At 65.8% G+C, this 227,851-nt stretch carries 210 protein-coding genes, 2 tRNA genes and 1 pseudogene (2 of these 213 cut by a window edge); 108 read left to right on the top strand and 105 right to left on the bottom strand.

Features of this window, described 5'->3' with window-relative positions; translation table 11 throughout:
- From LN047_RS09130 to LN047_RS09150, 5 genes and pseudogenes are all read left to right on the top strand, one after another.
- Positions 1-1,211: the 3' portion of a type II and III secretion system protein family protein gene (locus tag LN047_RS09130; RefSeq protein ID WP_373981551.1), read on the top strand. 169 nt of this gene lie to the left of the window's left edge; 1,211 of the gene's 1,380 nt are visible here — the last part of the coding sequence; the start codon falls outside the window, past its left edge; it ends in the stop codon at positions 1,209-1,211.
- Entirely contained in the window at positions 1,198-2,901 is a 1,704-nt protein-coding gene (locus LN047_RS09135) for an ATPase, T2SS/T4P/T4SS family (protein WP_373981552.1), read from the top strand. Before LN047_RS09130 ends, LN047_RS09135 begins: the two co-directional genes overlap by 14 nt.
- Complete coding sequence (locus tag LN047_RS09140) at positions 2,898-3,743, top strand: type II secretion system F family protein (RefSeq protein ID WP_373981553.1); 846 nt, start codon at positions 2,898-2,900, stop codon at positions 3,741-3,743. The genes LN047_RS09135 and LN047_RS09140 overlap by 4 nt, the downstream gene beginning before the upstream one ends.
- Before the next feature lie 12 nt (positions 3,744-3,755).
- Positions 3,756-4,628: a type II secretion system F family protein gene (locus LN047_RS09145; protein WP_373981554.1), complete on the top strand. Its 873-nt coding sequence runs from the start codon at positions 3,756-3,758 to the stop codon at positions 4,626-4,628.
- A gap of 113 nt (positions 4,629-4,741) precedes the next feature.
- Positions 4,742-4,858 (top strand): annotated as a pseudogene (locus LN047_RS09150) (DUF192 domain-containing protein); the annotation flags it as partial.
- Between the two features lie 6 nt (positions 4,859-4,864).
- On the opposite strand, the gene LN047_RS09155 reads toward LN047_RS09150, so the two are convergent.
- The gene (locus LN047_RS09155; RefSeq protein ID WP_056315756.1) at positions 4,865-5,668 is read right to left on the bottom strand and encodes a BPSS1780 family membrane protein; all 804 of its coding nucleotides are present in this window, start codon (positions 5,666-5,668) and stop codon (positions 4,865-4,867) included.
- A gap of 64 nt (positions 5,669-5,732) precedes the next feature.
- On the bottom strand, positions 5,733-6,701 hold the full coding sequence (locus LN047_RS09160) for a homoserine kinase (protein ID WP_373981555.1): 969 nt from the start codon (positions 6,699-6,701) through the stop codon (positions 5,733-5,735).
- Between the two features lie 218 nt (positions 6,702-6,919).
- Between LN047_RS09160 and dusA the strand changes: the two genes are divergently transcribed.
- Positions 6,920-7,900 (top strand): tRNA dihydrouridine(20/20a) synthase DusA, encoded by a 981-nt coding sequence (dusA, locus tag LN047_RS09165; RefSeq protein WP_373982118.1) that lies wholly within the window; start codon positions 6,920-6,922, stop codon positions 7,898-7,900.
- Between the two features lie 34 nt (positions 7,901-7,934).
- Here dusA and LN047_RS09170 read toward each other — a convergent pair whose 3' ends face one another.
- A complete protein-coding gene (locus LN047_RS09170; protein ID WP_056315762.1) occupies positions 7,935-8,393 on the bottom strand; it encodes a CBS domain-containing protein in 459 nt (152 codons plus the stop codon).
- Between the two features lie 37 nt (positions 8,394-8,430).
- Positions 8,431-9,744 carry a YihY family inner membrane protein gene (locus LN047_RS09175; protein WP_062841906.1) on the bottom strand — a complete coding sequence of 438 codons (1,314 nt, stop codon included), beginning with the start codon at positions 9,742-9,744 and terminating at the stop codon, positions 8,431-8,433.
- Positions 9,745-9,761: 17 nt separating this feature from the next.
- On the opposite strand from LN047_RS09175, the gene LN047_RS09180 reads away from it, so the two are divergent.
- The 3 genes from LN047_RS09180 to LN047_RS09190 all read left to right on the top strand — a co-directional run bounded on the left by LN047_RS09180 (position 9,762) and on the right by LN047_RS09190 (position 12,549).
- Positions 9,762-10,133 (top strand): DUF2069 domain-containing protein, encoded by a 372-nt coding sequence (locus LN047_RS09180; protein ID WP_373981556.1) that lies wholly within the window; start codon positions 9,762-9,764, stop codon positions 10,131-10,133.
- A complete protein-coding gene (locus LN047_RS09185) occupies positions 10,130-11,617 on the top strand; it encodes a YdiU family protein (RefSeq protein WP_373981557.1) in 1,488 nt (495 codons plus the stop codon). The genes LN047_RS09180 and LN047_RS09185 overlap by 4 nt, the downstream gene beginning before the upstream one ends.
- Positions 11,618-11,829: 212 nt before the next feature.
- The gene (locus LN047_RS09190; RefSeq protein WP_043518814.1) at positions 11,830-12,549 is read left to right on the top strand and encodes a response regulator transcription factor; all 720 of its coding nucleotides are present in this window, start codon (positions 11,830-11,832) and stop codon (positions 12,547-12,549) included.
- 24 nt (positions 12,550-12,573) lie between these two features.
- On the opposite strand, the gene LN047_RS09195 is transcribed toward LN047_RS09190, so the two are convergent.
- Together LN047_RS09195 and LN047_RS09200 are read right to left on the bottom strand one after the other, a co-directional pair.
- Positions 12,574-14,091: a sensor histidine kinase gene (locus LN047_RS09195; protein ID WP_373981558.1), complete on the bottom strand. Its 1,518-nt coding sequence runs from the start codon at positions 14,089-14,091 to the stop codon at positions 12,574-12,576.
- An 8-nt stretch (positions 14,092-14,099) separates the two neighbouring features.
- Complete coding sequence (locus tag LN047_RS09200; protein ID WP_373981559.1) at positions 14,100-16,073, bottom strand: EAL domain-containing protein; 1,974 nt, start codon at positions 16,071-16,073, stop codon at positions 14,100-14,102.
- Between the two features lie 532 nt (positions 16,074-16,605).
- Between LN047_RS09200 and LN047_RS09205 the strand changes: the two genes are divergently transcribed.
- The 3 genes from LN047_RS09205 to LN047_RS09215 are packed head-to-tail and all read left to right on the top strand — an operon-like array spanning position 16,606 to position 19,973.
- The gene (locus tag LN047_RS09205; RefSeq protein ID WP_373981560.1) at positions 16,606-17,988 is read left to right on the top strand and encodes a putative bifunctional diguanylate cyclase/phosphodiesterase; all 1,383 of its coding nucleotides are present in this window, start codon (positions 16,606-16,608) and stop codon (positions 17,986-17,988) included.
- A 36-nt stretch (positions 17,989-18,024) separates the two neighbouring features.
- A complete protein-coding gene (gene aroC, locus LN047_RS09210; RefSeq protein WP_373981561.1) occupies positions 18,025-19,095 on the top strand; it encodes a chorismate synthase in 1,071 nt (356 codons plus the stop codon).
- 38 nt (positions 19,096-19,133) lie between these two features.
- Entirely contained in the window at positions 19,134-19,973 is an 840-nt protein-coding gene (locus LN047_RS09215) for a M48 family metallopeptidase (RefSeq protein ID WP_062842088.1), read from the top strand.
- 70 nt (positions 19,974-20,043) lie between these two features.
- Here the strand turns inward: LN047_RS09215 and LN047_RS09220 are convergent, their stop codons facing one another.
- The 8 genes from LN047_RS09220 to LN047_RS09255 all read right to left on the bottom strand — a co-directional run bounded on the left by LN047_RS09220 (position 20,044) and on the right by LN047_RS09255 (position 42,532).
- Complete coding sequence (locus tag LN047_RS09220; RefSeq protein ID WP_373981562.1) at positions 20,044-22,005, bottom strand: LapD/MoxY N-terminal periplasmic domain-containing protein; 1,962 nt, start codon at positions 22,003-22,005, stop codon at positions 20,044-20,046.
- A gap of 17 nt (positions 22,006-22,022) precedes the next feature.
- Complete coding sequence (locus LN047_RS09225) at positions 22,023-22,706, bottom strand: transglutaminase-like cysteine peptidase (protein WP_217617817.1); 684 nt, start codon at positions 22,704-22,706, stop codon at positions 22,023-22,025.
- 103 nt (positions 22,707-22,809) lie between these two features.
- A complete protein-coding gene (locus LN047_RS09230; RefSeq protein ID WP_373981563.1) occupies positions 22,810-36,450 on the bottom strand; it encodes a retention module-containing protein in 13,641 nt (4,546 codons plus the stop codon).
- 84 nt (positions 36,451-36,534) lie between these two features.
- Entirely contained in the window at positions 36,535-37,191 is a 657-nt protein-coding gene (locus LN047_RS09235) for a response regulator transcription factor (RefSeq protein ID WP_056315795.1), read from the bottom strand.
- A 19-nt stretch (positions 37,192-37,210) separates the two neighbouring features.
- A complete protein-coding gene (locus LN047_RS09240; protein WP_373981564.1) occupies positions 37,211-38,632 on the bottom strand; it encodes an HlyD family type I secretion periplasmic adaptor subunit in 1,422 nt (473 codons plus the stop codon).
- A 7-nt stretch (positions 38,633-38,639) separates the two neighbouring features.
- Positions 38,640-40,805: a type I secretion system permease/ATPase gene (locus LN047_RS09245; RefSeq protein WP_056315798.1), complete on the bottom strand. Its 2,166-nt coding sequence runs from the start codon at positions 40,803-40,805 to the stop codon at positions 38,640-38,642.
- Positions 40,789-41,001, bottom strand: coding sequence for a hypothetical protein (locus LN047_RS09250; protein WP_056315801.1), 213 nt, complete (start codon positions 40,999-41,001; stop codon positions 40,789-40,791). The genes LN047_RS09245 and LN047_RS09250 overlap by 17 nt, the downstream gene beginning before the upstream one ends.
- 25 nt (positions 41,002-41,026) lie before the next feature.
- Positions 41,027-42,532 (bottom strand): TolC family outer membrane protein, encoded by a 1,506-nt coding sequence (locus LN047_RS09255; protein WP_373981565.1) that lies wholly within the window; start codon positions 42,530-42,532, stop codon positions 41,027-41,029.
- 530 nt (positions 42,533-43,062) lie between these two features.
- Between LN047_RS09255 and leuC the strand changes: the two genes are divergently transcribed.
- From leuC to LN047_RS09300, 9 genes are all read left to right on the top strand, one after another.
- Positions 43,063-44,466, top strand: coding sequence for a 3-isopropylmalate dehydratase large subunit (gene leuC / locus LN047_RS09260; protein WP_056315809.1), 1,404 nt, complete (start codon positions 43,063-43,065; stop codon positions 44,464-44,466).
- A gap of 23 nt (positions 44,467-44,489) precedes the next feature.
- A complete protein-coding gene (gene leuD / locus LN047_RS09265) occupies positions 44,490-45,140 on the top strand; it encodes a 3-isopropylmalate dehydratase small subunit (protein ID WP_056315812.1) in 651 nt (216 codons plus the stop codon).
- Positions 45,141-45,170: 30 nt separating this feature from the next.
- Positions 45,171-46,247, top strand: a complete 1,077-nt coding sequence (leuB, locus tag LN047_RS09270) for a 3-isopropylmalate dehydrogenase (protein ID WP_056315814.1) — start codon at positions 45,171-45,173, stop codon at positions 46,245-46,247.
- Between the two features lie 249 nt (positions 46,248-46,496).
- Complete coding sequence (gene asd / locus LN047_RS09275; RefSeq protein WP_056315817.1) at positions 46,497-47,627, top strand: aspartate-semialdehyde dehydrogenase; 1,131 nt, start codon at positions 46,497-46,499, stop codon at positions 47,625-47,627.
- Between the two features lie 327 nt (positions 47,628-47,954).
- Positions 47,955-50,192: a FimV/HubP family polar landmark protein gene (locus tag LN047_RS09280; RefSeq protein WP_373981566.1), complete on the top strand. Its 2,238-nt coding sequence runs from the start codon at positions 47,955-47,957 to the stop codon at positions 50,190-50,192.
- A gap of 3 nt (positions 50,193-50,195) precedes the next feature.
- A complete protein-coding gene (gene truA / locus LN047_RS09285) occupies positions 50,196-51,005 on the top strand; it encodes a tRNA pseudouridine(38-40) synthase TruA (protein ID WP_152383950.1) in 810 nt (269 codons plus the stop codon).
- Positions 51,006-51,057: 52 nt separating this feature from the next.
- Positions 51,058-52,155, top strand: coding sequence for a TRAP transporter substrate-binding protein (locus LN047_RS09290; RefSeq protein ID WP_373981567.1), 1,098 nt, complete (start codon positions 51,058-51,060; stop codon positions 52,153-52,155).
- Between the two features lie 68 nt (positions 52,156-52,223).
- Entirely contained in the window at positions 52,224-52,889 is a 666-nt protein-coding gene (locus tag LN047_RS09295) for a phosphoribosylanthranilate isomerase (protein WP_373981568.1), read from the top strand.
- Positions 52,890-53,087: 198 nt separating this feature from the next.
- Positions 53,088-53,164, top strand: a tRNA-Val gene (locus LN047_RS09300).
- 127 nt (positions 53,165-53,291) lie between these two features.
- Here LN047_RS09300 and LN047_RS09305 read toward each other — a convergent pair.
- Complete coding sequence (locus LN047_RS09305) at positions 53,292-53,744, bottom strand: hypothetical protein (RefSeq protein ID WP_373981569.1); 453 nt, start codon at positions 53,742-53,744, stop codon at positions 53,292-53,294.
- Between LN047_RS09305 and LN047_RS09310 the strand changes: the two genes are divergently transcribed.
- Complete coding sequence (locus LN047_RS09310; protein ID WP_373981570.1) at positions 53,743-54,081, top strand: hypothetical protein; 339 nt, start codon at positions 53,743-53,745, stop codon at positions 54,079-54,081. The genes LN047_RS09305 and LN047_RS09310 overlap by 2 nt on opposite strands.
- A gap of 64 nt (positions 54,082-54,145) precedes the next feature.
- Complete coding sequence (locus LN047_RS09315) at positions 54,146-54,541, top strand: YbaN family protein (protein WP_373981571.1); 396 nt, start codon at positions 54,146-54,148, stop codon at positions 54,539-54,541.
- A 30-nt stretch (positions 54,542-54,571) separates the two neighbouring features.
- Here the strand turns inward: LN047_RS09315 and LN047_RS09320 are convergent, their stop codons facing one another.
- The 4 genes from LN047_RS09320 to LN047_RS09335 form a co-directional block, all read right to left on the bottom strand.
- Positions 54,572-56,353: an IlvD/Edd family dehydratase gene (locus tag LN047_RS09320; protein WP_056315842.1), complete on the bottom strand. Its 1,782-nt coding sequence runs from the start codon at positions 56,351-56,353 to the stop codon at positions 54,572-54,574.
- A gap of 64 nt (positions 56,354-56,417) precedes the next feature.
- Positions 56,418-57,434, bottom strand: a complete 1,017-nt coding sequence (locus LN047_RS09325; RefSeq protein ID WP_175156678.1) for a TRAP transporter substrate-binding protein — start codon at positions 57,432-57,434, stop codon at positions 56,418-56,420.
- A gap of 31 nt (positions 57,435-57,465) precedes the next feature.
- A complete protein-coding gene (locus tag LN047_RS09330; RefSeq protein ID WP_373981572.1) occupies positions 57,466-58,746 on the bottom strand; it encodes a TRAP transporter large permease in 1,281 nt (426 codons plus the stop codon).
- 65 nt (positions 58,747-58,811) lie between these two features.
- Positions 58,812-59,369, bottom strand: a complete 558-nt coding sequence (locus tag LN047_RS09335) for a TRAP transporter small permease (RefSeq protein ID WP_056315847.1) — start codon at positions 59,367-59,369, stop codon at positions 58,812-58,814.
- A 130-nt stretch (positions 59,370-59,499) separates the two neighbouring features.
- On the opposite strand from LN047_RS09335, the gene LN047_RS09340 reads away from it, so the two are divergent.
- A complete protein-coding gene (locus LN047_RS09340) occupies positions 59,500-60,525 on the top strand; it encodes a LacI family DNA-binding transcriptional regulator (RefSeq protein ID WP_373981573.1) in 1,026 nt (341 codons plus the stop codon).
- Here the strand turns inward: LN047_RS09340 and LN047_RS09345 are convergent.
- Positions 60,522-61,130, bottom strand: coding sequence for a TetR/AcrR family transcriptional regulator (locus LN047_RS09345; protein WP_373981574.1), 609 nt, complete (start codon positions 61,128-61,130; stop codon positions 60,522-60,524). The two genes, LN047_RS09340 and LN047_RS09345, sit on opposite strands and share 4 nt — an antisense overlap.
- Before the next feature lie 139 nt (positions 61,131-61,269).
- On the opposite strand from LN047_RS09345, the gene LN047_RS09350 reads away from it, so the two are divergent.
- The 7 genes from LN047_RS09350 to LN047_RS09380 all read left to right on the top strand — a co-directional run bounded on the left by LN047_RS09350 (position 61,270) and on the right by LN047_RS09380 (position 70,788).
- The gene (locus tag LN047_RS09350) at positions 61,270-63,063 is read left to right on the top strand and encodes an ABC transporter ATP-binding protein (RefSeq protein ID WP_373981575.1); all 1,794 of its coding nucleotides are present in this window, start codon (positions 61,270-61,272) and stop codon (positions 63,061-63,063) included.
- The gene (locus LN047_RS09355; protein WP_373981576.1) at positions 63,057-64,811 is read left to right on the top strand and encodes an ABC transporter ATP-binding protein; all 1,755 of its coding nucleotides are present in this window, start codon (positions 63,057-63,059) and stop codon (positions 64,809-64,811) included. Before LN047_RS09350 ends, LN047_RS09355 begins: the two co-directional genes overlap by 7 nt.
- A complete protein-coding gene (locus LN047_RS09360; protein ID WP_223575091.1) occupies positions 64,811-65,752 on the top strand; it encodes an ABC transporter permease in 942 nt (313 codons plus the stop codon). The genes LN047_RS09355 and LN047_RS09360 overlap by 1 nt, the downstream gene beginning before the upstream one ends.
- A complete protein-coding gene (locus LN047_RS09365; RefSeq protein ID WP_373982119.1) occupies positions 65,752-66,699 on the top strand; it encodes an iron chelate uptake ABC transporter family permease subunit in 948 nt (315 codons plus the stop codon). Before LN047_RS09360 ends, LN047_RS09365 begins: the two co-directional genes overlap by 1 nt.
- On the top strand, positions 66,696-67,472 hold the full coding sequence (locus tag LN047_RS09370) for an ABC transporter ATP-binding protein (protein ID WP_223575094.1): 777 nt from the start codon (positions 66,696-66,698) through the stop codon (positions 67,470-67,472). The genes LN047_RS09365 and LN047_RS09370 overlap by 4 nt, the downstream gene beginning before the upstream one ends.
- A complete protein-coding gene (locus LN047_RS09375; RefSeq protein WP_373981577.1) occupies positions 67,469-68,470 on the top strand; it encodes a siderophore ABC transporter substrate-binding protein in 1,002 nt (333 codons plus the stop codon). Before LN047_RS09370 ends, LN047_RS09375 begins: the two co-directional genes overlap by 4 nt.
- Positions 68,471-68,571: 101 nt before the next feature.
- The gene (locus LN047_RS09380) at positions 68,572-70,788 is read left to right on the top strand and encodes a TonB-dependent receptor (protein WP_373981578.1); all 2,217 of its coding nucleotides are present in this window, start codon (positions 68,572-68,574) and stop codon (positions 70,786-70,788) included.
- Here the strand turns inward: LN047_RS09380 and LN047_RS09385 are convergent.
- The 10 genes from LN047_RS09385 to LN047_RS09430 form a co-directional block, all read right to left on the bottom strand.
- On the bottom strand, positions 70,760-71,674 hold the full coding sequence (locus tag LN047_RS09385) for a DMT family transporter (RefSeq protein WP_373981579.1): 915 nt from the start codon (positions 71,672-71,674) through the stop codon (positions 70,760-70,762). The two genes, LN047_RS09380 and LN047_RS09385, sit on opposite strands and share 29 nt — an antisense overlap.
- Entirely contained in the window at positions 71,637-72,701 is a 1,065-nt protein-coding gene (locus LN047_RS09390) for a histone deacetylase family protein (RefSeq protein WP_373981580.1), read from the bottom strand. Before LN047_RS09390 ends, LN047_RS09385 begins: the two co-directional genes overlap by 38 nt.
- A 47-nt stretch (positions 72,702-72,748) precedes the next feature.
- Entirely contained in the window at positions 72,749-73,039 is a 291-nt protein-coding gene (locus LN047_RS09395; protein ID WP_373981581.1) for a cupin domain-containing protein, read from the bottom strand.
- Positions 73,040-73,078: 39 nt separating this feature from the next.
- On the bottom strand, positions 73,079-74,719 hold the full coding sequence (locus tag LN047_RS09400) for an ABC transporter ATP-binding protein (RefSeq protein ID WP_373981582.1): 1,641 nt from the start codon (positions 74,717-74,719) through the stop codon (positions 73,079-73,081).
- 9 nt (positions 74,720-74,728) lie between these two features.
- Positions 74,729-75,568 carry an ABC transporter permease gene (locus LN047_RS09405; protein WP_062841887.1) on the bottom strand — a complete coding sequence of 280 codons (840 nt, stop codon included), beginning with the start codon at positions 75,566-75,568 and terminating at the stop codon, positions 74,729-74,731.
- Positions 75,565-76,572 carry an ABC transporter permease gene (locus LN047_RS09410; RefSeq protein ID WP_056315866.1) on the bottom strand — a complete coding sequence of 336 codons (1,008 nt, stop codon included), beginning with the start codon at positions 76,570-76,572 and terminating at the stop codon, positions 75,565-75,567. The genes LN047_RS09405 and LN047_RS09410 overlap by 4 nt, the downstream gene beginning before the upstream one ends.
- 102 nt (positions 76,573-76,674) lie before the next feature.
- Positions 76,675-78,252, bottom strand: a complete 1,578-nt coding sequence (locus tag LN047_RS09415; protein ID WP_142049603.1) for an ABC transporter substrate-binding protein — start codon at positions 78,250-78,252, stop codon at positions 76,675-76,677.
- A gap of 175 nt (positions 78,253-78,427) precedes the next feature.
- A complete protein-coding gene (locus tag LN047_RS09420) occupies positions 78,428-79,702 on the bottom strand; it encodes a Zn-dependent hydrolase (RefSeq protein ID WP_279212845.1) in 1,275 nt (424 codons plus the stop codon).
- Complete coding sequence (locus tag LN047_RS09425; protein WP_056315868.1) at positions 79,699-80,439, bottom strand: FadR/GntR family transcriptional regulator; 741 nt, start codon at positions 80,437-80,439, stop codon at positions 79,699-79,701. The genes LN047_RS09420 and LN047_RS09425 overlap by 4 nt, the downstream gene beginning before the upstream one ends.
- Positions 80,440-80,626: 187 nt before the next feature.
- Complete coding sequence (locus tag LN047_RS09430) at positions 80,627-80,890, bottom strand: hypothetical protein (protein ID WP_056315870.1); 264 nt, start codon at positions 80,888-80,890, stop codon at positions 80,627-80,629.
- Between the two features lie 154 nt (positions 80,891-81,044).
- Between LN047_RS09430 and hemN the strand changes: the two genes are divergently transcribed.
- A complete protein-coding gene (hemN, locus tag LN047_RS09435; RefSeq protein WP_373981583.1) occupies positions 81,045-82,475 on the top strand; it encodes an oxygen-independent coproporphyrinogen III oxidase in 1,431 nt (476 codons plus the stop codon).
- Positions 82,476-82,502: 27 nt separating this feature from the next.
- Here the strand turns inward: hemN and LN047_RS09440 are convergent, their stop codons facing one another.
- The gene (locus tag LN047_RS09440) at positions 82,503-83,216 is read right to left on the bottom strand and encodes a response regulator transcription factor (RefSeq protein ID WP_056315872.1); all 714 of its coding nucleotides are present in this window, start codon (positions 83,214-83,216) and stop codon (positions 82,503-82,505) included.
- A 565-nt stretch (positions 83,217-83,781) separates the two neighbouring features.
- Here LN047_RS09440 and thrS point away from each other — a divergent pair.
- The 6 genes from thrS to ptsP all read left to right on the top strand — a co-directional run bounded on the left by thrS (position 83,782) and on the right by ptsP (position 90,074).
- Positions 83,782-85,719 (top strand): threonine--tRNA ligase, encoded by a 1,938-nt coding sequence (thrS, locus tag LN047_RS09445; RefSeq protein ID WP_373981584.1) that lies wholly within the window; start codon positions 83,782-83,784, stop codon positions 85,717-85,719.
- Between the two features lie 36 nt (positions 85,720-85,755).
- Positions 85,756-86,307, top strand: a complete 552-nt coding sequence (infC, locus tag LN047_RS09450; protein ID WP_076812461.1) for a translation initiation factor IF-3 — start codon at positions 85,756-85,758, stop codon at positions 86,305-86,307.
- Positions 86,308-86,470: 163 nt separating this feature from the next.
- Entirely contained in the window at positions 86,471-87,457 is a 987-nt protein-coding gene (gene gshB / locus LN047_RS09455) for a glutathione synthase (protein WP_373981585.1), read from the top strand.
- A gap of 15 nt (positions 87,458-87,472) precedes the next feature.
- Positions 87,473-87,874 carry a PTS sugar transporter subunit IIA gene (locus tag LN047_RS09460; protein ID WP_056315884.1) on the top strand — a complete coding sequence of 134 codons (402 nt, stop codon included), beginning with the start codon at positions 87,473-87,475 and terminating at the stop codon, positions 87,872-87,874.
- A gap of 108 nt (positions 87,875-87,982) precedes the next feature.
- Positions 87,983-88,252 carry an HPr family phosphocarrier protein gene (locus LN047_RS09465; protein ID WP_006387993.1) on the top strand — a complete coding sequence of 90 codons (270 nt, stop codon included), beginning with the start codon at positions 87,983-87,985 and terminating at the stop codon, positions 88,250-88,252.
- A gap of 112 nt (positions 88,253-88,364) precedes the next feature.
- Positions 88,365-90,074, top strand: coding sequence for a phosphoenolpyruvate--protein phosphotransferase (gene ptsP / locus LN047_RS09470; RefSeq protein ID WP_128828397.1), 1,710 nt, complete (start codon positions 88,365-88,367; stop codon positions 90,072-90,074).
- A 191-nt stretch (positions 90,075-90,265) separates the two neighbouring features.
- Here the strand turns inward: ptsP and amt are convergent, their stop codons facing one another.
- Positions 90,266-91,504, bottom strand: coding sequence for an ammonium transporter (gene amt / locus LN047_RS09475; RefSeq protein WP_056315887.1), 1,239 nt, complete (start codon positions 91,502-91,504; stop codon positions 90,266-90,268).
- Between the two features lie 28 nt (positions 91,505-91,532).
- Positions 91,533-91,871, bottom strand: a complete 339-nt coding sequence (locus LN047_RS09480; RefSeq protein ID WP_006218735.1) for a P-II family nitrogen regulator — start codon at positions 91,869-91,871, stop codon at positions 91,533-91,535.
- Positions 91,872-92,545: 674 nt separating this feature from the next.
- On the opposite strand from LN047_RS09480, the gene LN047_RS09485 reads away from it, so the two are divergent.
- From LN047_RS09485 to LN047_RS09525, 9 genes are all read left to right on the top strand, one after another.
- Positions 92,546-92,821, top strand: a complete 276-nt coding sequence (locus LN047_RS09485; RefSeq protein WP_056315890.1) for an accessory factor UbiK family protein — start codon at positions 92,546-92,548, stop codon at positions 92,819-92,821.
- Positions 92,822-92,938: 117 nt separating this feature from the next.
- Positions 92,939-94,465 (top strand): YifB family Mg chelatase-like AAA ATPase, encoded by a 1,527-nt coding sequence (locus LN047_RS09490; protein WP_373981586.1) that lies wholly within the window; start codon positions 92,939-92,941, stop codon positions 94,463-94,465.
- A gap of 309 nt (positions 94,466-94,774) precedes the next feature.
- A complete protein-coding gene (rpmI, locus tag LN047_RS09495) occupies positions 94,775-94,972 on the top strand; it encodes a 50S ribosomal protein L35 (protein ID WP_008159912.1) in 198 nt (65 codons plus the stop codon).
- Positions 94,973-94,989: 17 nt separating this feature from the next.
- Positions 94,990-95,349 carry a 50S ribosomal protein L20 gene (gene rplT / locus LN047_RS09500; protein WP_006218741.1) on the top strand — a complete coding sequence of 120 codons (360 nt, stop codon included), beginning with the start codon at positions 94,990-94,992 and terminating at the stop codon, positions 95,347-95,349.
- A 77-nt stretch (positions 95,350-95,426) separates the two neighbouring features.
- Positions 95,427-96,449, top strand: a complete 1,023-nt coding sequence (gene pheS / locus LN047_RS09505) for a phenylalanine--tRNA ligase subunit alpha (protein ID WP_056315894.1) — start codon at positions 95,427-95,429, stop codon at positions 96,447-96,449.
- Positions 96,450-96,462: 13 nt separating this feature from the next.
- Entirely contained in the window at positions 96,463-98,880 is a 2,418-nt protein-coding gene (gene pheT / locus LN047_RS09510; RefSeq protein WP_279990414.1) for a phenylalanine--tRNA ligase subunit beta, read from the top strand.
- Between the two features lie 2 nt (positions 98,881-98,882).
- The gene (locus LN047_RS09515) at positions 98,883-99,221 is read left to right on the top strand and encodes an integration host factor subunit alpha (RefSeq protein WP_081101104.1); all 339 of its coding nucleotides are present in this window, start codon (positions 98,883-98,885) and stop codon (positions 99,219-99,221) included.
- Between the two features lie 58 nt (positions 99,222-99,279).
- Complete coding sequence (locus LN047_RS09520; protein ID WP_152383968.1) at positions 99,280-99,714, top strand: MerR family transcriptional regulator; 435 nt, start codon at positions 99,280-99,282, stop codon at positions 99,712-99,714.
- 243 nt (positions 99,715-99,957) lie between these two features.
- Positions 99,958-100,034: transfer RNA gene (locus LN047_RS09525), tRNA-Pro, on the top strand.
- A 78-nt stretch (positions 100,035-100,112) separates the two neighbouring features.
- On the opposite strand, the gene LN047_RS09530 is transcribed toward LN047_RS09525, so the two are convergent.
- A complete protein-coding gene (locus LN047_RS09530) occupies positions 100,113-100,325 on the bottom strand; it encodes an integrase (RefSeq protein ID WP_373981587.1) in 213 nt (70 codons plus the stop codon).
- Positions 100,326-100,555: 230 nt separating this feature from the next.
- On the opposite strand from LN047_RS09530, the gene LN047_RS09535 reads away from it, so the two are divergent.
- The 5 genes from LN047_RS09535 to LN047_RS09555 all read left to right on the top strand — a co-directional run bounded on the left by LN047_RS09535 (position 100,556) and on the right by LN047_RS09555 (position 104,108).
- Positions 100,556-100,849: a hypothetical protein gene (locus tag LN047_RS09535; protein ID WP_373981588.1), complete on the top strand. Its 294-nt coding sequence runs from the start codon at positions 100,556-100,558 to the stop codon at positions 100,847-100,849.
- A gap of 429 nt (positions 100,850-101,278) precedes the next feature.
- Complete coding sequence (locus LN047_RS09540; RefSeq protein ID WP_373981589.1) at positions 101,279-101,581, top strand: hypothetical protein; 303 nt, start codon at positions 101,279-101,281, stop codon at positions 101,579-101,581.
- Between the two features lie 229 nt (positions 101,582-101,810).
- Positions 101,811-103,079 (top strand): LPD38 domain-containing protein, encoded by a 1,269-nt coding sequence (locus LN047_RS09545; protein ID WP_373981590.1) that lies wholly within the window; start codon positions 101,811-101,813, stop codon positions 103,077-103,079.
- Positions 103,080-103,143: 64 nt separating this feature from the next.
- A complete protein-coding gene (locus LN047_RS09550; RefSeq protein WP_373981591.1) occupies positions 103,144-103,554 on the top strand; it encodes a M15 family metallopeptidase in 411 nt (136 codons plus the stop codon).
- Positions 103,551-104,108, top strand: coding sequence for a DUF2514 domain-containing protein (locus tag LN047_RS09555; RefSeq protein ID WP_373981592.1), 558 nt, complete (start codon positions 103,551-103,553; stop codon positions 104,106-104,108). The genes LN047_RS09550 and LN047_RS09555 overlap by 4 nt, the downstream gene beginning before the upstream one ends.
- A gap of 117 nt (positions 104,109-104,225) precedes the next feature.
- Here LN047_RS09555 and LN047_RS09560 read toward each other — a convergent pair whose 3' ends face one another.
- From LN047_RS09560 to LN047_RS09585, 6 genes are all read right to left on the bottom strand, one after another.
- A complete protein-coding gene (locus LN047_RS09560; RefSeq protein WP_373981593.1) occupies positions 104,226-104,804 on the bottom strand; it encodes a DUF4276 family protein in 579 nt (192 codons plus the stop codon).
- Between the two features lie 2 nt (positions 104,805-104,806).
- The gene (locus tag LN047_RS09565; protein WP_373981594.1) at positions 104,807-106,024 is read right to left on the bottom strand and encodes an AAA family ATPase; all 1,218 of its coding nucleotides are present in this window, start codon (positions 106,022-106,024) and stop codon (positions 104,807-104,809) included.
- Positions 106,025-106,196: 172 nt separating this feature from the next.
- Positions 106,197-106,427: a hypothetical protein gene (locus tag LN047_RS09570; RefSeq protein ID WP_373981595.1), complete on the bottom strand. Its 231-nt coding sequence runs from the start codon at positions 106,425-106,427 to the stop codon at positions 106,197-106,199.
- 187 nt (positions 106,428-106,614) lie between these two features.
- A complete protein-coding gene (locus LN047_RS09575; RefSeq protein WP_373981596.1) occupies positions 106,615-107,097 on the bottom strand; it encodes a hypothetical protein in 483 nt (160 codons plus the stop codon).
- A gap of 314 nt (positions 107,098-107,411) precedes the next feature.
- Positions 107,412-107,987: a hypothetical protein gene (locus tag LN047_RS09580; protein WP_373981597.1), complete on the bottom strand. Its 576-nt coding sequence runs from the start codon at positions 107,985-107,987 to the stop codon at positions 107,412-107,414.
- Positions 107,988-108,345: 358 nt separating this feature from the next.
- Positions 108,346-109,617 carry a putative Na+/H+ antiporter gene (locus LN047_RS09585; RefSeq protein WP_373981598.1) on the bottom strand — a complete coding sequence of 424 codons (1,272 nt, stop codon included), beginning with the start codon at positions 109,615-109,617 and terminating at the stop codon, positions 108,346-108,348.
- 351 nt (positions 109,618-109,968) lie between these two features.
- On the opposite strand from LN047_RS09585, the gene LN047_RS09590 reads away from it, so the two are divergent.
- The gene (locus LN047_RS09590; RefSeq protein WP_373981599.1) at positions 109,969-110,190 is read left to right on the top strand and encodes a hypothetical protein; all 222 of its coding nucleotides are present in this window, start codon (positions 109,969-109,971) and stop codon (positions 110,188-110,190) included.
- 182 nt (positions 110,191-110,372) lie between these two features.
- Here the strand turns inward: LN047_RS09590 and LN047_RS09595 are convergent, their stop codons facing one another.
- From LN047_RS09595 to LN047_RS09605, 3 genes are all read right to left on the bottom strand, one after another.
- Complete coding sequence (locus tag LN047_RS09595) at positions 110,373-110,597, bottom strand: CrpP-related protein (RefSeq protein ID WP_373981600.1); 225 nt, start codon at positions 110,595-110,597, stop codon at positions 110,373-110,375.
- Positions 110,598-110,718: 121 nt separating this feature from the next.
- Positions 110,719-110,940 (bottom strand): hypothetical protein, encoded by a 222-nt coding sequence (locus tag LN047_RS09600; RefSeq protein WP_056315910.1) that lies wholly within the window; start codon positions 110,938-110,940, stop codon positions 110,719-110,721.
- Positions 110,941-111,174: 234 nt separating this feature from the next.
- On the bottom strand, positions 111,175-111,417 hold the full coding sequence (locus LN047_RS09605; RefSeq protein WP_152383971.1) for a CrpP-related protein: 243 nt from the start codon (positions 111,415-111,417) through the stop codon (positions 111,175-111,177).
- Between the two features lie 241 nt (positions 111,418-111,658).
- On the opposite strand from LN047_RS09605, the gene LN047_RS09610 reads away from it, so the two are divergent.
- Positions 111,659-112,573: a PhzF family phenazine biosynthesis protein gene (locus tag LN047_RS09610; protein ID WP_373981601.1), complete on the top strand. Its 915-nt coding sequence runs from the start codon at positions 111,659-111,661 to the stop codon at positions 112,571-112,573.
- 263 nt (positions 112,574-112,836) lie between these two features.
- The gene (locus LN047_RS09615) at positions 112,837-113,271 is read left to right on the top strand and encodes a GNAT family acetyltransferase (RefSeq protein ID WP_373981602.1); all 435 of its coding nucleotides are present in this window, start codon (positions 112,837-112,839) and stop codon (positions 113,269-113,271) included.
- Positions 113,272-113,375: 104 nt separating this feature from the next.
- On the opposite strand, the gene LN047_RS09620 is transcribed toward LN047_RS09615, so the two are convergent.
- The gene (locus LN047_RS09620; protein WP_056315919.1) at positions 113,376-114,329 is read right to left on the bottom strand and encodes a succinylglutamate desuccinylase/aspartoacylase family protein; all 954 of its coding nucleotides are present in this window, start codon (positions 114,327-114,329) and stop codon (positions 113,376-113,378) included.
- 330 nt (positions 114,330-114,659) lie between these two features.
- Between LN047_RS09620 and LN047_RS09625 the strand changes: the two genes are divergently transcribed.
- Positions 114,660-114,839 (top strand): hypothetical protein, encoded by a 180-nt coding sequence (locus LN047_RS09625; RefSeq protein WP_227741207.1) that lies wholly within the window; start codon positions 114,660-114,662, stop codon positions 114,837-114,839.
- Between the two features lie 100 nt (positions 114,840-114,939).
- Positions 114,940-115,536 (top strand): YSC84-related protein, encoded by a 597-nt coding sequence (locus tag LN047_RS09630; RefSeq protein WP_062841872.1) that lies wholly within the window; start codon positions 114,940-114,942, stop codon positions 115,534-115,536.
- A 98-nt stretch (positions 115,537-115,634) separates the two neighbouring features.
- Here the strand turns inward: LN047_RS09630 and LN047_RS09635 are convergent, their stop codons facing one another.
- Together LN047_RS09635 and LN047_RS09640 are read right to left on the bottom strand one after the other, a co-directional pair.
- Positions 115,635-115,868 carry a hypothetical protein gene (locus tag LN047_RS09635; protein WP_056315928.1) on the bottom strand — a complete coding sequence of 78 codons (234 nt, stop codon included), beginning with the start codon at positions 115,866-115,868 and terminating at the stop codon, positions 115,635-115,637.
- A gap of 125 nt (positions 115,869-115,993) precedes the next feature.
- The gene (locus tag LN047_RS09640; protein ID WP_006226939.1) at positions 115,994-116,464 is read right to left on the bottom strand and encodes an Lrp/AsnC family transcriptional regulator; all 471 of its coding nucleotides are present in this window, start codon (positions 116,462-116,464) and stop codon (positions 115,994-115,996) included.
- A gap of 160 nt (positions 116,465-116,624) precedes the next feature.
- Here LN047_RS09640 and LN047_RS09645 point away from each other — a divergent pair, with 160 nt between their 5' ends.
- The 6 genes from LN047_RS09645 (at position 116,625) to LN047_RS09670 (ending at position 120,748) form a co-directional block, all read left to right on the top strand.
- On the top strand, positions 116,625-117,533 hold the full coding sequence (locus LN047_RS09645) for a DMT family transporter (protein WP_373981603.1): 909 nt from the start codon (positions 116,625-116,627) through the stop codon (positions 117,531-117,533).
- 63 nt (positions 117,534-117,596) lie between these two features.
- Positions 117,597-118,343: a sulfite exporter TauE/SafE family protein gene (locus LN047_RS09650; protein ID WP_373981604.1), complete on the top strand. Its 747-nt coding sequence runs from the start codon at positions 117,597-117,599 to the stop codon at positions 118,341-118,343.
- A gap of 71 nt (positions 118,344-118,414) precedes the next feature.
- Positions 118,415-118,639 carry a hypothetical protein gene (locus tag LN047_RS09655; RefSeq protein WP_056315937.1) on the top strand — a complete coding sequence of 75 codons (225 nt, stop codon included), beginning with the start codon at positions 118,415-118,417 and terminating at the stop codon, positions 118,637-118,639.
- Positions 118,640-118,965: 326 nt separating this feature from the next.
- On the top strand, positions 118,966-119,178 hold the full coding sequence (locus tag LN047_RS09660; protein ID WP_006218759.1) for a hypothetical protein: 213 nt from the start codon (positions 118,966-118,968) through the stop codon (positions 119,176-119,178).
- Between the two features lie 147 nt (positions 119,179-119,325).
- Positions 119,326-120,432 carry an AGE family epimerase/isomerase gene (locus tag LN047_RS09665; RefSeq protein WP_373981605.1) on the top strand — a complete coding sequence of 369 codons (1,107 nt, stop codon included), beginning with the start codon at positions 119,326-119,328 and terminating at the stop codon, positions 120,430-120,432.
- A 100-nt stretch (positions 120,433-120,532) separates the two neighbouring features.
- On the top strand, positions 120,533-120,748 hold the full coding sequence (locus LN047_RS09670; protein ID WP_006388022.1) for a hypothetical protein: 216 nt from the start codon (positions 120,533-120,535) through the stop codon (positions 120,746-120,748).
- A 98-nt stretch (positions 120,749-120,846) separates the two neighbouring features.
- Here the strand turns inward: LN047_RS09670 and LN047_RS09675 are convergent, their stop codons facing one another.
- Positions 120,847-121,782: a LysR substrate-binding domain-containing protein gene (locus LN047_RS09675; protein WP_373981606.1), complete on the bottom strand. Its 936-nt coding sequence runs from the start codon at positions 121,780-121,782 to the stop codon at positions 120,847-120,849.
- A gap of 105 nt (positions 121,783-121,887) precedes the next feature.
- Here LN047_RS09675 and LN047_RS09680 point away from each other — a divergent pair, with 105 nt between their 5' ends.
- The 3 genes from LN047_RS09680 (at position 121,888) to LN047_RS09690 (ending at position 124,189) form a co-directional block, all read left to right on the top strand.
- The gene (locus LN047_RS09680; RefSeq protein WP_373981607.1) at positions 121,888-122,877 is read left to right on the top strand and encodes a Bug family tripartite tricarboxylate transporter substrate binding protein; all 990 of its coding nucleotides are present in this window, start codon (positions 121,888-121,890) and stop codon (positions 122,875-122,877) included.
- A gap of 3 nt (positions 122,878-122,880) precedes the next feature.
- Complete coding sequence (locus LN047_RS09685) at positions 122,881-123,759, top strand: N-formylglutamate amidohydrolase (RefSeq protein WP_373981608.1); 879 nt, start codon at positions 122,881-122,883, stop codon at positions 123,757-123,759.
- A 121-nt stretch (positions 123,760-123,880) separates the two neighbouring features.
- A complete protein-coding gene (locus LN047_RS09690; protein WP_217617833.1) occupies positions 123,881-124,189 on the top strand; it encodes a hypothetical protein in 309 nt (102 codons plus the stop codon).
- A gap of 16 nt (positions 124,190-124,205) precedes the next feature.
- Here the strand turns inward: LN047_RS09690 and LN047_RS09695 are convergent, their stop codons facing one another.
- On the bottom strand, positions 124,206-125,048 hold the full coding sequence (locus LN047_RS09695) for a LysR family transcriptional regulator (RefSeq protein WP_062841866.1): 843 nt from the start codon (positions 125,046-125,048) through the stop codon (positions 124,206-124,208).
- Positions 125,049-125,159: 111 nt separating this feature from the next.
- Here LN047_RS09695 and LN047_RS09700 point away from each other — a divergent pair, with 111 nt between their 5' ends.
- Complete coding sequence (locus tag LN047_RS09700) at positions 125,160-126,143, top strand: bile acid:sodium symporter family protein (protein ID WP_056315950.1); 984 nt, start codon at positions 125,160-125,162, stop codon at positions 126,141-126,143.
- A 40-nt stretch (positions 126,144-126,183) separates the two neighbouring features.
- Here LN047_RS09700 and LN047_RS09705 read toward each other — a convergent pair whose 3' ends face one another.
- The gene (locus LN047_RS09705; protein WP_373981609.1) at positions 126,184-126,570 is read right to left on the bottom strand and encodes a Rieske (2Fe-2S) protein; all 387 of its coding nucleotides are present in this window, start codon (positions 126,568-126,570) and stop codon (positions 126,184-126,186) included.
- A gap of 51 nt (positions 126,571-126,621) precedes the next feature.
- Positions 126,622-128,427 carry an ABC transporter ATP-binding protein/permease gene (locus LN047_RS09710; RefSeq protein WP_062841864.1) on the bottom strand — a complete coding sequence of 602 codons (1,806 nt, stop codon included), beginning with the start codon at positions 128,425-128,427 and terminating at the stop codon, positions 126,622-126,624.
- Between the two features lie 272 nt (positions 128,428-128,699).
- Here LN047_RS09710 and LN047_RS09715 point away from each other — a divergent pair, with 272 nt between their 5' ends.
- Positions 128,700-129,524 (top strand): aldo/keto reductase, encoded by an 825-nt coding sequence (locus LN047_RS09715; protein WP_223575138.1) that lies wholly within the window; start codon positions 128,700-128,702, stop codon positions 129,522-129,524.
- 82 nt (positions 129,525-129,606) lie between these two features.
- Here the strand turns inward: LN047_RS09715 and LN047_RS09720 are convergent, their stop codons facing one another.
- Both LN047_RS09720 and LN047_RS09725 read right to left on the bottom strand, forming a co-directional pair.
- A complete protein-coding gene (locus tag LN047_RS09720; protein WP_262760373.1) occupies positions 129,607-129,810 on the bottom strand; it encodes a hypothetical protein in 204 nt (67 codons plus the stop codon).
- Positions 129,807-130,982 (bottom strand): PepSY-associated TM helix domain-containing protein, encoded by a 1,176-nt coding sequence (locus tag LN047_RS09725; protein WP_373981610.1) that lies wholly within the window; start codon positions 130,980-130,982, stop codon positions 129,807-129,809. Before LN047_RS09725 ends, LN047_RS09720 begins: the two co-directional genes overlap by 4 nt.
- Positions 130,983-131,173: 191 nt before the next feature.
- On the opposite strand from LN047_RS09725, the gene LN047_RS09730 reads away from it, so the two are divergent.
- On the top strand, positions 131,174-131,887 hold the full coding sequence (locus LN047_RS09730; RefSeq protein WP_217617836.1) for a metallophosphoesterase: 714 nt from the start codon (positions 131,174-131,176) through the stop codon (positions 131,885-131,887).
- 62 nt (positions 131,888-131,949) lie between these two features.
- Here LN047_RS09730 and LN047_RS09735 read toward each other — a convergent pair whose 3' ends face one another.
- Together LN047_RS09735 and LN047_RS09740 are read right to left on the bottom strand one after the other, a co-directional pair.
- Entirely contained in the window at positions 131,950-134,568 is a 2,619-nt protein-coding gene (locus tag LN047_RS09735; protein ID WP_062841860.1) for a penicillin-binding protein 1A, read from the bottom strand.
- A gap of 85 nt (positions 134,569-134,653) precedes the next feature.
- Positions 134,654-135,481 carry a helix-turn-helix transcriptional regulator gene (locus LN047_RS09740; protein ID WP_373981611.1) on the bottom strand — a complete coding sequence of 276 codons (828 nt, stop codon included), beginning with the start codon at positions 135,479-135,481 and terminating at the stop codon, positions 134,654-134,656.
- A gap of 164 nt (positions 135,482-135,645) precedes the next feature.
- Here LN047_RS09740 and LN047_RS09745 point away from each other — a divergent pair, with 164 nt between their 5' ends.
- Entirely contained in the window at positions 135,646-136,896 is a 1,251-nt protein-coding gene (locus tag LN047_RS09745) for an MFS transporter (protein WP_373981612.1), read from the top strand.
- Between the two features lie 17 nt (positions 136,897-136,913).
- Here LN047_RS09745 and pgaD read toward each other — a convergent pair whose 3' ends face one another.
- The 4 genes from pgaD to pgaA are packed head-to-tail and all read right to left on the bottom strand — an operon-like array spanning position 136,914 to position 143,172.
- Complete coding sequence (gene pgaD, locus LN047_RS09750) at positions 136,914-137,360, bottom strand: poly-beta-1,6-N-acetyl-D-glucosamine biosynthesis protein PgaD (protein WP_373981613.1); 447 nt, start codon at positions 137,358-137,360, stop codon at positions 136,914-136,916.
- Positions 137,357-138,694 carry a poly-beta-1,6-N-acetyl-D-glucosamine synthase gene (gene pgaC / locus LN047_RS09755; protein ID WP_373981614.1) on the bottom strand — a complete coding sequence of 446 codons (1,338 nt, stop codon included), beginning with the start codon at positions 138,692-138,694 and terminating at the stop codon, positions 137,357-137,359. The genes pgaD and pgaC overlap by 4 nt, the downstream gene beginning before the upstream one ends.
- Complete coding sequence (gene pgaB, locus LN047_RS09760) at positions 138,691-140,724, bottom strand: poly-beta-1,6-N-acetyl-D-glucosamine N-deacetylase PgaB (protein ID WP_373981615.1); 2,034 nt, start codon at positions 140,722-140,724, stop codon at positions 138,691-138,693. Before pgaB ends, pgaC begins: the two co-directional genes overlap by 4 nt.
- A gap of 21 nt (positions 140,725-140,745) precedes the next feature.
- On the bottom strand, positions 140,746-143,172 hold the full coding sequence (gene pgaA, locus LN047_RS09765; RefSeq protein ID WP_373981616.1) for a poly-beta-1,6 N-acetyl-D-glucosamine export porin PgaA: 2,427 nt from the start codon (positions 143,170-143,172) through the stop codon (positions 140,746-140,748).
- A gap of 586 nt (positions 143,173-143,758) precedes the next feature.
- On the opposite strand from pgaA, the gene LN047_RS09770 reads away from it, so the two are divergent.
- Positions 143,759-144,991: a GGDEF domain-containing protein gene (locus tag LN047_RS09770; protein WP_373981617.1), complete on the top strand. Its 1,233-nt coding sequence runs from the start codon at positions 143,759-143,761 to the stop codon at positions 144,989-144,991.
- Here LN047_RS09770 and LN047_RS09775 read toward each other — a convergent pair.
- Entirely contained in the window at positions 144,981-146,897 is a 1,917-nt protein-coding gene (locus LN047_RS09775; protein WP_373981618.1) for a prolyl oligopeptidase family serine peptidase, read from the bottom strand. The two genes, LN047_RS09770 and LN047_RS09775, sit on opposite strands and share 11 nt — an antisense overlap.
- Positions 146,898-147,035: 138 nt before the next feature.
- Between LN047_RS09775 and LN047_RS09780 the strand changes: the two genes are divergently transcribed.
- Positions 147,036-147,491, top strand: a complete 456-nt coding sequence (locus tag LN047_RS09780; RefSeq protein ID WP_056315981.1) for a BPTD_2524 family lipoprotein — start codon at positions 147,036-147,038, stop codon at positions 147,489-147,491.
- Between the two features lie 19 nt (positions 147,492-147,510).
- On the opposite strand, the gene LN047_RS09785 is transcribed toward LN047_RS09780, so the two are convergent.
- Complete coding sequence (locus tag LN047_RS09785; RefSeq protein ID WP_063955853.1) at positions 147,511-147,933, bottom strand: PaaI family thioesterase; 423 nt, start codon at positions 147,931-147,933, stop codon at positions 147,511-147,513.
- A 75-nt stretch (positions 147,934-148,008) separates the two neighbouring features.
- Here LN047_RS09785 and dinB point away from each other — a divergent pair, with 75 nt between their 5' ends.
- On the top strand, positions 148,009-149,106 hold the full coding sequence (dinB, locus tag LN047_RS09790) for a DNA polymerase IV (protein WP_056315984.1): 1,098 nt from the start codon (positions 148,009-148,011) through the stop codon (positions 149,104-149,106).
- On the opposite strand, the gene LN047_RS09795 is transcribed toward dinB, so the two are convergent.
- The 19 genes from LN047_RS09795 to LN047_RS09885 all read right to left on the bottom strand — a co-directional run bounded on the left by LN047_RS09795 (position 149,103) and on the right by LN047_RS09885 (position 164,957).
- Positions 149,103-149,567 carry a GatB/YqeY domain-containing protein gene (locus LN047_RS09795; RefSeq protein WP_128828002.1) on the bottom strand — a complete coding sequence of 155 codons (465 nt, stop codon included), beginning with the start codon at positions 149,565-149,567 and terminating at the stop codon, positions 149,103-149,105. The two genes, dinB and LN047_RS09795, sit on opposite strands and share 4 nt — an antisense overlap.
- 80 nt (positions 149,568-149,647) lie before the next feature.
- A complete protein-coding gene (locus LN047_RS09800) occupies positions 149,648-150,088 on the bottom strand; it encodes an excinuclease (RefSeq protein WP_082586165.1) in 441 nt (146 codons plus the stop codon).
- Positions 150,089-150,152: 64 nt separating this feature from the next.
- Positions 150,153-151,379, bottom strand: a complete 1,227-nt coding sequence (locus LN047_RS09805; protein WP_217617841.1) for a beta-ketoacyl-ACP synthase — start codon at positions 151,377-151,379, stop codon at positions 150,153-150,155.
- Positions 151,379-152,110 (bottom strand): 3-oxoacyl-ACP reductase FabG, encoded by a 732-nt coding sequence (fabG, locus tag LN047_RS09810; RefSeq protein ID WP_373981619.1) that lies wholly within the window; start codon positions 152,108-152,110, stop codon positions 151,379-151,381. Before fabG ends, LN047_RS09805 begins: the two co-directional genes overlap by 1 nt.
- The gene (locus tag LN047_RS09815; protein ID WP_373981620.1) at positions 152,107-152,562 is read right to left on the bottom strand and encodes a 3-hydroxylacyl-ACP dehydratase; all 456 of its coding nucleotides are present in this window, start codon (positions 152,560-152,562) and stop codon (positions 152,107-152,109) included. The genes fabG and LN047_RS09815 overlap by 4 nt, the downstream gene beginning before the upstream one ends.
- Positions 152,559-153,758, bottom strand: a complete 1,200-nt coding sequence (locus tag LN047_RS09820) for a beta-ketoacyl-[acyl-carrier-protein] synthase family protein (RefSeq protein WP_373981621.1) — start codon at positions 153,756-153,758, stop codon at positions 152,559-152,561. Before LN047_RS09820 ends, LN047_RS09815 begins: the two co-directional genes overlap by 4 nt.
- The gene (locus LN047_RS09825) at positions 153,755-154,309 is read right to left on the bottom strand and encodes a DUF3261 domain-containing protein (protein ID WP_373981622.1); all 555 of its coding nucleotides are present in this window, start codon (positions 154,307-154,309) and stop codon (positions 153,755-153,757) included. The genes LN047_RS09820 and LN047_RS09825 overlap by 4 nt, the downstream gene beginning before the upstream one ends.
- Positions 154,310-154,316: 7 nt before the next feature.
- On the bottom strand, positions 154,317-155,579 hold the full coding sequence (locus LN047_RS09830; RefSeq protein ID WP_373981623.1) for an NAD(P)/FAD-dependent oxidoreductase: 1,263 nt from the start codon (positions 155,577-155,579) through the stop codon (positions 154,317-154,319).
- Positions 155,580-155,604: 25 nt separating this feature from the next.
- Positions 155,605-157,932 (bottom strand): MMPL family transporter, encoded by a 2,328-nt coding sequence (locus LN047_RS09835; RefSeq protein ID WP_373981624.1) that lies wholly within the window; start codon positions 157,930-157,932, stop codon positions 155,605-155,607.
- The gene (locus LN047_RS09840; RefSeq protein ID WP_373981625.1) at positions 157,916-158,518 is read right to left on the bottom strand and encodes an outer membrane lipoprotein carrier protein LolA; all 603 of its coding nucleotides are present in this window, start codon (positions 158,516-158,518) and stop codon (positions 157,916-157,918) included. Before LN047_RS09840 ends, LN047_RS09835 begins: the two co-directional genes overlap by 17 nt.
- Positions 158,509-158,958, bottom strand: coding sequence for an acyl-CoA thioesterase (locus LN047_RS09845; protein WP_373981626.1), 450 nt, complete (start codon positions 158,956-158,958; stop codon positions 158,509-158,511). Before LN047_RS09845 ends, LN047_RS09840 begins: the two co-directional genes overlap by 10 nt.
- The gene (locus LN047_RS09850; protein WP_373981627.1) at positions 158,951-159,874 is read right to left on the bottom strand and encodes a glycosyl transferase; all 924 of its coding nucleotides are present in this window, start codon (positions 159,872-159,874) and stop codon (positions 158,951-158,953) included. Before LN047_RS09850 ends, LN047_RS09845 begins: the two co-directional genes overlap by 8 nt.
- Entirely contained in the window at positions 159,871-160,623 is a 753-nt protein-coding gene (locus LN047_RS09855; protein ID WP_373981628.1) for a glycosyltransferase family 2 protein, read from the bottom strand. The genes LN047_RS09850 and LN047_RS09855 overlap by 4 nt, the downstream gene beginning before the upstream one ends.
- Positions 160,610-162,313, bottom strand: a complete 1,704-nt coding sequence (locus tag LN047_RS09860) for an AMP-binding protein (protein ID WP_373981629.1) — start codon at positions 162,311-162,313, stop codon at positions 160,610-160,612. The genes LN047_RS09855 and LN047_RS09860 overlap by 14 nt, the downstream gene beginning before the upstream one ends.
- Before the next feature lie 4 nt (positions 162,314-162,317).
- Positions 162,318-162,866 (bottom strand): hypothetical protein, encoded by a 549-nt coding sequence (locus tag LN047_RS09865; protein ID WP_373981630.1) that lies wholly within the window; start codon positions 162,864-162,866, stop codon positions 162,318-162,320.
- Positions 162,863-163,117, bottom strand: coding sequence for an acyl carrier protein (locus LN047_RS09870; protein ID WP_056316019.1), 255 nt, complete (start codon positions 163,115-163,117; stop codon positions 162,863-162,865). The genes LN047_RS09865 and LN047_RS09870 overlap by 4 nt, the downstream gene beginning before the upstream one ends.
- Before the next feature lie 16 nt (positions 163,118-163,133).
- Positions 163,134-163,394, bottom strand: coding sequence for a phosphopantetheine-binding protein (locus LN047_RS09875; RefSeq protein WP_056316022.1), 261 nt, complete (start codon positions 163,392-163,394; stop codon positions 163,134-163,136).
- The gene (locus tag LN047_RS09880; RefSeq protein ID WP_056316024.1) at positions 163,375-164,238 is read right to left on the bottom strand and encodes a 1-acyl-sn-glycerol-3-phosphate acyltransferase; all 864 of its coding nucleotides are present in this window, start codon (positions 164,236-164,238) and stop codon (positions 163,375-163,377) included. The genes LN047_RS09875 and LN047_RS09880 overlap by 20 nt, the downstream gene beginning before the upstream one ends.
- Positions 164,235-164,957, bottom strand: coding sequence for a beta-ketoacyl synthase chain length factor (locus LN047_RS09885; protein ID WP_373981631.1), 723 nt, complete (start codon positions 164,955-164,957; stop codon positions 164,235-164,237). Before LN047_RS09885 ends, LN047_RS09880 begins: the two co-directional genes overlap by 4 nt.
- Before the next feature lie 110 nt (positions 164,958-165,067).
- Between LN047_RS09885 and LN047_RS09890 the strand changes: the two genes are divergently transcribed.
- The 7 genes from LN047_RS09890 to LN047_RS09920 all read left to right on the top strand — a co-directional run bounded on the left by LN047_RS09890 (position 165,068) and on the right by LN047_RS09920 (position 171,912).
- A complete protein-coding gene (locus LN047_RS09890; protein WP_373981632.1) occupies positions 165,068-165,733 on the top strand; it encodes a 4'-phosphopantetheinyl transferase superfamily protein in 666 nt (221 codons plus the stop codon).
- Between the two features lie 90 nt (positions 165,734-165,823).
- On the top strand, positions 165,824-167,041 hold the full coding sequence (hmpA, locus tag LN047_RS09895; RefSeq protein WP_279212920.1) for an NO-inducible flavohemoprotein: 1,218 nt from the start codon (positions 165,824-165,826) through the stop codon (positions 167,039-167,041).
- Between the two features lie 59 nt (positions 167,042-167,100).
- Positions 167,101-167,538, top strand: a complete 438-nt coding sequence (locus LN047_RS09900; protein ID WP_373981633.1) for an Rrf2 family transcriptional regulator — start codon at positions 167,101-167,103, stop codon at positions 167,536-167,538.
- Positions 167,539-167,644: 106 nt separating this feature from the next.
- Positions 167,645-168,892, top strand: coding sequence for a D-amino acid dehydrogenase (locus tag LN047_RS09905; protein ID WP_373981634.1), 1,248 nt, complete (start codon positions 167,645-167,647; stop codon positions 168,890-168,892).
- 171 nt (positions 168,893-169,063) lie between these two features.
- Complete coding sequence (locus tag LN047_RS09910) at positions 169,064-169,972, top strand: DMT family transporter (RefSeq protein ID WP_373981635.1); 909 nt, start codon at positions 169,064-169,066, stop codon at positions 169,970-169,972.
- Between the two features lie 72 nt (positions 169,973-170,044).
- Positions 170,045-171,004 (top strand): proline dehydrogenase family protein, encoded by a 960-nt coding sequence (locus LN047_RS09915; RefSeq protein ID WP_373981636.1) that lies wholly within the window; start codon positions 170,045-170,047, stop codon positions 171,002-171,004.
- 20 nt (positions 171,005-171,024) lie between these two features.
- Complete coding sequence (locus LN047_RS09920; protein ID WP_373981637.1) at positions 171,025-171,912, top strand: AraC family transcriptional regulator; 888 nt, start codon at positions 171,025-171,027, stop codon at positions 171,910-171,912.
- On the opposite strand, the gene LN047_RS09925 is transcribed toward LN047_RS09920, so the two are convergent.
- On the bottom strand, positions 171,852-172,526 hold the full coding sequence (locus LN047_RS09925; RefSeq protein ID WP_373981638.1) for a flavodoxin family protein: 675 nt from the start codon (positions 172,524-172,526) through the stop codon (positions 171,852-171,854). The two genes, LN047_RS09920 and LN047_RS09925, sit on opposite strands and share 61 nt — an antisense overlap.
- Before the next feature lie 122 nt (positions 172,527-172,648).
- Between LN047_RS09925 and LN047_RS09930 the strand changes: the two genes are divergently transcribed.
- The 4 genes from LN047_RS09930 to LN047_RS09945 all read left to right on the top strand — a co-directional run bounded on the left by LN047_RS09930 (position 172,649) and on the right by LN047_RS09945 (position 176,335).
- Positions 172,649-173,533, top strand: coding sequence for a LysR substrate-binding domain-containing protein (locus tag LN047_RS09930; RefSeq protein ID WP_373981639.1), 885 nt, complete (start codon positions 172,649-172,651; stop codon positions 173,531-173,533).
- 127 nt (positions 173,534-173,660) lie between these two features.
- Positions 173,661-174,566: a LysR family transcriptional regulator gene (locus LN047_RS09935; protein ID WP_373981640.1), complete on the top strand. Its 906-nt coding sequence runs from the start codon at positions 173,661-173,663 to the stop codon at positions 174,564-174,566.
- A 104-nt stretch (positions 174,567-174,670) separates the two neighbouring features.
- The gene (locus LN047_RS09940) at positions 174,671-175,333 is read left to right on the top strand and encodes a glutathione S-transferase family protein (protein WP_373981641.1); all 663 of its coding nucleotides are present in this window, start codon (positions 174,671-174,673) and stop codon (positions 175,331-175,333) included.
- A 30-nt stretch (positions 175,334-175,363) separates the two neighbouring features.
- A complete protein-coding gene (locus LN047_RS09945; protein WP_373981642.1) occupies positions 175,364-176,335 on the top strand; it encodes a pyridoxamine 5'-phosphate oxidase family protein in 972 nt (323 codons plus the stop codon).
- Here the strand turns inward: LN047_RS09945 and LN047_RS09950 are convergent.
- The gene (locus tag LN047_RS09950) at positions 176,332-176,790 is read right to left on the bottom strand and encodes a helix-turn-helix domain-containing protein (protein WP_226848750.1); all 459 of its coding nucleotides are present in this window, start codon (positions 176,788-176,790) and stop codon (positions 176,332-176,334) included. The genes LN047_RS09945 and LN047_RS09950 overlap by 4 nt on opposite strands.
- 92 nt (positions 176,791-176,882) lie before the next feature.
- On the opposite strand from LN047_RS09950, the gene LN047_RS09955 reads away from it, so the two are divergent.
- A complete protein-coding gene (locus tag LN047_RS09955) occupies positions 176,883-178,121 on the top strand; it encodes an MFS transporter (protein WP_373981643.1) in 1,239 nt (412 codons plus the stop codon).
- 23 nt (positions 178,122-178,144) lie between these two features.
- Here the strand turns inward: LN047_RS09955 and LN047_RS09960 are convergent, their stop codons facing one another.
- The 6 genes from LN047_RS09960 to LN047_RS09985 all read right to left on the bottom strand — a co-directional run bounded on the left by LN047_RS09960 (position 178,145) and on the right by LN047_RS09985 (position 183,700).
- A complete protein-coding gene (locus tag LN047_RS09960) occupies positions 178,145-179,155 on the bottom strand; it encodes a transketolase family protein (RefSeq protein WP_142049481.1) in 1,011 nt (336 codons plus the stop codon).
- The gene (locus LN047_RS09965) at positions 179,152-180,015 is read right to left on the bottom strand and encodes a transketolase (protein ID WP_373981644.1); all 864 of its coding nucleotides are present in this window, start codon (positions 180,013-180,015) and stop codon (positions 179,152-179,154) included. The genes LN047_RS09960 and LN047_RS09965 overlap by 4 nt, the downstream gene beginning before the upstream one ends.
- A 30-nt stretch (positions 180,016-180,045) precedes the next feature.
- Positions 180,046-181,305 (bottom strand): TRAP transporter large permease, encoded by a 1,260-nt coding sequence (locus tag LN047_RS09970; protein ID WP_373981645.1) that lies wholly within the window; start codon positions 181,303-181,305, stop codon positions 180,046-180,048.
- A gap of 13 nt (positions 181,306-181,318) precedes the next feature.
- Positions 181,319-181,849, bottom strand: a complete 531-nt coding sequence (locus tag LN047_RS09975; RefSeq protein ID WP_056316068.1) for a TRAP transporter small permease — start codon at positions 181,847-181,849, stop codon at positions 181,319-181,321.
- Between the two features lie 74 nt (positions 181,850-181,923).
- On the bottom strand, positions 181,924-182,913 hold the full coding sequence (locus LN047_RS09980; RefSeq protein WP_226848751.1) for a TRAP transporter substrate-binding protein: 990 nt from the start codon (positions 182,911-182,913) through the stop codon (positions 181,924-181,926).
- Positions 182,914-182,950: 37 nt separating this feature from the next.
- Positions 182,951-183,700, bottom strand: coding sequence for an SDR family NAD(P)-dependent oxidoreductase (locus LN047_RS09985; RefSeq protein WP_373981646.1), 750 nt, complete (start codon positions 183,698-183,700; stop codon positions 182,951-182,953).
- Between the two features lie 124 nt (positions 183,701-183,824).
- On the opposite strand from LN047_RS09985, the gene LN047_RS09990 reads away from it, so the two are divergent.
- Positions 183,825-184,721, top strand: a complete 897-nt coding sequence (locus tag LN047_RS09990) for a LysR substrate-binding domain-containing protein (protein WP_373981647.1) — start codon at positions 183,825-183,827, stop codon at positions 184,719-184,721.
- 32 nt (positions 184,722-184,753) lie between these two features.
- Here LN047_RS09990 and LN047_RS09995 read toward each other — a convergent pair whose 3' ends face one another.
- Together LN047_RS09995 and LN047_RS10000 are read right to left on the bottom strand one after the other, a co-directional pair.
- Positions 184,754-186,523 carry an acyl-CoA dehydrogenase gene (locus tag LN047_RS09995; protein ID WP_373981648.1) on the bottom strand — a complete coding sequence of 590 codons (1,770 nt, stop codon included), beginning with the start codon at positions 186,521-186,523 and terminating at the stop codon, positions 184,754-184,756.
- A gap of 35 nt (positions 186,524-186,558) precedes the next feature.
- Complete coding sequence (locus LN047_RS10000; protein ID WP_373981649.1) at positions 186,559-188,214, bottom strand: acyl-CoA synthetase; 1,656 nt, start codon at positions 188,212-188,214, stop codon at positions 186,559-186,561.
- A gap of 160 nt (positions 188,215-188,374) precedes the next feature.
- Between LN047_RS10000 and LN047_RS10005 the strand changes: the two genes are divergently transcribed.
- A complete protein-coding gene (locus LN047_RS10005) occupies positions 188,375-189,085 on the top strand; it encodes a Crp/Fnr family transcriptional regulator (protein ID WP_313694769.1) in 711 nt (236 codons plus the stop codon).
- A gap of 6 nt (positions 189,086-189,091) precedes the next feature.
- Here the strand turns inward: LN047_RS10005 and LN047_RS10010 are convergent, their stop codons facing one another.
- A complete protein-coding gene (locus tag LN047_RS10010; RefSeq protein ID WP_373981650.1) occupies positions 189,092-189,802 on the bottom strand; it encodes an aspartate/glutamate racemase family protein in 711 nt (236 codons plus the stop codon).
- Between the two features lie 212 nt (positions 189,803-190,014).
- Here LN047_RS10010 and LN047_RS10015 point away from each other — a divergent pair, with 212 nt between their 5' ends.
- Together LN047_RS10015 and LN047_RS10020 are read left to right on the top strand one after the other, a co-directional pair.
- The gene (locus tag LN047_RS10015; RefSeq protein WP_373982120.1) at positions 190,015-192,300 is read left to right on the top strand and encodes a nitric-oxide reductase large subunit; all 2,286 of its coding nucleotides are present in this window, start codon (positions 190,015-190,017) and stop codon (positions 192,298-192,300) included.
- 111 nt (positions 192,301-192,411) lie between these two features.
- A complete protein-coding gene (locus tag LN047_RS10020; RefSeq protein ID WP_373981651.1) occupies positions 192,412-193,257 on the top strand; it encodes an SUMF1/EgtB/PvdO family nonheme iron enzyme in 846 nt (281 codons plus the stop codon).
- Here the strand turns inward: LN047_RS10020 and LN047_RS10025 are convergent.
- A complete protein-coding gene (locus LN047_RS10025; RefSeq protein ID WP_056316097.1) occupies positions 193,254-194,012 on the bottom strand; it encodes a Crp/Fnr family transcriptional regulator in 759 nt (252 codons plus the stop codon). The two genes, LN047_RS10020 and LN047_RS10025, sit on opposite strands and share 4 nt — an antisense overlap.
- 191 nt (positions 194,013-194,203) lie before the next feature.
- Between LN047_RS10025 and nirK the strand changes: the two genes are divergently transcribed.
- A complete protein-coding gene (gene nirK / locus LN047_RS10030) occupies positions 194,204-195,286 on the top strand; it encodes a copper-containing nitrite reductase (protein ID WP_062841822.1) in 1,083 nt (360 codons plus the stop codon).
- A 71-nt stretch (positions 195,287-195,357) separates the two neighbouring features.
- Positions 195,358-195,684, top strand: coding sequence for a cytochrome c5 family protein (locus tag LN047_RS10035; RefSeq protein WP_142049457.1), 327 nt, complete (start codon positions 195,358-195,360; stop codon positions 195,682-195,684).
- A 26-nt stretch (positions 195,685-195,710) separates the two neighbouring features.
- Here the strand turns inward: LN047_RS10035 and LN047_RS10040 are convergent, their stop codons facing one another.
- Complete coding sequence (locus LN047_RS10040) at positions 195,711-196,334, bottom strand: LysE family translocator (RefSeq protein ID WP_108696702.1); 624 nt, start codon at positions 196,332-196,334, stop codon at positions 195,711-195,713.
- Positions 196,335-196,516: 182 nt separating this feature from the next.
- Between LN047_RS10040 and gorA the strand changes: the two genes are divergently transcribed.
- Complete coding sequence (gorA, locus tag LN047_RS10045) at positions 196,517-197,875, top strand: glutathione-disulfide reductase (protein ID WP_373981652.1); 1,359 nt, start codon at positions 196,517-196,519, stop codon at positions 197,873-197,875.
- A 19-nt stretch (positions 197,876-197,894) separates the two neighbouring features.
- Here gorA and LN047_RS10050 read toward each other — a convergent pair whose 3' ends face one another.
- On the bottom strand, positions 197,895-198,737 hold the full coding sequence (locus LN047_RS10050) for a DUF72 domain-containing protein (RefSeq protein ID WP_373981653.1): 843 nt from the start codon (positions 198,735-198,737) through the stop codon (positions 197,895-197,897).
- 152 nt (positions 198,738-198,889) lie between these two features.
- Between LN047_RS10050 and LN047_RS10055 the strand changes: the two genes are divergently transcribed.
- Both LN047_RS10055 and LN047_RS10060 read left to right on the top strand, forming a co-directional pair.
- Complete coding sequence (locus LN047_RS10055) at positions 198,890-199,522, top strand: LysE family translocator (protein ID WP_373981654.1); 633 nt, start codon at positions 198,890-198,892, stop codon at positions 199,520-199,522.
- A complete protein-coding gene (locus LN047_RS10060) occupies positions 199,522-199,818 on the top strand; it encodes a hypothetical protein (protein ID WP_056316115.1) in 297 nt (98 codons plus the stop codon). Before LN047_RS10055 ends, LN047_RS10060 begins: the two co-directional genes overlap by 1 nt.
- On the opposite strand, the gene LN047_RS10065 is transcribed toward LN047_RS10060, so the two are convergent.
- Complete coding sequence (locus LN047_RS10065) at positions 199,815-201,320, bottom strand: PLP-dependent aminotransferase family protein (protein WP_373981655.1); 1,506 nt, start codon at positions 201,318-201,320, stop codon at positions 199,815-199,817. The two genes, LN047_RS10060 and LN047_RS10065, sit on opposite strands and share 4 nt — an antisense overlap.
- Before the next feature lie 127 nt (positions 201,321-201,447).
- On the opposite strand from LN047_RS10065, the gene LN047_RS10070 reads away from it, so the two are divergent.
- Positions 201,448-202,236: a GNAT family N-acetyltransferase gene (locus LN047_RS10070; RefSeq protein ID WP_373981656.1), complete on the top strand. Its 789-nt coding sequence runs from the start codon at positions 201,448-201,450 to the stop codon at positions 202,234-202,236.
- A complete protein-coding gene (locus LN047_RS10075) occupies positions 202,227-203,111 on the top strand; it encodes a DMT family transporter (RefSeq protein WP_373981657.1) in 885 nt (294 codons plus the stop codon). The genes LN047_RS10070 and LN047_RS10075 overlap by 10 nt, the downstream gene beginning before the upstream one ends.
- Here the strand turns inward: LN047_RS10075 and LN047_RS10080 are convergent.
- The 5 genes from LN047_RS10080 to LN047_RS10100 form a co-directional block, all read right to left on the bottom strand.
- Positions 203,096-204,466 (bottom strand): carotenoid oxygenase family protein, encoded by a 1,371-nt coding sequence (locus tag LN047_RS10080; protein WP_373981658.1) that lies wholly within the window; start codon positions 204,464-204,466, stop codon positions 203,096-203,098. The genes LN047_RS10075 and LN047_RS10080 overlap by 16 nt on opposite strands.
- 136 nt (positions 204,467-204,602) lie before the next feature.
- On the bottom strand, positions 204,603-205,508 hold the full coding sequence (locus LN047_RS10085; RefSeq protein WP_063954742.1) for a DMT family transporter: 906 nt from the start codon (positions 205,506-205,508) through the stop codon (positions 204,603-204,605).
- A 56-nt stretch (positions 205,509-205,564) separates the two neighbouring features.
- Positions 205,565-205,900: a thioredoxin family protein gene (locus LN047_RS10090; protein WP_373981659.1), complete on the bottom strand. Its 336-nt coding sequence runs from the start codon at positions 205,898-205,900 to the stop codon at positions 205,565-205,567.
- A gap of 12 nt (positions 205,901-205,912) precedes the next feature.
- A complete protein-coding gene (locus LN047_RS10095; RefSeq protein ID WP_373981660.1) occupies positions 205,913-207,190 on the bottom strand; it encodes a Zn-dependent hydrolase in 1,278 nt (425 codons plus the stop codon).
- Positions 207,191-207,265: 75 nt separating this feature from the next.
- Positions 207,266-208,060, bottom strand: a complete 795-nt coding sequence (locus LN047_RS10100; protein ID WP_373981661.1) for an enoyl-CoA hydratase/isomerase family protein — start codon at positions 208,058-208,060, stop codon at positions 207,266-207,268.
- A gap of 138 nt (positions 208,061-208,198) precedes the next feature.
- Here LN047_RS10100 and LN047_RS10105 point away from each other — a divergent pair, with 138 nt between their 5' ends.
- A complete protein-coding gene (locus tag LN047_RS10105; RefSeq protein ID WP_373981662.1) occupies positions 208,199-209,110 on the top strand; it encodes an SDR family oxidoreductase in 912 nt (303 codons plus the stop codon).
- Here the strand turns inward: LN047_RS10105 and LN047_RS10110 are convergent.
- The gene (locus LN047_RS10110; protein ID WP_056316137.1) at positions 209,074-209,799 is read right to left on the bottom strand and encodes a TetR/AcrR family transcriptional regulator; all 726 of its coding nucleotides are present in this window, start codon (positions 209,797-209,799) and stop codon (positions 209,074-209,076) included. The genes LN047_RS10105 and LN047_RS10110 overlap by 37 nt on opposite strands.
- Before the next feature lie 151 nt (positions 209,800-209,950).
- Here LN047_RS10110 and LN047_RS10115 point away from each other — a divergent pair, with 151 nt between their 5' ends.
- Both LN047_RS10115 and LN047_RS10120 read left to right on the top strand, forming a co-directional pair.
- A complete protein-coding gene (locus tag LN047_RS10115; RefSeq protein WP_373981663.1) occupies positions 209,951-211,597 on the top strand; it encodes an AMP-binding protein in 1,647 nt (548 codons plus the stop codon).
- A 141-nt stretch (positions 211,598-211,738) separates the two neighbouring features.
- Positions 211,739-213,595, top strand: a complete 1,857-nt coding sequence (locus LN047_RS10120; protein WP_253857101.1) for a phosphoenolpyruvate carboxykinase (GTP) — start codon at positions 211,739-211,741, stop codon at positions 213,593-213,595.
- A gap of 84 nt (positions 213,596-213,679) precedes the next feature.
- Here the strand turns inward: LN047_RS10120 and LN047_RS10125 are convergent, their stop codons facing one another.
- Positions 213,680-214,558, bottom strand: a complete 879-nt coding sequence (locus tag LN047_RS10125) for an aldo/keto reductase family oxidoreductase (RefSeq protein WP_373981664.1) — start codon at positions 214,556-214,558, stop codon at positions 213,680-213,682.
- Between the two features lie 107 nt (positions 214,559-214,665).
- Between LN047_RS10125 and LN047_RS10130 the strand changes: the two genes are divergently transcribed.
- From LN047_RS10130 to LN047_RS10140, 3 genes are read left to right on the top strand one after another with little or no spacing between them, the layout of a single operon-like run.
- Positions 214,666-215,571 carry a LysR substrate-binding domain-containing protein gene (locus LN047_RS10130; protein WP_373981665.1) on the top strand — a complete coding sequence of 302 codons (906 nt, stop codon included), beginning with the start codon at positions 214,666-214,668 and terminating at the stop codon, positions 215,569-215,571.
- 50 nt (positions 215,572-215,621) lie between these two features.
- Positions 215,622-216,251 carry a class I SAM-dependent methyltransferase gene (locus tag LN047_RS10135; RefSeq protein WP_062842075.1) on the top strand — a complete coding sequence of 210 codons (630 nt, stop codon included), beginning with the start codon at positions 215,622-215,624 and terminating at the stop codon, positions 216,249-216,251.
- 53 nt (positions 216,252-216,304) lie between these two features.
- Positions 216,305-217,495 carry a GGDEF domain-containing protein gene (locus LN047_RS10140; protein ID WP_373981666.1) on the top strand — a complete coding sequence of 397 codons (1,191 nt, stop codon included), beginning with the start codon at positions 216,305-216,307 and terminating at the stop codon, positions 217,493-217,495.
- Here the strand turns inward: LN047_RS10140 and LN047_RS10145 are convergent.
- Positions 217,460-218,770: a sigma-54-dependent transcriptional regulator gene (locus LN047_RS10145; RefSeq protein WP_373981667.1), complete on the bottom strand. Its 1,311-nt coding sequence runs from the start codon at positions 218,768-218,770 to the stop codon at positions 217,460-217,462. The genes LN047_RS10140 and LN047_RS10145 overlap by 36 nt on opposite strands.
- Complete coding sequence (locus LN047_RS10150; RefSeq protein ID WP_373981668.1) at positions 218,767-220,152, bottom strand: sensor histidine kinase; 1,386 nt, start codon at positions 220,150-220,152, stop codon at positions 218,767-218,769. The genes LN047_RS10145 and LN047_RS10150 overlap by 4 nt, the downstream gene beginning before the upstream one ends.
- 343 nt (positions 220,153-220,495) lie before the next feature.
- Here LN047_RS10150 and LN047_RS10155 point away from each other — a divergent pair, with 343 nt between their 5' ends.
- The 5 genes from LN047_RS10155 (at position 220,496) to LN047_RS10175 (ending at position 225,863) form a co-directional block, all read left to right on the top strand.
- Positions 220,496-220,981 carry a tripartite tricarboxylate transporter TctB family protein gene (locus LN047_RS10155; protein ID WP_223575234.1) on the top strand — a complete coding sequence of 162 codons (486 nt, stop codon included), beginning with the start codon at positions 220,496-220,498 and terminating at the stop codon, positions 220,979-220,981.
- A gap of 3 nt (positions 220,982-220,984) precedes the next feature.
- Positions 220,985-222,505, top strand: coding sequence for a tripartite tricarboxylate transporter permease (locus LN047_RS10160; RefSeq protein ID WP_280148704.1), 1,521 nt, complete (start codon positions 220,985-220,987; stop codon positions 222,503-222,505).
- A gap of 71 nt (positions 222,506-222,576) precedes the next feature.
- The gene (locus LN047_RS10165; protein ID WP_373981669.1) at positions 222,577-223,071 is read left to right on the top strand and encodes a hypothetical protein; all 495 of its coding nucleotides are present in this window, start codon (positions 222,577-222,579) and stop codon (positions 223,069-223,071) included.
- 47 nt (positions 223,072-223,118) lie between these two features.
- Positions 223,119-224,378 carry a putative Na+/H+ antiporter gene (locus tag LN047_RS10170; RefSeq protein WP_373981670.1) on the top strand — a complete coding sequence of 420 codons (1,260 nt, stop codon included), beginning with the start codon at positions 223,119-223,121 and terminating at the stop codon, positions 224,376-224,378.
- A 306-nt stretch (positions 224,379-224,684) separates the two neighbouring features.
- Positions 224,685-225,863 (top strand): hypothetical protein, encoded by a 1,179-nt coding sequence (locus LN047_RS10175; RefSeq protein ID WP_373981671.1) that lies wholly within the window; start codon positions 224,685-224,687, stop codon positions 225,861-225,863.
- A 354-nt stretch (positions 225,864-226,217) separates the two neighbouring features.
- Here the strand turns inward: LN047_RS10175 and LN047_RS10180 are convergent, their stop codons facing one another.
- The gene (locus tag LN047_RS10180; RefSeq protein ID WP_373981672.1) at positions 226,218-226,670 is read right to left on the bottom strand and encodes a VOC family protein; all 453 of its coding nucleotides are present in this window, start codon (positions 226,668-226,670) and stop codon (positions 226,218-226,220) included.
- A 150-nt stretch (positions 226,671-226,820) separates the two neighbouring features.
- Positions 226,821-227,543, bottom strand: coding sequence for a hypothetical protein (locus LN047_RS10185; protein ID WP_373981673.1), 723 nt, complete (start codon positions 227,541-227,543; stop codon positions 226,821-226,823).
- Positions 227,544-227,829: 286 nt separating this feature from the next.
- On the opposite strand from LN047_RS10185, the gene LN047_RS10190 reads away from it, so the two are divergent.
- Positions 227,830-227,851, top strand: the start of a protein-coding gene (locus LN047_RS10190; protein WP_373981674.1) for a hypothetical protein. It continues 563 nt past the right edge of the window; only the first 22 of its 585 coding nucleotides appear in the window; it begins with the start codon at positions 227,830-227,832; its stop codon lies beyond the right edge, outside the window.

Raw genomic sequence — 227,851 nt, forward strand, 5'->3', positions numbered from 1 at the left:
CGGAAGGGCGCGAGGTCGTGGTGTTTGCGCGAGCCGAAGGCGTGTCGTCCGTGCATGTGTGGGCAGGACGCGATCGCGTGGCAGCCTACGAATTGCGTGTGGTCCCTGCCGGCACGCCCCAACTGCGCGAGGAGGTCCAGAGTTTGCTCTCCCGGATCCCGGGGGCGCGCAGCTCGAACGTGGGCGGCCGCATCGTCATCGAAGGCGATGACCTGTCCGACGATGATCGCGCGCGCATTGCGGCGCTGGTGGACCGGTATCCGGACGTCGTGGATTTCACGGGTCAGGTCGGATGGGACCGCATGGTGCTGCTGGACGTGCAGGTGGTCGAGATTCCCACATCGCGGCTGCAGGAGTTCGGCGTGCGCTGGGATGGCATGACGCTGGGTGGCCTCAATGCGGGTCTCGCGTGGGATGGCGGATCGCGCAGCCGCATGACACGCCCTGGCGAGCAGATCATCGAGACGGCCGCGCCGGTCGCATCGGCCGCGGGCTACTTCGGCGTCAATGCGCTGCTTTCGGCGCGTATTGCCGCGCTGGCGCAAACGGGCGAAGCCGTAATGCTTGCGCAACCGCAGCTGCTGGCGCGCAGCGGCGCCAGCGCAACGTTTCTCGCCGGCGGGGAAGTGCCCTATGCCTCCACGGATGCACGGGGCAATCCCACCACGCTGTTCAAGCCCTACGGCGTGTCGCTGAACATCACGCCGCGGATCGATCGCAATGGGGTCATCCGGTCCTTGATCGAGGTGGAGGCCAGTTCGGTCGACACGTCGCTCAGCCTTCCCGGCGGCCCGGCGCTGCGCACGCGCCGCGCATCCACCGAGTTCAACGTGCGGTCGGGCAACACGCTCGTCATCGGCGGGTTTCTTTCGCGTGAGCAGGGCACCGACGTCAGCGGTCTGCCGGGGCTGCGCAACATTCCGATCCTGGGCGCGTTGTTTTCCTCGACCCGCTATCAACGCCGCGAGACCGAACTGGCGATCTTCGTGACGCCCAAGATCGTGTCGCAAGCAGAGCCCGCCATGGCCGATCGCATACGCCGCGGGCGAGAGACGCTGCAGGCGGCGTTTCCCGATCCTCCCCGCCTCGGGACGGCGGTTCCTTCGGACGCGATCGGTTGGGATCCCTACTCGGGCGCGGGTTCGCAGTGGGGACTGACGTCTGCCGAGGCCGATTCACCTTTTCCGGAGGGGCGCGATGCTCAACATTGAACTGACCCTTGAACTGACCTTCGAGGACGCCGCGCAGCAGCAGCTCACGCTGCGCGCGCCGGTGCTGATCGGAAGGGGCGTTCAGTGCGGATTGCGGATTCCCACCTGGAGAGTCGGGCGTCAGCACGCGCGGCTTCTGTGCGAAGCGGATCAAATCGTCCTGGAAGACCTGGGCACGCTGGCAGGCACGATGGTGAATGGGGTGCGGATCGTGCGGCATGCGCCGGTACAGCCTCAGGACGAGATCCTGATCGGGCCTTGCAGGCTGCGCGTGTCGATGCGGAAAGCCGAGGCCGCCTCGCCTCTTGACGGTGCGGATGCGGTGCCATCAGACCCGGCTCAACCGGAAATCCGGTCGATGGGGGATGACCGGAGCATTGCGCCGCCAGTTGTTCCGCCCTGCGCCCCGCATCGGCTGCACGACCGTCGACGTCTTCACGCGGCCCTGCTGAGCGCGCTGGACCTGCGACGGCGCGACGTGGCGGGGATGAGCGACGGCATGCTTCGCGCCGAAGCCGAGCGCCTTCTGGTTGGGATCGTTGCCACGGACGCCGAACTTCCGCCCCATGCGGACAAGGCGGCGCTGTGCCGCGAGGTGCTCGATGAAGCGGTTGGGCTTGGGCCCTTGGAACCCTTGCTTGCGGCCCCCGGCATCACGGAAATCATGGTCAACCGCTACGACGAAATCTATGTCGAACGTGCGGGGCGCCTGTGGCGGGAGCAGGCCGCATTCACCAGCGAACAGTCGGTGCGCTGGGTAATCGAACGCATCGTCACGCCCTTGGGGCGCCGCATCGACGAAAGCTCGCCGATGGTCGATGCCCGGCTGCCCGATGGCTCGCGGGTCCACGCCATCATTCCGCCGGTGGCGATGAAGGGCGCCAGCCTGACCATACGCAAGTTTCCGCAGCGTCGGCCGCAGATGCCCGATCTGATTGCGCTGGGCGCGCTGAGCGACGCGATGTCGCAGTTTCTGGCTTTGTGCGTACGGATGCGCAAGAACCTGGTCGTTTCCGGGGGGACGGGGGCGGGCAAGACCACGCTGCTGAACATCCTGTCGAACGAGATTCCGGACGGCGAGCGCGTGGTCACGATCGAAGACGCTGCGGAATTGCGGCTCAATCATGCGCATCTCGTTGCGCTGGAGGCCCGGCCGGCCAATCAGGAAGGCAGAGGCCGAATCGACATCCGCGAACTGGTGCGCAACGCGCTGCGCATGCGGCCTGACCGCATCGTCGTGGGCGAATGCCGCGGCGCCGAGGCGTTCGACATGCTGACGGCCATGAACACGGGCCACGAAGGTTCCCTGACGACGCTGCATGCCAACTCTCCGCGCGACGCGTTGGCCCGGCTGGAGTCCATGATTCTCATGGCAGGGCTTGACCTGCCGCTGTCCGCGGTCCGTGAGCACATTGCCGCCAGCGTGGACGTGGTCGTGCAGCAGGCTCGACTGGCGGACGGCCGCCGCGTGGTCACGTCGATCGTCGAAGTGGCGGGCATGGAAAGCGGCCGCATCCAATTGCAGGACTTGTTTGGGTTTGACCGCAGTCACGGATTTCGGGGATGCGGCGCGCTGCCCAGCTTTGCGCGCGATTGGGCCGATAAGGGCGTGAGCCTGGACACTACCTGGTTTTCGGACTTGGCGGGCCAGGCGCCGGGCGTTGCGTCCTTTGCGCAAGGCTTGCCATGATCTGGCTTGCGGCGGCGGCCGCGATGCTGTGCGCGGGGTTGCTGGCGTGGCGCGCACAGAACTGGTTTGCGCCCGCGCTGCGGCGATACCGCGAGGTCTACACGCAGGACGCGGGTGTGCGGTTGAGCGAGGTGTTCCTCTTCATCGACCCGCGCCAACTGTGGGCGGGCGCCATCGTCTGCGGGGTTGCCGCTGCGGCGGCCGCGTTTTCGGCCACCGGAAGCGCGTTGCTGGCGGCCTTGTTCGCACTGGCGGCCTCGCGCCTGCCGCGGTCGGTCGTTGACGGATTGCGGCGGCGGCGTGCGCGGCGCTTTGAAACGCAATTACCGATGGCACTGTTGATGCTGGCGTCCGCGCTGCGGGCTGGCGTTGCCATGACGACTGGCCTGCGCCACGTGGTGGAACAGAGCAGCGCGCCGCTGGCGCAGGAGTTCGGCCTGATGCTGCGCGAACAGCGTCTCGGCGTGCCATGGGAGGTTGCGCTTGGCAACCTGCAGGCCAGGATGCCGGCCGACGCGACCTCGCTGGTGGTGGCTGCCATGCGCATCGCGGCAACAACCGGCGGCAACCTGGCCGAGGCCCTTGAGAGCATCGCGCAGACACTGCGGGCTCGCCTGCAGTTGCAGGCGAAGCTGCTTGCGCTGACCTCGCAGGGGCGGCTGCAAGCCTGGATCGTGGGCGCGCTGCCCATGCTTCTGCTGGCGGTGCTGGACCAGCTGGAGCCCGACATCATGAGTCTGTTGTGGCATACGCCGATGGGATGGGGTGTCCTGGCCATCGTGGCGGTGCTGGAGACGGCGGGTGTGCTGCTGATCCGGCGGATCATGCGGATCGATATCTGAAAGGGGGGCGGGATGTGGCTTTATGTGGGCATGGTGGCGACGGCGGCGGGAACGGCCTGGCTTGCGTGGGTGCTGTTGTGTCCGTTGCTGCGCCAGAAGCAGAACGCCGAGCGTGCGATGCCGTGGTGGTGGCGCGCCGCATGGCCGTGGATTGCGGCGGTGGCGCCGTTGGCGGGTCCCCTTTGCGCCTGGCGCTGGCGACTGCGGCTGAACCAGGCGATAGCGCGGGCGGCCTTGCCGCCAGGAGTCGGATATGCGCACATCGCGGCGTTGTGCGGTAGCGCGGCCGCCGTTGCCGGTGGCGTGGCCGGCGCCGTGGCGGTGGCGCTTGCTCCACCCGGCTCCGCGTCGTGGGTGCTCTGGACGGCTGCGGCGGCGCTGGCCGCCGGGGTGGCGCCGGCGGCGTGGTTGAAAGGCCTGGGCTCGCAGCGGCGCCGCGCCATCGAACGGGACTTGCCCTTCGTGTTCGACATGATGACGTTGTGCGTCGAGGCCGGACTGAGCGTGCAGGGCGCGTTGCATTTGGCGGCGCAGAGCGGGCCGCCTGGCGTGTTGCGCGACGCGCTGGCGGATGCGCTGGCCGAGATGCGCGCCGGCGTTTCCCGAACCGCGGCGATCAAGACCTTGGCCGAGCGCAGCAACAGCCCGTTGGCGCGCAATTGGGCGGCAGCACTGGCGCAGGCCGAGGTACTGGGAGCGAGCCTGGGGCCGGTCTTGCGCGCGCAGGCGGCGCAGTGCCGCAGCGACCGCCATACGCGGGCCGAGCAACTGGCGATGCAGGCGCCGGTGAAGATGCTGCTGCCGTTGATCGGCTGCATCTTCCCGTGCACGTTCATCGTGCTGGCGTTTCCCATCGCGATGCAGTTGCTGCAGAGCGTGCAATGAGCCGCCCCGCGCGGTTGCGCCAGGGGCGCTTGCGGCTGTTGACGGTAAAGGGGTGGTGGGGGCGGATGCGCGGGTTGCTGGGGCGGGCCCCGCCCGGGCCGCGCACAGGGGTGATGCTGATTCCCTGTGCCGCGGTGCATACCTTCGGCATGCGTTATGCCATCGACGTGGCGTTCATCGGCCGGGACGGCCGGGTTGTGCGATTGCGCCGGGCGCTTGCGCCGTGGCGGGTGGCGTTATGCCTGCGCGCCGTTGCCGTTGTCGAGATGCGTGCTGGAACTATTGATGCCGAACACGGAGGTGTAGGCCGGATAGAAGCTGCAGTAAAGCACGCCACCGGCGGCAATGTTGAACGGAATCTGCAGCGTGCCGGCCATCTGCGGCGACAAGCCGACGGCGACCAGCAGCCCGGCGCACAGGTCGATGAACAGAAAGACCATGATCCAGCAGACCCCGTAGACCAGGAACGGCAGCTTGTTGCGCCAGCAGGCAATGCCGGAGAAGAACAGGGCCTGGGTCAGGCGCAGGCCGTGCCAGGCGACCAGCACGGGTGCATGCCAGAACAGCGCCGCGATCACCACGTAGCAGATCGCAAACAGCATCAGCGGCACGGCCATGGCTGACAGGATCGGTTCCATGCTTTTTTCGACGGAGGCGATGCGCATGCCTTCCATCATGGCGTCGGAGAAGGGCAGGAAGATGACCAGGCCCATCACCAGGCAAAGGCCGGCATACAGCACGCCCATCAGGAAGAGCTTGCGGAATACGCCCGGCTGCTTCAGCGGCTTGCCCCACATGGAGGGCAGCATGATGCGATCGGCCTCGACATGTTTGCACGCGGACAATGTCATCAGCGTGATGATGGGCATCAGGGCCACGACGAGCATCGGGCCGACTGGCGGCGTGGCCGACGCAAAGACGACGAGCAGGCTAATGGCCATGGCCCAGGTGAACATGGCCAGGGGCTGCTTGCGGAACAGGCGGAATCCGTCGCGGACCCAAAGCCAGCCGGACGTCGCGGGTAGAAATGCTGCTTGCATGGCTCTCTGAAGGGGGAGATCTTTCAAAAAGGGGGCGCTATTCCCATTATGGGGGGCGTAGCGATTACGGCAAGACGGGCAGTTCCGAGCGGTGGCGCGCTTGCAACACTCTTTCGAAGTGGCGCGGGTCGTGCGGCTTGAGCGTCTGCGCGGGGCGGGGCAGAAAGAAGTCATACAGCCTGGACAGCCAGAAGCGCAAGGCTGCCGCCCTGAGCATCTGGGGCCAGACTTCGCGCTCGGCGTCGGTGAAGGGGCGAACCGAGGCGTACGCGGCCAGCCAGGCCTGGACCAGCTCCGGGATGAATTCGCCTGTGTCGCGCTCGATGCACCAGTCGTTGACGCTGACTGCCACGTCGAACAGCCAGGTGTCGCAGCCCGCGAAGTAGAAGTCGATGATGCCGCCCATGAGCGGATTCTCGAACGTGCCTGCAAACAGGACGTTGTCGCGGAACAGGTCGCAGTGGGCCGGTCCGATTTGCAGGGCCTGCCAGGCGGGCGTCTTGACGGCGGCCTGCTGCGCGGCCAGTTCCGAGGTCAGCAGCTCGGCCTGGACCGGGCTGAGAAAGGGCATGACCTTCGGCGCCGTTTCCAGCCACCAGGAAAGCCCGCGCAGGTTGGGCTGGTGGATCGGGAAGTCCTGCGCCGCGACGTGGGCGCGGGCCAGTGTGGCGCCGGCGAGCGCGCAGTGGGCGGGCCCCGGGGCGGGCTCGTAGCCTCCCGGCAGGCGCGACACGATGGCGCAAGGCTTGCCGTGCAGGGTGGTCAGGCGGGTGCCGTCGCGCAGGGTCTGCGGCTGCGGCACCGGGATGCCGCGTTCCGCCAGTTGATACATCAATTCGATGTAGAAGGGCAGTTGGGCGTGCGTCAGCACCTCGAACAGCGTCAGGACATATTCGCCACGCGTCGTGTGCAGGAAATAATTGGTGTTCTCGATACCCGCCGTAATGCCTCGAAGCGAGACAAACTCGCCCAGATCGAAATGCGCCAGCAGGGCGCGCGCGTCGTCATCGGATACGGGGGTGAATACGGCCATGGATCTTCGGTATGAGGGTTGAACGGACGCGCGCACGGGCGTGCAGGGTTGCGGCGCCGCAATTTTAGACCACATGGCGGGCGGCCTTCGGCAGCGATTCGGCCACGGGTGCCCGGGGCCGGCGGGCACAATGTCGCCAAGCACCGTAAAATACCGCATCCCCTTGTTTTGTAGAGTGATTCTTGGACTCCCCCGACTGGCGGCTCTGCGTCGCCCCGATGATCGACGTCACCGACCGCCATTGCCGGTACTTTCACCGGCTGCTGGCGCCCCGTGCCCGCCTGTACACCGAAATGATCACCACCGGTGCGCTGCTGCATGGCAATGTGGCCCGCCACCTGGACTTTGACGAAGCCGAGCATCCGGTCGCCTTGCAGCTTGGCGGCAGTGAGCCCGATGCGCTGGCGCATGCGGCCAAGCTTGGCAAGCAGTGGGGCTATGACGAAATCAACCTGAATTGCGGCTGCCCGTCCGAGCGGGTGCAGAAGGGCGCGTTTGGCGCCTGCCTGATGGCCGAGCCGGCGCTGGTGGCCGACTGCATGAAGGCCATGCAGGACGCCGTGGATATTCCAGTCACGGTCAAGCACCGCCTCGGGCTGGACTACGACGAATCCTACGAGTTCGTGCGCGACTTTGTCGGCAAGGTCTACGACACGGGTTGCCGCGTGTTCATTGCGCATGCGCGCAACGCGGTGCTCAAGGGCTTGTCGCCCAAGGACAATCGCGAGATTCCGCCACTGCGCTACGACGTGGTCGCGCAATTGAAGCGTGATTTTCCAGATTGCACGTTCGTGCTCAATGGCGGACTGGCCGATGCCGGGCAGTCGGTGCAGGCGGCCTCAACCTTTGACGGCGTGATGCTGGGCCGCGCCGCCTGGCATACGCCGCGCGTGTTGTCCGAGGTTTCCATGCAGTTGTGGCCGTCGGTGCGGCTGCCCAGCGATGCGCAGGTGGTGGACGCCATGACGGAATACGCCGCGCGGCAGGTGGCCAAGGGCGTGCCACTGCGGGTGATGACGCGTCCGATGCTGGGGCTGGTGAATGGGCAGTCGGGCGCAAGGCGCTGGCGGCGGATGCTGTCGGATCCGGCCCTGCTGGCCGCGAATAATCCGGAACTGATTTATGACGCGTGGCGCAGCCAGCGTCATGCGCCGGGCGCGCGCGATGCCACTCGCGAGGCCGCGCCCGCCGGGATGTAGATCCGCAGCCGGCGCCGCAAGGGCGCCGGCAGGTTCAGGACTGGGCCGGTTCCGCGCTTTCGGCGGGCCAATCGCGGATGTAGGCCTTCAGCATGTTGTTTTCGAATTGCTGGGCCGCCACGATGGCCTGCGCCATGTCGTAGAACGAAATGACGCCCATCAGGGTGGGACCGTCCATGACGGGGATATAGCGGGCGTGTTTTTCCAGCATCAGGCGCTGGACTTCGTCGGCACTGGTGTTGGGCGAAACGCTGACCGGCGCGTCGTCCATGATGGATCGGATGGTGGTATCGCCGGCGCCACCATGCGCGTGCATGTGGCGAATGATCTCGCGGAACGTGAGCATCCCGGTCAACGTGCCGAATTCCATGATGACCAGGGAGCCGATATCCTGCTCGCTCATGGTTTGCACGGCCTGGGCCACGGGCATGTCCGGCGACGCCGTGTAGAGCGTATCGCCCTTGACGCGCAAAATCTCACTGACCTTCAACATCGGTATCTCCTGGGGGCGGACTGCGCCCTATGCTTTGCTATTTCTTGTTCGCTTCCAGTTGCAGCACTGGTGCGACGCCATTTCCGGTATTTTGCGCTTCTCCGCAGAGTTCTTCCAGCGTTGGCGTGGTTTGCGGCGAATTTACGGACGATGCGATGCGCAGGATGTCGGGGTCGTTGCGCACGCGCGGCTGGCTGCGGTCCAGCAGGAAGCGATCCACGACCGGCGCCAGCGAGGTCTCGCGCGCATCGCACGTCAGCATCCAGTTGTCTTCCGGGCTGCGGGTGGCCAGTCCCATCGCGCTCAGCGTTTCCAGGACCTCGTTGAGCTCGTCCTGGTGCAGCCGCAATTCCGAGGCCAGCAAGCTGGCGGACACCCCACCCGGCGTGGAAAGCTGCGCTTGGCGCAGCGCCCGCAGGGCGTCCAGCGCGTCGACGAACGAAGCGCCGGGGTAGCGATTGATGTGCCAGCGGCCCAGCCGGATGAGCGGCGCGCTGGAGGCAAGCGTTGCGCCTAGCAAGACGGCCAGCCAGGACAGGTAAATCCACAGCAGGAAGATCGGGAGGGTGGCGAAGGCGCCGTAGATGACCGTGTAGGTGGGAAACCGCGTCAGGTAGAAGGCGAACGCGGACTTCATGATTTCCAGCACGATGGCCGTGACGCAGCCTCCGATCAGCGCATCGCGCCACAGCACCTCGCGGTTGGGCACGACGACGAAGAGCGCCGCAAAGCCCAGGCCGGTGAGCACCAGAGGGATGAACGAGACGGCCACACTGATGACTTCGGGCACGTCCTTGATGAGCCCCAGCGATTCGCGCGCGACGAACGAGGTGGCCCACAGGCTGGCGCCGGCCAGCACGGGGCCCAGCGTGATGATCGCCCAGTACACGAGCGCCCGTTGCGGCAGGGGGCGCTGGCGCGAGACGCGCCAGATGTCATTGAACGCCTGGTCGATCGTCATGATGAGTAGCAGGGACGTGACCAGCAGGAATGCCCCGCCAATGGCGGTCAGGCGCGAGGCCTGGTGCGCGAACTGGTTCAGGTAGTCCATGATGTTGTCCGAGACGGACGGCGGCATCAGGCTGGTGGTGAGGAAGTCCTCGAGGGCGACCCGGAACTCCTGGAACACGGGAAACGCCGTGAATAGCGACAGCACCACCGCCAGCATGGGAACGATGGCGAGGACGGTGGTGAAGGTCAGGCTGGAGGCGACCTGCAGCAGCTTTTCTTCGTTGGCGCGCTGGACGACGAAACGAAATACGCGTCCGGTCCTCGCGACCCGGGAAATGCGCGAGGTTGGTCGTTCTTTGACCGCCGGCGTAGCGGCGGCGGGCTCGGCGGGGCGATTCATCAGGCGATAATAGCAGCATGAATCCCGAACTCAACCCCCGCCTGCGCCTCGTGGCCTCGGTTTCATTGTTTGCCCTGATCGTGCTGTGCGTCGCCTGGGAAACCGTGGTGGCGCCTGTGCGGCCGGGCGGTTCCTGGATGCTGCTCAAAGCCTTGCCGCTGGCGTTCCCGCTGCGCGGCATCGTGCGCGGCAATCTCTACACCTACCAGTGGGCGGCCATGCTGTCGCTGCTGTATCTGATGGAAGGCGTGGTGCGCGCCATGTCGGATCCGGCGCCGCTGTCCGTCCTGATGGCGTGGGGCGAAATCATCCTGTCCATCACGTTTTTCCTCAGCGCCATTTTCTATGTGCGGCCCGCCAAGCGCGCCGCCCGGAGGCAACGCGCATGACCGCCCTGTCCCTGTCCGAACTGCAAGCCGTCAACTCTTTTGCGGCCCTGCCCGAGACCTTCTACACCCGGCTGGCGCCGCGGGGGCTGAACAATCCCCGCCTGCTGCACGCCAATTCGCAGGCCGCCGCCCTGATCGGCCTGGATCCGTCGGTGCTGACCACCCCCGAATTCCTGCAGGTTTTTTCCGGCGCCCAGCCATTGCCGGGCGGCGATACGCTGGCTGCCGTCTATAGCGGCCACCAGTTCGGCGTGTGGGCGGGACAATTGGGCGATGGACGGGCTCATCTGCTGGGTGAAATCCAGGGGCCTGCGGGCGCCTGGGAACTGCAGCTCAAGGGCTCCGGCATGACGCCGTATTCCCGGATGGGCGACGGCCGTGCGGTGTTGCGATCGTCGGTGCGCGAGTACCTGGCCAGCGAGGCCATGTTCGGGCTGGGCGTGCCGACCACGCGCGCCCTGGCATTGGTCGTGTCCGATGATCCGGTCATGCGCGAGACCGTCGAGACGGCAGCCATCGTGACCCGGATGTCGCCCAGTTTCGTCCGGTTCGGGTCGTTCGAGCACTGGTCGTCGCGGCGTCAGCCCGACCTGCTCAAGACGTTGGCCGATTATGTGATTGACCGCTACTACCCCGAGTGCCGAGACGTGCAGGCGGGCGAGCCCGCATCCGAGACGGCGCCATACGTGAATCTGCTGCGGGACGTCACCCGGCGCACGGCATTGCTGATGGCGGATTGGCAGGCCGTGGGGTTTTGCCACGGCGTCATGAACACCGACAATATGTCCATTCTGGGACTTACGCTGGATTACGGCCCGTTTGGTTTCATGGACGGTTTCCGGCTGGGGCATATCTGCAACCACTCCGATGCCGAAGGACGTTATTCCTGGAACCGGCAACCTTCCGTGGCGCTTTGGAATCTGTATCGGCTGGGCGGCAGCCTGCATATGCTGGTGCAGGACGCCGATGCGTTGCGTGCCGTGCTGGATGAATACGAAGCCATTTTCACGCGCGCCTTCCACGACAAAATGGGCGCCAAGATGGGATTGGCGGCTTGGCAGCCCGACGACGAGGCGCTGTTGGATGATCTGCTCAAACTGATGGACGCGAATCAGGCGGATTTCACGCTGACGTGGCGGCGCCTGGCCGATGCGATACAAGGCCAGCGCAGCGGATTTGAGGATTTATTTATCGATCGGCCCGCTGCCGGCGCCTGGCTTGACCGGCTGATTTCCCGCCATGGCCGGCAGGACAGGTCGGCCGCGGACACGGCGGCCGCCATGAACGGCGTCAATCCGCTGTATGTACTGCGCAATCATTTGGCCGAACAAGCGATTCGCGCGGCCAAGGCCGGCGATGCCAGCGAAATCGATACCCTCATCAAACTGCTGCGCAATCCCTATGTGGCGCAGGATGGCTATGAACGCTACGCCGGTTTGCCGCCGGACTGGGCTGGCGGAATCGAAGTGAGCTGTTCGTCCTGAGGGCGATTTTGCGATATTGTCGGTGGCATTAATCTGGCTGGAAGCCCGGGATTAAGAAAAAGCCTGGGTAAAAAGGTGAAATATCGCCGTTTTTTTCACTGCAATCATTCGTTTCTATTGTAAAAGTCGTAAGATTGCCGGCTCGGGGGCATTTTTCTTGCGTGGGCGCTCCAGGGTTTTCGTCGACAATTTCAAGGTAAAGCACTCTGAATATGCCTGGTGCAGATGGTTTGCTATGTATTGGTCTGCTTGAGGACGACGCCGATTTCCGCGAGGAACTGGCATTGGGCCTGGGCGGCTATGGCTTTCGCGTGGCGTTTGCTTGCGACAATGCGGTCGCGTTCTACCGCCGGCTGCAAGAGCAGCCCTGCGACATCGTCATCCTGGACGCCCATCTTCCCGGCGAAGACGGTTTTTCCGTCGCGACCCGCCTGCGCGCCCTGAGCCCCGTGGGCATCGTCATGCTGACGGGCCGCAGCGCCCTTGAGGACCGCGTCCGCGGCCTGGAAGGCGGCGCCGACGTCTACATGACCAAGCCGGTGGACCTCCTGGAGCTAAGCTCCGTCATTCGCAGCCTGGCGCGCCGGATGCGTCTGGCCAAGGCGCCGCGTCCGGCCGATGCCGAAACGCGCGCGTCGGCGGACACGAACTGGTCGTTGCAGGACGGCGGATGGATTCTGGTGGCGCCGGACGGCGCCTCGCTGCACCTGAGCGCGCAGGAAAGAACGTTCCTGGTGGCGTTGATGGACGCCGCGGGCAGCGCCGTCAGCCGCCAGGCGCTGGCCGAACTCTTCCTGCCGGACAGCCCGGGCGGGTTTGAGTTGCGGCGTATCGACGTGCTGGTGAGCCGTCTGCGCGCCAAGGCGCAAAGCGCGGGCCTGAAGCTGCCGGTATTGTCGGTGCGCGGCCAGGGCTACGTGTTCGCGGCCTGATCCAGGCCGCCGCCCGGGCGGCGTCTAGGCCGTCGGGCCGTTTGAGGGCAGGGTGATGACAAAGCGCGTGCCCACGCCCACCTTGCTTTGCATCGTCAGCGATCCGCCCTGGCTTTGACAGATGCGCCGGGCCAGATACAGCCCGATGCCCATGCCTTGGGTTTCGCGATGCGCTGACCGCCGAAAGCGCGGCTCGAAGATTCGGGCCTGTTCTTCTTCCTCGATGCCGGGACCACGGTCCACGACGGCCGCCCAGGTCATGGGTGTTTCGCCGATGCGCGTGTGCCCCGTTTCGATCCGCACGGGCTCGTTGGCCGGCGAATACTTGATGGCGTTGTGGATCAGGTTGCGTACGACCACGCTGGTGAGCGGCCGATCGCAAAAGACCGGTTGCGGCGCTTGCGCTTCAAGCACCAGCGCGTGCGCGGTATCCGGCCGCATGGCGTTCACCACGTCGCGCACCAGATCGGCCATGTCGGTCTGTTCGCCGCGGGGGCTCCAGGCGTGTTCCTCGAGGCGGTCCTGGTTCAACAACTGGTCCATCAGCTCGGTCATCCTTCCGACAGACCGGTGAATGCGCGCCAGCCGCGTGTCCACGGTTTCGCCGCTGTCCGACAGAATCATGTCCAGGGATTGCGCGGCGGCGCTGATGGTGGCGAGCGGCGCGCGCAGCTCGTGCGAGATCAGTGCGTTCATCTGCCGCTGCGCGTCCAGCGCGCCGGCCAGTTCCGCCAGCCGCAGTTCGCCTTGCGCCACATGTTCGGCGTCGGAGCCGGCGCCGGTCTTGCGGGCGGACGCGGCGGTATTGGAGGCGTCCAGGGCAACCCAGAGCAGCGCGCCCGACACCAACATCAGCCTCAGCACTTCCATGCTGGCGCCCGCGGCGTCCGCGCCGCCAGCGTGCCAGGCGTCGTGTCCCAGAACCCAGGCAGATACGGCATAGGCAAGCGCCAGCGTCAGGCTGGCCGGGCGGCCGGCGCGCTGCCGGATCGCGCTGGCCACAAACCAAATCGCCAACGGCACGCTGAGCGCGGCGCACACGCCAGCGATGGAGGCGGGCAGCACGCCGGATTCGGTTTCGTACACAAAGATCAGCGCCAGGGCGGCCACCCCGGACAGCAAGATGCTGATCCACCGGCATGCGGCGCCCAAACCGGCAGCAAGGCGTGATCCCCGCAACTGCGGCGCGGTCAGGGCAAGCAAGGCGGCGTAGGACGCGGCCTGCAGCGCGCCGGGCGGCATCAGCTCGGGCAGGGAGCGGAACAGTCCTTCGAGCAGCGCGAAGATCATGCCCGCCGCGAACAACGCGTTGCGGGTGTGCGCCCAGGCCACGCCGCACGTCACCGCGCAGGCGATCGCGACGCCCGCAGTCAGGCCGGCGTGCAGGCCGTGGTATCCGGCATTCAGTCCGTAGGCAAGCGCATGGGCAGGCCAGAAAAGGGCGCATAGCAACAGGCCGAATCCCGGCCAGACGGATGTCCGGAACACGCCGGGACGGCTGGGGCGCAGGTGGCGAAAATGCCAGCGGGTGCGAAGAAACAATCCTTCCGTCAACTAGGAACCCATTGATGATCGTGCGCGAGGTCTTGCGCGTGGGCGGAGTTTACGACAGCGCTGCTTATCGCGCGGACGCCGATTCCCTCCAAGATGAGCTGCGTGGCGGCGTCCGGCACGTCGGCCGCATGGACCGACATGCCGAGCGTCATCGCGGTGGCGACGACGGTAGCGGCCAGATGCTGGCTGCCGGGACTATGGAGCAGGCCGCTGATGAAGCTGCCGCTCAGCGTCACGTACGAAACCGGGAATTCGTGCAGGTGCTCCATGGCGCCGAACTGCTGCGACAGCCGCGATACGCCGACCCGCCCGCCGGCGCCGGTGACGATGTCGCAGAGCTGGCGCACGTCGGCGCCTTGTTCGACGAGGCCTGCGGCTTCGACTTCCAGGATCAGCCGGCTCGACAGCGTGGGCCGGTCGGCCAGCATGCGTTCCAGGCGTCCGAAAAACGATCCTTGAGCAAGCGTGGCAAGCGACACCGGCACGGTCAGCGCGCCTTCATGCGTGAACAGCCAGTCCAGGCCCAGGCGAATCGCCTGGATATCGCATTCGGCGGACAGCCCCAGGCGCACGGCGGGCGGCATGAAGATCGAGGCAGGCACGGGATCGGTGCCGGACAGGTCATGCAGCGTCAGGCTGGCCTCGTGCTGGAGCAGCGCGCCGGACAGGTCGTGCAAGGGTTGGGCCGACAGCGAGAACCGGTGCTGCTCCAGCGCCGTGATCAACGCGTCGTGCCAGCTGTATTCGCCGATGCGGGTGCTGTCGGCGGCCTGGCTAGCCGGTGTGATCTGGTCGTCATCGGCGCTTTCGGCGCACATCAGCGCGTGGTCCAGGCGGGCCAGGATGTCACTCATGTTGTCGCCCGGTGCGAATGCGGCCATGGCCAACGCCCAGCGGCACCAGCCGAACTTGTCCATGGGCACGCGCAGCGACCGCAGTTCGCGGCGCACGCGCTCGGCCAGCACGCTGGCTTGCGGCGCCGAGGTGCGCGGCAGCAGCAAGGCGAAATCCGATCCGCTGATGCGCGCAATCAGCGTCCCGGGACCGCCGAATTCCTGCACCAGCTTGCGCAGGCGGTCCGACGAGGAGCGCAGCCACTGGTCGGTGAAGGCGCGTGACAGGTGGCGGTTGATCTGCGCCAGGTCGCGTTGGCGGAACATGAGCAGATGGCCGCCGGCCTCATCGGATTTGTCGGCCAGCGCCAGCCGGAACTGGTCGACGAAATGCTTGCGGTTGGACAGGCGGGAGATGGGATCCCGGTAGATCTCGCTTTGCAGCGATTCGATGCGGGCATTCTGTTCCTCGACCGTGGCGGCGACGCGGCGTTGCGCATCGACTAGCGCCTGGTCCACGCCCGGCACTTCGCATGAGCCGGTCAGCTGCGCGTCCGCGCCCGGCGCCAGCGCGCGCACGCGCTCGCAGATGTCGCGGGAGGTGCGGGCTTCGATCCAGCGGACAAGGTTCGTCGCGAAAAGCGCCCAGAATGCGGCGGCCGCCAGCACCAGGCCCAGCACCCGGACGCCGCCTTGCCACAGGGTGTCGCGCGCCATCCGCGCATCGGCCTGCACCGTCAGGACGCCCTTGGCCTGGCCGCCCGGAATGACGAAGGGCCGCGACACCGCGGGCGCCTCCATGTTCAGCCACGCGGCGCGCCAGTCGGACTCTTGGCCGGTACCGGCCGCTGGCCCGATTCGGCGTTCCACGCGGATCGCGTTCCCTTCGTTCGTGATATTGACCAGCGAATACAGGCCTTGTCCAAACAGCTGATCGGCAAGCTCGACCTGCTCTCGATGGCTTCCCGTGCTGTGCGATAGCGCCCAGGCGAGCGCATTGGCGCCCGATTCGCTTTGCTGGGCCAGCTGGGTATTCAGATAGCGATGCGCCGCCAGCATCCCCAGGGCTTGTGCGCCGAGCAGGATGAAGCCAATCAGAAGGGCAGAGCAGAAAAGCAGCCGGCGTAATGTGGACATGTACTTGCGAGTCCCTGTCTGGGTATACGCCGCAGCGGACGCGGGCAGGCGTCCACTGCGGCTTCAACGGGCATCAGGCGGCAAGGTCGCCTGCGCGGGATAAAAACCTGGCTATCAAACGTGACACACGTTACGAAACGACCGTCAAGGATGCGGATGCGGGAAACAGAGGTTGTCACAGAACGCACAGAATATTACGAAATCCTCGGTCATATCAGACAAGGTGTGTAATTATTTCGCTCGTGAGAATGGTCCGGTTGAGAACTATTGAGACACTGCGTATTAATTTTTCGGGTTGCGGTGTCGTAGATGGACCGAGGCATGGCGAAAGGACCGGCCAGCGATCGCCGTCCAGGGGCCCCGCCATGACCGAAGCGAGCAACAAGGATCCAAGGAAAGTCAGGATAAAAGGGGCGCGTTGCCTCCGAAATGTGGCGTTTTTTTGCGAAAACAATGCATAATTTAAAATATGTTACAGCCCCCGGGCCCGTGGTCGGGCCGCAACGCCGGGGGCTTATGGATAGGGGGCTCCGTGCGTGAGAGTTACCTGCTCGCACTGTGCCTGACGCTCGCGGGCGCACTTGCAGCGATCAGTCTGCTGTTCTTCCGCCGCGAGCGCGCGCTGCGCCGACGCCTGACGCGGGATGAACTGACCGGCCTCCTTAGCCAGCAGGAGCTGCATCGTCGCGTGCGCGCCTGGCTGGGCCAGCCGCAGGGCACGACCCGGCGCGGCGCCTTTTTTCTCGTCAGCTTCGAACACTATGCCCAGATCAGCGCCATGCTGCGGGCCGGTGAAGATCAGGCGCTGCTGGTTCAGGTGGCCGATCGCATCAGCCTGGTCGCCCGCGCGCTCGGGGGCATGGCCGCGCGCACCGGGACCGACTCGTTCACCGTCTGCGTGCCCGGCGTTGACGAGGAAGGCGCTGCCCAGGTGTCTGCCAAACTGCTGGCCGACCTGAGCGTGCCTTATGAACTGGGCGCCCGTCCCCTTATTGCCGTCTTTCGCATCGGCGCCGCCCTGTACCCGGCCCACGGCCGCAGCGTCGAGGAATTGCAGCGCTGCGTGCAGGTCGCGATGGTGCCGCTCAAGGATCAGGGCGGCCAGGGGTGGAATCTCTTCGACTTCCGGCTGCTGGCACGCCAGCGGGACCAGCAGGGCCTGGAAAACGACCTTCGGCTGGCCCTGACGACTCCGGCCATGGAGCAGTTCGAGCTCTACTACCAGCCGGTCTGCGACAGCGCGAGCGGCGTGGTGCAGGGGTGCGAAGCGCTGCTGCGCTGGCATCACCCCGTACTGGGCAGCGTGTCGCCCGCCGTGACGATCGAGCTGGCCGAACGCAGCGGCCTCATCGTGCCGCTGGGCGCCTGGATCCTGGAGCGAGCCTGCACGCAAGCGGCGCTATGGCCGGCCGCGTGGCGCGTGCATGTGAACCTGTCGGTCAAGCAGATGAACGAGGACGGGCTGGTTCAACTGGTGTCGGACGTGCTGGCCGCCACCCGTCTGTCGCCGCGCAAGCTGGTGCTGGAGATCACCGAATCCATCTTCATCCTGCACTACGAGCGGCATGTGAAGATCCTGAACACGCTGCGCGACAAGGGTATCGGGGTGGCGCTGGACGACTTCGGCTGCGGCTATTCCAGCTTGAACCATCTGCGCCATCTGCCGATCGATTGGGTCAAGATCGACCGCAGCTTTATCTCCGCGCTGGAATCGGACGCCGGCAGCCGTGAGGTGGTTTCAGCCCTGTTCGGGCTGTGCCAGGCGATGCACCTGCCGGTCGTGGCCGAAGGTGTCGAGACAGAAGGCCAGCGCGAAATCCTCAAGTCGCTGGGATGCCGGGTGATGCAGGGTTTTCTGCTGGGACGGCCTGCGCCGGCCGCCGAAATCCAGGCTTTGGCTGCGGCGGTGTCATAATCGGGGTTGCTTGCAAACCCGACCTGTTGACTCCTTATGCCCGGCAATACCCTAGGTACTCTCTTTACCGTCACGAATTTCGGCGAATCCCACGGGCCGGCCATCGGTTGCGTCGTGGACGGCTGTCCCCCGGGGCTGGCCCTCACCGCGGCCGACATCCAGGTCGAACTGGACCGCCGCCGTCCGGGCACCTCGCGCCACGTGACGCAGCGCCAGGAAGCCGATCAGGTCGAGATCCTGTCCGGCGTGTATGAAGGGGTCACCACCGGCACGCCCATCGGCCTGCTGATTCGCAATACCGACGCGCGCAGCAAGGATTACTCCAATATCGAGGACACCTTCCGGCCCGGCCACGCCGACTTCGCTTATTGGAACAAGTTCGGCGTACGCGACCCGCGCGGCGGCGGACGATCATCGGCCCGCCTGACCGCGCCCACCGTGGCGGCCGGCGCCATCGCCAAGAAGTGGCTGTCCGAGCAGTACGGCGTCAAGGTGCGCGGCTACATGAGCCAGCTCGGCCCCGTCGCCATCCCGTTCGTTTCGTGGGACGAAGTGCCCAACAATCCCTTTTATGCGCCCAACGCCGAGGTCGTGCCCGAACTGGAAGCCTACATGGACCAGTTGCGCCGGGACGGCGATTCCATCGGCGCGCGGATCGAGGTCGTTGCCGAGAACCTGCCGGCCGGCTGGGGCGAACCCATCTACGACCGCCTCGATGCCGACATCGCGCACGTCATGATGGGCCTGAACGCGGTCAAGGGCGTCTCCATCGGCGCAGGCTTTGACTGCATCACGCAGCGCGGCTCGGAACACGGCGACGAAATCACGCCCGAAGGCTTTCTGAGCAACCACGCCGGCGGCGTGCTGGGCGGCATCTCCACCGGGCAGCCCATCACCGTGTCGCTCGCAATCAAGCCCACTTCCAGCATCCGCGTCGAGCGCCGCTCGGTCAACCGCGCCAACGAGCCGGTGATGGTGCAGACGCTGGGCCGTCACGACCCCTGCGTCGGCATCCGCGCCACGCCGATCGCCGAGGCGATGCTGGCGCTGGTGCTGATCGACCACGCGCTGCGCCATCGCGGGCAGTGCGGCGCCGCCCCGGTCTGATACGTTTTTCCGTTGTTGAAAATGGCTTGGAGGCCGACATGAAACAGAAGCGTCATTTTCTGCGCAATGCCGGAGCCGTGCTGTCGCTGGCCGTGCTGGCGGGCTGCACCGGCATGAACACCACGCAGTCGGGCGCCGTGGGCGTCAACCGCACCCAGTACATGTCCAGCATGGTGCCTTCGCAGGCGCTGGAACAGGAAGCAACCCAGCAATACGCCGAGATCCTGCAGCAGGCCAAGTCCAAGGGCTTGCTGGACAAGGATGCCAAGCAGGTGGCGCGGGTGCGCGCCATCTCGCAGCGGTTGATCGCGCAGGCGGGCGTGTTCCGTCCGGACGCCACAAGCTGGAAATGGGAAGTCCACGTGCTGTCCAGCGACGAGGTCAACGCCTGGTGCATGCCCGGCGGCAAGATCGCGGTCTATACCGGCCTGATCTCGAAGATCAACCCAACCGACGATGAGCTGGCTGCGGTATTGGGCCACGAGATCGCCCATGCGTTGCGTGAACACGCCCGCGAGCGCGTGTCCCAGCAGATGGCTACCAGCCTGGGCCTGCAGGTGTTGTCCATTGCCACCGGATCGTCGGCGGCGTCGGACCTGGGCGGCGAATTGACCAATGTGATGTTCACGTTGCCCAACAGCCGCACGCACGAGACCGAAGCGGACCGCATGGGTGTTGAACTGGCCGCCAGGGCAGGTTACGACCCGCGTGCGGCCGTGACGCTGTGGCAGAAGATGGGCGCTGCCAGCCAGGGCAGCGCACCGCCCGAGATCCTGTCCACCCACCCGTCGGCAGCCTCGCGCATCAGCGACCTGCAAACGGCGGCGCAGAAGGTGATGCCGCTTTACGAGCAGTCCAAGGGACAAGCCGCGCGCTGATCGCGCGGGGGGCGCGGCGCTCCGGTTGGGGCGCCCGCCGGCTTGCCGGGCCCAGCCCGGACCGTTCCGCTTACTCCACGCTTGCCGTCTTGACGCCCTGGCCTCGCATGATGTCGATGCCCAGCCCTTGCAGGATGCGTTGGGTTTCCGCGTCCGGCACGTCTTCCGCATAGACGGCAATCCCCAGCGACCGGGCCGTTTCCAGCACCGAGGCCGTGAGCTGCTGGCTGCCCGGGCTTTGCGACATGCCGCCCACGAAGCCCCCGCCCAGTTTCACGTAGGACAACGGCAGCGTGTGCAGTTGCGCCACCGCGCCGAACTGCTGCGCCAGCCGGCGCACGCCGATGTGGGCGCCGAACTCCGCAGCGACGCGGGCAAACGCGGTGATCTGCTCGTGGCATTCCACCAGGCCGTGCGCGTCGATTTCCACGTACAAGCGGCGCGCAAGCGGCCGATTTTCGGTCAGCAGCAACGCAAGCTGGCGCAGGAACTTCTGGCCGCGCAGCGACGGCAGCGACACGCGCACGGCGAGCTCGCCCGCGTGGCTGGCCAGCCATTCCAGGCCCAGCCGCACCGCTTCCAGATCGCACTCGGCCACCAGGTCCAGCCGCACCGCCGGCGGAATGAAAAGCGTGGCGGGAATCGGCTCCTGATCCGGCGCGGTGCGCAGCATCAGCATGGCTTCGGTGCGCACGACGCGCCCATTCAGCGCTAGCAGGGGTTCGGTCGACAGCTCGAAGTGACGGCCTTCCAACGCCGTCTGGATGGCGTCCTTCCAGGCGCGCTCGCCGGCTTCCGACGGCGAATGCGTGTCCGTGGCGCCCGCGATGACGACCTGGTCGTTGCCGGCGCTTTCCGCGCGCATCAGGCCGAAATCCAGGCGGGCAAGCACGGCGCCAGCCTGGCTTCCGTGTGCATAGTCGGTCATGGCCTGCGCCCAGCGGCAAAGATGACCTTCGCCGACAGGAATGCGCGAGGCATGCAGGTCGGCCCGGACCTGCTCGGCCACCATCATGGCCTGGGGCGCCGCGCAGCCCGGCAGCAGCAGCGCAAAGTCCGATCCATTCAGCCGCGCCAGCATGGGCGCGGCGACGTGCATGCGCTTGAGCGTGCCTTGAATGCGTTCGCAGGCGGTGCGCAGCCACTGGTCGATGAATTCTCGCGGCATGTGGCGGTTCAGGTCGGCCAGGTCGCGCTGGCGGAACACCAGCACGTGCCCGCCATCGACCCGCGACGTTCCCGGCGCTGCCCGGGTTTCCAGCGCGCGGCGGAACTCGTTGACGAAGTACTTGCGGTTGGGCAAGCCGGTCACGGGGTCCTGGTTCAGCTCCAGTTCCAGCGACTCGATCTTGGCGTTCTGTTCTTCGACGCTGGCGTGGATGCGCTCGCGCGTCTGGTTCAACGCCTGCACCACGCCGGACAGTTCCGGCACCCGCGCCTCGACCTGCTCGCCCGGCGCATCCCGGCCGATGCCGCGGACGTGGTCGCTGATTTCGCGCAGCAGACGGTTCTTGATCCACCCGACCAGAACGAAGGCGAAGATGGCCCACAGGATGCCCGCGCCGACCACCAGCGCAATCATCTTCAGGCTGCTGCGCCACAGGGCTTCCCAGGCGTAGGCGTCGTTGGCGATCAGGGTGACTTCGCCAATCTGCCGCCAGCCGTCGCTGACCGCATGGCTGGCCGCCTGGCTATCCAGCGGCGCCAGCGCCTGGAACCACGCAGGCACCGATGCGGCAGTGGCGGTCGACCGGCGTTCGATCAGCACCTTGCCGTCGGGATCGGTCAGGCGCACCAGCGAAAAGTGCCCGCCATCGTAAAGCGCGGACACCAGCAGTTCCTGCACGACCGGGTCGTTGTTCGCCGGCTGCGACAAGGACAGGGCCAGCGATACGGCCGCGTCGGTGCTTTGCACCTGAAGCTGGCCCGACAGGTACTCGCGCGCCGAGTTGACGCTGAGCGCCAGCGTTCCCAGCAAGATGACGCTGATGGCGAGGGTCACGCTGAGCAGTAGCTGTCGAAGTATGGACATAGTCTTGTTTCCGGACGTCAGGGGCGGATGCCTTCCCGTTCCATGCGTTGAAGGAGGTCGCGCCAGCGGCTGAGGCGGTCGACAGGCGCGGCCGCCTTGCCGTCCACGTAGACGCCGTCGGCGTTGAAACTGAACACCGGCGTCAGGTCGCGCCGCTGCGTGGCCGGCAGGATGGTTGAAATCAGGCTGTCCAGCACAAGCGGGACGGCATTCGGGGTTTCGTAATAGCCCAGCACCATGTGGGCCACCTGGGCGCTGCTGGCCGCGCCGCCGATGCGGGCGCGCACATAGATGAAGCGCAGCTTGTTGGCCGGCACCCCCATGGAGAGCAGGGTGAAATACTTGCCGATGACATAGTCTTCGCAATCGCCGGCGCCCCGGCCCAGCGACTCCAGCGGCGTGGCCCAGTAGTCGGCCTGCTTCCAGATGATGGAATCCTCGCCGGAAAGCAGGGCGCGGTTCCAGAAGTCGTTGGCGACGGTGAGGCGGTCGCGATCCGATGCCGGAGCGGGGCTGCGCAGCAATTGCAGCCAGTTCGATACGGACTTTGCGCCCTTGGCGCCGTAGCGGCTGGCGGACAGGCTTTGCAGCCTGTCCGTGTTGATCTCCAGCGCCGAGCTGCCGCTCCACCCGCAAGCCAGGCATAGCAGCGCCACACGGCACAGAGTCAGCGCGCTACGAAAACGGCGGGTTGGGGGCATGAAACGGATTTTCACATTTTTTCGGGCATCTTGGACGCGCCCTTGAAAAAATGCGTCGGGCGGGAGGGTAAGGCCTGGGCCGGCCCTCCCGTCACGTCGGTGATCAATGATGATCGACGTTCAGCTTCCCCTTCTGCAGCAGGTCGTTGATGATGGCCTGGTTGCTGACGGCCTGACCGTGGACGTCGTGGGTGAGATCGACGCCCTCCAGCACGATCTTCTGATCGGCACCCTGGCCGATCTGGCCCTTGGTGTTGATCTCGAGAATCGTATTGTTGGCGTTGGCCGGATCCTGCTTGAAGTTGAGGTAGTTGGACAGATTGCCATCCTTCTCGCCCACGAGCAGGTCCTTCAGGTCCAGCACATCGCCGCCGTCTGCGGGTTTGGCCAGCGAGAAGTCCTTGATCCGGTCGACGGCCGGGTTGGACGTCGTTCCCTGATCGTTGAACTCCCAGCGGAACGTATCGGAACCGTCGCCACCGATCAGGGTGTCGTGGCCCTTGCCGCCGATCAGCACGTCGTTGCCCTTGCCGCCGTTCAGGGTGTCGTTGCCATCTCCCGCAAGCAGGATCTCGCTCTTGTCGGTGCCCAGCAGGCTGCTGCCCGCTTGATAGGCCACCGACACGTTGGCGCTATCGCTATGGCCGTCCGCCGTACTGATCGTGTACGAGGAATTGGCCACGGTGTCGGCGACGGCAGATGCGCGGGAATAGTCGACGGTCATCGTGAGAATGTAATTCTCCGGGCCGTCACCAAACCAACCCGAGCCGTTGTCGTCAAGATTGACAAGGTGGATTTCGTATTGGCCATCGGCCGTGGGGCTGATGCTGTCTCCGCTTTGCAGCGCTTTGTAGGGACCCGACGTTCCGGCGAGGCGATACTCCATCCGAACCCAGTTCTCCTGCATGTCATGACTCAGCGTCAGGACTTCGCCGGCCTTCATGGCAAAGGTGATGGTGTCCTCATCATTGCTGCGGCTGGCGCCCACGCTGGCGAGGTATCCATCTACCTTGATCTGAGCCCGATTCTGGCCGATCTGAGCCAGATCTGCGCGATCTACCGTCAGGAACTTGTTCGCATTGACGTTGCCATTCGTTCCCGCGAACCCAAGCTCCTTGACCGACGAAGCAATGAAGTCGCCTCCCTTATCCTTCCAGCCCGTATTCACCGTCAGCGGCCCAATCGTCAACGCACCCGTGCCGCGCACGTCGTTGGCGAGCAGCGAGCCGGCCTGAACCGTCAATTGCGGGCTCAGGATGTTGGTGATCACCGTGTCGTTCACGGCATCCGGGTTTTGATAAACCGGCGCCGTCACCGTCAGCGTGAGGCTGGAGCTTGCCGTATCGCCGTCGCCATCCCTGACCGTGTATTGGACGGTGTCGGTGCCGGCGGCTTGCGGCTGGTAGCGATAATCGCCCAGGTTTTCACCCGCCAGATCGATCGTGAACTTGCCGTGCGACGTCGTCACCGTCAGTTCGGACTTGGCCGAATCGAAGGTGAAGGTCGCGCCGGAGCTGGCCGTGACCTTGTTGGTCGCAACGTCGTAGTTGAACGTCTTGCCGTCGATCACCAGTTGCGTGATACGCGCACCGGCCAGGTCGGCGCCCAACGTGCCGCCCGCCGAGATGTCGCCGACGATCGGCGGTGCGATGGTGTCCGAAATCGCCGTGTCCAGACCGTTCAAGTCCTTCACGATGATCGTGTTGCTGTCCTGCGGCTTGTTGGGGTTGTAGGACACCGGATCGATGTTCGAGCCCGAGGCGCCGGTGCCCAGGCCGATGCCGTAGGAGTTGATCTGGTTGTCCGTGAGGAACTTTTCCCAAGTTGCTTGGAGCGTAGTGCCGACCGCCCCATTCACCGGTTCTCCATCGGTGAAGAAGTAGGAAAGGTTCTGCACATTGGCGCCTTCCAGCTTGCCCGTGCCGGAGTTGTTCCAGGCGGTCATCGCCGTATTCAGCGCTGCCTGATAGTTGGTGCCTCCGCCATCGCTCAAGCCCTGAACGAGCGACTTGGCTTCGGCCAGCGACATCCAGCCGCCTCCCTTCTGGCTCGCGGTCGAGTTGAATTCGACGATCATGACGCGCACGTCGCCGGACTCGCCATACTGGTCGAGCAGCTTGGCGACCGAGGATTTCAGTACCTCCAAGCGCGTCAGCTCACGCTTTCCGCTGTAGACCCCGCTGCCATCGTCCATGCTGCCGGACGTATCCAGCGTCAGCATGATGTTCGTGCCACGCGACGACAGCGCGGAGCTGTCGGCAAGCGGGACCAGGTTGGGCGCCGTATCGGTCACCAGCACGCCCAGGTCGCCCGTCGCCTTGCCGCCGAACTTGTCTTCGACCGTGATCGCGAAGTGGTCCTGGACGTTGGTGTCGTCGCCGGTGTGTTGCTGCGCGCCGCTGGTCTGGTAGGTGTAGGTCACCTTGCCGGTTGCCGCGTCGTAGCCGGTGAGCGTCAGCGTGCCCTTGCTGGTGGTCAGCGTGAGCGGGTTGCTCGACAGGCCCGCCAGGCGGTCCAGAGTCAGCGTCGCGTCGGCGTTGCCGGTGCCGTCGATCGAGATCGACTTCAGTCCGGCTGCCGCGGTGATCACGAAGGAACCGCTGCCGGTGGCCTGTGCTTCGGACACGCTCAGGACGCCAGGGGCGCCGGCATTGTTGTCTTCGATGGTCAGGGTCGGACCCGTGGGCTCGACACCGCCAACCTGGAACTGGCCGTTTGCGAAATCGCCATCCGCGTCGGTCACTTGGTACGTGAAGTCGATCAGCTTGTTGGCCGTGCCGTTCATGGGCTGGTACTGATAGAACTCCCACTTTCCGGTGGCCGGCGTCAGACGGATCTCAAACACCAGATTGCCCGACGCATCCAGACCCTGGATCAGGTTGCCGTTGGCAGCCACATTGGTCTTGATTGCGCCGCCATCACGCGTCGTCAGGCCGCTTTCCACGCCCGTCAGCTTCAGCGTTCCGGGGCCGTCAGCGCCGTAGGCGAATTGCAGGTTGCCGTCGGCGTAGGCGATGGCATGGACATCCTGGCTGCCCAGGAACGTCACGCCAGTCACCGTGAAGTCGCTGTTGTCGCTCGAGGAATTCTTGTGGTTGTCCGTGGCAGACACGACGATCGTGTCGAAGCCGCCTTCCTCGACCCGGAAGTTCGCCGCGTAGTCGCCGCCGCTCTTGTCGGAGGTGAAGGTGCGTTCGGCGATCAACACGCCATCGCGGTAGAAGCGTGCGATGCCGCTTTCCACTTCGCCACCATACATGGCGGCGAAGTCGATGGTTGCGCCGTAGGCGATCTTTCCGCCGGTGAGGCGGATCGTCAGTTCTTCCGACGCGCCCTGGCCGTTCAATTCGCGGTAGTCCACCTCGTTCGCGATGTTGTGATACGGGGAGCCCGAACTCGCCACACCCAGCCCTGCGGTGCTCTGGTTGACCTTGGCGTCGATCAGCGTCAGGTCGTTATTCGACGTGAATCCCTTGGCCGAGACTTCCACGGCGCCGTTGCCGAACGTGAACTTCCACTGGCTATCGCTGCTGGAAGAGCCGGCAAAGGAGACCTTGCCGGTATAGACATCGGGAATGCCGGCGGACTCGACGTTGACGGGCGCGTTCTGCTGCACGACAGGCGAATCGTCTTCGATCGTGACGTTCAGCGTGGTGGTGACGGGCGCATTGACGCCGTCCGCGACCTTGACGGTCACGGACAGGCCGACCGTGTCTTCACGCGTCGTGTCCGGATGATCCACCGGCGCCAGCATCTGCACCGTGTAGGCGCCGGCATTGTCGATCTTGATGATGATGGCGTCGGTGGTGCCGGCGCGGCCGGTCAGCGTATGGCCATTGTCGGACAGCGTCCAGTTGATTGGCACGCCATCGGAGGTGAGGCTGCCGTTGGCCGGCGCCACCAGCGTGATCGTGTAGGCGGCTCCGCTGTTGTCGTCGGTGATGTTCAACTGGCCATTGGCCTTCGCCGAATCGGTGGTGTCGGACGTGCCATTGCCGTCCTTGATGCCACCGCTCAGGCCTTCCTCGGACACCGCGACGGATGCGTTGCCCACGACAGGCGGCTTGTTGATGTCCACGATGGCCGCATTGCCGCTGTCCGAGATGCCTGCCGGAAGGGCGGTACCGCTAGCGGTCTGACCGGAGAGCGTGGCGTTGAGAACCATGCTTTCGGTGCCTTCGTAGATGCCGTCGGCAGTCGTGGGCACTTGGACGACGATGCCGCCGGTGGTGCCGGACGGAACCTTGACGCTGTACGAGCCGTCTGCGTTGGCCGTCACCGCCACAGACGTTCCGCCGATCGTCACAACGGGCTTGCCGTAGTCGGCGCCGGTAACCTGGCCGCCCAGCGTGAAGGTCAGCGTCGTTTCGGCATCGACCGGCTTGCTCAGGGCCACGTTGAAGCTCGCCGTGTTCCCTTCGGTCACGTTGCCCGCGTCGGAGACACTGAGCGACGGCACATCGGCGCCCGGACCACGGCTGTCCACGATGGCGGCGTTGCCGGTATCGGTGATGTTGCCAGGCAGGGCGACGCCGCTGGCGGTGTTGCCCGAGAGCGTGGCTTCCAGGGTCAGCTGTTCACGGCCTTCGAACACCGAATCATCGGTGGTCGGGACCGTGACGACGATGCCGCCAGTCGTGCCGGCCGGCACGGTGATGCTGTAGGAGCCATCGGCGTTGGCCGTGACGGTGGCGGGCTTGCCGCCGATCATGACCGTGGGCGTGCCCACGTCGCCGGCTTCGATCTGGCCGCCGAGCTTGAACGTCAGCGTGGTGTTGGCGTCAACGGCCTTGTTCAGCGCGACGTTGAAGACGGCGTTGCTGCCTTCGTTGACGTCGCCCGCGTCGGAGACGGTCAGGGTCGGCACGTCGGCGCCCGGACCACGATCGTCCACGATGGCGGCGTTGCCGGAATCGGTGATGTTGCCCGGCAGGGCGACGCCGCTGGCCGAGCTGCCGGTCAGCGTGGCGTCGAGCGTCAGTTGTTCGCGGCCTTCGAAGACGGAGTCATCGGTGGTCGGGACGGTGACAACGATGCCGCCGGTCGTACCGGCCGGCACGGTGATGCTGTAGGAGCCATCGGCATTCGCAGTCACGACGGCAGGCTTGCCGCCGATCATGACCGTGGGCGTGCCCACGTCGCCGGCTTCGATCTGGCCGCCCAGCGTGAACGTCAGGGTCGTGTCGGCATCGACAGCCTTGGTCAGCGCGACGTTGAAGACGGCGTTGCTGCCTTCATTCACATCGCCCGCATCCGAGACCGTCAGGGCCGGCACGTCGGCGCCCGGGTTCGGGTTGGACGGGTCGGTGCTTTCCGTATCGACGATCGTGGCGCTACCGGAATCGGTAATGTTGCCAGGCAGCGCGACGCCGCTGGCGGTGTTGCCCGAGAGGGTGGCGTCGAGCGTCAGCTGTTCGCGGCCTTCAAACACCGAATCATCGGTAGTCGGGACCGTGACCACGATGCCGCCGGTCGTGCCAGCAGGGACGGTGATGCTGTAGGAGCCATCGGCGTTGGCCGTGACGGTGGCAGGCTTGCCGCCGATCATGACCGTGGGCGTGCCCACGTCGCCAGCTTCAATCTGGCCACCCAGGGTGAATGTCAGCGTGGTGTCGGCATCGACAGCCTTGGTCAGCGCGACGTTGAAGACGGCGTTGCTGCCTTCATTCACATCGCCCGCATCCGAGACGGTCAGGGCCGGCACGTCAGCGCCCGGGTTCGGGTTGGACGGGTCGGTGCTTTCCGTATCGACGATCGTGGCGCTACCGGAATCGGTAATGTTGCCAGGCAGCGCGACGCCGCTGGCGGTGTTGCCCGAGAGGGTGGCGTCGAGCGTCAGCTGTTCGCGGCCTTCAAACACCGAATCATCGGTAGTCGGGACCGTGACCACGATGCCGCCGGTCGTGCCAGCAGGGACGGTGATGCTGTAGGAGCCATCGGCGTTGGCCGTGACGGTGGCAGGCTTGCCGCCGATCATGACCGTGGGCGTGCCCACGTCGCCAGCTTCAATCTGGCCACCCAGGGTGAATGTCAGCGTGGTGTCGGCATCGACAGCCTTGGTCAGCGCGACGTTGAAGACGGCGTTGCTGCCTTCATTCACATCGCCCGCATCCGAGACGGTCAGGGCCGGCACGTCAGCGCCCGGGTTCGGGTTCGACGGGTCAGTGCTTTCCGTATCGACAATCGTGGCGCTGCCGGAATCGGTGATGTTGCCAGGCAGCGCGACGCCGCTGGCGGTGTTGCCCGAGAGCGTGGCGTCCAGGGTCAGCTGTTCGCGGCCTTCGAAGACGGCGTCATCGGTGGTCGGGACGGTGACCACGATGCCGCCAGTCGTGCCAGCCGGCACGGTGATGCTGTACGAGCCATCGGCGTTGGCCGTGACGGTGGCAGGCTTGCCGCCGATCATGACCGTGGGCGTGCCCACGTCGCCAGCTTCAATTTGACCGCCCAACGTGAACGTCAGCGTCGTATCGGCATCGACAGCCTTAGTCAGCGCAACATTAAAGACGGCGTTGCTGCCTTCGTTGACATCGCCCGCGTCCGAAACGGTCAGGGCCGGCACGTCGGCGCCCGGATTCGGGTTCGACGGATCGGTGCTTTCCGTATCGACAATCGTGGCGCTACCGGAATCGGTAATGTTGCCAGGCAGCGCGATGCCGCTGGCCGAGCTACCAGTCAGCGTGGCGTCCAGCGTCAGCTGTTCGCGGCCTTCGAAGACGGCGTCATCGGTGGTCGGGACGGTGACCACGATGCCGCCAGTCGTGCCAGCCGGCACGGTGATGCTGTAGGAGCCGTCGGCATTGGCCGTGACGGTGGCAGGCTTGCCGCCGATCATGACGGTGGGGGTGCCCACGTCGCCGGCTTCAATTTGACCGCCCAGCGTGAAGGTCAGAGTCGTGTCGGCATCAACAGCCTTGGTCAGCGCGACGTTGAAAACGGCGTTGCTGCCTTCGTTGACGTCGCCGGCATCCGAGACGGTCAGCGCCGGCACGTCGGCGCCCGGGTTCGGGTTGGACGGGTCGGTGCTTTCGGTATCGACAATCGTGGCGCTGCCGGAATCCGTGATGTTGCCAGGCAGCGCGACGCCGCTGGCGGTGTTGCCCGAGAGGGTGGCGTCGAGCGTCAGCTGTTCGCGGCCTTCGAACACCGAATCATCAGTAGTCGGGACCGTGACGACGATGCCGCCAGTCGTGCCGGCAGGCACCGTGATGCTGTACGAGCCATCGGCGTTGGCCGTGACGGTGGCGGGCTGGCCGCCAATCATCACGGTGGGGGTGCCGATGTCCCCGGCTTCGATCTGGCCGCCGAGCGTGAACGTCAGCGTCGTGTCGGCGTCGACCGCCTTGGTCAGGGCAACGTTGAAGACGGCGTCGTTGCCTTCATTGACGTCGCCGGCATCCGAGACGGTGAGGGCCGGCACGTCGGCGCCCGGGTTCGGGTTGGTCGGGTCGGTGCTTTCCGTATCGACAATCGTGGCGCTACCGGAATCAGTAATGGTGCCCGGCAGCGCGATGCCGCTGGCCGAGCTGCCGGTCAGCGTGGCGTCCAGCGTCAGCTGCTCGCGGCCTTCGAAGACGGCGTCATCGGTGGTCGGGACGGTGACAACGATGCCGCCAGTCGTGCCAGCCGGCACGGTGATGCTGTAGGAGCCATCGGCGTTGGCCGTGACGGTGGCCGGCTTGCCGCCGATCATGACAGTGGGCGTGCCCACGTCGCCGGCTTCGATCTGGCCGCCCAGCGTGAACGTCAGGGTGGTGTCGGCGTCGACCGGCTTGGACAGGGCGACGTTGAAGACAGCGTCGTTGCCTTCGTTGACGTCGCCTGCATCCGAGACGGACAGGGTCGGGACATCCGCACCCGAACCGTGATCGTCAACGATGACGGCGTTGCCTGAGTCGGTGATGGTGCCCGGCAGGGCGATGCCGCTGGCCGAGCTGCCAGTCAGCGTGGCGTCGAGCGTCAGCTGTTCGCGGCCTTCAAACACCGAGTCGTCGGTGGTCGGGACCGTGACAACGATGCCGCCGGTCGTGCCGGCAGGCACCGTGATGCTGTAGGAGCCATCGGCGTTGGCCGTGACGGTGGCCGGCTTGCCGCCAATCATGACCGTGGGCGTACCCACGTCGCCAGCTTCGATCTGGCCGCCCAGCGTGAACGTCAGGGTCGTGTCGGCATCAACCGGCTTGGACAGGGCGACGTTAAAGACAGCGTCGTTGCCTTCGTTGACGTCACCGGCGTCCGAGACGGACAGGGTCGGGACATCCGCACCCGAACCATGGTCGTCAACGATGACGGCGCTGCCCGAGTCGGTGATGGTGCCCGGCAGCGCGATGCCGCTGGCCGAGCTGCCAGTCAGCGTGGCGTCCAGCGTCAGCTGTTCGCGGCCTTCAAACACCGAGTCGTCGGTTGTCGGGACCGTGACAACGATGCCGCCAGTCGTGCCGGCAGGCACGGTGATGCTGTAGGAGCCATCGGCGTTGGCCGTGACGGTGGCAGGCTTGCCGCCAATCATGACGGTGGGGGTGCCCACGTCGCCAGCTTCGATCTGGCCGCCCAGCGTGAACGTCAGGGTCGTGTCGGCATCAACCGGCTTGGACAGGGCGACGTTAAAGACAGCGTCGTTGCCTTCGTTGACGTCACCGGCGTCCGAGACGGACAGGGTCGGGACATCCGCACCCGAACCATGGTCGTCAACGATGACGGCGCTGCCCGAGTCGGTGATGGTGCCAGGCAGGGCGATGCCACTGGCCGAGCTGCCAGTCAGCGTGGCGTCGAGCGTCAGCTGTTCGCGGCCTTCGAAGACGGAATCGTCGGTGGTCGGGACCGTGACGACAATGCCGCCCGTGGTGCCAGCCGGCACGGTGATGCTGTAGGAGCCATCGGCATTAGCAGTCACGACGGCAGGCTTGCCGCCAATCATGACGGTGGGCGTACCCACGTCGCCAGCTTCGATCTGGCCACCCAGGGTGAACGTCAGCGTGGTGTCGGCATCAACCGGCTTGGACAGCGCGACGTTAAAGACAGCGTCATTGCCTTCGTTGACGTCACCGGCGTCCGAGACGGACAGGGTCGGCACGTCCGCGCCCGAACCATGGTCGTCAACAATGACGGCGCTGCCCGAGTCAGTGATGGTGCCAGGCAAGGCGATGCCGCTGGCCGAGCTGCCGGTCAACGTGGCGTCCAGCGTCAGCTGTTCGCGGCCTTCAAACACCGAGTCGTCGGTGGTCGGGACCGTGACAACGATGCCGCCAGTGGTGCCAGCAGGCACCGTGATGCTGTAAGAGCCATCGACATTCGCAGTCACGACGGCAGGCTTGCCGCCGATCATGACGGTGGGGGTGCCCACGTCGCCGGCTTCGATCTGGCCGCCGAGCGTGAACGTCAGCGTGGTGTCGGCGTCGACAGGCTTGGAAAGCGCGACGTTGAAGACGGCGTCGTTGCCTTCGTCGACGTCGCCAGCGTCCGAGACGCTCAGCGAGGGCACATCCGCGCCGGAGCCATGGTCGTCAACGATGACGGCGCTGCCGGAGTCGCTGATGTTGCCAGGCAGCGCAACGCCGCTGGCGGTATTACCCGAGAGCGTCGCTTCGAGCGTCAGTTGCTCGCGGCCTTCAAACACCGAATCGTCAGTGGTCGGGACGGTAACGACGATGCCGCCGGTCGTACCCGCAGGAACCGTGACGCTGTACGTACCGTCCGGATTGGCCGTGACGGTGGCGGGCTTGCCGCCAATCATGACGGTGGGCGTGCCCACGTCACCATTTTCAATCTGGCCACCCAGCGTGAACGTCAGCGTGGTGTCGGCGTCGACGGCCTTGGTCAGCTCGACATTGAAGACGGCGTCGTTGCCTTCGTTGACATCGCCCGCGTCCGAGACGGAAATGGCCGGCACGTCAGCCCCCGGGTTCGGGTTCGACGGATCGGTGCTTTCGGTATCGACAATCGTGGCGCTACCGGAGTCGGTAATGTTGCCAGGCAGGGCGACGCCGCTGGCGGTATTGCCCGAGAGCGTGGCGTCCAGCGTCAGCTGTTCGCGGCCTTCGAAGACGGCGTCATCGGTGGTCGGGACGGTAACGACGATGCCGCCAGTCGTGCCAGCCGGCACGGTGATGCTGTAGGAGCCATCGGCGTTGGCCGTGACGGTGGCGGGCTTGCCGCCGATCATGACCGTGGGGGTGCCCACGTCGCCAGCTTCGATCTGGCCGCCCAGCGTGAACGTAAGCGTGGTGTCGGCGTCAACAGCCTTGGTCAGCGCAACATTGAAGACGGCATCGCTGCCTTCATTGACATCGCCCGCGTCGGCGACGGTCAGGGCCGGCACGTCGGCGCCCGGGTTCGGGTTGGACGGGTCGGTGCTTTCCGTATCGACAATCGTGGCGCTGCCGGAATCCGTGATATTGCCCGGCAGGGCGATGCCGCTGGCCGAGTTGCCGGTCAGCGTGGCGTCCAGCGTCAACTGCTCACGGCCTTCAAACACCGAGTCGTCGGTGGTCGGAACGGTGACGACGATGCCGCCGGTCGTGCCGGCAGGCACGGTAACGCTATACGTGCCGTCAGGATTGGCCGTGACGGTGGCGGGCTTGCCGCCGATCATCACGGTGGGGGTACCGATGTCGCCGGCTTCGATCTGGCCGCCCAGCGTGAACGTCAGGGTCGTGTCGGCATCGACAGCCTTGGTCAGCGCGACATTGAAGACGGCGTCGCTGCCTTCATTGACATCGCCCGCGTCGGAGACGGTCAGGGCAGGTACGTCAGCGCCAGGATTCGGGTTCGACGGGTCGGTGCTTTCGGTATCGACAATCGTGGCGCTACCGGAATCAGTGATATTGCCCGGCAGGGCGATGCCGCTGGCCGAGTTGCCGGTCAGCGTGGCGTCCAGCGTCAACTGCTCACGGCCTTCAAACACCGAGTCGTCGGTGGTCGGAACGGTGACGACGATGCCGCCAGTCGTGCCAGCCGGCACGGTGATGCTGTAGGAGCCATCGGCGTTGGCCGTGACGGTGGCAGGCTTGCCGCCGATCATGACCGTGGGGGCACCCACGTCGCCGGCTTCGATCTGGCCACCCAGGGTGAACGTCAGTGTGGTGTCGGCGTCGACCGCCTTGGTCAGCGCGACATTGAAGACGGCATCGCTGCCTTCGTTGACGTCGCCCGCGTCGGAGACGGTCAGGGCCGGCACGTCAGCGCCCGGATTCGGGTTGGACGGATCGGTGCTTTCGGTATCGACAATCGTGGCGCTACCGGAATCGGTGATGTTGCCCGGCAAGGCGACGCCGCTGGCGGTATTGCCCGAGAGCGTGGCGTCCAGCGTCAGCTGTTCACGGCCTTCGAACACCGAATCATCGGTGGTCGGGATGGTGACAACGATGCCGCCAGTCGTGCCGGCAGGAACCGTGACGCTGTACGTGCCGTCCGGATTGGCGGTGACGGTGGCAGGCTTGCCGCCGATCACGACGGTGGGCGCACCCACGTCGCCGGCTTCGATCTGGCCGCCGAGCGTGAAGGTGAGGGTGGTGTCGGCATCAACCGGCTTGGACAGCGCGACATTGAAGACGGCATCGCTGCCTTCGTTGACATCGCCAGCGTCCGAAACGGTCAGGGCCGGTACGTCGGCGCCCGGGTTCGGGTTCGACGGGTCGGTGCTTTCCGTATCGACAATCGTGGCGCTACCGGAATCAGTAATGTTGCCAGGCAAGGCGACGCCGCTGGCGGTATTGCCCGAGAGCGTGGCGTCCAGCGTCAGTTGTTCACGGCCTTCAAACACCGAGTCGTCGGCGGTTGGGACCGTGACAACGATGCCGCCAGTCGTGCCGGCAGGCACGGTGATGCTGTAGGAGCCGTCGGCATTGGCCGTGACGGTGGCGGGCTGGCCGCCAATCATCACGGTGGGGGTGCCGATGTCCCCGGCTTCGATTTGACCGCCCAGCGTGAACGTCAACGTGGTGTTGGCGTCGACCGCCTTGGTCAGCGCGACATTGAAGACGGCGTTGCTGCCTTCATTGACATCGCCTGCGTCGGACACGTTTATGGCCGGCACATCGGCGCCGGTGCCGCGGTCGTCCACGATGACGGCGCTGCCGGAGTCGGTAATGTTGCCAGGCAGGGCGATGCCGCTGGCGGAGCTGCCGGTCAGCGTGGCGTCCAGCGTCAGCTGTTCACGGCCTTCGAACACGGCGTCGTCGGTAGTGGGGACCGTGACGACGATGCCGCCGGTCGTGCCGGCAGGCACCGTGACGCTGTAGGAGCCATCGGCGTTGGCCGTGACGGTGGCGGGCCTGCCGCCGATCATGACGGTGGGGGTGCCCACATCGCCCGCTTCAATTTGGCCGCCCAGCGTGAACGTCAGGGTGGTGTCGGCGTCGACAGCCTTGGTCAGGGCAACGTTGAAGACGGCATCGCTGCCTTCGTTGACATCGCCCGCGTCCGAGACGGACAGGGCCGGCACGTCGGCGCCCGGGTTCGGGTTGGTCGGGTCGGTGCTATCGGTATCGACGATCGTCGCGTTGCCGGTGTCGGAGATGCCGGCGGGCAGCTGGGCGCCGTTGGCGGCCTGGCCGCTGAGCGTGGCCTCCAGCGTCAGGGTCTCGCTGCCCTCGAACGTGTTGTCGTCCGTCGTCGGCAACGTCACCACGATGCCGTTCGTGACGCCGGCGGGCAGCTGGAAGCTGTACGTGCCGTCTGCATTGGCCGTCACGGCCACGGCCACGCCGCCGATGGTGACCACCGGCACGCCGACGTCCTGGGGTTCGACCTGACCACCAACCTTGAGCGTGATGGTCGTTTCACGGTCCAGATCGATCGTGTTGCCCAGACTGATGTTGAACGTGGCGCTGCCGCCTTCGTTGATGGTGCCGGCGTCCGAAACGGCGATCGTGGGCACGTCGAGCACGCCAACGATCGTGACGGCGACCGTTGCGGTCGAGGTGGCGCCCGACGGATCGGTGATCGTGTAGGAAATGGTGGAGCTCGCGGTCTCGCCTTCTCCCAGCGCCTGGTAATCGCCATTCGGGTTGAAGACGTACGAACCGTCAGGGAACACCGTGAACGTTCCGCCGTTCGAGCCGGGCACGGTCAGGCCGGCGCTGGTCATGGGGCGGCCGTTGACGGAAACCAGCGTCAATGCGTCGCCATCGGCGTCAGCATCGTTGGCGAGCAGATTTCCGCTGATCGAATTGTCCTGAAGGGTGGTGACGCCATCGTTCTGCGCGACCGGGGGCGTGTTGCCCGGGACAGCTGCAGTGCCGTCGCCGTCATCGGCGGTCAGCGCCGCGCCGGAAACCCGCGGCAGCGTGTCGTCGCCGCGTGCCGGATTCGGGTAGGCCAGGTCCAGCGGGCTGGTGGTTTCGAGGATGCGGGCCAGGCGGACGAAGCTGCTGCCGCCGGCTTCACCGCCGCCAGCCACGACGGCGGCGGTCGGATCGAGTTCGTCGAACGGGTCGCGGCCGGCTTGCAGGGCGGCCAGCAGGCGGTCCGAATCGGTGCCCGAGGGCGGCGCAACCGCGGCTTCGGTCGGATCGGCCAGCGGGCCGGTCATGTCGCCGTTGACCGCGACTTCGCGGCCTTCGCCGATCACGATCGGCATGCCGTTTTCAACCTGAAGCGAAACCGTGGCGCCCGAGGCAGTGACGATGTCGCTGCCGGCGGGGACTTTGCTGCCTTGATGCAGTTCGGTCAAGGAACCGTCGCTATTGCGTATCCACGCGCGACCGGAGATTTCGTTGACGACGGCGGGAGAAGAGTTGGCCATGTTGGTTCCGTTTCAGGGAGTTATCCAAGATGGCCAGATACTACGGGTCGCCGCTGGCGGCGGGTATTGTCCTTGAGGACAGGTTTACGCAGTGATTTTGCTGCGCGCGTCGGCGGGTGCGGAAATGCCGTGGACCAGCAGGGCGAGCTGGAGGCGATCGGTGACGCCCAGCTTGTCGAAAACGGCCGACAGATGCGCCTTGACCGTGCGTTCGGTGATGCCCAGCGCTTCGGCGATCTGGGCGTTGGACTGGCCGCTGGCGGCGTAGCGCGCGACGGTGATTTCGCGCTCGGTGAGCCGGCCGCCGTCCCAGGCGTGCGCGTCCTGCGCACGCTCGGTGACGAGCTTGAGCAGGCGCGACACCAGCGAGCGCCCCATCCAGATGCCGCCGGAGGCGACGACTTCGAGGGCCTGGGCCATCGCGGCGGGCGGCGCATAGCTGTGGCAGTAACCGTGCGCGCCGGCGCCCAGCGCCTGCGTGCCTTGTTCATCGTTGGGGCTGGCGCTGGCGACCACGACGTGCAGGCCGGCCAGCGTCGGGGTCCAGAACGGATCGTGCCAGGCGGGCAGCTTGGGCACGTCGGCGTCCAGCACCGCCAGCGTGCGGCCTTGTTCTCGCCAGCGTTGCAGATCCGCCAGGCCTCGCCCGCGGGCAGCCATCCAGCGCGCCGGGTCAAGCGCGCGCCAGTGCTGCCAAAGCAGGTCGTCGTGCGTAATCAACAGGACGGGAATGGGTTTCATAAGGCCTTGAAGCTCTCCATTAACGTTCGGTGAAGGCGTTGGCCTTCGCCCGCAGAATGGGCTTGAGCAGGTACTGGAGCACCGTGCGCTTGCCTGTCAGGATATGAACCTCTGCCACCATCCCGGGGATGATGGGCAACAGCTTGTCGCCTACCGTGCTGCGGTCCGTGCGCACGCGCACGACGTAGTAGGAGTTGCCTTTCTCGTCGGTCACGGTGTCCGCGCCGATCTGTTCCACGCGGCCTTCCAGGCCCCCGTAGATCGCGAAGTCGTAGGCCGTGAACTTGACCTCGGCCTTCTGGTCCGCGTGCAGGAAACCGATGTCGCGCGGCTGGATGCGCACTTCGAGCAGCAGCGTGTCGTCCTTGGGGACGATTTCGATGATGTCCTTGCCCGGCTGCACCACGCCGCCGACCGTGTTGTTGAACAGGGTCTTGACGGTGCCGCGCACCGGGGCGCGCACTTCGGCCAGCTTGACCCGGTCGACCAGCGCCGCCTTGCCTTCGCGCAGGGTCGCCAGCTTGGTGTTGGTTTCCGAGAGCTCGCTGCGGGCCTGGTTGCGGATGTTCAGCTCGGCTTCCTGGATCTTGCTCTCGGCTTCCTTGATGGACGCCTGGAAGCGGTCGATCTGCGCCTCGGCGCCTTTCTGCTCGCCGCAATAGCGGGCAACGTCGCGCTGCAGGCGCAGCAGATCGACCTCGGACACGGCGCCGCTCTTGAGCAGCGGCCGGGTCACCTGCAGCTCGCGTGAGGTCAGACCGCAGCTGGCCGAGGCCTGGTCGCGCTTGGCGATGGTTTCGCGCAGGTCTTCCTGGCGCTGCTTGAGCTGTTCCCGGGCCACGTTGACCGTTGCGTTCAGCTCGGTGTTGCGCGCCTGCCAGGCGTTGCGTTCCATTTCGCCCAGGCCGGGCGCCTGTTTAAGCACTTCCTCGGGCGTGACGAAGGGTTCGCCCGTGGCCAGCGCCTTCAGGCGGGCCGCCTTGGCCAGCAACGACAGGTACTCGGCGTTGTTCTCGCCCAGCGACGAGTTGAAACGGGTGGAGTCGATCTTGAGCAGGACCTCGCCGGCCTCGACTTCCTGGCCGGGGCGCACCAGGATCTCTTCGACGATGCCGCCGTCCAGGCTCTGGATGATCTGCACCTGGCGGGACGGCACGACCTTGCCTTCGCCGCGGACCACCTCATCGATGCTGCCAAAGCCTGCCCAGACCAGCAGGCCCATCGTGGCCAGCAGCGACGTCCACAGCAGGATGCGCGAGCCGCGGGCCTGCGACTCGTGGATGACCCATTCGGCATTGCCGATGTAGTCGGACCGCTGGGCGGGCTTGCCTTTCTCGGCGCCGTCCAGCAGGCGGTCGAAGAAGAACACGAAGATGTTGCGCGGCGCGCGCAGCAGGTTGCCAAAGAAACCGTGCTTGGGGGCTCCAGGATTGTTCAGCATGGTCTTCTCAGCTTCCGCGTCCAACGCGTCCTTGACGCAGGGCTTCGACAACCTGTTCCTTCGGACCGTCGGCCACGATATGGCCGTTGTCGATCACGATGAGCCGGTCGACCAGCTCCAGAAGCGCGGTGCGGTGCGTCACCAGCAGGACCGTCTTGGTTGCGCTGGCTTCGCCCAGGCGCTTGCGCAGCTGGGCCTCGCTCTGGTGGTCCATGTTGCTGCTGGGTTCGTCCAGCAGCAGGATGGGCGGATCGTTGATCAGCGCGCGCGCCACGGCCACCGATTGGCGCTGGCCGCCGGAAAGCGATTCGCCGCGCTCGCCGATGATCATGTCAAAGCCGTTGGGATGCAGGTTGGCGAATTCGGTCACGCCGGCCGTGTTGGCGGCCGCCAGGATGCTGGCGTCGTCGGCGTAGGGCGCGCCCATCGCCAGGTTGTGCTTCAGGCTGCCGTAAAAGAGCAGGGGATCCTGCGGGACGTGGCCGATGGCCCGGCGCACGTCGGCCGGGTCGATCTGGCGGACGTCCACGCCATCGAGCAGCACGGCGCCTTCGGTGGGCTGGTACAGGGCCAGCGCCAGTTTCTCCAGCGTCGTCTTGCCCGAGCCGATGCGGCCGATGATGCCGACCTTCTCGCCGGGCTTGAGCTTGAACGACACCTTCTTGAGCACCGGCTGCGTGCTGCCGGGATACGTGAAGGTCACGTCGCGGAATTCCAGGCCGCCGTGGAACACGGGGCGATGCAGGAACTCGGCCTCAGCCGGACGCTCGATCGCCATCTTCATGTAGTTGTCGATGGAGCCCAGCGAGGTGCGGGCATTCTGGTATTGCATCAGCAGGCCGGCGACCTGGCCCAGCGGCGCCAGGCAGCGGCCGGCGATCATGGACGCGGCAATGATGCCGCCCATCGACAGCGCGGATTCCTGCGCCAGGTACACGCCGATGATCACGACGGCGATCGAGACGAGCTGCTGGACGGCTTGCACGAAGCCGACCGTCGACGAGGAAATCAGCTTGAGCTTGCCGCCCGTCTGGGCGATGAACTCCGTGGCGCGTTCCCAGTTGCGCTGGATCGAGCCCTGGGCATTCAGCGTCTTGACGGCTTCCAGGCCGGTCAGCGCTTCGACAAGCGTGGCGTTGCGCTGCGACGAGGCCTGGAACGAGGCCATCGTCAGCGCTTCCATGCGCGCCTGCGCCGCCAGCGACACCAGCAGGATCAGCACGATCGCGACCAGCGGCGGCAGGATCATCCACGGCGAAATCCAGGCCAGGGCGCCCAGGAACAGCAGGATGAAGGGCAGGTCGACCAGCGTGGTGATGGTGGCCGAGGCGATGAAGTCGCGGATGGATTCGAACGAGCGCAGGTTGGCCGCGAACGAACCGACGGACACCGGGCGGCCTTCCAGGCGCAGGTCCAGCACGCGCTCCATGATCTGCGAGGACAGGCGCACGTCGACCCGCTTGCTGGCGCTGTCCACGACATGCGAGCGCGCGGTGCTCAGGATCATGTTGAAGATCACCACCAGCGTGATGCCGATGGCCAGCACCCATAGCGTTTCGACGGCGTTGTTCGGCACCACGCGGTCGTACACGTTCATGGTGAACAGCGGCATCGCCATCGCGAACACGTTGATCAGCAGCGCCGCGACCAGGGCGTCGCGGTACAGCCGGCGGTTCTCCATGATGGCGGCCCAGAACCAGTGGCGCTCGCGCACCTTGGCCACTTCCGGGGACCGGGCGTCAAACCGGAATTGCGGACGGACAAAGCAGACCAGCCCGCTGTACTGCTCAGCGAGTTCGGCCGGATCCATGTCGATGGAGCTGCCGCCCAGTTCGGGGTGGCTGACCACGAACTTGCCGCCGTCCTTTTTGAGCAGCAGGCAGGCGCGTTCGCCCTTGAGCAGCAGGATGGCGGGCAGCAGGTCCGGCGAGATGTGATCCAGCGAGCGCTTGACCACGCGCGCGGAAAGCTGCGCCCGCGCGGCCGCCCGAGGCAGCAGGGCGGGCGTGAGGCGGTGTTCTTCCAGGGGCAGGCCCGCCGACAGGGCTTGCGCGGTGGCCGCGACGCCGTGCAGGCGGGTGATTTCCACCAGGCAATCGAGCAGCGGGTCGTCGTGCGCGGAGCGGGCGTCCGCGCGCCATTCCCGGGCAGCCAGATCAGATAACTTGTCCATCTTCGTCATCCAACAGGTCAAGGTGTTCCGAGAGGCGCGCACGCTGCTGCTTGCGCTGGGTGAGCTTTTGCTGGGCCTGGATAGGCAGGTCCGTCATACGCAAGGTGCCGTTGGCGATCAACGCGTCGATCAAGTCTTCCAGGACGCGGACAAAGTCCGCGTCCAACTGCGAGAAATCACTGCCCTTGTTGGCCATTGGGCCTCCTTGCGGCCTGCTCCGATCAGGGTCGGGCGGCAGGCGAGTTCACCAGCACCAGCGTCGGGGGAAGGGTGCCTTCGTTGTAGTGCACGCGAACGGGAGCCAGGCGGGCGGTGTCCGGAACGGTCGAATTGCACAGCTTGATCACTTCGTCCGACACTTCCAGCTTGCCGTTTTCCTCGGGCATTTCGTTGCGCGCGGGTTGCAGCGCCAGCGCCGGCAGCAGGGTGTGGGACAGCGCCAGCCAGCGATACTGCGCAAGACGCAGATCATAAATGGCATTGGTCAGCGCACGGCGCGATTCGAACAGTTCATTTTCCGTGTCCAGCAGGTCCAGCAGAGAGCGCTGGCCAATCTGGAACTGTTGCGCGTACGCATCACGCACCTTGGTCGTGGCCACTTCATGGTCACGCAGGAAGGGCAGCTTCTGGCTCAGGCTGGTGATGTTGTTCCAGGCCACGGCCAGGTCCTGCTGCACGTTTCGGCAGGTGTAGTCGCGGATGTCGCGGGCGGCATACGACTGGTTGGCGGTCTGGCGCACGCGGGCGGAGTCGGCGCCGCCGCGGTACAGGTTGTAGCTCATCACGACCTGGACGCTGGAGCTCTGGATGTCGCGGCTTTGCGGGGTCGGGTCATTCTGGTCGCGGCCGGTGTTTGCCACGAACTCGAACTTGGGCGAGAACGCGCCCTTGGACGACTGCACGCCCGCCTGCGCGGCCTGCAGGCTGGCCTGCTTGGACAGGAAGCTGGGATTGCGGCGCAGGGAGTCATTGAAGTTGCCCGGGGCCTTGGGCAGCTTGTCGGCGATATCCGGCGCCGGCAGCATCGATTCGGGCGGCAGGGCGCCGGTCACGCGCTGAAAGCGCTGCTGCACGTCCAGCAGGTTGGCCGTTTCGGTCATCAGGTTGGTCTGGGCCAGCGACAGGCGGCCACCGGCCTGCTCCAGGTCGACGCGACGGCCCACGCCGGATTCCGTGCGCTCGCCGATCTGCTTGAGGGTGTTTTCGTGCAGCGAATAGTTCTGGCGGGCCAAAAGCTCCATGTCGCGGTAGCGCTGCAGGTCGATGTAGGCCTGCACGGCGGTGAACGCGGTGTTGTCGCTGGTGGCCAGCACGTCATAGAAACGGGCCAGCTTGTCGAAACCGGCCTGCTTGACGTCGTTGGTGGTGCGAAAGCCGTCAAAAATCAGCTGACGCAGCTCGACGCTCCAGCCGGGGCGGTTCCAGCTCTGCGAGCCGACGCCGGGCACGTTGTTGCGCCATTCGCGGCCCAGATAGCCTTGCGCATTGATCTGCGGAAAGTAGGCGGCGCGGGCGACGGCCTGGCCTTCCAGGGACGCCTGGAAGTCGTGGTACTTGGCCTGGATTTCGGGATTGCTGAGCAGGGTCTGTTCAACGATCTGATTCAACGTCACTTGCGGCTGCCCGGCCGGTGCGGTGGCAGCGGGCGTCGCGGACTGTGCAAAAACGGCAGGGGCAAATGCAAGGGCAAGGACCGAGGTCGTGCTTTTGAGCAAAAACGAAGCCATAGTGATTATTCGCGAGTCAAGTTGAGATTGAATGGCCGCCATGTTGTATGTAAATGTCAGCTTTGGCGAGTCAAGATTTGTTAATTCTTGAGGTTTGTTGCCGGCGGTCCATAAGGTGAATTTCGCGCAACATCTAACTACTTCTTCGAATTTGCACGAACATCGCTCAATCGAAAATCGTTTATTTCTATTAATACGGTTTATTACGCATTATTTCGAAGTGAACGCTTTCAGGGCGTGGGACGATTATATCTATTTGAGAGTTCTGTATCTATTTTGTTTACCAATTTGTATCGATAACGATTTTTCCCGGGCATTAATTGGCTATGCAACAAGTCAACACAACTGCGGGATCGGCCCCCGGCGAGTCGGTCAGCGTGGTAGTGGTAGTACTGGTATATCAGGTGTGCTTGTACTAGGTTTGGTGGCTGGGCATAATTCCCTTCATGCCGCAGCAGCCGGCGCGGCAGGGTAGCGTTTTACCCCTCGCGCCAGGCTCGAGCCGGATTGTCTATTTGCAGAGCGCATCCATGGCCCAAACTCTTTACGACAAACTCTGGGACGCCCACATCGTCCACCAGGAATCAGACGGCACCTGTCTGCTCTATATCGACCGCCACCTGCTGCACGAGGTCACCAGCCCGCAGGCGTTCGAGGGGCTGACGCTGGCAGGCCGCAAGCCGTGGCGCACTGGCGCCAACCTGGCGGTGGCCGATCACAACGTGCCCACGATGAATCGCGCGCAGGGCATCGACGATCCCATCTCGCGCCTGCAGGTGGACACGCTGGATGCCAACTGCGGCAAGTACGGCATCACCGAATTCCGCATGAACGATCTGCGCCAGGGCATCGTGCACGTGATCGGACCGGAGCAGGGCGCCACCCTGCCGGGCATGACCGTGGTCTGTGGCGACTCGCACACCAGCACGCACGGCGCGCTGGGTGCGCTGGCCTTCGGCATCGGCACGTCCGAAGTCGAGCACGTGCTGGCCACGCAGACGCTGCTCATGAAGAAAGCCAAGAGCATGCTCATCAAGGTCGATGGCGAACTGCCCTTCGGCTGTACGGCCAAGGACGTGGTGCTGCACATCATCGGCATCATCGGCACGGCCGGCGGCACGGGTCACGCCATTGAATTTGCCGGCAGCACGATTCGCTCGCTGTCCGTCGAAGGCCGCATGACCGTCTGCAACATGGCGATCGAAGCGGGCGCCCGGTCCGGCATGGTTGCGGTCGACGACAAGACCATCGAATACTTCCGTGGCCGTCCCTTTGCACCCACCGGCGTCGTCTGGGACCAGGCCGTCAAGTACTGGCGCACCCTGCACACCGATGAAGGCGCCAAGTTCGACACCGTGGTCGAAGTCAATGCGCGCGACATCAAGCCGCAAGTCACCTGGGGCACGTCGCCCGAAATGGTGTTGCCGGTGGATTCGCGCGTGCCGGACCCCGACCGCGAAAAAGACGACGTGCGCCGCAGCGGCATGGAGCGCGCGCTGGAATACATGGGCCTGAAGCCCAACACCCCGCTGACCGATATCCGCGTGGATCGCGTGTTCATCGGTTCGTGCACGAACTCGCGCATCGAAGACCTGCGCGCCGCAGCCGTCGTGGCGCGCGGCAAGCGCGTGGCTTCCAATGTGCGCCAGGCGATGGTCGTGCCGGGCTCCGGCCTGGTCAAGCAGCAGGCCGAACGCGAAGGCCTGGACAAGATCTTCATTGAAGCCGGCTTTGAATGGCGCGAACCGGGCTGTTCCATGTGCCTGGCCATGAACGCCGACCGCCTCGAACCCGGCGAACGTTGCGCCTCGACCTCGAACCGCAATTTCGAGGGCCGGCAAGGGCAGGGCGGCCGCACGCACCTGGTCAGCCCGGCCATGGCCGCCGCGGCGGCCGTCGCCGGCCATTTCGTCGACGTTCGCACGTTCCGATAAGCGTCAAGCACCGAGTAGACAACATGCAAGCATTTACCACTCATGAAGGCCTGGTGGCGCCGCTCGACCGCGAAAACGTCGACACGGACCTCATCATTCCCAAGCAGTTCCTCAAGTCCATCCAGCGCACGGGCTTCGGGCCCAACCTGTTCGACGAGCTCCGTTACCTGGACCACGGCGAACCGGGCATGGACAACAGCAAACGCCCGCTCAATCCGGACTTCGTGCTGAACCAGCCGCGCTACCAGGGCGCCTCGGTCCTGCTGGCCCGCAAGAACTTCGGCTGCGGCTCCAGCCGCGAGCACGCGCCCTGGGCGCTGACGCAGTTCGGTTTCCGCGCCATCATCGCGCCGTCCTACGCCGACATCTTCTTCAACAACAGCTTCAAGAACGGCCTCTTGCCGATCGTGCTGTCCGAACTGGAAGTGGCGCGCCTTTTCGACGAAGTCAAGGCGTTCCCGGGCTACAAGCTGAACATCGATCTGGACCGCCAGGTCGTGATCGCCGCAGACGGCCGCGCGATGGGCTTTGACATCGAACCCTTCCGCAAGTACTGCCTGCTGAACGGCCTGGACGACATCGGTCTCACGCTGCGCCACGCCGACAAGATCCGCGCCTTCGAAGCCGAGCGCCTGGCCCGCCATCCGTGGCTCGAAAGCCGCCCCATCGCCTGATCAAACCATCGAACACAGGATCGTTATTCAATGACCCACAACATCGCAGTCCTGCCGGGTGACGGCATCGGCCCGGAAATCGTCGAACAGGCCGTGCGCGTCCTGAAGGCGCTGGATGTGCCCTTCGACATCAAACAGGCGCCGGTCGGCGGCGCTGCTTTTGACCAGTTCGAACATCCGCTGCCGCCCGCCACGCTGAACCTGGCCAAGGAATCGCACGCCGTGCTGTTCGGCGCGGTCGGCGACTGGAAGTACGACAGCCTGCCGCGCGAATTCCGTCCGGAACAGGCGATCCTGGGCCTGCGCAAGGCGCTGGGCCTGTTCGCGAATCTGCGTCCGGCCATCCTGTACCCGGAACTGGCCAGCGCCTCGTCGCTCAAGCCGGAGATCGTGTCGGGCCTGGACATCCTGATCATCCGCGAACTCACCGGCGACATTTATTTCGGCACGCCGCGCGGCGTGCGCTCGTCGCCGGACGGCGCCTTCACCGGCGAACGCGAAGGCTACGACACGATGCGCTACGCGGAATCCGAAGTGCGCCGCATCGCGCGCATCGGCTTCGAATCGGCGCAAAAGCGCAACAAGAAGCTGTGCAGCGTGGACAAGGCCAACGTGCTCGAGACCTCGCAGTTCTGGCGCGACATCGTCATCGAAGTGGCGCGCGAGTACCCGGACGTCGAGCTGTCGCACATGTACGTCGACAATGCGGCCATGCAACTGGTGCGCAACCCCCGCCAATTTGACGTCATCGTCACCGGCAACCTGTTTGGCGACATCCTGTCAGACGAAGCGGCGATGCTGACCGGCTCCATCGGCATGCTGCCCTCGGCGTCCCTGAACGCCAGCGGCCAAGGCCTGTACGAGCCCAGCCACGGTTCGGCGCCCGACATCGCGGGGCAGGGCATTGCCAATCCGCTGGCGACGATCCTGTCGGCCGCCATGCTGCTGCGTTACTCGCTGAACCTCGCGCCGCAGGCGGACCGCATCGAGGCGGCCGTGCGCAGCGTGCTGGCCAGCGGCCTGCGCACCGCGGACATCTTCGAGCCGGGCACGACGAAGGTCACGACCGCCGGCATGGGCGACGCGGTCTTGAAGGCGCTTGCCTGATGACGCAAGGGGGCCGCGTCCTGATCGCGGTCTCTTTATATAGATAGCGAGGCCGCCCCGCGGGCGGCCTCGCTTGTTTTGCCAATGCAAAACGCCGTGTTGCCGGCGCGCGCCGAAAGTCTCTCCTTGCGCTTGCGGCCCCGTTTTTTTCTAGCTGCATCGCAACATCCCTGCGTGCATTCTGATAAATTGTTGAATTGCACGATTTTTCCCTCCTTACCTTGTCACCCCCTTTAAAGAGCGATTGAAATGAATCAAGCAGTAGGCCTTGTCGGCTGGCGCGGTATGGTCGGCTCGGTGCTCATGCAACGCATGCGCGACGAGAACGACTTCGCACTGATCGAACCGGTGTTTTTCTCCACCAGCAACGCTGGCGGCGCCGCCCCCACTTGGGCAACTGGCGCGGGCCCGCTGCAAGACGCCTACAACATCGACGCTCTGAAAAAACTGCCGATCATCGTGACGGCGCAAGGCGGCGACTACACCTCCGAGGTCTATCCCAAGCTGCGCGGCGCGGGCTGGAACGGCATCTGGATCGACGCGGCCAGCACCCTGCGCATGGCCGACGACGCCATCATCGTGCTGGACCCGGTCAACCGCCCGGTGATCGACGCGGCCCTGAAGCGCGGCGTGCGCAACTTCATCGGCGGCAACTGCACGGTCAGTTGCATGCTGATGGGCCTGGCGGGTCTGTTCAACAACGACCTGGTCGAATGGATGACCTCCATGACGTACCAGGCCGCGTCGGGCGGCGGCGCGCAGCACATGCGTGAACTGCTGACCCAGTTCGGCGAGATCAACCAGTCGGTCAAGTCCCTGCTGGACGACCCGGCCTCGGCCATCCTGGAAATCGACCGCGGCGTGCTGGCCAAGCAGAAGGACGACGCGCTGCCCCACGAACACTTTGGCGTGCCGCTGGGCGGCAACCTGATTCCCTGGATCGACAAGGACCTGGGCAACGGGATGTCCAAGGAAGAGTGGAAGGGCGAAGTCGAAACCAACAAGATCCTGGGCCGCGGCGCCGCCTTCGGCACGCCTGTCACCCCGATCGACGGCCTGTGCGTGCGCATCGGCGCCATGCGCTGCCACAGCCAGGCACTGACCATCAAGCTCAAGCGCGATGTGCCGCTGGACGAGATCGAAGCGCTCATCGCCCAGGGCACGCAGTGGGCCAAGGTCGTTCCCAACACCAAGGAAGCCACCGTTTCGGCGCTGACCCCCGTGGCCGTCACCGGCACGCTGGACATCCCGGTGGGCCGCCTGCGCAAGCTCTCGATGGGCTCGCAGTACCTGGGCGCCTTCACGGTTGGCGACCAACTGCTGTGGGGCGCGGCCGAGCCGCTGCGCCGCATGCTGCGCATCGCGCTGAACGAAGCCTGATGTCGTGCAGGGCGGCTTTTCTGGCCGCCCGCCACGCGCAAGATGCAGTCAGGGCACCTTCGGGTGCCCTTGTTTTTTGGCGCGCGGCTGGATTGTCCAGCCCGCGAAGATGCACCATCGTGGCGCAGTCCGGCCGAGCCCGGCGGGCGACTCGTACGCCAACAAGCGCCGCCCGTGCCCGCAAGCCAACGTGCGCGCCCCTTTCAGGTTTGTGAAATGCGCTTGATCCATTACACTTTTCGGGTGAATTGAGGCCCTTTTTTGCGCGGCAAATGGCGCGAATGGGTCCAGGCCCGTAATTCGATTACAAGAACGGAATTCCAGCTTATGACCCAGCGTTCGCGCCAAGTGAAGCATGCCCGCCGTTTGAAAGCCCTTCAGTGGGCCATTGCGCTGGCGATCGGTTCAAGCGTGTGCGGTTCGGCGCTGGCCATGCGCGTCGGACATTCGCGCGTCGTTTCCGTGCCGGGCGCGCCGCTGCAAGCCACCGTGGGTCTGCAGGAATTGACGCCCGAAGAGATCAGTTCGCTCAAGGTTTCCATCGCCGATGAAGCCGCGTGGCAGCGCGCGGGCGTCAAGCCGCCGGTGCCGCTTGCCAGCATGGTGGTCCGCGTCGAAGACGGAATGGATCCGACGCGCAAGAACTTGCGGGTGCGGTCCACGCAGGCGCCTGCGGGCGGCGCGGTGGATCTGCTGCTGGACATCAACTCCAGTTCGGGTCAGCGCCAAGTGCAGGTCAGCATCCTGGTGCCGCTGCGCGGCACGGGCGCCGACGTTACACCCGCCGCCGTGGGCGGGGCCGCCCGCGCGGGCGGCACCTCGGGCTCGGTCACGGTGAAGTCGGGCGACTATCTTTTTGCCATCGCCCAGCGCAACGCGGTGCCGAACGCCTCGGTCTACCAGATGCTGGTGGCGCTGTGGCGCGCCAATCCGCAGGCCTTCATTCAGAACAACATGAATCTGGTGCGGGCCGGCCAGACACTCAAGATCCCGGATGCCGCCACGGTGCGCGCCATCGATCCGGCCGAAGCCCGCCGCATCTTCAATGAGCACGCCGAGGCCTATGCCAAATACCGCGGCCGCGTGGGCGCGGCGGCGGGATCGAACCCGTCGGTGGTCAAGGGTCAGGACGCAGCTTCGGGCACGGTCGCCCCACCGGCCGACACTGGTGTGGCAACCACCGCGCCGACACAGGATCGCGTGCGCCTGTCGACCGGTCAGGCCCAGGACAGCGCAGCCGCGCAGGCCGAAGCCCAGGCAGACGCCAAGACGTCTGCCGACCGGGCCTTGGCCGACGCGCAAGGGCGAGTCGCCCAGCTGCAAAGCAATGTGGACGAACTGACCAAGGCCGTCGCGCAGCAATCGGGCGCGGCCGGCACAGGCGCGGCGGGTTCGGGCACGGCCGGCACTGGTGCGGCAGGTGCGGCGGGCGCAGCTGGCACGTCGGGCGCAGCAGGTACGGCCGGTTCGACAGGCGCGCCCGGTGCAGCAGGTACTCCCGGTGCAGCAGGCACTGCCGGTGCGGCAGGCGCTTCCGGTGCGGCAGGCGCTTCCGGTGCGGCAGGCGCTCCCGGTACGGCAGGCGCTCCCGGGACGGCAGGCACTCCCGGGGCGGCAGGCACTCCCGGTGCAGCAGGCGCTCCCGGTGCAGCGGGCACTCCCGGTGCGGCAGGCACTCCCGGTGCGGCAGGCACTCCCGGTGCGGCAGGCACTCCCGGTGCGGCAGGCACTCCTGGTGCAGCAGGCGCTCCCGGTGTAGCGGGCACTACCGGTGCGGCAGGCACTCCCGGTGCGGCAGGCACTTCCGGTGCGGGAGGCGCTCCCGGTGCAGCAGGCACTTCGGGTGCTGCAGGCAGTCCCGGCGCAGCAGGCAGTCCCGGCGCAGCAGGCGCTCCTGGTGCAGCAGGCGCTCCCGGTGCAGCAGGCACTTCGGGTGCAGCAGGCACTTCGGGTGCAGCAGGCACTTCGGGTGCAGCAGGCACTCCCGGCGCGGCAGGCACTCCCGGTGCAGCAGGCACTTCTGGTGCAGCAGGCACTTCGGGTGCAGCAGGCACTTCCGGCACAGCAGGCACTCCCGGCACAGCAGGCACTCCCGGCACAGCGGGTTCTGCTGGTGCAATGGGCACTCCCGGCACCGCAAGCGCTCCGGGCACCGCAAGCACTCCAGGCGCGGCAAGCACATCGGGCGCCGCGACGACCACGTCGAACGCCACCGGCGCGTCGAATACCACCACCTCCCCAGGCGCCGCAGGCTCGGCGCCCGCCGATGCCGACAAGCCCATCGGCACGCTGCCGGACAAGACCGTGCAAACGGGTATGCCGGGCTGGCTGGCCGACAATCTTCTCGTGATCGTTACCGCCGTGCTGGCGCTCGTCGCCTTCGCCATCGCGTGGCTGTTGCGCCGGGCCGGCGCGCGGCGTGACGACGATGACGAGGAAAGCTACACGTACAACGAGCCGGCGCTGGATACGGCAGCGCTGAACCGCAAGCTCGACACCATCAATCTCGACCTGGACGTACCGCCCACGGACGAACCGCGCCGTATCGGCGGTCCTCGGGTTTGAAGCATGTCTAGAGTTGCATTGGGGCTGGCGTATGACGGCTCCGCCTGGCAGGGTTGGCAGACACAGCCGCACCGGCAGACGGTGCAGGACTGCCTGGAGTCCGCCCTGGCCAGTTTCTGTGGCGTCACCGAGCCGGTGCCCACGATCTGCGCCGGCCGCACAGACACGGGCGTGCACGGCGCGATGCAGGTGGTCCATCTGGACACGACGCTCACCCGCAAGACGGAGTCCTGGGTCCGAGGCGTGAATGCGTTTCTGCCTCCCAGCATCTCGGTGCAGTGGGCCGAAGAAGTGTCCGAAGAATTCCATGCGCGCTTTTCGGCGCGCGCCCGCACGTACGTCTATCTGCTCTGGCGGGGCCGGGTGCGTCCGGCGCTGTGGGCGGGGCGCGCCGGCTGGTGCTTCCAGCCGTTGGATGTGCAGGCCATGCGCGCGGCCGCAAAGGCGCTTGTCGGCGAACATGATTTCTCCAGTTTCCGTTCGTCGCAATGCCAGGCCAAGCATCCAGTGCGGCACATGCACAGCCTGGAGATCGAGGAGCGGGGACCGTTTCTCGTCTTTACCTTGAAGGCAAACGCCTTTCTGCATCACATGGTGCGCAACATCATGGGCGCGTTGCTGCAAGTGGGGCAGGGCAGGGAAACGGTTGACTGGATGACGCAGCTTTTGGCGTGGCGCGACCGCAAGCGCGGCGCGCCCACGTTTGCGCCTGACGGCCTGTACCTGGCCGCGATCGACTATCCCGAATCCTTCGGACTGCGCGAGCTCGACGGCGGATCGTCGCTGCTGTCGCCCTTTACTCAATCCTTTTAGGGAAGCCGCCGCGCAGGCGGCGGGATCCCGCGCCTTTCTGGAGGCATGCGCCATGCAACGCCGCGCGTTTCTGAAGCAAACCGCCTTGGGCGCCGCCGGGGGCAGCGCCGTGCTGGCGGCCCCCGCGATTGCGCAGGAAGCTCCCAACCTCACCTGGCGGCTGGCTTCGGATTTTCCGGCCGACGCGGCCACGCTGTTCGCGGGCGCGACCGACGTTGCGCGTTGCGTGGCCGAGGTTACCGCGGGGCGCTTCACCATCGACATATCTGCCGCCGGTCAGCTGTTCCAGTCGGGGCAGGCGCTGGAGGCCGTGCAGCACCGCATCGTCGAATGCGGCCACGCGGCGTCGGCCCGCTACTTCGACACCGATCCCGCGATTTGCTTTGACGGCGGCGTGCCCTTCGGCCTGAATACCCGCCAGATGAACGCGTGGATGCGGCAGGGCGAGGGGCTGGCCCTGACCCGCGAAGCCTTTGGCAAGTACGGCATCCTGAACTTTCCGTGCGGCTATACCGGCGCGCAGATGGGTGGATGGTTTCGGGGCGAGATCAAGACCCTCGATGACCTGCGCGGACTCAAGGTGGCGGCTGATGGCTTTACGGCGCACATCCTGTCGCGTCTGGGCGCCTCGCCGCTGGCAATTCCCGCTGGCGAACTGCATGCCGCGCTGGCAGAAGGCCTAGCGGACGGGGCCGTCACGATCGGACCGTTCGAGGACGAACGCCTGGCGCTCTTTGACGTCGCGCGGAACTATTACTTTCCGGGCTGGTGGGCCGGTACGCAACAGTTGTCGCTGTACGTGAACCAGGACGCCTTTGCGGAACTGCCCAAGTCATACCAGACCGCGTTGTCGCTGGCTTGCGCGGCGGCAAGCGAAAACATGATCGCAATCTTTGATGCCAACAATCCGCAAGCGCTGCGCCGGCTGATGTCGCAAGGCGCGCAACTGAAGGCGTATTCCCGGCCGCTGCTGCAAGCCGCTCACGAAGCCACGGCGGCAGCCTGCAATGAATTGAGCGCCAAGGATGCGATGTTCAAGAAGCTCTACGACAGCATGCTGGCATTGCGCGGTAACCAGATCCCCTGGTTCCGCATGGCCGAGGGCAGCTTCGACAACATGATGGCCACCCTGGGTTCGGCTGGCGCGTGAGACCGGTTTTTCGGTCCGGATATACTGATCCAGCCAGTCGCCGCGGGGCGACACTTCCAGAAAATGTCATGCGTACACGCATAAAGATCTGCGGGCTGACCCGCGAACAAGACGTCGAAGCCGCCGTTGCTGCCGGCGCCGACGCGATCGGATTTGTCTTCTATCCCAAGAGCAAGCGTTGCCTCACGCCCACGCGCGCCGCGCAACTGCGCCGGATGGTACCGGCCTTTGTCGACGTCGTCGCGCTCTTCGTGAACGCGCAGGAAGAAGAGATCCGCACCGTGCTGGGTGAAGTGGGGCCCGAGCTGCTGCAGTTTCATGGCGACGAAACGCCGCTGGAATGCGCGCGCTACGGTCATCGCCATCTGCGGGCCTTCCGGGCCGGTGCGCCGGGCCTTGAGACGGCGGAGAGCCTAGCGGCCACGTGCCGCGCCTACGGAGAGGCAGCGGGCTGGTTGTTCGACAGCTATAGCGCCGGATACGGCGGCAGCGGGCATGGATTCAACTACGCGTTGCTCGATGAGGTGAGGGCCGACCCGGTGTCCCGCCCCTTGATCCTGTCCGGCGGTCTGAACGCCGAAAACGTGGGTGCCGCCATCGAATTGGTGCGGCCTTGGGCGATCGATGTGAGTAGTGGCGTCGAAGTCGAGCAAGGAATAAAAAGTTCTGATAGAATCTCGTTCTTCGTTGCTGCGGCACATGACGCAGACACGAAATTGAAGGACAAGAAGTAGTGCTGTAAGGCGTGTGAAAAGACCTTGGTTAATGCCAACGCATTAATGCAAGATCAAATTAAACGCATTGCGCGAAGGTGAGTTTGGCAAAGCCGACAGGCAAATGCTGAGACCTCCTAAACGCAATAAAAACTGCAAAAAATCTTCTAAGACGATTTGCACATTTTAAAAAAGCACTATATAATTCTTCTTCTTTGCAGGCGGTTAGCTCAGCTGGTTAGAGCGCCACGTTGACATCGTGGAGGTCGTTGGTTCGATTCCAATACCGCCTACCAAATTCCTGCAAAGGTGTGTTCGATAGAGCTAGTCGAACGCAGACCTGAAAAAGCCGCGACAGTCTTACGACTTCGCGGCTTTTTGCTTTTCCTCGCGTCATTGCTGCGCTTGTATTTGCTGCATTAATCACCGTGTGGCGCGATTCCGGCGTTTGATACCCGCGCCGCTATATTCCATCTTCTTCCATTCAAAAGCCCACCCATGCACTTCACCATGAAGGCATTCATTCTGGCGCAATTGTTGTGGTTGCCCGGCTGCGTGACCAATGCGCCCGCGCAAGCCGATGCGCGCAACGTCGAGGCACCGATGTATGCCGGGGTTGATCGCCGCGCGGCCGCTGCCTTGCGCGCGGGCGATGAACAACAGGCCGCCGAGGCCGTGAAGGTGTTTGGATCGCCTGCCGCGGCAGCGCAGGCGCGGGTCGAGCTGGGCTACCGGCTTTTTCGCGAAGACCGGCCGGGCCAGGCCATGCGGCAATTCAATCAGGCGTGGCTGCTCAATCCCGACAACCCCCGAGGTGTACGCGGGTTTCGCGGTGGTGCTGGAAAGCCAGCGCAAGGTCTGCCAGGCGATGAGCATGATGGACCGCGCGATCAGCATGAATCCCCCGGCGTTTCGCGGCATTCATGCGGATGCCGGCCGGATCGCGGCGCGTTGCGCCGCCGAGGACAAGACGCTGCCCCCCGAAGCGCGTATCGCGGCGACGACCCGGTCCGACGAGTGGTACCGCAAGGGCGAGGCCGTGGAGCCCGACAAGGGCTATCTGTATGCCTCGTGGGCCACGGCCTATTACTGGCGTGGCCAGTACGCGGAAGCCTGGGCCATGGTCCACAAGTCACGCGCCGCGGGCGGCAGTCCGGATGCGAAATTCGTCAGGATGCTGCGCGCAAGGATGCCGGAGCCCGCCGCGTCGTGAATCAAGCGGCGCACAATGCCTGGCGGACTGCCGGCTGCCCATTTGCGATATCCTGCTCACCATCATGATGAGAGCACTTTGGTTATGCCTGGGCTGCTTGATGCTGGCGCTGGGCGTCATCGGCGCCTTCTTGCCGGTGATGCCGACAACGATCTTTCTGATCCTGGCGGTGGCCTGCTTCTCCCGCTCGTCGCCCCGGCTTGAAAAATGGCTGCTGGATAGCCCGACATATGGTCCGTCGCTGCGCGCGTGGCGCGACGAGGGCGCGGTGTCGCGCAAAGGCAAGACGTATGCCAGCCTGGGCATGGCGGCTGGTTACGGGATCTTTTACTGGAGCGCCCATCCCTCGCTGCCCCTGGCCATCGGCGTAGGCATCTTCTTTCTGGCCAGCGCGGCCTATGTCCTCAGCCGGCCCAGCCCCCGCGCGGGCGGCCCGGCCAGCAAGACCCCCCGCGAATAAGTCGCGCGCCAAGCCGTACCCCTCCCGGCCTCAGTGCGAATGCCGCGGATCCCCCCGTGTCTCCACCACCTTCAAATACAGCGTCGCCGCCTCCAGGCATCCGCCCGTGGAAAGCTGCCCCACGGTCTGCCGGTACAGTTCCTGCCACGGCGTCTGCGATGGCGGCGCTTCGTACGGCGGCTCCTGGCGGCGCCGTTCCAGTTCCGCTTCGTCCACCTGCAACATGACCGACCGCTGGTTCAGGTCCACGCGGATCCGGTCGCCCGTGCGCAGCAGCGCCAGTCCGCCGCCCACCGCGGCTTCGGGCGACATGTTCAGGATGGACGGGCTGGCCGAGGTGCCGCTCTGGCGGCCGTCGCCCAGACAGGGCAGGGACTCGATGCCGCGCTTGATAAGGTGCGATGGCGGCGCCATGTTCACGACTTCCGCGCTGCCGGGGTAGCCCACAGTGCCGGCGCCCCGGATCACCAGAATGCAGTGTTCGTCGATGTTGAGCGCCGGGTCTTCGATGCGGGCGTGATAGTCCTCCGGGCCCTCGAACACGATCGCGCGCGCCTCGAAGGCGTTTTCCGACCCCGGTTCGGACAGGTACGCCCGGCGAAAGGCTTCGCCCACGACCGACATCTTGATGATGGCGCTGTCAAAGAAGTTGCCCGACAGCACGATGAAGCCGGCGCGGTGCTTGAGCGGCGCGTCGCAGGTCCGGATGACGTCGGTATTGTGGGTCTTGGACGCCGTCGCAATATCGCCGATGGTCTTGCCGGACACGGTTCGGCAGTCCGGATGTAGGCGGCCGGCCGCCAGCAGCTCGTGCAGCACGGCGGGTACGCCTCCCGCGCGGTGAAAGCCTTCGCCCAGATGCTCGCCTGCCGGCACGCAGTTGACCAGCAGCGGCACGTCTTCGCCCAGCCGTTGCCAGTCGTCCAGGCTGAGGTCGACGCCCATGTGGCGCGCGATGGCAATCAGGTGCGGCGGGCAGTTGCTGGACGCGCCCAGCGCCGAGGCCACGACGATGGCGTTCTCGAACGCCTCGCGGGTCAGGATTTGAGATGGCCGCAGGTCTTCGCGCACCATGTCGCAGATGCGCATGCCGGTCGCATAGGCCATCTGCCCGCGCTCGCGATAGGGCGCCGGAATGCTGGCGCAGGTGGGCAGCGACATGCCCAGCGCTTCGGCCAGCGAGTTCATCGACAGCGCGGTGCCCATGGTGTTGCAGTGGCCGATGGACGGCGACGATGCCGTGGCAAGCGTCATAAAACCTTCGTAATCCAGCTTGCCGGCCGCCATCAGGTTGCGCGCGTGCCAGATGACCGTGCCCGAGCCCACGCGCTGGCCTTCATGCCAGCCGTCCAGCATGGGACCGCCGGACAGCACGATGGCGGGAATGTCCACCGTCGCCGCCGCCATCAGGCACGCGGGCGTGGTCTTGTCGCATCCCGTGGTCAGCACCACGCCATCCAGCGGATAGCCGTGCAGGATCTCCACCAGGCCCAGATACGCCAGGTTTCGGTCCAGCGCCGCAGTGGGCCGCCGTCCCTGTTCGGCCAGCGGGTGCACCGGGAATTCCATGGGAATGCCGCCGGCGTCGCGGATGCCCGCCTTGATGCGTTCGGCCAGCGCCAGATGGTGGCGATTGCAGGGCGCCAGGTCGCTGCCTGTCTGCGCGATACCGATGATCGGCCGCCCGGACTGCAGTTCCTGGCGCGTCAGGCCATAGTTGAGATAGCGCTCGACGTAGATCGCCGTCATGTCGGCGTGCGAGGGATCGTCGAACCATTTCTGGCTGCGCAGTCGGCGGGGTGTCTGGGACATGGCTGTCTCGCTTTGCTTCGGTTGCATTCAGGCCCGGACCCCCACGGGATCCGGGCCGGCACGGTTAGTTCCGCGCCTTCTGGATTTCGTCGTTCAACTGCTTGATCAGTTCCGGCCCGAGTTCCTGGGTGTACTTGTCGACCACGGGCTGCACCTTCTGGCGCATGCGGGCCACTTCCTCCGGCGAGACGGTGTTGATCTTCATGCCGTTCTTCTCGAGCGTGCCCATGGCCTTGGTGGAATCGGCGCGGCTATCCTGCCGCTCGAAGTCGCGCGATGACGCGGCTGCCTGGCGGATCAGCTTCTGTTCGTCGGGCGAGAGCGTGTCCCACCACTTCTTGGAGGCCATCACCACCCACGGCGTGTAGACGTGGCGCGTGATGGTCAGGAAGGGCTGCACCTCGTAGAACTTGCTGCTCTGGATCGTGGTGATGGGGTTCTCCTGGCCGTCCACGGTGCGGGTTTCCAGCGCGGTGAACAATTCCGAGAACGGCATCGGCACGGCATTGGCGCCCAGCGTATTGAAGACGCCCAGCGCAATCTGGTTCTGCATGACGCGCAGCTTGATGCCCTGCAGGTCCTCGGCGCGCGTGATCGGACGCTTGGAGTTCGTCATGTTGCGAAAGCCGTTTTCCCAGTAGACCAGGCCGACCAGTCCCTTGGCTTCCAGTTTCTTGAGCAGATCCTGTCCGAGCTGGCCGTCCAGCACCGCGTCGGCTTCCTTTTCGCTGTTGAAGAGGAAGGGCAGGTCGAACACGCCGAACTCCTTGACCATGCCGGCCAGCGGCGCGGTCGACCCCACCATCATTTCCTGCGCGCCGCCCACCAGCGCACTCTGCATCTGCTCGTCCGAACCCAGGTTGGCCGAGCCAAACGTCCTCATCTTGAGCTTGCCGCCGCTGACCTTTTCCAGTTCCTGCGCCAGATGGCGGGCCGCGCGGCCCTGCACGCTTTCCTCGTTCAGCCCGTAGCCAAAGCGGATGAGGCGCGGCTTGACGTCCGCCGCCGCGGCCACCCCGGCGACGGTGCAGGACAGTACTGCCGCCAGGACAAGAACGCGGGTCTTCAATTGCTTGATCATGGTGTTTCTCCTCGGGGGTTTGTAATTGCCGCTAGTGCATCCAGCGTGCGGGTACGGTGATCAGTTCGGGGAAGATCACCAAAAGAACCAGCAGCAGCGTGTAGGCCACGACATAGCGCCACACCCCTCTGCAGATGGTTTCCATATTGATGCGGGCCACACCGCATACGACGTTGAGCACCGTGCCGACCGGCGGGGTCAACAGGCCCACGCTGCCGACCATGACGAACATGACGCCGAAGTAGACGGGGTCGATGCCGGCCTTGGTGACGACGGGCATCAGCACGGGGCCGAGAATCAGGATGGTCGGCGTCAGGTCCATCACCGTGCCCACGAGCGTCAGAAGGATCAGCAGCGCGAACATCAGCAGCTTGGGCTGGTCCATGACCGGTTCCAGGAGAGCGATGAGATCCTGCGGCAGGTCCGCCAGCGTGATCATGTAGGACGACACCATGGCGGCTGCCACGAGGAACATGACCACAGCCGTGGTGCGGGCGGCGTTGATGAAGAGCGGACCCAGGTCGCGCCAGCCGATCTCGCGGTACACGAAGATGCTGACCAGCAGCGCATACACGGCGGCGACGACCGCGGCTTCGGTGGGCGTAAAGATGCCGCCGCGCAGCCCGCCGATGATGATGACTGGAAGGAACAGCGCCCACAGCGATCCGCGCAGCGCTTTCAGACGGTTGGACCACGGCTCGCGCGGCGAGGGCGTGATGCTGCCGTGCCTGCGCGCCACCCACGTCCACACCGCCACCAGCGTCAGCCCCATCATGAGGCCCGGCGCGATGCCGGCGAAGAACAGCTTGGTGATCGACACATTGGTGGCGACGCCGAAGATGATGAACGAGATCGATGGCGGAATGATGGGCGCGATGATGCCGCCCGAGGCGATCAGGCCGGAAGCCTGCCCCGCGTCATAGCCTTTTTCGCGCAGCATGGGGATCAGCAGTGACCCCAGCGCCGCGGCGTCGGCCACGGCCGAGCCCGACAGCGATGCCAGCAGCACGCTGGCGAAGATGGCCACGTAACCCAGGCCGCCCTGGATGTGGCCCACAAACGTGTTGGCCAGGTGAACGATGCGGCGCGATATGCCGCCGGCATTCATCAATTCGCCGGCCAGCATGAAGAGCGGCACCGCCATCAGCGTAAAGCTGTTGGCGCCGGACAGCATGTTCTGGGCAAGAAGCTGGGTGTCGTAGAAATCCAGCTGGAACATCATGACGATCGCGCTGATGATAAGCGCGAAGGCGATCGGCAGGCCCAGGGCAATCAGCCCCAGCAGCACGACTAGGAAGACGGTCAGGATCATTGCGGGTATCCGGGCGGATGGATGTGGGGCGGGGGGGGCGCGTGTTGGGGCGGGTGAGGGCCGGGTCAGACCAGCGGGTCTTCCGGACTGGATTCCGCCGGCAGCGGACCGCCAGCAATCACGCGGACCAGGTCGACGACCGTCAGGATGCCCATTGCCACCGCGGCATACAGCCCTGCGGCGTTGAACACGGCCTGGGGCATGCCGGTGACAGGCAATACGGTGTCAAGGCCGATGACCGTCTGGACCCAGCTGCCTTCGGCCATCAGCCACAGCACCCACAGGATCATCAGCTGGCAGGCAATATGCGACACCCGGCGCGCGCCCGGGCCAAAGCGTTCCACCAGCATGGTCACGCCGATGTGCTGGTGCTCGCGCAGCGCAATCACCGAACCCAGGAAAATCATCCAGACGAACGCCAGGCGCGAGACCTCGTCCGAGACGTTGATGCCGGAGTTAAAGAGATAGCGCAGCGCCACGTTGCCGAACAGCAGCACGACCATGATGACCAGACAGGCGACCATCAGCCAGGTCTGTAGCGCAAAACACCAATCCGCGGCGCGGGCCAGCGGCGAGCGGCCCGGACGCGATGGCCCCGGCCGCCCCAAGGGGGAAGCTTGCATGTTTGTCTCCTCTCCGTTTGCCGGAGTTTTTTTAGCCGTTTGATGTGGATCATGTTAGCGCTAACATTTTTGCTTTGGCAAGCCCCTTTTTTTCGGTCAGACTACGCGCTTGCATTCACCGCGAGGGTCCATGTCCATCCGCAAACCTCGAAGCTCGCGCGCCGGCCGCGTCACCATGCAGGACGTCGCGCGGCGCGTGGGCGTCAGCGCGATCACGGTATCGCGGGCGTTGCGCACGCCCGATAAGGTGGGCCAGGATCTGCGCCAGCAAATCGCGCGGGTGTGCCAGGAACTGGGCTACGTGCCCAACCACGCCGCCAGCGCGCTGGCGTCGGCGCGGTCGCAGACCATCGTGGTGCTCATTCCGTCGCTCAGCAACGTGGTGTTCGTGGACATCATCACAGGCATCAAGGAAGTGCTGGATCAGCACGGCTACCACATGCTGATCGGCGTGACGGGCTATTCGCCGGACGAAGAAGAAGCGCTGCTGCGCAAGTATCTGCAGCATTCGCCCGACGGCGTGGTCCTGACCGGCATCGACCACAATCCGGGCGTCTGGGAACTGCTTCGCGCGCAGGCGATTCCCACGGTGCACACGATCGAAACGCTGGAAGGCAGCGAGGACATGAGCGTCGGGTTCTCGCAGTTCGACTCGGGCTACGCAGCAGGCCGCCATCTGGTCGAACGCGGTTACCGCCGCATCGGCATCATCGGCGCGCAGCTGGATCCTCGGTCGCTGCGCCGCTGCGAAGGATGCCGGCAGGCCTTGCGCGACGCGGGGCTGTACGACGCCGCCCTGGAAATCATGACACCGGAAAAATCGTCGATCAGCCTGGGGGCGTCGTTGATCCAGGATCTTCACGCGCGTCATCCCGACTGCGACGCCGTGTTCTTCTGCAACGACGACTTGGCGCAAGGCGCGGTGTTCCAGTGCGGCCGGGATGGCGTGCGTGTGCCGGAACAGATGGCTATCGTCGGCTTTCATGACTTCCCGGGCACGGCCTGGACCACGCCGCCGCTGTCCACCATTGCCACGCCCCGCTACCAGATCGGCCTGTCAGCCGCGCAACTGCTCATGCAGCACCTGGCGGGCGAACCCGTGCCCGCGCGGCACGTGGATCTGGGTTTTACGTTGGTCCAGCGCGAAACCAGCTAGGCGCCATCCAGCATGGCCATCAGGCCGATGATGAGCGCCTGCATGCCCTGATCCAGTTCCACTTCCATCTCGGATTCCTCCGCCGCGCGCGCGGCGTCGACGACCGGCTCCAGCCCTGCCACCGAATACACCGTGTCTGCCACCGCAAGGCCGTGAAACGCCACGGTCGCCAGCAGGATGCGCGACTGGTCCTTCGAGATGCCATAGGCGTCGGCAATGTGGCGCTGATGCGCATCTATCTTCTCCAGCATGGACGGCGTGGCCGCCAGTCGCCGGATCACGAAGGGCGTCACGCCCGGGTGCGCCTTGACGAACTCGCGCACCGACGTCGCGAATACGGTCAGGTAGTTCTTGAGGTCGCCGCGATCGTTGCTACAGGCCTGCGGAATCTGCCACCGCTTGAAGATTTCTTCGGCGACCAGGCGCTTTAGCGCTCCAAGGCTGGGCACGTGCTTGTACAGCGCCATATGGCTGACGCCCAGCGCTGCGGCCACACCGACGAACGTGATGTTGGGCAGACCCACCGCGATGCCGGCGTCGGCGATCCGCTCGCGAGTGATGGTGGGAGGGCGTCCCCGCGCGGGGCGGCGCTCTGACGGCTGCATGTGTGATCCCTGTTTTGGCGTCGGCGATCCCCGCACTTTAACCTGTCCCGCAATTATTTAGTTTATTGCAATGCAACTATTTCAGAATTTAGTTTATAGTGATGCAAATAATTATCAACTCCGTCCTGGTACTTTATTCATGAGCACTTCCGGAGCCGCGCCGGCCCCTCCTCGACAGCCCGGCCCGCTCAGTCTGGTGTTGTCCCCCATCCGCGGACAACTGGTCGCCGCGACCACGCTTGCCGCACTGGGCACGACGCTCACGCTGGCGCCACTGGCCGCCATCGCGCACATTGCCCGCCTCGTTCTGGAAGATCCGGAGTCAACGGTTTCGGGTCCCGCCATCTGGTGGACCGTCGCCGCCGCCGTTGCATGCATGCTGAGCGGCATGGCATTGGTTTCGGCCGCCGAGCTGACCGCGCACCTGGCCGACAACCGGATCACGCATCACCTGCGCCTGGCCGGCGCGCGACGGTTGGCGCAAGTGCCGCTGGGCTGGTTCACGGACCGGGCGTCGGGCGAGGTCAAGCTGGCGCTGCAGGACGATATGGCGACCTTGCACAGCCTGACCGCGCATTTCTTCACGGCGGTGGGGCGCGCCGGCGGCGCCATCGTGGCGTCGGCGGTCTACCTGGTCGCGCAGGACTGGCGTCTCGCCATCGTGGCCCTGCTGCCGTTTCCGGGCTTCTTTCTCTTTCTGCGCCGGGCCATGAAGGCCGGCGGCGCGAACATGCCGGTGTTCGTCGAACGCCTGGGCCGCCTCAACGGCGCGACCGTCGAATTCGTCAACGGCATGCCGGTGGTCAAGGCGTTTGGTGATGCCGGCAAGGCGCATCGCGGCTACCGGGACGCCGTGGACGGTTTTGCCGCGGCCTTTGCCGACTTCACCCGGCCATTGGTCGCGGCGATGGCGCGAGCCCATGCGCTGATCGCGCCAGTAACGGTCCTGGGCGTGGTGCTGGCCGGGGGCGCGCTGTTCGTGGCGCTGGGCTGGATGGCGGCGGTGGACGTGCTTCCGTTCGCGCTGGTGGCGCCGGGCGTCTGCGCGCCGATGCTGCTGCTGCACACGCTGTTGCACGATCTGGGCAGCGCCACGGGCGCGGCGCAGCGGGTGCAGGCGCTCTTGAATACGCCCATTCTGGAGACCCCGCCGGCCGGATGCGGACACCGCCCGGAAGGCCATGAAGTCCGGTTTGAAAACGTGGGCTACCGCTACGGCGACGGCCACGAAGCCGTGTCCGGCATCACTTTCACGTTGGCGCCCGGCACGGTGACCGCAATCGTCGGCCCATCCGGCGCGGGTAAGTCCACGCTCGCCCGTCTGCTGGTGCGGTTCTTCGACCCGGCGCAAGGGCGCATCACGCTCGGCGGCGCCGACCTGCGCCAGATCGAGAGCGCGCAGCTCTACCGGCGCATCGGCTTCGTGCTGCAGGAGGTGCGGCTGATCCAAGCCAGTGTGCGCGACAACATCGCGCTGGGCCGGCCGGACGCCAGCCAGCACGAGATCGAAGCCGCCGCGCGGGCCGCCAACATTCACGAGCGCATCCTGGCGCTGCCGCGCGGCTACGACGCGGTAATCGGCGAAGACGTGCAGTTGTCGGGCGGCGAACGCCAGCGCGTGAGCATCGCGCGCGCCGTCCTGCTGGACCCGCCCGTGCTGGTGCTGGACGAAGCCACGGCCGCGGCCGATGCCGGCAATGAGGCGGCGGTGCAGGAAGCGCTGGCGCGCTTTGCCAAGGGACGCACACTGATGGTGATCGCGCACCGGCTGGACACGGTGGTTCATGCGGATCGCATTCTTGTCCTGGAAGACGGGATCATCACCGAACAGGGGCGGCACAACGCGCTGCTGGGGCTGGGCGGCACCTACGCGCGGCTTTGGGCGCAGGGCGGTCATGCAATGGGCCGGGCGCAAGAGGAGCCGGCATGCTGAAGACCATTGCGCGCCTGCTGGGCAACGAAGTGCATCTTCTGCGCCGCTACGGGTGGCTGGCCGTCGCCTATGGCCTGGCCTGCGGGCTCACCATAGTGGCCGCTGCGCCGCTGCTCACGTATCTGCTGACCGGCGAGGCGCGGCAGGCCGGCCCGTGGCTGGCCGCGTTGCTCGCGGGGGTGGCGTGCTGCGGGGCGCTGCGCCTGCCGGTCGAGCGGGCAGGCGTGCGCGTGGGCGTCGCTGTCCTGCAAGCCGGCCGCCATCGGCTGGGCGACCATGTGGCGCGCCTGCCCGTCGGCTGGTTCACGGCGCAGAACACCGCGCGTCTGACCCATGTCGTCACGCAGGGCATGATGACCGTGGCCCAACTGCCCGCCCACGTCTTCACGCCGCTCATCGCGGGCGTGGCGGCGCCCCTGGTGCTGGTGGCCGCCCTGTTTGCGCAGCATTGGCTGCTGGGGCTGATTGCATTGGCCGGGCTGCCGCTGCTGGCGGGCGTGCTGGCGCTTTCCGCGCGCCTGGCCGGGCGCGCCGACGCGGCGTTTCACCAACGCTTTGCCGAAACCAGCCAGCGCGTGGTCGAGTTTGCGCAGGCGCAGTCGGTGTTGCGCGCCTTCAGCGCCGAAGGCGGCGGCATGCGGCACTTCGAGCAATCCCTCGACGCGCAGCGCAAATCGGGCGCGCGTCTGATCTGGCGGTCGGCGGCCGCCGCCGTGCTCAACGTCTGGGCGGTGCAAGCAGTCTTTGCCGCCTTGCTGATTGCAACCACGCTATGGCTCAACGGCGTGCTGGACGCCGGCGCGGCGTCCGGGCAAGTGGTGGCCGCCATTGTCGCGATGCTGCTGGCGGCCCGCTACATCGATGGACTGCTGGAGGCCGCCGGCTATGGCGAAGTCCTGCGCGGCGCGCGCGCCCAGCTTGAAGCGATTGATGCGCTGTTTGCCGTCGCGCCGCTGCCGGAGCCCGCCGCGCCGCAGGCGCCGCGCGACGCGTCCATCGAATTGCGCGACGTGCGCTTTCGCTACGCGCACGTCGCGTCGGACGTGCTGCGCGGCGTCAACCTTCGCATCGCGCCCGGCAGCATGGTGGCGCTGATCGGCGCGTCCGGGTCCGGCAAGACGACGCTGGCGCGGCTGATTGCGCGTTTCTTCGACGTGAACGAGGGTAGCGTGCACGTCGGCGGGGTCGATGTGCGGCAGATCGCCAGCGCACAACTGGCCGGCCAGATCAGCCAGGTCTTCCAGGACACCTACCTCTTTGCGGGCAGCATCGCCGACAACATCCGCGCCGGCCGGCCCGGCGGCAGCGATGCCGATGTCCTGCGAGCCGCGCGCGAAGCGGGCGTGGACGAGATTGCCGCGCGCCTGCCGCAGGGCATGGACACGCCGGTGGGCGAGGGCGGCGCACGGCTGTCGGGGGGCGAGCGCCAGCGCATCGCCATTGCTCGCGCGCTGATCAGCCAGGCGCCCATTCTGCTGGTGGACGAGGCCACCGCGGCGCTGGACGCGGGCAATCAGGCGGTCATCGCCGAGACGCTGGCGCGCCTGCGCGGCACGCGGACGCTGGTGGTCATTGCGCATCAGTTGTCGACGGTGGCGATGGCCGACGCAATCGTCGTGCTGGAGGACGGTCGGATCGTCGAGGCAGGGGCCCCGGCGGCGCTGCGCGCCAGCAACGGACGATATGCGCAGTTCCTGGCGCAGCGCAAGGCCGCCAAGGGCTGGCGCATCGCGGGAGACTGCGTTTGATGCGTGCGGGGTGTTTGGCGCTGTTCGTCGTGCTGTGCGGCGCGTCCCTGCTGGTCGGGGCGCGGCAGTTGGGGTGGGCGCAGCTGTTCACGCTGTCGGGCGACGCGTGGCTGACGCTGACCGCCAGCCGCCTGCCGCGGCTGGCCGCGCTGGTGCTGACGGGCATCGGCCTGTCGGTGTGCGGGGTGATCCTGCAGCACATTGTGCGCAACAAGTTCGTCGAACCCGCCACGTGCGGCGGGCTGGACGCCGCCAAGCTGGGCATCCTGGTTGCGCTGACGGTGGCGCCGTCGATGGGGCCGGGCGGGCGGATGGCGTTTGCGCTGGCGTTCTGCTTTGCCGCCAGCCTGGCCTTCGTCATGATCGTGCGCCGCATCCGGTTCAAGAACACGGTGCTGGTGCCGGTGATGGGGCTGATGTTCGGCGGCGTGCTGAGCGCGCTGGCCGAATTCCATGCCTATCGCAACAACATCCTGCAAAGCATGCAGGGCTGGCTGCTGGGCGACTTCTCGAAGGTCGTGCAGGGCAACTACGAGATCATCTATCTCATCCTGCCGATCGTCGCGCTGACGTATCTGTACGCGCACCGCTTCACTGTGGCGGGCATGGGCGAGGACATGGCCGAGAGCCTGGGGCTGAACTATCCGGCCACCGTCGCGCTGGGCCTGACGCTGGCGGCGGTCACGGTGTCGGCCACGGTCATCACGGTGGGGGCGATTCCGTTCGTGGGGTTGGTGGTGCCGAATCTGGTCGCGCTCCACTACGGCGACAACCTGAGCCGCACGTTGCCCGTCGTCGCGCTGGGCGGCGCGTCGCTGCTGCTGGTCTGCGACATCCTGGGACGCGTGCTGATCCATCCGTTCGAAGTGCCCATCGGCCTGACGGCGGGAGGCGTGGGCGGCGTGCTGTTCCTGGCGCTGATTGTCTGGAGGCATCGATGATGCGCGCGGCTTCCCGACACGTCGTGTGGTTGGCGGTCATCGCGCTGTCCGTGGTGTTCCTTGTGTTCCGGTCGGGCCTGGATTTCGACTACGTCATTCCCAAACGCCTCGCGCGGCTGGCGGCCATGATCATCGGTGGCGTCTGCATCGCCTGGTCGTCGATCGTGTTCCAGACGCTGACCGGCAACCGCATTCTCACGCCCGCCATCATGGGCTACGAGGCGGTGTACCTGCTGCTGCAGTCCGTGATGATCCTGACGCTGGGTACGCAAAGCCTCGTGCTGCTGGGGCCGAACGGCAATTTCCTGCTTTCGGTGCTGGTGATGCTGGCGTATTCGTGGATACTGCATCGATGGCTGTTTCGGCAGAGCGGGCAGAACGTGTATTTCCTGCTGCTGGTGGGGCTGGTGCTGACGATGGTCATCGGCACCTTCACGCAGTTCGTGCAACTGAAGACGAGTCCGGGCGAGTTCTCCATCCTGCTCGGCTTCACCCAGGCCTCGTTCGGCAAGGCCGAGCCCGCGCAACTGCTGGCATCCGCGGCCGTTGTTGCCGCAGTGTGCCTGGCTGGGCGCAGGCAGCTGTCCACGCTGGACGTGCTTTCTCTTGGGCGTGAACAGGCCATGTCGCTGGGCGTGGACCACGCGCGCGTCGTGCAACTGCACCTGGCTTTGATCGCCGTGCTGGTCGCCGTCTCTACCGGCCTGCTGGGACCCACGGCGTTCATGGGCATCTTTGTCGCCAACACCGCCTACGCGCTGGCCCGCTCGCGCCTGCACCGGGTCACCTTGCCCACCGGCTGCGCAATGGCCATCGGCATCTTCATCCTGGCCCAGCTCGCTGTCGAGCACGTCTTCAACTACAAGACCACCGTCGGCATCCTGGTGAACCTGGTCTGCGGCGGCTGGTTTCTCGCGCTCATGGCGCGTACGCGGGGCCCCGCATGATCACGACCAGAAATCTGACGAAAAGCCACGGCGCAAAGACCGTCCTGCGCGACGTGAGTCTGCAGTTCCCCGAAGGCAGACTGACGTCGCTCATCGGCCCGAACGGCGCGGGCAAGTCCACGCTCCTGATGATGATGGCGCGCTTGCTGGAACCGACGCGGGGCGGCATTTTCATTGGCAATCGCAGCGTGGCAGACATGCGCCGCCACGATTACGCGCGGCGCGTCGCCACCCTGCGCCAGTCTCCCGACTTCAACCTGCGGCTCACGGTCGAAGACCTGGTGGCATTTGGGCGCTTTCCCTACAGCCGCGGCGCTTTGACGGCGCGGGATAGGCAGGCGATCGACGAGGCCATCGCGTTCCTGTCGCTGGAGCCGCTGCGCCGCAACTATCTGGACGAACTGAGCGGCGGCCAGCGGCAGATGGCGTTCATGGCCATGACCATCGCGCAGCAGACAGATTGCCTGCTGCTGGACGAGCCGCTGAACAACCTGGATATCCGCCACGCCGTGCAGATCATGCGCGCCCTGCGCCGCCTGTGCGACGCGCACGGCCGCACGGTGATCCTGGTCGTGCACGACATCAACTTCGCGGCCAGCTATTCCGACCACGTCGTCGCGCTGAAGGACGGGGCGCTGCAATGCGCGGGCGCGGTGCACGAGGTCATGACCGAAGACCGGCTGCGCGAACTGTACGGGCTGGACTTCGAGATCACGCAGGGCGATCGCGGTCGCCTGTGCAACTACTTCAATCCCCCTGGAGAACTGAAATGATCCTGTCGCACTGGCCGAGGGCGCTGCTGCTAGCCGCCGCGATCGCCGCAACGGCCGCGCTGCACGGCTGCGGCCCGGCCACTGATGCGTCCACGGCTGGCGCCGCGGCGCCGGCCGCCGCCCCGTCACAGAACGCCTATGCGCCCATCACCGTCAAGCACAAGCTGGGCGAGACCGTGATCGCCCGGTTGCCGCAGCGCGTGGTGGCGCTGGACATGAACGAAGTCGATTTTCTGGACGAGCTGGGCGTTCCTCTCGTGGGCATGCCCAAGGACTTCGTGCCGCACTTCCTGGCCCGCTACCGCGACGCGCCGGACGTGCAGGACATGGGCGCAATCGTCCAGCCGAACCTGGAGCGGGTGCATGCGGCGCGACCGGACCTCATCCTGATCACGTCGCTGCAGGCAAACCACTACAAGGAACTGAGCCAGATCGCGCCCACCATCCACTTCGACGTGGACTACCGCGACAGCCAGGCCGACCATATCGAGATCGTCAAGGACCATCTGCTGACGTTGGGGCGCATCTTCCGCAAGTACGACCTTGCCCGCCAGAAGGCCGCCGATCTGGACGCCAAGGTGGAGGAGGCGCGCGCGCTGATCCGCGACCGCCCTGAGACGGCACTAGTCGTGCTGCACAACAACGGCGCTTTCAGCTCGTTCGGCGTGCAATCCCGCTACGGCTTCATCTTCAAGGCGCTGGGCGTGAAGCCGGCCAGTCCGTTGGCTGATGGCGGCCTGCATGGCCAGCCGATCTCCAGCGAGTTCATCCAGCAGGCGAACCCGGGCATCGTCTACGTGGTCGACCGCACGGCCGTGATGGAACGCCGGCCGGCGCTGAACGCCGAAACGCTGGGCAACCCGCTGCTGCGTCAGACGTCCGCATGGCGCGACGGCCGCGTGGTCTTTGCCGACGCCGAAGCGTGGTACGTCACCGCTGCCAGCGTGAAGTCGCTGCATCTCATGATCGACGAAGTCACGAGGCCTTACCGGAACTGATTTCCCGCGACGCCCCGCGCGTCATTGCCAATTCAAACGTAAATGATTCCCAGTCGCCTGGATTGCCGGGCGATCCCCAGCTCAACTGAACGGAGCATTCCATGAGCAAACGTCGCCACAACGGCCGCGTCGCACGTCATTCGCTGCAGGCCGGGCAGGCAAAGCCCGCCTTTTCCTTGAACCCTCTCATCGCCGCCGTATTCGGCCTCACGTTGGGCGCCGTGGCTGCGACGCCCGTCTGGGCGCAACAGGAGGCGGGTGTGAAGACCCTGCCCACGGTGACGGTCACCGGCCAGGCCGAAGCGCAGGAGGCGCCCTCAACGCCCTACGCCGGTGGCCAGGTCACTTACGGCGGCCGCGTGGGTTTCCTTGGCGACAAGGATTTCATGGACACGCCATTCTCCGTCATCAACTACACGGAAAAGTACATCGAGGACCTGCAGGCCAAGGACATCACCGACGTCATCGCCCGCACCGATCCGTCGGTGTTCAGCAACGGCGTGTCGGGTGCATGGAGCGAGAACTACTCGATCCGCGGCTTCACGTCCGCCACCACCGACATGACGTTCAACGGATTGGCCGGCATGGCGCCTTACTACCGGACGTCGCCCGAGATGTTCGAGCGGATCGAGGTGCTGAAAGGCCCGTCCGCCTTGCTGAACGGCATGCCTCCCGGCGGCTCGGTTGGCGGCACGGTAAACCTGGTGCCCAAGCGCGCCGGCGCAGATCCTCTGACGCGCCTGACCGCCACCTACATGTCGGACGCGCAGTTCGGCGGGCATCTGGATATGGGACGCCGTTTCGGCGAGAACCAGCAGTTCGGCATCCGGTTCAATGGCATGTACCGCAACGGCGACGGCCCCGTGGACGACCAGAAGAAGCGGGCGCAACTGGCGTCGCTGGGCCTGGACTGGCGCGGCGAGCGGGTCCGTATCTCCGCAGATCTTTACGACACCGATGAGCGCATCGACGGCGTGACGCGCGGCATCAACCTGGCGCCCGGCATCGGCGTGCCCAAGCCGCCCAAGCCCGAAACCCTGTTGAACCCGGATTGGGCCTACGTGAAGAACCAGGATCGCGGCGCCATGATCCGCGGCGAGTTCGACGTCACCGACGAGCTGATGGCGTATGGGGCCGTCGGCACCAGCCGTTCCGAATACACCTACAGCGGCGCCATGTCGGCGCAGGTGTTCAACAATGCCGGCGACTTCCGCACGTCGATGGGGCAACTCAACATGGAGGTTGAAAAGACCTCCGGCGACGCGGGCCTGCGCGGCAAGCTGCAGACCGGCGCGATCAAGCACCAGTGGGTGCTGAACGCCACGTACTACTCCGATGACCAGCACGACTATGGCCGCCGCTCGGTGCCCGGCGCAGACTGGGTCACCAACATTTATCACCCGGTCTGGGGGGCGGAGCCGGCCGGCGTTTTCCCGCCGATCATGCACAGCAAGACGCGCATGATCAGCTACGGCCTGGCGGACACCTTGTCCTTTGCCGAGGACCGCGTGCAACTGACGCTGGGAGCGCGCCGCCAAGAGGTTCGCACCGACAGCTTCAGCGTCGTCACCGGCGCACGCACCAGCCGCTATGACGCTCACGCGACGACGCCCGCCGCCGCGCTGCTCGTCAAGGCCACGGGCAACATCTCGGTGTACGCCAACTACATCGAAGGCCTCTCCAAGGGCCAGGCGGCGCCGGCCACTGCGGCGAATGCGGGAGAACTCTTTGCGCCTTTCAAGACCAAGCAGAAGGAGATCGGCCTGAAGATCGACCTGGGCGACTTCACCCATACGCTGGCGCTCTTTGAAATCAACCGCCCCAGCAGCTACACCGACCCGGTCACCAACGTTTTCTCGTTCGGCGGCGAGCAGCGCAACCAAGGCGTGGAATGGGGCTTCTTCGGCGAACCGATGCGCGGGATGCGCTTCATCGGCGGTGTCGCCTACATCGACCCCAAGGTGACGAAGGCCGCCGTTGCGGCCAATGAGGGTAAGCAGGCCACCGGCATCCCGAGGCTGCAGGGCAAGCTCGGCGTGGAATGGGACGTGCCGGTCGTGCAGGGCCTGACGTTAACGGCCAACGCGACCTCGGTGTCCAAGCAGTACATCAGCGCGGACAACTCGCTGTCGGTGGGCGGACGCACGACGTATGACGTGGGCGCGCGCTACGCCACGCGGGTGGCCGACCGCCCGGTGGTGCTGCGCGCCGCCATCAACAACCTGACGAACAAGGCGTACTGGGGAATGCCTCAGCTGTCGAGCCTGGCGTTGGGCGCGCCGCGCACGTTCATGTTGTCGGCGTCGATGGCGTTCTGACAGGTCGCAGTGCCAGAAAGACCCCGGCCGCCATGATCAGCCCCATGCCCGCCAGCGCCAGCGCGTCTGGCGGGCGCTGGAACCAGAACGTGCTGAAGCCCAGCGCCAGCAGCAACTGGAAGTAGTTCAGGGGCGCCAGCGTTGCCGCCGGAACCCGCTGGAAGGCGGCGATCAGCAGGATCTGCGCCAGGCCGCTGCAGGCGCCCAGGGCAAGGATGATGACGGTGTCGGCCGTTCCGGGCCAGGGATCGGGCAGGAAGAACGGCGCGGGCAGCGCGGTCACGATCAGGCAGATGAAGGCCGTGTACGCATACTGCACCGGCCCCGGCACCTTGTTCGACAGCTTGCGGGTCAGCACCTGGAAGATCGCGTAACTGACGGCCGACACCGCCATCAGCATCGTGCCCAGCAGGGGCAGGTCGCCGCCGGGCCGCACGATCAGCAGCATGCCGGCAAAGCCCGCGGCAACGGCGCCCCATTGCGCCGCCCGGACGCGTTCGCCCAGCAGCCACGGCGACAGCGCCACCATGATGAGCGGGGCGGTGAAGTAGATGGCGGTGGCCTCGGACAGTGGCATCCAGATCAGCGCGGTCATGAAGCACGTGGCCACCGTGGCCAGCATGACGCCGCGTAGCACCAGCAGGGGCTTTTCCGGCGCGTCGCGCATCCGCAGGCCGCGGCCGTGGCGCCACAGCATGCCCATCGCCAGCGTCACCACCGCCAGGTAGCGCATCACGTTCAGAAAGGGCGCCGGATAGCGTTCCAGAAGCTGCTTGGCGCCCGCATCGAACGTGGCGAACGCCACCAGCGCCGCGAAGAACAGCAGGACGCCGGTCTGGCGCGTGCCTTCATTTGCCGCCACGGCCAAAGCCTTCAAGAAACGCATCCAGCGCGGGCCCGATCGCCTCGACCATGTAGCCGCCTTCCTGCACCACGACGGTGGGCACGCGCAAACTGGCGACGCGCGCGCCGATGTCGCGGTACGCATCGATGTCCAGCCTGAGCACGCTGATCGGATCGTCCTTGTAGGTGTCGAATCCCAGCGGCAGGACCAGCGCCTGCGGCGCATAGCCCGCCAAGGCATCGAGCGCGGTGTCCAGCGCCTGCAGGAATTCCGCGTTGCCGCAGCCGTGCGCCAGCGGCAGGTTCAGGTTGTAGCCTTCGCCCGCGCCGTGCCCGCGCTCGTGTGCGTAGCCGGTATAGAAGGGGTAATACCCGGCCGGATCGGCGTGCAGCGAGACGGTCATCACATCCGCCCGGTGATAGAAGATGTTCTGCGTGCCGTCGCCATGATGTGCATCCACATCCAGCACCGCCACTTTCGACCAGGTCTGCAACAGGCGGCTTGCCGCGGCGGCGCTGTTGTTCAGGTAGCAGAAGCCGCCGGCGCGGTCGCGATGGGCATGGTGGCCGGAAGGCCGCGAGAGCGCGTAGGCCACGCCACCGGCGCTCGCCACATGGTCCGCAGCCGCCAGCGCGCTATGCGTGGACCGCAGCGCTGAGCGCCAGGTCTGCGGCCCGATGGGGCAGGCGAGGTCGCTCAGGTAATACCCGGTTTGCGCCACGATGGACGGGGACGGGCAGGGGCCCCGTCCGGCGGCATCGATGCGGCCGTTGTAGTAGGGCGAAAGATTGGGCAGCACTTCCGGACCGGGATCGACGCCCGGCGCCTTCAGGGCCTGCCAGCGCGCAAAGGCGGTTTCCAGGTAGTCCAGATAATCCGTGCTGTGCACGTGTTCAAGCGGCTTGCGGCCATAGTCCGACGGCGCTTCGACCTTCACGCCGCGGGCGGCCAGCGCCTGCTGCAGGCTCTCCGCGCGCGACGGCAGGTCGGTGGGGGCGCTGATGCGGCCCAGCCGCATGAATTGCCGGGGCGAATGCAGCAATTGTTCTTCGGAAAAAAACGCCTTCATGGATATCCTCGCTCAGACCGTCACGGTCGCTGCCAGATGCGTGGGGTTCATGCCTGCTTGAGTTCGATTTCGACGAACACGAATTCCGTGTCGCTGGGGTTGATGACGTTGTGTTCGACGCCCACCGGGCGGTAATACGCCACCCCCGTGGTGAGCTGGCTGGTGACCTGGCCGTTGGGCGTGTCCAGCAGCAGCGGGCCGGTGGTTTGCGGGACCACCACGTAGTTCATGCCATGACGGTGCCAGCCCGTCTCGCCGCCCGGCGGAAAGCGCCATTCGGTGACGGTGACCAGGTCGTTGTTGATCTGCACGGTGGGGATGGCGGCGGGGCGTTGCATAGCGGTTCTCCTGGAATTCAATGTTGAGGCGATGTCCGGTCAGGCGGCCTGCGCCTTGGTCGGGTCCCAATGCTGGCCCGGCACGGCGGCGATCAGCTGGCGGGTGTAGGCGTGCTGCGGGTTGTCGAAGATCTGAGACGGCGATCCGTACTCCACCACCTTGCCGCGGTGCATGACCAGCACCGAATTGCAGATCTGCGCTGCCACGCGCAGGTCATGGGTGATGAACACCAGCGCAATCTTCAGCCGCTGCTGCAGGTCGTGCAGCAGTTGCAGCACCTGCGCCTGAACCGACACGTCCAGCGCCGACACCGATTCGTCCGCCACCAGCACCTTGGGCTCAAGCGCCAACGCGCGCGCGATGCCGATGCGCTGGCGCTGGCCGCCCGAAAACTGGTTGGGATAGCGGTCAAAGGCGGACGGGTCCATGCCCACCAGCGACAGCAGTTCGCGCGCCCGGGCTTCGGCTTGCGCGCGCGGGACGCCATTGGCGACCGGGCCGTCGCTGATGATGCGGCCCACCGTGTGCCGGGGATTGAGCGAGGCGAACGGGTCCTGGAAGATCATCTGGATCTCGTGCCGCATCGGCCGAAAGCGCGATTCGGGCAGCGTGGCGATGTCCTGGCCGTTAAAGAGCAGCTGGCCGCCATTGATGCCGACAAGCTTGAGCAGGCATTTGCCGATCGTGGACTTGCCCGAACCGGATTCCCCCACGATGCCCAGCGTCTCGCCGCGCCGCACGGCAAAGCTCACGCCGTCCACCGCGTGTACCTGGCGCTTGTTGCCCAGCCAGCCGTGGCCGATCACGTAGGTCTTTTTCAGATCCTTGACCTCCAGCACTGGCGTGTCGTCGGCAAGTCCGGCGCGCTCCTCGCCGCGCCGATGCGGCACGGCCGCGATCAGGCGCTGGGTGTAGGGATGGCGCGGGCGGTTGAGCACCTCGCTGGCCGGGCCTTGCTCCACCAGAATGCCTTTCTCCATGACGGCGACGCGGTGGGCGATCTCGGCCACCACGCCGAAGTCGTGCGTGACGAACATCACGCCCATGCCTTTTGCCTTCTGGATGCGCGCGATCAACGCCAGGATCTGCGCCTGGGTGGTGACGTCCAGGGCGGTCGTGGGCTCGTCGGCGATCAACAGCGCGGGCTCCAGCGCCAGCGCCATCGCAATCATTACGCGCTGGCGCTGCCCGCCGGACAAGCGGAACGGATACACGTGATACAGCGTGGCCGGATCCGGCAGGCCGACGAACTCCAGCAGTTCGAGCGTGCGCTTCAAGCGTTCTGCGCCGGGGTAGGCGTTATGCACGCGCATCACCTCGCTGATCTGTTCGCCCACCGTCATCAGCGGGTTCAGGGCCGACAGCGGCTCCTGGAAGATCATCGCCATGTCCTTGCCGCGCATGGCCTGCAGGGCGGGTTCGTCCAGTTGCAGCAGGTCCTGGCCGCGGAACAGGATGCGGCCGTCCTGCGGGGTCAGGTAATCGGGCAGCAGCCCCATGATGGCGTTGGCGCTCATCGACTTGCCCGAGCCCGATTCGCCCACGATGCACAGGATTTCACCGGCGCGAATGTCGTACGAGACGTCTTGCACAGCATAAGGACGGTCGCCGCCCTTGGGCAATGCGATGGTCAGATTCTGGATCGACAGGAGCGGCGGGGTTGTCAGGTTTTCATTCATGCCGGCCTCCTATTCGCCGCGCTTGCGCAGTTGCGGGTTGAGGGCGTCGTTCAGGCCTTCGCCGATCAGGTTGATGGCCAGCACGGTCAGCAAGATGGCGACCCCGGGCCACACGCTCATCCACCAGGCCTCGCGGATCATGGTGCGCGCCGCGCCGATCATGAAACCCCAGCTCATCAGGTTGCGGTCGCCCAGGCCCAGAAACGACAGCGACGACTCCGTCAGGATCGCGGTCGCCACCATGAACGAGGCCGACACGATGATGGGCGACATGGCATTGGGCAGGATCTGCGTGCCCACGATGCGGGCAGGCGTCTGGCCGATGACGATCGCGGCCTGCACGAATTCGCGCTGCTTGAGCGTCATGAATTCCGAGCGGACCAGCCGCGCGGCCGGCGGCCAGGACACCACCGCGATGGCGCCCATGATCGAATAGACCGACGGGCTCAGGATGGCGACCAGCACCACGGCCATCGCCAGTTGCGGAATGGTCTGGAAAAACTCGGTGAACCGCATCAGCGCGTCGTCCACGCGGCCGCCGCAGTAGCCGGCGATCGAACCGACCACGATGCCAAAGAGCAGCGCCACGGCGGTGGACAGCAGGCCCACCATCAGCGACACGCGCGCGCCCCACACCAGGCCCGCGGTGATGTCGCGGCCCAGCATGTCCGTGCCGAACGGATAGTCCGCATTGGTGAACGGCGGGATCAGCGGGTCGGCCACCATCATCCAGGGCGACTCTTCGTACAGCAGCGGCGCCGCCAGGGCCACGGCGACCACGATCAGCATGATGACCAGGCCGGCCACCGCCCCGTAGTTGCGCAGGTAACGTCGGGCGAATGACTTCATGCGGAGGCTCCTTGCTGCGCACCCGCGCCGATGCGCGGATCGATCAGGCGGTACAGCACATCGGTCAGCAGGTTGAAGACCACGACCATGATGGAGGTGACCAGGAAGATGCCCAGCAGAAGCTGGTAGTCGCGTTGCAGCAGGGCGTCGAACATCAGGCGTCCGATGCCGGGCCACGCGAAGACGGTCTCGGTCAGCACCGCGCCGCCCGCCATCTGCCCCAGCTGGATGCCGGCAAACGTGATGACCGGCAGCAGCGCGTTGCGCAGCACGTGCGCGCGGATCACGCGGCTGGGGCTCACGCCCTTGGCGCGCGCCGTCTTCACGAAATCCATGCCGATCACTTCCAGCATCGACGCGCGAGTCAGCCGCACGTAGACGGCCATGAAGAAGCACCCCAGCGTCACGGTCGGCAGGATGAGATGCAGGGCGATGTCGCCCGCGCGCGCCCAACCGGTCAGGTTGGCGCCCACGGTCTCCATGCCGAAGGCCGGCAGCCAGCCCAGCACCACCGAAAACAGCAGGATGCCCATCAGCGACAGCCAGAAGAGCGGCGTGGCGTAGAGCAGCAGGGCGCCGGTCATCACCGAGCTGTCGATCCAGCGGCGCTTGTTGCGGTAGCGCGCCTTGGCGGCCACCACGCCCAGCAGCACGCCCAGCACGATGGAAAACACGAAGGCGCACGACATCAGGAGGAACGTGGCGGGCAGGCGCTCGACGATCAGGTCCAGCACCGGCACGTGGTTGCGGTAGGAAAAGCCCAGATCCAGCTGCACCACGCCCTTCAGGTAGAGAAAAAGCTGCGTCAGGACGGGCTTGTCCAGGCCAAAGGCAACACGCAGCTGGTCCACATAGGCGGCATCGCCCGCGCCAGCCTGGCCGGCCAGCACGGCGGCGGGATCGCCGGGCGCAAGCCGTATCAGGAAGAAATTGATGATCACCACGCCCAGCACCACCACCAGGGCCTTGCCGATGCGGGACAGCAGGAAAGACAGGAATCTCATGCTCGGGTCCTTTCAGGACGGACGTGCCTCGCGGCAACCCTGCCCGCCGCGCAGCCGGGCGCCGCCGCGGACACGGGATCCGCGGCGGCACCCCGGGGGCGCTTACTTCTTCTCGATGTAGACGTCGTCGAACGATTCGTTCAAGCCGATGGCGGTCTTGACCAGGTTCTTCACGTTGGCGCGATACAGGGTCGGAAACTCCATGTCGACCAGGAAGCCATTGGCGACCTCGTTGACGAGCGTCGTCTGGATCTGGGTGTAGAGGGCCTGGCGCTTGGCCGGATCGACCTCGGAGGCGGCGGCCTCCCACAGCTTGTCGGTCTCGGGGTTGCTGTAGCCCTGCACATTGGCAAAGGGCGATCCCTTGACGATGTTCGACGAGATATACAAGCGCTGCACGCCGAGCGCGGGGTCGCCGTACTGGTACGTGAAGGTGGTGGTCAGGTCGAAGTCCCAGTTGCCGGTGCGGCTTGCCCAGCCGCCCGCGTCGGTGGATTCCACGTTCACCTTGAAGCCCAGCTGTTCCAGCGCCTGCTTGGTGTATTCACCCAGCCGGTCCCAGGTCGAGCCATACGGGAAGCTCAGTTGGCGGATCGTGTAGTCGCCGGGCTTGATGCCCGATTCCTTGATCAGCGCGCGCGCCTTCTTCATGTCGAAGGGCATCGGCGGCATGTTCTTGTCGTAGAACATCTCGGTGGTCACGAAGGGGCTGGTCGACACCTTGCCCAGACCGAAGAAGATGTTGTTGACCACCATGTTGCGGTTCATGGCCGCCATGACCGCCTGGCGCACCTTCAGGTTGTCGAAGGGCGGCTTACGCATGTTGAAGATCAGGTAGGCCTGCGGCGAGAACATTTCCCAGCCCGCGGTCGTGTATTCCACGTTGGGCAGGCCGCGCAGGCGCTTGATGTCGACGTTGTCCACGTCGCCGCCGCGCAGCACGTCCACGCTGCCGCGCTCGAAGGCCACGGCGCGCGACGCCGCATCCGGAATCACGTTGAACACCAGCTCGTCCAGATACGGCTTGCCCGGCTTCCAGTAATCGGGATTGCGGGCCAGCTTGATGTATTCGCCGCGCTTCCATTCCTTGAAGACGAACGGGCCGGTGCCCACGGGCTTCTGGTTGGCCGGGTTGGTCATGTAGTCCGTGCCGGCGTACAGATGCTTGGGCATCATCGGCGCAAAACCGGGTTCGAACATCAGCATGAAGGCCGGAAACGGCGTCTTCAGCTTGATGACCACCGTCTTGGCGTCGGGCGCCTGCACGGACTCGACGAACTTGTTCAGGATGACGCGGGCACGCGCGTGGGTCTTGGGCAGCATGTCCGCCAGCGAGAACACCACGTCCTCGGACGTGAACGGCTTGCCGTCATGCCACTTCACGTTGTCCTGCAGATGGAAGGTGTAGGTCAGCCCATCGGCGGCGGCCTCCCACGACTTGGCCAGTCCGGGCTGCGGCTTGAGGTCGGTGGAGTAGGTCAGCAGGCTCTCGTAGATCTTGCCCGCGACGAATTGCGTCGGCCCCTGCTGATTGATGGCCGTGACGATCACCGGCGGTTCGGGCTGCACGATCATGTTCAGCGTGCCTCCCTTGGTCTGGGCCAAGGCCTGCGTGGCGGGCAGCGCGGCCGCAAGGACCAATGCGCCGATGCTTAGGGAAAACCAGTTTTTCGATTTCACTGCGAGCCTCCGGGCTGGAAATGGTCGGACAGGCGGCCGCTCGGACGCGGCGATAGCCGTGCCGGATCAAGCAAACCTCATGCCACCTGCGTTTCTCGGGTACTGCGGGGTGGAGCTGCTGCAACAATGCTTCGTTCAGGTGCTGGTTAAGGCGCCGCGCACCAATGCGGAGAATTCAGTGGTGCTTGGCCATGTCTGCGGTGGCGGCTTGGGGCGCATTGGCTCGCGCCACCATGGCGTCGAGCAACACGTTGCAGCCGGCTTCCAGATGCTCGGGCCGGGCGTCTTCGATTTCGTTGTGGCTGATGCCGTCCTTGCACGGCACGAAGATCATCGCGGTGGGCGCCACGGCAGCCATGTAGACGGCATCGTGTCCGGCGCCCGTGACGATGTTCATGGCGGGCAGGCCGCGGTCCGCGGCGCCCTTGCGCACCTTGTCGACCAGATCGGGATCGAATGGCGTGGGCGGAAAATACTGCACGTCCTTCACGTCGACGCGAACGCCGTGCGCGACCGCAATGTCGTCGCAGATGCGCCGCCAGTCCCGGTCCATGCGGTCCAGCGTCGCTTCATCTTCGTGGCGTAGGTCGGTCGTGAAACGGACCTGCCCCGGAATGACGTTGCGCGATCCCGGATACGCGTGGATCTCGCCCACGGTTCCGCGCCCATGAGGCTGATGGGTGTTGGCAATGTTCACCACGGCCTGCAGCAGGAAGCTTGTGGCGAAGAGCGCGTCGCGGCGGATCGGCATGGGTGTGGGGCCGGCGTGCATTTCCATGCCGGTCACGGTGACGTCGTACCAGCGCAGGCCCAGCGACCCCGTCACGACGCCGACGGTCTTTTCCTCGTGTTCCAGGATCGGACCCTGTTCGATATGCGCCTCGAAGTAGGCGTCCACCGGGCGCCCGCCGACGGGGTCGGCGCCGGCGTAACCAATGGCCTGAAGTTCGTCGCGCACGCTGATGCCCTGCGCGTCGCGGGCCGACAACGCGGTTTCCAGCGGAAATTTGCCGGCAAAGACGCCCGATCCCATCATCACGGGCACGAAGCGCGAGCCTTCCTCGTTGGTCCAGATGGCCACTTCCAGCGGGGCCTCGGTCGTCACGCCCGCGTCATTGAGCGTGCGGATCACTTCAAGGCCGGCCAGCACCCCGTAGCAGCCGTCGAACTTGCCGCCGGTGGGCTGGGTGTCGATATGGCTGCCCGTCATCACGGGCGGCAGGCTGTCATTGCGGCCCGCGCGCCGGGCGAAGATGTTGCCCACCTGATCCACCCGCACCGTCATGCCGGCCTCGCGCATCCAGCCGGTCACCAGATCGCGGCCCTGGCCATCGAGCGCGGTGAGCGCCAGGCGGCAGTTGCCGCCCTTGGGCGTCGCGCCGATCTGCGCAAGATCCATCAGGGACTGCCACAGCCGGTTGCCGTTGATGGACAGAGGGGGTGTCGTCATAGGTCGCCTCGGGGGTGGGAAACGTCGCCAAAGTCCTCGCGCAGGCGCGCCAGGATGCCAAGCAGGTGTGCGTGCATGGCGTGCCGCGCACGAATGGGGTCGCGCGCCACGATCGCGGTCAGGATGCGCTGGTGTTCTGCGTGGGCCACGGCCCACACCTTGGCATCGACGAAATAGTCCTGCATCCGCCGGTACACCGAGCTGGATTGGGTCAGGTTCCACAGATGGGCGACGGCAGCGGCCAGCGCGGCGTTGCCGCAGGCGGCGGCGATCGCGCCGTGAAACTCCCGGTCATGCCGGCCTGGCGAATCCGTCAGGGACATGCCGTCGTGGGCGTCGAGGATGGCCGCCAGCTGGGCGGCCGTGGCATGCTGCGCCGCCATGCCCGCGCATTCGGGTTCGATGATGAGGCGCGCTTCCAGCAGGTCGAACGGTCCGATGTCGTCGACGCCCTGCGCCGCGCTGGGCGGTGTTCCGGCGGCGGCCGCCAAGCCGGCGCCTTCCTTGTCCGCCACGAACACGCCGGTGCCCACGCGGACCTCGACATAGCCCTCGATTTCAAGCGCGATCAGCGCTTCGCGGATCGACGCGCGGCTGACCTGCAGTTGTTCGGCCAGGTCCCGCTCCGATGGCAAACGCCGCCCGCGCGGGAAGTCGCCGGCCCGGATCCGTCCGGCGATCTGGTCGGCGATCATGCGATACAGACGGGTGACGGCGACGGCTTGGAAGGTGCTCATCGGGCGGGGGCTTGGCCTGGTGGTCAGGCCACCAATATAGGCACCTCGCCATTGAAACAAAAGGGAAAACTGGCGCTTTCAGGGAAAACGATGTGAGGGATTCCACCGCTGTTCGTCTGGTGGTCAGGCCAGTGGGCCGGCCCTTTGCGGTCCGCCGCCGGGGCAGGGCGGCGGGATGCCGGGTTTGCTACGCTTCGTCGTCCGGTTCGGGCGTCTGCGTGAAAGCGCGAACCAGCCGGGCGATGCCGTCCAGTTCGTCGTGCGCGCCCATCACCCATTCCGGTTTGTCGAAGGGGCTGTCCGCCGGCGTGTTGTCCAGATTGGCTTTCAGGTCGCCCAGCAGTTCCAGCGCCATGTCGGTGGCCTGGGGGCTGCTGCGGGTGGATAGGGCGATCGCAATCGCCAGCGCCTGGCGCATGGCCAGCAGACGGCCTTCCAGTTCGGTTTCCATTAGGGGTCCTTGTTTGCTGCGGGAATCGCGGCATTTTACGGGGCAGGGCGCGGGCCGGTAACGGCCCGGCAAAGCTTGCCCAACGGCAGATGCGTTGCGCTCGGTTTGCGCAAGATCAATGTGAAGGGCGCGGGGCAGGCGAATAATCCGGGTTATGCAAGCCGCTCTACGCCCTCAATCGTTGGAATCGCCGGCGCCCGCCACCGCCGAGCCGTTTTTTCCTCCCCAACTGCTGGCCCGGTTGGACAAGAACGGGCCGCGATACACCTCGTATCCCACGGCGGACCGCTACCACGGGGGCTTCGCCGAACAAGACTACCGGCTTGCCTTGCAACAGCGGCGCGCAACCAGTCCGGCCGAGCCGCTGTCGCTCTACGTACACATCCCGTTCTGCGAATCGGTCTGTTATTACTGCGCCTGTAACAAGGTGGTGACCCGCCACCATGACCGAGCCGCCCGCTACCTGGATGCCCTGTCCCGCGAAATCGCCTTGCACGTGCAAGAACTCGGCCCCGGCGTGCCGGTGTCGCAGCTGCATTTCGGGGGCGGCACGCCCACTTTCCTGTCCAACGAGGAACTGGCGCGCCTGATGGGCGATCTGCGCGGCGCCTTCCAGTTCCAGCCCGACGCCGAAATCTCCGTCGAAGTCGATCCGCGCACTGCAACGCCCGAGCGGCTGGCGTTTCTGCAGCAGTTGGGCTTTAACCGCCTGAGCTTCGGCGTGCAGGATTTCGACGAACGGGTGCAGGTGGCGGTGCATCGGGTTCAGTCTTTCGACGACGTCGCCGCGCTGATGCACAGCGCCAGGGCATTGGGCTATGCGTCGGTCAACGTCGATCTCATCTATGGCCTGCCGCTGCAAACCGCGGCGTCGTTTGCCCGCACGATCGAACAGGTCATCGCGCTGCGCCCCGACCGCATTGCGCTCTACGCCTACGCGCACCTGCCCGAACGCTTCAAGCCGCAGCGCCGCATCAACGAAGCAGACCTGCCCGATCGCGAGACGCGCGTTGGCCTGCTCAGTTCGGCCATTCAGGGCTTCCTGAACCAGGGCTACACCTACATTGGCATGGACCATTTCGCGCTGAACACCGACGCGCTGGCCATTGCCAAGCAACGCGGTGAACTGCACCGCAATTTCCAGGGATACAGCACGCAGCCGGATCGCGACCTCATCGCGCTGGGCGTGTCGGCCATCGGACGCATTGGCGACACCTACAGCCAGAACGCGAAGATCCTTGACGAATACTACGCGGCCATCGAATCCGGAACGTTCGCAGTCGAGCGCGGCCTGACGCTCAGCGCCGACGACCTGGTCCGCCGCGAGGTCATCATGGACATCATGTGCCAAGGCCGGGTGGACTTCTCGCGGATCGAAACCAAGCACGGCCTGCAGTTCGGCGACTACTTCAGCCGAGAGCTCTCGCAGATGGCCAGCCTGGCCGAACTGGGCCTGGTGAACCTGCACCTCGGAGAACTGCGCGTTACCGGCCTGGGTTGGTATTTCGTGCGGGCGGTGGCCATGACCTTCGACAAATACCTGCGCTCGGCCATGCCGACCGCCAGGTACTCCCGCATCATCTGAGCGGCGCGCGGCCAGGGCGCCGCGCGCTCATTCGGCAAACTTGTCGCGCAGGTACAGCGCCAGCGACAAATCATCGGACAGTCCCAATTTGCGCATGGCGCGGCGCTTGTGCGTGCTGACTGTCTTCTTGCTGCGCACCAGCCGTTCGGCGATCTGCGTCACCGACATCCCCTGCCTGATGTGGCGCAGGATTTCCACTTCCGAAGTCGTCAACAGCGCGTGCGGCGCCGTCGGCTCCATGCAGCGGATCTTTCCGTCCTCTACCGTCAGAAAGGGCGCCTTGGCCTCGATGACGCCGCGGATCATGTCCGGCAGCAAGACCAGCCCCCATTGCTTTGCCAGATAGCCGGCGGCGCCGGCGCGGTATGCCGCGTACTCGGTCTCTTGCCGGTTGCCGGCCGAAAACGTGATGACCGCCATGCTGGGGTGGTAGCGGCGCACCCGCCGCAGATAGTTGACGCCGTCGCAGGGTTCCAGCGGCAGATAGAAATCGATGAGCGCGACGTCGCACGGCTGCTTCGCCAGTTTTTCCAGCAACGCGCGCGCGGAGGTTTCGCGATGAACAACATGAAAGCCAGGCCGGCTTTCGAGGAACGCGCCGATGCCCAACGCCACCACGGGATGGTCGTCCAGGACCGCGACCCGGATGACGGGCGGCGGCCGCGACAGCAGCAGGTGCTTTCGGGTTTCAAAGCCGTCCTCCGGCGCGATAAACGGGCCGTGAAGCGAGCCGCCGGTCATCTGGCTTGCAGTCTCTGAAACGCAATTCATCGTTGCTCCACGATCGGATGGGGGTTCAGGGCAATCCGGGCGGCCACGAGGGGCGGTCGCGTGGCGCGTTTCCTTGAGCAGCCCTGAAATTGGTGGGCAGATTACGTGGTCGGCGCGCGTTTGGGTCGCCAAACGAGGCAAAATCAGACCGATGCACTCGGCGCAATTGATCCGTTGCGGTCCCCCGCGTCGCCCTGCAATCCTCCGTGGCGTTTTCGCCACGGGCAGGGCGCAAACGGTGCTACAATCGGCAACGATCCATGCAGCTATTTCGGCTGCATTTGTCTTGCTGCACCTTGATTTGCGCTGCGCATCGCGCGCGCACCCACAGGCTCAAAACATGCTTTTCCCGCCCGCACGAACTACGACCCGGAACTTTCGCCCCATGTCGCGTTAGTTTTTTCGTGCGTCGGGTTTCACCGTGTCAGGTCAGCGGTAGGACTCATCAAGACAATCAAATGAACGCGGCTTTGAAGCCGCGTTTTTCGTTTCTGTTTTCGTTTTTCAGTTCCAAGAACCCCAGGAAGCACTCCCGATGGTACAGATCACATTGCCCGATGGTTCGCAGCGCCAATTCCCGGCACCGGTCACGGTCGCCGACGTGGCGCAATCGATCGGTACGGGCCTGGCGAAGGCTGCCCTGGGCGGCCGCGTGACGTTCGACGGCGCGGAATCCAAGCTCGTCGACACCAGTTTCCGCATCGCGCAAGACGCCCGGCTGGCCATCGTGACGGCCAAGGACGCGGACGGCCTGGATCTGATCCGCCACTCGACGGCTCACCTGCTGGCTTACGCCGTCAAAGAGCTCTTCCCGGACGCCCAGGTCACCATCGGCCCCGTGATCGACAACGGCTTCTACTACGACTTCTCGTACAAGCGCCCCTTCACGCCCGAAGACCTGACCGCCATCGAAAAGAAGATGGCCGAACTGGCCAAGAAGGACGAAATCGTCACTCGCGAAGAATGGTCGCGCGACGACGCCGTCGAATTTTTCAAGGGCATCGGCGAAAAGTACAAGGCGGAAATCATCGCCTCGATCCCGTCCAACGAGACGCTCAGCCTGTACCGCGAAGGCGACTTCATCGACCTGTGCCGCGGCCCGCACGTGCCGTCCACCGGCAAGCTCAAGGTCTTCAAGCTGATGAAGGTGGCCGGCGCCTACTGGCGCGGCGACAGCAAGAACGAGATGCTCCAGCGCATCTACGGCACCGCCTGGGCGACCAAGGAAGAACAGGAAGCCTACCTGCACATGCTCGAAGAGGCCGAGCGCCGCGACCACCGCAAGATCGGCCGCGAACTCGACCTGTTCCACTTCCAGGACGAAGCCCCGGGCCTGATCTTCTGGCACCCCAAGGGCTGGACCCTGTGGCAGCAGGTCGAGCAGTACATGCGCAGCGTGTACCGCGACAACGGCTACCAGGAAGTCAAGGCGCCGCAGATCCTGGATATTTCGCTCTGGAAGAAGACGGGCCACTGGGACAACTACCGTGAAAACATGTTCACGACCGAGTCCGAAAACCGCGTCTATGGCCTGAAGCCGATGAACTGCCCGGGCCACGTGCAGATCTTCAATGCGGGCCTGCACTCCTACCGCGAACTGCCCCTGCGCTACGGCGAATTCGGCCAATGCCACCGCAACGAGCCCTCCGGCTCGCTGCACGGCATGATGCGCGTGCGCGGCTTTACGCAGGACGACGGTCACATCTTCTGTACCGAAGAGCAACTGCAGGACGAATGCGCCGATTTCACGGCGCTGCTGCAGAAGGTCTACCGCGATTTCGGCTTTACCGAAGTCCTGTACAAGGTCGCTACCCGCCCTGAAAAGCGGATCGGCACGGACGAAGTCTGGGATACGGCTGAAGCCGCCCTGATGGAAAGCCTGCGCCGCACGGGCTGCGAATTCGAAATCTCGCCGGGCGAGGGCGCCTTCTACGGCCCGAAGGTCGAATACACCCTCAAGGACGCCATCGGCCGTCACTGGCAGTGCGGCACGATTCAGGTCGACTTCTCCATGCCCGTGCGCCTGGGCGCCGAGTACGTGGACCAGAACGACCAGCGCCGCCCGCCCGTCATGCTGCACCGCGCGATCCTCGGTTCTCTCGAGCGCTTCATCGGCATGTTGATCGAAAACCACGCCGGCGCCATGCCGCCGTGGTTGGCGCCTGTGCAAGCAGTTGTGTGCTGCATTTCCGAACCTTCGGCCGATTATGCGGCGCAAATCACGCAAAGCCTGAAAAAACAAGGCTTTAGAGTCGAGTCCGATTTGCGCGGTGAAAAAATCACTCGTAAAATCCGGGAACACAGCCTGCAAAAGGTGCCGTACATTCTTGTCGTCGGCGACAAGGAAAAGCAAAACGGCACTGTTGCCGTACGCGGACTGGGCGGCCTGGACCTTGGCGCCATCCCCTTCGACGACTTCGTTTCCCGGTTGTCCGACGACGTGGCCGCCCGCCGCGACGTCCAACCGACTTGATAGCAGCGCTGCTTAACATTTCTAGGAGCTTTCAACATCGCCACTGAAAAAGCCAATCGCATCAACGGTGAAATCCGCGTCCCCGAGGTGCGCCTGATAGGTCTGGACGGAGAACAGCTGGGCATCGTCAAGATTGCCGACGCCTTCCGTCTTTCCGAGCAAAACGACGTGGATCTGGTGGAAATCGCGCCGAACGCCGAGCCCCCGGTCTGCCGTTTGATGGACTACGGCAAGTTCAAGTACCAAGAGCAAAAGCGCCAGGCCGAAGCCCGCTCCAAGCAGAAGGTCATCCAGGTCAAGGAAGTCAAGTTCCGCCCGGCGACCGACGAGGGCGACTATCAGGTCAAGCTGCGCAACCTGCGCCGCTTCCTCGAGGAAGGCGACAAGGCCAAGGTCACGCTGCGCTTCCGCGGCCGCGAAATGGCTCACCAGGAACTTGGCATGCGCGTCCTTGAACGCGTGCGCGACGATCTCCTGGAGCTTGCCCAGGTCGAAGCCATGCCCAAGCTCGAAGGCCGTCAGATGGTCATGGTGCTGGCGCCGAAAAAGAAGGCTGTGCCTGCAGGCAAGCCTGAATCGGCCGCCTGAGTCCCAGCCGTACCGACAGGCAGGGCCCAGCCGCCCATTCCTGCAACCCGCCGTGTCCGTCTCGTGACCGGCGGGTTCGCTTATTGGCTGGCTCTACGCTACGATGTCACAAAGCATAGCCGCCTTCCCATCAGGGGAGGCGGCGTCCGTTCAGGGTGTCGCGATGCACGTTTTGTTCGTTTTGGATCCCTTGCCGCTTCTCAAGGCGTACAAGGATAGTTCGGTCGCCATGATGCGTGCCCTCGTGGCGCGCGGCCATACGCTCAGCGTGGCCATGCAGGGCGACCTCTACATCGAGGCGGGCGTCGTCAAGGCGCAGACCACCCCGATCGAGCTCGTCGGCGATGCCGACCTGCACGGCCACGACTGGTGGCGCGAATCCGCCCCTCAGGATCTGCCGCTGGCGGATTTTGGCGCGGTTGTGATGCGCAAAGACCCCCCGTTCGACATGGAATACGTGTATTCCACGCATCTGCTCGAATATGCCGAGGCGCAGGGTGCCTGCGTGTTCAACGGCGGCGCGGCCATCCGCAACCACCCGGAAAAACTGGCCATCACCGAAATCAGCGAGTTCACCGCCCCGACGCTGGTGACCCGCAACATGGCTCGCCTCAAGGCGTTCCATGACAAGCACCAGGATGTCATCGTCAAGCCGTTGGACGGCATGGGCGGCACGGGCGTGTTCCGCCTGCAGCCCAAGGACCCCAACCTGAACGCCATCCTGGAAACGCTGACCGACAACGGCGCGCGCACCATCATGGCGCAGCGCTTCATTCCGGACATCGTCAAGGGCGACAAGCGCATCCTGCTGATCGGCGGTGAACCCGTGCCGTATTCGCTCGCGCGCATCCCGTTGGCAGGCGAAACGCGCGGCAATCTGGCCGCCGGCGGCCGCGGCGTCGCCCAGGAACTCTCCCCCCGGGACCGCCAGATCGCCGAAGCCGTGGCGCCCAAGCTGGCCGCCCGCGGCCTGCTTCTGGTTGGCCTGGACGTCATCGGCGACTTCGTCACCGAAGTCAACGTCACCAGCCCCACCTGTTTCGTCGAAATTGCCGAGCAGACCGGGTTCGATGTGGCCGGCATGTTCGTGCAGGCGCTCGAGAAAGCGGTGGCGGCCAAGGCTGCAGGCGCTGCCGCCGTTGCAGCCTGATTTTCCGGAACCGACATGACCACGGGTATTGTGATCGTCGTGCATGCGCCCCTGGGCGCCGCAATGCGCGAATGCGCGAGCCACGTCATGGGCGATCTGGACGGCATGCTGGCTATTCACGACATCCAGCCCGAAGATCAGCCGGACGACCTGGCGCCGGATGTCCTGAAAGACATCCTCGAACAGGACCACGGCGCGGGCGTGCTGGTGCTGACAGACCTCATCGGCGCCACCCCCGCCAATATTTCCAAGCGCGCGGTCGCCGACGCGCAGGCCCAGGGCATTCAGTGCTGTGTACTCGCGGGTCTCAACACCCCGATGCTGTTGCGCGCGTTGACATACCGCAACCTGCCATTGGCTGAAACCCGCGAAAAGGCGCTTGCCGGCGGCGTGCAGGGTGTCTTGCGGGTAGACTGACGGGCGGAAAATTGCCCTATTATGTCGGCTATTATTTCAAGCCGACGATCGGTTCGACGATTGGCTGCGATCAACACTGCGGCATGGTCCGCGGTCACCATCTTTCCTATGCCTAATACTGACATTGTCATCAGCAACAAACTGGGATTGCACGCTCGGGCCGCGGCCAAGCTGACGCAGCTTGCCAGCAAGTTTTCCAGCGAAATCTTCATTTCGCGCGGTGCGCAGCGCGTGAACGCCAAGAGCATCATGGGCGTCATGATGCTGGCGGCCGGTCTGGGCGTCACGGTCAAGCTCGAGGCTTCCGGCAGCGATGCCGAGCAGGCCTTGTCCGAAATCGAAACTCTGTTCGACAGCAAATTCGGTGAGCAGGAATAAAACGTCTTCTGAAGCTGCCGGCCCGGCTCGGGCCGGTTCGCGTGCACCCGCGACCGGCGCGCCCGCTGCTGGCGCGCCCCACGGGGCTGGCTCTGCCAGCCCCGTTGTGTGTCTGTACGGCAAGGGCGTCGCCAAGGGGTACGCCATCGGCCGCGCCGTGGTCATGGGCGCTGCCGCCCTTGAAGTGGCGCACTACCGGATCTCTCCGGAAGACGTGCCCGCCGAGAGCGCACGCCTGACCGAAGCGCTGGCGTCGGCGCAGCAGGAATTGCTGCAACTGGCCGACACGCTTCCGGCCGACGCGCCGCGCGAACTGGGCGCGATGCTCAATGTGCACAGCCTGCTCCTGGGCGATCCGCTTCTGGCCGAACAGACGCTTGCCCTGATCGCCGAGCGTCACTACAACGCCGAATGGGCACTGACGACGCAGGGCCAGATCCTGGGGCAGCAGTTCGACGCCATGGAAGACGAGTACCTGCGCGAGCGCGGGGCGGATGTGCGCCAGGTGATCGAGCGCGTGCTGCACGTCCTGGCCGGCACGTCGGCGATCCTGCCCGACATGTCCCACATGGGCGGCGACGATGCCCTGGTGGTGGTGGCGCACGATATCTCTCCCGCCGACATGCTGCGGCTGCGCGGCGGCCGGTTCGCCGCCTTCGTCACCGACCTGGGCGGCCCGACGTCTCACACCGCGATCGTGGCGCGCAGCATGGGCGTGCCCGCCGTGGTCGCCATGGGCAACGTGCGCGAGCTCGTTCGCGACGGCGACATGCTGATCATCGACGGCTCGGTCGGGGCGGTGGTGGTCAACCCGTCCGACCGTATCCTGCAGGAATACCGCCGCCGCCAGGCCGCGTACGCAGACGAGCGCGCCGAGCTCAGCCTCCTGCGCGACGAGCCCTCCGTCACGCTGGACGGCATCGACATCGTGCTGCACGCCAACATCGAGCTGCCGGACGAAGCCGCGCTGGCGCTGGCGTCTGGCGCGCACGGCATCGGACTCTTTCGCAGCGAATTCCTCTTCATGGGCCGGCCAGACCTGCCCGGCGAAGAAGAGCAGTACGAGGCCTATGCGTCTGTCGTCAAGGTGATGGCCGGCCGTCCGGTCACGATCCGTACGCTGGACATCGGCTCGGACAAGACGCTGGACGGCGAGGCCACCGTGGCCACCAACCCCGCCCTGGGACAGCGCGCCATCCGCTATTGCCTGGCGCGTCCCGAGATGTTCGCGACTCAGCTGCGCGCCATCCTCCGGGCGTCAGCCCACGGCCCGGTTCGCCTCTTGATCCCGATGATCGCGCACATGCACGAAGTCGTGGCTGCCAAGGCCGCCATCGAATCCGCCCGCCGCGAACTCGATGCCCGTGGCCAGGCCTATGCGCCACACATGGAAGTGGGGGCGATGGTCGAGGTGCCCGCGATCGCCATCGCGATCGAACCCTTTGCCCAGGCGCTGGATTTCCTGTCCATCGGCACCAATGACCTGATCCAGTACACGCTTGCCATCGACCGGGGCGACCACGACGTGGCGTCGCTGTACGATCCGCTGCATCCGGCGGTGCTGCGCCTGGTCGCCAACACCATCAATGCGGGCGAACGCGCGGGCAAGCCGGTCGCCGTCTGCGGCGAAATGGCGGGCGATTCGCGCATGACGCGCCTGCTGCTTGGCCTGGGTCTGACCGAGTTCTCCATGCACCCGCAGCAGCTCCTGGATGTGAAACGCGAGGTGCGCCGCGCGCATTCCAACGCGCTCCGCATCAAGGTGGCCTCGGCGCTGAACCGCGCCTTGCCCGTCGATCTGGACGCCCTCGGCCCGGCTTGATTCGTCCTTCGCGGCAGTGACTGAACCGGGTGTCAGAAACCCGTGGAGTCGACCGCAAGCAGACGACCCTTTCCGCCGGGTGTCTGACACCCTTCCAAGCAAGCTGACAAAAAAAGAGCCCTTCACGATGAAGGGCTCTTTCATTTTCCATCCCGCCCCGCCGCAGGGCGCGGCGGGAGCGTCGCAGCAACTTAGCTGTGATAGGCGGATTCGCCGTGGCTGGTGACGTCCAGGCCTTCGCGCTCCTGGTCTTCCGGTACACGCAGACCGCACAGGGCGTTGGCAATCTTGTAGGCAATCCATGCCACCACGCCAGACCAAACGACCGTCAGCAAGACGCCTTCGAGCTGCACCCACAGTTGGTGGGCGATCATGCCGGGCTCGGCCAGGCCGGGGCCGCCGAAGACCTGCGCGTTGAACACGCCGGTGAGCAGGGCGCCGACAATGCCGCCCACGCCGTGGATGCCGAACACGTCCAGCGCATCGTCAGCACGCAGCAGGCGCTTCAGGCCATTCACGCCCCAGACGCAGACCACGCCGGCAACCACGCCGATGATCAGGGCGCCCACCGGACCGACCAGGCCGGCGGCGGGAGTGATGCCGACCAGCCCGGCGATGGCGCCCGACGCGGCGCCCAGCATCGAGGGCTTGCCCTTGATGGCCCATTCCGTGAACAGCCAGGCCAGGACGGCGCCCGCCGTGGCGATCATGGTGTTGAAGAAGGCCAGGGTGGCGTTCTCGTTGGCGGCCAGGGCCGAACCCGCGTTGAACCCGAACCAGCCCACCCACAGCAGGGCGGCGCCCACGAACGTCATCGGCAGGTTGTGCGGCTGCATGGCTTCGCGGCCGTAGCCCACACGCTTGCCGACCACGTAGGCGCCAACCAGGCCAGCCACGCCGGCGTTGATGTGCACCACGGTGCCGCCGGCGAAGTCCAGCGCGCCTTGGGCATTCAACAGGCCGGGCGCCGTTTCAGAGGCGAACCACACCATGTGCGCGATGGGGATGTAGGCGAACGTGAACCAGATCACCGTGAACACCAGCACGGCCGAAAAGCGCGCGCGCTCGGCAAAGCTGCCCACCACCAGGGCGCAGGTGATGCCGGCGAACGTGGCCTGGAACGAGGCGAACAGCAGCTCGGTCAGGGTGTTCGACATGGCGTACGTGCCGTCTGCCGGGTTGAACATGCCAGAGAAGAAGGCGCGTGAGAGGCCGCCGAAGAAGGCGTTGCCCTCGGTAAATGCGAGGGAATATCCATAGATGAACCAGAGAACCAGGCCCAGCACGAACGTGCACAACACTTGCAGCAAGACGGACAGCACGTTTTTGCTGCGCACCAGGCCGGCGTAGAACATGGCCAGGCCGGGTACGGCCATCATCAATACAAGCAGGGTAGAGACGAGCAACCAGGAGATATCTGCTTTATCCATTTTCAGGCTCCATTGAGGCTTTATTTATTTACAGCGCAGCTTCGCCGGCTTCGCCAGTTCTGATACGGATGACTTGTTCAAGGGGGGCGGCGAAGATCTTGCCGTCGCCGATCTTGCCGGTGCGGGCGGCTTGTTCGATCGCTTCGATGACCTGATCGACAAGGTGATCGGGCACGGCGGCCTCGACCCGCAGCTTGGGCAGGAAGTCCACGGCGTATTCCGCGCCGCGATAGAGTTCGGTGTGGCCCTTCTGGCGGCCAAAGCCTTTGACTTCGGTAACGGTCAGGCCCTGGACCCCGATCCCGGACAGAGCCACCCGCACTTCGTCGAGCTTGAAGGGCTTGATGATGGCGATGATGAGTTTCATGGCATTTCCTCTCATGGTTGCACGCACCGTGGTTAAAGCAATATCCGTGCCATGTTGGACAGCGCCGGGGATGGCCGGGAAAGGCGCAAATGTTGTGCGGGAAGGCACCATCATGGTGCGCAATGCACCGTGGAGCGGCCTCTTTTTGGTGCGCAACAATGGGTATCACCGTCATGCAACCAGATGTATGCCGCACGAAGGATTTGTAGCCATTTAATGCGGACGTGTCCGGCATGTCCGCGTGCGTGCCGCCGCATCGGCACGTGCGTTGCGCCGGCTCCGCAGGCCGCTCAGCGTTACCGGCTGCGGCTCCGCGCATGCAGCGCGGGTTTCGGGGCCGACCGCGTTTGCCCCAAAGCGCGTCAAATTGGGGGGCGAGCCTGATACGAGGGTTTACACCGATCGGCTTGTTGGCAGGGGTGGGGTCGAGAAGAATCGAAACCAGGACGTGTATCGGGCAAACGACCGATGCACAGCGCGGTCTCAGCGACCGGCGGCAAGGCTAGTGGTGTTGGTAGGGGGTTGCCGTCAGGCAGCCCGGTTTTCTCCTGTGCTTTGAAGGGCGGTCACCGCATGCGGCCCGCCCTTTTTTTTTGCGGCGGCGCAAGCGGGGCGGCCTGAACCCGGCAACCAACGCACTACACTTGAGGCATTCGGAACATCGAGAGGCAACTATGAACAATCGCACCCAGTGGATGGAAGACCTTCAGAAGAACATTTCCGACCTGATCGCGCGCAGCCCGGCGGCTGACGTCGAGCGCAATGTGCGCGCCATGATGACGCAGGCGTTTTCCAAGCTGGATCTGGTCACCCGCGAAGAGTTCGACGTGCAGGCGGATCTGCTTGCCCGCACGCGCGCCCGCGTCGATCAACTGGCTGCCCAGGTGCAGCAGATGGAACAGCGCCTGACCGGGCTGGACAAGGGGCCGGCCACCGGGCTGGACAAGTAAGCAAGCCCCGCGCGCCCGCTTTGCGCGGGCCCTGCGCGAGATCGTTTTGTCACGGCCGCTTCCCGCGGCCGTTTGTTTTTTGCGGATACTGGCGGCCCGAACCATCCGGAGACCGTCGTGACGCTTGCTGTACTTGCCAGCCGGGCCCTTTGCGGCATGCATGCCCATGCGGTCCGCGTGGAAACGCACCTGGGGCCCGGGCTGCCGGGTTTCAACGTCGTCGGGCTGGTCGACACCGAAGTCCGGGAAAGCCGCGAGCGGGTCCGCGCGGCCATCATCAACAGCGGTTTCGAATTTCCGGCGGGGCGCATCACCGTCAACCTGTCGCCGGCGGACATGCCCAAGGAGTCCGGCCGCTTCGATCTGCCGATTGCGTTGGGGGTGCTGCTGGCGTCCGGGCAGTTGGCTGCCCCCGCGCAAGACAACGCGCCGGCCGGCGCACCGGATCCCGCGCTGGCCGGGCTGGTGCTTGCAGGCGAACTTTCCCTCACCGGGGCGCTTGTGCCCGTCGCCGCGCCGCTGGTGATCGCCCTGAGCGTCGCCGGGGACGCGCCCGACGCCACGCTTATCCTGCCAGCCGGCAGCGCCGAGCAGGCCGCCTGGGTTCCCGGCTTGCGTGTGCTGTCGGCCCGTTGCCTGGCGGACGTGGCAGCCCACGCAGCGGGCGTCTGCCTGCTTCCCATTGCCGTGCCCGCGCCGTGGCCGCCCGCCGCGCCCGTCCCCTGTCTATCGGATGTGCGGGGCCAGCCGGGCGCGCGGCGGGCGCTTGAAGTCGCGGCGGCGGGCGGCCACAGCCTGTTGATGCTGGGGCCGCCCGGTGCGGGCAAGAGCATGCTGGCCGCACGCCTGCCGGGCCTGCTGCCGCCGCTGGCGCGCAATCAGGCGCTCGAAGCGGCGGCCGTGGCGACGATGGCCGGAATGCCCGATATGCTCACCGGGCAGCCGCCGTTCAGGGCGCCGCACCATTCGGCGTCGGTAGCCGCGCTGGTCGGCGGCGGCGGGCGCCCGCGGCCCGGTGAAATCAGTCTGGCGCATCACGGCGTGCTGTTCCTCGATGAGCTTCCGGAATTCAGCCGCCGCTCGCTCGAGGCGCTGCGAGAGCCGCTGGAGGCGGGCAGGGTGGTCATCTCGCGGGCATTGCACGCCGCGCAGTTTCCGGCCCGTTTTCAGCTCGTGGCCGCCATGAATCCCTGTCCTTGCGGCTGGCGCGGCCATCCGGCGCGCACGTGCGCCTGCACGCCGGATCAGGTGACGCGTTATGCGGGCAAGATATCGGGACCGCTGCTGGACCGGATCGATCTGCATGTGGCCCTGCCGCCGTCCGATCCCGCCTGGATGACCGCGCCGCCCGGCGAATCGTCGCAAGCCGTCCGCGAGCGCGTGGTCCGCTGCCGTGAACGCCAGATGGCCCGCCAGGGCAAGATCAACGCCGGGCTGGCCGGGGCCGAGCTGGACGAATTCTGCGTGATGGATGCCGATGCCCAGACGCTGCTGCAGCAGGCCATGCGCCGCCTGACAGGCTCGGCGCGGGCGATGCACCGGGCGCTGCGCGTGGCCCGCACGATCGCGGATCTGGACGGCCAGGCAGTGCTGGCGGCCAGTCATGTCGCGCAGGCGGTGCAATACCGGCGTACGGGGGTATGATCCCCGGGCGGCGTCGGCCCTGCGATCCCGTTGTTCCCGGTGTACGCGCTGACTCGACAAAGTCCAGGAAATCACCATATAATCAAAGGCTTTTCCGGATGTGGGTCAGTTTTGTCCGCCTTCGGGAAACAATCGCGAAACCGCCTGGCCGGCTGCTTTATCGAATGGATGCATTTCGTTCGGAGCCGGCTTTTCAGATTTCGCGAACCCCCCAGAAGTGGCAACAGGTCTACAAGTTTTGGCGTCTTTGGCGCCAAGCACCTGGCGTCATGTAAATCAACAATGTGTGTTTTAGTTTAGGGAATCATCATGCCCAAGATGAAAACCAAGAAAAGCGCCTCCAAGCGCTTTAAGGTGCGCGGCAGCGGCTCCATCAAGCGTGGTCAGGCGTTCAAGCGTCACATCCTGACCAAGAAGACCACCAAGGCCAAGCGTCAATTGCGCGGCTCTGCGGCGGTTCATGACTCCAACGTGGCCTCCGTCAAGGCCATGATGCCTTTCGCTTGATCTAAGGGAGATCTACTATGCCTCGCGTCAAACGCGGCGTAACTGCCCGCGCACGTCACAAGAAAGTCATTGCCGCCGCCAAGGGTTACCGTGGCCGCCGCGGTAATGTGTTCCGTATTGCAAAGCAAGCAGTCATGCGCGCTGGCCAATACGCCTACCGCGACCGCCGCAACAAGAAGCGTACGTTCCGCGCTCTGTGGATCACGCGTATCAACGCGGCCGTCCGTGAGCATGGCGTCAGCTACAGCGTGTTCATCGCTGGCCTGAAGAAGGCTTCGATCGAACTCGACCGCAAGGTCCTGGCCGATCTGGCCGTGCGCGACAAGGCCGGCTTTGCCGCCATCGTGCAGCAAGCCAAGGCTGCCTTGGCTGCCTGATCGCGCGCTTTAACTCATCGCGCATCGCTGCAAACGGGGCTGTAATGGCCCCGTTTGCGTTTTGAAGGCTGGATTTCATGACTCGATTGGTTGACGACCTGGTAGCCCAGGCGCAAGAACGGTTCGCCGCGGCTACGGATGCCGCCGCGCTTGAGAACGCAAAAGCTCGCTTCCTGGGCAAGGAAGGCGCCTTGACGGTGCTGCTCAAAGGCCTGGGCAAGCTCGATCCCGAGCAGAAGCGAGAGGCCGGCGCACGAATCAACCAGGCCAAGCAGAAGATCGAAGAGCTTCTGACCTCGCGCCGTGCCGAACTGGCGCAGGCGGAGCTGGATGCCCGCCTGGCATCCGAAACCATTGACGTCACCCTCCCGGGCCGCGGTCGCGCGCCGGGCGGTATCCATCCGGTGATCCGGACCTGGGAACGCGTGGAAGAAATCTTCCGTTCCATTGGCTTTGACGTGGCCGACGGCCCCGAAGTGGAAAACGACTGGACCAATTTCACCGCATTGAACAACCCGCTGGACCATCCGGCGCGTTCGATGCAGGACACGTTCTACGTCGACATGAACGACGCGGACGGTCTGCCGCTGCTGCTGCGCACGCACACCAGCCCCATGCAGGTGCGTTATGCCCGCATGCACAAGCCGCCCATCAAGGTCATCGCGCCCGGGCGCACCTATCGCGTCGACAGCGACGCCACGCACTCGCCCATGTTCCACCAGGTGGAAGGGCTCTGGATCGCCGAGGACATCTCGTTTGCCGATCTGAAGGGCGTGTACACCGATTTCCTGCGTTGCTTCTTTGAAAGCGACGATCTGGTCGTGCGATTCCGCCCGTCGTTCTTCCCGTTCACGGAACCGTCCGCCGAGATCGACATGATGTTCACCTCGGGTCCCAACCGCGGCCGCTGGCTGGAGATCTCCGGTTCTGGCCAGGTGCATCCGCAGGTGGTGCGCAATTTCGGGCTGGATCCCGAGCGCTACATCGGCTTTGCCTTCGGCTCCGGACTCGAGCGCCTGACGATGTTGCGCTACGGCGTCAACGATCTGCGCCAGTTCTACGAAGGCGATTTGCGCTTCCTGCGCCAGTTCAACGAATAACAGACGGCTGATCATGCAATTTCCCGAATCCTGGCTGCGTACGCTGGTCAATCCTCCGATCGCAACCGATGAACTCGCGCACCGGCTCACGATGGCCGGCCTGGAAGTCGAAGAAACCGAACCCGCCGCGCCCGCCTTCTCCGGCGTGGTCGTCGCGCACATCGTCGAAATCGCCCCGCACCCGGACGCCGACAAGCTGCGCGTTTGCCAGGTCGACGACGGCTCGGGCGAACGCCTGCAGATCGTGTGTGGCGCGCCCAACGCGGCCGCCGGCCTGAAGGTGCCGCTCGCCCGCGTGGGCGCGGAATTGCCCGGCGGCATGAAGATCGGCGTGGCCAAGATGCGCGGCGTGCAGTCCTCCGGCATGCTGTGCTCGGCGCGCGAACTGGGTCTGTCGCAAGACCACGCGGGCCTCCTGGAACTGCCCGCGGACATGGTGCCCGGCCAATCCATCCGCGAAGCGCTGGACCTGGACGACACGCTGTTCACACTCAAGCTGACGCCCAACCGCGCCGACTGCCTGTCGATTCTGGGCGTGGCGCGCGAAGTGGCCGCGCTGACTGGCGCGCCGCTGTCGGTGCCGACCGCCGCTGCCGTGCCCGTCACGCTCGATGAGCGCCTGCCCGTCAAGATCGAAGCGCCCGACCTGTGCGGCCGTTTCGGCGGCCGCGTCATTCGCGGCGTGAACGCGCGCGCAGCAACGCCCGAGTGGATGAAGACGCGCCTTGAGCGCGCCGGCCAGCGCTCGCTGTCCGCGCTCGTCGACATCTCCAACTACGTCATGCTTGAACTCGGCCGCCCGTCGCACGTGTTCGATCTGGACAAGATCGGCGGCGACATCAGCGTGCGCTGGGCACGTGAAGGCGAAACGCTTGAACTCTTGAACGGCCAGACCGTCGCGCTCGATCCGAAGGTCGGCGTCGTCGTCGCGGGCGATCAGGTCGAAAGCCTGGCCGGCATCATGGGCGGCGAAGCCACCTCGGTGACGCTGGACACGCAGAACATCTATCTCGAAGCCGCATTCTGGTGGCCGCAAGCCATTGCCGGCCGTGCGCGCCGCTTCAAGTTCAGCTCCGAGGCCAGCCACCGCTTCGAACGCGGCGTGGACTACGCCAGCATTCCCGAGCACATTGAATTCATCACCCGCCTCATCGTCGACATCTGCGGCGGCCAGGTGGGTCCCATCGACGACCAGATCGTCAATCTGCCGCAACGTCCGCCGGTGCGCATGCGCCTGGCGCGCTGCCATCGCGTGCTGGGCGTGCCGGTCACGCGTGAGCAGGTTGCAACCATCTTCGGCAGTCTGGGCCTGGACTACGCGGTCGAGGGCGACGACTTCATCGTCAATCCGCCGTCGTACCGTTTCGATCTGGAAATCGAAGAAGACCTGATCGAGGAAGTGGCTCGCATCTACGGTTTTGAAAGCATCCCCGACGTACCGCCGATGGCGCGCGCCAAGATGTTCTCGCAGCCCGAAGTGCGACGCGGCGCGCATGCGCTTCGCCGTCTTGCGGCCGCGCAGGACTACCAGGAAGTCGTTAACTACAGCTTCGTCGAAGCCGACTGGGAACGCGATTTCGCGGGCAACGACAACCCCGTGCGGCTTGTGAACCCGATCGCCAGCCATCTGTCGGTCATGCGTTCCAGCCTGATCGGCGGCCTGGTCGCCAACATCCGTCACAACGCCAACCGCAAGCAATCGCGCGTTCGCCTGTTCGAACTGGGACGCGTGTTTTTCCGCGATGCGTCGGCCGAGGACGGTCCGCTGCAAGTGGCGGGCGTGCGCCAGCCCATGAAGCTCGCGGGCGCAGCCTGGGGCCCGGCGGCGGAAGAACAGTGGGGCGTGCCCACGCGCCAGGTGGACTTCTTTGACGTCAAGATGGACGTCGAGTCGCTGTTTGGCGCACGCGGCCGCCGTCTGCGCTTCGAGGCTGCGGCGCATCCCGCGCTGCATCCCGGCCGTGGCGCGCGCGTCATGCTGGACGGCAAGCATGTGGGCTGGATCGGCGAATTGCATCCGCGCTGGGCGCAACAGGCCGACCTGGCGCATGCGCCGGTGGTCTTCGAGCTGGACGTGGACGCGCTGTCGGAAGGCGAATTGCCGCAGGTGCGCGAGCTCTCGCGCCAGCCCGTCGTGGTGCGCGACCTGGCGCTGTGGGTCGACGAGGATGTGACGGTCCAATCCATGCTCGATACCGTCGCCAAGGCCGTCAAGGCCGATGCGCAACTGGCCGTTGTGCAGGATGCGCGCGTGTTCGACGTGTGGCGCGACAAGGCGCAAGGCAGCGAACCGGTCGCCGAGAAAAGCCTTGCGTTCCGTTTCTGGCTACAGGACACTGAGGTCACTTTGGACGAAGCCCGCGTGGCCGACTGCCTCGCGCGCATCAAGGAAGCCCTGGTTGCCGCGCACGGCGCGCGCCAACGTGGCTGAACATGGGGACCAGTATGCTTGCCGAGCAACGCACCCTCACCAAGGCCGAGCTGGCCGAGCTGCTTTTCGAGCGGGTCGGCCTGAACAAGCGCGAAGCCAAGGACATTGTCGATACGTTCTTCGAGGAAATCCGCGACGCCCTGGCGCGCGGTGATTCCGTCAAGCTCTCGGGTTTCGGCAACTTCCAGGTGCGCGACAAACCGCCGCGCCCTGGCCGCAACCCGAAGACCGGAGAAACCATTCCCATCGCGGCGCGGCGTGTCGTCACCTTCCACGCCAGCCAGAAACTCAAGAGCGTGGTCGAGCAGGCCGTTCCTACAACGCCCGACGCCGCGGAGTGATACGCTTTGTCGGTAATTGTTATCGGCGCACCACGCATCGCGCGCATAAAATCCGCTTATGACACGTACTGAATCCACCGTTACCTTACCGCCCATTCCCGCCAAGCGTTACTTCACCATCGGCGAAGTCAGCGACCTGTGTGGCGTCAAGCCTCATGTGTTGCGGTACTGGGAACAGGAATTCACTCAGCTCAAGCCCGTGAAGCGCCGCGGCAACCGCCGCTATTATCAGCACCACGAAGTGCTGCTCATCCGCCGCATCCGTTCGCTGCTTTACGAACAAGGCTTCACGATCAGCGGCGCGCGCAATCGCCTGGGCGATGCGCGCGACGTGCCGCACGACCAGGACGCCGCCGTGCGCCTGTCGGGCACCGAGATGCAGTCGCTGCGCGCGGAACTCGGCAACGTGTCGGCGATGCTCGCCGAAGCCTTGGGAACGACGGTCACCAAGCCCGCCGCTGCTGCGACGACGCAGACCGCGCCCACTGCCTGAGCCGTTTCCTTCGCGACGCATCGGTTGCAATCCAGACTTTGATTTCAGTGCCCGCGACGCGCGACCGCCATCATGGCAGCGCGCGTTGCAGCTAGTCTTGCCTTGCGCTTCGCGCGCGCCGCTTCATCACTTTGCACTGATGTGAACGGCGAACGCAAAGCGCAAAATTTTTTCCGGTATTCAGCACTTTTTTTGCACCAATGCGTGCAAACATTTTTTAGTTCTGCTATACTCTTTTTCTTTCGGGGCGTAGCGCAGCCTGGTAGCGCACTTGCATGGGGTGCAAGGGGTCGCGAGTTCGAATCCCGCCGTCCCGACCAGCAATACCCTAGGGGGTTAGTGATAGTAATCACTAACCCCCTTTCTCATTGTGGGGACTTTTGTGGGGACATCCCCATTCAAGCCACCCGTCGCTTGAGCATCGTTAACGCCGGACTGCGCGTGTCGGTTGCTGCAATGCGATTTGCATACTCAATCAGCTTATTAAGCTCCGCCGCTGAGTAGTGCGAGGTGATGCTGCCGTCTGTATGACCCAGCAACGCTTTGCGATCCTCCTCGGGCACGTCCGCCGCGCGCAGGCGCCTACCGAACGTGTGCTTCAAATCGTGCACCCGCAGGCTGGCAAATCCCGGGTGCGGCGCAGCGCCGTGATCCTTCTTCCATTGCGCTGCGGCTCACTGCCTCGCGGGAACATTTATCTGATCCTCTTTTACCGTGCCTTGAAGTTGGCGTCCCGCGCGACGGCGCTGTCTTCTGCTCCCTCACAGACCCCCGGCGCACGACGCGCGTCCGTGACCAGCCCCCTTGGGCTAGGATGCTGGATTCAGAAAGGACGGGCACCATGGATAGGAACCCCTCGCTTGTGACTGGCCTTGAAAGCCGGCTCGCCGTTGCGCAAGAGGCCGGTAAAGCAGACCGGTTGATGGTCGTTGAAGGCTTGGGCCCGCATTGGTTTTCGGACTATTGGCCCTCTCTCGCTATCGCCTGGTTGGAGGAAGGATTTCCGATCGATGCAGAAATTGCAGGTCTTCTTGAGGCTGCATCGAACAATAAGGCTCTGTCGCAGCAATTACGGCATAAGGCCGTCGCCCTGTTGGTCGCCTGGAGACGGGCGCAACTGGTGCGCGGCCAATAAAGGCACGTGCCTGGGCGTTGTCGCGCCAAAGTCGCTGATGCGCGGTCCGCGCGCGGTAAACGCAACGGTCGGAGCCTTGGTCGGGCTGGGCAGGGACAAGGCGTTATTCAGTCGTGGTGGTCACACGCGCGGGCCTTTCATCAAGAACTTGATGCAAGGCTGCATGAGCAAGTTCCCTTGATCCTTGGGCGTGCCCGTCGCCATGACTCGGCGCAGGATGGTCAGCGTGTGGCGCAGAGCCTCGTCAGTCCTGTCCTGCAGGAACGATGGGGGACGTTGCGCAGGAGGCTGGCCTGGTCGATCCTAGCGCCCGCCAATTGTGGGAGAGGAGTTCTACGTCCTGTTCTACCGCGTCATGGAGGACGATGCCACCGGCACGATGGGCCCGGCCAGATTGGCGGCCTGGTCGGCCAGCAGGCCTACAAGCGGTTGAAGGTCGGCACCGACAAGCTGGGCGACCTAGTCGCCAACACGGTGTCGAACTGGTCCCACCTGCTTTCGGCCAGCATAAAGAACCTGGCAGCGCAGGGCGCCCTGCAGGAGGCGGAAAAGCTGGGCATTGTCTCGCGCGTGCGCCAAGCGGAGCGCGGGAGCGTGCGGGCCATGTTCAACGGCCAGGAGCGTCACTACCTCGTGGACGATCCGCTGGTGATGAACGCGCTGACGGCGCTGCACCACGTGGGGGCCAAGACCCCTTCACCAAGGCGGCCCGCAGGTTCAAGCAGGCCCTGACCGTGGGCGTGACGATCAGCCCGACGTTCCACGTGCGCAACCTGCTGCGCGACACCATCCAGGCCATGTCGATCGACAGCAATCTGTCCGTCAACCCGCTGCGCAACTTGGCCGAAGGCTGGAAGGCGGCGGGGTCCGAAAGTGACACCTGGCGCCGGCTGATGGCGGGCGGCGGCGCAGTCCGGTTCGGATCCTTCAACGATGGCACGCCCGCAACGTCAAGCGTCTGGTGGACGAGCTGGGCGCCCACCTCGACGACGTCATCACGTCGCCCGCCGGTATGGGGCGTGCGTTGCGCAAGGCCTTCGACTGGTACCAGGAAACCGGCGACAGGGCGGAGACGATCAACCGCGCGGCGATCTACCAGCAGGCGCGCAAAGCCGGGCGCAGCCACTTGGAGGCCGGCTACGCCGCGCGAGATTTAATGGACTTCACCGCCGGCGGCACGTTCTCGGCAATCCGCCTGTTGTCCCAGGTCGTGCCGTTCTTCAACGCACGCCTGAAGGGCATGTACAAGCTAGGGCGCGGCGCTGCCGCCGACCCCGCGCGCTTTGCCGCGGTGACGGGCGCGGTCGCGATGGCGTCGGCGCTGCTCTACCTGGGCATGAAGGACGACGACGACTACAAGCAGCTGCCGGACAGGGCACGCAACACGTTCTGGATCACCAAGCTGCCGGGCACCAACCAGTTCGTCTACATCCCCAAGCCGTTCGAAATTGGTGCCCTGGGCAGCGTGGTCGAGCGCGGCACCGAGCTGGCGTTTGGTGGTGATGATTTCCGCCTGGGCGACTTTGGGCGCACGGTGGGCGCCATCCTGACGGAGCAGCTATCCATGAACCCTGTGCCTCAACTGGTGAAACCCGCCATGGAAGCGGCGTTCAACTATGACTCCTTCCGCGAGCGCGACATCGACAGCGTGGGCCAGCAGCGCCTGCCAGCTGGCGATCGCTTCACGGCATCAACTTCCGCCGGCGCGGTGGCGCTGGGCCGGGCGCTGGGTGTCTCGCCACAGCGGATCGAGCACCTGGCGCGCGGGTACTTCGGCTGGCTGGGCACCCAGGCGCTGAACGTATCGGACTATCTGGCACGGCCGCTGTCGGGCTTGCCGGAGAACCCCCGCCGCGACCTTGGCCGCGTAGACAACTGGTTCTTGGTAGGCGATTTCGTGAAGGAGGCCGACCCACGAAGCAGCAAGTACATCCAGCGCTTCTACGACGAGCTGCGGGAAGTGAACCAGGTCTATGCGGCGTATTCGCAGGCCCGGGAGCTGGGCGACCTGGAGCGCGCGCGCGAGCTGGCCGGCGATGACCAGCTACGCGTGCGCGCTCTGTTCAAGGCTGCGGATAGCCAACTGCGGGACGTGAACACCAGGATCAAAGCACTGGAGCGCGCCGACCTGCAGCCGGAGGAGAAGCGCGCTCAGCTGGATCTGCTGTACCGCGCGCGCAACCGGCTGGCGATGCTGGCGGACGAACATGCGCGGGCCGCACGCCCGTGATGGCACCCAAACCTTTCTGAGCAACGGCGCGCCTACGGGCGCGCCTTTTTTTTGAGGAGCAACTATGTCCAGATTCACCTTGTCGGCGCGCAGCTTGCAGCGCCTGGAGGGGGTACACCCCCAGCTTGTCGAAATCGTCAAACTGGCGATTCAGAGAACTGCGGTGGATTTCACGGTAGTCGAAGGCCTGCGGACGCCCGAGCGCCAGCGCGAGCTGGTCGCCGCAGGCAAGAGCCAGACGCTGAACGGCCTTCACCTCAAGCAGCCCGACGGCTACGTCCATGCCGTCGATCTGGCGCCGCTTGTCGGTGGCGCCATTCCGTGGAACGAATGGGCCAGGTTCAAAGAGTTGGCCGACGTGGTGAAGGCCTGCGCCGCGGAGCTGGGCGTGCCGGTGGAGTGGGGCGGGGACTGGAAAACGTTCAAGGACGGACCACATTTCCAGTTGCCGCGCGGCTGGAAGGCGGCAGCATGATGGCCGCCGGTACGAAGCTTCTGAAGCTGATGACCGGCTGGCGGGGGTATGTGGCCGCTGCGGCAGGTGGTGCATTGCTGGTGGGCGGTGCAGCTTGGACCGCGCAAGGCTGGCGATATCACGCTGAAATCGCCGGTATCGAACGCGACTATGCAAAAGCAAAAGACGACGAAGCGCAGGCCACCATCGCCGCTATCGAGGCGGCAAGAACCGAAGAAAGACGGCGCACCCATGCCGTGGAGAAACAGCGAAATGACGCACAAAAAATGGCCGCTGCTGCGGCAGGGGACGCTGCTCGCGCTCGCGCTGAGCGCCGCGGGTTGCTCGAGCGCGCCGACGCGCTGGTTAGCGCCGCAGCAGGTCGCGATCCCACCCTTACCGACGGAAGCCCGGCAGGAGCCGACGCCGTCGATCTGCTCGCCCACATGCTCGGACGGGTTAGCCTCCGAGCTGAGGAGCTCGCAGGAATTGCGGACACTGCCCGAATCGCCGGGCTAACTTGCGAGCGCGCGTATGACAAGGTGAGGAATAGTCCGCGAACTGACCAACCCTGAAGTTGCGAGCAGGGCTCGATTTCGTATAACGAACACGCCTTCCAACAGCGGAAGTACAGACATTGACCACGCTGCCCTTACAAATCACACGGTTCGAATATGACTTGAGCGGCATGCTCACCGGACGGTGTTGCCTTCACCGTTTTGCACTAACATCCCGAGCGGGCGGAATGATGGACACTTGCGATGGACTGTTTCAAGGTCAATGTGCTCCGCGATTTTGGCATTGTGAATCGTGTTCACATATAGTGGGCGACCACGCTCCCTCGTTAGCGCCTCAAGTGCTTCCTTTGGATCGTTCTGGCTTTCCGGGTGCAAAATTTCGCGGTTGTTTCCCCTCCATCTGGGGATAACTTTAGCTAGAGCGGTAAGATCTGATAGCAACCACGCTTCAATTTCTTGGACCGGAACCAATACGCATGTGGGCTGAGTCAGATTGGCTGGAATAATCACCTTGTCCATCACAGATTGTCGTCTCTCGTCCTGATCGTCGCGATCCGAGTCGTAGCAAACGACAAACCGCGTACATTCCTCGGCGAGCATTCGAAGATCGCGAGCCCCTTTTCGCAATAGGTCTCCGCAGCCGCGGTAACCTTTTGCCCGGAAACTGGGCGCTGTGCTTTTCTTGTTGAGACGTCGAATGAAGGTCTTCAGTGTGTTGACGTCCGAATCGTCTTCAGCCAGGATTCCGTACACGATCAGAGCGACTCCAAATACTCGGCAAGCGTACCTTCGTCTTGGAGGTAGCGACGGGCTTGCGCAATTTGGTTCTGGGTTAAAGGAGTGACGGACGAGTGACCCTCACGTAGCTCGACGATTCTTACGTTTTCAGGCGTGGTCATATTGAATACGTCTGGCGAGTGACTCGTGACGATGCACTGGAGATTATCCCGGTAAGCGTCCAAAATCGACATCACCCTACGCAGCATAGCTGGATGGAGACCGTCTTCCGGTTGCTCAACAAGAGCGATCGAAAACGAATCAAAGATCATGTGCGCCATCAATTGAACAATGCGCTGAGTGCCCATTGATAGGTCTCGAAAGCGTACAGCCTCCTCACACTGAGCAGGATAGAATCCAACCGAAAATATCGTTTTGGTTTTTGCAACGTCGTTAGCCGACACTTCAGAAGAATCGACACGATACGAAGCTGATTCGCCGGTTTTCTCCTGAGTGGGTACGTAGCGAACTATTCGAATACGATCGATGACTCCAAGGGAGGAAGGACCGAGAATCTCGGCGAATTCGTCAAATTTATCTCGATTGTTTAACCATGCATCAAGCAGCAGCAAGTTCGCTTCGAGATCACTATCGATCGACGTCTTGCCAATTTTCTTCCACGAGGTGTACTCCATCCAGCTAAACATCCTGGATGAGCCCCCTGGGGACAGGTCGGCCGGTCGAAGTGGATAGTATTTGATGCCTTCGAGAAATGCAGACAGCGTGTCGAGTTCAGCCTTCAGCACGGGTGCATTGTGTCCGCCGTAGAACGATAGAATCGTTTGAATCGCGCCAGCGGTCGGGGGAATTGTCAAAGTCTCCTGGCCGAACACCGAAAGCGTGGCATCCTCACGGTCGAATAAAGACGTGACGGTATTACCGTCCTCTACAACCAGCCGTTCTCGGACATGATTGGTGAATTCGAAATTACCATCAACCTCTTCAAAATCTTCCCAGCGCTGCACTTCATAGACATACTGCTTCGAGCCGAGACTGATCTCTAGCTGGACGTGCCCTTCGTCCGATTTCAGCGCAGGGAGTTCAGGTAAGCCACCTTGTGCAGCCCAGAGGAGCGCGTGCAGGATATTGGTCTTGCCTGCGCCGTTGTAACCGAGCAAGACGACCATCTCGTCTAGTCCCGTAAGGCTAACGTTGCGGCAGGTCCGAAAGTGGATGATGTTGGCTGAGACAAGCATGTATTGGCAATCCGTGGGCGGCGCGCGGTGGCTTCGCCCCAATGTAGGGTAACTTCCGATCATACATGGAGCCCGTGGAATTTGGTGCGATGCCCGTCAATTCGTGCGGCTGAGGCTGGGTTTGACGCCATTCGACGAGGCGATGAGCCCCCATTGAACGGGAGACGAGTGGCTAGACTGTATCGGTACCAATCCACTGCATCCACCAGCCCTGGTAGTACCGCCGCCCGTCGATCTCCTCGAAGCCGCAGACCATCATCCCCCTGTCCGAGCAGAAGGTGAGCAACTCGGGCTCGAGCAGGCCCGGAATCGGGCCTTTCTCGGTCGCGCCAAACTTGGCAAGGCCGTCCATCGTCATGACGCGCACTTGGCGGCGCATGTCCTCGCGAGTGATGGAGTGCATGCGAACGGTGCCCCGGACGGCCGGCGAGGGTCGTTGTCTCGACGCTTCTGGCCTAGGTAGTGGGTGCGGACGACGGAGCAAAGCATGCTTCTGTTGCGATTTTGCTGTATGAATATACAGTATATGGCAGCAGAATCGGGGTCAGGTCATCGGAGTGGCGACCAGCTTGCCGGAAGGGCGGGAAACATCACAGTTCGTGCAGAGGCACAGGCCGAGCCTCCACTTCCCGCCGCCACTTCCTGCTGGCGGCTAGGCGTTCGTCGACAGGGTTAGCTTGTTCAGGTTGCTTGTAGTGCCTAAGTATCCAGTCGATCCTACGACGTCTTGTCGCCACGAAGGCGTTAGCCTTTTCAACGCGCTGCCCGTGATATGACCAGGCGTTCATGTGGTCTTGTGCCTCCTGCGCGGTGACAACCTTTCCATCGATCTTGCAAACGGCCTCGCCAGACACCCACGACACCGAGCTCGTCTTCGGCAAATTCGACAGCATCAATTCTGACGTAACCAGGGTGTCGATTTCATCATCTAGACGCTGATTCAATACGAACTTGTCTATGAGCTTCCAAAGGAGGCCGTCGCGAAGTACCAATAAGGCGGGCTGGATCACATACACCCCGACGCCTGCAACTGCCAGCTTGCCGAGGTTGGCCCAAGTGATTAGATCGTTCATTGAGATCAAGTGGAATGGATTGGTGACAGGGAGATCTGCCTATCACGCTACTATATGGCGGCTGGAAATTAGACTGTCCAATATCTCGTCCTAAACGCACCTAAAAAAAGCCCACACTTACTCTGAGGACCTTGAATTCTCCGGTGGCGCCTTCCTGATTCGAACAGGCGAGCTTTTGATTACGATGGTGTCGTGGCGCGGCCATATATCGTACTCGCCGAGGGCGCCCGGCCTGGCCACGCCGAACTTTTTGAGCAGCTGCTCGGCGTTTTTCAGCGTTTGGAAGTGGCTGCACTTAGACATCCCTCCAAAACTCAAGCGGCGTCTGCCTCTGGTTGCGCCTTAGCTCGCTTGCTCGCGTTCGCCTCTTTAATGCGGGTGAGCAAGGCTGGCTCGGGCTTGACGCGGATTTCCTGGCCCGTCGATAACACTGCCACGGCATAGAACTGATTGAAGTTGACTCGGCCGTTGGATTGCTGAAATTTTCCCTTGCTGTTCAGGAATGTCTGAAGCGGGGCAAACCAATGCGCATATTCGCCGTCATCAATCAGCTTTGGCAATTGAGGATTTTGGGGGCCGTCGAGCAGTTGTATCCACGTACCCACGTTCTTTCCCCTGCGGCCCATTCTCCAACCGAACCCGGTTACCTTAGCGGGACGCCGGCCTTTGTTGACCACGTGGAAAGTCAGATACTCAGGCGTCGGCCCTTTCTCGCCGCGTGTGACCATCACTCGGATTCCGGCAGTGAAGCCGATGTAATAGCGATCTGGTCGAAGGGCAAGCCACAACGAAACGCCAACAGCAGCGGCGGTCACCACCACACTCAAGCACGTCGCGATCGCCCCAATAATTTCCCATTCATCCTTTGAAAATCCCAGCATGGTCGTCATGCCCAGCCCTTTCGCTCTGTAGAATTTGGGCTTATAGCGCAGTTCGCCCACGCTGCGGGATTTTTGCGGGACTTCGTTGAACTTCGTAGGGCGGTGTTGAGCACGGTTTGCAGCGAGCGCAGCACCTAAGTTATTGAAATATCAGTGATTTTTATTTTGTCTCTTGCATGGGGTGCAAGGGGTCGCGAGTTCGAATCCCGCCGTCCCGACCAGTAGTTCCAAGGCCGTTAGTGAGAAATCACTAACGGCCTTTCTCATTTCTTCGGCATTATTCTTGAGCTGCAAATTGCAGAGCTCAAATTATCGGGTTTGATAACCGGGCCCGAATACCGGGCCCGATGACCGACCCAAATCCCCGCTACAGCAAAAGCAACGCGCCCGCCGCAACTGCCGTGGGGCCCAACGCGCCGAGCAGCAGTCCGCCGATGCTGATGGTTTCGTCTGAAAAGCCCCGCTTTAGCAGTGCCACGCCCGCAGGGTTGGGGGCGTTTGCGATGACCGTCAAGCCGCCGCCGGCGACGGCGCCCGCCACCAGCATGTATTTCGATTCGTCGGAGATGCCGTCGATCAGCGAGCCCAGATAGGTCAGTGCGGCGTTGTCGGTGATCGCGGTGAGCGCCAGGGATCCGAAGAATAGTGCGATGGGTTCCAGGCTGGAGACGATGGGCTGCAGCCACCACGCCTGCATGCCTCCCAGGATGACGAGGCCGGCCAGGAAGAAGCCAACGAGCAGCGCCTCTTTGAGGATCAGCGGATTCTGATGCCGCTCATAGGCTTGCGTGAATCCCAGGAACATCAGGAACAAGCCAAGAAACGCGACGGGATGGTGCGCCAGGGCAACGACCGCGGCCAGCACGACCAAGTGGACGATGACCACGGTGATCGGCACGGGAGGGCGCTCGGACCGGGTCATGCTTTCGGCCGGCAGTTGAAGCAGATACTTGCGCATCATGAACGTGGCCACGGTGGCGTTCACGACCACGGCAATGGCGGCTTTCCAGCCGAAGGTGGCCAGCATGAACGCCGAGTCCCAATTCCAGGTGGCCGCGACCATCAGAACGGGGGGCGCGGCGTAGGCGGTCAGTGTTCCCCCGATCGAAATGTTGACGAACAGCACGCCAAGCGCGAAGTACTTGGGAACGGCCGGAACCGACGGCCGAAACAATTGCGGGGCAAGCATGAGGGCCGCAATGGTCATGGCGGCCGGCTCTGTGATCAGGGATCCCATCAGCGGAACCGCGGCAAGACCCAGCCATGCGGTGGCGACGGAGGTATGGAAGGGCAGGTTCTTTGCGATCAGGTTGACGGCGACCATGACCGTCTGGAGGACCGGGCGGGATGCCGCCACGACCATGACCACAAATACGAAGAGCGGTTCGGTGTAGTTGCGAGACTCGGCGTAGGCGAGCGCTTGATCTCCACCGGCGACTATCGCCATGACGATCAGAAGCACAAAGGCCCAAAAGCCGAAGACGATCTCGACCTCGCCGAGCAGGTGAAACAGGCCGGCGTGGCGGGGATAGCGGTGGGAGAGCCGCTCGAACTGTTTGACCGTGAAGGTGTGGATCAGCGCCAATGCAAAGATGATGGCGGCTGCGATGTCGAGGGCATGGGGGATGCTGGGCTGCATGGACGCGCGGGCTCCTGCGTGGCGGCCCGACCAGCGCGTTGACCTGCCAGCGCGAAGGAATTCGCCTGACACCCAGCCCGGTAGTGTATCTCGATCGCGGATTTCGGCCTACCCCATCGCGGTGGCCGCTGCGGGACACGATCGCGACGAGTGATGTATTTCAAGAGGCGGGGCGAGAATTCATATTGTTCCTATCGACACACCTTTTGTATTTCCGGATATTGGCCAGGTTATCAATCGACGGGGCGATCGAATGGTCCAACGGTCAATCGCATGCATGGTTCTTGAAACTGCAGCAGTCGGCGCTCTTGCAAAGGCGCTGGCTGTGCCGCGTCAGTTCAGGAGTTAGCGATGCGCTGCAAAGGGCTGGCCGGGCGTTTGTTCAGTCACGACTTCCGGCCGGTGTTTGACACCGCGGCGGTCGGCACCGCGCCGCCGAAGGCGAAAGCACTGGTCTCAGGGTCGTCTCGTGACTCGAATAACGTCGTGGGCGCAACGTCATCGATGGGCGATCGCTTTTACAACGGCCATGTATGCGTGCGCTGCGGGTACAAGATCATCCGGGAACTGTAATGCGCTCGCGCAGCAAGCGCGCTTGACGGGGACAGCGCGGAGAAATTGAAGCGGCGGAAAGGGCCGCAGCGGCTAGAGGGAGGGAGTGTGCGGAGCCGCCCTCTACTTGATCGAATGACAATCACGCCGCTGCGGCAATCGGGTTCCAGCAAACCCCGTTCCCGGCAGCGGTTCAGACGTGATCAGTCCAGCGATTGTTGCAATATCCGGCGGCGGCGAAGCTCGGCAAGGCGGGCTTCGTTTTCCTGATGCCAGCCGGCCTGCCACGAGGACAATCTGGCGCGCCAAACAGGTAGCGATTCGCCGGTATGGCTGGGCATGTTGGTTTCTTTCATGAGGGGGCAGGCAGATAGCGGCACACCATATCTGGCGGCTTCCTGGCCGGCTCTGTGAACGGGGTCATCCATTCGCGCCTCCTCGTGGGAAAGGTCCTGAGCCAAAAGATGAGCGCGATCGCCATCCTTGTCCAGAAAAGTTACGCGCAGAAATAGCGGGATGGATCATCGTCCGCACGGCCTTGCCACGCGGCTACAGATGCACCCACTGCATCCACCACCCCTGGTAATAGCGCCTGCCGTCGATTTCCTCGAAGCCGCAGACCATCATGCCGCGATCGGATCCGAAGGTGAGCAGTTCGGGCTCGAGCAGATCGGGGATAGGGCCTTTCTGCGACGCGCCGAACTTGGCCAGGGTGTCCAGCGTCATGACGCTGATGTAGCGGCGCATGTCCTCGCGCATGATGGAATACATGCGGACCGTCCCGGTCACTGCAGGGGCGGGATCGTTGTCGTTGCGCTTCCGGCCCAGGGTGTGGGTTCGGATGACGGTGCATCGCATGATGAAACTAAAAATACTGTATGAATGTACAGTATATGTCGATAAAAACGGGGCCGATTCATTTATCCCGGTTTCGTATCTGCACCGCGACATTTGCTCGCCATGCCAAATGCAAAGCGCCCCGGAGGCGGGGCGCATGTCAACGAGTCAATTGCACAGCCGCGCCATCGCGCGCGGCACGTAGCGGAAACGGCCGCCAGGGGGCGCTTGGCCGCCGCCCGTTGCCTCCATCCATCCGGCTTCCCAGGCTTCGACCTTGTCGCTCCACTCGGAGATCGATTCGCCGGTATGGCCCGGCATGGCGGCGGCGCGATAGAACGGGCAATCCCACAGGGTCAAACCGTCTCGGGCTGCTTGTGCGCCCAGCTTTTGGATGTCTTCGCGTTGCATTGCAACCTCCTCCAAAAGTAGTTGGTCGGGACGCAAAGTATTCCGCAGCGACCTGTGATTTTCAATAGTGTTGGCGCACCAAGCGGGGCGGTGCGGCCGTCATGGCGGCCACGTCTTCCTTGGTGTCGAAAGGCGTCTGTTATGCGTGCAATTTCGCGGCTCTGTGCCTTTTCACGTTCGCGCCGCGGCACGCACAATCTGGGCTTGCCGCCCGTGTCGGGTGGATCTTGAGGATGTTTGGATGCGCTACCGCTACGTGACGGCCGATGTGTTCACCGGCCATGCTTACCTCGGCAATCCGCTGGCTGTCGTGCTGGACGCGCAGGGTCTGGACGCGCGCCAGATGCAGCGGATCGCACGCGAATTCAACTATTCGGAAACCAGCTTCGTGATGCCGCCGCAAGACCGTGCCCATACCGCGCACGTGCGCATCTTCACGCCGGATCGCGAGGTGCCGTTTGCCGGCCATCCGAATGTGGGCACTGCGGTCGTGCTGGCGCGCGAGCAGATCGCGGCCGGGTTGCCGGCGCCGCAGGCGTTCGTGTTCGAGGAAGAAGCTGGCCTGGTGCGCATTGCGTTGACATACGGGGAGCACGGCCTGCAGGGTGCGCAGCTGCGCGCGCCGCAGCCGCTGTCGCGCGGCAGCGAGGCGCCGTTGGACGCGGTGGCCAGGGCGCTGCGTCTGGATTGCGCGGACATCATGGTGTCAACGCACGCGCCGATGGTGGCGTCGGTGGGCTTGCCGTTCTTGGTGGTGCAGGTTGCCAGCCGCGACGCGCTGCGCCGCGCGTCGCCCGATGCGGCGGGCTACGCGGCCTTGATGCCGCAACTGGGCGCGAAGTCCATCTATGTCTACACCACCGACACGGCAAGCGAGGCGATGGATGCGCCTACCGATATCCAGGCGCGGATGCTGACGAGCCGCATGACCGAAGACCCCGCCACGGGCAGTGCGACGGCGGCCGTCACGGCGCTGCGCGCCTCGCTTGCGGGCAAGGGCGCCCTGCGGCTGCGCGTGGGGCAGGGCGTTGACATGGGACGTGCAAGCCTGTTGCTGGCGCATGCGGAGCCGCGGGAAGACGGCGTGTGGGCCAACGTGGCCGGACAGGCGGTGGTGGTGATGGAAGGCACACTGCCCGCGCCCCCGACCGATTGACAAGGCGGTGCGGGGTTTGCGGGCGGCAGGGCGCCTCGTGTAAGCTGCAGCGCATGAACGCACCACACCTCGCTGCCGCATCGCGCGCAGATTTCCGACGAATCACTCGACGTCTCCGTTGAGTGGCTAGCCGTGTTCGGGCGCCGGTTATGCGGCGCTTATCCCAGAAGGCCACGATACCCCTCGTGGCCTTTTTTGTTTGATTGCGTTTTGCATCCGGGGCGTATCGCAAGCCTTCGTTCTTTCATCACAAGGAATGAAGCATGTCTCAGCAAGACCTCGCCATCCGGCCGTTTCAGGCATCCGACGAAACCGCGCTGATCGCGTTGTGGCAAGCCTGCGGTCTGACACGGCCGTGGAACGATCCGCGCAAGGACATCGCGCGCAAGTTGACGGTGCAGTCCGATCTCTTTCTGGTGGGTGAATGGGATGGCGCCATTGTCGCGACGGTGATGGGCGGCTACGACGGCCATCGTGGCTGGATCAATTATCTGGCCGTTTCGCCCCTGCATAGGCGGCGCCACTTCGCCTCGGCGCTGATGAGGGCGGTCGAGCGCAAGCTGCTTGAGATGGGGTGCCCGAAGATCAATCTGCTGATCCGTTCCGAGAACGTCGCGGTGAAGCGCTTCTACGACAGCCTGGGCTTTCAGGAGGATGCGGTGATCAGCATGGGCAAGCGCCTGATTCCGGATCTTTGAGGATTCGGCGGGCATCAGGCGCAAGGCGCTTGATGCCCGGTATGCGCGGCGAGCCGGGCGCATGCGTGCGGCGCCCGCGTCGCTTGGTCACGCGATGTCAGGCGTCAGATCGCCTGCGTCAGATACACGGCTTCGCGGCCCACGATGGGCATGCGCGTGGGCATGAAGATCGTGCAGGCATCGCACGGGGAGCGGATTTCTTCCGTGCCATTCATGGCAATCAGTTCGCCCTTGTCGAAGGTCTCAAAGCCAATCACCGGACGCGTGAAGGTGAAGTCCTCGGACTTCACCATGTGGACCTCCAGCAGGCGATAGCGCTGCGGGGTGGGCGGGGCTGGCGTGCCGGCCGGCGTGTCGATGAGGCCCAGATGCGCGAGAAAGCGCAAGGTCACGTCGGTGGCGAGTTCGGCCGCAGAACGCGAAAAATGCTGGCCGCATTCGACAACGAGCGCACCGCCACTGTCGGACAGCGGGTCGCCATGATGGCCGTAGCCCATGACCCCGGTGCCCGGAAACTTGTCTTGCGGCATGACCAGGTGCACCTGCGGCGAGCCGACTGCAGCGGCCAGCGCGGTGTTGCGGTCCATCTCGTTGTAGACCCAGAAGGGTTGCACCGGGGCGCGCGTGGAATGGATGTCCAGCACGAAGTCGGCGGCGTCCAGGACAGGGCGCATCTCGCGGGCGCGGCGCAGTTCCGGGCTGTCTTCCGCACCGTCCAGCATGGCGGCCGACCAGATGCGGTTCAGGTTGTGCACGAGCTGGCGGTTGTCGTAAGGTCTGTCGATGTCGAAAGCCTCGTAGGCCTCGACGTGCGCAAAGCTGACCGTCAAGGTGCCGATCTTCGGGCGCACGCCGGTGTCCAGCAGATGGGTGGCGGCCACCATGCCACAGATCTCGTTGCCGTGCGTGATGGCGTTGATGAGCACATGCGGCCCGGGCTTGCCGGAGTCGAAGCGATGAACGTAGGGGATGCCGGTGTTGCCCTCGCGATAGGCGGACAGGTCTCGCGGCAAGACTTCCAGCGGAGCGGTATCAGGTTCGAAGACGGGTTTGTTCATGGGGTCGATGGCAGGTTTGAATGTGAGCCGGTAGGGGCAATCAATTACGCGCAGCGCAGTGGCCTGACATTATGCGCCGGTTCGCCAATTCGGCGATGAGGGCAAAAATGCGGGTTTTTAGCGCCGATTTTTTCAACTTCAAGATGCCTTCGCACTAGGCGAATTAGTACTGTTTTACCCCTTAAAAACTCTGCTTTCCAAGCCTTTTTGTTTGGTGCATATTGCGGCCCGTTAGTCGGAATTCAGAGGTGCAGCATGAGCGGGTGGCCAGAGCGTCATATCAACGGTTTTCAAGTGCAGTGTGAAGTGGTGGACTTGGAAACCGGGGTTTTGGCTATCGAAATCATGGTCCGTCGGCAGGGCAACGAGGCCGCCGCGCAGCGCTGGTCGCTGCCCCGTTTCGTCACCTTCAACGATCCTGCCGCCGCGCGGCGTCATGCCGAGCTGGTGCTCTCGGGCATCCGGACCGTTGACGAGTTCACCGGCGAACCCCGATACGGAATTCTCTAGCGCTCGCTAGTGTTTTGTTTCGTTTATCACATTCATGTGTCTTGTCGGACGTGGAATGCCCGGTACAGTTGTTCATGCATGACAACAAAAGGAGAGTTCCATGTTTGACGCTTATCCCGTTCTGCGCCGCACCGGCATGGCGATTGCAATCGGCGCCGCCGGCGTTCTGTTTGCAGGCTGTACCACGACCACGCCTTCCAAGTCTCCGGCCGCTTCGACGGCAGAGCAGCGGCAATCGATGAACAGCGCGGCCAATGCCACGCTCGCCAAGCTGTATGAAGCCGCTCCCCAGTCCAAGGACCTGGTTGCGCGCGCCAAGGGCGTGCTGGTGTTCCCCGACGTGTTGAGCGGCAGCTTCATTGTCGGCGCCGAGCATGGCAAGGGCGTGCTGCGCGTGAACGGCGCGAATGCCGGCTACTACAGCACGACGGCGGGCTCGATCGGCTTCCAGGCCGGCGCGCAATCGAAGGCGATGATCCTGCTCTTCATGACGGATGACGCCTTGAACAAGTTCCGCAACAGCAGCGGCTGGACCGTTGGCGCGGACGCCACGGTGGCGGTGGTCAATATCGGCGCCAATGGCCGCATCGACACCAACACGGCCCAGCAGCCGGTCGTGGGCTTCGTCATGAACAATGGCGGTCTGATGGCTGGCGTGTCGCTCGCGGGCACCAAGATCTCGAAGCTGGATCGCTGATCGCGCAAGCGCCCAGTCAAAACGCCGCGGCATCAAGCCGCGGCGTTTTGTTTTGCTGCGGAGCAAGGTGGATTTGCTCCGCAGCCTTTGCCGGCCGGTCAGCCGATCACGTCATCGCTGTTTTTGAGGACGGCGGTTTCGCGATCGATTTCGGCTTGCTCGATGGCGGGGTCCAGACCGCGCCAGCGAAGGATGTGGCCGCGCTCTTCTTCGGGCTCCCAGCCCAGCATGCCGTAGCGCGTGATTTCAGTTTCGCCGGAGGCGAACTCCACTTCGAAGTAACCCTGACGATCGGGTAGCGTGTTGCCGGGGAACCAGTCGGTTTCGGGCATGGTGTGCTCCTTGCTAAGCGATGGGAGGGATGCTGGCGCCGGAATGAACGAAACGGCGCCATGCAATTTGATTGTGGGCTTGCCGCCGCAATCCCGCAAGCGCTCGATGGATACCAGATGCGGCGTCAGGCCAGCGGCACGGCGGTGGTGTAGAGCACCTGCTTCAACGCAAAGCTGGACCGGATGCTTGCCACCCCGGGAATGCGCGTGATGTGTTCGACGATCAGCCGTTCCAGCGCATCGACGTCGGGCACGAGCGCGCGGATCAGGTAGTCGGCGTCGCCCGACATCAGGTAGCACTCCATGATTTCGGGCAGCACCGCGATCTCGCGTTCGAACACATCCAGCGCGGCCTTGCGTTGCTTGTCGAGCGAGATCTGAATGAAGACGTTCACCTTCAGGCCCAGCTTGCGCGCGTTCAAGAGCGTGACGCGGCGGTCGATGAGTCCTTCGGTTTCCAGTCGCCGCACTCTCGCCAGGCAAGGCGAGGCGGACAGATTCACGCGGGCGGCAAGTTCCACATTGGTGAGCCTGGCGTCGCGCTGCAATTCGTTCAGGATGCGGATGTCGGTGGCATCCAGGTTGATTTCCGGCATAAGTCACCTCAAGACGGCGGTTTTACGGTGCATGTGTGCCGAGTATGCCGGCAAACGACGCATAAAGCGGTCAAAAATGCTGGGGTTTACCCTATAGACTGTTCCGTTCTTCGGCCATTTGGCCGGAATGCAGAATATTCAGCGGCAGAGCAGGGTAGTGATGAGTCAGCAAGGCAGTCTTCGCAGGTTTCTCCCGCTTGCGGGTGCGGTCGCCATCTGGGGAGGGAATTGGCCCGTGATGAAACTGGGGCTGGCCCACATGAGCCCGTTGTGGCTGGCTGCCAGCCGGTTCGGATCCGCCGCGCTCATCAGCGTGCTGGTGCTGGCCCTGCTGGGTCGCCTGCGTTTGCCGACACGCCAGGAATGGCCGCTGGTCGCGGGTGTGGCCTTGCTGCAGATGGGCGCCTTCACCGCCCTCGCGCTGTGGGCGTTGCAGTATGTGGCGCCTGGACGCGCGTCGGTCATTGCCTATGCGACGTCCATCTGGGTGATCCCGCTGTCGTCGCTGATCCTGAAAGAGCGCCTGTCGATGGGCCAATGGCTGGCGACGGCGCTGAGCTACGCAGGCATCGGCGTCATCGTGGCGCCCGCGTTCAGCCCGTGGCAGGCGCACACCGTCATCGGTCTGGTGATGCTGCTTGGCGCATCGTTCGCATGGGCCTGCAACATCATCCAGCTGCGCGCCAATCGCCACGTTCGCCTGGGCGCCGACATGATTCCCTGGCAGACCGCATTGGCCACGATACCGCTGGCCGCGCTGGCCTGGATGCGTGACGGCGCGCCGACCTTTCTGGCCGATGCGCAAGCCTGGCCGCTGATCCTCTACACCGGACCGCTTGCCACTGCGCTGACGTTCATTGTCGTGCTGAGCATGACGCAGAAGCTGCCGCCGGCCGCGACGTCCATTGCGATGCTGTGCGTGCCGGTGATCGGGCTGATCGTGTCGTCCGTCGTGTTCCACGAACGCATCTCGCCGGACCTGGCGCTTGGGCTTGCGCTGATCGCGGCCAGCGTGGCGGCCTCGGCGCTGGCCGCGCGCCTGCGGCCGTTGGCGCTGCGACCTTCATAGAAGGCTCTAGAATGGCGTGCGCCGGAAATGGTGCCGGCACGTCATGCGGAACGCGCAGCGGATATGGACTCGTTATATGTAGTGGTCGTGGTGGGCGCCATGGCCGCGGGCTTCGTGCAAGGCTTGTCCGGCTTTGGTTTCGGCATGGTGGCCATGTCGTTCTGGGCCTGGACCGTGGACCCGCGGCTGGCTGCGGCGATGGCGGTGTTTGGCGCGTTGACCGGACAGTTGCTGGCGGCTTTTACCGTGCGCCGGGGCTTTGCCACCGCGCATCTGCTGCCATTCATCGCCGGCGGATTGCTGGGCATTCCGCTAGGCGTGAAAGTGCTGCCGCATCTGGATCCGACGGTGTTCAAGGCCTTCATCGGCGGGCTGCTCGCGATCTGGTGCCCGATCATGCTGTTTGCCGCGCGCATCCCGCGCATCACGGTAGGCGGCAAAGTTGCCGATGGCGTCGCGGGCGCGATTGGCGGGGTCATGGGCGGGCTGGGCGGGTTCACCGGGGTGATTCCGACGTTGTGGTGCACCTTGCGCGGCTTTGACCGCGACGTGCAGCGCGCGGTGATCCAGAACTTCAACTTGTCGATGCTGATGGTGACGATGGCCAGTTATGTGCTGACTGGCGTGGTCACACGCGACATGCTGCCCCTCTTTGCGCTGATCGTGCCGGCAATGCTGGTGCCGACACTCTTGGGCACGCGCGTGTATGTCGGCATCAGCGACGTGGCGTTCCGCCGCGTCGTACTGGGCCTGTTGACGGTTTCGGGCGTTGCGTTGCTGGCGTCGTCGGTGCCGCGTCTGCTTGGCTGACCATTGGCTGACACGTGCCGGACGGGCTTGACGGCCATGCTATCGTAGACAAATTCACGAGAGAACCACGCATGGCATTGCATCGTTTCGAAAAGGGCGAACTGGGACATTGGCTGCGCGTCGTGGCCGACAACAACGAGCCCGGCGCAGTCCAGACCGACGTGCCCGCAAACGTCGCGCAAGCGCTTGAGACATTGCGCTGCATTCAGGCCGGCGCAGACGGCCGCTGGGTCATCACCGACAAGGGCAGGCTCTCGCTACGCATGGAAGAGCCGGGCGCCATCCATTTGCGTTAGGCCATTTGCGGTCGTCGCACATTTGCGGCAATCGCCGGCTACGCACCATGCCAGCGTTCGCGTGCCCAAGGGGGCAACGAACTTACCGCATGGTTGCGAATGTTTTCGCAGTATTTCGTGCGCCTCGCCGCCGCCCCTGTGCTGTCCGGCATATCCTGAGACGGAATGTGCGAATTGACATCTTTCCGTCGTATCCGGCCCAGCGTCTCGCCAGTAAGATGAACTTTGCGTGACGTTTGAAGGTCTATTGTCTTGCGCGGGAAATTTTGTCCTGTTGCACGTCACGCGTGGTTCGCGCGTTTAGGTAACCGACTGGGAGGTAGCACATGCAGCATCGTGACCAGGAAGTACTGATCGACGTTTCCACAGCGGCCATGGACACCGGCGGATATGGCGTATTGCTGACGGTTACGGCTGAGGGCGGCACCGAAGTGGATGCCGCGTTTTCCCACTTGGGCAACTGCGCTTCGTTGGACGAAGCTCGTGATCGCGCGGAAATCTTCGCGCAAAACTGGGTAGAGGAAAATATCTTCCGATAGGGCTTGCACCCTGGACGGAGCTGATCGGCACGACCGGTCTGTGTGTGCATGAGCACGTGGCGGATTCCTACGAGATGGCGACGACGATTTCGGTTATCGTTGCTGCTCCAAAACCTGGGGCCCTCGTCGGGTTTGCGCCGTTCCAAGATGACTGCCGCACAGACCAATTCCTTTCTTGCGGATGATATCCGCGCGCTGCGGGCGCATTTTGATTCTGTCGTGTTGCCCATGTGGTTGGACCGCGGCTTCAACGACGCGCTCGGACTGCCTTACGAATCCTTGGACGCCGCCAGCGGTGAACCGCTGCCCGTGACGCGTTATCGCGCCATGGCGTGCGCGCGCCAGCTTTATGTTTTTGCGCAGGCGCCCGGAGACGCGGCCGCGCAGCACGCTGATCGCCTCTTCGACTCCCTGCGTCGAGTTTTTCAGGACGAGCATGGCGGTTGGCGCTATAGCGTCGACGCGCAGGCTCGGCCGCTGGACGATACCCAGGACCTGTACACGCACGCGTTCATCGTATTGGCCGCGTCGGCGTATTTCCAGCGCAGCCGCAATGCGCACGCGCGCAAGCTGATGCTGGCCACGGCGCGCACGATCGAGGCGCGTTTCAAGACCACGGATTCGCTGTACCACGCGGCGCTGAGCGCGGACTTTTCCCAACCTTTGAAGCCGCCGGCGCAAAACCCCATGATGCACCTGACCGAAGCCTATCTGGCGGCGGCGCAGGTTGCCGAACCGGCGGGGTTTGCGCAGCACCTGCGCGAGCTTGCGCAAGGCGTCAGCCAGTTCTTCGTTCACGCGCCCACGCAATGCGTATCCGAGGCGTTGCAGGGCAGCGCAGGCAACCGGCTGGAGCCGGGTCATCAATTCGAATGGCTGTCCCTCGTGCACGAATCGGCGCAGGTGTTCGAAGGCCTGGATCTCGCTGAAACATTGCCGCGCGCCGTGCAATGGTCACGCGCCCATGGCGTGGATGCCGCGGGGGTGATCGCGTCGCTGGATGAATCGGGGGCCGTGGCGGACGATACGCGCCGGATCTGGGCGCAGACGGAATACCTGAGGGTCTTGGCCGTGATGGGCGATCTGCCGGCCCTGCAAACGGCCCTGTCAAGCTTTCGCGAGCGGTTTCTGCATCCGGGCGGCTGGCACGAATGCCTGGATGCGAAGGGCAACGTGACGCGGGCCGACATGCCGTCGACCTCGCCTTATCACTTGGCGACCTGCCTGACCGCGTTACAAAACGTTGTATCCTAATCACGTTAACAATTTTTATTCCCAGGTTGAGGGCGAAGTAATAGAAAGACATTGGTGAAATCCCTTACAATTTGCTAACACTGTTTGTGGGGAAGCATCAATGAGCGTTATGTGCTTGGCTTGCCAACGCATTAATCCAGGCCTTGCCGGTGTTGCGCCGCATTCGCACCTGGGACATCAAGGATTTACCAACCCAACGCAGAAGGGCCGGGAGGAAAGCCGCGAAGACCACTTCCGCTGCCTGAATTGCGGCGCGAAATGGCTGCGCGAGACCGACAAGTGGGGCGTGGACCTGGGCTTCAAGCTCGCGCCCTGACCGGATCCGCCGGCAACTCGTACGACACGGGCCCCGTTATGGGGCCCGTTGCTTTTGGTTGCATGCGCGGGCATTCCCCGCACGATGGCGCTTGAAGCTCAGGCGGGAGCGCTGGCCGCCATGACGTCAGGATCCAGGCTGGCGGTTTCCAGCAGCCATTGGCGGAAACACGCCAGGGCGTAGTGATCGCGCCGCTGCGCGGGCGCGCAGAGGTGGTAGCCGCGGTCGATACGGATGGCCAGTTCCGGGAAGGGGGCGGCGACGCGGCCAGCCTGCAGTTCGTCTCGGACCAGGCAGCGTTGCAACACAGCGATGCCCATGTCGGCCATGACCGCACGGATCAGGATCGATACCTGATCGAACCCGTTCGACAACGTGACGCTGGCGCGAGGCACGCCGGCCGCGGCGAACCATTGGGCCCAGTTTTCCCGGCCATTGGTGTGATACAGCAGGGGCTCGCCCAACAAGCCCTGCGGCGTGCTCCACAGGCTCTTGGCCTGGCGTGCCGCCAGACGCCCGGGGTGGCAGATCACGACCATTTCGCGGCCGATGACGTAGTCCGCGTGCCAGCCCGGCCACTGGTCTGGTGTGCCCGACAGAATGCTCGCATCCGGCGTGGCGCCGGAGAAGTCTTCGTTGCGGCGGTAGGCCGAGAATCCGAGCTGGATGTCCGGGTGGCGCTGGTGGAAGTCCGGCAGACGCGGCACGAGCCACGCGCTGGCCAGCGTGGGCACCGAGGATAGGGTCAGGCGCAGCCGGCGGTCGTCAGCGCGCAATTCCGTGCTGAGCGCTTCAATCGCATGCAGGGGCGCCTGTGCGCCGTCGTACAGCTTGCGGCCGGTCTCGGTCAGCGTGAGGCCGTGGGCATTGCGGTGCATGAGCGGCTGGCCGAAGTGCGCCTCAAGGCGCGAGATGGCGCGGCTGACGGCGCCCTGGGTCACGCACAGCACCTCTGCTGCCTGGGTGAAGCTGCCCAGCCGGGCCGCGGTCACGAAGGCATGCAGCTCGGACATCGAGGGCGAATGCAGGCGCATCTAGCATGACCTTTGGTAATGAAGGAGTGCAATATAGTCGTTTGAAAGGGGATCGTAAAGTTTGGACACTGGCGGCCTTCAGCACGACAACCCAGGAGTCGCCTCATGTCCCGCCGTCTTTTTGGCCGGTCCGCGCGCTTTGCGCTCGCCGGCATGTTTGCCACGTTGTCCTTTGCCGGCATGTCGCATGCCGCCGACTATCCCGCTCGTCCGATCAAGCTGGTGGTGCCGTTTGCCGCGGGCGGGTCGACCGACATCGTGGCGCGGCTTGTAGCCGAGTACGCGGGCCGCGACCTGAAGCAGACCATCGTCGTCGAGAACAAGGCGGGCGCCGGCGGATCGCTGGGCATGGAACAGGTGGCCCGGTCCACGCCGGACGGCTACACGATCGGCATGGCGACCATGAGCACGCACGGGTCGAATCCGGCCGTGTTCCGCAAGATGAACTACGACCCGGTCAAGGATTTCGTGCCGGTGGCCAACGTGCTGGCCGTGCCCAGCATCTTTGCGATCAACCCCAATGTCCCGGCCAAGAACATGGCCGAATTCGTCGCGCTGGCCAAGGGCGCGCCCGAACGCTACAGCTTCGCGTCGCCGGGCGTGGGCTCGCTGGGGCACGTGAACATCGAGAATTTCATGATGCTGTCCGGCATCAAGCTGCTGCACGTGCCGTACCGGGGCGCGGGGCCGGCGTTGAACGATGTGATGGGCGGGCAGGTGGACGCGATCACGGACAACCTGTCGTCGACGCTGCCGCAGGTGCTGGGCGGCAAGCTGCGTCCGCTGGCAGTGCTGGGCGCCGAGCGCTCGCCGCTGCTGCCCGACGTGCCCACCTACATCGAGCTGGGCTATCCCGACATGGGCACCGGCGGCTGGTTCGGCCTGGTCGCGCCGGCCGGCACGCCGCAGGCCGTGGTGGAGCGTCTGAACAAGGCCGTCCGCGCCGCGATGGAAGATCCGGAATTCCGCAAGAAGGCCGAAGACGTGGGTGATACGCTGATGCCCACGACGCCGCAAGAATTCCAGGTGCAGATCGACCAGGCCCTGGCCCGCTACGCAAAAGTGGCCAAGACCGCCAACATCCAGGCTGATTGAACGATGACGACCGCCGACTTCCCCGCTGTTTCCGTGCATGAACCCACCGGGCCCGCGTTGCCGCTGGTCTGTGATTCGCCGCATAGCGGCGAGCGCTATCCCGATGACTTCGGCGCCTCGGCCACGCTGGCGCAATTGCGCCAGGGCGAGGACACGCACGTGGACGCGTTGTGGTCGGCGGCGCCCGCGCTGGGCGCGACGCTGGTCGCGGCCAATTTTCCGCGCGTCTACATCGACCCGAACCGCACCTTGCAGGATCTGGATCCGGAGCTGCTGGCCGAGCCCTGGCCCGAGCCGCTGGACCCCGGCGAAAAGACGCGGCTGGGCAAGGGTCTGATCTGGCGCCGCATGGACAAGGCCACGCCGATCTACGACCGCAAGCTGACGCTGGCGCAGGTGCGGCATCGCATCCAGGCGTACTACGAGCCTTATCACGCGGCCTTGGCCACGGCGATCCGGCACGTCCACGAGCGCTTCGGCGCGGTATGGCACCTGAATCTGCATTCGATGCCGAACGACGCCTATGAGCGGCTGGGACGCCAGAGCGAACATCCGCTTGCCGACTTCGTGCTGGGCGACCGCGACGGCACGACGTGCGAGCCGGAGTTCATTGCGCTGATCGAGACGGCGCTGCGCGACAAGGGCTACACGGTGGCGCGCAACGACCCGTACAAGGGCGTGCAGCTGATCGCGCAGATTGGCCAGCCCGCGCTGAACCGGCACAGCCTGCAGGTTGAGATCCGCCGTCCGCTCTACATGGACGAAGCCACGCGGGAACGCAACGCGGGTTTTGACGCGTTGCGCGCGGATCTGTCGCATGTGCTGGAACAGGTGGCGGCCTATGTGCGCGTGCGCGCGCAAGCGGTCTCGTCGACAAAATAGAGTCGTTTGAATAACCGGCGTGCAGGGCGGAATCCCGCGCCGGTCCCGGCTTAAGTTTTCTTGGGGCAAGCCGTTGTGAACGTGTCGGCGCACCCGGTCGATCGCGCCCAAGGAAACCGCAATGTCCGAGAAGATCATCGATGGATTTTCAGTGGTCGCCTATGCGACCCAGCCCGAGGGGCGCATCCCCGCGCGCGCGTTTCTGGAGACGCGGCGCCTGCCCGTGAAGGCCGCCGAAGCGCCTGCGCCTGCCGATGACGCCGGGCCCGGCGCCGAAGCGGCTGCGCCCGAGCCGGAGAGCCAGGCCTTCGAGATATTCCTTTCGCGGCGCTTTCGCAGCACGATCGAGGCCATGTCGGCGGCGCGCAATGCGCTGGACCGGGTGAAGTCCGTGGATGCGGACGGCGTGCCGGACCCGTTGCCCGAGTAGGGCGCCGTCAGGCGGGTCAGGTCAGGGTGCTGCGCATGAGGATGTCGATCAGCGCGCGGGTGGGTTTGCCCGGCGCCGGGGCCGAGATCACGATGAATTCCACCGGCGGCAACGCGGGCAGGTTGGCCGCGCCCGCGGGCGCCGACAGGCCGGCGGTGGACAGGTGCGAGGGTTGGACGGTGATGCCCAATCCCGCGCGCGCGGCCGCCTGGCAGCCTGCGTAGCTGGTGCTGGTGCAGACGATTTGCCAGCTTCGTCCGGCGCGCGCCAGCGCGTCCAGCGTCAGCGTGCGTGTGACGCTGGGTTCGCGCAGCAGGATCAGCGGAAGCGGTTCGTCGGACACGATCCGCAAGCCTTCCTTGGCGCGCCACAGCAGCGCCTCTTTGTGCAGCGTCTGGCCGCGGCGGTCGCCACGCCGGCGCTTGCCGATCATCACATCCAGGCGGTTGTCGTCCAGCAGCTTGTAGAGCTCGCTGGTGACGCCGATGGTCAGGTCCAGCTCCACTTCGGGATGCGCAAGCCGGAACGCCGCCAGCACGTCGGGTAGGGGACCCATCGCCAGATCGTCCGAGGTGCCGAGCCGGATCCGGCCGCGCAGCCGTGGCGCATCGAACAGGCGTTCGGCTTTTTCGTGGGCGGCCAGGATGATTTCGGCATGCACGAGCAGGCTGCGGCCATCGCTGGTCAGGGCGAGCGAATGCGTGTCGCGCTGGAACAGCCGGCGATTCACGGCCGATTCGAGCTGCCGGATGTGTTCGCTGACGGTGGGCTGAGTCAGGCCCAGCCGGCGGGCGGCCTCGGTGAAGCTTGGCGCGCCGGCGGCGGCCGCGAAGGTCTTGAGCCACAGGGGATTGAGCATGGGCGCGGTCTGGTCATAGGAAATGCCGATGACAGTTAAAGTACCCAGTGGCCTTCACGATGGCAAGGGGCGCGCCTATAGTGGGCGCATTTTCTTCGACACGTCCCTGCCATGCGCCGCTTTCTGCCCGACCAATTCACGCTCATCCTGATCGCCACCGTGGCGTTCGCCAGCTTTTTCCCGGCGGTGGGCAAGGGCGCGACGTTCATGATGGTGGCCAGCAATGTGGCGATTTCGCTGCTGTTCTTCCTGCACGGAGCGCGGCTGTCCACGGACGCCATCGTGTCCGGCGTGAAGGACGTGCGCCTGCACGGGCTGATCCTGGCCTGCACCTTCCTGCTGTTTCCCGCCTTGGGGCTGGGTCTGCGCGCCCTGTTTCCCGGGCTGCTGACGCCGTCGCTGTGGCTGGGCGTGCTGTTCGTCTGCACGCTGTCTTCCACCGTGCAGTCCTCGATTGCCTTTACCTCGATGGCGCGGGGCAACGTGCCGGGCGCGATCTGCGCGGCGACGGCCTCCAACCTGTTGGGCACCGTGCTGACGCCGCTGCTGGTGGCCGTTTTGCTGCATCGCCAGGGCGGCGGGCATGGTCTGGCCGACGCCGGCCGCATCCTGTTGCAGCTGTTGCTGCCGTTCGCGGTGGGCAGTCTGCTGCGGCCGTGGATCGGGGCGTGGGCGCTGCGCAACAGCCGCACGCTGTCCAAGGTCGACCGCAGCTCGATTCTGCTGGCCGTCTACACCGCGTTCAGCGAAGCCGTCGCGCAAGGCATCTGGCACGCGTTTCCGGCCATCGACCTGGCCACGATGGTGCTGGTGAACGCCTTGCTGCTGGGATCGGTGCTGGTGATCACGACGTGGGGCAGCCGCAAGCTGGGGATGACCAAGGAGAACGAGATCACGCTGGTGTTTTGCGGATCGAAGAAGTCGCTGGCGTCGGGCATTCCGCTTGCGACGGTGCTGTTCGGCACGTCGCAGATGGGCGTGGTGGTGCTGCCGCTGATGATCTTTCATCAGATGCAGCTGATGGTTTGCGCGGTATTGGCGCGGCGCTATGCCGAGCGCGAGGAACCGGCGGCGGCGGTGCCGGCCCGGGCGTAAGGCCCCCGGCCTCCGCGCGGCGGGCCGCCTGGCGATGGGATCAGGCGGCTGCGTCCAGCGGCTGGATCTTGCCGGCGGGCTGCCAGAAGACGCTGCCGTCGCGCTCGGTGACGGCCAGCGTGGTCAGGCGTCCGTTCTTGCAGGGCCCGCCCACGCAAACGCCCGTGTCGGGCTGGTAGGTGGCGCCGTGGCGGGCGCACATGATGAGGTCGCCCGCGCGGGTGAAGAAGCTGCCTTCCCAATCGAGCTCCACGCCGATGTGGGCGCAGCGGTTCAGGTACCCATGCACCTGATCCTGGAAGCGCACGAAGAAGGCGGTGGTGCGGCCCGCGCCATCGGTCACGGGCACCTTCACGCCCAGGCCGCCGTTGACCAGGTCGCCGGCGGCGCAGACGAGCACTTCGGGAAGGGTGGGGGAATCCTGCATGGGAGACCTGGCTGTCAAAGGGTGCGATGTTCGGACAGGGGGCGCGGCTTGTCAATCCGCGGGCGCGGACCGTGCGCTCTCCTGCTGGCGTGTCCACATGCCGGCGTAGATGCCGCCCTGGGCGAGCAGTTGCGGATGACGGCCGCGCTCGACGATGCGGCCGTCTGCCAGCACGATGATCTCGTCCGCGTCGGCCACCGTGGACAGGCGGTGCGCGATGATCAGCGTACTGCGGCCCTGGCTGACCTCGCGCAGGTTGGCCTGGATCTCGCGTTCGGTATGGGTGTCCAGGGCGCTGGTGGCTTCGTCGAACAGGAAGATGGCCGGATTCTTGAGGATGGTGCGGGCAATCGCGACGCGTTGCTTTTCGCCGCCCGACAGCTTCAGGCCGCGCTCGCCCACCAGGGTGTCGTAGCCGTCCGGCATGGTCAGGATGAGGTCGTGGATGTGCGCCAGGCGCGCGGCGGCCTCGATTTCCGCTTCTGTGGCGCCGGGCCGCCCGTAGCCGATGTTGTAGCGGATGGTGTCGTTGAACAGCACGGTGTCCTGCGGCACGACGCCGATCGCCGCGCGCACGCTGGCCTGCGTGACGTCGCGCACGTCCTGGCCGTCGATCAGGATGGCGCCGCTGTCCGCGTCATAGAAGCGGAACAGCAGGCGCGCGATCGTGGACTTGCCGGCGCCCGAGGTGCCGACCACGGCCACCGTTTTTCCAGCGGGTATGGAAAAGCTGACGCCCTTCAGGATGGCGCGGCGCGGGTCATAGCCGAAATGCACGTCGCGGAATTCGACGGCGCCGCCCGAGACCTGCAGCGGCGTGGCGCCCGGGCGGTCGGCCACTTCGCGGTCCTGGCCCAGCAGCTCGAACATGCGCTCCATGTCGATCAGCGCCTGCTTGATTTCGCGGTAGATGAAGCCGAAGAAACTAAGCGGCGTGTAGAGCTGCAACAGGTAGGTGTTGACCAGCACGAAGTCGCCCAGCGTATAGCGGCCCTCGGCGATGCCGTTGGCCGCCATCCACATCACCAGCGTCAGCCCCACGGAGATGATGGCGGCCTGGCCCACGTTCAGGATCGACAGGCTGACCTGGCTGCGCACGGCGGCGCGTTCGTAGCGGGTGAGCGACGCGTCGTAGCGCCGGGCCTCGTGTTCTTCGTTGCCGAAATACTTGACCGTTTCGTAGTTCAGCAGGCTTTCGATGGCCTTGGTGTTGGCCTCGGAGTCGGTTTCGTTCATCTGGCGCCGGAACTTGGTGCGCCATTCGGTCACAGCCAGGGTGTAGGCCATGTAGAGGACGACCGTGGCGCCGGTGGCCAGCGCCAGCCAGCCGTCGAACATCTTCCACAGCACGACGCAGACGAGGCTGATTTCGAAGAACGTGGGCAGGATGTTGAACAGCAGGAACGACAGCAGCGTCTGGATGCCCTTGGTGCCGCGTTCGATGGCGCGGTTCAGCCCGCCGGTCTGGCGCGCCAGATGAAAGCGCAGCGCCAGGCTGTGCAGGTGACGGAAGATCTGCAGGCCGACGGAACGGATCGCATGCTGGCCGACTCGCGCGAAGATCGCGTCGCGCAGTTCGGAGAACAGCAGCGACAAGACACGCGCGGTGCCGTAGGCCAGGATCAGCCCGAGCGGCACGGTCACCGTGCCGGGCGCGCCCTTGCCCAGCTCGTCCACCGCCTGCTTGTACAGCAGGGGCACGTAGACGGTCGCAGCCTTGGCGGCGAACAGGCACAGCAGTGCCGCCACCACGCGCAGCTTCAGGCCGGTCTTGCCGGGCGGCCACAGGTAGGGAAAGAGGGTGCGAAGCGTGGCAAGACCGCCGCCCTTGCCGGGCCGCGTTTCAGGAGGATTCATGGGTCGGGATGCCGTGGTTGAGGCGGGCTCCACCAGGGGAGTTAAGCCGTTTGCAGGGCATTATGGGGCACCAGCGGTACTATTTGAGGCTTAACCCCTGGGCACGGGTGCACCTTAACCGGGGGCGTCAAGGCGGTATCGCGACACGGGCGCAGCGCGTCGGGCCCGTTTCTTTCTCTTCCAACCGGGGGGCCGGCCGGCTGCTCCCCTGGTTACGCGACCGGGCGCGTTTTCGCCGCGCCGCGGTGGCGTTGCATGCTATGGAGGGTCTTATGGCGAAGGTACCCGCAGTGAAATTGAACGACGGAGGCAAGATTCCTCAGTTGGGCCTGGGCGTGTGGCAGGTGCCTGACGATCAGGCCGCCTCCAGCGTGAAGGAAGCGCTGGCGGCAGGTTACCGGTCGGTGGATACGGCAGCCATCTATGGCAACGAGGCGGGCGTGGGTGCGGGCTTGCGGTCGGCCGGCGTGGCGCGCAAGGACCTGTTCATCACGACCAAGCTGTGGAACGACAGGCATGGCTACGACGACGCGCACAAGGCGATGGACGAAAGTCTGGAGAAGCTGGGCCTGGCGTACGTGGACCTGTACCTGATTCACTGGCCGGTGGCCGGCAGCGAGAAGTTCCTGGACGCCTGGCGGGCCATGATCGAGATGAAGGAAGATGGCCGCGCGCGATCGATCGGCGTGTCGAACTTCACGCAAGCGAATCTGGAACGCCTGATCGACGCGTCGGGCGTCACGCCCGCCGTCAACCAGATCGAGCTGCACCCCGGATTCACACAGACCGCGCTGCGGGCCTTCCACGCCCGCCATGGCATCGTGACCGAATCCTGGAGCCCGCTTGCGCAGGGCAACATCACGAAGGAAAAGGTGATCCTGGATCTGGCGCAAAAGCACGGCAAGTCGCCGGCCCAGGTGACGCTGCGCTGGCATCTGCAGCACGACCTGGTCGTGATTCCGAAGTCCATCACGCCAGCGCGGATCCGCGAAAACATCGACGTCTTCGACTTCGAACTGTCGCCGGCCGAGATGGCGGCCATCGACGGCATCAAGGAAGGCCCGCGGCTCGGGCCGGACCCCGAGAAGTTCGCGTAACGAGCGGCGCGGGCACGGCGGGCGCGGCGAGCGGGGCCGCGCGGCCGTCCTGGACCGCCCGATTGCGCCGGCAAGCGGCCGGCTAGTGATCGAGCGGGAAAACCCAGTAGCGCAGGATCACCACGAGCAGAATGGTGAGGGCAGTCCATGACGCCCAGTGCCACGCGCCGGTGCCCAGTAAGGCGGCCAGCAGACCGAAGATGCTGAGGGCGCCCAGCAGGATCGGCATGCCCCACACGAACAGGAAGCCGCGGCCGCCTTTGCCTTTGTTTTTGGACGGGCTCATGCGGGCGTCCTTTGCGGGGCGGCGGCTGCCTGGTGTTTCCTGATGAGGTCGTTGATGCGCGCCTCGGTGGCGCGGCGGCGGGCCAGCCACAGGTACAGGCCGCTCACCAGCACCACGATGGTGATCAGGTCGAGCAGCGCCCAGATGATCTTGAGCGGCAGGCCGCCGTAATCGCCGAAATGCAGCGGCCGCGAGACTTCCAGCGCGGTCAGGTACCACGGCATCCGCGCGACCGTCGTCAGTTCGCCGGTCCGGCCGTCGATCAGAACGGGCGTATTCAGCTTGGACGTCAGCGGCGTGTCGCCGCGCATCCAGGCGATGAAGTGTTGCGGGCTGCCGAAGGCGTTGCCGGGGAATGAAATGAACGAGACCTCGTTGCCGGGCATGGCCTTGCGCGCGGTGTCTGCCGCCAGTTGCGCCGATGCCAGCTGCGTGGGGATGGGCTGTCCCTTGTAGGGTTCCAGGACGCGCGGCAGTTCGGTGGACTGCCATAGCCGGAAGAGCGGCGTGGACAGTTCGTTGACGACGCCGGTGACGCCCACCACGAACGCCCAGACCAGCGTGACGATGCCCAGCAGGTTGTGCAGGTCCAGCCACTTCAGGCGTGTCGAGCGCGTGGCGCGCACGGTGCCGAATTCCAGTTTCTTCATGAAGGGGCCGTACAGCACGACGCCCGACACGATGGCCACGCAGAACAAGAGGCCCATGAAGCCCAGGAACAGCTCGCCCGCCAGCCCCGCGAAAAGGTCCACATGCAGCGCCAGCATGACGCCCATGAACGAAAACTTGTCTTCGGTGTAGAGCGGGCCGTCGAGCAGCACATCGCCCGTGCGCGCGTCCATGCGGATGGCATGGCCCGAGGCCTGCCCGTCGCCGGGCGTCTTGGCCATGCCGACGAAGACCTGCGGTTCGTCGGGGTCGAAGAAGAGGTAGTCGACGACCTCGTTCGGGTACATCTCGCGGGCGCTCGCCACAAGCTTGTCGAGGTTGGCGGGCGGCGTGCCGGCAGGCACCTCCGATAGGGGCTTGGCATCGTCCAGCCAGTGCTCGATCTCGTGATGGAACACGAGCGGCAGGCCGGTGAGACAGATGATCAGCAAGAAGATCGTGCAGACCAGGCTGGTCCATTTATGGACCAGATACCAGGTTTTGATGGTGGACGCGGCGGTCATGGCGACGGCGGGGGAGCGGCCAGGCGCTACCCCCTCAAGAACGGAACGGGAAAGGAGGAAACATTATCACGAACAAGAGCGATTCTCGTAACGCTATTTGACCCTTCCGGCGTCCGGGCTGGCCGTGGGGACAGAGCAAAGCGGGTTAAAAAGAAGGGTCAGATTTTTCCTTGCGGCATACCCGAAGCATCATGGAGCAGCGTTTTCTCAAGGTCCCGCGCAATGAAGCCGGCCGCGATTTTGCGGTGGGTGACGTGCACGGCCATTTTTCGCGTCTGCAACAGGCGCTGGATGAACTGGGGTTCGACCCCGTCTTCGATCGGCTTTTTTCCGTGGGCGACCTGGTCGACCGCGGGCCCGAGAACGAGGCCGCGCTGGACTGGCTGGAAAAGCCGTGGTTTTACGCGGTGCAAGGCAATCACGAGGACTACGCGATTCGCCACGTGCGCACCGGGCAAGTGGACGTGAAGAACTGGCGCGGTTACGGCGGCGGCTGGTTTCTGGATTTGCCTGCCGAGCGGCAAGCGGTGTTTGCCGAAGCCTTTACCCGGCTGCCCATTGCCATCGAGGTGGAAACGTCGTCGGGCGCGGTCGGACTGCTGCATGCCGATTGCCCGGTGCTGTTCTGGCCCCGGCTGGAGTCCGCGTTGCAGGACCGCTACAAACGCACCAGCGCGGCGTGCCAGTGGTCGCGCGACCGCCTGCGCCAGATGGACCGCACCGGCATCCTGGGCGTCAGGGCGGTGGTGGCGGGGCATACCCCGGTGGCATCGCCGCTTGCGCTGGGCAATGTGTATCACATCGACACCGAAGGCTGGAACGGCGGCTACTTCACCTTTTTGAATCTGGAATCCCTGCAGGCGTGGCCGCGCGAGGTCGTGACCGAGGCCGCGGCCGCCGAGTAGCGGGGGCGGGTCCCAAAAGAAAAACGGGCGCCGAGGCGCCCGTTTTGCGTGATGCGCGGCGATTACAGCGGCCGGGCGGTCACCGTACCGGGGCTGGTCACGGCGCTGGCGCTTACGCCGGCCGAGTCGGCCGGCGCGGCCGCGGCAGGCAGGGCCGGCGGCTGCACGCCGCCCGCGGCGGGCATGGCCTGCGCCTGCGGGCCAGGCGCGGCGTCCGCGCGCGGCACCGGGATCGGCATCAACGGCGGTTGGATCGGACTGTCTTGCGGGGCCGCGGCGCCGCCCGGAGGCAGCGGCTTGACCGAGGTGTCGACGCCATCCGTCGAGCGGTTGTTGTTCAGGAAATCAGTCAGCGCGTCGCCGGAAGACAGGTCCAGCGAGGCCACTGCCTGGCCGGGCGGGAATTCGGAGAAGTAGTACTCGCCGTTGTCCACCAGCAGGCCATCGGGACGGGGCGCCGGCTTGGCCTGCGGCACGTCCTTGAGCACGGGCTGCATGTAGTCCAGCCAGGTGGACAGCGCCAGGCCGCTGCCGAACTCGTTGGTGCCCAGCGACTTGGGCTGGTCAAAGCCCATCCACACCGTGGTGGCCAGGGTCTGCGTGAAGCCCGAGAACCAGACGTCGACCGCGTCGTTCGTGGTGCCGGTCTTGCCGCCGATGTCGTTGCGCTTGAGCACCTGGTGCGCGCGGGCGGCGGTGCCGTTGACGGTGACGTCGCGCAGGATGTCGTCCATGACCCAGGCGGTGCGCGGGTCGATGGCGCGCGCCTGCGCATCGCCGGCCACGACGGGTTGGGCCTTCATCAGCACGTTGCCGGAGCGGTCCGTGACGTGGTCGATGAGGTAGGGCGTCACGCGATAGCCGCCGTTGGCGAACACGCTGTAGCCATTGACGACCTGCAGCGGCGTGGCGCCGCCCGCGCCCAGGGCAAGCGGCAGCACGGCCGGCCAGCGCGACTTGTCGAAGCCGAAGCGCGTCAGGTAGTCCTGGGCATATTGCGGGGAGATCGCCTGCAGGATGCGGATCGACACCATGTTCTTGGACCGCATGAGGCCCTGACGCAGGGTCAGCATGGGTTCGTACTTGTTGCCGTCGTTCTTGGGCTGCCAGGCCTTCGAGCCCGTCTGCTCGGCCGTCAGCATGAAGGGCTGGTCGGAAATCTGCGTGGCGGGCGTGAGGCCCCGTTCCAGCGCGGCCGCGTAGACGAACGGCTTGATGTTCGAACCGGGCTGGCGCCAGGCCTGCGTGACGCGGTTGAAGTGGCCGCGATTGAAGTCAAAGCCGCCGATCATGGCGCGGATGGCGCCATCCTGCGGCACCATCGATACCAGCGCGGCCTGCAGCGCCGGCATGTTGATGATTTCCCAGTTGTCGCCGTTCTTGTGGATGTAGACGACGGAACCGCGGCGGATGCGCTGGGTGTCGCTGGCCTTGGGATTGAGCGCGCGGGCGACAACCGCCAGGGCCTTCTTGTCCGAGATCGTGATGATGTCGCGTCCGCTGCGCGCCACGGTGACTTCGGTGGGGCTGGCGGCCAGCACGACGGCGGCGAGCAGGTCTTCGCTGTCGGGCGACTTTTCCTGCACGCCATCCAGGACCTCGTCGAGCGCCTGCGGATCCTTTTCCACGCCGTCGGGCAGGTCGACCTGGTCTTCCGGACCCGGATAGACGGCGCGGCGCGTGTAATCGATGATGCCGTCGCGCACGGCGCGGTAGGCGGCTTCCTGGGCCTTGGAATCGATCGTGGTGTAGACGTCGATGCCCTGCGAATACGTGTTTTCCTGGAAGACGCCGTACATCAGCTGGCGGGCCAGCTCGGCCGGATAGTCGCCATGCACCGCGAAGCCGCGCGCGCTGCTGCCGTCCGAGCCGCGGATCGTGAGGCGCTGGTTCAGGGCCTCTTCGGTCTGCTCCGGCGTCAGGTAGCCCAGCGTCTTCATGCGGCCCAGCACGTAATGCTGGCGGATTTCCGCGCGCGGGAAGTTGGTGATGGGGTTAAAGCGCGAGGGCGCCTTGGGAATGCCGGCCAGCATGGCGGCTTCGGCCGGGGTGACCTCCGACAGCGGCTTGCCGAAGTACGTGCGCGAAGCGGCCGCGAAACCATAGGCGCGATGGCCCAGGTAGATCTGGTTCATGTAGAGCTCGAGGATCTGGTCCTTGGTGAGCTCGGATTCAATCTTGAACGTCAGCAGCAGTTCATAGAACTTGCGCGAGTAGGTCTTTTCCGATGACAGATAGAAGTTGCGCGCAACCTGCATCGTGATCGTGCTGCCGCCCTGGGACTTGGAGCCCTTGACGATGTTGGTCAGCACGGCGCGCGCAACGCCCATCCAGTCGACGCCGCCGTGGCTGTAGAAACGGTCGTCCTCGGCCGCCAGCACGGCTTGGCGCATTACCGGGGGGATCTCGTCGAAACGCAGCACATTGCGGTGCTCTTCGCCGTATTCGCCGATCAAGACCTTGTCCGCGGTGTAGATGCGCAGCGGCACGCGCGGCCGGTAGTCGGTCATCGCGTGCAGGTCGGGCAGGCTGGGCCACGCCAGGGCCAGCGCGAGGCCGAGCAGGATGGCGCCGCACACGGCTGCGCCGGCGGCTGCGATGCCCGCTTTGACCAGGAGAGGTTTCCAGGGGAGGCCCGATTTGCCGCCCGGGTTGGCGGAGGATTGCTGGGGGGTGCTCATTGCAGGCGATTCTAGGTCAGAACGCTATAGACCGCCCAGAACGCAATAAGGTTTCGGTAACGAAATCTGCCCGCCCAGGCGGAATTCAGCTTGCATTCAGGTGCTGCGCGGCGCCGGGGACGGATTGCAGGTAACGCTGGGGCGGCGCGCCGAGCGCGCGGTGGAACATCGCCGAGAACGCGCTGGCGCTGCGGTAGCCGAGGTCGACGGCGATCCGAGCCACCGGCACGCCCAGCGACAGGCGGCACACGGCGTCGGCCAGGCGCACCTGCTGCACCCATTGCCGGTAGTTCAGTCCCAGTTCGCTTTGAAACAATCGGATCAAGGTGCGGCCGCTGGCGCCGACCTCGCTGCCCCAATCGTCGATGCCGCGTTGCAAGCCGGGTTGGTCCAGGATGGCCGCGCAAATGGCTTGCAGCCGCCGGTCGCGTGGCCAGGGGATCTGGATGGGTACGACGCGGGCGGCGGCCAGTTCGGCCAGGATCAGCCCTGCAATCTGCTCGATCCGTCCCCCGAGCGGGTAGTCGATGGGTTCGGCCGTCAGCGCCAGGATCAGTTCGCGCAGCAGGCCGCTTACCTCGATGACCTGGCACTGGGGCCAGTAGCCTTTTGCCGCCTCGGCCTGGATGTAGAGCGAACGCATGGAGACCGCGCCCACCATGTCCACGCCGTGCGGCACGCCCGCCGGCACCCAGAGCGCGCGCAGCGGCGGCAGGGCCCAGAAGCCGCTGGGCGTGGTGACGCGCATCACGCCGTCTATGGCGTAGATGAGCTGCGCGCGGGGGTGCGAATGCGAGCCGGTCTGTGCGCCCGCGGGAAATTCCTTGGCCATTGCCGTCACGACCCGCGGCCGGTGCTGGTAATCCTGGGCATCGATGCTGCGTGCGGGATCGGGGGCGGGACGCATGACCATCGTGTCACTTCCGGCAAAAGGATGAAGGGGCGCGCAAAAGCGCAATGCGCCTATTTTGTCACTTTGGCGACGAAAATTGGCAGATCGCGCGGGCGCTGCATTTCTACACTGGAGCCCTGATCCCGGCGCCCGGCCGGCCGTCCTTCAATCTTCTTGCGCGACCCATGAACTCCGCCCAGCAATCCGCCGCCGGCCTGGCTGCCACCCCCTCCGCGGCACCGGCCGCTTCATCCGATCCCTCCACCGCCGATCCCTCCACCGCCTTCAAGGTGTTGGGCGCCATCAGCGTGGCGCATCTGATGAACGACATGATCCAGTCGATCCTGCTTGCCATCTATCCGATGCTCAAGGATTCGTTCAGCCTGACGTTCACGCAGATCGGCCTGATTACCCTGGTCTACCAGCTTGCCGCGTCGCTGCTGCAACCCTTCATCGGCTTTTACACCGACCGGCATCCCAAACCGTACTCGTTGCCCGTGGGCATGGGGTTCACGCTGGTGGGCCTCTTGCTGCTGTCGATGGCGCCGTCCTTCGGCTGGCTGCTGGTGGCGGCCGTGCTGGTGGGCACGGGCTCGTCGGTGTTTCACCCCGAGTCGTCGCGGGTGGCGCGCATGGCGTCGGGGGGGCGGCACGGGCTGGCGCAGTCGCTGTTCCAGGTGGGCGGCAATGTGGGATCGGCGCTGGGACCGCTTCTGGCCGCGCTGGTCATCATTCCGCACGGGCAGGGCAGCGTGGCGTGGTTCTCGGTGGCGGCGCTGTTCGGCATCGGGGTGCTGATGTGGATCGGCCGCTGGTACAGCGCCAACCGCGTGCTGCTCAAGCCGCGCGCGCGCCGCGAGGGCGCGGACAATGGGCTCACGCGCCATCAGGTGATGGGCGCGTTGGCGGTGCTGGGCGTGCTGGTGTTCTCGAAGTACTTCTATCTGGCCAGCCTGAACAGCTACTTCACCTTCTACCTGATCGACAAATTCGCGCTGTCGGTGCGCGAGGCGCAGCTGTATCTCTTTCTGTTCCTGGCTGCCGTGGCGGTGGGCACCGTCGTGGGCGGACCGGTCGGCGACCGCATCGGCCGCAAGATCGTGATCTGGGTGTCGATCCTGGGCGTGGCGCCTTTCACGCTGATGCTGCCGCACGCGAACCTGTTCTGGACGGGCGTGCTGGTGGTCATCATCGGCGTGGTGCTGGCCTCGGCGTTCTCGGCGATCGTGGTCTATGCCCAGGAACTGGTGCCGGGCAAGGTGGGCATGATCGCGGGCCTGTTCTTCGGTTTTGCGTTCGGCATGGGCGGCCTGGGCGCGGCGGTGCTGGGCAAGCTGGCCGATGCCACCAGCATCGGCCATGTCTATCAGCTATGCGCCTATCTGCCGCTGCTGGGCGTCGTGGCCATCCTGTTGCCGAAGATGCGGCGCGTGTAGGGCGTGCGCGAAGGACATCAGCCTGCGCGCAGCGATTGCAGGCGCGGCAGGCGGTGGTCGATGCCCTCGATCTGGCCCGCGCCGCCGTGGTGGATGACGGCCACGCGGGTGGCGCGCAGTTGCGCCAACTGCTCGGCGCTGACCGCAAAGCTCTTGGCCAGCCGCTGGTCGGTGAGCGCCCGGATCGGCTTGCGGCGGTCCTTGCCGCTAAAGCGGCGGTGGTTGTAGAGCGCCCACGCCACCAGGACCGCGGCGTTGACCACGGCCAGCAGGGCATAGCCCCACAAGGTTTGCACCGTCGGCAGAAAGACCGGCAGCAGCGGCGCCTCCGGGCCGTCGGCGGCCCCGCGCAGGATCGCCAGGATGCCAGCGCCAAACAGGTAGATGAAAGCGAACCAGCCGAAGGCGGTCAGCGCAAGGTCGAACAGATAGCCCGCGCGCGAGCGTTGCGTGGTGATGATCATGATGCGTCCGGTGATTTGATGCCGCGGTCGGGGCTGGTCCAGCGGGCGCGCTGGGCCTGCTTGCGCAGCATGACCTTGGGGAAACTGACCAGGGTGGTGAACAGGCTCACCATCCAGTAGGCCAGCGGATACCAGATGACCCAGTACAGCGAGCGCGCCAGGCCCGGCTCGTAGCGGCGGTCGATCAGGATGCTGACGGCAAATTGCAGCAGGCAGACGACCGCCAGCATCATGCCGGTGAAGGCGGGCGGCAGCAGGCTGGCGATCTGCATGTTGTTGGGCAGGGCGACGATCTGGCTGACCAGCCACAGCACCACGGACAGCGCAAAGGCGAACGCCCAGGCGGTCGACAGGCAGAACTCGGCCATCAGCGGCCACAACCTGCGATGGCGCCAGTTCCAGATCGAACGCAGGTTCTTCAGGAACACTTCCGCGCCGCCCTGCGCCCAGCGCAGCCGCTGCTTCCACAGCCCCCGCAGCGTTTCCGGCATCAGGATCCAGCACAGCCCGCGGGGTTCGTAGAAGATGGACCAGTGGTCGCGCTGCAGCTTCCAGCTGATGTCGATGTCCTCGGTGATCATGTCCAGGCTCCAGTAGCCCGCGCGGTCCAGTGCGACGCGCCGGAAGGCCGCGACCACGCCCGACACCGTGAAGACCTGGCCGTACACGCGCTGCGTGCGCTTGATGAGCCCGATGATCGACGAGAACTCGCCCACCTGGATGCGCCCGATCAGCGTGGAGCGGGTGCGGATGCGCGGGTTGCCCGTGACGGCGCCCACGCGCGGATTGTCGATCAGCGGCGCGACCAGGTAGGCGGCGGCATCGGGGTCCAGCAGGGCGTCGCCGTCGATGCAGACGAGGTACTCGCTGCGTGCCGCCAGCGCGCCCATGCGCAGCGCCATGGCCTTGCCCTGGTTTTGCGCCAGATGCACCACGCGCAACCGGGGATGGACGGCGGCCAGGCGGTCCAGCAGCACATCCGTGCCATCGGTCGACCCGTCGTTGATGGCGATGACCTCGATGTGCGGGTAGTTCTGGTTCAGCGCCGCGAGCACGGTTTCTTCGCCGTTGTCGGCTTCGTTGAAGCAGGGCACCAGGATGGACACCAGCGGCGAACCGGCCAGTTCGGGCGGGTCGCGCTCGGGCCCCCAGGGCCAGTGGCGCTCCCAATGCCACCAGAAGTAGATGCCGCCCGCCATCCACATGCCGGACATGAACAGGGGGTAGAAGAACACGAAGCCCAGCAGCGCTTCGCCGGTCAGCATCAGGGTGAAGCCGAACGGCGCGCCAAGCACCGCGCACAGAATCAGCAGGGCAATCAGTCGATCAGTCATGGGAGGGGATACCAGGCTTCGGAGAGGGCGGGCCGGATGTCTTGCAACCGGGGCTGGTCTTGCGAAAAGTCGTCGGGGTAGTAGCCGAAGCTGCGGGCGCCGCGCAGTTGCAGGCGCCGCATCCAGCCGGCCAGCACGACCGTGTCCACGGGCGTGGCTTCAGGACGGTCGGGACCGGTGCGCCAATCGCGGCTTTGCAGTTCGAACACGGTCCGGGACAGCGCGCCGGGCCGGCGGGCGACAGCGTCGACCAGCTCGTCCAGCCACGCGTTTTCCTTGCCGGGCGCCACGTTCTCCATCAGCGGCATCGCCATCGGCGCGGTCCAGTCGTAGGCGGCCAGAAAGTCGTCCAGGTTCTGCGCAAACCACGTCTCGCTGTCGGGATTCAGGATGGGCTGCGCGTAGAGGTTGCGTGCGGTCTTGATCTGCGGCCCGCGCACGGCACGCACTTTTTCGGCGAGCGCCGCGGTGAAGTCCACCAGATAACGGCTCTTGAAGCGGGTCCAGCGCTGCATCGTGTCCGGATCCGCGCGCAGGTCGGCGATGCGGTCCGGCAGTCCGGCCGCGCGATACGCGGCCAGCGCGCCCGGGCTGGCGTCTTCGAAGTCGGACAGCAAGGCGTCATCGTGGAACAGCAGCCCGTCGAAGATCGCGTAGCGCGCCAGGTCTTCATAAACGTCGCCGATGCGCGTGCGCACGGTGGCGTCGAACGGGGACAGGCGCCGGTACTGGCCGGCGTCGGGCGCCGCCTGTCCGGTGTCCGGATCCCAGCGCGCAACGCGGGGCAGCGACGGGTCCATGTCGAAGGCCAGCACAGGCATCCACGCGTAGACCATCACGTTGGCGCGGTTGTGCAGCTGCCACGCCGCGCGGTTGAAGAGGTCGGCGCGCATCGGCAGCCACCGGTTGGGAAAGTACAGCGACTTCACCAGCCCATCGCCTTGCGGATCGGAATAGGCCTGCAGGAACACCGTGTTGATCTGCATGTCCAGAATGCGTTGCACCAGCACGCCTAGGTTGCGATCGGTCTGCTCGGGGTCCGGGTCGTAGACGTAATCCAGGTCGATGTGCGCCACGCGCATGAAGGGGGCGGCCTCCATGCCCGCGACGCTGTTGGCAAAGGACTTGAGCGCCGGATCGCTTGCCAGCAGCATGCGGGGGGTGGACATCAGGCGGGCAAGCCGGCCCGGTCCGTCTTCCAGCGTCAGCGCCATCTCGTAGCCGTTCTCGGCCGCAATGCGCAGCGTCGACCCGCCTTCCGCGCCGTAGGGCCATACCCAGACGCGGGGCTTCTTGCCGGTAGCGGCGCGGATCTTGTCGGTGATGGCGGCCACGTCGCGGCCCATGCGGGCGTTGAACTGCGCTTCGGTTTCGTACTGGCCGGTGCGCGCATCGTAGGCCCGGATGGCGGCAGCCGGTTCCGTGTTGCCTTGCGGATTGGCAAGCGCGCCGTAGTGCGAGGCGTCGGTATGCGCCGCGATTTCCACCAGTCCCGACCGCGAGATCTCGCGGATCTCATCCCAGTTCAGAAAGCGCTTGCGCGCCTCGGGACTGCCGCCAAAATCCACCGGACGATTGGACGGCGTGTCCATCCACGTGCCCACGGGCGCCAGCAGCGCTGGCCAGCCATAGGCTTTCAGGATGGGCAGCACGCGGGTACGGAAGCTGCGGTAACCGTCGTCGAACGACAGCAGCACGGCACGGTCGGGCAACGGTTTTCCCCCCTGGCGGGCCGCCAGGATCTGGTCCACCGATACGGCCTGGTAGCCGTTGGCGCGCAGCCAGGCCAATTGCTCGGCCAGCCGGTCCGTGCGGACGCTGAGAAATGCCTGATCGGGATCGTCGTCTTCGACGTCGTGGTAGGCCAGGGCCAGGAATTGTCCATTGACCCAGGGCAGGTCGACGGCCGCGACGGGGCGGTCGGCGGGCGCCGTGTAGACGGGAATGTCCTTGGCGCACGCCGTCAGGATCAACATCAAAAGGAGCAGCAAGCCGGCCAGGATCAGCCGGACAGGAAGTTTGAGCATCATGTCGTTTCCGAAAAGGCCAGGTCAGAAGCGGTAGGCAAGGTCGAACACGACGCGCAGTTCGCGCTCGCGCTCGCCGTCATAGGGGCGGCTGGTGCCGGTCACCATGAAGCCCATGTCCAGGACGTCGTTGGCGCGGTAACGCTGGCCGTAACCCAGCGCCAGGACACCGCCCGTGCCGTAGCCTTGCTGGCTGTAGGCGCCGGCGCCCAGCGTGCCGATCTGCTCCCACGCGCTTTCGTAGCGGCGGTGCAGGGTGTGGGTCACCCGCACGGCCGGCAGGGCCATGAAGTCGGCGCTGGGATTGAAGTAGGGCGCGTTGTCGCGGGTATTGCGCTGCGTCGACAGGCCAAGCTCCAGGTCGGCTTTCAGGTGCGGCGCGGTGTAGACGCGCTCTCGGCCGGCTAGGCCGAATTCCCACCTGCTGTTGCCGTCGCTGAAATGCGACGGGGCGGCCGACAGGGTCCACTCGCGCCGCTCGTCGGCGCGCCAGCGCACGTAAAGGGACAGCCCGTTGGACGAGATATCGTTGGTCAGCGCGCGCAGCGGCGTGTCGCGCGACAAGATGGCGCCCGAGCCGCCGACCTGCCAATGGTCGTTCAGATCGTAGGCGGCCGACAGCCGCACGCCGGGCTTCACGCCGTGCCCGTAGTCGTTGGTGGAGACTTCGCCCTCCACCGTCAGGTCGCGCACACGCCATTGAACGCCGGTGCGCAGCCAGCGGTAGTTGCCGCGGCCTTCCTCGAAATCGCCGGCGGCGTAACCGCCGCCGCCAAAGACGCGCCAGTCGTAGCGCAAGGGCGGGGAGTACAGCACGGCGTCAATGCCGAAATCGCCGTTGCCGGTGACCGGGCTGTCCGAGGCCAGCCCGCGGTACCCGCTGATCCGCAGTTCGGCTTTGCGATGCACCGCCCATTCCCGGGCGAGGCGCCGACTGGTCAGGTTTTCCGGCGCGCGCGTGATCGTGTCGGCGGACAAGGCCTCGGCCTGCCGCCATTCCTGCAGGTCCATCGCGGTAAAGCCCTGGCCGTTTTCCACCGCAATGTTGCGCGGCGCCAGCGTCTCGGCCAGCTTCAATTCAATTTCCGACGCGCGGGGCAGGGAGCGGGCGCGATGGACGGTGGCCAGGTCGCTGCGCAGGCCGGAATTGTTGGGCGCCTGCCGCACCATGTCGGTCAGGCGCTGGTTGGCCTCGGGCGTGTCGTCGGCCTGAAGGCGCGCGGCGGCCAGGGTCTGGCGGCTTTCCAGGTTCAGGTCGTTGGGCATGCGGGTGGCCTGGCCCTTGTAGTAGAGCCACGGGGCGTAGCCCGACTGCACCGCGTCGGTGACGGGGGGCGTCTCGTCGAACTGCTCGCCTTCGGCCAGGGCGTAGTAAAGGCCCGTCTGGGTGGCCAGGCGTTGGCCGGGATCGTCGCCGGGCGCGGCGTCGCTGGCGGCGACTTGCCGGTACAGGTCCCGGGCGCGTTCGGGCTGGCGCAGGTACAGATAGGCGGAGGCCACATCGGAGAGTGCGTATCGCGGCACCTCCACGCCCTCGTCCAGCAACGCTTCGTATTCCTGCGTCAGCGCCTCCATCTGCACCCGGGCGTGCAGGGCGTGCAGCCGGTCGATGCGCGCACGCAGCACGTCGGCGCGCGCCTCGTCGCCGACCGCGCGCCAATCGGCAATTGCCGAGGCGTAGCCCGCCAGGGCCCGGTCCGCGAGGGCGAACCGTTCGGCCTCGCCGCGCGCGGGCATCGCGGACAGGCGCGCCAGTTGCGCCAAGGCGTCGGCCTGCAAGCCGCGCAATTCGGCGGCGGTAAACAATGTTTGATAGCGCCGGGCCCAGTCCCACGCCACGTCGGCCATGCGGGCGCCTTGCAGCGCCCGGACGTACTCGCGCACCACGTAGGGGGTGGCGGGCGCCACCGCCAGCGCCTGATCGGCCTGATGCAATGCCTCAAACGGGAGGGACTGGCGCGCGTAGACGTAGCTGAGCGCCAGCCGCGCGTCGGCGTCGCGGGGCTGGCGGGCGATGCGCTTTTCGCCCGCGGCGATCGCGGCGGGAAAGTCCCCGGCGTCGGCAAGCGTCATGATTTCACCAGCCGCGAACGCGGGCTCGCCGGGATGGTGGCGGATGCCCGCGCGGTAGCCCGATAGCGCCTGCGGCCAGCGCTGCAGGTCGCGATAGGCCCTGGCCACGGCAAGCTGGACGGTGGCGGGCAGCGTCGCGCCCGCGGGCAGGGATTCGTAGGCGGCGATGGCTTCGGCGGGCTTGCCCGCCCAGCCCGCGATGACGATCCGGTCGTGGACCGCTTGCACTCGCCCGGCGCTTCCTTGCGCGCGAAGCATCGCCAGCGCCGGTTCGTAGTCGCCGGCGCGGGCGCGCTCGATCAGCGCATCGTAGCTGTCCGGCGGGCCGGCAAGCGCCAGCACGGGCGCCAGCAGCGCGCCCGCCGCCATCACATTCATTCTGGGTCCGACGGCGTGAGGCCGCCTGGGTCGTTCGATTGGCATCTGTATGACATCCGCAGTTGCAATTCGGGGCGTCCATGGCTCCGCCAGGCCGCCAGGCGCAAGGACCGGGCAGGACAGCGCAGGCGATCAATTCGCCTGCGGGCGGGAACGGACGTTTGAATGGAAGTTGCGCGGCGCCCGCTGCGGGGACCTTCGCACTCGCGTATCGGAGTGCATGGCTAGTACGCGCCACGCCCGTGGGGCGTGATCGCGGCGCTTATGGCTGCGCCGTCGACGGATGGAACTTTACGGATATTTGCGCAAGTTAACTGTCAATTACTGCAAAGGGAGCGTCACGGCGCAGGCGGGTTGGCGTATTCTTTCGTCGCAGGCCGTACGATCGTCTTGGCGCGGGCGGTAAAGGTTCTGAACGAACAGGCGCGCGTTGCCCCGATGGGCAAACGCGCAGCGGGTCATTTTGTCGTTCTGGTAACAAAAAGCATCAAAAATGCTGACGTGTAACGCGTTATCGATTGCGAACCCAGTGCAACTGCAATTCCCAACGGCGGGGCAGGCCCAGAAGGCCTGAGCCGGAACAACCATGACGACTAGCTTGTTTTTCCTGATGTGGGGACTCGCCACGGCGCTGGCGTTGCCGCTGCTGCTGCCGTTTCATGGCCGCGGCGTCGAAGGCGTGCCCGCGTTCATGGCGGCCAATGCGCTGGCCGTGCTGTCGATGCTGGCCTACGCGTGCGCCGAAATGATGCCGCCCGCGGCCTATGTGATGGTGTCCAACGCGGCCTGGGCCGTGTCCGCCGCGCTGGTGTACATCGGCGTGCGCCAGTTCTTCGGCTTGCATCCGCACATCCTGCGCACGACCGTGTTGTGCTCGCTGTGCACGTTTGGCTTTGCGCTGCTGCTGTATCGCAACGACAGCCTGCTGTCGCGGATGATGCTGTATTCCGGCTACACCTGCGTGCTGATGGCGGCAACGGGGTGGGTCATCTTCCGGCAGCGGCGGCGCATCCAGACCAAAGGCGTCGTGCTCTACCTGCTGCTGGCCCTCTTCGGGCTGGTGGGATTGCACGCGCTGCGCGTGTATGTCTACGGCGCGGGCGTGGAAGCGCCGGTGTCGCTGTTGCAGCCGTCGGCGTGGGGCCTGTTCTTCATCGTGTGCGGCTCCGTGACGGTGCCGGGGCTGTTTCTGGCGCTGCTTTTCATGATCCAGTCCAGCCAGGCGGAAAAGATGCAGGCCGCGCTGACGTTCGACAGCCTGACGCAGGCCTACTCGCGGCGCAGCATCCTGGACGAGCTGGAACGCGAGCTGCAACGTTGCGAGCGCAGCGGCGGGAAGCTGGCGGTGCTGGTGCTGGACATCGACCATTTCAAATCCATCAACGACCGCTATGGGCACGCGGGCGGCGACACTGCGCTGCGGCACTTCGCGCGCGTGGTGCAGAACGCGGTCCGGTCGAGCGACCGCTTCGGACGCATGGGCGGCGAGGAATTCGTGCTGCTGATGTACGACTGTGATCCGGCGAGCGCGCTGGTGCACGCGCAGCGCGTCTGCGACGCCTTGCGCGACATGCCGCTTTACCTGCAGGGGTTGGAAGTGCAGATGACCACAAGCGGGGGGCTGGCGTCCTATCAGCCCGGCGATAGCGCCGACGTGATCCTGGCGCGGGCCGACGTGGCGTTGTACCGGGCCAAGGAACAGGGGCGCGACCGGGTGGAAATGGCCTGGAGCGGCCGGGGGATGGTTCGGGCAGGCGGCGGCCTGCCGGCCGCCGCCACGAATGCCCTGGAGGCCGAAGCCGCGGGCACTACTGCTTGAGGTGTTCCGTCAGGAACTTCTCCATGGCCTCGTAGAACTCGAACTTGTTCTCGTCGTTGTGAAAGCCGTGGCCTTCGTTGTCCTTGACCATGTATTCCACATCGACGCCGCGAGCCTTGAGCGCCGATACCATCTGATCGCTCTCGTCCTTGTTCACGCGCGGATCCTTGGCGCCCTGCGCCACGAATAGCGGCGTGCGGATCTTGTCCGCATGCAGCGCCGGCGACGTGGCGGTCAGGCGGTCGCGGTCCCGCACCGGGTCGCCCACCATGTCCTGCATCTTGTCCAGCATCGGCTTCCAGTAGGGCGGAATCGACTTCATGAACGTAAAGAGGTTGGACACGCCCACGTAGTCGACCGCCGCGGCGTACAGGTCCGGCGTGAAGGCCACGCCGGCCAGCGTCGCATAGCCGCCGTAGCTGGCGCCATAGATGCCGATGCGCTTTGGATCGGCGATGCCTTGCTTGACCAGCCATTCGACGCCATCGGTGATGTCGTCCTGCATCGCCAGGCCCCATTGTCCGAAGCCCGCTTCCCAGAAGTCGCGGCCGTAGCCGGTGGAGCCGCGGAAGTTCATCTGCAGGACGCAGAAACCGCGGTTGGCCAGGAATTGCACTTCGGGGTTGTAGCCCCAGCCGTCGCGGGCCCAGGGGCCGCCGTGCGGGTTGACCACGCAAGCCAGGTTCTTGGGCGTGCGGCCCGCGGGCAGCGTCAGGTAGCCGTGGATGGTGCGGCCGTCGCGGCTTTGGTAGCTGATGGGCTGCACCCGCGACATATCGGCCTCGGGGATCGCCGGATTCAGGTCCGCCAGCTTGGTCAGCGTGCCGGCTACCGCGTCATAGATGTAGCGCGAACCGGGCGTACGGTCGTTGTAGGCGGCGACGATGAACTTGTTTTCGTCGCGGTTGCCGCCCTGCAGGACGACGTCGTAGCCGGGCAGGCGCTCAGCGAGGGTCTTGTACAGCGCTTCGGTTTCGGCGTCGAAGAATTTGTATTGCGGCTTGTCGGTCTGGTAGGACGCGACGGTCAGCACGCGGCGCTTGCGCGAGAATGCCGCGCCGTCCAGGTCGACCGCGTCGGGCGTGAAGATGACGTCTTCAACGTCCGGCGTGGCCGGGTCGATGACGACGAGCGAAAGCTTGTCGCGGCCGCGGTTGCTGAGCGCGTAGAACTTGTTGTCGTCGAACGTGAAGAACGCGGGGCTGACGCTGGTGCGGTAGTCGGTGGTGATGAGGGGGCGGAAGTCGGAGGCTTCGTCGTCGCGGTAGAGCAGGGTGGTGTTCAGCCCGTCGCTGGCGACGGCGGCGCGCACCTTGCCGGCGTGGTCGGTCTGCCAGCCGACGATGTTGCCCGGGTTCTGCGCCACCAGCACGGCCGCGCCGGTGTGGACGTTGACGCGGTAGACGTCAAAGACTTCGGGGTCGCGCTGGTTGTGACTGATCAGCACGTGGTCGGGATCGTCTTCCAGGTCGTCTTCGATGCCCGCGCGCACGCCCTCGTAGGGCGTCAGGTCGGTGATCGTGCCGGTCTTGGCATTGACGGCCAGGACGTGGAAGTTCTCGTCACCGCCAAAATCCTTCTGGTACAGCACCACGTCCGCGCCTTTCCAGAAGTAGGCGCTGATGTCGCGCGCGGTCTCGCGGGTCAGTTGGCGCGGCTCGCCGACGAGCTCGCTGCCTTGCAGGGGCTGCACATAGATGTTCATGCGGGCGGGATTGCCGTCCACGCTGGTCGGCTGCATGAACGAGAGCGTCTGGCCGTCGTCCGAGAGCCGGAAAAAGCCGCGATCGGGGTTGCGGAAGAAATCTTTCAGGGGATAGGCGCGAGGAGGCGGCTGCGTGGCGCAGGCACCCAATGAGGCGCCGACAATGCCGGCCGCCAGGACGGTGCGCAGGAATGAGAACAAGGGAAACCTCCGTGATGTCGATCCGCGTTGCAATGGCCGGTCGATAATGCCATAGCCGCGCGAGGGGTGTCGAACCGGCCCCACTTATGCCGTCAGACGGTTTGCGGGATAATCGCGGCAATTCTTCTGGAGATTTACATGTACAGGAATCTGGTCGCGGCCTCGGCGCTGGCCCTGGGGCTGGCCGGCTGCTCGCTCGGCATTTCGCCGGACAGCGCGTCGCCGCACAGCGAATTCAAGGCGCCGGTGGCGTTCAAGGACGCCTACGATGCGGTCATCCGCCAGTCCAACGCCTGCCTGCGCAGCACCGACAACGCCTACCGAGTCGTGTCCGACCTGAACGAAAGCGCGCAAACCGGCGTGGTGCGCGTGCTGGCGCCGTACTCTGATCGCGAAATGTCGCGCGTGGACCTGAAGTCGCTGGGCCCGAAGTCCACGGACGTTCGCGTCGTGATGTGGGGCAAGGGCACGTGGGATGCCGCCGCGATGCGCGCCATGCAGGACGCGGTGTACTACGGGCTGGTGTCGTGCAGCACGTACATGCCGCTGGATCCGCGTCCGCCCGTCAAGCCGTCGCGCGACCTGCCCAGGTAGGACAGCCAGCCCGGCTAGGTCAGTCGCCGCCCGGACGGCGGCGGATGATCTTGAAGGTGGCGGTGGCGCGTGCCACCAGTTCGCCGTCAGCGCGGCGGATGTCGCCCTCGCAGAAGGCGATGGAGGCGCCGCGGCGCAGGCAGCGCGCCTCGATGACCAGATCGCCGGTGCCGGGCGACAGGAACGTGGTGTTCATGTCGATGGTGGCCATGCCTTCGGTGGCGTCGGCCGAGCCGCGAGCGGCGGCGCTCAGGGTGAAGTCCAGCACGCTCATCAGCGTGCCGCCGTGCACATCGCCGCGGCTGTTGGTCAAGTCTTCGCGCCACGGCAGCGTCGTGCGGGCGTAAGCGGGCGCGATGCTTTCCGGCACCAGGCCGATGAAACTCATGAAAGGAATGGTCAGGCCGAAGTAGTCGGTGTTGGCGCGGGCGGGTGCAGTCATGGATCCGTCGGGGGCAAGAAGGGATAGCGAATTGTCGCCGGTCATAATATATGTTTTTGCCACGGGATTGAGGCCATGACGGGGCAGGCGCCCGCGCAGTCCGCGCGCAAGATCGTGCATGTGGACATGGATGCTTTCTATGCATCCGTGGAGCAGCGCGACAACCCCGACCTGCGTGGCAAGCCGGTGGTCGTGGCCTGGACGGGCCCGCGTTCGGTCGTGTGCGCGGCCTCGTACGAGGCGCGGCGCTACGGCATCCATTCCGCGATGTCGGCCATCAAGGCCGAACGCCTTTGCCCGCACGCGATCTACGTGCCGCCCGATTTCAACCGATACCGCGACGTCTCGCGCCAGGTGCGGCAGATCTTCGCGCGCCATACCGACCTGATCGAACCCTTGTCGCTGGACGAGGCCTACCTGGACGTCACGGTCAACAAATGCGGGCTGCCGTCGGCCACCGAGGTGGCGCAGGTGATCCGCCAGCAGATCCGCGAGGAAACCGGCCTGACCGCGTCGGCGGGCGTGGCGCCAAACAAGTTCCTGGCCAAGATCGCGTCTGACTGGAACAAGCCCGATGGGCTGTTCGTGGTGCGGCCCAACAAGGTGCTGGCGTTTCTGGAGGCCTTGCCGGTGCGCAAGGTGCCGGGCGTGGGCAAGGTCACGCAGGCGCGCCTGGAGCAGCTTGGAATCCAGACGGTGGGCGACTTGGCGACGCACAGCGCGCAAGAACTTGAGCACTATTTCGGCCGCTACGGCCGGCGCCTGTATGAACTGGCGCGCGGCATCGACGAACGCGAGGTGCAGACGGACCAGCCGCTGCAACAGGTGTCCGCGGAAACCACGTTTTCCAACGATGTCCGGCTGGACGCCGTGGGAGACGCGCTGGACCGCATGGCGGAAAAAGTGTGGGATCAGGCGCTGAAGAAGGGCGCCTTGGGACGCACGGTGGTGCTCAAGCTGAAGACCGACCGCTTCCGGATCCTGACGCGCAGCCAGACCTGCGCGCAGCCGCCCGCATCCGCCCTGGAACTGGCCGCGCTGGCTCGGCTGCTATGCGAACGGGTCGACCTGCCGCCGGACACGCTGTACCGGCTGGCGGGAGTGGGGATGAGCAACTTCGCAGATCCGGCGGAGCAGTCGCGCCAGCCGGATCTGTTTGGGGGGGCGTTTTAGTTTGCGAGGCGGGCTTTCACTTGCTGCGACAGCGCCGTCATGTCGGCGCGGCCGGCCAGGTTCTGCTTGAGGATCGCCATCACCTTGCCCATCGCGGGCGCGCCGGTCACGCCTTGCGCGGCCACTTCCGCCAGCGCGGCGTCGATGGCGGCAGCCACTTCCTCGGGCGTCGCGGCCTGGGGCAGGAATTCCTGCAGCACGGCGAGTTCGCCCTTTTCCTGCTCGGCGGTTTCCGTGCGGCCAGCCTGCTCGAACGCGGCGATCGATTCGCGGCGCTGCTTGACCTGCTTTTCGATGATGGCGGTGATTTCGGCGTCGGACAGATCGCGGCGTTCGTCCACTTCCTTCTGCTTGACGGCAGCCAGCAGGAATCGCAGCGTGGTCAGGCGCTCGGTGGCCTTGGCGCGCATCGCGTCCTTGACGGCGTCGGACAGGCGGGTCTTGAGCGTAGCAGTGCTCATCGGTAAACCTTTGTGGTGTTGCGGTAATCGGGAAGTGTAAACCGGGCCGGGGCGCACCGGGCGGCCCCGGCCCGTTGCGCTTACTTCACCGTGGCGAGGTCGCCGCGCAGCGCGACGCCTGCCACCATGGCGCCGGCGTGGCACTCGTAATCGGTGGTGCTGCGGTATTCGTTCTTGCGGTAGTAGCTGACGATATTGGTGACGGCATTGGCGCCGGCCTTCTTCGCGGCTTCATGCAGCGCGATCACGGCGGACTGGGCCACCCACACGCAAGCCTCTTCGTCCTTCTTGGCAAAGGCGTTCGTCTTGCGGTTGGTGACCACGCCGGCCTCCAGCACCTTGCCCTTGGGCCCCGTGCCAGCCAGGTAGAACTTGACGCTGCCGTCGATCTTGCCGGCGTCCTGCGCGGCCTTGACGGCGGCCGCGAGGGGCAGGTGGACGGTGCGATCCGCGGCCAGGACCGGGGCGGTCAGGGCAAACGACACGGCCAGCGCGCCAGCGAGCTTGCAATGGAGGGTCATGACTTGCATTCCTTGATGAGACGTTGGAAAAGCGGGAAAGCGGTACCAGCGGCGCTGGCCCGCGTCAGGGCCAGCGCTTGAAGATCAGGGACGTGTTGATGCCGCCAAACGCGAAGTTGTTGTTCATCACGTATTCGTTGCTCATGCGCCGGCCGTCTCCGTCCAGATAGTCGAGCTCGCCGCATAGCGGATCGACATTCTGCAGATTCAGCGTGGGGGCGTACCAATCGTTCCTGAGCATCTCGATGCTGAACCAAGATTCCAGCGCGCCGCAGGCGCCCAGCGTGTGGCCCAGATAGCTTTTCTGCGAGCTGATCGGCATGCGGCTGCCAAAGAGGCCGGAAGTCGCCTGCGTTTCGGCCACGTCGCCCTGTTCGGTCGCGGTGCCGTGCCCGTTCACGTAGCCGATGGCCTCGGGCGGCAGGCCGGCGTCGGCCAGCGCCATCTCCATCGCGATGCGCATGGTGGCCGCTTCGGGCCGGGTGATGTGCGTGCCGTCCGAATTGCTGCCAAAGCCCACGATCTCGGCGTGGATGCGCGCACCGCGGGCCTGGGCGTGTTCCAGCGATTCGAGGACCAGCATGCCGCTGCCTTCGCCGATGACCAGTCCGTCGCGGTCGCGGTCGTAGGGGCGGGGCGTCAGTTCCGGCGTGTCGTTCTTCTGGCTGGTTGCGTACAGCGCGTCGAACACCAGCGCTTCGCTGGGGCACAGTTCTTCGGCGCCGCCCGCCAGCATCAGGTCCTGACGGCCGTAGCGGATGGCCTCGTAGGCGTAGCCGATGCCCTGGCTGCCGGATGTGCAGGCGCTGGAGGTCGGGATGATCCGGCCCTTCAGTTCGAAGAAGATGCCGATGTTGGCCGCGGTGGTGTGCGGCATCATGCGCACGTAGGAATTGGCGTTCAGGTCATCCGTCACGCCGTTGAGCAGCATGTTGCCGAAGGCGCGGATTTCCGCGGTGCTGCCGACCGACGATCCGCAGGCCACGCCCATGCGCCCGTCGGTGATGCTGCGCTCGCCCAGCAGGCCGGCGTCGGCCAGGGCGTTCTCGGCGGCGCGCACCGCCAGCTGCGACACCCGGCCCATGCTGCGCAACTGCTTGCGCGTCCAGTGCGAAGGCGGCTGGAAGTTTTCGACCGGGCCGCCCAGACGGGTATTCAGTTCCGTGTAGCGCGACCAGTCGGGCATGACGCGAATGGCGCTGCGGCCCTCCTGGAAAGCCTGCTGGATGGCTTGCCATTCCGATCCCAGGGCGCTGATGCCGGCCATGCCGGTGACAACGACGCGTTTCATCAGCAAAGTCCTCCGTTTACAGCGATGACCTGGCGCGTGATGTACGCGGCGCCGGGGGACATCAGGAATGTCACGGTCGCGGCCACCTCTTCGGGCCGGCCCATGCGCTGCGCCGGGATGGCCTTCAGGATTTCCTCGACCGGCACCTGCTCGTCGATCATGTCCGTATCGATCAGACCGGGCGCCACGCAGTTCACGGTGATGTGGCGTTTGGCCAGTTCCACGGCGAGCGCCTTGGCGGCGCCGATGAGGCCGGCCTTCGAGGCGCTGTAGTTGACCTGTCCGCGGTTGCCGACCAATCCGGAGACCGAGGTCATGCACACCACGCGGCCCGCCGCGCGGCGGCGGATCATGGGCATCGCCAGCGGGCTCATCACGTTGTAGAAACCGTCCAGGTTGGTCCGCAGCACCTGGTCCCAATCGTCGCCCGTCAGGGCGGGGAACGCGCCATCGCGCGTCAGGCCGGCATTGAGCACCACGCCGTAATACGCGCCGTGCGCGTCGACATCTGCCTGCAGCACCGCGGCGCACTGCGCGCGGTCGGCCACGTCGAACTGAAGGATGCGGGCCTGGCGGCCACGGGCCTGCACCTCGGCCTGGACGGCCTCGGCCTGCGCGCGCTGTTGGCGGCAATGCAGCACCAGATCGTGGCCCGCGTCGGCCAGGGCCAGCGCGATGGCGCGGCCGATGCCGCGGCTCGAGCCGGTGACGAGAATGGGGTCGGCGCTCATTGGGGGGCTTGTTCCTGCATAAGGGTGTTGGGGTCGCTGGGCTGATAGACGTTGAGCCGGGCTTGGGCCAGCACGCGCGTGCCCTCGCGCAGTTCGCATTCGAAGACGCTCATGCCGCTGGCGTCGATCAGGCCGCGTTCGACGTGGACGGTGAGGGCGGCGCCGGCGGGCAACGATGCGTCGTGGCATTCGTAGCGCCGCGTGCCAAGCAGGAAGCCGAGCTTGACGGCTTCGTTGGCCTGGCGGGCCTGGCAACCCGCCCAGGCGCCGACGGCCTGCGCCATCAGTTCCATGCCAAGCCAGGGCGGCAGCGAGCCGTCGGGCAGCGAGTAGGGGCCCGGCCGCACGACGGCCTGGGCGGTAAGGCTGTCCGCGTCATGGTGGGTGACCGCGTCGAGCAGGATCATGTCGCCCGCGTGCGGCAGCAGGCTGGCCATGGGCCAAGTCGTCATGGCTGGCCTCCCAGCACCAGGCTGGCATTGTTGCCGCCGAAGGCGAACGAGTTGCTCATGGCGAGCCGCCGCCGGCCCGCCGGGTAGCGGTGCGCTGACGTGCTGAAGTCCAGCGCGGGCAGCGCCGGATCCGGTTGGCCATCCCACACATGGGGCATCAGCGCGCCCTGCGTGTTGGTGGCGGACAGCGTGATCCAGGCCAGCGCGGCTTCCAGGGCGCCGGCCGCGCCCAGCGTGTGGCCGGTCAGCGCCTTGGTCGACGCGCAGGGCACGCCGTTCGGAAACACCGCGTGGGTGGCGTGGCTTTCCATGGCGTCGTTGTGCGGCGTGCCGGTCCCGTGCAGGTTAAGCCAGCCGATGCCGGCGGCGTCCACGCCGGCCGATTGCAGCGCGGCCTGCATGGCCCGGCGCGCGCCTTCGCCGGTCGGGTCGGGCGCGGACATGTGCCAGGCGTCGGAGCTGGCGCCGCCGCCCAAGAGCGCGACGGCGTTGGCATCGGCTGGATCGCGTTCCATCAGGAACAGCACGCCGGCTTCGCCGATGTTGATGCCGCGGCGATGGGCCGAGAAGGGCGCGCACAGCGCTTCGTCGACGGCTTCGAGCGTCGCGAAGCCATTGATGGTCAGGCGGCAGAGCGTGTCGGCGCCGCCGCAGATCACCGCGTCGCACAGGCCCAGCTGCAGCAGCCTGCGCGCCGACAGCAGGGCGCGGGCGCTGGAGGTGCATGCGGTGGACAGGGTGTAGGCCGGCCCCGTCACGCCCAGCCAGTCCGCAAGGAAGGCGGCGGGCGAGGACAGGGCCTGCCGGCGGTAGTCGTAGTCGTCCGGCCAGGCGCCGTGCGCGCGCAGATGGCGGAACGCGGGCGCATTGTCATTCACGCCGGACGTGCTGGTGCCCAGCACCACCGCGACGCGCGCGGCGCCGTATCGGGCGATGGCGCTGCGCAGCCGGTCCTCGATCTGGAGGGCCGCTGCAAGCAGCAACTGGTTATTGCGGCTGTGGTGATGCGCGGGCATCTGCGGGGGCGCCGGCGGCAGCGCGCCGGTGACGGCGCCCAACGTCAGCGTGCGGCCGATCACCCAGCCGTCCTGGGCGCGCATGCCGCTGGTGTCGCCCGCGAACGCGGCGCGGCCGACGGCGTCCACGCCAGCGCCCAGCGCGCAGACGATGCCGGGAGTGCCAAGCCAGGTCGTCATGGCTGTTCCTTCAGGGGGGTGATGCGCCACGTGACGCCGCTGGCGCTGCCGATCGACAACGCCTGGCTCTGCGAGTCCGCGGGATAGGAGACCGTCCAGCGCACCTTGCCGCCATCGAGCAGCAGGCGTTGCGTGGCGCCGCCTTGCGAGGCCGCGCGCCACGACGCCGCGCCGTAGGCTGCGTCAAGTTCGGCCTGCGGGGTCCAGGCAAACATCAGCGCCGCGAACAGATCGCGCGCCTGCGCATTGGGCCGCATGAAACCATCGTTGCGCCATTGCCCGCGCTCCAGCATCTGGCGCGCCTGCGGCACGCCCATGGGGTCGAACAGCGACCACCGCAAGGCGGCGTCTTCGCGCTGGACCACCAGCAGCAGGTCCAGGGCGGGCTGGCCCGGCGCGGCCTGCACCACGTGCAACTGGCGCGGCAGCGAAAAGCCGGCGTCGCGCGCGGGCAGGGGCGGCGCGCCCGCGCAGCCGGCCAGCGCCAGCAAGGCCAGCGTCATCGCCAGGGCGCGGCAGGCAGACAGGAAGGAGGCGGGATGGGCGGTCATTATGGGTTCAGGCGGGCTGGGCGAGCCTGTCGCCGCTGCGGCACAGCTCGCTCAGCATGCGCAGGCGGCGCTGCGGGTTGGCGACGAAGGGATTGGCCGTGTCCCAGGCGTAGCCGGCCAGGATGGAGCTGATCATGCGGCGGATTTCCGGTTGCGCCTGCTGATAGAAGACAACGTCCTGGAATTCGCCGGTGTACCAGCCCTGCACATACGCGCGGAAGGTTTCCACGCCGATCATCAGCGGGTCGGCGAACTCGGCTTGCCAGTCCACCTGCGCGCCGCCCAGTTGCCGGTGCAAGGCGTCCGCGGCCAGCTTGGACGAGCGCAGCGCGATGGTGACGCCGGACGAGAACACCGGATCCAGGAATTCCGCGGCGTTGCCCAAGAGGGCGTAGCCGGGGCCGTGCAGGCGGGTGACGCTGGCGGAGTATCCGCCGATGGTATTGGCCGGTGTGTCCCAGACGGCGTTCTTCAAGACCCGCTTCAGGTTGGGCGCGGCATCGGCCATGGCGCGCAACGTGGTCATCAGGTCCTCGCCGGGGCCGCCAAAAAGGTCGTCGCCGCCCACCACGCCGAACGAGCAGCGGCCGTTGGAGAAGGGAATCAGCCAATACCAGATGCCGCGCTCTTCGGGGTGAACCGTGATCAGGATCTTCTCGCGGTCAAAGCCGGGATCGTCGATGCGGTCTTCGATGTGGGTGAAGATGGCCTTGCGGGGCGGCAGGCCGGAGGGGCGTTCCAGGTCCAGCAGACGGGCCAGCACGCGGCCGTAACCGCTGGCGTCCAGCACGAACTGGCTCTTGACCTGGTAGGCGCTGCCGTCCGCACGGCGCACGTCCAGCAAGGGCCCGGCGCTGCCGAAGTCCGCGGCGGTGACTTCCTGCTGATAGCGCACCTCGACGCCCTGGCGCGCGGCGTCGTCCGCCAGCACCTTGTCGAAATGCGCGCGCTGCACCTGGAAGGTCGTGCCCGGCCCGGCGGTGAACTTGTCGCGGAAGTCGAAGTACGTGTAGGCGTCGCCGCAGGCGAACGCGGCGCCGTTCTTGACCTGGAAGCCCGCGGCCTGGACGGCGGGCAGCATGCCGGCCTCTTCCACGAATTCCAGGCAATGCGCGAGCAGGCTTTCGCCGATGGAGAACCGGGGGAACTGCTGGCGCTCCAGCATGAGCACGTCATGTCCCTGCCGCTTGAGCAGCGCCGCGGCAACGGCGCCGGCGGGGCCCGCCCCGATAACCACAACTTCCCGATGTTCCATGCTGGAGATTTCCATGATTCCTTGGTGAAAGAGGCAGGTGTCAGGCCCGCCGGGGCGGCCCGACCCAGGGCGCCCACAGGAGCGAAAAGGCGACGCCCAGGGCCACCGCCAGCCCGAAGTTGGCGATGGCGGGCGTGTGGCTGAGGGCAAGCAGTCCGAAAGACAGCAGCGTCGTGACGGCGCCCAGCAGAATGCCGACGAGGCTGGCGGCGGCGCCAGCGACGCGCTCGTACATGAAGATGGCGTAGTCCACGCCGATGGCCGACACCAGCAGCAGGCCGAAGAGGCTGAAGAGCGTCAAGGGCTGGCCCAGGTAGCCCAGCGCGGCCAGGCTGCAGGCGGTGGCCGCCAGCGGCACGGCAAGGATGCGCCAGGTGGCGGCGCGTCCCAGCGTCAGAAGCAGCAGCACGGCCGCGGCCACGTAGGACAGCAGCTTGAGTTCGGCGGCTTCGACCCGCGTGGCGGCGAACATGCGGTTCAGCTCGCCGCTGCGGTCGACCAGCGTGACGCCCGGCGCGGCCTGCGCGATGGTTGGCAGCGCGGCCGGATCGGTCAGGCCCAGCAGCGAGATCATGCCGGCGTACTCGCCGTCGTGCTGGCCTAGCCACAGCGCGCGCCAGCGTTCGGCCTGCGGGCCTTGCAGCGCGCCATCGATGGTGACGACCGGCAGCGCCGCCAGCGACTGCAGCTCCTGCGTCACGGCCTCGAGCGGAATGCCGAGGTCCGTCATGGGCTTCCACACTTGCGGTTGTCCGGCCAGCTCGGCCAGGCGGCGGCCCAGGGCCTGCTGGTCGGCGGCGGGCGACACGAGCTGGCTGAGCGCGTTGTAGGTGGCCAGGCCGCCCCGCTGGACCAGCGTGTCGAGCGCTTGCGCGACCCGCGCCTGGCGGCGCAGCAGTTCGTCGGGATCGGGGGCGCGCACCAGAAAGAACTGGCTTGTGGGCACAAAACCGGTGATCTCGCCGATCTGCCTGGCCTGCTGCATCAGCGGCGCCGGCAGGCTCAGCCATTGACGCAGATCGTCCTGGATGCCCAGCCGCGCGATGCCGCCGGCCGTCACCGCCACCAGGACGGCGGCGCCGGCCCACAGAACGCCGCGCCGGGCGCCCAGCCGTTCGCGCGTGGCGAGCGCGGCCTGGGCAAAGTGAAGCAGCGGCAGCCAGGGGCGCGGCTGCCAGCCCCGCATCCACGCCGGAAGCTGGCACACGGTGCAGGCATACGCGCCAAGCAGGCCGGCCGCCGAGAACACGGCGGTCTGGGTCAGCGCCGGAAACGGCGTGAACGCCAGCGCGACATAGCCCACCAGACTGGCGGCCAGGCTGATCGTCAGACCGGGCAGCACGCGGCGCAGCGCGGGCCACGCTTGCCAGTCCGGCATCCCGAAGCGCTTGCCCAGCCAGTGCATGGGAAAGTCGACCGCCACCCCGATCAGGCTGGCGCCGATGACCAGCGTCAGGACGTGGATCGAGCCGAACACCGCGACGCACGCGACCGCGCCGGTCACGAGGCCCACCGCCACCGGCACGAAGGCCAGCAGCACGCGCCAGCGGCGCAGCGCCAGCAGCAGGACGAGCACGATGCCGATCGTGGCGCCGGACCCGATCCAGCTGCTTTCGGCGACCGCCTGCGCCTTGCCGGCGGCCGCGTACAGCGCGCCGCCCGCCACCAGCATCTGGGCGCCGCCGGCCTGCAGAGCCTCGCGGTCCTTGGCGATCTGCGTGGCGATGCGTTGCGGCGCATCGGCATCGAACGCGTCGCCGCGCGTCTCGGCGCGCACGAGCACCCAGCGTTTGCCGTTCTGCTGCGCCTGCAGCGTGCCCGAGCCCATGTCGTAATGCACGGGTCCGCCGGGCCTGAGTGATTGCTCGGCGCGGCGCGTGAGCCCCAGCCAGTCTTGATCGGCGGGCACGAGGCCCGACGAGGAGAACGGATCGGACAGCTCGCGCGCGCGGCGCTGTGCGAATGCGGCGGGATCCGTCTCAAGCAGTTGGCGGTCCGCCAGCGGCAGCATCGCCAGGCGGCCGGCCAGCAGTTGTTCGCGCAGGGCGGCCAGGTCCACATTGACTTCCACCTGCACGACCGAAAATAGGCCGCTGTCCGACCAGCGTTTGGCAAGCAGGCGCGCCGGCTGCGCGGGGTCGGCGTCATCCGGGGCAGACACCAGCGCGATGAGCTGGCGCGACAGCGGTTCCTGGATGCGGGCCTCGGCCAGCTGGCGCGTGGCGTCACTGGCGCTTTGCGGCACCAGCTCCATCAGGTTGGCCGACACCGGCCAGCCATTGCGGCATTGCCAGGCGCCGGCAAGCAGCACCAGCAGCAGCCCCAGCTTGAAGAGGCGGGGCAGCCAGCGTTCAGTCCGAGAAGGCACGCTGTTCCTCGGGCGTGAGCGCGTCGGCCGCGACCGCGCCCGTCATCTGCAGGACGCTGCGGTCGCCTTGCGTCTCGCGCAATTCGATGCGATCGACCAGCGCGCCGCCGTCGATCTGGATCGTGCTGAAGATCTGCTTGAGCAGCGCCGACCGCGGCGTCAGCGTCAGTTTCCAGCCGGTTGCCTCGCCCGTCAGCGCCAGGTCGAAGTTCTCTTCGAGCCCGCGCGTGTCGCCAGCCAGGACCGACAGGAACAGCTGGTTCTCGCGTCCCGCGCCGGTGTGCTGGGGCAGCGCCTGCCAGGCGCCCGATTCGTCGCGGCGCGCGATGCCGTCGGCGTTGATGCGCAGGTCCTGGACGATGGGCGTACGCAAGCGCCACAACAAGCCCTTGCCCGCCGCCAGCGTGAAGTCGCCGCGGCTGGTCAGGGGCTGGGGCAGCGACCGCAGGAATTTCTGCTGGACGAACTGGCCGCGCACGATCGGCGTGGCGCGCAGTTGCTGTTGCAGGGCGTTCAGGTCGAACGCCCGGGCGCTCAAGGGCAGCAGCGCCATCGCCAGCAGAAAGAGAAATCGGTTCAGGCGCATGTCGCGGTCTCCAGGGATTGAAGGGCGCGTTGGACCGCATCAACGAAGACGGTGGGCGAGGTCAGCTGCATTTCGCGGCTGGCCAGGCACACGGCGACCTGTTCGGAGGTGGCCCGGGTGAGCCGCTGGCCCGTGGCCGCGTCCTGGATCAGGTAGTTGATCTTGAGGCGGTGCTCCCATTCGACCAGTTCGGCGTGCACGACCAGGCGTTGGCCGAACTGCGCGGGCTGGGCGTAGCGCAGATGCAGGTCGATCACCGGCCAGGCGTAGCCGCTTGCCCGCATCGCGTCGTAGTTGTGGCCGATCCGGTCCAGCAGTTCGCAGCGCGCCTGTTCCAGATATTTGACGTAATGGCCGTGCCACACGACGTTGATCGAATCGACATCGAAGAAGGGCACACGGATTTCGACTTGCGCGCCGATCGCGCCACGTTTACGCATCGTCTTTCCAGAAGGGGTAGAAGTTGAACCACTGCAGCGGCGCGTCGCGGCAATGCGCGGCCAGGCGGTCGGCATAGCGCTGGGTCCAGACGGCGATCTGCGCCTGCCGGGTCGCGCGCGTCCATTCGACGCGCTCGGTCAGGCGCTCCATCGAGACGCGATAGCGGCCGCCGTGGCGGGTGCAGCGCAGCAGGTTCACGGGGCAGCCCAAGAGGCCCGCCAGAAGCCACGGGCCCTGGGGGAACAGGGCGGTGGCGCCCAGGAATTGCACGGGTACCGTGCGGTCGCCGCGCAGCGGCACACGGTCGCCGGCGATGGCAAGCCATTCCCCGCGCTCCAGGCGCTTGGCAAGATCCAGCATGACGGCGGCATCCAGCTCGCTGACCTGGATCATGCGCAGCCCGCCGCCGGCCTCGTCGAGCAGGCGGTTGAAGTTCACGGCGTGCTTGCTGTGCACCAGCACATTGAGCCGCAGCGCGCCGGTCTGCTCCGCAAGCGCGCGGCAGATTTCGAGGTTGCCCAGGTGCGAGCCCACCAGGATCTGTCCGCGGCCGTGGCCCATCTGGCCATGCAGGCCGTCCGGGTCCGCGATATCCAGACGCGCCATCGTGATCTTGCCCTGCCATACGTCCAGCTTGTCCAGAATGGCGGTGGCGAAGGCGAGGTACTGGCGGTACACGGGCAGGGCGCGCGGCAGCGGAGCGGCCAGTTCGCCGGAGGCCGCCACGCGAGACTGGTACACCGCGATCGCGCGCCGCGCGCGGGCGCCAAACGCGTAGAAGTACAGCACCACCACCCAGACCACGGGGGCGACCGCGCGCCGTCCCAGCCTGCGCGCGGCCCATGCCGTCAGGCGCATCAGCACGGGGCTGCCGCGTTCGCGCTGCCCGGCCCAATGCGGATCGGCCACGCTCATGGCTGGGCGCTCCGGGACAGGCGGCGCCACAACAGCGCCGGCGACCGGGCCAGCATGCCGAAGAACAGGCGCGCGTGCATGCGGCTGATCAGCACGTTGTCTTGCAGGCCCTTGAAATGCGAAATGCCGCCCTCGGGGTAGACCACGCGCGTCGGCAGCCAGGCCATGCGCACGCCGCGCCAGTGCAGCCGCACCAGCACGGCAATGTCGAAGTCCATGCGCTGGCCGACGTGGGCGCCGTCGATCACCGGCAGCACGGCTGCCAGCGGGTACACGCGAAACCCGCACATGGCGTCGGGGATGTCGAGCGACAGGGTGTTGATCCAGACCCACACACGGGTCAGCCAGCGGCCGTAGAGACGGCTGCGCGGCACGTCGTCGCCGTACACGGGCGCGCCGCAGATCACGGCGTCCGGCTGCTCGCGCGAGGCTTGCGCGAATAGCGGGATGTCTTGCAGCGCATGCTGGCCGTCGGCGTCCACCTGCAGGGCATGCGTGTATCCCAATGCCAGCGCGGCCCGCAAGCCATCCTGCACTGCGGCGCCCTTGCCGCCGTTGACGGCGCGGCGTACCAGGTGGGTGTCGGGCTGTTCGGCCAAGCCGTCCAGCACGGCGGCGCACGCGGGCGCGGAGCCGTCGTCCACCAGGACGCAAGGCAGGCCTTGCGCGGCAAGCTGCGCGACGACCGCGGCGACGGTGCCGCCGTGGTTGTACACGGGCACGACAGCGCACAGCTTATGCGGCGTCATGGCTTGCTCCGTGGAGAATGCGCCCGGACGAGCACGGCGCGTCATTCACCGTGAACGTGAAGTAGAGCTTCTGTTTGGCGGTATCCCATTTCAGCGTCAGGACGGCGGCGTCGCCCGGACGCAGCAGACGCTGGAACTTCAGCGCTTCCATGCCCGCGAAGTTCAGACCGGGGTGCAGGTCGCGCTGGGCAAGCGACATGGCCCAGCTGATCTGCGCCACGCCCGGCACGACCGGCGCCGCGGGAAAGTGTCCGCTGAAGTAAGCCAGGTCGTAGGGAATGTCCAGCGTATAGCGGCGTTCGTTGTCCGGTTGTCCGGGCAGGCCGGCCGGGATGGCGGCGGGCGCCACGGGGCGCGGGCCGGCCGCGGCCTCGAAGTCGGCTTGCGGCAATTTGCCTTGGGCGTTGGCGGGCAGGTGGGGCAGCAGCCGCCAGGTGCGCGGAATCGCCAGCGATTCGAAGCGCGCGGCCAGATGGCCCCGCAGCGCGTCCACCACGGCTTTGCGGCCCTGGTTGCGCAGTGCATGCAGGCCGTGGGCCGACAGCGCAACGAGCGCGGCCAGGCGCGTGGCGCCGGCGGCCTTGCCGAGCCGGACGTCGGTCGCAAAGGCATGTTCCATCAGCGCGTGTTCGATCATGGGCAGCGACACGCGCTTGTCTTCGATCTTCATGATGCGGTCCAGCCTGCCGAGCAGCCGGAAACCCGTCGCTGTGAGCTCGGCGCCATCGGCGGTCTGCGCCTCGCTGGACTGCACCCAGGGCGACGACACGCGCAGCGCGCCTGCGTCGTTCAGGTCGACGCTGACGCCCGGCAGCGGCTGCCAGTCGGTGTCGCCGGTGCGCCAGGCGACCGCGCCCGTTTCAGAACTGCCGTAGATCTCGGTGGGGCGCAGTCCGAGCGAACGTTCGATGTCGTCGGATACGTCAAGCGGCAGCGCGCCGCCCGACGAATGGATGCGCGTCAGCCGCCCGCGCAGCTGCGCCGCGTCCAGGCGCTGGCCCAGCCGGCGCAACAGCGCGGGGCTGGCGATCCAGGCGAATGTGGGAAAGCGCAGGCTGGCCTGTTGCAGGTCTTCGGGGTACAGCCGCTGGCGGCGGTCGATCTGGCGGCCCGCGCAAAGCGGCCACAGCACGCGAAAGGGCAGGCCATACATATGCTGGGCGGACACGCTGCCCAGCACCGGCGTGTGCGTGTCGGGCCATTGGCGCTGCAAGGCGTCGATCTCCGCCGCAAGCTGGCGCCATTGCTTGACGATGTACTTGGGCGCGCCGCTGGACCCCGATGTGCACAGCACCAGCGTCACCGATGCATCCAATTCGGCCGGCGCGAGCGGCGGCTGGTCCAAGAGGTCCGCCAGCCGCCATTGCCGCCCGGCAGGCACGGGCAGATCGGTGTCAGTCAGCCACGCATCGACCGTGCCGTCCAGGCCGTTGCAGGTCTGGCCCTGATTGTCTCCGGGCAGGACGGCCACGACGCCCGCGCGCCAGCACGCGAACAGCGCGCAGGCCAGTTCCACCGCGTCGTCGAACCACAGCGCGGCGCGGCGCACCGGGCGCGCGCGCAACGCGCCCGCCACGGACAGGGCGTTCCGCGCAAAGACCTCACGGGTGATCGCCGGGCCATCCGCGATGGCGGCCTCCATGCCGCCAGGGGCGGGCATCAGCAGGCGGGGCAGGGGCGTCCAGGCCATGGCTTCAGGCGGCCTTCGCGGCGGCGGGGCGCACCAGCCATTCGCCGGCGGCCATCATGCCCATCAGCACGTAGCTGGCGCAGCCGTTGTAGGCGACCCACCAGTTCCACGGCGCCCAGGCCGCCAGCGCGGCGGCGATCGTGCCGTTCAAGGCGAAAAACACGCACCAGGCGCGGGTCACGTTGCGGGTGTAGCGCACGCCCTCGGGCGGCAGATCGGGGTGGCGCAGGCGCGCCAGACGTTCCACCACGGGCTGTCCGGCGCGCAGGCTCATGCCGAAAATGGCCAGCATCATGGCGTTGACCAGCACGGGATACCAGCGCAGCCAGCTCTCGGAATTGGTTACCGCCAGGATCAGGCAGAAGACCAGTGCGGCGGCGGGCAGCAGCTTGTCGCCGGGCTGCGCGGCGCGCGCGGTCAGGCCGCGGGCCAGCCACAACAGCGCCAGCGGCAAGGCCAGCCAGGCGGCGTTCACGCGTCCCAGCATCGCGTACACGACGAAGGGGTAAGCCACTGCGGCGGCGGCCAAGGCGGCCGCAACGCCACGGTTCATGCGGCCGGGTCCTGCTTTTGCCACATGGCCTGCACGACGTCTTCGACGGTGCGGACCGTGCGGAAGTCGTTGGCGTCCAGCTTGCGGCCGGTCTGGCGGCGCACGTGGTCGATGAGGTCGATCGCGTCGATGCTGTCGATTTCCAGATCGGTGTACAAATGCGCGTCGGGCGTGATCCGTTCCGGTTCGATTTCGAACAGTTCGACGAGGGCGCCGCGCAGCGTGTTGAAGATTTCGTCGCGGGTGTGCATGGTGACTCCGTATGCGTCAGTCGCGGCGTTGCGCAGTGACAAATGCCGCCAGGCTGGCAATGCTGGCGAAATGCTCGCGCATGTTGCGCGTTTCGGGATCGATGGTGATGGCGTAACGCTTTTGCAGCGCCAGGCCCAGTTCCAGCGCGTCGACCGAATCCAGGCCCAGTCCGTCTCCGAACAGGGCGGCTTCGCGGTCGATGTCGTCGGGCGTGATGTCTTCGAGCCCGAGGGACTCGATGACGAGCGTCTTGAGCTCAAGTTCCAGTTGATTCATCCAGCGTTGACTCCACTTGCGCCGCCGTGGGCGGCGGCGCGTTCATTGGGGCGCCTTGCTGCGCCTGCGGCGCCAGCTTGGCTTCGAAATAGGCGTGCAGGTAGGCATTCATCTTGCGGCCGGCGATCGGCAGCGGATGCGCCTGGCTCCAGGTCGCCGGGTCGATGTCTTCACCGACCTCGATGACATAGCGCATGCGCGAGGGCGGAATCCGGTACCAGGGCTCGCCCTTGGTGAGGCTGCGCGGATTCATCCGGATCACGACCGGCGTCACGACCTGCGCGCCGCGCAGCGCAATGGCGCATGCGCCGCGATGAAACTGCGGCATGGCGTCCGGCGGCGTGCGCGTGCCTTCCGGGAAGACGATCAGCGTTTCGCCATTGCGCAGCACATCAGCCGCGCGGTCGAACATGTCGAAGCTTTCGTCATTGGTGATGTATCCGGCATTGGCCACGGGGCCGCGGGTGAAGGGATTCGTGGCAAGGCCATGCTTGACGATGCAGTTGGCGTTCTTGACATGCCCGACCAGGAACACCACATCCAGCAGCGACGGGTGGTTGGCAAGAATCATCTGGCCCGGTCGGCCCAGGCGGTCGGCGCCCTTGAATTCCACGGTCAGGATGCCCACGCGCACCATGAACCGGATGAACAGCCTGAAGGTGCCATTCAATGCCCAGCGGGCCCGGCGTTGGCGGTCCTGGCGGTCGCCCGGCAGCAGGCGCTGGGGCGGAAACACCATCAGGCGCAGCAGCACGCCGCCCACCCCGAACATGGTGAAGGCCATGCCGGTGGCGACCAGGCGCCACAGCCAGAAATCTTGACGAACTTGAGCCGGGGAGGTCATGCGTTACGCGTCCAGGTCCATTGGCGGCTGCGGTTGGCGTGCCGCCAGCTTCGGGTCTGCAGCGTCAGGTGGCGAACCAGATTCAGCGGATTGGGCCAGACTTGCGGCGGCGCACCACTGTTGCCAGCCGGACCCATCGAGAGCGCCCAGTCCGTGCCCGGGCACAGGCGGAACGCGGCGGCGTAGGAAAACGGCGCGTCTCCCACCCAGGGCGCGTACGGGGGCGGCGGCACTTCCTCGGCCAGCACCACCAGCACGTTGCCATGCCCCTGGCCGAACAGCAGCGCGGCTTCGAGGAAGGCGTGCTCCAGGCCGTCGTCCTCGACGGACAGCGCCACGGACTCGGCCGTTTCGCGGCGTATGATCGACCATTGCGCGGCTATCGCGTTGTGAACCGACAGGCCAAAGGCCGTGGGCGACAGCGGCTCGTCCGCCGCGAGCGACTCAAGCAGTCCGAAGTTGCGCGTGGTTTCTCCGTGCCGCGAGGCAAAGACGAACGGCATGTCCGGGTATCCGTCGGCAAGCGGCCACGCGCACGCGAACACCCCGCGAGCCAGAGGGCTGAGGCGGCGGCGCTGCATGGGGGGCAAGAAGTCGAGGCGGGCGGCGGCCTGATCTCCGAGGGGGCAATATGGGTGTTCCGCCCAGTGCTGCCAACTGCTCGGGTCTTGAAATCCTGGTGTCCAACCTTGCCAATGCGCGATGGAGAACGTCAACATAGCGCGCGATTCTACTATGGCAAACTCGGCTCAAACTGTTTTGAATAGTTACACATCACACAAATTGGCTTAGATTTCTCGCATTATTTTCTAAATAGTTACGTTCTCCGTTGGATATTCAGGAACTTTTAGTCTGGTGGGCGGATCAAAGCGCCGCCTCTCTATATAGCTCCGAGCAGCTGTCCGCCGAAGACGCTGCCCGAGCGGCCGCGATCCGCAGCGGCAAGGCGCTGCGCGACTGGAAGGCCAGCCGCGCGTTGTTGCATGACGTGCGCAGCCGCCAGCCCGATTCCCGCCCGGCCTCGCTCAGCCACAGCAACGGCCACGCCATCGTGGCCACCGCCCCGGCAGGCTGGAAAGTCGGCGCCGACCTCGAGGCAATCTCCCCGCGCGACGTGCCGGGGCTGGCCCAGTGGGTGTGTTCGTCCGCCGAACGCGACCTGTTGGCAGGGCTGCCCGACGAGGCGCGCCTGCTCCGCTTCTACCAGCTATGGACATTGAAAGAGGCCTTCATCAAGGCCGCCGGCCTGGATTTTCCGGCTGACATGGCATCGGTGGGCTTGTGTCCGGCGCCGTCCGGTTTGGCGCTGCGCCCGCCGCCGGGACGCTGGCGGGCCTGCTCTTATCGGGTGGGCGCCGGCTGGATGGCCTCGGTGGTGTGGCAGGCCCCAGAGGGATCAGCTGGGGACTTGGCGCAACCCGTGTGGACCGGCGCGGCCGGCTGTCAGTTGCCTGATGTCCTGATACAAGGTTATTGGCCGCCCGATACGACTTGAAACCGCCCTGACATTTCGCCGCTCGCATTTAAAGATGTATTATGAATATATGTTTAAAGGCGATCCTGTTCGCCATTCAAGGAGCAGTTGATGTTGAGCCCCCAAATCCGCGAGCTGGTCAAAGCCACGGCCCCCGTCCTGAAGGTCCATGGCGTCGCCTTGACCAAGCACTTTTACGCGCGCATGTTCCAGCACAACCCGGAACTCAAGCACGTGTTCAACCAGGCCCACCAGGCGGGCGGCGCGCAGCAGCACGCGCTGGCCGGCGCGGTCACCGCCTATGCCGAGCACATCGACGATCCCTCGGTGCTGATGCCGGTGGTGACGCGGATCGTGCACAAGCACGTCAGCCTGGGCATCCGGCCCGAGCACTACGCCATCGTGGGCAAGCATCTGCTGGCTTCCATTCGTGAGGTGCTGGGCGAAGCCGCCACCGACGAACTGGTGGACGCGTGGGCGGCGGCGTACGGCCAACTGGCCGACCTGCTGATCGCCGAAGAGGCCCGCCTGTATGCGGAATCGGCCAACAAGCCCGGCGGCTGGACCGGCTGGCGCGCGTTCCGCGTCGTGGGCAAGCAGCCCGAAAGCGCCGAAATCACCTCGTTCTACCTCGCCCCGGCCGACGGCGGCACGGTCCCGGCTTACCAGCCCGGCCAGTATGTGTCCGTGCGCGTGTTCGTGCCGGAACTGGGCCTGATGCAGCCGCGCCAATACAGCCTGTCGGACGCGCCCGGCCAGGATCGCCTGCGCATCTCCGTCAAGCGCGAACCGGCGGGCGACCAGACGCCGGCGGGCCGCGTGTCCAACGCGTTGCATGACCGCCTGGAAGAAGGCGGCGTGCTGGACGTCGCGCCGCCGCAGGGCGATTTCCACCTGCGCGAGGACGGCGATGCGCCCGTCGTGCTGCTGAGCGGCGGCGTGGGTCTGACGCCCATGGTGTCGATCCTGAACCATCTGGTGCATGCCAATGACGCGCGCCAGATCCGCTTCGTGCACGGCTGCCGCAATCGTTCGGTGCACGCCATGCGCGACCACGTGAACGACATCGCGGCAAAGCGCGCCAACGTGCGCAAGGCGGTGTTCTACGAAGAGGTCGGCCACGGCGACCAGGCCGGCCGCGACTACGATCACCAGGGGCGCGTCGATCTGCACGCCATTCGCGACGAGGCCATCGTGCCGGGCGCGGACTACTACTTGTGTGGCCCGGCGGCCTTCATGCGTGCGCAGCGCGAGGCGTTGCTGGGGCTGGGCGTGACCGAAGACCGCATCCACGCCGAGGCCTTCGGCACCGGCGGCGTCGCCGGCTGACCGGTGTATCCTGGCGGCCCGACGTTTCCGGGCCGCCGGGTCCACGTGTCCTTCACACCATGCAACTGAACCGATTCACCGACTTCGGCCTGCGCGTCCTGATGTACCTGACGCAATGCCGCGACCGGTCCGTAGCCGTCACGATCCCCGAGATCGCGGACCGCTTTGGCCTGTCGCGCAATCATCTGGTCAAGGTCGTGCATTTCATGTCGCAGCGCGGCTGGGTCAGCACCACGCGCGGCAAGGGGGGCGGGCTGAGCCTTGCCCGCGCCGCCACGGAATACCGTGTCGGTGATCTGGTGCGCGAGCTCGAGCAGCAGGGTCCCCTCATCGATTGCCGCGAACCCCCGTGCGCGCTGGACGGCGTGTGCCGGCTGTCGGGCGTGCTGGCGCAGACGCTGCAGGCCTTCTACGACACCCTCAATGGCTACACGCTGGCCGATTTGGTCCGGGAACCGACCGCCGCCGCGATCATCAAGCTGCACCGCGTCGCCTGAATCGGGGACATGATGTTTGGTTATGGCCCCTGCGGCGTTTGGCATTTGCCGGCGCGGGGGCGGCCGTTACAGAATGGCCGTGTTCGCGGTCTACTTGGATAACGGTATGCGCGTTTGCGTAATTGGCGCCGGCGTCGTCGGTGTGACGTCGGCCTATTTCCTGGCGCGCCAGGGTCATGACGTGGTGCTGGTCGACAGCCAGCCCCGCCCGGCGGAAGTCTCCAGCTATGCCAATGGCGGTCAGCTCAGCTACAGCTATGTGGCGCCGCTGGCCGGGCCCGGCGTGTTGCCCAGCGTGCCGGGCTGGCTGCTGCGCCATGATTCGCCGCTGCGGTTCCGGCCCCGCCTGGACCCGCATCAGTGGCGCTGGTGCCTGCAATTTGCGCTGGCCTGCCGCGCGTCGGTCGCCAAGGCGTCCACCGCCCAGATGCTGACCCTGTCCTACCTCAGCCGCGATGTCATGCACTCGCTGCTGGAACAGGAAGACCTGGCGTTCGGCCACCTGAAGAACGGCAAGCTCATCGCCTACCGCAGCCCCGACCTGCTGGAAAAGGCGCGCGCGCTGGTGGCGTACCAGGCGGCGCACGGCGCGGACCAGCAGGTGCTCGATGCCGCCCAGACCGTGGCGCGCGAACCGGCGCTGGCCGGCATGGGCGCCAGCCTGGCGGGCGCCATCTATACCCCCAGCGAAGAAGCCGGCGACTGCCGCCAGTTCACCGAAGCGCTGTTCGACCGCCTGCAAAGCCTGGGCAACGTGCAGTGCGCCATGTCCAACCCGGTGTCCGGCCTGCAGCGCGAAGGCCGCCGCATCGTCGCGGTCAACACGCGCGACGGCGACATCGGCGCCGACGCCGTCGTGCTGGCCACGGGCATCGGTACCCGCGCCTTGCTTGGGCCCCTGGGCCACGACGTGCCGCTGTACCCCCTGAAGGGCTACAGCCTGACCGTGCCGCTGGCAGACGACGACACTGTGGCGCCGCGCATCAGCGTGACCGACTACGAACGGCGCATCGTCTACGCCCGTGTCGGTGGCGTGCTGCGGATCGCGGCCATGGTGGACATCGGCAGCAACAACGCCGACATCGACCCCGCTCGCGTCGGCCTGCTGAAAAAACAGGTGCTCGAAGCCTTCCCGCAGCTGGACCTGCGCCAGGCCATTCCGTGGGCGGGCCTGCGCCCGGCCACGCCCACCGGAAAGCCGCTGATCGGCCGCAGCCCGGCAGCCGACAATCTGTGGCTGAACGTGGGGCAGGGCGCGCTGGGGTTTACTTTGGCCTGCGGCAGCGCGGCGTTGCTGACGGCGCAAATGGGCGGCCTGGAGCTGCCGCTGGATCCGGCGCCGTTCAAGCCCTGAACCTCGAAGCGTGAACGCGGCGCCGGCAAGGGCAATGTCCATTTTGCGATAGCACGTGCCATTTCGTCGGCAGACGGGCTGACGCGGGCTCAATAGGATGACGATCACTCCTTCGCCAGACCGCATTCTTGCGGGCGCGAAGGAGCCGATCCCTCCTTCGAGCCTTCCACCATGTCCTATCTGTTTCCGTTGTTCGCCATCCTGTTCTGGGCGGGCAACGTCATCGTCTCCAAGATGGCCGCCAGCGCCATCTCTCCCACCGCCATCACCTTCTACCGCCTGCTGCTGGCGCTGTTCCTCATGGGGCTGTTCACGGCCCGTCCCGCGTGGCGCAATCGCAGGGTCATCCTGCGGCACTGGCCGAAGCTGGCGCTGTACGGCGCGCTGTCGTCGGCGGTTTTCCAGGCGCTGTCGTACCGGGCGGCCGAAACCACCACCGCCACCAACATGGCCATCCTGACGGCGCTGATTCCGCTGCTGAGCATGCTGGGCAGCGTCGTGATCCTGCGCGATCCGCTGACGGTCGGCATGGCCGCAGGCGGGGCGTTGTCGTTCCTCGGACTGTTGTATCTGGTGGGGCAGGGCGACATGCTGAGCGTGTTCCAGCATGGCGTGCATGTGGGCGATGGCCTGATGCTGCTGGCCGCGTTGTCGTACGCGCTGTACGGCGTGCTGCTGCGCCACTGGAAGGTGCCGGTGCCCGCCTGGCAGTCCACCTTCGTGCAGTCGATTTTTGCGCTGATCTACATGCTTCCGCTCTACCTGCGGGTGCCGGCCGCCCAGGCCGCGCTGGACACCAATACCATTCCGCTGATCCTGTACGCCGGCATTTTCTCGTCGGTGCTGCTGTCGTACCTGTGGATCGAAGGCGTGCACCGCTTGGGCCCGAACCGCTGCAGCATCTTCATCAACCTGCTGCCGCTCTTTACCGCGCTGGCCGCTTTCGTGATGCTGCGCGAGCACCTGCAGCGCTATCACATCCTGGGCGGCGCGGTCACGCTGGCGGGCGTGCTGCTGGCGCAGACCGTGCAGCGGCCGCTGTTTGGCGCCGGACGCGCGCTGGCGGCCGGCAAGGCGTAGCCCCGCCATTCACGGGCGTTCAAGACAGGCGCCCGCCGCCGACGCATAGTGGCCGCTTTGCGCGGTGAGGCGATGAGCATTATTCAAAAGACCACAATTGCGCTGGCCCGGAGCCCGGCGGTCGGCCAGGCGATGCGGGCGATGGCCGCCCGGACATCGCTGGCGCGCCGGTTTGTCGGCGGCGCCGGCGTGGACGAAGCCGTGCGCACCGCCGTGAGACTGCGCGAGGCGCACGGCATCCGCGCGTCGCTCTTCTATCTGGGCGAGTACGTGGCGGATCGCGCCGCCATCGACCACAACGTCGGGCAAGCCATCGATGCCTGCCAGGCGCTGGCGGGCGCGGGCCTGGACGTGCATGTCTCCGTCGACCCCACGGCCATCGGCTACATGCACGCCGATGCCCTGGGCGAGGAAAACGCGCGACGTATCGGCAGGGCGGTGCAGGCCGTCTCGGACACGGGGCGGGACTGGCTGGTGCTGGACATGGAAGATTCCGGCATCCGCGACCGCACGTGCGCGCTGCACCGGACACTGCTGGCCGAGGGCCTGCCGGCGGGCCTTACGCTGCAGGCGCGGCGCCGGCGCACGCCCGAGGATCTGGTCTGGGCGATCCGCCAGCGCACATCGCTGCGGCTGGTGAAAGGCGCTTTCCCCGAGCGTGCGCTGGACCACGCCGGGCGCGCGCGCATCGACCAGGCCTATCTCGACGCGGCGTCCATCATGTTGTCGCGCGAGGCCCGCGAATCGGGCTTTTACCCGGTTTTCGGCACGCACGACGACCGGCTGGCCGGGGCCATCGTCGATCTGGCGCGCGAGCGCGGCTGGCCCGCCGAGGGATTTGAATTCGAAATGCTCTACGGCGTGCGTCCGGACTGGCAGATTGCGCTGCGCGGATTGGGCTATAACGTCAGGGTTTATCTTCCGTTTGGCGCGGACTGGTGGCCGTATGCCATCCGCCGCGTCGGCGAAAATCCTCGCAATGCGTGGCTCCTGGCCCGTTCGCTGACATCGGACGGGCATTACTTCGGATAGCCGCGACTGGCTGGCGCAACATGGCGGTTTCTCAACACATCTGGCATTGCGGCGCGGGGCTGCCCGGCGACGTGCTGATCGCGGACCTGCGCGCCTACCGGTACGCGCCGCATTTTCACGACGCCTGGTCCATCGGCGCCATCGAGCATGGCCGGTGCGACTTCACCGTACAGGGCGAGGCCCACGCCGCCTGTGCGGGCGAACTGGTGGTGATCGCGCCGGGACAGGTGCACACGGGCGGCACGGCCGCCGGACCGCTCGCGTATCGCATGGCGTACATCGATCCTTCCTGGTTCCAGGACCACGCTCGCGCGCTGCATGCGCAGGGCGCGCGGCTGGCGGGACCGGTGATCGTGGATGCCGCCCTGTGCGCGCAATGGCTGGAGGCGTTGACGCCCGACGAGATCGCGCCCGCCGAACGCAGCGCACGCCTGTCTGCGGCCCTGTTCGGCACGCTGGCCGCGCACGGCAAGGCGCTGGTGGAAAGCGGGACGCCCGATGACGGTATGCCCGAAGCCGGTACGCCCGCCGCCGGTATGCCCGCAGCACCTCCCTCCGATGACCTGTCCGGCATCACCGACGTCTGCGCCATGCTGCACGCGCGCATGGCCGCGGATCCGTCCTGCGCGCCCGACCTGCAAGCGCTGGCGCAGGCGCAGGATCGTCATCGGACCACGCTGGTCAAGCAGTTTGCGCGGCGTTACGGATTGCCGCCGCAGGCATGGCTGCGCAACTGGCGCGTGGCGCGCGCGCGGGTGCTGCTGCGCGGCGGCTTGCCGTTGGCGGACGCGGCGCAGGCGGTGGGGTTTGCCGATCAGGCGCACCTGACGCGGGTGTTCAAGCAGGTTTACGGCAGTCCGCCCGGCGTGCTGGTGAGAGCCGGCGCGGTGGGCTCCCAGACGTTGTGACTGCGGGGCGTTTCAAGCCGGTAATCCGAATATTTGCGCGTGAAGAATTCCGCGCCCAGCGCCTGCGCGGCGGCCAGCGGGCGCCGCGGATCCAGCGCCACCTCGCCGCGCCGGTTGCCCGCGCCGTGCACATATCCCACGAAGTCGGAATGCGTGTAGCGCGCAAACTCCTGCACCTGATGCACGATGCCCAGCGCCGCGCCGGGATAGGTCTCTTCGGACGCCACCGTCAGTCCGAGCCGCTTACCGGCCATGCGTGCCTTGACGCGTTCGGGTTCGGGGCCGGAACCCGCGTAGTGGCTGAAAGATCGGTCAAAGAACGCCTTGGTCTGCGCCGACATTCCATACCAGTAGATGGGCGTGCAGAACAGCACGCCATCTGCCGGCAGGAAATGGTCCAGGAAAAGTTCGGCGTACCGGTCGGCGGGCGGTTTGGCATGGCGCAGATCGGGCAGCAGGCCCTGGATGTAGTCATCCAGGAAAAAGAGGGAGGCCGAAATGCCAGCCGCCTGCGCCCCCTGGCGCGCGGCGTGGGCCAACGCCGCGCTGTTGCCATTGCGGCGCGGGCTGCCCACCAGGATCAGCAGTCGCTGTTCTGGGTGATTTGAATTCATTCTTGGCTCCTTGGTGAAATGCTGGAACTACATTCGGATAGGTAATACTGATCTCCAGGCAGGGCCGCGACAACTGACGATTCCTTCACTAAGATGAATCCTGTTCATCCCAGGAGTCGCCTATGTTCGCCACGCTTCCCGTCACTGCGCTGCGCACGTTCGAGGCCGCCGCGCGGCTGCGCAGTTTCAAGCTGGCCGCGGCCGAACTGTCCGTCACCCCGACGGCGGTGTCGCATCAGGTCAAGGCACTGGAACGCCATGTGGGGTGCGCGCTGTTCGATCGCGTTCCGCGAGGCGTGCGGCTGACCGACCAGGGGGCGCGCCTCTTTGCCGGCGTGCACGGCGCGTTGCTGGACGTGGCGCAGACGCTGGACGCCTTGCGGCCCGCGCTGGAATCCGGCGCGCTCACCGTGTCCACGACGCATTCCTTTGCGGCGTTGTGGCTCGTGCCCCGGCTGGGGCGCTTTCACGAGGCCTACCCGCAGTATCAAGTGCGTCTGGATACGTCGCCCGACCCGGTGGACCTGCTTAAGGACGCCAGCGTGGACGTCGCCATCCGCTACAGCCGGGCGCGCTATCCCGCATTGCACGCGGCCTGCGCGCTGCCCGAATGGTTCGGGGTATACGGCGCGCCGGCGCAGGTTGCCCGTGCGGGCCGGCGGGCGCCGGCCCTGGTGACGGTGCGCTGGCGCGACTCGCCCTTATACGAACAGGGGTGGCAGGCGTGGTGCGAAGCCGCCGGCCTGCCGGCATGGAAGCGGCCGGTGGCGGAGCACGCCTACACCGAGGAACACTACGCGCTGCAGGCCGCCATTGCCGGGCAGGGCCTGGTGCTGGCCAGTTCGGTGATGGTGTCCGACAGCGTGGCCGCGGGCACGCTGGCGCCTTATCGGCCCGAGGTCCGGGTGCCGGGCGCGGCCTACACTGCGCTGTGCGCGCCGGGGCGCGAGCGTCATCCGCCCGTCAAGGCATTCCTTGCATGGTTGCGCAAGGCCTTCCAAGGCTAGTGGCCGGCCGCGTGCGGCATCCATGGTGCGCGCACGTGCGGCGGGACAGGATGCGCACGAGCGGGTACATTGACGTCGCCGCCCGTGTGCGGCGTTCGCGTTTTCAGACTACGGAGTGCGCCCCGCCGTGAACCGATTCCATGAAATGACGGTATTTCTTGCGGTTGCCGACGCGGGCGGCTTTGCCGCGGCAGCGCGCCGGCTGGAGATGTCCGCGCCCAGCGTCACGCGCAGCGTCGCCGCGCTCGAACGCCGCCTGGGCGCCTTGCTGCTGGTGCGCACGACGCGCAGCCTGCGCCTGACCGAGGCCGGCCAGCGCTACGCCGCCGATTGCCGCCGCATTCTCGACGAGGTCGAGCAGGCCGATGACGCCGCGGCGGGCGCGATGGCGGTGCCGCGCGGCGCGCTGTCCATTACCGCGCCCGCGCTGTTCGGCGAGCTGCACGTGATGCCGACGGTGCTGGGCTATCTGCGCGGGCATCGCCAGGTGTCGCTGCGCGCGCTGCTGGTGGACCGCGTGGTGAACCTGGTGGACGAGGACATCGACGTGGCCGTGCGCATCGGCGCGCTGCCGGACTCGTCGCTGACGGCGGTGCCGGTGGGTCATGTGCGCCGGGTGGTGTGCGCCGCGCCGGGATTCCTGAGCGCCCATGGCGAGCCGGCCGACCCCGAATCGCTGCATCGCTTCTGCACCATCACCGCGGCCATGGAAGGCCGCGGGCCGCAATGGCGATTCCTGCAGGACGGCCAGAGCCTTCGCATGAACATGCAGTCGCAATTGACCGTCACCTCGTTCCAGGCGGCCGTGGCGGCTGCCCGGGAAGGCTGGGGCCTTACCCAGGTGATGTCCTATCAGGTGGCCCCGCACCTGGCCAGCGGCGCCTTGCAGGTGGTGCTGCGCGACTTCGAGATGCCGCCCGTGCCCGTCCATCTGGTATATCCGGAAGGGCGCAAAAGCTCGGCCAAGGTGCGCAGCTTTGTCGATTTCTGTGTCGAGGCGCTGCGCCGCGACCTGGCGGCGCTGCCGGCCTGACCGGTTTATTTCATTTCCGGCAAGAGTGTCTTGCCGGCGCCGGCCGTTCTCCATTGGCGCGGGCAGGCTCAAGATGGTGGCTCGAATCCACCTGAGAGCCTCCGATGTCATCCACCTCCTCGCAATCCGCCCCGGCGCAAGCCGCCGCTCCGCTCAAGTTCTACAGCTTCGCGCTTTCCGGCCACGCGCATCGTGTCGCGCTGATGCTGTCGCTGCTGGACGTGCCGCACCAACGCATCGACGTGGATCTGCGTCAGCGTGAGCAGAAGCGTCCCGAATTCCTGGCGCTCAACGCCTTCGGCCAGGTGCCTGTCATCGACGACAACGGCGTGGTGGTGGCCGACTCGACCGCGATCCTGGTGTACCTGGCCAAGCGCTACGGGAGCGGGACCTGGCTGCCCGAGGATGCGGCGGGCGCCGCGGCCGTGCAGCGCTGGTTGTCTGTGGCGTCCGGGCCGCTGGCTGGCGGTCCGGCGTCGGCGCGCCTGGTGACCCTGTTTGGCGCGCCGCTGGATGTCGACGCCACGCTGGCGCGCGCGCATGCGCTGCTTGCCGTGATGGAAGGCGAACTTGCGCAGCGCGACTTCCTGGCCGGCAGCGAGCCCACCATCGCCGATGTGGCCTGCTATGCCTACGTGGCGCATGCGCCTGAAGGCAACGTGTCGCTGGCGGACTATCCGCGGATCCGCGCGTGGCTGAGCCGCATCGAGAACCTGCCGCGCTTCGTTCCCATGGAATCGTCGCCGGTGGGCCTGCTGGCCGCCTGATTCCCGCCAATCGACCGCGAGGACATTGCCATGAACCTTCCCGAAAACACCCCGCCGTCGCCCTGGCACGCGGGTGAATTGCAACTGCAGGCCCATGCAGGCGTTGCCGCGCGCATGGACATGGTCGGCCGCAAGGTCATCCGTGACTACATGCCCGATCAGCACCGCGAATTCTTCGCGCAGTTGCCGTTCGTGGTGGCCGGCGCGGTCGACGACCACGGCGATCCCTGGGCCGGCATCCTGGAAGGGCAGCCGGGCTTTGCCCTGTCGCCGGACCCGCACACGTTGCGCATCGCTGCCATGCCGGACGCGGACGACCCGTTGCGCGCGGGAATGGGACTGGGCAAGCCGGTGGGATTGCTGGGTATCGAGCTGCACACCCGCCGGCGCAACCGCATGAATGGCCGCATTGCGGCGTGGGACGGCAAGCGCTTTGACGTGGCGGTGGCGCAGTCGTTTGGCAACTGTCCGCAGTACATCCAGTCGCGGGATTTTTTCTTTGCGCGTTCGCCGTCGTTGCGCTTTGCCGCCGCGCGGGAGGAGCGCGCGGGGCTGGACGACGCGGCGCGCGCCCTGATCTCGGCGTCCGACACCTTCTTTGTGGCCAGCTATGCGGACCGCGATGAAAGCGTGGGCGGACGCGCCGTGGATGTCTCGCACCGGGGCGGCAAGCCCGGCTTCGTGCGGGTGGATGGCGATGTGCTGACCATTCCGGACTTCTCGGGCAACCGGTTCTTCAACACGCTGGGCAATCTGGCCGCCAATCCCGTCGCGGGGCTGCTGTTCATCGACTTCGAACGCGGCGACGTGCTGCAACTGACGGGAAGGGCGGAGGTGATTCTGGACAGCCCGGAGATCTCGGCCTTTGAGGGGGCCGAACGCCTGTGGCGCGTGCATGTGCGCCGGGTGGTCAGGCGGCCCGGCGCGCTGGCCTTGCGCTGGCGCTTCGATGCCTGGTCGCCCACGGCATTGGCGACGGGGCGCTGGCCTGCCGCGGCCTAGCGGCTGTCTTGCGCCACCTTGCGCACGACCGTGTCGCCGGGGCGCAGCGGCCGGCCGTCCTGCGCGCGGATCTCCATGCGTTGCACCGGCTGGCCGCGCTGGCGATCGATCAACGTCGAGTGCGGCTCGTCCGGCCCGAAATAGTGGTCCTCGCCCCATTGGCGCAACCCGACGATCACCGGAAACAGCGCCTCGCCTTTTTCCGTCAGCACGTATTCCTGATACGCGCTGCCGTCGGACGCCGGGGCGACGGCCAGGATGCCGTGCGCGACCAGCGTGCGCAGCCGGTCGCTCAGGATGTTCTTTGCCATGCCCAGATTCTTCTGGAATTCGCCAAACCGGCGCAGGCCGTCGAAAGCGTCCCGCACGATAAGCAGCGACCACCAATCGCCAATGGCGTCGAGCGAGCGGGCAACCGGACAGGCGGCGCCTTCAAGGCTGGTGCGTTTGACCATGCGGACTCCTTGCGCTGGCTGAGGGTGAAGTTGGTTGCATTATAAAACCTCATAAACTAGCATTCTGGTTTCGTTATAAAACCAGATAGATCATGACGCTAACCGCCCGATCCCGCGCGCCGGGATACGACGAGACACCCTCGATGCCGCCCGCGCTGGTGCTGCTGTTGGCTGCGGCCTGCGCGCTGAGCGTTGCCAACGTGTATTACGCACAGCCGCTGCTCGATGCGATCGGCCGCGAGTTCCACATGGATGAGGGTGCGGTGGGCATCGTTGTCACGGCCACGCAACTGGGCTGCGCGCTGGCACTGTTCTTTGTCGTGCCGCTGGGCGACCTGCTGGACCGGCGGCGACTGATGCTGGCGCAGCTGGCGCTGCTGGTGCTGGCTCTGGCGGCGGTGGCGGCGTCGGCAAGTTCGCCCTGGCTGCTGGCCGGCATGGTGGCGTTGGGCTTGCTGGGCACGGCGATGACGCAGGGTCTGCTTGCGCTGTCCGCGGCCCTGGCCGCACCGGCAGAGCGGGGGCGCGTGGTGGGCGCGGCGCAGGGCGGGGTGGTGATCGGCCTGTTGCTGGCCCGCACGCTGGCCGGCGCCCTGGCGGATCTGTGGGGCTGGCGCGCGGTCTACGTGGTGTCGGCCTGCCTTTCGGCGGTGCTGGCGCTGGTGCTGGCCCGCTGGCTGCCGCGGCGGCGCCTGCCCGTGGCCGGGCTGGGTTATGGCGCGTTGCTGCGCTCGGTCTTCACGCTTCTCGCGACCGAGCGCGTGCTGCGAGTGCGCGGCATGATCGCGCTCTTGATGTTTGCCGCGTTCGGCGCGTTCTGGACGGCGCTGGTGCTGCCGCTGAGCGCGCCGCCGCATTCGCTGTCGCACACGGCGGTGGGGGCATTCGGATTGATGGGCGTCGCGGGCGTGCTGATGGCGGCGCGCGCCGGCCGTCTGGCCGACGCCGGGCACGGCCAGCGCACCACCGCGCTGGGCTTGGGCCTGCTGTGCGTGGCCTGGGTCCCCATTGCCTTGCTGGACCACAGCCTGTGGCTGCTTGCGCTGGGCGTGCTGGTGCTGGACCTGGCGGCGCAGGCGCTGCACGTGACCAACCAGGCCATGATCTTCAGCATCAGCGCGCAGGCGCACAGCCGCCTGGTCGCGGGCTACATGGTGTTCTACGCGGTGGGCAGCGGCCTGGGCTCCATTGCCGCGACGGCCGTGTATGCGCGCGCCGGGTGGCTGGGCGTTTGCGCGTTGGGCGCGGGCATCAGCGTGGCGGCATTGGTGTTCTGGGCGGCGACGGCGCCGCGCGCCAACTGTGCAAGGCAGGGGCGGGCGCGCGCCTGACGGCGTGCGCGTCCGCTTGCCGTTCAATCCAGCCAGCGCTTGATGCGGCCGGCCAGCGCTTCACGGCTGATGCCGTAGCGGTCATGCAGGGTGGGCAGGGCGCCGGCATCCAGAAACGCGTCCGGCAACCCGGCCAGCTGGAATCCGGCCGGTTGCACGCGATGCCGCAGCAGGGCGCTGGCGACGGCCTCGCCCAGTCCGCCGATCACCGAATGGTTCTCGGCCACGACGACCAGCCGGTGCTTGTAGCGCACCGCCTCGACCAGGCTGGCCTCGTCCAGCGGCTTGATGGTCGGGCTGTGCATCACCGCCACCCCGATGTTGTCGCGCGCCAGATCCTCGGCGGCCTCCAGCGCGCGCATCGTCATGATGCCGCTCGAAATGATGAGCACGTCGGCGCCTTCGCGCAGCATTTTGGCCTTGCCCAGCTCGAATCGGTAGCCCTCGATGTCATCCAGCACCGCGGGCACCTGGCCGCGCAGCAGACGCATGTACACCGGACCCTGGTGTTCGGCGATCTGCGGCACGGCCTGCTCGATATCCAGCGCGTCGCAGGGGTCGACGATGGTCAGGCCCGGAATGCCACGCATCATCGCCAGGTCTTCGGTGGCCTGGTGGCTGGGGCCGTAACCCGTCGTCAGGCCCGGCAGCGCGCAGCAGATCTTGACGTTGAGGTTCTCCTCGGCGATGACCTGATGGATGAAGTCGTAGGCGCGCCGCGTGCCGAATACCGCATAGGTCGTGGCGAACGGCACGAGGCCTTCCTTGGCCATGCCGCCGGCGGCGCCCATCAGCAGCTGCTCGGCCATGCCCATCTGGTGGAAGCGTTCGGGGTAAGCCTGCGCAAACAGGTGCAGGTCGGTGTACTTGGCCAGGTCTGCCGTCAGGCCGACGACCTGCGGATTGGACGCGGCGTATTCGACCAGCGCCTTGCCGAAGGGCGCAGCCCGGACGCGCTGCCCCTCCGAGGCAATCGACGCGATCATGGCCGACGTGGTGAGGCGGGGTTTTTGCTGGGTGCTGGCGCTGCTCATGACCAGGCTCCTTCGGTCGTGGGGGTGGGGCGGTTCTGGTCCAGGATGTCCAGCGCCTGTTGCCATTCCGGCGGATCGACGCGGATGAAGTGGTTCTTTTCGCGCTGCTCAAGGAAGGGAATGCCCTTGCCCATCCGGGTATCGAACAGGATGACCCGCGGCTTGGCGTCGGGCAGGGTGCGCGCGGTGTCGAACGCCTGGATGACGGCGGCCAGGTCGTTGCCGTCCACGCGCTGCACATGCCAGCCAAAGGCGGCCCACTTGTCGGCCAGCGGCTCGAAGCCCAGCACCTTGCCGGACGGCCCGTCCGCCTGCTGGTTGTTGATGTCGACCAGGCAGATGAGGTTGTCCAGTTCATGGTGCGCGGCGCCCATCGCGGCTTCCCAGGTCGAGCCCTCGTCCAGTTCGCCGTCCGACATCGAGTTGTAGACGAAGGCCGGATTGCGCTTGTGCTTGAGCCCCAGCGCAATGCCGACGCCGATGGACAGGCCCTGGCCCAGCGATCCGCCAGATATCTCCATGCCCGGCGTGTAGGTCGCCATGCCTGACATGGGCAGGCGGCTGTCGTCGCTGCCATAGGTCTCCAGTTCGCTTTCCGGAATCACGCCGGCTTCGATCAGGGCTGCATAGTGCGCGATGGCATAGTGGCCGTGCGACAGCAGAAAGCGGTCACGGCCCTCCCATTGCGGGTCGCCCGGCTGCACGTTCATCGCATGGCGGTAGGCCACGGCCAGCACGTCGGCCCAGCCGAGCGCCTGGCCGATGTAGCCCTGGCCCTGGACTTCGCCCATGCGGACCGCGTAGCGGCGGATGCGCCACGCGGCGGCCGCCAGATCGCTCAAAGACTTGGATTGCTCCATTCGAAGCTCCCTATTCATGGTGTGTGGGGTTCATTGCAGGATGCTGGCGGGCACGTAGGACACCAGTCCCAGCACCGCAAACGCGACCAGGTAGAACGGCGCCAGCTCGCGCACGGTCTGGCCTACCTTCACCTTGGCCAATGCGCTGGTGATGAAGAGCGTGGTGCCCACGGGCGGTGTGTACAGCCCGATGGCCAGGTTCACAACCATCATCACGCCAAGCTGCGTCATGTCCATGCCGATGCTTTGCGCGAGCGGAACGAACACCGGCGCCAGCAGCAGCACGGCGGCAGGCAGGTCGATGAACATGCCAAGAAACAGCATCATCAGGTTCATCATCAGGATCACCAGCCATTTGGCATGGACGTTTTCCTGCACCCACTGGGCGATGCCCTGCGGCGTCTGGTCGAAGGTCAGCAGCCAGCCGATGGCGGCCGACGCCATGATCACCAGCAGGACCACGCCGGTCGCCAGACCCGCGTGGACGATGGCGGCATTGAGCCGCGACCACGACAGATCCCGGTACATCACGGCGGAAACCAGGCCCGCGTAGAGTGTGGACAGGACCGCGACCTCGGTCGGCGTGGCGATGCCGAACCGCAGGAACACGATGATGAGCAGCGGCAGCACCACGGCGGGCAGCGCATACAGCAGGTGCCGGCGGAAGGCGGCGCCGTTGAAGGGCGACCGGTCCCGCGGGAAGTTGCGGCGGCGGCCCACCCACCAGCAGGCAAACATGAAGCCGCCGCACAATAAGAGGCCGGGCAGTACGCCCGCGACGAACAGCGACGCGATGGAGGCGTTGGCCGTCAGGGCGAACAGGATCAAGGGGATCGACGGCGGAATCAGGATGTCGATCGTGGCGGCGGCTGCCAGCGTGGCGGCCGAGAACGCGGCCGGATAACCCAGCCGCTTGTGCCAGGGAATCATCAGCGAGCCGATGGCAGACGCGTCCGCCACCGCCGAACCCGACACGCCGCCGAACAGCGTGGACGACAGCACGCCCACCTGCGCGGGGCCGCCGTGATAGCGGCCGATCAGTGCGGACAGCACGCCGACCAGCGCCTCGCCAAGCTTGCCGCCCATCATCAGCGAGCCGGTCAGCATGAAAAACGGAATGGCGATGAGAGGAAAGCTCTGCACCTGCGCGACCATCTGCTGCACCACCACATCCAGGGGCACGCGGTCCGTGCTGGCGACCGCGGCCATCGCGGCGACGAGCAGGGCGTGGGCGATGGGCATGGCCGCGACGGCGGCGCCCATGAAGACGACCAGTATCAATGCGCTCATGGCTGTTCTCCCGTCACCAGTGCACGGCGGGCGCCTGCGGCTCGCCGTCGGGCTGCGCCGCGGCGTCGCGGCTACGCCAGCTCTGCCACGCCGACTGCGCCGCCAGCACGGCGAGCAGCAGCATGCCGCCCATCACGCACCCGTAGGTCAGCGAGCCGGGCATCTGCAGAATGGGGGATTTTTCGTCGTGGACGATCTCGATCATGTTGAACGTCGCCCAGGACAGCGTCGCGTACAGCACGGCGACCACGCTCCAGGCCACGGTGGCGACCAGGCGGCGGGCGTGCGCGGGCAAGGCGTCCATCAGGAATGTGGTGGCGATATGCGCGTTGTGCAGCGCAGCCAGCACGACCCCCGACATGACGAGCCAGGGAAAGAGCAGCTCGGGGATCTCATTGGCCCATTCCAGGCTTGAACCGGTTGCGTAGCGCAGCGCGGTGTTGACGACGAGGATCACGAAGATCACCGTGGTGGACAGCCACAGGACCACGCGGCATATGCCGTCGATGACCCTGCCGACCCATCCGTGTCGATCGGTATTCATGTTGTCTCCTGCCTTGTGCCGGTCCGCCGCCGTGCCCGGCGCGAAGGCGGGCGCGGCGGCGGCCGAAGGACGTGTCAGTTGCCGCGCGCGGCGGCCAGGACCTTCTTCACATAGGGGCCGATGGGACCGGCCAGCCATTTATCGTCGACGGACGAAGTGGCCTTGGCGAAGGGGGCGGTGTCGGGCGTGGTGACCTGCACGCCCTTGGCCTTCAACTCGGCCAGCAGCCGGGTATCGGCGTCCTGGCTCAGCTTGCGCTGCAGGGCAGACGCTTCGTCCGCCGCCTCGCGCACCGCCTTGCGGTCAGCTTCGCTCAGGCGATCCCAGGTGCGCTTGCTCATCAGGAAGGGCGTCATCTGGAACTGGTGGTTGGTCATGGCCAGGTGCTTCTGCACTTCATACAGCTTGCTGGCCTCGAAGTTCACCAGCGGGTTCTCCTGGCCGTCCACCACACCCTGCTGCAGCGCCACGTACAGTTCGGCAAACTTGATCTGCTGCGCCTGCGCGCCCAGGGCGTTCATGATGTCGACCAGGGTTGCGTCCGGCGGCACCCGCATCTTCAGGCCCTTCATGTCCTCGACCTTGTTGATGGGGTGCTTGCTGTTGGTCATCTGGCGGATGCCGTTGTCCCACGTGCCGAGCAGAATCAGATTCTTGGCGGCCGACTTCTCGGCCAGCTCCTTGCCCAGCGGCCCATCCAGCAGCTTGAAGGCTGCCTTGGCGTCCGGGAACAGGAACGGCATGCCGAAAGCCGCGTACTCCGGCACGGCGGCGGCAACGGCGCCTTGCGAATTGGCGCTCATATCCAGCGCGCCCGTGCGCAGCGCGGTGACCATCGCGGCGTCGTCGCCCAGTTGCGCGGACGGCGCGACCTGGACCTCGATGCGTCCGCCCGTCTTTGCCTTGAGCACTTCGGCAAACTTCACCGATGCCTCGTGCCGGGGATTGCCCACGGCCGCGCCATGGCCAAGGGTCAGCTTCAGATTCTGCGCATGCGCCGTGATCGGCAGCAAGGTGGCGGCGGCCAGGGCAAGGCTTACGTACCGCCAGGTTCTGTTTTTCATGATGTGTCTCCTCCAGTTTTTTATGGGGTCCTGCGGATCAGTGAATCAACATGCCTCCGTTGACGTCCAGCGTGATGCCCGTGCAGTAAGCGGACAGGTCGCTTGCCAGGAACACGCACGCGCCCGCCACGTCGTCCGCGCGGCCCAGGCGCGCCAGCGGGATGGTGCCTTCGATGTCGGCCTTGCGCTCGGCTGACAGCTTGCCTTGCGTGATGTCGGTCTCGATGAGGCCGGGCGTGATGCAGTTGACCCGGATGCCGTCGCCGCCGAATTCGCGCGCCATGGCGCGCGCCAGGCCCAGCACGCCCGCCTTTGCGGCGGAGTAGTGGGGGCCGCCGAAGATGCCGCCGCCGCGCTGCGCCGACACCGACGAGATGCACACGATGGACCCGTTGCGCTGCGCCTGCATGGCGGGCAGCACCGCTTGCGACAGGTAAAGCGTGCCGCGCAGGCTGACGTCCAGGATGCGGTCGTAGTCCGCGCCGGTGATCTCCAGAGTCTTGACCGGCTGCGTGATGCCGGCGTTGTTCACCAGGATGTCGATCCTGCCGAACGCCTTGATCGCCTGTTCGATGGCCGCCACGCAGGCAGCCTTGTCGGTCACGTCCGCGACCAGTCCCAGATGACCGTCGCCCAGCCGGGCGGCCGCGCTGGCGGGCTCGGCGCGCGCCAGATCCAGGATCACCACGCGCGCGCCTTGCGCGGCCATCTGCCGCGCAGTGGCGAATCCCAGTCCGTTGATCCCTGCGCCGCCGGAAATCACGGCGACCTTGTCCTTGAGCAGCATCTGTCGTCCTCCTGTCCTTGTTGGAATATGTGCGGACAATTCTGGACGCCCCCTAGCATTAAGACAAACGATGTGTCATCAGTCTAAGATGATGAATCGTCATCTGAAGTCAGGGTCAACCCCCATGCCTGCGCTGCCGCCCATCGTCAATCTGCTGGCCTTCGAAGCCGTCGCGCGACGGCGCAGCTTTGCCATCGCCGCGACCGAATTGCACCTGACGGCGTCGGCGGTCAGCCACCAGATTTCAAGGCTGGAATCGGACCTGGGCGTGCGCCTGTTCGAGCGCAGCGCGCACGGGGTGCGCCTGAGCAGCGCGGGCGAGCAATATCTGGTGCGTATCGGCGGGGCGCTGGCGGCGATCACGTCAGCCACGGAAGACCTGCGCCAGGGCGTCAGCAACAGCCTGTATGTGCATTCGGCCCCCAGCATTGCGAGCCTGTGGCTGATGCCGCGGCTCAGGCGCTTTGCCGAGGCGCATCCGCACGTGGCGCTGAACCTGTCGGCGGCGCATTCGCACAGCGATTTCGCGCTGGGCCAGTCCGACATCGACATCCGCTATGGCGTGCCGCATTGGGACGATGTGATGGTGGAACCGTTGTTCGAAGAACGGATACTGCCGCTGGCCAGCGCGGCGTTCATTCGGGAACACGGGATCAAGCGCATCGACCAATTGCTGGACGTGCCGCTGATCCAGAGCAACGTCAGCGTCATCCAGTGGTCCGACTGGTTTGGACGCTATTCGGAGAAGCGCGCGCCGGATCACTTCACCATCCGCTTTGACCGCGCGCAGATGTCGCTGGATGCCGCGGCGCAAGGGTTGGGCGTGGCGCTGGAAAGCGCCACCATCGCGGGCATGCATCTGGCCCAGGGAAGCCTGCAGCCGATCTTCGGGATGGCCAAGGCTATCGCGGTGAAGGCGCACTTCGTCGTCTATCCGGCGAGGCACGCCAAGCGGCCGTCAGTGGAGGCCTTTCTTGCGTGGCTCCACGCCGAAGCTGCCGCCACCGTGATGAAACGATAGGACCGGCCCGCGGGCCGGCCCCGGGGGGCGTGTTACGGCTGAACCTCGTACTCCGCCGTGCCCAGCACCACCGCCGCCAGGCCCGGCGCCTGCGTCAGCTTGTGCAGCGCAAAGCATTGCGCGGTGGCGATCTTGGCGTTGTGGAAGTCCGGGTCTTCGGCCTGCAGGTCCAGGCTGGCCAGCAGCGCGCGGGCCATCTGCCAGCCGGCGAAGGTCGTGCCCGCCAGCAGCAGGTAGGGCACCGCCGCACCAAAGACCGCATTGGGATTGCCGGCCGCGTTGGCAAGCATGAACTCGACCGCGCTGGCCAGCGCTTCGCGGGCCTCGCGCAGCGGCTTGAGCATGCGGGCGGCGGCGGGCTCGTTGCGGGCTTGCAGGTCGGCCTCGGTCTGGCGGACCGCGGCCAGCAGGGCGCGCGCCACGGCGCCGCCGTCGCGCAGCGTCTTGCGGCCGACCAGGTCGTTGGCCTGGATGGCGGTCGTGCCTTCATAGATGGTCAGGATGCGCGCGTCGCGGTAATACTGCGCCGCGCCGGTCTCTTCGATGAAGCCCATGCCGCCGTGCACCTGCACGCCCAGGCTGGCCACGTCGATCGACATTTCGGTGCACCAGCCCTTGACGATCGGCACCAGGAATTCCTGGATCGCCAGGTGGCGCTTGCGCTCGTCCGCATCCGGGCTGGCATGCGCCAGGTCTGCATGGCCCGCGGTGACGTAGGCCAGCGCACGCCCGGCTTCGGTCAGGGCGCGCATGGTGCCCAGCATGCGGCGCACGTCCGGATGCTGGATGATGGGCACGGCCTCGCGCGACGAGCCGTCCACGGGGCGGCTCTGCACGCGGTCGGCGGCGTACGCCACCGCATGCTGGTAGGCGCGGTCGGCGATGGCGATGCCTTGCACGCCGACGGCATAACGCGCGGCGTTCATCATGATGAACATGGCGTCCAGGCCGCGGTTCTCCTGGCCGACCAGGTAGCCCAGTGCGCCGCCGCCGTCGCCGAACTGAAGCGTGCAGGTGGGGCTGGCCTTGATGCCCAGCTTGTGCTCGATGGACACGCAGGCAACGTCGTTGCGCGCACCCAGCGAGCCGTCTTTGTTGACCAGGAACTTGGGCACCAGGAAGAGCGAAATGCCCTTCACGCCGTCGGGCGCGTCCGGCAGGCGGGCCAGGACCAGATGCAGGATGTTCTCGGCCAGGTCGTGCTCGCCGTAGGTGATGAAGATCTTGGTGCCGGACAGGCGGTAGGTGCCGTCGCCCATCGGCTGGGCGCGCGTGCGGATCATGGCCAGGTCCGAACCGGCCTGGGGCTCGGTCAGGTTCATGGTGCCGGTCCATTGGCCGGAAATCATGGGGCCGATGAAGCGCTCGCGCAATTCGGGCGAGCCGGCTGTCATCAGGGCCTCGATGGCGCCGTTGGTCAAGAGCGGGCACAGCGCGAACGACAGGTTCGCGGCGTTCAGCATTTCAGAGCACGGCGAGCCGATCAGGCCGGGCAGCCCCTGGCCGCCGTATTCGGCGGGGTGGGCCAGGCCTTGCCAGCCGGCGTCGGCGTATTGGCGAAACGCCTCTTTGAACCCCGGGGCGGTGGTCACCGCGCCGTCGTGCCAGGCGCTGGGTTCGCGGTCGGCCGGATGGTTCAGCGGCGCCAGCACTTGCGCGGCGAAGTGGGCAGATTCTTCCAGCACGGCCTGGGCGGTGTCGGGCGTGGCCTCCTCGAAACCGGGCAGGGCTGCCACCTGCGGCAGGCCGGCCAGATGGTTCAACACGAACAGCATGTCTTTCACGGGGGCTTGGTACGTCATGGCGTAGGCGCTCCTGGTTTTATGGAATTAGCGGATCAGGCCGGCTTGCCGGGGTCGGCCACGTCGATGGCGGACGTGGCGCCGACGGCGGCGCGCAGCTCGAATTTCTGGATCTTGCCGGTGGAGGTCTTGGGCAGTTCACCGAAGCGCACCGCGCGCGGCACCTTGAAGCCCGACAACAGCAGCTTGCAGTGCGCGATGATTTCCTCGGCGGTGGCGGTGCAGCCGGGCTTGAGCTCGACGAAGGCGCAGGGCGTCTCGCCCCATTTGGGATCCGGCATCGCCACGACGGCCACGGCCGCCACGGCGGGATGCCGGTAGAGCGCGTCCTCGACCTCGATGCTGGAGATGTTCTCGCCACCCGAGATGATGATGTCCTTGCTGCGGTCCTTGATGCGGACGTAGCCGTCGGCTGTCATCACGCCCAGGTCGCCGGTGTGGAACCAGCCGCCGGCAAAGGCGTCCTCGGTTGCGCGGGCGTTCTTCAGGTAGCCCTTCATGCAGATGTTGCCGCGGAACATGACTTCGCCGATGGCCTGTTCGTCGGGCGGGACCTCCTGCATGGTGTCGGGGTCGCGCACCGAGACGCCGGCCTGCAGGTGATAGCGCACGCCCTGGCGGGCGGTCAGCAACGCGCGGCGCTCGGGGTCCAGCGCGTCCCACGCGTCCTGGTGGGCGCAGACTGCGGCGGGTCCATAGACTTCGGTCAGGCCGTATACGTGGGTGAGTTCAAAGCCGATCTCGCGCATCTTGTCGATCACGGCCGGCGCGGGCGCGGCGCCCGCCACCATGGTGCGCACGGTGTGGGTGATGCCGGCGCGCAGCTCGGCCGGGGCGTTGGCCAGCGCGCTCTGCACGATGGGCGCGCCGCAGTAGTGCGTGACGCTTTCGTCGCGGATCAGGTCGAACACCGTCTTCGGGTCGAACTTGCGCAGGCAGACGTTGACGCCCGCGCGCGCCGCGATGGTCCAGGCGAAGCACCAGCCATTGCAATGAAAGAGCGGCAGCGTCCACAGGTAGACGGGATGCTTGGGCATGTCCCATTCGAGGATGTTGCTGACCGCGTTCAGGTAGGCGCCGCGGTAGTGATAGACCACGCCTTTCGGATCGCCCGTGGTGCCGGACGTGTAGTTCAGCGCGATGGCGTCCCATTCGTCGGCGGGCGGTTTCCAGTCGTAGGTGGCGGGCGCGGCCGCCAGGAAGTCCTCGTAATCGGTGGCGCCCGGCAGCGTGGCGGGAGCGCTTTCCAGGTCGTGCACCGAAATGATCTTCAGGTGCGGGAATTCGGCCCGGGCGCGCTGGGCGATGTCGGCGTATTCGGTGTCGACGATCAGCGCCCGGGCTTCGCCGTGGCCCAGCATGAACAGCACGCTGGGCGCGTCCAGACGGGTGTTCAGGGTGTTCAGCACGGCGCCCAGCATGGGCACGCCAAAGTGCGCCTCGACCATGGCGGGAATGTTGGGCAGCATGACGGCGACCGTTTCGCCGCGCTGGATGCCGGCCTGGGCCAGGGCGCCGGCCAGGCGCTGGGCGCGTTCATAGGTCTGCGCCCAGGTCCGGCGGACCTTGCCGTGGACGATGGCCAGCCGCTGGCCATAGACTTGCGCCGCCCGGGCAATGAAATCCACGGGGGTCAGGGCTTCGTAGTTGGCCTCGCGGCGTTCAAGGCCGTGATCGAACATGCCGGTCATGCTTGTCTCCAATGGGGCGGGTTGACCCCTTATCAAGTCCGCGGGGTGTTGATCCCCGTCGCTTGCCCTAGCTTATGGCCGGCTGGAAAATGGCGTCTGTCGCCTGCATGACAGACCCCCGGCCGGTTGCGCATTCCTCAAGTTTTACACGGTTCTTCCCATGTCCGATGTTTCAAACACAGTTTCCGCCGACGAACTGCCTGCGCTGTTTCGCGCCTGTACGTGGTTCGGGGCGCTGGATGCGCGGCACCAGGCGCTGGTGCTGGCGACCTCGCGCGCGGAACACGTGGCCAGCGGCGCATGGATTGCGCGGCGCAACGCGCCGTCGGACTATTGGCTGGGCGTCAGCCAAGGGCTGCTCAAGCTGGCCATCTATAACGAGTCCGGCCGCAGCTGCACGTTCTCGGGCGTGCCGCCGGGCGGCTGGTTCGGCGAGGGCAGCGTGATCAAGCGCGAGCTGCGCAAATACGATGTCGTGGCCATCCAGCCGTCGCTGGTAATGTTGGTGCCCACCGCGACCTTCCATGCGCTGCTGTCGGCCAGCCTGCCGTTTTCGCACTTTGTCATCGGCCAGTTGAATGACCGCATGGGCGAGTTCATCGCGTCCATCCAGAACCACCGTTTGCTGGATGCCGACGCGCGCGTGGCGCAATCGCTGGCGCAGCTGTTCAATCCGCAGCTGTATCCGTCCACCGACCTGACGCTGGCGATTTCGCAGGAAGAGCTGGGTTACCTGACGGGGCTGTCGCGCCAGCGGGTCAACCAGGCGCTGCAGACGCTGGCCGACCAGGGCATCCTGGCGCTGGCCTACAACCAGATCAAGGTGCTGGACCTGTCGCGCTTGCGCCAGTACGGGCTGGATCAGATCTGACCGCCGTCAGGCGGCCGGGCCGCCCAGCGCACGGTCCAGCGCGGCGCGCGCCAGCACGCGGGTCGAGTCCAGCGTCGGCAGGACGCAGTTGCCATCGTTCAGCACCAGCGGCAGTTCGGTGCAGCCCAGCACGACTGCGTCGCATCCGTCGTCCTTCATTCGTTGGACGATGCCTTGCAGCCGGGCTACCGAGCCCGGCTTGAAGACGCCATAGACCAGCTCGTCCATGATGATGCGGCCCAGCAGCCGTCGGTCGTCCTGCCCCGGCCGCGCATACTCCAGGCCGCGTGCAGCGAAGGCAGCGGGGTAGACGTCGCTGTCCACCAGCCAGTGCGTGCCCAGGATGCCCACGCGCCGGTAGCCGCGCGCCGCCGCCACGGTGGCGACTTCCTGGGCGATGTGCAGCCACGGGCGCGGCGAGTCCGTCACGACACCGCCGAACGCCTGATGGATGGTGTTGTCCGGGCAGATCAGAAAGTCGGCGCCCGCGCGGGCCAGCTTGTTGGCCGACGAAAGCATCAGGGCGGCCACGCCGTCCAGGTCGCGGGCATCCAGGCAGGCGACGTAGTCCGCCAGCGAATGCGTGTGCAGCGAGATCTCGGGATGCGCATGCTGGCCCATGCGCCGCGCGCCTTCGGCGCACAGGGTGCGATAGCAAAGCGCGGCGCCTTCGGCGGAGCAGGCGACGATGCCAATGTGCAGCGGCGTGGCGTTCATCCAGGCGATTCCTTCTGTAAGGGTCCAATGGACCAGATGACGGTCGAATCAGGGTCAAATTCACCATGCAGGGGTTGTTTGTACCCGCAATCGCGATAGTAAAAAACACCACAAGGAATCCAACCTGTTGATTCCGCGTGGTTTTTTTCTGGCACGGATTTCGCATGAGGACACGTACCCAACCAACCGCAACACAGGAGGGCGTTCCCATCATGGGTCCGTATCGGAAATTATGGTTCACGTTGATCGCCGTGGTGGCGATCACATTTGCACTGCTCGGGTTTTACGGCGGCGAGGTCTACCGCCAGGCGCCGCCGATTCCCGGTCATGTGGTGACGTCCGACGGCCGTGCGCTGTTCGGGCGCGAAGACATCCTGGATGGGCAGACCGCCTGGCAGTCCGTGGGCGGCATGCAGCTCGGTTCGATCTGGGGCCACGGCGCCTACCAGGCGCCCGACTGGACGGCCGACTGGCTGCACCGCGAGCTGATGGCCTGGCTGGACCTGGCCGCGCGCGACGAGCACGGCCAGGCCTACGCCGACCTGTCCAAACCGCAGCAGGCCGCGCTGCGAGAAACGCTCAAGGCTGAATACCGCGCCAATCGCAGCGACGCCGCGACCGACACGCTGACCATCACGCCGCGCCGCGCCAAGGCCATCGAACAGACGGCGGCCTATTACGACCAGTTGTTCTCCGATGCGCCGGCCCTGCAAGGCAGCCGCGAGAGCTACGCCATGAAGGAAAACACGCTGCCGGACGCCACGCGCCGCCAGCAGCTGACGCACTTTTTCTTCTGGACGGCCTGGGCCGCGGCAACCGAACGCGAAGGCAAGCCGGTCACGTACACCAACAACTGGCCGCATGAACCGCTGATCGGCAACCAGCCCAGCGCTGAAAACGTCATGTGGTCCATCATCAGCGTCGTCGTGCTGCTGGCAGGCATCGGCTTCCTGGTCTGGGCGTGGGCGTTCCTGCGCGGCCAGGAAGAAGACGAACCGCAACCGCCCGCCCGCGATCCGCTGACCACCTTCGCCCTGACGCCCTCGCAGCGCGCGCTGGGCAAGTACCTGTTCCTGGTCGTGGCGCTGTTCGGATTCCAGGTGCTGCTGGGCGGGTTCACCGCGCACTACACCGTTGAAGGACAGAAGTTCTATGGCATCGACGTCTCTCAGTGGTTCCCGTATTCGCTGGTGCGCACCTGGCACATCCAGAGCGCCCTGTTCTGGATCGCAACGGGGTTCCTGGCCGCCGGCCTGTTCCTGGCGCCGCTGATCAACGGCGGTCGCGATCCCAAGTACCAGAAGGTGGGCGTGGACATCCTGTTCTGGGCGCTGGTGCTGGTCGTGGTCGGCTCGTTTACCGGCAACTACCTGGCCATTGCACAGATCATGCCGCCCGAGCTGAACTTCTGGCTGGGCCATCAAGGCTATGAATACGTCGACCTGGGCCGCCTGTGGCAGATCGGCAAGTTTGCGGGCATCTGCTTCTGGCTGGTGCTGATGCTGCGCGGCATCGTGCCCGCGCTGCGCACGCCGGGCGGCGACAAGAACCTGCTGGCGCTCTTGACGGCATCGGTCGGCGCCATTGGACTCTTCTACGGCGCGGGCTTCTTCTACGGCGAACGCACGCACCTGACCGTCATGGAGTACTGGCGCTGGTGGATCGTCCACCTGTGGGTCGAAGGCTTCTTCGAGGTGTTCGCCACCACCGCGCTCGCGTTCATCTTCTCCACGCTGGGTCTCGTGTCGCGCCGCATGGCAACGACGGCCAGCCTGGCTTCGGCCTCGCTGTTCATGCTGGGTGGCATTCCCGGCACGTTCCACCACCTGTATTTCGCGGGCACCACCACGCCTGTGATGGCGGTTGGCGCCAGCTTCTCGGCGCTGGAAGTGGTGCCGCTGATCGTGCTGGGCTATGAAGCCTGGGAAAACTGGCGCCTGAAGACCCGCGCCGCCTGGATGGACAACCTGAAGTGGCCGCTGATGTGCTTCGTGGCCGTGGCCTTCTGGAACATGCTGGGCGCCGGCGTCTTCGGCTTCATGATCAACCCGCCCATCTCGCTGTACTACATCCAGGGTCTGAACACCACGCCGGTGCACGCGCACGCCGCGCTGTTCGGGGTGTACGGCTTCCTGGCGCTTGGCTTCACGCTGCTGGTCTTGCGCTACATCCGTCCGCAGTACGCGTTGAATCCGGGCCTGATGAAGCTGGCGTTCTGGGGCATGAACATCGGTCTGGCCCTGATGATCTTCACCAGCCTGTTGCCCGTGGGCCTGATCCAGTTCCATGCCAGCGTCAGCGAAGGCATGTGGTACGCCCGCAGCGAAGCCTTCATGCAGCAGGACCTGCTCAAGACCCTGCGCTGGGGCCGCACGTTCGGCGACGTCGTGTTCCTGCTGGGCGCGCTGGCCATGGTCATGCAAGTGATCCTGGGCCTTCTCAGCAGCAAGCCCGCACTGGTCGAACCGCGCCTGACGCCCAAGGCGGCACGCGGCTGACCTGCGCACCTTCGCGACTTTGCGCCAGCGCAACGTTGCGAAGGGGACCTCCCGGTCCAATGGAAGCAAAGCCTGCGCCGGCCTGGCGCAGGCGCTTCGGAGAAACTCCGCATGCGCTTCCTGCCCATTGCCGCAACCATTGCCGGCGCCATGACATTGTTGTTGATCGCTTGCGGGCCCGCAGACCGGGCCCGCTTTGCGTTGCCTGACCTTACGCGGCTACCGCCCGGAGAGGTCACGCATCAGCCCCCCGGCGAGGCGCTGCGCAACGGCTATCCCGTCACCCCCGCACCGGTCACCACCCGCCACCCGCGCGGCGTCGCCATCATGACGCGTCAGGTCAGCCAGGCCGAATACGCGGCGTGCGTGGCCGCCGGCGCCTGCAAACCGCTGGACGCGGCGCACCGCAAGGACGCGTCTGCCGATCTGCCCGCCACCGGCATCAGCTGGTCCGACGCGACGGCCTACGCCGCGTGGCTATCGGGTTCGACCGGCCAGCGCTATCGCTTGCCACGCTACGCCGAATGGATCTACGCCGCCGGCGAGGCCTATCGCGAAGAATCGCCGCCTGCCGCCTTGCAAGACAACGGCCAGGCGCCCAACGACCCCGCGCAGCGGTGGCTGGCGGAATACGAACAGGAAATCCGCCGCGGCAAGCAGGGCGCCGACATCGACGTGCGGCCGTTTGGCCAGTATGGCGCCAACGCGGCCGGCCTGAAGGACATGGCGGGCAGCGTGTGGGACTGGACGTCCGATTGCCACTCGCGCCGCGTGCTGGACGCGGCGCCGGACGCTCCCGAAGACGCGGACCTGAGCCGCAACTGCGGCATACGCGTCGCGGCCGGACGGCATATTGCGTACCTGCCTGATTTCATCCGCGATCCCAAGAACGGCGCGTGTTCGGTCGGCGTGCCGCCCGCGAACCTGGGGATGCGGCTGGTATTGGAAGAGGGCTAGTGGCCTGTTGCCGGTGACCCGTTGCGGCAAGACAGGCACGATGCGCAGTCCATGGCCGGCTGCGCGTTCTGCGACAGGCTGGCCAGGGCGGCGGGCGAGCGAAGCACGATGCGCTTGCGGCCGCTGCTGACGATGCCGCGCTGCTTCCAGTCGCTGAGCAGCCGGCTGACGGTGTGCAGCGTGGTGCCGGTCATTTCGGCGACGTCCTGCCGCGTGATCGGAAAGCTGATGCCGATGCCGTCGTGCATGGGCTGCCCCGATTGCTGCACCAGCCGCAGGATGGCGCGCGCCACGCGCTGTTCGACTTCGTCGGTGGACAATTCCTGGATGCGCAGGTGCGCATCCTGCAGCCGTTGTCCCATGGTCTGCAGCGCAATCGCGCCCAGTTGCGGATGGCTGCCCATGAAGCCTTCCCAGGCCGACGCCGGCCACGCCAGGCACACGCTTTCCTGCACGGCCAATACGCTGGCGGGGTAACAGGACTGCCGCATCGCGCAAGCCAGGCCAAACATATCGCCCGGATTGACATATCTCACGACAACTTGATCGCCTTCCGATGTAATTTGGGTGACCTTGAGGCAGCCGTGCAGCAACACGAAGAAATGGGCGCCTTCGGCGCCTTGCCGGTAAGCGGCTTCGCCGGCTTCAAGGCGGCAGGGAACGGCGTCGTTGAGCGCGGTGTCTAGCTGCGCGTCGGACAAGGGCCTGAACAGATCCAGGTTGCGCAGCAGGGCATGGCATAAAGGCGATGGCATGGCGGTCCGCGTGTGGACGTGGAGGGATTTTCCACGGATCGATGGTGACACCTGAGGGGCACCATGACAACTTGCGGGCGGCCGCAGGGTTATCCCGAATTTGCGCTACAGCAAAGAACGCGATCGCTCGCGGTTCTTCAATGGAGGTGCCGACAGACTCGGCTTTGAAGAAACCGAAAGAGGAGTAGCACATGAACGCGTTGCGCCCCACCTTGCTTGCCGCCGCCCTGATGTTCTCGATGGCGGGTGGCCTGGCTTCCGCCCAGAACGCAGACACGCTGCCGCGCGCCAAGGTCACGCTGGTCGCCCCGCCGTTGGTTCACCCGCATGAGCAGGTGGCCAAGTCGGGACCCAAGGTTGTCGAATTCACCATGACCATCGAAGAAAAGAAGATGGTCATCGACAGCAAGGGCACCACGCTGCAGGCCATGACATTCAACGGATCCATGCCCGGCCCCACGATGGTCGTGCACGAGGGCGATTACGTGGAATTGACCCTGGTCAATCCCAAGTCCAATGCGATGCCGCACAACGTCGATTTCCACGCCGCCACGGGCGCCTTGGGCGGCGCCAAGCTCACCAACGTGAACCCCGGCGAACAAGCCACCATGCGTTTCAAGGCCGACCGCGCCGGCACCTTCGTCTATCACTGCGCGCCGGAAGGCATGGTGCCGTGGCATGTGGTGTCCGGCATGAGCGGCACGATCATGGTGTTGCCGCGCGAAGGCCTGAAGGACCCGCAAGGCAAGCCGCTCAAGTACGACCGCGTCTACACCATCGGCGAGTTCGACCTGTACATCCCCAAAGACGCCAACGGCAAGTACAAAGACTACGCGACTCTCGCTGAAAGCTATGGCGACACCGTGGAAGTCATGCGCAAGCTGACTCCGTCGCACATCGTCTTCAACGGCAAGGTTGGCGCCCTGACCGGCGACAACGCGCTTACCGCCAAGGTCGGCGAAACCGTGCTGCTGATCCATTCGCAAGCCAATCGCGACACGCGGCCCCACCTGATCGGCGGCCACGGCGACTGGGTCTGGGAAACCGGCAAGTTCAACAATCCGCCCGAAAAGGACCTGGAAACCTGGTTCATCCGTGGCGGTTCGGCCGGCGCGGCGCTGTACACGTTCAAGCAGCCGGGCGTGTATGCCTACCTGAACCACAACCTGATCGAAGCCTTCGAGCTGGGCGCGGCCGGGCACATCAAGGTCGAGGGCAAGTGGAACGACGACCTCATGAAGCAGATCAAGGCGCCGGGCCCCATCCCGCAGTAATGCCCAGACGGCAGGGCGCGCGCCGCGCGGCCTGCCGGTTTGCTATCAACCCCACGCCTGGAATTGCTGCCATGCCTCTTATTGCTCGAATCGCCTTTGCCCTTGCGCTGACGGGACTGCCCGTACAGCATGCCGCGGCCGACACGCTGGCCGCCGTCAATCCCGCCGGAGAAAAGCTCTATAAATCCGCCTGTGTGGTGTGTCATGCCAGCGGCGTGGCCAATGCCCCCAAGCTGGGCGACAAACAAGCCTGGACGCCGTTTCTGGCGCAAGGCACCGATGCGCTGATGGTCACCGTGCTGAAAGGCAAGGGCGCCATGCCGCCGCGCGGCGGCTCGGCGGCAGACGAGGCCACGCTGCGCGCCGCCGTGGAATACATGATGGCGGCAGCGAAGTAGCGCTCAATGGCTGGCGGCGCGCGCCGCTACACGCGGCGGGCCAGCAAGGCCCACACGCCAGCGGCCGACATCAGCGCGCCGCCGCCCAGGTTGAAGCCGCGCTGCGCGCGCGGCGACACCAGCATCCGCCGGGCCGAGCCCGCAAAGATGGCGTAGGCTGCGGCATTGATGCCCGCGCAGGCCACAAAGGTGGCCGACAGCATCCACAACTGCCGCGTCACATCCCCCGCCGGATCGATGAACTGCGGCAGGAAGGCCACGAAGAAGATCATGCCCTTGGGGTTCAGCGCGGTCACCAGATACGTGTTGGCAAAGAGCTTCCAGCGCGAACCCACCGGCTTGGCGGCGGGCAGCGTGGCCGGCGACACGCCGGCGCGCAGCAGCCGGTAACCCAGATACAGCAGATACAGGCCGCCGACGGTCTTGACCACCGTGAACCAGAAGGCGGACGCGGCCAGCAGCGCGCCCAGGCCCAGCAGCGACAGCACCAGGGCGGTCGAATCGCCCAGCGCCACGGCCAGCACCAGCGGCAGGCGGGCGCGCTTGCCGTGGGTAAGCGAATAGCTGATCACGGTCAGGATGGTGGGGCCGGGCAGCATGACAAGCAGGGCCGAGGCGCCCAGGAAGGCCAGCCAGGTTTCGAGAGACATGGAAGGAACTCCGCAAGAGGGACCGGCGCGTGGGGCCGGCTGCGGCCAATGTATCCCAACCGGCGTGGCCTGAGAACCAGGGCGGCCGGCATCCGAGACCCGGCAGTCCGCGACGCGGTGGTGTTAAATACAGCTTTCCCGGACAGTGAACGCCGGCCGCCTGGCCGCGCGAAGGAAACCCCATGGCATTTGACTTTGACCTGTTTGTGATTGGCGCGGGCTCGGGCGGCGTGCGCGCAGCCCGTTTTTCGGCCAGCTTCGGCGCGCGCGTGGCCGTGGCCGAAAGCCGCTACCTGGGCGGCACGTGTGTCAACGTGGGCTGCGTGCCCAAGAAGCTGCTGGTCTACGGCGCGCACTACAGCGAAGACTTCGAACAGGCGCATGGCTTTGGCTGGACCGCGGACGCGCCGAAGTTCGACTGGCCCACGCTGATCGCCAACAAGAACCGCGAGATCGAACGCCTGAACGGCATCTACCGCAATCTGCTGGTCAACAGCGGCGTGACGCTGCTCGAAGGCCACGCGCGCATCGTCGACCCGAGCACGGTCGACATCAACGGCAAGACCTACAGCGCCGCGCACATCCTGGTCGCCACCGGCGGCTGGCCGCAGGTGCCCGACATTCCGGGCAAGGAACACGCCATCACGTCCAACGAGGCCTTCTTCCTGAAAGACCTGCCGCGCCGCGTGCTGGTCGTGGGCGGCGGCTACATCGCCGTGGAATTCGCGTCCATCTTCAATGGCATGGGCGCGCAGACCATCCAGTCCTACCGCGGTCCGCTGTTCCTGCGCGGCTTTGACCTGGGCGTGCGCGAGCACCTGCGCGACGAACTGGTCAAGAAGGGCATCGACCTGCGCATGAACACCGAGGTCGCCCGCATCGACAAGCGCGCGGACGGCTCGCTGGCCGCCACCTGCAAGGACGGCTCCGTCATCGAGACCGATTGCGTGTTCTACGCCACGGGTCGCCGTCCGATGCTGGACAACCTGGGGCTGGAGAACACCGGCGTGAAGCTGCGCGAGGACGGCTTCATTGACGTGGACGACGAATACCGCACCGCGGAACCTTCCATCCTGGCCATCGGCGACGTGATCGGCCGCGTGCCGCTTACCCCGGTGGCGCTGGCCGAAGGCATGGCCGTGGCGCGCCGGCTGTTCCGCCCGCAGGAGTATCGCAAGGTCGACTACAAGCTGATCCCCACCGCCGTGTTCAGCCTGCCGAACATCGGCACCGTGGGCCTGACCACCGAAGAGGCGCGCGACGCCGGGTACGAGCTGCGGCTTTTCGAAAGCCGCTTCCGGCCCATGAAGCTGACGCTGACCGAGTCGCAGGAACGCACGCTGATGAAGGTGATCGTCGACGCGCAGACCGATCGCGTGCTGGGCGTGCACATGGTGGGCCCGGAGGCCGGCGAGATCGTGCAGGGGCTTGCCGTGGCGCTGAAGGCGGGCGCAACCAAGGCCGTCTTCGACGACACCATCGGCATCCATCCCACGGCGGCCGAAGAGTTCGTCACGATGCGCACGCCCGTCGCGCAGTAAGACGCGCCAACGCCTGACGCTACAGGCGTTCGATCATGACGCGCGCCGCCGCCGGCGCGCGTTCTTTTGCCCCATTGATGAAGTACGCAAAGACGTCCTGAACCTTGGCAGCCTTGGCAGGTTTGGCACGTTTGGCCGGCGCGCCGATGCGCGGCAGGTCGTCCGGATGGTCGCCGCGCGACCAGGCTTGCAGGCGCTCTGCCCAGGCGTCCAGCGCCTTGGGCGCATACCCGGCCTTGTACCGGGTGCTGGCGCGCATCAGCCGCGCGTACACAAAGTCGCCCGTCCGGTCGGCAATGGCGGGAAACTCATCGCTGTCGGTGTAGACGGTCGCTGCGCGATGGCGGCGCGCCAGGTCCAGATATTCCTCGCAGGCAAAGCTGGCATGACGCACGTCCAGCGCATGCCGCAAGGGCAGTCCGTCCACCTTGTCCGGCAGCAATTCCAGGAAGGCCCCGAAGTCCTTTGGATCGAACTGCTTGGTCGGGGCAAACTGCCACACGATGGGGCCGAGCTTCGCGCCCAATTCGGCGATGCCGCTTTTAATGAAGCGATCGATCGAGTCCCCCGCGCCCGACAGCTCGCGCCGGTTGGTGCAATAGCGCGACGCCTTGAGCGAGAACACAAAATCCTCGGGCGTTTCGTCGCGCCACTTGGCAAACGTGGCGGGCTTTTGCGTGCCGTAGTAGGTGCCGTTGATCTCGATGGCCGTGACCTGCCGGCTGGCGTATTCCAGTTCGCGCGCGTGCGGCAGGTCGTCGGGATAGAAGACGCCGCCGCGCCACGGCTCGAAGGTCCAGCCGCCGATGCCAACGCGGATCGCGGCGGCCCGGTCTGCCGGGGACGGATGACGTTTCGGCATGGACTGCGCTCCACAAAAGGGGTCGAGCGGTCCACTGTATCGCCGGCGCGACTAGCCGCCAACCCCATCGGAAAATTCCGCTGTTCCGGTACAGTTTTCGGCTAAGGTGTGCATTCACGATCCGACTTTTGTCCGGCGCACGCCGGCTTCCCATGCCCGACCTGACACATCTGCTGACTTTCGCCCTGGTAGCGCTGGGCATGGTGCTCACACCCGGCCCCAACATGATCTACCTGGTGTCCCGCTCCATCTCGCAAGGGCCGCAGGCTGGCCTGATTTCGCTGGGGGGCGTGGCGGTCGGGTTCATCTTCTACGTCGCCTGTGCGGCGTTCGGCATCACCGCCTTGCTGATGGCCGTGCCCTACGCCTACGACGCGCTGCGCATCGGCGGGGCGCTCTACCTGCTCTACATGGCGTGGCAGGCGATCCGCCCGGGCGGCCGGTCACCGTTTCAGGTGCATGACCTGCCCAAAAGCAGCCCGCGGCAATTGTTCACGATGGGTCTCCTGACCAATCTGCTCAATCCCAAGATCGCGGTCATGTATGTGTCGCTGCTACCGCAGTTCATCCAGCCCGAACACGGCAGCGTCTTCACCCAGTCGCTGGCGCTGGGCATGACGCAGGTCGTGATCAGCCTGTCCGTGAACGCGCTGATCGCGATCACGGCGGGTTCCATTGCCGGTTTCCTGGCGGGCCGCCCGCTGTGGATGGTGGTGCAGCGCTGGCTGATGGGCACGGTGCTGGCCGGCCTGGCGGTGCGCATGCTTGTGGATACGCGACGCTGATGCCGGCCCAGGACGGATTTTTCGCGACGCTGGGCGGCATGCTCGGCGAGGGCCTGCGCGCCATCGTTGCAGGAATCAAATGGCTCTTGGGCGGCCTGGGCGGCGCGCTGGCGGACTTCTACGCCGGCCTGGCCGGCGCGATGGGCATGAGCCCGTCGATCTTCAATCTGGTGCTGCTGGCGCTGGGCCTCATGTTCCTGTGGGGCGCGGTCAAGGCGCTGCTGCGGCGCTCGATTCTGGGGTTCCTTTTCTGGCTGTTCATGACGCTGCTGGTGCTGGGCGGGCTGGTGGACTAGCGGGCCCGCGGCACCGCCTTTGCCACCGCTTGGGCAACCTCTCGCAACCGCCGCACCATCGCTGGAAATCGTTCCGCGCCGGTGTTGCCATAGCCGATCACCAGACCATTGTCCTCGGGGCGCGGCGTGAGCGCGAACGAAGACAGCGCGCCGGGATTCATGCCCAGCTTGCGCGCTTCGGCCACGATGGCCGTATCCGCATATTCGGACGGCAGCCGCACGGTCAGATGCAATCCGCAGTGTCCGCCCAGCACCTCGTGTTCGATCCCCAGATGCTGCGCCAGCGCTTCGCGCAGCGCCGACTGGCGTTCGCGGTACAGCCGCCGCATGCGGCCCAGGTGGCGCGAGAACTGGCCGTTTTCGATGAAGGCCGCCATGGTGAGCTGCTCCAGCCGGTGGCCGCCGCGCTGCATTTCGATGATGGACGGCATGGCCTCGCGCGCGATAGCCTCGGGCAGCACCAGAAAGCCCAGGCGCAGGGCAGGGAACATGGTCTTGCTGAATGTGCCCACGTACAGCACCGGGGCGTCCGGCAGCAGGCCCTGCATGGCGGCGATCGGTTCGCCCTGATGGCGGAATTCGCTGTCGTAGTCGTCTTCGATGATCCACGCGTGCGCGCGCCGCGCGCGTTCCAGCAGGTCGAGCCGGCGCGTCAGCGACAGCACTGCGCCGGTGGGGTACTGATGCGAAGGCGTCGTCTGGATCAGGCGGGGCGGCTGGCGCGCCCAGGCGCTTTCCGGGATGACGATGCCATCGGCATCCACACGCATCGCCACGACATTCAGATCGCCCGCATGAAAGGCGGCCTTGGCGCCGCGATAGCCCGGGTCTTCCAGCCAGGCAGTGTCGCCGGGATTGGTCAGCAGTTGCACGCACAGCGCCAGCCCGCCCTGCGCGCCTTCCGTGATGACGATGCGCGAAGCGTCGCAATGCACGCCGCGCGATACGCGCAGGTATTGGGCGATGGCCTCGCGCAGCGCGGGCTCGCCGGCCGGATCGCCATAGCCCAGCGCGGCGGCCGGGGCGGCCTGCAGCGCGCGGTCCTGCGCGCGGCGCCAGGCATTCAGCGGGAATTGGGTCAGCGCGGGCGTGCCGGGCGTCATCGGCAGCGTGGCGTCCGCGGCATGGCGTGTGGAGACGATGCGGGCCAGGCGCCGGGCGGTCGCCGGGGCCTGTGTGGGGCTGGGCACGGCCTGGCGGGCGGCGTGGCGGGCCGCGGCCGACAGCGGCGCCACGCGCGTGCCCTGGCGATCGGCGATCACGTAGCCCTCGGCCGTCAGTTGCTCGTACGCGATCAGCACCGTGTTGCGCGAGATGGCCAGGTCCTCGGACAGTGCGCGGGACGACGGCAGCTTGCCGCCTGCCGGAAGCTGGCCCGCCAGGATGGCCTGCTTGAGCCGCTGGATGAGCTGGCGCTGGCGCGGCAGCGAACCCGGACCGCGCGCAAGCGGACTGGACAGCAGTGAAGCATTGGCGGCGTCGCCCAAGGTAGAGTCGGTCATGGCCCTATTAAATTCCCGGTTCGTGGCGCTTTTTATGATGCCACGGTTCCGATATCGTGAGGCCCTGGGTGTTGCGCCCGCCACCGTCGGCGGCGCGCCCTGAACCGATCGCCGAGGCCCCGCCCGCATGCAACCGCGCACCAACGATTTCCAGCAACCCATCGGCCCGGCGCTGCCCGGCTGGACGACGCGTCGGCGTCCGCCGCTCGCGCCCGCCGTCGGCCGCTATTGCCGTCTGGAGCCGCTGTCGGCCGAGCGCCACGCGGCGGACCTGTACCAGGCCTTCAGCCAGGCGCCCGACGACAGCGACTGGACCTACATGGGCGTCGGCCCCTTCGCGGACGAGGCCGCCTACCGGACGTTCGCCGAAGCCGCGCAGTCCAGCCCGGACCCCATGCATCACGCCATCATCGACCTGGCCACGGGCCGCGCCGTCGGCACGCTGGCGCTGATGCGCATCGACGCGCCCAACGGCGTCATCGAGGTCGGCTTCGTGTCCTATTCGCGCCAGCTCAAACGCACCCGCATTGCCACCGAAGCGCAGTTCCTGCTGATGCGCCGCGCCTTCGACGAGCTGGGCTACCGCCGCTATGAATGGAAGTGCGACAGCCTGAACGCGCCGTCGCGCGCTGCCGCGCTGCGGCTGGGCTTCACCTTTGAAGGGATCTTCCGGCAGGCCACTGTCTACAAGGGCCGTAGCCGCGACACGGCGTGGTTCTCGATCATCGACAGCGAATGGCCCGCGCGGCGCGCGGCCTACGAGCGCTGGCTCAGCCCGGACAACTTCGACGCCGAGGGCAAGCAACGCCAGGGCCTGGCTACGCTGATCGCGGCCGAAGCGGCCGCCGGCGCGGCCAACGATGTGGCCGGCAATCGGCGGGGCAACGGCGCAGGAGACCCGGCCGCGTGCGCCTGATTCCGGTGGCACTGGCCCTTTTCTGGGGGCTGAACTGGCCGGCGGTGAAGATCATCCTGTCCATCTTCCCGCCGTTCACGTTGCGCGTGCTCGGCCTGGGCAGCGGCGCGCTGCTGCTATTGCTGCTGGCGGGCGCCAAACGCTTGCCGCTGTTGCCGCCGCGCAGCGCGTGGCCCGGGATCGTGGTGGGCGGCGTCCTGGCCGTGGCCGTCTTCAACCTGGCCGTGGCCTGGGCGCAGCTCAGCACCAGCACGTCGCGGGCGGCGGTGCTGACCTTCACGATGCCGATGATGTCGGCGCTGCTTGCGTGGCTGGTGCTGGGCGAACGCCTGGATCGCCGCCGGGGGCTGGCGCTGCTGCTGGGCGCTTGCGGGGTGGCGGTGCTGGCCTGGCCGGTGTTGCAGGCGGTGTTTGCCGGCAGCGACGTGGCCGCTGCCAAGGGGCTGGTGTTTCCGCTGGTGGCGGCGTTCGGGTGGGCGGCCGGCACCGTGTATCTCAAGCGCTGGCCCGTCGCGGGTGACCGCATCGTCATCACCGCGTGGCAGCTCGTCGTCGGCGCCAGTTGCGCATTGGCCGGCGCGCTGATCGCCGGCGAGTCCTTCCCCACGCACGGCTGGACCGCCAGCGTCGCGGGCGCGCTCTCGTTTCACATCATCCTGGGCACCGCGGTCGCGTACTGGCTGTGGTTCGTGCTGAGCGAACGCGTCAGCGCCACCGTCGCGGCGCTGACCACGCTGATGGTGCCGGTCGTGGGAGTGCTGGGCGCGATGGCGCTGGTGGGCGACCGGCCTGCCCCGGCGGACTGGTGGGGCTTTGCCTTCGTCATGGCCGGGGCGGGGCTGATCGTCCTGAACCTGGGTCAGCGGCGCGCCTGACCGGCGCCCTCGGGCGGCGACGGCATCCACGTGCCGTGCAGCCCGGCGGGCACGCGGCGCGGCAGGCGAACCTGCGCGACAGGACCGGCGGCCAGGTCGCGGGCGTCCAGCACGATGAACCGGCCCCCGGTGTCGTTTTCCGCATGCACGAAGCTCAGGATGTAGCCGTCCGCTTCACCCGCGCCGGCCGGGTCGGCCGCAAACACCGGTTCGCACGCGGTCTGGCCGGCGGGCAGCCGGAACACGGACTTTTCACCCGTCTGCAGGTCGTAACGGGCAAAGGCTTCGAAGGCGCCGGGCTGCGGCGTTTCACCCGGACGCGGGTCGCGCAGGCCGGCATAGCAGAAGCGGGCGCGCCGCCCGAGCCACGCATCGTTGACCCGGCCGAACTCGCAGGGTTGATCGTCCAGCATCTGATCGTCCACGCGTCCGCTGTCCAGATCGATGCGCAGCCGGTGCATTTCGAGCCGCTTGCGCGAGCTGGGTCCGTAGCCGTCGTGCCAGGGCAGCACCGCCTCGATCACGTTGCCGTCCACGCAGGCATTGGCGACGTGCCAGTTGAAGAAGGGGGCGGCTTCGATCCACCGGATCTGCGCCGCGTCGTTGCAGTCGCGCGGCACGAGCAGCACGTGCGTGCCGCGTTGCGGCTCCCAGGCCGGCGCCGCGGGTCCGCGGCTGAAGTCGAACACCAGCGGGCAGACGAATGCGACCACGTGGGTGGCGGTCAGGCCGATGTCGTGGACCAGCGCCGGCCAGGGGGACGAGAAGGACACCTGGCGGTCCACTTGGCCGGCGGCGTCCAGCCGCATGTATTGCAGCGTGCCGGCCACGAGGTCGTAGTTGATCGCCAGCATTTCTCCGGTCAGCGGATCGACCTTGGGATGCGCCGAAAACGCGCCCGTGAGCTTGCCCTGAAACGTATTGGGACCCAGCGTGCCCAGCGCGTCGTTCACTTCGTAGGGGCATCCGCCTTCGTACAGCGCGTGGATCCGCCCGGCGTGACGCAGCACGTTGGTGTTGGCCAGGTTGGCTTGCGGGGGCGGGCCGAACGTCGGGTTGTAAATGCGGTGGCCCGCGTCCCGTTCTTCCTGAAGTTCGGCGGTCAGCACCCAGCGGTTGCGGTAACGCGCGCGGCCGCTTTCCAGGTAGAGCGCGTGGATCATGCCCGTGCCGTCGTAGGGATAGGCGTAGCCCGGTCCCGGTTCGAATTGCGGGTTGGGGCCGTTGCGCATGAAGACGCCGGACAGGCCGGCGGGCAGGTCGCCTTCAATGGGCAGGTTCGCGTCGTCGCGTTCGTCGAAGACCGGCGCGAACGCACGGGTCAGGGCGGGGTTGTCGCTGTGCCAGGGTTGCATGAGGACTCCAGGCCGTGGCCGCGCGCCGGGAGGGGGGCGGCAAGCGTCCGGGGCGGCAAACGTCCGTTATATCCGCCCGGACCGCAGGGTGAAAGCCGAGTTAACCATGATGGCCGGTTCAACCATGAGGCCTGAGTCAACCACGAGGCGCGCCGCCGCGCCGCCTGCGCAGCCGTTCCCGCACCATTTCCGCGCCGCTGACCAGCGTGATGCCGGCCAGCACCATCACCGCGCCGATCACGAATCCCGCATCCAGCGGCTCATCCAGGATCAGCACGCCAAAGCTCACGCCAAAGAGCGGCGTCATGAAGGACAGGATGGACAGGCGCGAGGCAAGATACCGGCGCAGCAGCCAGAACCAGACCAGGTAGCTGGACAGCGCCACCACCACCGACTGAAAGGCGACGCTCAGCACGGCGGCCTGGGTATAGCGGATGCCGTGATGGCCGGTCGCCACGGCGAAGGCCAGCAGCCCCACCGCGGCCACGGCCATCTGATAGAACAGTGTCTTGGCGGGGGCGGCCTCGGACAGCGCCGTCTTGCGGATCGCGACCGTGGTGGCGCCCCACAGCAACCCGGCTGCCAGCCCCATCGCGTCGCCCAGAAGCATGTTGCGGGCGCCCTCGTGGACGGCGGGTTCGCCGCCCTTGACCAGGAACGCGACCGCGATGCCGCAGAAGGCCAGCGCCACGCCTGCCCATTGCAGCGGCTTGAGGCGCTCTTCGGGCAGCAGCCAGTGCAAGCCGAGCGCCGCGAAGATAGGCGCGGTGTATAGAAACACCGCCATGTGCGAGGCCGTGGTGTAGACCAGACCCTGCGCGACGAACAGGAATTCGCCCGCGAACAGCAACCCCACGATCAGGCCGGGCAGGATGGTGCCGTCGGTGAACGCGCGCCCGCGCTCTGAACGCCACACCACCACCGCCAGCACCAGGGCCGCGAACGTCGAGCGCAGCCCGATCTGCATGATGGGGGCGATGTCATCGGCCACCAGCTTGATGGCAATCTGCTGAAAGCCCCAGCACACGCACAGCGCCAGCATGGCGCTGGTGGCCAGCGTGTCCAGGGGAAGGCGTTGCGGCCTTGCAGCGGCGACGCTCACGGCAGTTCGGCGGGGTAGCTGTCCAGCGCCAGCCCGATCTGCTGGCGCAGGTCCCATTCGGCCAGCGTGGATTGCACCGGTCCGTAGAAGGCGCCGTCGCGGGCGACGAACATGGCCGGCAGATGGAAGACCTCGTAGCGCTCGACCAGCCCGCGGTTGTCGCCGGCATCGATCCAGCAGATGCGCTCGACCGGCAGTTCAATAGCCGGAAGCTGCTCGCGCGCCACGCGGCAGGTGCCGCAGGTGCGGCTGTGAAAGACGATGAGCGACAGGCCGCGCGCGTCCAGCAGGTAGCGGTCGGCGGTGCTGTCGTTGAGGGTTATCTGTTCCATGGTGTAGGGCTCTCAAGCGCCGCGCAGCACGCGATCCAGTTCCAGCACCGACTGATACAGCACGCGGGTGCCGTCCAGCAGTTGCGCCGGTTCGATCCATTCTTCGGGGCAGTGGCTGCGGCCGTTCAGGCAGGGGATGAAGATCATGCCGATGGGGCCGGTGGGCGCCATGTAGACGGCGTCGTGGCCGGCGCCGCTGGGCAGGCGCATCGACGCATAGCCCAACTGGTCGGCGGCAGCCTTGACGGCGTCCATAACCAGGGGCGAACAGTCCGTGGGCTGCGCGCGGCTGAGCTGCGTGAAACCGGCGGTCAGGCGCAGCGCCTTCAGGTCGTCCGCCACGCCGGCCATCAGGGTTTCCGGAAAGGCGTCCAGCACGGCGTTGCTGTCGCTGCGCATTTCCAGCGTCATCTCGACCCGGCCAGGCACCGCATTGGCCGCATTGGGCGTCATGGCCAGCCGGCCCACCGTGGCGACGACGTAGTGCGGATTGCCGCTGGCGGCGCTTGCCTGGCGGTGGGCGGCGTCGATGATGCGGGCCGCGCCCACCAGCGCGTCGCGCCGGATATCCATGGGCGTGGTGCCCGCGTGATCGGGTTGGCCCTCGACCACGATCTGCACGCGGCGGATGCCGACGATGTTGGTGACCACGCCGATCGGCAGGTTGCGGCTCTCGAGCACGGGGCCCTGTTCGATGTGCAGTTCGACGAAGGCGGCGGTCTCGCCCGCGCGGCGCAGCGGCGCATTCAGCGCCGCCGGATTGCCGCCGATGCGGGCGATGCCCTGCGCCAGCGTCTCGCCTTGCGGATTGCGCGCGGCCAGCATGTCGGCGCTGAGCTGGCCGCACAACGCGCGGCTGCCCACGCAGGAAATGCCGTAGTCGCTGGGTTCCTCGGACAGGAAGTCGATGACCTCGAAAGGATGGTCGAGGGTGATGCCGTGTTCCTGCATCGTGTGCGCGACCTCGATGCCTGCCAGCACACCGATGATGCCGTCGAAGCGGCCGCCGCTCATGACGGTGTCGCAGTGCGAGCCGGTGGCGATCGGCTTGCGCGCGGCGTCGCGCCCGGCGCGCGTGCCGACCAGGTTGCCGCCCGCGTCCAGACGCGTGGCCAGCCCCGCGGCTTCGAACTCGCTGCGCAGCCAGGCGCGCGCGTCATCGAACAGCGGCGAAAAGGCGCGGCGCGTCCAGGGCACGTCGGGCAGGGTGAATTTGGACAGGGTGTCGACGCGCGCCCAGAGGCGTTCGGCGTTCAGGGGAGGAAAGGCGGGCGGTGTGGCTTGCGGCATGAGACTTCCAGAAGATCGCCCTGGATTATGGCATCAATGCCATGGCGTCCATGCCGCCGCGCGCCGGGCCGCCGCCTACGTCGTTCTGCGCCAGGATGGTTCGCGCTTTTCCAGGAAGGCGGTCACGCCTTCGCGCGCTTCCTCGGTCCTGCGGATGGCCGCGATGCGTTCGACCGAGTCGGCGATCAGGGTTGCATTCAGCAGCTGGCCCGCGAAGTCCCGCACCAGCCGCTTGCTGGCCTGCACGGCGCCCGGGCCATTGGCGCACAAGGTGCGGCACAGCGCTTCGGCAGCCGCGAGCGCCAGCGCTGCGGGGACCACCTCGTGCACCAGCCCCAGCCGCAACGCGGTGGCGGCGTCAAAACGTTCGGCGGTCAGGAAATACCGGTTGGCCGCGCGTTCGCCCAGGGCGCGGATCACGTAGGGGCTGATGGTGGCGGGCAGCAGGCCCAGTCGGGTTTCGGACAGGCAGAAGTGCGCGCTGTCCGCCGCCACCGCCATGTCGCAGGCGGCCACCAGCCCCATGCCGCCCGCGTAGGCGTCGCCATTGACGCAGGCGACGATGGGTTTGGGGCAGGTCCAGACCGCGTGCAGCATGTCCGCCAGCCGCGTGGCGTCCTGGCGGTTGTCCGCGTCGGTCAGCGTGCCCATTTTGCGCATCCAGTTCAGGTCGCCGCCGGCGCAGAACGCCTTGCCCGCACCCGTCAGCAGCAGGACCCGGACCCGAGAGTCTTCCACGGCCGCCTTGACCGCTGCCGTCAGCGCGGCGATCAGCGTCTCGTCGAACGCGTTGCGCATGTCCGGGCGGTTCAGCGTCAGGCGGGCGATTGGGCCGTCAAGGGCCAGGTCCAGCGGTGCGTTCGGCGTCATGCGCGGTCTCCGGTGTTATTGATGATGGCTCAATCGGCGTGGCCATTTGTCTGGCTGATTCTATGGGTAAAAGCGCGATTTCGCGATACTTCGTTTGGATATATTGAGTTATCCTCAACAAAAAATTCGGAGACAGACATGAGCCAGCATCAGGACGGCGCGTCCGCCGGTCAGCGTTACGCATCGGTATTCCGGCCGGGGTTGTTCGACGGCAAGACCATCATGGTGACCGGCGGCGGCAGCGGCCTGGGCCGATGCACCGCGCATGAGCTGGCGGCGCTGGGCGCCGGTCTGGCGCTGGTGGGGCGCAACCCCGACAAGCTGCGCGCCGTGGCCGAGGAAATCGCCGGCATCTACCCCGAGGCCGCCAGCCGCATCAGCCAGCATGCGTGCGACATCCGCGACGAGGCCGGCGTTCGCGGCGCCGTGGCCGATGCGCTGGCCGCGCACGGCGGGCTGGACGGCGTATTCAATTGCGCGGGCGGGCAGTTTCCCGCGCCGCTGGACCGGATCAGCCTGAACGGCTGGAATGCCGTGGTGCAAAACAACCTGCACGGGACGTTTCTGGTCTCGCGCGAGGTCTATACCCAGCACATGCGCCAGCACGGCGGCGCCATCGTCAACATGCTGGCCGACATCTGGGGCGGCATGCCGGGGATGGGGCATTCCGGCGCGGCGCGTGCGGGCGTGTGGAACCTGACCGAAACCGCTGCCTGCGAGTGGGCGCATGCCGGCGTGCGCGTGAACGCGGTGGCGCCGGGCTGGATCGCTTCCAGCGGCATGGACAGCTACGACGAACATTACCGCGGCGTGCTGCGCGAACTGAAGACCAAGGTCCCGCTGCAGCGTTTCGGCACCGAGGCCGAGCTGGCCGCGGCGGTCGTTTTCCTGTTGTCGCCCGCGGCGGCGTTCATCAATGGCAGCGTCATCCGCGTCGATGGCGGCGTGCCCAACGCGCGCCATTCCTGGAACCTGCAGCCGGCCGAGCGCGGCCAGGCCTACAACGGCTTTCCTCAGTACGTGCCGCCGTCGCTGTTTTCCGAAGATTGAAGGCGATGCAGCGCATTCTGGACTTCGCCCCGGAACTGCGCCAGCGCCAGCGCATCCTGGCGCGGCGGCTGCAAGGCCTGCCACAGAAAGCCCACCAGGTGGTCGGCGGTGGCTGCCACATCCACGCCCGTGCCGCGCAGCATCGCGTCCCACAGCACGTGTTCCATCGGCCCGTAGACCGCCGAGCGCAGCAGCCGCAGCGGCATATCCTGGCGGATGTCGCCATCGGCCTGGCCTTGGGCCAGGATGCGCATCAGGGGCGCGGTGTAGCGGCGTTGCAGGCCGGCGTAGATCTCGCCAAAGTCGTCATTGCGCGCGCGCCCTTCGGACAGGATGAACGCGCACAGCCCGGGACCCTCGGCCAGCAGATGGCGCAGGTGCGTATGGACCAGGTAATGCAGTTGGGCCCGCGTGCCGTGGATATGCGGAAGATGGTCTTCCACCCGCGCGATGATTTCGTCGTACCAGTCGCTGATCACCCGCACGCAGAGTTCGCGCTTGCCGCCGAAGTAGGTAAAGACGGTGGCTTCCGAAACCCCCAGGCGCTGCGCGATCTCGGTGGTGGTGGCCGCCTGGAAGCCCGCTTCGGAGAACACCTGGCGCGCGACCCGCAGGATGTCGCGGATGCGCTGCTCGGACTTGGCGCTGGCCGGCGGGCGGCGCATCGGGACGGCTGGGCTATTTTCCATGCAGGCAAAAGGCGAAAAAGGGGCGGGCGGCCTGCCTGGCCGTCCGCGCGAGCGCCTATTATTGAGCGAGGGTCAACGCCGTGGCAAGGCGGGATGCAACCCGCCGCCGCGGCTCCTTCATGGCAACAACCATAATCATCAAGAGACAACCATGCTGCATCGAGCAGATTCCTACGCGCAAGTCCTGTCCACGTTCCAGTGGCAGGTGCCCGCGGCCTACAACATCGGCGTCGACGTGTGCGACAAGTGGGCGGACGGCAGCGGCCGGCTGGCGCTGATCTATGAAAAGAGCGATGGGGCGCAGACGCGCTACACGTTCGACCAGATCAAGGCGCAGTCGAACCAGCTGGCCAACAGCCTGGCGCGCTACGGCATCCGCCGTGGCGACCGCGTGGCCATCTACCTGCCGCAGGCGCCCGAAACCGCCATCGCCCATGTCGCTGCCTACAAGATGGGCGCGGTGGCGGTGCCGCTTTTCACGCTGTTTGGCGTGGACGCCATCCAGTACCGGCTGGCCAACAGCGGGGCGTCGGCGCTCGTTACAGACGCCGAAGGCTGCCGCAAGCTGCTCGAGATCCGCGACAGCCTGCCGGATCTGAAAGTGATCTATTGCATCGACGGCGAGGCCGGGGGTATGGAAGACCCGGCGGCCGCGGTCAATGCGCTGCCGTTCCAGCAAAGCCTGGCGCTGGAGGCTGACGCGTTCGACCCCGTGGCGACGGCGGCCGACGATCCGGCCGTCATCATCTACACCTCGGGCACCACCGGCAAGCCCAAAGGCGCGCTGCATGCGCACCGCGTGCTGCTGGGCCATCTGCCCGGCGTCGAGATGTCGCACGAGTTCTTTCCGGAAAACGCCGTCCTGATGTGGACGCCGGCCGACTGGGCATGGATCGGCGGGCTGCTGGATGTGCTGTTGCCGTCGTGGCACCACGGCGTGCCGGTGCTGGCGCGGCGGTTCGAGAAATTCGACGGCGCCTCGGCGCTGGAGCTCATGGCGCGCCACGGCGTCACGCACACTTTCCTGCCGCCCACCGCGCTCAAGATGATGCGCGGCTGCGAATGGCCCGGGGACGCCGGGCCGCGCGCGCTGCGCTCGGTGGCCAGCGGCGGCGAATCGCTGGGCGCGGAACTCATCGACTGGGGCCGCCGCGTGCTGGGCGTGACCATCAACGAGTTCTACGGCCAGACCGAATGCAACATGATCGTGTCCTCGTGCTCGTCGCTGTTCGACCCCTGCCTGGGCGCCATCGGCCGCGCCGCGCCCGGGCACCGGGTCGCTATTGTGGATGACACCGGGGCCGAGTTGGCCGATGGACAAGAGGGCAACATCGGCGTAATGCGCCCGGATCCGGTCATGTTCCTGGGGTACTGGAACAACCCGGCGGCGACAGCGGAAAAATTTGCCGGCGATTATCTTCTGACCGGCGATATCGGCGTGCGTGACGCGCAAGGTTTCATCCGGTTCGTGGGCCGCAACGACGACGTCATTACCAGCGCCGGCGACCGGATTGGTCCGGGTCCCATCGAAGACTGCCTGCTCGGGCATCCCGCCGTGCGCATGGCGGCGGTGGTGGGCATGCCCGATGCCGAGCGCACGGAAATCGTGGTGGCGTATGTGGTGCTGAAAGAGGGCGTCGAAGGCGACGAGGCGCTGGTCAAGGCGCTGCAGGCGCATGTCCGCACCCGGCTGGCCGCCCATGAATACCCACGTGCGATCCGGTTTGTAACCAGTTTGCCGACGACCGCGACGGGCAAGATTATCCGCCGGGAGTTGCGCGCCGGTTACCCGGCCTGAGCCGTCTCACCCGGTGACAATCTCCTCCATGTGGATGGGTTGACGGGTTGCCCGGCGCTGCAAGTATGATGGCGCAAACTGGATACGGCCCCACTCAATTGGGGCCGTATCACCTTTAGCCAAAGTATGGAGATAACCCCAATGAATAAGCCTTTGGACGGGGGACTGGCAGCCTTGAACGTGCCCGCGTACGTCAAGCACCGCGGACTGATCGACTGGGTTGCCAGTTTCGTCGCGCTGGCCAAGCCCGATCGCGTCGTGTGGTGCGATGGCTCGCAGGAAGAGTACGACCGCCTGTGCGAGCAGATGGTCCAGTCCGGCACCATGCGCCGGCTCAACCCCGCCAAGCGCCCCAATTCCTATCTGGCGTGGTCCGACCCGTCCGACGTGGCGCGGGTTGAAGACCGCACCTTCATCTGCTCGGACCGCGCCGAAGACGCCGGCCCCACCAACAACTGGGCCGACCCGGCCGAAATGCGCGACACGCTGAACGGCCTGTTCGACGGCGCCATGCGCGGCCGCACGCTGTACGTGGTGCCGTTCTCGATGGGCCCGCTGGGTTCGGACATCGCCCACATCGGCGTCGAACTGTCCGACAGCCCGTACGTGGCCGTGAACATGCGCATCATGACGCGCATGGGCAAGCAGGTGTATGACGTGCTGGGCACCGATGGCGACTTCGTGCCCTGCCTGCATTCGGTTGGCAAGCCGCTGGCCGAGGGCGAGGCCGACGTGGCCTGGCCGTGCAACCCCACCAAGTACATCGTGCACTTCCCCAAGACCCGCGAAATCTGGAGCTACGGCTCTGGCTACGGCGGCAACGCGCTGCTGGGCAAGAAGTGCTTTGCCCTGCGCATCGCATCCACGATGGGCCGCGACCAGGGCTGGTTGGCCGAACACATGCTGATCCTGGGCGTGACCTCGCCCAAGGGCCGCAAGTACCACGTCGCTGCCGCCTTCCCGTCGGCCTGCGGCAAAACCAATTTCGCCATGCTGATTCCGCCGCAAGGCATGGACGGCTGGAAAGTCACCACCATTGGCGACGACATCGCCTGGATCAAGCCCGGCCCGGACGGCCGCCTGCATGCCATCAACCCCGAGGCCGGCTACTTTGGCGTGGCCCCTGGCACCAGCGAGCAGACCAACTTCAACGCCATGGCCACGCTCAAGGCCAACGTCATCTTCACCAACGTCGCGCTGACCGACGACGGCGACGTCTGGTGGGAAGGCATGACCGACACGGCGCCGGCGCACCTGGTCGACTGGCAGGGCAAGGACTGGACGCCCGAGATCGCGCGCGAAACCGGCCGCAAGGCCGCGCACCCGAACGCGCGCTTCACCGCGCCCGCCTCGCAGTGCCCGTCCATCGACCCCGAATGGGAAAACCCCAAGGGCGTGGTCATCGACGCGTTCATCTTCGGCGGCCGCCGCTCCACCACCGTGCCGCTCGTCACCGAAGCGCGCAACTGGGTCGAAGGCGTCTACATGGCCGCCACGATGGGCTCCGAGACCACCGCCGCGGCCGCCGGCCAGCAAGGCGTGGTGCGCCGCGACCCGTTCGCCATGCTGCCGTTCTGCGGCTACAACATGAGCGACTACTTCGGCCACTGGCTCAATCTGGGCAAGCAGCTCGAAGCCGCCGGCGCGACCCTGCCGCGTATCTATTGCGTGAACTGGTTCCGCAAGGGGCCGGACGGCAAGTTTGTCTGGCCGGGCTTTGGCGACAACATGCGTGTGCTGCGCTGGATGCTGGGCCGCATCGACGGCCAATCCAAGGGCGTGGACCAGGTGTTTGGCGTGTCGCCCAGCTACCAGGACATCGACTGGACCGGCCTGGAATTCAGCCCGGACAAGTTCGAGCAGGTCATGTCGGTGGACGAGAACGCCTGGCGCGAAGAACTGGCGCTGCACCACGAGCTCTTCGGCCAGCTGTCGCAAGGCCTGCCCGACGAACTGCGCACCACCAAGACCGAAATCGAAGGCCGTCTGGCGGCTTGAGGCTGCTGGATCCGGTGGTCTGAACAAACCCGCCTGCTTTGCGCAGGCGGGTTTTTTTGCGTCCCGCGGGTTCAGCCCAGCGGTTTAAGCCGTCTTGCTGGCCGCGATCCCGTCCAGGCCCTTGGCCACGTCGTCCGGCAATTGCAGCGACGCGGCTGCCAGGTTTTCGCGCAGGTGCTTCGGGGACGACGTCCCGGGAATCAGCAGGATGTTGGGCGATCGGCGCAGCAGCCAGGCCAGCGCCGTCTGCATCGGCGTCGCGCCGATCCGCGCCGCGGCGTCGTTCAGGATGGACGACTGCAATGGGCTGAAGCCGCCCAACGGAAAGAACGGCACATAAGGAATGCCTTCGCGCGCCAGGTCGTCGATCAGCGCGTCGTCGCCCCGGTGCGCGACGTTGTACTGGTTCTGCACGCACACGATCTCGCAGATGCCGCGCCCCTGCGCCACCTGCGCGGGCGTCACGTTGCTCAGCCCGATATGCCGGATCAGCCCTTGCTGCTGCAGGCCGGCCAACACGGACAGCGGTTCCTCGATGGAGCCTTCCGCCGGACCATGCACGTCGAACATGGCGCGCAGGTTGACCACGTCCAGCACGTCGCGACCCAGGTTGCGCAGGTTGTCGTGCACCGCGCGGGTCAGCTGTTCGGCCGAGAACGCGGGATTCCAGGACGCATCGTCGCCGCGAACCGCGCCCACCTTGGTCACGATCACCAGGTCATCGGAATAGGGGGCCAGTGCCTCGCGAATCAGCTTGTTGGTGATGTGCGGGCCGTAGAAATCGCTGGTGTCGATGTGGTTGACGCCCGCGGCCACGGCCTCGCGCAGGACGGCCAGCGCGGCGTCGCGATCCTTGGGCGGCCCATAGACGCCGGGGCCTGCAAGCTGCATGGCGCCGTAGCCAAGCCGATAAACCTGGCGCGAGCCGAGCGCGTAGGTGCCGCTGTCTGCAAGTTGAGTCATGTCTGATCCTGTTTTCGGTGAAAGGGAGGCATGGGCCAAACGATAGAACTTCCGGCGCCGCCTGATAAGCCAATACAATCCGAACGGCTTGTACGGAAAAATGAACAATGGCGACCGACCTCGATGACCTCAACGCCTTCGTCGCGGTGGCGCGCGCGCAAGGCTTTCGCGAAGCGGCCCGCACGGCCGGCACCAGCGCCTCGCGGTTAAGCGACACCGTGCGCCGCCTTGAGGCGCAACTAGGGGTGCGGCTCTTTAACCGCACCACGCGCTCGGTCGCGCTGACGCAGGCCGGCCAGGAACTGCTGGCCCGGCTGGCGCCCGCGCTGACGGAAGTGGAGGCGGCGCTGGACGCCGTCAACGTGTTTCGCGACAAGCCTGCCGGCACGCTCAGGCTCAATGTGCCGCTCAGCGCCGCGCGGCTCGTGCTGCCGTCCATCGTGCCGGCCTTCCTGGCCGCCTATCCCGACATCCGCCTGGAAGTCGTGGCCGAAGAGAGCTTCGTCGACGTGCTGGCCGCCGGGTGCGACGCCGGCATCCGCTACGACGACCGGCTGGAACAGGACATGATCGCCGTGCCCATCGGCCCGCGCGTGCAGCGCTTTGCGGCCGGCGCTTCGCCCGCCTACCTGGACCGGCACGGGCGGCCCGCTCATCCCGAAGCCCTGATGCAGCACGCCTGCCTGCGCGGCCGGTTTCCCAGCGGGTCGATGCCGCCGTGGGAGTTCCAGCGGGACGGGGAATCGGTGCGCATCGACGCGTCGGGTCCGCTGGTCGTGCAGATCGGCGGCGCGGTCGACCTGGCCGTGGATGCGGCCATCGCGGGCGCCGGTGTCATGTATCTGTTCGAAGACTGGCTGCGCCCGCACTTCGAAAGCGGCGCGCTGGAACCCGTGCTGGAACCCTGGTGGCCGCAGTTCTCGGGACCGTTTCTGTATTACTCCGGCCGCCGGCTCGTGCCTTCGCCGCTCAAGGCGCTGATCGACTTCATCAAGGCGCAGCCGATTTCCTGAAAGGTGCGCTCGGTCTCGCCGGCCTGCGCCGTTTGATGCACAATCGCCCCATGCACCTGGATCCCGAAGACCTCGCCAAGATTACGTCCCTGACGCTCGCCCATTACGAAGAGAACGCCGATTCGTTCCAGGCCGGCACGCAGGACCACGACGTCAGCCAGAACATCGCCGCCTTGCTGCGTCACATCGACGGCGAGCCTCCCTTCGACATCCTGGATCTCGGGTGCGGACCGGGCCGTGACCTGAAGACGTTCCTGGCGATGGGGCACCGGCCCGTCGGCCTGGACGGCACGCCGCGTTTTGTGCAAATGGCCCGCGCGGCAAGCGGTTGCGAGGTCTGGGAGCAGGATTTCCTGCAGCTTCAACTGCCCGCGGCGCGCTTTGACGGCATCTTCGCCAACGCCGTGCTGTTCCATGTGCCGGGGCAGGAACTGCCCCGCGTGCTGCGCGAGCTCCATGCGACGCTGCGCCCGCGCGGCGTGTTGTTCAGCTCCAATCCGCGGGGCGGCAACCAGGAAGGCTGGAATCGCGGGCGCTATGGTGCGTATCACGATCTTGAAGGCTGGCGGGCGCTGATGCAGGCCGCCGGCTTCGAGGAGCTGGAGCATTACTACCGGCCCGATGGGCTGCCGCGCGAGCAGCAGCCGTGGCTGGCAAGCGTCTGGCGGCGGCGCGATTAGCGCCGGCTTCACGCCGGTGCTGGAAATCCGCTTCCTTTCTTGACGTCTCTCTCATGGTTGCCTCCACGCTCGTCGGCATGCTGTGCGCACACCTGCTGTGCTTTTCCGGCATGTTTCTGCTTATCAGCCGTCGTCTGCCTGGCAACAGGATGGGGATGGACTTCTTTGCCGTCGGCAACCTGCTGCTGGCGGCCGCCTACATTCTTCAACTCATCGAAGGCGGCCCCGCGTGGAGCCTCATGAGCGTCGTCAACCACTGCCTCACGCTGGCCGCCCCAATCGCCTATCTGCTGGGCGCCATGCGGTTCTTCGGACATCAGGTCCGCTTGTGGCAGCCGCTGGCGGCATTCTGCCTCGCGTACGGCATGGCGCAGTGGTGGGTGCAATGGCAGATGGGCCCGGAAGCCCGTTACGCCATGCTCGCCGCGTCGGCCACGCTGCTTTTCTTTGCGATGTCGGTCACGGTGCTATGCGGTACACGAACCTTCGCCAAGGACTTGCGCGCGGAAATGATCTTCTTCGCGTGCCTGATTGGCGGGATCTGCGTGCTGAACGCGTTGAAGTTCCTGAAAATCATGGAAGGCGGCCTGGATGCGCTGCACATGGACAGCCGCTTCCAGATGATTTTCTACATCTATATGTCCACCCTCGCCACGATCGTGCCGCCGTCGATTGTCTGGCTGGTGCTGCGCCGCTTGACGGACAGCCTGCGGAATATGGCGGCGCGGGATCCGATGACGGATCTGCTCAACAGGCGCGGGCTCTCGGATGCGCTCGTCCAGTATTTCAATGGGCGCAATGCAAAGCCGGCGTATTTGCTGGTGTTAGACGTCGATCACTTCAAGCGCATCAACGACACCTACGGCCACCAGGCCGGGGACGAGGTGATCTGCCATGTGGCGGGGTTGCTGCGTGCGGGCGTGCGCCGGGGGGATCTGACCGGCCGGATCGGGGGAGAGGAGTTTGTCGCCATTCTGCTCGAATCGGAAGTGGCCGATGTGATGGCGCTGGCAGAGCGGCTGCGGGCCAGCATCGAGAGCCAGCCGATCCGTGTCACCGGCGCGAACGAGCGGCTGCGCTGCACCGTGACGATCGGCGTGTCGTCACGGTTTGATGGGGCGGATGCGCTGGAGGAAGCGCTGCGCGAGGCCGATGCGGCGCTCTATCGCGGGAAGGCGGGCGGGCGGAACCGGGTGGAGGTGGACCTTTCAACTCCCGGCGTCCTCGCCCCGAGCGGCGCGTAGCTTCTTCCATAGCGTCGTGCGCGAAATGCCGAGGAGTTTCGCGGCCTGGCCCATATGGCCACCCGACTCCGCAATGGCCTGCTGGATTGCCCGCTGTTCCGCGCCAAACCGGGTGGCGGCCAGGTCCGGCGTTTCCACGAGCTTGCTTTCCGGAAAGATGTCGCCGCTTTTTACCGTCGTGTCATCCGTCATGACCGCTGCGCGGGCGATGCGATTCTTCAGTTCGCGTACGTTGCCCGGCCAGGCGTAGTCGCATATGGCCTGCAGGGCGTCGGATGACAGCGCAGCCCCGGCGGGCGACTGCTGCGCCAGCAAGGCGCGCGCCAAGTCAGGCAATGCGCCCAGCCGTTGCCGTAGCGGTGGCACCGCAATGCTGGCTACGGTCAGCCGATAGTAAAGATCGGGACGAAACGTGCCTTGGGTCATTGCGGCTTGCAGGTCCGAACTGGTGCTGGACACAATCCGGCAATGCGTTTGCCTTGCGGCGCCGTCGCCCAGCGGCCGGTATTGGCCGTTTTCCAGTACGCCCAACAAGACGGCTTGCGCTCTGGGCGTCAGTTCAGCGACTTCGTCCAGATAAAGCGTGCCGCCGCTGGCCTGTGAAAACAAGCCCTCGCGCGCGGTGCCGGCGCCGCTGAAGGCGCCCTTCACGTGTCCGAACAACAGGCTTTCCACGAGCTCCGTCGCCAATGTGGCGCAATTGACCGCGACAAAAGGGCCCGCCGCGTAAGGCGAGCGCGTGTGCATGTAGCGGGCGGCACGGTCTTTGCCCGATCCCGTCTCGCCTTCGAAGAGCACTGGCAGCGAACTGGCGGCAAGGCGTTCAAGCTCCTGCGCCACCGCGAAGGTCTCGTCGTGTATTGCGAAGGGGTTTTCAAGGACGTCATCGTGTGGGCCGGCGGGTTGCGCGGCGATGACCGACCGGATGCGCGCCACCAGCGCATCGGTGTCGTAGGGCTTGGTCAGATAGTCGTTGGCGCCGGCCCCGACCAGCCGTACCGCCTGCGCGATGTCGCCATACGCCGTCGCAAAAACCACGGTGGTGCTGGCCAGGTGGGGAATGAGGCGCCGGTATAAATCTTCCCCGGAGCCGTCGGGAAGCCGGATATCGGCCAACAGGAACGCCGGCCGCATGCGCGTCCGGCGAAACAGTTCGACCGCTTGCGCGCAGCTCTGCGCCCACTGCGCGGAAATGCCTTCAAGCCGCAGTCGCTGCAACAACGCGCCGCCCAGCAGTTCGTCGTCTTCGATCAGCAAAACCTGTATGTCGTTCAAGGCGCTTGTTCCTGTATGCCAAAGGGCAGACGCACGGAAATGCGCGTGCCGCTTGCAAGGGACGTGACGCGTAGCCCCCCTCGCATGGCCTTTATCAGATCGGCCACAATGCCCAGCCCCATGCCATCGCCGTCGGTCTGGCATCCCGTCAATGCGCGTCGTGCGGCGGGCGGCAAGCCTCTTCCGGCATCGGCCACATGCAGCGTCAGGGCGCCACCGCGGGCACGCGCGAAGACGCGCACCAGTTCGCCCGGCGCCGACGCCTGGATGGCGTTGAGCACCAGATTGAGCAACACCTGACGGACGGCGCCCGCGGGCAGTGCGAGGCGCCGCTCCTGAAGGCCTTCGCAATGAAGTTCCACGCGCACGCCGCCCCGGCTGGCTTGTGCCCCCACCATCAGGCGGATATCGGCGATATCCGCTTCACGCAACAGCGCATTGCCAGGCCGAAAGGTGCGAAGGCTGGCGTCCACGACGGCTTGCAGCGTTTCGACGCCGCGCTCGATGAAGCCGAGCGACTCGCTGCGGACGTCGCTGCGGTCGCCGAATTGCCTTAGCGTCTGCACGGCGGTGCGCAGCCCGCCCAGCGGATTGCGCACTTCGTGAGCAAGCGCCGCCGACATCCTTCCGAGCACGGCCTCACGCTCAATGCGGGCGCTGCGTTGCGTCAGCGCTTCGCGTTCCAGCACGCCTTCAATCATCCAGTTGTAGGCCGACAGCAGTTGCTGCAGTTCGGGGTCCGTGGTGTTTACCGGCATGGGGCGCAGGCGATTCTCCGGGCCGGCGCGCAGCGCTTCCGTCAAGGAGATGATCGGGCGTTGAAGCCGTCGCGCCATGCCAAAGCACAACGCCGCGCCAATCAGGCTGATTGCCAATCCCACCAGGCCCAGTTCCCAGGCAAGCGCCTGCCGTTGCCGAAGAAAATCACTGACATCAAGGTTGGCCACCACGGTTCCCAGTCCGGGCCGCGTGTCGTCCAGCAAGCGCCATGTCCACACGCCTTCCGATCGCGGGCTGACAAGCGTGCCGGCGGTGTCCGCAAATGATGCCAGGGGAATCGGCTCGACCTCGGGATAGCGGGCCACGTGGGCCAGGATGCGGCGATCGGCGGTGACCACGGCAAGGGTTCGATCGACTACGCCCAAGTGCGTATCCAGTGCCCGGTTGAGCACGTCGTCCATCTGCGCGGTGTCGCCGGCGCGCACGGCCGGAAGAATCGCCGCGGACAGCCCGTCCAGATACACCTGTCCCAAATTGGCGACCTGCCTGTCGAACTGGCGTGACACGCCATGCAGCGCCAAGGAAATCAGCGCGGCGGATATCACGAGAAACAGCAACGAGACGGCAAGCGGAATTCTTGCAGTAAGGGGCAATCGGAGCATGCGAGGCGCCAGCAGGCGGAAAAGGGCGATTATGCCTTGGACGATTCGGGCATTGCAGTTGCAAGCAATGGAAAGCGAGCGGCGCGTCGACAAGATCCGTGCCAACCGCCTATCCGGTGAGAAATCGCCGGGCGTTGTTCACTTTCGTGAACATGTCGTGTGAACGGCTGTTCATTCATTCACGCCAGCGTGAACGTCGCCGGCCGCCGCTGCTGGTTTACCCGGATTTCGCGTGTCCAGCCGTGAAAGCGAATTGCAAGGCGTCCTTCTTAAAGTGCCTCCTCCTTTGGCTCGCGACATCCCGCGCGCCAGGATCTTTTGACAACAAACAGGGGAGCAAGCCGTGGGCAGCACCATATTTTCCAGGAAGCGCGATTTATGGGGCGGGGCGTTCATTGCCCTGTGCGGCGCGCTGACTATTCTTGAAGCGATCTCGTACAACATCGGGGAACTGGCCCGGATGGGCCCCGGTTATTTTCCCCTGATGGTCGGCTGCTTTCTGGTGGCGCTGGGCATCCTGGTCCCGCTTAGCCCCGACCCTGATGAAGTGCAGGAAGAGATGTTGGAAGAGCAATTGCCCCAGCCAACGCAGCGTGAGCGCGTGCGCGGCATGGCGTGCATCGCGGGCGGCATCGCGCTGTTCATCATCCTGGGCAGTTACCTGGGATTCCTGCCCGCCACCTTCGCGCTGGTGTTCGTCTCTGCGCTGGGCGATACGTCCAACTCGGTCAAGTCCGCCGCCATCCTCGCGCTTGCGATGACCGTCTTTGGCGCGGTGGTGTTTTCCTGGGCGCTGCAATTGCAGTTCCCGATGCTGCGCTGGGGTTGAATCATGGATCTATTCGACAACGTATTACATGGCTTTTCCGTGGCGTTGCAGTGGGAAAACCTGCTGTGGTCGCTGTTTGGCGTCTTCATGGGCAACATGATCGGCGTGCTGCCGGGCATGGGCGTGCTGGCGGCCATCTCGATCCTGCTGCCGCTGACCTACGCGATGACCCCGGTGGCCGCACTGATGATGCTGGCCGGCATTTATTACGGCGCGCAGTATGGCGGCGGCATCACCTGCATTCTGCTGAATTTGCCCGGTACGCCGTCACACGCGGTGACCTGCCTGGACGGCAATCCCCTGGCCCGGCAGGGCAAGTCAGGATCGGCCCTGTTCATGCTGGTCATGGCGTCCTTCGTCGGCGCCAGCGTGGGCATCGTCATCATGATCCTGTTTTCGCCGCTGCTGGTTGAGGTTGCTTTCCAGTTCGGCCCGGCGGAATATTTCTCGATGATGATGCTGGGCTTGTTTGCCGGCGCAACGCTGGCCAAGGGCTCGGCGATCAAGGGCATTGCAATGGTCTTTCTCGGGTTGCTGCTGGGTGTCGTGGGCACCGACGTCAACACGGGAACCATCCGCTACGGCTTCGGCGTCATCGAACTGAGCGACGGCATCCCGCTGGTGGCGCTGGCGATGGGCCTGTTCGGTCTTGCGGACTTCTTTGCCAACGTCAACCGCATTGGCAAGGCCACCACCGTGGGCGCGGGCCCCAAGATGTCGGTGCGCCCGGAACCCGGCGATATCAAGAAATCGGCCATGCCGGTCGCACGCGGCAGCGCCATCGGCGCCGTCCTGGGCATCTTGCCTGGCACGGGCGCGACGATCGCGTCGTTCATGTCCTATGCCGTGGAAAAGCGCGTTTCGAAGACCCCCAAGCGCTTTGGTAATGGCGCCATTGAAGGCGTGGCGGGTCCGGAAGCGGCCAACAACTCGGCCGCGCAGACCAGCTTCATTCCCACCATGAGCCTGGGCATTCCCGGCGACTCGGTGATGGCCCTGATGCTGGGCGCGCTGATCATCCATGGCATTCAGCCTGGTCCGCAGATGGTGACCGAGCACGCCGACCTGTTCTGGGGGCTGATTGCCAGCTTCTGGATCGGCAACATCATGCTCGTCGTGATGAACCTGCCGCTGATCGGCATGTGGGCAAGACTGTTGAAGGTTCCCTACAAGTATCTTTTCCCGTCTGCGCTGTTCTTCGTGTGTGTCGGCGTCTACAGCACCAACAACAACCTGTTCGACGTGGGCATGGTGCTGGTGCTTGGCCTGGTCGGCTACCTGTTCCTGAAGCTGCGGTTTTCCCCCGCGCCGCTGTTGCTGGGTTTCGTGCTGGGGCCGATGGTCGAAGAGAACTTCCGCCGTGCGTTGCTGTTGTCGCGCGGCAGCATGAGCGTCTTCGTTGATCGTCCGATCAGCGCCGGCTTTGTCTATGCGATCCTGGCGCTTGCCGCCTGGCTGGTGTTCTCGACGGTGCGCAATCGCAAGCGCGTCCGTGAGCTTGAGCGCGTCCAGGCCAACGCCTGACCGCCAAGCGGCGAAGCGCCGATATTCGGGGGCCACTGGCTGGCCCCTTTTTTTATTTACAGGAGGGAGTGATGAAGCAACTGGGGCTGAGTCAGGACACCAACAAGGCCGGACAGGCGCTGACGGTCGTTCGCGAGCTTCCCTTTGTGGAATTCATCGAACTGCTTGAATTCAGCCACTTGCGCTTTGACCTTCCAAAGCGCGGCTCCACGGCAACCTTGGTCGGTTCTCAGGAATGGAACCGGCAAATCCAGGATGACGCGGCCGATCCGGGTTCGGTCTATGTCTGCACGACAATCGACGCGCTGCATCACGCGGTGCTGCCCCCGGAAGACGCCGTACTGAAAATCGACATGCCCTCAAAGAGCCGCGTGCGCCTGCGAACGCTTTCACGCCAACGCGGGCGGCCCGCATCTCAGCCGTGCGTGCGCGTGGATTTGCAGGGACTGATACTGCGTGTTCTCGTGCCCGCCAATGCGCCTGCGCACCTTTTCGACCTGGTCAGGCATGTCGTCATGACGCGCCTCTGGGTGGAAGTTGCGCGGGTCTCGTCCGCTCGGTTCTGACAGCCGGATCACAAACACCCATCCCTATTTCACACAGGAACGCCAACGTGACAGAGTCCGGTCTGCAAATCCTCGCCGCCATCGTTTTTGCGATTGCCTTGCTGCACACCTTTTCCGCGCCGATCTTCCTGCGCCTGGCGCATCGCAGCAAACGTCATGGCGGTCTGCTGCATCTCTTGGGTGAGGTCGAAGTCGTTTTTGGATTTTGGGCGGCGATCCTGCTCATTCTGATGGCGTTGGCCTCCTCGGGCAGCACGGCGCTGGCGTATGCCGAATCGCGCAACTACACGGAACCGGCTTTCGTATTTGTCGTCATGGTCATCGCGGCCTCGTTGCCGGTGTTGACGGTGGTGATGCGGCTTGTGGAACGCGTGGCTCGGGCCCTGCCTGTTCAGGACCAGACCGCCAAGGCGTGGTTGTGCCTGGCGCTGGTTCCGTTGGCGGGATCCCTGGTGACCGAACCGGCCGCCATGACGATTGCGGCCATGATGCTGGCGCCGCAGGTCTTCCATCGCGACATGCCGGAGCGGCTGAAGTATCTGGCGCTGGGTGTCCTCTTCGTGAACATCTCGATCGGCGGGACGCTGACGTCCTATGCGGCGCCGCCCGTTTTGATGGTGGCCTCGACGTGGGGGTGGGATAGCGCGTTCATGTTCACCACGTTTGGCTGGAAGGCGGCGCTGGCCGTGCTGGTCAACGCCACCCTCGTGACCCTGTTGCTGCGTCCTTACCTGCGTTCTGGGGATGTGTTGTCGGCCAGGAAAGCCGCGGCGCCAATGTCGCCGGTCGTCATCGCCGTGCACCTGTTCTTTTTGGCCGCGGTCGTGTTTACCGCGCACCACCCGATCATCTTCCTGGCGCTGTTCCTGTTTTTCATCGGTTACACGCAGGCTTACAAGGCCAGTCAGAGTCCGCTCATCATCAAGGAGGCGCTGTTGGTCGGCTTCTTTCTTGCAGGGCTGGTCGTGTTGGGCGGCATGCAGCAATGGTGGTTGCAACCCATCGTGAGCGGGCTTGAACCCAACGTGCTGTTTGTGGGCGCATTGGCGCTGACCGCAATCACGGACAATGCCGCGCTGACCTATCTGGGTTCACTCATTGACGGAATTTCCGGCCAGGCGCAGTACATGCTGGTGGCCGGCGCGGTGGCTGGCGGCGGGTTGACCGTCATCGCCAACGCGCCCAATCCGGCGGGCGTGGCGTTGCTTCGAGGCGGTTTCGCCAATGGTGCGGTCGGCATGCTTGGGTTGTTGTCTGGTGCGCTGGTGCCCACGGCGATTGCCGCTGCATTTCTCTTTTTTCTTTGACCATCATCGCTCCATCCACACCAGCAATGCCGAGCAAGGACGAGTCTGCGCGATTTCACGCAATCGCAAGTGCAGGACATTCGTCAGGGAGGCCGCGTTAACGCAGGAACCTGCGTCATGCCGATGTAGGACCTTCCGGGCAATCACGCGCGAAGCCGCAAAGCCGGCCTAAAGAAACGCACGCGTTGTGACGTTATTGAAATTAGCTCGCAATCGTCGTCGACATAATTCGAGACGTGCAAACCATGGTGGTGTACGGACTTCCGCAATCGACAAGCGCCTAATCCAAAACAAGTTACGGTTTCCATGATGAGTCGCACCAGCGCAGAGATCAATGCTGAAATTTACAACCTGGGGCCGAAGTTCTTCGAGGCCATCCAGCGTGCGGTTACCGAGGAGTCCACCCTTGCCGAGATCCCGGCAGCGCACCTCGAGAACAAAGCGAAATTGAAAGCAGCCGTCAAAACTGTTCTCGCTGACGCAATTTCGACAGATCTCGATCACCGCCGTTTGTGGCAGGTGTTGTGGGCGCGTATCGTCTATGCCGGAAAAAAGGCGTCGATCGCCACGGCGGAAATCAACAGCATGCGCGATCTAATTCCGCTGTTTCGCGATCTGGATCACTACGCGCCTCAGGCTTACGTCTTCCAAGAAGCGGAGTGGAAAGCATTTTCCGATGAGTGGAAAGCGCGGCAGGAGACCAAGGCTCAGAGGGACGCGTGGATCAAACTGTCCAAGGTTGCGCCCGATTGGAATCCTGCCGCGCATTTTGCCAATGCGAAAACGACGCCTGAAGTTTGGAAGTTGCTCACCAAGGACGATACCGAGTATCCGAACTTGAAATTCTCGTCGAATGTCGTCAAGGTGAAGCGCTTCCTGGCTGTGGCCGATTTCCTGCATCGGCATCGCGCGAGCGGCAAGCTGCGGCCGTTGGAGCATTACACCGGCGGACGGACGCTAAGCCGACACCATCTCACGGGAGAGGAATGGGTCCAGGAGCGCAAGGCGCTTGACGAAGTGCGCAAACGGTTCAAAACGCAGCTCGGGTCGCTGACCGCGCTTCATACCATGATGGATCTCGGCCTGAACACGATCAAACCCGATCGGGTCATGACGTATCTGTTCTCCCAGCTTGGCTGGTTGCAGACCTTACCAGCCACCCTGCGCAAAGATGACGCAATGGCCGTTTATCTGCGCAACAACGTCACGCAGGAAATGACTATTCGTGCAGATGTGTTCGCGGCGAGTCTGGACAAGGCGGGCTATAAACAGGCGCATCGGTTGTTGGACATCTGGTTTGTCAAGTACGGTCAGGAACCCGAGGAATTCTTTGGCATTACGACCAACCTACAGCAGAGCAAGAATATCCGTGTGGTGTTCGATGCACTCGACAGGAGTCAATCGACGCACCACACGATCACGGTGGATGAGGCGCGATCCATGTGGCCCATGCGGGAATTCACGGCCATCGTGCGGCGTGCCTAGTTCGCCAAATCGAAGCACTAATTCGGGCGGCAAACAAAAACGAAGTCGTAGATTCTGCGCGTTCAAGCCGAGAGCTTGTTCATGATCGAATGGACGCGCGGGTTCAGCGTTCGGCCAGGTATCTGTCCGGCAGGGCAGCCCAGCAGGATATCGCAGTGTGGGGGATAACCTGTACGGAAGGCCGGTGACGTCCGCTCTCGGCCACTTTCGGGCGATCAATTTGGTAACATATTTTGGTTGAGCGGCTCAGATTTCACGAGCCGGATTGGCACATACGCGCACCGCTGTCTCGCCACTGGTTCTCAATTGAGACGGCAGATAGTGACCAAGATAAAGTGTTCACTGACAGGTAGTTCACTCAGGATGCTGCATAAGTTCAATAGTGTGTCCGTCAGGTCCTCGGGTATAGACTAAGATTGTTCCGCTAGGCGCGGTTTGCGGTTCGCCGGTTGCCGTCCATCCATAGGGGCGCATGCGATTTAGCATTGCGCGCAGATCGGTCACGGCAAACGTCAAATGAGCCGAGCCAACATCACATGGACGTTGCTTCAAAATCAAGCGGTCTTCTGGTGAGTCGTACTCGAGCAGCTCAATTTTGTATCCATCGGGGCCCTCTAGAAGAGCATTTCTTAAATAAGCCCCCGGCACACCGACTACTTGTTCCATCGCGTGCCCACCGCCAAGCTCTTTGCGGTAAATGAGTTTAAAGCCGAGAACTTCAGTCCAGAAATCAAGTACGCCATCTATCGACGCGACTGTCAGCCCGGTATGCTCGGTGCGCAATACGGTAGAGATTTGGTCGTTCATAAGTGCATCCTGTTATTACAGTCTAGGCCTCAAAGTTTCGCGATAGCTAAAATTCGGCCTGGACTGTCTTAGTTACTTGAAAAAATGGCCATTCTGGGTCGGCACCAGACATCGAGCAGAGGCAGCTGCCGGCCAAAAGCGGACTGTGAATCAGAAGAAAGAAGAGTTGGTCGACTCAAAATTTTTGGTCAATGCATCACCTAACTCTAACCAGAACTGCTCGAGCGAATCGGCGTATTCATTGATGTGAGTCGGCCTGACGCAGATATCTTCCCCAAGTAAAGGGGTGAAAACACGTCCAGAGATAGGCCAGGCGTTGCTCTGATCTGCCAACTCGAACAGATGAGGAGCAACCCGCAATAGCTCTTCGCTGCTTTTACCTTCCCCATGTTTGATCGCGTTGGCCAAGTGCCGAAGCTCTTCAAGCTTTGGCCAAGCGCCGAATTTCGTGATGTCCACGTTGGCTAACTTTAGACGACTGCGTACCTGCTCATGTGTATAGAGATTCTTGTTGTCTTTCTTTCGCCAGTCCAGCAGTTCCTGCCGCAGGAAGAGCATTAACTGCTGTTCGTACAGGTGGTAGAGAAAGAGTGCGCAACAATTCAACAGCCCCTGCTCCATGCCCTTGAGTCCCAGATAGTGTGAGACTGCGGCGTCTCTGACAGACTCTGCCATTTCGCCTTCGTCAGAATAGTCTCCATAGTAAGGTTGAGCCATTGCCTTCTGCCATAGATCACTCTCAAGCTTTTCGCTTTCTGCCTCTATTGAAAAGAAAGTTGGCTGAAGTCTTTGCAGGAATACTTCTTCGACCCTTCGAATTGCCGGAATGAAGTCGTTGCGAAACCGGGGAAACCAGAGGTTCGGGTGGTACATGAAGGTGACTTATCGTTTGCTCAATCACCTTGTGTAACATATTCTGGACACCGCGGCGTTGGCTCGAAGGCGAGCAGTCATCGCAGAAGATCTCAGGTCAGGCTCAGTCGTCAGCCTTTGGCTAAAATCGGCCAGTAGCGGTCAATCGACGGCGTGGATCGGACCGTTGACAAACGAGGTTGGCTAGACGGTCTTTTTTTGATTGAAGATGGGGTCTCGCGTCGCGTGAATGAAACACCGCGCGCTCGCGCAGTTTTTAGTTAAGAGGGGGCATTTGGAGAGGTCCATGCCGGTTGGAATTGAAATTG

Source organism: Achromobacter sp. JD417 (genome assembly GCF_041879325.1).
GTDB classification, from domain to species: Bacteria; Pseudomonadota; Gammaproteobacteria; order Burkholderiales; family Burkholderiaceae_B; genus Achromobacter; species Achromobacter mucicolens.

Coding starts and splice junctions, on each gene's coding strand:
- LN047_RS10100 (WP_373981661.1), bottom strand. CDS start 208,060: ATGACGCCGAACGCACCGCTGGACCTGGCCCTTGACGGCCCAATCGCC.
- LN047_RS09925 (WP_373981638.1), bottom strand. CDS start 172,526: ATGAATTCAAATCACCCAGAACAGCGACTGCTGATCCTGGTGGGCAGC.
- LN047_RS09980 (WP_226848751.1), bottom strand. CDS start 182,913: ATGAAAAACAGAACCTGGCGGTACGTAAGCCTTGCCCTGGCCGCCGCC.
- amt (WP_056315887.1), bottom strand. CDS start 91,504: ATGGATAAAGCAGATATCTCCTGGTTGCTCGTCTCTACCCTGCTTGTA.
- LN047_RS09945 (WP_373981642.1), top strand. CDS start 175,364: ATGAACCTTCCCGAAAACACCCCGCCGTCGCCCTGGCACGCGGGTGAA.
- LN047_RS09425 (WP_056315868.1), bottom strand. CDS start 80,439: ATGAGCACCTTCCAAGCCGTCGCCGTCACCCGTCTGTATCGCATGATC.
- dinB (WP_056315984.1), top strand. CDS start 148,009: ATGACGGGGCAGGCGCCCGCGCAGTCCGCGCGCAAGATCGTGCATGTG.
- LN047_RS09815 (WP_373981620.1), bottom strand. CDS start 152,562: ATGACGACTTGGCCCATGGCCAGCCTGCTGCCGCACGCGGGCGACATG.
- LN047_RS10040 (WP_108696702.1), bottom strand. CDS start 196,334: ATGTCTCTCGAAACCTGGCTGGCCTTCCTGGGCGCCTCGGCCCTGCTT.
- LN047_RS09845 (WP_373981626.1), bottom strand. CDS start 158,958: ATGCGTAAACGTGGCGCGATCGGCGCGCAAGTCGAAATCCGTGTGCCC.
- LN047_RS09440 (WP_056315872.1), bottom strand. CDS start 83,216: ATGACCGGCGGCTCGCTTCACGGCCCGTTTATCGCGCCGGAGGACGGC.
- LN047_RS09550 (WP_373981591.1), top strand. CDS start 103,144: ATGTCCAGATTCACCTTGTCGGCGCGCAGCTTGCAGCGCCTGGAGGGG.
- LN047_RS09855 (WP_373981628.1), bottom strand. CDS start 160,623: ATGACGCCGCATAAGCTGTGCGCTGTCGTGCCCGTGTACAACCACGGC.
- LN047_RS09820 (WP_373981621.1), bottom strand. CDS start 153,758: ATGACGACCTGGCTTGGCACTCCCGGCATCGTCTGCGCGCTGGGCGCT.
- LN047_RS09535 (WP_373981588.1), top strand. CDS start 100,556: ATGGATAGGAACCCCTCGCTTGTGACTGGCCTTGAAAGCCGGCTCGCC.
- LN047_RS10180 (WP_373981672.1), bottom strand. CDS start 226,670: ATGAACGACCAAATCTCTACCGTATTGCGCACCGAGCATACCGGGCTG.
- LN047_RS09405 (WP_062841887.1), bottom strand. CDS start 75,568: ATGAAGTCATTCGCCCGACGTTACCTGCGCAACTACGGGGCGGTGGCC.
- pheS (WP_056315894.1), top strand. CDS start 95,427: ATGACTCGATTGGTTGACGACCTGGTAGCCCAGGCGCAAGAACGGTTC.
- asd (WP_056315817.1), top strand. CDS start 46,497: ATGAATCAAGCAGTAGGCCTTGTCGGCTGGCGCGGTATGGTCGGCTCG.
- LN047_RS09370 (WP_223575094.1), top strand. CDS start 66,696: ATGATCACGACCAGAAATCTGACGAAAAGCCACGGCGCAAAGACCGTC.
- LN047_RS09605 (WP_152383971.1), bottom strand. CDS start 111,417: ATGCAACGCGAAGACATCCAAAAGCTGGGCGCACAAGCAGCCCGAGAC.
- LN047_RS09140 (WP_373981553.1), top strand. CDS start 2,898: ATGATCTGGCTTGCGGCGGCGGCCGCGATGCTGTGCGCGGGGTTGCTG.
- hmpA (WP_279212920.1), top strand. CDS start 165,824: ATGTTGAGCCCCCAAATCCGCGAGCTGGTCAAAGCCACGGCCCCCGTC.
- LN047_RS09940 (WP_373981641.1), top strand. CDS start 174,671: ATGTCATCCACCTCCTCGCAATCCGCCCCGGCGCAAGCCGCCGCTCCG.
- nirK (WP_062841822.1), top strand. CDS start 194,204: ATGAACGCGTTGCGCCCCACCTTGCTTGCCGCCGCCCTGATGTTCTCG.
- LN047_RS10000 (WP_373981649.1), bottom strand. CDS start 188,214: ATGACCGGCATGTTCGATCACGGCCTTGAACGCCGCGAGGCCAACTAC.
- LN047_RS09795 (WP_128828002.1), bottom strand. CDS start 149,567: ATGAGCACTGCTACGCTCAAGACCCGCCTGTCCGACGCCGTCAAGGAC.
- LN047_RS09315 (WP_373981571.1), top strand. CDS start 54,146: ATGATGAGAGCACTTTGGTTATGCCTGGGCTGCTTGATGCTGGCGCTG.
- LN047_RS09825 (WP_373981622.1), bottom strand. CDS start 154,309: ATGACCGCCCATCCCGCCTCCTTCCTGTCTGCCTGCCGCGCCCTGGCG.
- LN047_RS10125 (WP_373981664.1), bottom strand. CDS start 214,558: ATGACTCAACTTGCAGACAGCGGCACCTACGCGCTCGGCTCGCGCCAG.
- LN047_RS09690 (WP_217617833.1), top strand. CDS start 123,881: ATGTCCGAGAAGATCATCGATGGATTTTCAGTGGTCGCCTATGCGACC.
- LN047_RS09635 (WP_056315928.1), bottom strand. CDS start 115,868: ATGCCCGAAACCGACTGGTTCCCCGGCAACACGCTACCCGATCGTCAG.
- LN047_RS09430 (WP_056315870.1), bottom strand. CDS start 80,890: ATGGAAACCGAACTGGAAGGCCGTCTGCTGGCCATGCGCCAGGCGCTG.
- LN047_RS10070 (WP_373981656.1), top strand. CDS start 201,448: ATGCAACCGCGCACCAACGATTTCCAGCAACCCATCGGCCCGGCGCTG.
- LN047_RS10060 (WP_056316115.1), top strand. CDS start 199,522: ATGCCGGCCCAGGACGGATTTTTCGCGACGCTGGGCGGCATGCTCGGC.
- LN047_RS09380 (WP_373981578.1), top strand. CDS start 68,572: ATGAGCAAACGTCGCCACAACGGCCGCGTCGCACGTCATTCGCTGCAG.
- LN047_RS09400 (WP_373981582.1), bottom strand. CDS start 74,719: ATGAATGAAAACCTGACAACCCCGCCGCTCCTGTCGATCCAGAATCTG.
- LN047_RS09185 (WP_373981557.1), top strand. CDS start 10,130: ATGACCGCCCTGTCCCTGTCCGAACTGCAAGCCGTCAACTCTTTTGCG.
- LN047_RS09660 (WP_006218759.1), top strand. CDS start 118,966: ATGCAGCATCGTGACCAGGAAGTACTGATCGACGTTTCCACAGCGGCC.
- LN047_RS09565 (WP_373981594.1), bottom strand. CDS start 106,024: ATGCTTGTCTCAGCCAACATCATCCACTTTCGGACCTGCCGCAACGTT.
- LN047_RS10110 (WP_056316137.1), bottom strand. CDS start 209,799: ATGGAAAATAGCCCAGCCGTCCCGATGCGCCGCCCGCCGGCCAGCGCC.
- LN047_RS10120 (WP_253857101.1), top strand. CDS start 211,739: ATGAATAAGCCTTTGGACGGGGGACTGGCAGCCTTGAACGTGCCCGCG.
- leuD (WP_056315812.1), top strand. CDS start 44,490: ATGCAAGCATTTACCACTCATGAAGGCCTGGTGGCGCCGCTCGACCGC.
- LN047_RS09325 (WP_175156678.1), bottom strand. CDS start 57,434: ATGATCAAGCAATTGAAGACCCGCGTTCTTGTCCTGGCGGCAGTACTG.
- LN047_RS09650 (WP_373981604.1), top strand. CDS start 117,597: ATGGACTCGTTATATGTAGTGGTCGTGGTGGGCGCCATGGCCGCGGGC.
- LN047_RS09720 (WP_262760373.1), bottom strand. CDS start 129,810: ATGAGCCCGTCCAAAAACAAAGGCAAAGGCGGCCGCGGCTTCCTGTTC.
- LN047_RS09705 (WP_373981609.1), bottom strand. CDS start 126,570: ATGCAGGATTCCCCCACCCTTCCCGAAGTGCTCGTCTGCGCCGCCGGC.
- LN047_RS09905 (WP_373981634.1), top strand. CDS start 167,645: ATGCGCGTTTGCGTAATTGGCGCCGGCGTCGTCGGTGTGACGTCGGCC.
- LN047_RS09555 (WP_373981592.1), top strand. CDS start 103,551: ATGATGGCCGCCGGTACGAAGCTTCTGAAGCTGATGACCGGCTGGCGG.
- LN047_RS09390 (WP_373981580.1), bottom strand. CDS start 72,701: ATGAAGGCGTTTTTTTCCGAAGAACAATTGCTGCATTCGCCCCGGCAA.
- LN047_RS09585 (WP_373981598.1), bottom strand. CDS start 109,617: ATGCAGCCCAGCATCCCCCATGCCCTCGACATCGCAGCCGCCATCATC.
- LN047_RS09630 (WP_062841872.1), top strand. CDS start 114,940: ATGTTTGACGCTTATCCCGTTCTGCGCCGCACCGGCATGGCGATTGCA.
- LN047_RS10160 (WP_280148704.1), top strand. CDS start 220,985: ATGGATCTATTCGACAACGTATTACATGGCTTTTCCGTGGCGTTGCAG.
- LN047_RS10025 (WP_056316097.1), bottom strand. CDS start 194,012: ATGCCATCGCCTTTATGCCATGCCCTGCTGCGCAACCTGGATCTGTTC.
- LN047_RS09740 (WP_373981611.1), bottom strand. CDS start 135,481: ATGGTCATGCGTCCCGCCCCCGATCCCGCACGCAGCATCGATGCCCAG.
- LN047_RS09960 (WP_142049481.1), bottom strand. CDS start 179,155: ATGAGCAGCGCCAGCACCCAGCAAAAACCCCGCCTCACCACGTCGGCC.
- LN047_RS09245 (WP_056315798.1), bottom strand. CDS start 40,805: ATGGACAAGTTATCTGATCTGGCTGCCCGGGAATGGCGCGCGGACGCC.
- LN047_RS09860 (WP_373981629.1), bottom strand. CDS start 162,313: ATGGCCTGGACGCCCCTGCCCCGCCTGCTGATGCCCGCCCCTGGCGGC.
- LN047_RS09710 (WP_062841864.1), bottom strand. CDS start 128,427: ATGAATCCTCCTGAAACGCGGCCCGGCAAGGGCGGCGGTCTTGCCACG.
- pheT (WP_279990414.1), top strand. CDS start 96,463: ATGCAATTTCCCGAATCCTGGCTGCGTACGCTGGTCAATCCTCCGATC.
- LN047_RS10050 (WP_373981653.1), bottom strand. CDS start 198,737: ATGCCGAAACGTCATCCGTCCCCGGCAGACCGGGCCGCCGCGATCCGC.
- LN047_RS09215 (WP_062842088.1), top strand. CDS start 19,134: ATGAAACAGAAGCGTCATTTTCTGCGCAATGCCGGAGCCGTGCTGTCG.
- LN047_RS09770 (WP_373981617.1), top strand. CDS start 143,759: ATGACGACTAGCTTGTTTTTCCTGATGTGGGGACTCGCCACGGCGCTG.
- LN047_RS09225 (WP_217617817.1), bottom strand. CDS start 22,706: ATGCCCCCAACCCGCCGTTTTCGTAGCGCGCTGACTCTGTGCCGTGTG.
- LN047_RS09145 (WP_373981554.1), top strand. CDS start 3,756: ATGTGGCTTTATGTGGGCATGGTGGCGACGGCGGCGGGAACGGCCTGG.
- LN047_RS09875 (WP_056316022.1), bottom strand. CDS start 163,394: ATGAATCAACTGGAACTTGAGCTCAAGACGCTCGTCATCGAGTCCCTC.
- LN047_RS09355 (WP_373981576.1), top strand. CDS start 63,057: ATGCTGAAGACCATTGCGCGCCTGCTGGGCAACGAAGTGCATCTTCTG.
- LN047_RS10015 (WP_373982120.1), top strand. CDS start 190,015: ATGGGTCCGTATCGGAAATTATGGTTCACGTTGATCGCCGTGGTGGCG.
- LN047_RS09160 (WP_373981555.1), bottom strand. CDS start 6,701: ATGGCCGTATTCACCCCCGTATCCGATGACGACGCGCGCGCCCTGCTG.
- LN047_RS09190 (WP_043518814.1), top strand. CDS start 11,830: ATGCCTGGTGCAGATGGTTTGCTATGTATTGGTCTGCTTGAGGACGAC.
- LN047_RS10010 (WP_373981650.1), bottom strand. CDS start 189,802: ATGAACGCCACGCCGCTGCACATTGGCATCGTCGCCTGCTCCGCCGAA.
- leuC (WP_056315809.1), top strand. CDS start 43,063: ATGGCCCAAACTCTTTACGACAAACTCTGGGACGCCCACATCGTCCAC.
- LN047_RS09340 (WP_373981573.1), top strand. CDS start 59,500: ATGTCCATCCGCAAACCTCGAAGCTCGCGCGCCGGCCGCGTCACCATG.
- dusA (WP_373982118.1), top strand. CDS start 6,920: ATGATCGACGTCACCGACCGCCATTGCCGGTACTTTCACCGGCTGCTG.
- LN047_RS09200 (WP_373981559.1), bottom strand. CDS start 16,073: ATGTCCACATTACGCCGGCTGCTTTTCTGCTCTGCCCTTCTGATTGGC.
- LN047_RS09665 (WP_373981605.1), top strand. CDS start 119,326: ATGACTGCCGCACAGACCAATTCCTTTCTTGCGGATGATATCCGCGCG.
- hemN (WP_373981583.1), top strand. CDS start 81,045: ATGCAAGCCGCTCTACGCCCTCAATCGTTGGAATCGCCGGCGCCCGCC.
- LN047_RS10035 (WP_142049457.1), top strand. CDS start 195,358: ATGCCTCTTATTGCTCGAATCGCCTTTGCCCTTGCGCTGACGGGACTG.
- LN047_RS09695 (WP_062841866.1), bottom strand. CDS start 125,048: ATGCTCAATCCCCTGTGGCTCAAGACCTTCGCGGCCGCCGCCGGCGCG.
- gshB (WP_373981585.1), top strand. CDS start 86,471: ATGCACGTTTTGTTCGTTTTGGATCCCTTGCCGCTTCTCAAGGCGTAC.
- LN047_RS09850 (WP_373981627.1), bottom strand. CDS start 159,874: ATGAGCGTGGCCGATCCGCATTGGGCCGGGCAGCGCGAACGCGGCAGC.
- LN047_RS09580 (WP_373981597.1), bottom strand. CDS start 107,987: ATGACGACCATGCTGGGATTTTCAAAGGATGAATGGGAAATTATTGGG.
- LN047_RS09880 (WP_056316024.1), bottom strand. CDS start 164,238: ATGACCTCCCCGGCTCAAGTTCGTCAAGATTTCTGGCTGTGGCGCCTG.
- LN047_RS10130 (WP_373981665.1), top strand. CDS start 214,666: ATGGCGACCGACCTCGATGACCTCAACGCCTTCGTCGCGGTGGCGCGC.
- LN047_RS09595 (WP_373981600.1), bottom strand. CDS start 110,597: ATGGATGACCCCGTTCACAGAGCCGGCCAGGAAGCCGCCAGATATGGT.
- LN047_RS09335 (WP_056315847.1), bottom strand. CDS start 59,369: ATGCAAGCTTCCCCCTTGGGGCGGCCGGGGCCATCGCGTCCGGGCCGC.
- LN047_RS09515 (WP_081101104.1), top strand. CDS start 98,883: ATGGGGACCAGTATGCTTGCCGAGCAACGCACCCTCACCAAGGCCGAG.
- gorA (WP_373981652.1), top strand. CDS start 196,517: ATGGCATTTGACTTTGACCTGTTTGTGATTGGCGCGGGCTCGGGCGGC.
- LN047_RS10095 (WP_373981660.1), bottom strand. CDS start 207,190: ATGCCGCAAGCCACACCGCCCGCCTTTCCTCCCCTGAACGCCGAACGC.
- LN047_RS09385 (WP_373981579.1), bottom strand. CDS start 71,674: ATGCGTTTCTTGAAGGCTTTGGCCGTGGCGGCAAATGAAGGCACGCGC.
- LN047_RS09465 (WP_006387993.1), top strand. CDS start 87,983: ATGCCTAATACTGACATTGTCATCAGCAACAAACTGGGATTGCACGCT.
- LN047_RS09295 (WP_373981568.1), top strand. CDS start 52,224: ATGCGTACACGCATAAAGATCTGCGGGCTGACCCGCGAACAAGACGTC.
- pgaB (WP_373981615.1), bottom strand. CDS start 140,724: ATGATGCTCAAACTTCCTGTCCGGCTGATCCTGGCCGGCTTGCTGCTC.
- LN047_RS09310 (WP_373981570.1), top strand. CDS start 53,743: ATGATGGACCGCGCGATCAGCATGAATCCCCCGGCGTTTCGCGGCATT.
- LN047_RS09240 (WP_373981564.1), bottom strand. CDS start 38,632: ATGCTGAACAATCCTGGAGCCCCCAAGCACGGTTTCTTTGGCAACCTG.
- LN047_RS09920 (WP_373981637.1), top strand. CDS start 171,025: ATGGCGGTTTCTCAACACATCTGGCATTGCGGCGCGGGGCTGCCCGGC.
- leuB (WP_056315814.1), top strand. CDS start 45,171: ATGACCCACAACATCGCAGTCCTGCCGGGTGACGGCATCGGCCCGGAA.
- LN047_RS09995 (WP_373981648.1), bottom strand. CDS start 186,523: ATGACGTACCAAGCCCCCGTGAAAGACATGCTGTTCGTGTTGAACCAT.
- LN047_RS10115 (WP_373981663.1), top strand. CDS start 209,951: ATGCTGCATCGAGCAGATTCCTACGCGCAAGTCCTGTCCACGTTCCAG.
- LN047_RS09135 (WP_373981552.1), top strand. CDS start 1,198: ATGCTCAACATTGAACTGACCCTTGAACTGACCTTCGAGGACGCCGCG.
- LN047_RS09640 (WP_006226939.1), bottom strand. CDS start 116,464: ATGCCGGAAATCAACCTGGATGCCACCGACATCCGCATCCTGAACGAA.
- LN047_RS09830 (WP_373981623.1), bottom strand. CDS start 155,579: ATGGAAATCTCCAGCATGGAACATCGGGAAGTTGTGGTTATCGGGGCG.
- LN047_RS10020 (WP_373981651.1), top strand. CDS start 192,412: ATGCGCTTCCTGCCCATTGCCGCAACCATTGCCGGCGCCATGACATTG.
- LN047_RS09700 (WP_056315950.1), top strand. CDS start 125,160: ATGCGCCGCTTTCTGCCCGACCAATTCACGCTCATCCTGATCGCCACC.
- LN047_RS09330 (WP_373981572.1), bottom strand. CDS start 58,746: ATGATCCTGACCGTCTTCCTAGTCGTGCTGCTGGGGCTGATTGCCCTG.
- LN047_RS09730 (WP_217617836.1), top strand. CDS start 131,174: ATGGAGCAGCGTTTTCTCAAGGTCCCGCGCAATGAAGCCGGCCGCGAT.
- LN047_RS09420 (WP_279212845.1), bottom strand. CDS start 79,702: ATGACGACACCCCCTCTGTCCATCAACGGCAACCGGCTGTGGCAGTCC.
- LN047_RS10085 (WP_063954742.1), bottom strand. CDS start 205,508: ATGCTGGCGCTGTGCGTGTGCTGGGGCTTTCAGCAGATTGCCATCAAG.
- LN047_RS09460 (WP_056315884.1), top strand. CDS start 87,473: ATGACCACGGGTATTGTGATCGTCGTGCATGCGCCCCTGGGCGCCGCA.
- LN047_RS09610 (WP_373981601.1), top strand. CDS start 111,659: ATGCGCTACCGCTACGTGACGGCCGATGTGTTCACCGGCCATGCTTAC.
- LN047_RS09410 (WP_056315866.1), bottom strand. CDS start 76,572: ATGAGATTCCTGTCTTTCCTGCTGTCCCGCATCGGCAAGGCCCTGGTG.
- LN047_RS09615 (WP_373981602.1), top strand. CDS start 112,837: ATGTCTCAGCAAGACCTCGCCATCCGGCCGTTTCAGGCATCCGACGAA.
- LN047_RS09715 (WP_223575138.1), top strand. CDS start 128,700: ATGGCGAAGGTACCCGCAGTGAAATTGAACGACGGAGGCAAGATTCCT.
- LN047_RS09395 (WP_373981581.1), bottom strand. CDS start 73,039: ATGCAACGCCCCGCCGCCATCCCCACCGTGCAGATCAACAACGACCTG.
- LN047_RS09675 (WP_373981606.1), bottom strand. CDS start 121,782: ATGCGCCTGCATTCGCCCTCGATGTCCGAGCTGCATGCCTTCGTGACC.
- LN047_RS09685 (WP_373981608.1), top strand. CDS start 122,881: ATGACGACCGCCGACTTCCCCGCTGTTTCCGTGCATGAACCCACCGGG.
- LN047_RS10150 (WP_373981668.1), bottom strand. CDS start 220,152: ATGCTCCGATTGCCCCTTACTGCAAGAATTCCGCTTGCCGTCTCGTTG.
- LN047_RS09865 (WP_373981630.1), bottom strand. CDS start 162,866: ATGAACCGTGGCGTTGCGGCCGCCTTGGCCGCCGCCGCAGTGGCTTAC.
- LN047_RS09155 (WP_056315756.1), bottom strand. CDS start 5,668: ATGCAAGCAGCATTTCTACCCGCGACGTCCGGCTGGCTTTGGGTCCGC.
- LN047_RS09805 (WP_217617841.1), bottom strand. CDS start 151,379: ATGAAACGCGTCGTTGTCACCGGCATGGCCGGCATCAGCGCCCTGGGA.
- rplT (WP_006218741.1), top strand. CDS start 94,990: ATGCCTCGCGTCAAACGCGGCGTAACTGCCCGCGCACGTCACAAGAAA.
- LN047_RS09955 (WP_373981643.1), top strand. CDS start 176,883: ATGACGCTAACCGCCCGATCCCGCGCGCCGGGATACGACGAGACACCC.
- LN047_RS09930 (WP_373981639.1), top strand. CDS start 172,649: ATGTTCGCCACGCTTCCCGTCACTGCGCTGCGCACGTTCGAGGCCGCC.
- LN047_RS09305 (WP_373981569.1), bottom strand. CDS start 53,744: ATGCTCATCGCCTGGCAGACCTTGCGCTGGCTTTCCAGCACCACCGCG.
- LN047_RS09970 (WP_373981645.1), bottom strand. CDS start 181,305: ATGAGCGCATTGATACTGGTCGTCTTCATGGGCGCCGCCGTCGCGGCC.
- LN047_RS09590 (WP_373981599.1), top strand. CDS start 109,969: ATGCGCTGCAAAGGGCTGGCCGGGCGTTTGTTCAGTCACGACTTCCGG.
- LN047_RS09570 (WP_373981595.1), bottom strand. CDS start 106,427: ATGCACTCCATCACTCGCGAGGACATGCGCCGCCAAGTGCGCGTCATG.
- LN047_RS09885 (WP_373981631.1), bottom strand. CDS start 164,957: ATGTTGACGTTCTCCATCGCGCATTGGCAAGGTTGGACACCAGGATTT.
- thrS (WP_373981584.1), top strand. CDS start 83,782: ATGGTACAGATCACATTGCCCGATGGTTCGCAGCGCCAATTCCCGGCA.
- LN047_RS09990 (WP_373981647.1), top strand. CDS start 183,825: ATGCCTGCGCTGCCGCCCATCGTCAATCTGCTGGCCTTCGAAGCCGTC.
- LN047_RS10105 (WP_373981662.1), top strand. CDS start 208,199: ATGAGCCAGCATCAGGACGGCGCGTCCGCCGGTCAGCGTTACGCATCG.
- LN047_RS09950 (WP_226848750.1), bottom strand. CDS start 176,790: ATGGTCAAACGCACCAGCCTTGAAGGCGCCGCCTGTCCGGTTGCCCGC.
- LN047_RS09375 (WP_373981577.1), top strand. CDS start 67,469: ATGATCCTGTCGCACTGGCCGAGGGCGCTGCTGCTAGCCGCCGCGATC.
- LN047_RS09320 (WP_056315842.1), bottom strand. CDS start 56,353: ATGTCCCAGACACCCCGCCGACTGCGCAGCCAGAAATGGTTCGACGAT.
- LN047_RS09655 (WP_056315937.1), top strand. CDS start 118,415: ATGGCATTGCATCGTTTCGAAAAGGGCGAACTGGGACATTGGCTGCGC.
- LN047_RS09175 (WP_062841906.1), bottom strand. CDS start 9,744: ATGAATCGCCCCGCCGAGCCCGCCGCCGCTACGCCGGCGGTCAAAGAA.
- LN047_RS09220 (WP_373981562.1), bottom strand. CDS start 22,005: ATGTCCATACTTCGACAGCTACTGCTCAGCGTGACCCTCGCCATCAGC.
- LN047_RS09780 (WP_056315981.1), top strand. CDS start 147,036: ATGTACAGGAATCTGGTCGCGGCCTCGGCGCTGGCCCTGGGGCTGGCC.
- LN047_RS09800 (WP_082586165.1), bottom strand. CDS start 150,088: ATGACCCTCCATTGCAAGCTCGCTGGCGCGCTGGCCGTGTCGTTTGCC.
- pgaD (WP_373981613.1), bottom strand. CDS start 137,360: ATGATCATCACCACGCAACGCTCGCGCGCGGGCTATCTGTTCGACCTT.
- LN047_RS10175 (WP_373981671.1), top strand. CDS start 224,685: ATGATGAGTCGCACCAGCGCAGAGATCAATGCTGAAATTTACAACCTG.
- LN047_RS09360 (WP_223575091.1), top strand. CDS start 64,811: ATGCGTGCGGGGTGTTTGGCGCTGTTCGTCGTGCTGTGCGGCGCGTCC.
- LN047_RS09520 (WP_152383968.1), top strand. CDS start 99,280: ATGACACGTACTGAATCCACCGTTACCTTACCGCCCATTCCCGCCAAG.
- LN047_RS09735 (WP_062841860.1), bottom strand. CDS start 134,568: ATGAGCACCCCCCAGCAATCCTCCGCCAACCCGGGCGGCAAATCGGGC.
- LN047_RS09985 (WP_373981646.1), bottom strand. CDS start 183,700: ATGCTGCTCAAGGACAAGGTCGCCGTGATTTCCGGCGGCGCAGGGATC.
- LN047_RS10090 (WP_373981659.1), bottom strand. CDS start 205,900: ATGGAACAGATAACCCTCAACGACAGCACCGCCGACCGCTACCTGCTG.
- LN047_RS09250 (WP_056315801.1), bottom strand. CDS start 41,001: ATGGCCAACAAGGGCAGTGATTTCTCGCAGTTGGACGCGGACTTTGTC.
- pgaC (WP_373981614.1), bottom strand. CDS start 138,694: ATGACTGATCGACTGATTGCCCTGCTGATTCTGTGCGCGGTGCTTGGC.
- LN047_RS09480 (WP_006218735.1), bottom strand. CDS start 91,871: ATGAAACTCATCATCGCCATCATCAAGCCCTTCAAGCTCGACGAAGTG.
- LN047_RS10140 (WP_373981666.1), top strand. CDS start 216,305: ATGGTTGCCTCCACGCTCGTCGGCATGCTGTGCGCACACCTGCTGTGC.
- LN047_RS09180 (WP_373981556.1), top strand. CDS start 9,762: ATGAATCCCGAACTCAACCCCCGCCTGCGCCTCGTGGCCTCGGTTTCA.
- LN047_RS09670 (WP_006388022.1), top strand. CDS start 120,533: ATGAGCGTTATGTGCTTGGCTTGCCAACGCATTAATCCAGGCCTTGCC.
- rpmI (WP_008159912.1), top strand. CDS start 94,775: ATGCCCAAGATGAAAACCAAGAAAAGCGCCTCCAAGCGCTTTAAGGTG.
- LN047_RS10165 (WP_373981669.1), top strand. CDS start 222,577: ATGAAGCAACTGGGGCTGAGTCAGGACACCAACAAGGCCGGACAGGCG.
- LN047_RS09910 (WP_373981635.1), top strand. CDS start 169,064: ATGTCCTATCTGTTTCCGTTGTTCGCCATCCTGTTCTGGGCGGGCAAC.
- LN047_RS09915 (WP_373981636.1), top strand. CDS start 170,045: ATGAGCATTATTCAAAAGACCACAATTGCGCTGGCCCGGAGCCCGGCG.
- truA (WP_152383950.1), top strand. CDS start 50,196: ATGTCTAGAGTTGCATTGGGGCTGGCGTATGACGGCTCCGCCTGGCAG.
- LN047_RS10065 (WP_373981655.1), bottom strand. CDS start 201,320: ATGACCGACTCTACCTTGGGCGACGCCGCCAATGCTTCACTGCTGTCC.
- LN047_RS09745 (WP_373981612.1), top strand. CDS start 135,646: ATGAACTCCGCCCAGCAATCCGCCGCCGGCCTGGCTGCCACCCCCTCC.
- LN047_RS10135 (WP_062842075.1), top strand. CDS start 215,622: ATGCACCTGGATCCCGAAGACCTCGCCAAGATTACGTCCCTGACGCTC.
- LN047_RS09680 (WP_373981607.1), top strand. CDS start 121,888: ATGTCCCGCCGTCTTTTTGGCCGGTCCGCGCGCTTTGCGCTCGCCGGC.
- aroC (WP_373981561.1), top strand. CDS start 18,025: ATGCCCGGCAATACCCTAGGTACTCTCTTTACCGTCACGAATTTCGGC.
- LN047_RS10005 (WP_313694769.1), top strand. CDS start 188,375: ATGTCCGATGTTTCAAACACAGTTTCCGCCGACGAACTGCCTGCGCTG.
- LN047_RS09255 (WP_373981565.1), bottom strand. CDS start 42,532: ATGGCTTCGTTTTTGCTCAAAAGCACGACCTCGGTCCTTGCCCTTGCA.
- LN047_RS09965 (WP_373981644.1), bottom strand. CDS start 180,015: ATGGAGCAATCCAAGTCTTTGAGCGATCTGGCGGCCGCCGCGTGGCGC.
- LN047_RS09725 (WP_373981610.1), bottom strand. CDS start 130,982: ATGACCGCCGCGTCCACCATCAAAACCTGGTATCTGGTCCATAAATGG.
- LN047_RS09840 (WP_373981625.1), bottom strand. CDS start 158,518: ATGCGCCTGAACCGATTTCTCTTTCTGCTGGCGATGGCGCTGCTGCCC.
- pgaA (WP_373981616.1), bottom strand. CDS start 143,172: ATGAATGTGATGGCGGCGGGCGCGCTGCTGGCGCCCGTGCTGGCGCTT.
- LN047_RS09345 (WP_373981574.1), bottom strand. CDS start 61,130: ATGCAGCCGTCAGAGCGCCGCCCCGCGCGGGGACGCCCTCCCACCATC.
- LN047_RS09235 (WP_056315795.1), bottom strand. CDS start 37,191: ATGAAACCCATTCCCGTCCTGTTGATTACGCACGACGACCTGCTTTGG.
- LN047_RS10185 (WP_373981673.1), bottom strand. CDS start 227,543: ATGTACCACCCGAACCTCTGGTTTCCCCGGTTTCGCAACGACTTCATT.
- LN047_RS09600 (WP_056315910.1), bottom strand. CDS start 110,940: ATGTATTCCATCATGCGCGAGGACATGCGCCGCTACATCAGCGTCATG.
- LN047_RS09620 (WP_056315919.1), bottom strand. CDS start 114,329: ATGAACAAACCCGTCTTCGAACCTGATACCGCTCCGCTGGAAGTCTTG.
- LN047_RS09485 (WP_056315890.1), top strand. CDS start 92,546: ATGAACAATCGCACCCAGTGGATGGAAGACCTTCAGAAGAACATTTCC.
- LN047_RS09900 (WP_373981633.1), top strand. CDS start 167,101: ATGCAACTGAACCGATTCACCGACTTCGGCCTGCGCGTCCTGATGTAC.
- LN047_RS09975 (WP_056316068.1), bottom strand. CDS start 181,849: ATGAATACCGATCGACACGGATGGGTCGGCAGGGTCATCGACGGCATA.
- LN047_RS09870 (WP_056316019.1), bottom strand. CDS start 163,117: ATGCACACCCGCGACGAAATCTTCAACACGCTGCGCGGCGCCCTCGTC.
- LN047_RS09575 (WP_373981596.1), bottom strand. CDS start 107,097: ATGAACGATCTAATCACTTGGGCCAACCTCGGCAAGCTGGCAGTTGCA.
- LN047_RS10055 (WP_373981654.1), top strand. CDS start 198,890: ATGCCCGACCTGACACATCTGCTGACTTTCGCCCTGGTAGCGCTGGGC.
- LN047_RS09350 (WP_373981575.1), top strand. CDS start 61,270: ATGAGCACTTCCGGAGCCGCGCCGGCCCCTCCTCGACAGCCCGGCCCG.
- fabG (WP_373981619.1), bottom strand. CDS start 152,110: ATGAGCGCCGACCCCATTCTCGTCACCGGCTCGAGCCGCGGCATCGGC.
- LN047_RS09645 (WP_373981603.1), top strand. CDS start 116,625: ATGAGTCAGCAAGGCAGTCTTCGCAGGTTTCTCCCGCTTGCGGGTGCG.
- LN047_RS09290 (WP_373981567.1), top strand. CDS start 51,058: ATGCAACGCCGCGCGTTTCTGAAGCAAACCGCCTTGGGCGCCGCCGGG.
- LN047_RS09280 (WP_373981566.1), top strand. CDS start 47,955: ATGACCCAGCGTTCGCGCCAAGTGAAGCATGCCCGCCGTTTGAAAGCC.
- LN047_RS09230 (WP_373981563.1), bottom strand. CDS start 36,450: ATGGCCAACTCTTCTCCCGCCGTCGTCAACGAAATCTCCGGTCGCGCG.
- LN047_RS09170 (WP_056315762.1), bottom strand. CDS start 8,393: ATGTTGAAGGTCAGTGAGATTTTGCGCGTCAAGGGCGATACGCTCTAC.
- LN047_RS09785 (WP_063955853.1), bottom strand. CDS start 147,933: ATGACTGCACCCGCCCGCGCCAACACCGACTACTTCGGCCTGACCATT.
- LN047_RS09365 (WP_373982119.1), top strand. CDS start 65,752: ATGCGCGCGGCTTCCCGACACGTCGTGTGGTTGGCGGTCATCGCGCTG.
- LN047_RS10080 (WP_373981658.1), bottom strand. CDS start 204,466: ATGCAACCCTGGCACAGCGACAACCCCGCCCTGACCCGTGCGTTCGCG.